Below are 230,686 nucleotides of genomic sequence, written 5' to 3' on the forward strand. Positions count from 1 at the left end.
AACTTCGGACCATTATCAGACAGCTTACCATTAAATGATGGAACAGATACAGATGGAGACGGATTATGTGATGCTGGTGATACAGACGATGATAACGACGGAATCTTAGATGCAACTGACCCAAACCCAACCAACCCAGATATTTGTGGTGACTCAGATGGTGACGGATGTGATGACTGTTCAGTTGGAACAGACAACTTCGGTCCATTATCAGATAGTTTACCATTAAATGATGGAACAGATACAGATGGAGATGGTTTATGTGATGCAGGAGATACAGATGATGATAACGACGGAATCTTAGATGCAACTGACCCAAACCCAACCAACCCAGATATTTGTGGTGACTCAGATGGTGACGGATGTGATGACTGTTCAGTTGGAACAGACAACTTCGGTCCATTATCAGATAGTTTACCATTAAATGATGGAACAGATACAGATGGAGATGGTTTATGTGATGCAGGAGATACAGATGATGATAACGACGGAATCTTAGATGCAACTGACCCAAATCCTACAAACCCAGATATTTGTGGTGACTCAGATGGTGACGGATGTGATGACTGTTCAGTAGGAACGGACAACTTCGGACCATTATCAGACAGCTTACCAGCAAATGACGGAACGGATACAGATGGAGATGGAATATGTGACTTTGGTGATATTGATGATGATAATGATGGTATAACTGATGCTGAAGAACAAAATGGAAATCCGACTTTAGATACTGATTTAGACGGAACCATTGATAGCCTAGATTTAGATGCTGATGGAGATGGCGTAAATGATTTATTTGAAGCAGGTCATGGACAAGCTGATGCAAATAATGACGGTATGGTTGATGGTCCAGTGGGATCCAATGGACTTCCAGATGCAGTTGAAGGTGGAGTAGATGGTGCTGGTCCAGTATATACAATTCAAGATTCTGACGGTGACGGAATTCACGATTTCCAAGACATCGATGACGATAACGATGGTGTAAACACAGTATTTGAAAATCCAAATTCTGACGGAGATGGTAACCCTAACACAGGAACAACTCAAGATACAGACGGAGATGGAATAGATGATTATTTAGATGTCGATGACGATAACGATGGTGTAAACACAGTATTTGAAAATCCAAATTCAGATGGAGATGGTAACCCTAACACAGGAACAACTCAAGATACAGATGGAGATGGAATAGATGATTATATAGATATCGATGACGATAACGATGGTGTAAACACAGTATTTGAAGATCCAAACTCAGACGGAGATGGTAACCCTAACACAGGAACAACTCAAGATACAGACGGAGATGGAATAGATGATTATTTAGATGTCGATGACGATGGAGATTCAATAGATACAGAGTTTGAAAATCCAGATCCAAATGGTGATGGAAATCCAGATGATGCTTTCGATTCAGATGGTGATGGTACACCAGATTATTTAGAGTTCAACACGCATAATGGTTCTGAGGATTTAGAAGTATTCCAAATGGTGACTCCAAATGATGATAATGATAATGATGTGTTCGTAATTAAAAACATCGAGAAATACCCTAACAATACTGTAGAAATCTATAACAGATGGGGTGTATTAGTATACGAAGTTAAAGGGTATAACCCAGCTGAAGGAAAAGCTTTCAAAGGTATTTCTCAAGGTAGAGTTACGATAAACCAAAACTCTGAACTTCCTGTAGGAACGTACTTCTATGTAGTTAGATATACTAACAATACAACTGGAGAAAACAAAGAACAAGCAGGATACTTATACATTAATAGATAAAAACTCTAACGGGGGAGCAATCCCCCATTAGAAATTTAAAATTAGAACAATATGAAAAATCGTTTTTTTATTATACTACTTGGATTATTTGCTATCACAAGTTACGCTCAACAAGATGCGCAGTTTACCCAATATATGTACAATACCATTAATATTAACCCTGCTTATGCTGGTTCTCGTGGTGTATTAAGTGTTTTTGGTTTGCATAGAACGCAATGGGTTGGCTTAGATGGAGCTCCAACAACAAATAGTTTTTCTATTAATACTCCAGTTAATAATTCTAATATAGGATTAGGTTTATCTGTTATTAATGATAGAATTGGTCCTTCAGATGAAAGCTCAATCAGTGCTGATGTTTCGTATTCAATCAAAACATCAGAAACGTTTAAACTATCTTTTGGAGTTAAGGGAACGGCTAACTTATTAAATATCGATTTTACTAAAGTAAGTAAATACAACCCTTATGATAATTTAGCTCAATATAACATTGATAACAAGTTTTCTCCAAACGTCGGTGCCGGTATTTATTTTCATTCTAATAAAACATATGTTGGATTTTCTATACCTAATTTCTTAGAAACAGAACATTATAATAAAAGCTCAACATCACCTTCAAAAACAGTTGCAACAGAAAGAATGCATTACCATTTCATAGCTGGTCATGTTTTCGATTTAAATGAAACTATTAAATTTAAACCAGCAATTCTTACTAAATTAGTTCAAGGTACTCCATTACAAGTGGATGCTTCTGCAAACTTTTTATTCAATGAAAAATTTGTTTTAGGTGCGGCTTATCGCTGGGATGCTGCTGCAAGTTTATTAGCGGGTTTCCAAGTTAATAAATCTTGGTTTATTGGTTATAGTTATGATATGGAAACTTCTAAACTAGCGAATTATAATTCTGGTTCTCATGAGATATTCTTAAGATTTGAATTATTTAATAACATTGAAAACATTGTTTCTCCTAGATTCTTCTAAAAAATAAATTATGAAAAGAATTATATATAGTACGATAATTGCCTTTGTTTCTTTCTCTGCTCTTGCTCAAGAAAAAACTATAAATAAAGGAAATAAAGAATACAATAAATTTGCTTATTTCGAAGCTAAAGATATCTATGAGAAAGTTGCTAATAAAGGTCATAAGTCTGTTGATTTATTCCAAAAATTAGGAGATTCTTATTATTTTAATGCCGATTTAATAACAGCAAATAAATGGTATACTGAGCTTTTCGCAATGAACGAAACAGTAGATGCTGAATATTTATATCGTTATGCTCAAACACTAAAAGCAACCGGTGATATCAGAAAATCTGATGAGTATTTACAAAAATTTGCTACTGCAAAACCTCAAGATACAAGAGCTACGAAATTCATGTCAGCAAAAGATTATATGGATGTGATCAAAGCCAATTCAGGTAGACACAATATTGAAAATGCAGGAATCAACTCTAAAGCGATGGATTTTGGTGCCGCTTTTTATAAAAATGAATTAGTATTTACAAGTGCAAGAGATACTAGCGGAAGTAGAATTCACAACTGGACAAATCAAGGTTTCACAACTCTTTATGCTTCAGAAGTCAAAGAAGATGGAAGTTTAGCTGCTCCTGAAAAATTTTCAAAAGAAATTACAACTAAAGTAAACGAATCTACTCCAGTTTTTACTAGTGATGGAAACACCATGTATTTTACTAGAAATAACTACAACAATGGTAAAAAAGGTAAAGATGAAGCAGGTACAATTCTTTTAAAGATTTATAAAGCAACAAATGAAAATGGAACATGGTCTAACGTTACCGAATTACCATTTAATAGTGATGCATACAGTGTAGCTCATCCAGCATTAAGCTCTGATGAAAAGTTTTTATATTTTTCTTCAAATATGCCTGGAACTAAAGGTGCTTCAGATTTATTTAAAGTGGAGATTAAAGAAGATGGTTCATTTGGAACACCCATTAATTTAGGTGACGACATCAATACAGAAGCTCGTGAAACTTTCCCATATATTGCGAAAGGCGATGTGCTGTATTTTGCTTCAGACGGTCATTTAGGTTTAGGTGGTTTAGATGTTTTTGCATCAAAAATCAATGCTGAAGGGAGTAACGGAAAACCTGTAAATATAGGTTCACCTATTAACAGTAACTCAGACGATTTTGGTTACATTATCGATACACAATCTAAAATTGGTTTCTTTACTTCAAACAGAACAGGTGGGGAAGGCTCAGATGATATCTACAAGTTTAAAGAAATTATTAAACTTCAAATCGAAAACATCGAAGCAGTTGTTGGTGTAATTATGGATGAAGAAACTAACGAAGTTATTCCTAATACAGAAGTTACTATTTTCAACGATAAAATGGAAGAAGTTGCAACTGTAATTACAGATAAAGACGGTAAATATACATTCGATAAATTAGCACCTAATACAACTTATACTCTCAGAGCAAAAGGTTTAGATGGTGAAGTTTCCGAACGCGTTTTCACAACCGGTAATGCTGGTAAACCAGGTGTAGCTAATATTCTTACTAAAACGAAAGTTAAGAAAGTTAAAGTAGGTGATGACTTAGCGAAAACTTTCAAAATTGAAATTATTTATTTCGATTTAGATAAGTCAAACATCAGAAAAGATGCCGCTTTAGATTTAGCTAAAATCGTTGAAGTAATGAAACAAAATCCAACAATGAAGGTTGATGTTAGAAGTCATACAGATAGCCGTCAAACCACACAATATAATGCTAATTTATCTGAAAGAAGAGCACAAGCTACAATCGCTTGGATGGTGAAACAAGGTATCACTAAAGACAGATTAACAGGAAAAGGATACGGAGAAAGCCAATTGAAAAATAAATGTTCAGATGATGTACCTTGTACAGAAGAAGAACACCAAAAAAACAGACGTAGTGAGTTTATTATTTTAGCGTTATAATTAAAATAACAAAAAAACCAGATCGGTAATGTTTCAAATTAAGGTATATTGTAATTTGTAAATATAAATAATTAAAAATCAGCAACTATTTTTTAGTTGCTGATTTTTTTTATGGTATGTAAGTTAAGAGAAAATAAAATAATTTGGTAGTGTTTCAGATTAGGTGTTTTTGCAAAACGCAAATGTAACTAGCTGAAAAACAACAATTATTTGAAATTAAAAAAATAAAATTAGGCTGCCAGTAGGTAGCCTAATCTGTTTTTAAGGCTTTAAAAAAGGTGTAAATGCTTTTGTGTTAACTTAGTGTTTCAAATTAGGTCATGGAAATAAGATGTAATTACTGTAATGAAAAATGTATAAAAAACGGATTTCAATCTAATGGAAATCAACGTTATAAATGTAGCTTTTGTAGAAAAAGACAACAGTCAAACTATACATACAACGCATATAAACATAGCATAAATCAGGAAATCATTCAATTTACTAAAGAAGGTTTAGGTATTAGAAGTACAGCTAGAATATTAAAAATATCAACAACAACTTTATTAAAAAGAATTATAACAATTGCTACAAACATTCATCAGCCCATTATTAGCAAAGGAAAAACCTATGAAGTTGATGAAATGTGCACTTATATTAGACACAAACGAAATTTTATATGGTTGGTTTATGCTCTTGAAAAAGAATCAAAAAATATAGTAAGTTTTAATGTTGGGAAAAGAACTAATAAAACCTTAAGTCGTGTTGTTGATACACTAAAACTTTCAGAAGCAAAAAGAATATTCACAGACAGATTGAAGAATTATAGATATCTAATTGATGAGAAATTGCATTCTGTAAAACGATTTGGTACAAATCATATCGAAAGGAAAAATTTAACATTAAGAACCCATCTTAAAAGATTAAATCGAAGAACTATTTGTTTCAGTAAAAGCATGTCTATTTTAGTTTCAATTTTGAAGATTTATTTTTGGTATTAATTGTAATTTTAAGTTATAAAGTTTAGCTCTTTTTTTTAGTAATTATTTTTAATGAAAGTACTAATAAATATAAATATTTTGTACATTTCTACTGAACAAAAGTGAACAAAGTACTAAATGTTTTGATCTATCATTAACGACTTTTTTTTATTAATTGATATATATCTATTATTCGTTAAAATTTCTCAAACTTTTAGCTTCTGCAAAAGATGTGTGAATAGATATCTTATTAATTAAGTAACATCACGTTCTGCTAATGAATTAACATTGGAATTTGATAATGCTTATAAAATTATCTAAGGAACTTGTATGCAAAATATAATTTTTCGATTAATCAAAAATGTTTGCAAATGCTGAATGGAATTGATGTTTTATTTACAGATATGAATAATATTGTTTAAAATGATTTTAGGAATATTTCTTATTGAATTAAAAAAATGGAACCCTATCAGATAGTTGTCTACACAAATATTTGAATAAATTTTTTAGTAATATCCTTCTTAATAAATGCTGAAATTAAAAAACTAACTTGCTGAATTTAAATCAGTAAATTTTATATGTCATGAATTTAAAATACATTTATCTATGTTTTACTTTTTGTTCTATTTGAATTGTAACTCTAGTTCCAGTTGCATTTTCATTTTGTAAATCTATTTTTTCAATATGAATTTTATTTTGTCGTATTTTATTGTGAAGTTTTATACGTTCATTAATAATATTTGAAGCTATTGATTTGTGATTACTTGTTTTTAATGAATGATTGATACCAATACCATTATCTTCAATAATTATTTTTATATTATTGTTAGAGTCTTTAGTGAAATCAATATTTATTTTTTTAACTCCAACAATTTTTGATAAGCCATGAATGATTGCGTTTTCAATTATAGGTTGTATTATCATAACGGGTATTAATATTTTAGATAATTCAATATCAGGATCAATATTAATACTAGTTTGTAAATTATTATTTTTTGTTTTTTCAAAGTCTAGATATTTCTCAATATATTCAAACTCACTTTTTAAAGAATGCTTGTCATGATGCATAGTTTCTAATGTTTTACGAATTAGTTTTGAAAACTTGTCTAAATAATTATTTGCTTTTATATTTCCTTCTAAAATTAAGATACTTTGAAAATTATTTAATGCATTGAAAATAAAATGGGGGCTCATTTGCGAGCGAAGTGATTTTAATTCTAAAGTGTGTAATATTAATTTTTGTTTAAATTGTCTTTTGGTATACCAACTATAACTATAAAATAAAATGATTAAAAACGCTACAGAAAGTGCTGAAATAATTATCTTAAAAGTTAACGAATCAGTAAATTTTGGTTCAATAGAAAAGGAAACACTCTGAATATCTTTTTTATTGTTAACATAAAAGGAAATTCTATAGTTGCCTGAGGCTAACTCTTTGAAAGATAAGGTTGAGTGTTTAAATTTTTTCGATACATCTTCAGAATTATCTTTTGAAATAGAATAATATTTAGTTTGGTTTTCTTTACTATCAAAAGAGAAAATAGAAGTTATAATGTCTATATTATTTTCGTTACTTTTAAAGTGCAATGGAGTTGAATTGTTAAAATGAATAGTCTTGTCATTACATGTTATTTTTTCAATATCTATTTTTCCTTGCTCTTTTTTTGTTATAAATAGCGGATCATTTATTATTGAAAAACCATTTCTGGTACTAGCATAGAGTTTATTGTTTTCAAAATATAAACCATTAATTTTGCCTCTAATTAATCCGTTTTTATATGTTATTTTGTTATTTAAAACAAAAGTATTGTTTAGTTTTTTATATACTAAAATTCCTTCATCTGTAACGGCAAATACAATTTGTTTTTTCTCATCAACTAAAAGCTTATATATATTCTCTTTATCCAATAATATTTGTTCTATTTGGAGTTGCTTATTAATAATGTATAGCCCTTTTGAATTTGTACCAATTAATATTTTGTTGTCAATTTTGTTGATTACATTAGTTAATTTTATCTTATTATTTATTATCTCTTTGCCATTTTTAAGTAAAATAATTTCCTCTTCATTTCCTGTAACTAAGGTATTGGAATCGAGAGCGATTATCGAATTAAGACGCATCACAGATTGGTACGTATTTATAATTCTATTTTTTTCATCATATATATCATTTAAGAAAATGTAAAATAATTTATCTTTAAAAACAGCGCCATTTTTTTGGAATTTTGTTGGTTTAAAAGAAAGCTCTTTTATGGTTTTATTAGGGAGCAACTCAAAATAATAAAAACCTTCATAACAGAACAAAATTATTTTGTTATTAATAATTTTTATTTGATAGGGATTTTTGTCTTTTATTTTTTTTAAGCAAGTTAATTTTCTACTATTGGTATTAAAACTATATAAATTATTTTCATTTGATAAGATGTACAAATCTTTTCTATGAATTAAAGAGTGTTTTATTTGTATGTTTTTTTTATCAAAAATAGAATCGGTAAAATAACTTTCAATTTGATCAAAGTTATTAGGTAAAAAAAGCAAACGGTTGTTTTTAAGTATAACCCAGAAATTATCTTCGTTATCAATTAATATTGTGTATACACTTTCTAAGTCAACAGGGATTTTTTTTATTTTTTCAGAATTTACTCTATTATAAATATCATTCTTTGTAACAAAAACAGAGTCATTATTATACAAGTATATTCTATTTATATTATCATTTGAACCATTTAACCATTGGATTTTTTTAAAATTGTTAGTATGTTTTGGAATCGTTTTTTGTCTGTCATAAGTAATAATTTTAGTAGAAAAATTCTTATTTACAAGTAGTGGGACGAAGGATTTCAAAATAAAATTGAGTTCGTTTTTTTTTCCAAAGTTTCTATAAAAAATATAGTCATATGGAACTTTAATTTTTTGTTTGGTTAATTTATTAAAGATGAAGTGAATTTTAGTGTTTTTTTCAACTAAAAGCAGGTAATTTTTGTCCTGATTTAATATTTCATATTTCTTTTCAAAATATATTTTTTTTAAAGTATTATACTCAACTACATAGGATTCATATCCATTAAAGGGTTTAAAATATTCTTTTCCATCATATTCAAATGTAAACTCTAAGCAGTTTATGTTTTCTGAGTTTTTAACTTTTTTAACTTTGTCGTTTTCTATATAATAAAGCCCATTATAATATCCTGTTATCCATATTTTGTTTTTTGAATCTACTGCTAAACCAAAAATATCATTTGAGGGTAATCCCTCGCCCAATTGAAATTTTTTAAAAGTAGAGCCATTAAATTTAACAATTCCGTTATCAGTTGCAATCCATATATATCCTTTCTTATCTTGAACAACATTATAAATAATATCAGATGGTAATCCATTTGAAGAATTGTATTCAATTAGTTGATTGTATGTTTGTGAAAAATTAAGATTAACAAAGAAAAAAAAGAATAGGAAATACCTCATGGGGATTATTTGTTTTGGTGTTAGTTCGTTTTATAAAATTAATCATAAATTATTTATTTATGATTTATGAAGTATAAACCACAAAAATTAGTAGTACTCTAAGAACCTTTAAAAATTATTTTCATCTCTCTTTACAAAGTTTCTAACAATATTAATAAATATTTTAATGTAATTTTGGTTTTCATTATCCCAGTTAATACATGATATATACCACTTATTTCATTCTAACCTAATGATTTGATTTTTATGTATTTATTTTAACGATTTATATATAAATATAATTTCTTTGTAATCTAAAAATCATTTTGATTAGCACTATCATAAAATAGTATTAACCATTAATAGTTAAAAAAAAACATGCAACAATATACTTGTGTAATAATTGATGATGAAATTTCGAATCTCAAATTACTTAAACATTTTATCGCTACTTTCTTACCCAATTTAAAAATAATTGGAGAGGCTACTAATGTTGAAGAGGGTATAAATACAATAAATTCTGAAAAGCCAGAAATATTATTTTTAGACATTCAACTTAATGAAAAAAATGCATTTGATATTTTAAATAATTTAGATCTTGGCGAATTTGAAATTATTTTTGTTACAGCTTTTGAAGACTATGCATTAAAGGCTTTTAAGTATAATGCAATTGATTACGTTCTAAAGCCTATCATAATAGACGACTTAATACTAGCTGTAAGGAAATGTATTAGAAGAATCGAAGAAAAAAAATCATTTTTGATTAAAGACCATAGTTTAATAAAGAAAAAAGCTACTTGTAGTTCGAAATTTATTTCTATTGCCTCCATAAATAAAGTTGACGTAATAAAAATGGAAGATATTGTTTTTTGCAAATCAGATGGTCGCTACACCTCGTTTTATCTAATTAATAATGAAGAAATTATTGCTTGTAAAAATTTAGGTCAATTTGAGGAAATTTTGGATGACACGCTATTTTTTAGAATTCATCACTCTTATATCATTAATTTAAATCACCTTATTTTAATTACAAAAAATACAGGTTATTATTGTGAAATGGTAAACGAAATTAATTTACCTATTGCGAAAAGAAGACAAGAAAGTTTGCGCACATTTTTAAAATCAAGAAGAAATATAGAATAGAAAAATTTTATTTCAAAAGTAATTTTTAATCCATTTTATAACTTAAATATTTTTTAGTTGCTACGTTTTATCAATTATTAGTATGGTTAAACTTTTTACTTTAGTAAGGTTTATAGAGTAATTTAGTTTTAGTATTTGATACAAACTTACAGATGTTGGTACTTAAAATAACTAACAATTTAGCATAGATTCTTTAATATGCTTTCTGTTTTTCCACTTATTACTTGATAAATAACAGTTATGTCTTGGTTGTAGCTAATGAAAGTTAATATAAGCATTTTTGTAAACATTTAACCCCTTAAATTGTGTAAAAATGCAAAAGATTAAGTATTTATTATCTCTCGTTTTTACATTATCCATTAGTATGTATGTTAATGGACAATGTACAGATACTTCAATACGACCTGGTGATAGTTTTTCATTTACTGGTCAGACAGCTCCAAGTTGTTTTAATGGAAATAATGGTAGTTTTACTGTCTTTAATATTTCTAGTACTATAGGTTCTGGAAATTTTACTAACCAGCAATACTTGGTTCGTCTTTTATCTGGTCCTCCTGGTCCTTCTTATCCAGTATTATACCCTGTTCCGTTAAACGCGTCTACTCTAAACATCCCAGGATTATCTCCAGGGACTTATACTGTAGATATTATTGACCAATGCGGTGGAAATAGTGCAGACCAAACGGTAACGATTAATAATCAACCTGCAGGAGGATTTAATGATAGCTACTTAAATGTTAGTGATGTTTCTGGATGTGGAGCAACAAGAGTGTATAGTTTTTTACATCAAGTATTAATACCTGGAACCGTCTACGGAAATCATACTTATACTTATACTAATAATATTGGAAATACATTAACTAATAGTGTTAACCTTTCTGGTGGACTTTCAAGTGTATTTTATAATATTCCATTATCTTTTTTTAATGGAGGAAGTATTAATTATACTGTTGTAAATTTTTGCGGACAAACTGACTCTGGGACAATTCCGCTACCAACATTAATAACTCCTGATGTTTTGTTTGGATCTCAAATTGTAAATGTAAAAAGTGGTTGTTTAAGCGGCTATAATATTAGAGTTTTTCGCCAACTTATTTCAAACGATGTTACTGTCTCAGTCGAAGAAACAGCCAACCCTGGATTTACTGCAAATGACTATTTAGGAAATCCAATGAATCCAGTAACATTGAACATCAATCATTTTGTAAATCCACTTGGAACTATCTTACCTTTTGGACTTCAATATGGTGTAGATTACACTTTAAGATTTACAGATGCTTGTGGTCAAATAATAACTAAAACTATTAGAAGAGATATTACCTCATATAATCCTACCATAAATTGTTTATCTGGCGGAATTGGTTCTATTTTTAGAGGAGGAAGAATTAATATTGGTATTTCTGCTTTAGAAGATCCAACAGGGCCAATAAGTGTAACTATACTTTCTGGACCTCCAGTAGCAACTACTCAAAGTGGGGATTTAGGTACAATAACTTCTGCACCTATAGTTTATCCTATTGTTTGTCAGCCTTTGATGTTTGATACTTGGCTAACAGGTAATGGATCCCTAAGAAGTGTAGGTTCTCCAAATTTTCATTTTCCTGAAGGAACTTATAATATTCAAATTGTTGATGCTTGTGGAAAGACCGCTACTAGAAGTTTCACTATTGGGGCTTCTTGTATAAATACTTATAATCCATTGATCACCACAAATCCATGTGGACTTGTTACGCCAGCAGCTGTAAATTTTTCAATATCATCCGTATCTGGTGGTATTTCTGATGGCGGTCTTAAATGGGCAATATATGATAATTCAAATAATATTGTTTTAACAGCCAACACTTTAGGTTCTATTATTAATAACACTTTACCTAATGGTACATATAGATTTAGATATGGAGGTGTTAATAGTGATTGGTCTTTAAATGAATCTACACAATGGGGAGGAATTGGAGGCTTACCTCGATTAACAGGAGGTTTTTTGTATGAAAAAACATTTACGTTACTAGCAATTCCATTATCTTTTACATCAGTAACAAGTTGTGACACCACCATAACAAGTACTGCAACAGGTGGTATTGCTCCTTTGCAATATAGTTTGTTAGATGCAACAGGTACAATAACTATAGTTCCTAATCAGGCAACGGGTAACTTTTCAGGTTTAACTCCTGGTACAACTTATCAATTGAAAGCGACAGATGCTTGTGGTAGAGAACTTTTTCAATTGGTAACTGTTACACCTAGGCCAACAATACCAACAATAAGTGCCATAACACAACCAACATGTACAACAACTACAGGTAGTTTTGCAATTACAAATTACAATAGTGCATTTACATATACTATAGTTCCTGCTGGAGCTACTTTAAACACTACAACTGGAGTAGTAACTGCTCCTCCTGGAACGTATAGTATTACCCCTGCTAATAGTGGATGTCCTTCAAATACACCATTAACTGGTATCATAATTAATCCGCAACCTACAACTTTGCCAGCTCCATTAGTAGGTGCTATTGTACATCCAACATGTGCTTCTGTTACAGGTAGTTTTACTATAACAAACTATGACGCAAGTCATACTTATACTATTACACCTGCAGGTGCAACTTTAAATACCACAACAGGTGTTGTTACAGCGCCAGCTGGTAATTATACGGTTACAGCAACTTTAGATGTTTGTACTTCGCCTATTACAAATACAATTATTAACGCACAGCCACCTATTCCAACAGTACCAGTTGTTGGAATCATAACACAAACAACCTGTATTACAACTACTGGTAGTGTTGTTTTAAGTGGCTTACCATCGGGTTCATGGACGTTAACACAAACAGGAACAGTAAATAACACTATTTCTGGCTCAGGAACATCTACTACGGTATCAGGTTTAATTCCTGGAACATATAGCTTTACAGTAAATAATGGCTTTTGTGACTCTGTAACAGCTACAAGTCCGATTACAATTAATCCACAACCAGCTAACGTTACTCAAGTTGGAGTTACTTCAACAACATGTTCTGGAACTAATTATACAATAACAGTCGAAGTATCAGGAACAGCTCCTTTTACAGCAACAGGAACTGGTGCTCCAGGAACTTGGGTAGGAAATATTTGGACATCAAATAGTATTGCTCAAGGCACTAATTATAGTATAAGTATTCAAGATGCTAATGCATGTAATACTTTAGTAGTTTCTGGAATTTCTCCTGTTTGTTGTATATTCGAAGTAACATGCCCAACATTTCCAATTACAACTGTAGCTTGTTATGCTGCTATTCCGACAACAACGACATTAACTGAAGCACAATTCGAAGCTTTAGGAAATGTAGATGGACTTATCGGAAATAATCCATGTGGTATAATTGAAATTACAGCATCTAATACTGCTGATCCCGGTTGTGAAGGAAATGTAATAAGAACTTATACAGTTACAGAATACGCAGACCCTAATAATAATGATATTAGAGATTTGGGAGAAAATACGGTTTTAAATATACAAAACTGTACCCAGACATTTACCATAGAAAGAGCTGATTTTACAATGCCAGCGAATGCTTCTTCTACAGTAGCTTGTCCAGCGGATGTTGTTGCTCCAACAGTACCAGTAGTTACTGATGCCTGTGGTAATATATTAACACCAAGTGCTCCAGTAGTTTCAACTTCACCAACATGTGAAGGAAACGTAACGTACACTTATACGTTTACAGATTGTGAAGGAAATGCAAACAACTGGGTGTATACTTACACCATCGAAAGAGCAAACTTTATTATGCCAGCCAATGCTTCTTCAACAGTAGCTTGTCCAGCAGATGTTGTCGCTCCAACAGTACCAGTAGTTACTGATGCTTGTGGCAATACTTTAACACCAAGTGCTCCAGTAGTTTCTGCTTCACCAACATGTGAAGGAAACATAACGTACACTTATACGTTTACAGATTGTGAAGGAAATGCAAACAACTGGGTTTATACCTATACCATAGAAAGAGCAAACTTTACCATGCCAGCGAATGCTTCTTCAACAGTAGCATGTCCTGCGGATGTAGTGGCTCCAACAGTACCAGTAGTTACTGATGCTTGTGGCAATACTTTAACACCAAGTGCTCCAGTAGTTTCAACTTCACCAACATGTGAAGGAAACGTAACGTACACTTATACATTTACAGATTGTGAAGGAAATGCAAACAACTGGGTGTACACTTACACTATCGAAAGAGCAAACTTTACCATGCCAGTGAATGCTTCTTCAACAGTAGCATGTCCAGCGGATGTTGTTGCTCCAACAGTTCCAACAGTAACTGATGCGTGTGGTAATACTTTAACACCAAGTGCTCCAATAGTTTCAACCTCGCCAACATGTGAAGGAAACATAACGTACACTTATACGTTTACAGATTGTGAAGGAAATGCAAACAACTGGGTTTATACCTATACCATAGAAAGAAATGATTTTACAATGCCAGTTAACGGTTCGTCTACGGTTGGTTGTATTACTGACGTAGTTGCTCCGATCGTACCAACCGTTACAGATAATTGTGGTAATATATTAACACCAAGTGCACCAGTAGTTTCTGCACCACCAACCTGTAATGGTACTATAGCATATACTTACACATTTACAGATTGTGAAGGAAACACACACGATTGGGTGTATACGTACACTATTGATAGTGCTGATTTTACAATGCCAGCCAATGCTGCTTCAACAGTAGCTTGTCCAGCAGATGTATTGGCTCCAACATTGCCAACAGTAACTGATGCTTGTGGTAATACTTTAACACCAAGTGCTCCAGTAGTTTCTGCTTTACCAACATGTGAAGGAACTGTAACGTACACTTATACTTTTGCAGATTGTGGAGGGAATACGCACGATTGGATTTATACCTATAGCATAGAAAGAGCAAACTTTACCATGCCAGCGAATGCTGCATCAACAGTAGCTTGTCCAGCGGATGTTGTTGCTCCAACAATTCCAACAGTAACTGATGCGTGTGGCAATACCTTAACACCAAGTGCTCCAGTAGTTTCTACTTCACCAACATGTGAAGGAAACGTAACGTATACTTACACGTTTACAGATTGTGAAGGAAATACAAACAACTGGGTGTACACTTACACGATCGAAAGAGCAAACTTTGCTATGCCAGCTAATGCAGCATCAACAGTTGCTTGTCCAGCAGATGTAGTGGCTCCAACAGTGCCAACGGTGACTGATGCCTGTGGTAATATATTAACACCAGGTGCTCCAGTAGTTTCAACTTCACCAACATGTGAAGGAAACGTAACGTACACTTACACGTTTACAGATTGTGAAGGAAATACAAACAACTGGGTGTACACTTACACGATTGAAAGAGCAGATTTTACAATGCCAGCCAATACTGCTTCAACAGTTGCTTGTCCAGCAGATGTAGTGGCTCCAACTGTTCCAACAGTAACTGATGCATGTGGTAATACTTTAACACCAAGCGCTCCAGTAGTTTCTGCTTTACCAACATGTGAAGGAAACGTAACCTATACTTATACATTTACAGATTGTGAAAGCAATACTCAGGATTGGGTGTATACGTATACTATTGAAAGAGCTGATTTTACAATGCCAGCCAATGCTGCTGCAACAGTAGCTTGTCCAGCAGATGTTGTTGCTCCAACAGTACCAATAGTAACAGATGCGTGTGGTAATACTTTAACACCAAGTACACCCGTTGTTTCTGCTTCACCAACATGTGAAGGTGATGTGACGTACACTTATACATTTACAGATTGTGAAGGCAATACTCAGGATTGGGTGTATACGTATACTATTGAAAGAGCTGATTTTGCGATGCCAGCTAATGCTTCTTCAACAGTAGCATGTCCAGCAGATGTTATCGCTCCAACAGTACCAACGGTGACTGATGCATGTGGTAATATTTTAACACCAAGTGTTTCTATAGTTTCTGCAATGCCAACTTGTGAAGGTGATGTGACGTATACTTATACGTTTACAGATTGTGAAGGCAATACACATGATTGGGTGTATACCTATACTATTGACGATACCATTGTACCAACAGGAACTGCACCCGCTAATTTAAATTTGCAATGTATTGCCAATATCCCTGCAGCAGATGTAAATGTGATTGTTGATGAAGCAGATAATTGTGTGGGTACTGTTACAGTAACAGTTGCGGATACTAACAATGGAGGTTCAGGATGTTTAGGCAATCCATATGTTATAACAAGAACTTATACATTAACGGATTGTGCTGGAAATTCTACTGACTTAATTCAGACTATAACAGTTGAAGATGATACCAATCCCACTTTTGTAGAATCATTGCCTTCTAATTTAGTTTTAGAATGTAGTGATACTGTTCCAGCAGCAGTAACATTAACGGCTATCGATAACTGTAGTTCAGCCACTGTAGTTTATAATGAGCAAAGAACAAATGGTTCTTGTGTAAGTGATTATACTTTAACAAGAACATGGATTGCTACAGATGTTTGTGGAAATGAAACTACACATACGCAAACAATCAATGTTCAGGATACCACACCTCCTGTGTTTATTGGTAATTTACCACAAGATACTTTTGTGGACTGTGATAATATTCCTGTTGCTCCAATTCTAACTGCTTCAGATACTTGTGGTAATGCAACTGTTACATTGTCTGAAACAGAAGTTGCTGGTGATTGTACAAGTAGATATCAATTAATTAGAACATGGACAGCAACAGATGATTGTGGAAATATTTCTGTTCATACGCAAACTATAAATTTAGCTTGTCATATAAAAGTATGGAATGCTGTTTCGCCAAATGGAGATACTAAAAATGATGTTTTCTATTTAGAAGGTATTGATTGTTATCCTAATAACTCAGTTGAAGTATACAACCGTTGGGGAGTAAAAGTATATGAAACAAATGGCTATGATAATGTGAATAAAGTTTTTGATGGATATTCTGATGGACGAACAACTATTTCAAGAAGTAAATTATTACCAACAGGTACTTATTACTATATCTTAAAATATGAATATGGTTTTGATGGAATTAATGGTAAACAAAATATTGAAAAAGCAGGATATCTGTACATTCAAAATAATTAATAAATAAATATGAAACAGTTTATTAAAAATAAAAATATATTAACTACCCTGATGTTGCTTTTATTGGCAACATTAGGAAATGTTAACCAGACTTTTGCTCAGCAAGATTCTCAATATACCAATTATATGTACAATACCATTAATGTAAATCCTGCTTATGCAGGGAGTAGAGGTGTGATGAGTATTTTTGGAATGCACAGAACTCAATGGGTTGGTTTAGAGGGTGCACCAGTAACAAACGTAGCTTCATTAAACACGCCTATTGAAAATTCAAATATTGGTTTAGGAGTATCATTTGTTAACGATAGAATAGGACCATCAGATGAAAATACAATTTCGTTAGATGTTTCTTATACCGTTAATACTTCTGACACCTATAAGTTGTCATTTGGAGTAAAAGGTACAGCTAATTTACTAAATGTTGATTATAACAAATTAGATATATACGATCAAACAGATATTCAATTTCAAAATAATATCGACAATAGGTTTTCACCAAATGTGGGCGCGGGTGTTTACTTTCATTCGGATAAACTTTATGCTGGATTATCAGTTCCAAACTTTTTAGATACAGATCATTTTGATGATAATATTGCAGCTACTGCCAAAGAAAGAATGCATTATTATTTTATTGGAGGGTATGTATTTGATTTAAGTTCTTCGGTAAAATTTAAACCTGCATTTTTATCAAAAGTGGTAACTGGTGCTCCATTGCAAATGGATTTGACAGCAAATTTTATGTTTAATGAGAAGTTTGTTTTAGGGACTGCTTATCGATGGGATGCTGCCTTTAGTGGATTAGCGGGATTTCAAATCAATCAAAATTGGATGATAGGTTATGCTTATGATGCGGAGACTACTAAACTGGCTAACTATAATTCGGGTTCACACGAAATTTTCTTACGATATGAATTCAAAGGTAAATCGGAAAGAGTTGCTTCACCAAGATTTTTCTAAAAAACACAACTATGAAAACAAAAAATATAATTATACTAGCATTTTTACTACATGGATTTTTAGTAAATGCTCAAGAAATAAAAATTAAAAAAGCCGACAAAAATTACGAGCAGTTTGCTTATGTAGATGCCATTAAAACCTATGAAAAAGTAGCTGAAAAAGGGTTTAAATCTGTTGAAGTTTTTCAAAAATTAGGGAATGCTTATTATTTTCAATCAAAATTAGCAGAGGCTAATAAATGGTATGGGGAACTTTTCGCTATGAATCAAGAAGTGTTACCTGAATATTATTTTAGATACGCACAAACCTTAAAATCGATGGGTGATTATAAGAAAGCCGATGCTATGATGGAAAAATTCTATGAAAAAAGCGGTACAGATAATCGTGCTAAAATCGGTAAAACTCAAAAAAATTATTTAGATGAGATAAAAAAGAATTCTGGAAGATATAGAATCAAAAATGCAGGAATTAATTCTAAGTTTTCAGATTATGGAACTTCATTTTATAAAAATGAATTGGTTTTTACTTCAGCTAGAGACACTGGAGGAATTGTGAATAAAAAGCACAAATGGACCAATCAATCGTATACTAACTTATATGGTGCTAAAGTTTCTGATAACGGCAACTTTGAAGCACCTGAAAAATTTTCTAGTAGCGTGAGTTCAAAATATCATGAGTCTACTCCTGTGTTTACTCAAGATGGAAATACAATGTATTTTACCAGAAATAATTTCAATAACGGAAAAAAAGGTAGAGATAGTGAACGTACTATTTTATTAAAATTATTCAAAGCTACTAAAGAAGTGGATAGATGGACTAATGTAACAGAATTACCTTTTAATAGTAATGAATACAGTGTAGCACATCCAGCTTTAAGTTTAGATGAAAAAACTTTGTATTTTGCTTCAAACATGCCAGGAACCATTGGAGGTTCTCAATCTGATATTTTCAAAGTGAGTATAAATGCTGATGGTAGTTTTGGAATTCCTCAGAATCTAGGCGATAAAATTAATACAGAAGGAAGAGAAACATTCCCTTTTGTAACAGATAATAATGAACTGTATTTTGCTTCAGATGGGCATCCTGGTTTAGGTGGTTTAGATATTTTTGTTACCGAATTTAAAGAAGACGGATCAGTTGGAAATATTAAGAATGTGGGTGAACCTGTAAATAGTAACATGGATGATTTTGCCTTTTTAATTGACACAAAAAGTAAAAACGGTTTTGTTTCTTCCAATCGAAAAGAGGATAATGTAGGATTTGATGATATTTATAAATTCACAGAGATTTTACCTATTCCAAAGGATTGCGAACAGCTTTTAACAGGTGTTGTGTTAGATTTAGATACTCAAGAACCTATTGCAAATGCAAAAGTTACTTTATATGATGCAGACGAAAAGAAATTGAAGGAATTTACATCTGATAACTCTGGGAAATATGATTTTGGAGTTGTTGAATGTGATACAACACTTAAAATTAGAGCAGAAAAAGAAACTTACAATACTAATGAAATTTCCATTATTATACCATTAGAATCAGGAGTGACGGATACTAAAATCGATTTAGAATTAAGAGAAAAACCTTTAAAACCCGGTGATGATTTAAGAAAAGCATTAGGTATAGATATAATTTATTTTGATTTAGATAAGTCAAATATTCGTCCAGATGCTGCAGTAGAATTGGCAAAAGTGCTGGAAGTAATGAAGCAATATCCTAATATGAAAATTGATGTTCGTGCTCATACAGATTGCCGTCAAACAGCAAAATATAATGAAGTATTATCTGATAAAAGAGCAAAATCTGTTATTGCTTGGTTAGTTAAAAATGGAATAGATACAAATAGATTGTCTGGAAAAGGTTATGGTGAATCACAATTGATTAATGATTGTGGTTGTGAACCTACTAATAAATCTAATTGTTCAGAAGAACAACATCAGAAAAATAGAAGAAGTGAATTCATTATTTTATCAAATTAGTTTTTGATATTAAATGAAGAAAAGGTTTAAAAAATTTATTCTAATGTGACTTTTTTTATCCTAAAAATAAAGCATATTATTTAACCTCAGGTTGTTATTAAATTACAAATTTTTCATATGTAATTAGTTATTGAGGGGCTATTTATAACGCCTGAGGTTAAATAAACTGTTTTTAAGATATTCAAATATATAAACTACTTATAATCTTAAAAATATGAAAGTTAAATCTCAAACTAACACTAAATTAAATTTCAAATATAAAATTTTGAATGCTAATAACGAATTCAAAATGCTTATCTTTTCTGATGAAGAGTTGAAGTTAGAATTTGATAATTCGTTTAATTCTGATATAAAGATATTAAATTTTTCTTCAAATTTAAATAACTCTTTTGAAAGGACAACAACAGGACTTTCTTCAAGGGAGTTAGAATGTACTAAGTTGTTAATGAGAGGAAAGTCAAATGTGGAAATCGCTAAAAAATTATCTTTATCAGCTACTACTGTTAGTACTTATAAAAAAAGAGTATTGCAAAAAACTAAAACTAAAAACATTGTAGAATTAACAAAGCTGTTTAGTAAAGAACCTAATATATTTTTTAAAAAGTAAATTTTAGATTTTGTTTTATGAGTAATATTTATGTATATGATAAGGATAAATATTTTTTTCTCTATTTAAAGAAAAAATTATCTCATAAATATAATTTTATAAGACTTGAGGATGTAAGTTTAATGATTTCTCAAAATTATAAAAAAGACGATATGGGAATTTTTATTGTAAATAATGTTAATGATGTTGTTGCTTTTTTCAGATTTAGAGAATGTTTTAACGAAAGGGTTCTTTTGTGTACTGAAAAACCAATTATTTGTGAGAAATATAAGAAAACTTTTTCCATATCTTTTTTAGATATTTCAAAACCCAAAAAAAAATTTTATCCAAATCTTAATGATAGAATTGAATTTTTTCAAGGTACATTATAAGAAAAAAATAATCTAATAATAACTATTTTTTTTACATTTGCATTAAATAAAAAGTAAACAAAGCGGTAAACGTTTTTTGCTCTCTCATTTTCAAATTGGTTTTTTAATTAGTTGATATATAGGCTTATGTGTTTTTAGAAAGTTAAGTTTTTAAACTCATAACCCGAAGGTCACAGGTTCGATTCCTGTTCCAGCTACTAAGAACTCTTTCAGAAATGAGAGGGCTTTTTATGCAATTTACTTATTATCAATAATTTAACGTTAAATTAATTTATTTTTATGATTTTGAAAATAAAAATCACTACTTTTGCACTTTTATTTTGAAAATCATATGACTACACAGAAAATTATTGGGTACAGAAAGTTACTTAATGTTACCAGAGATGCTACATTAAAAGAATTAAAAACAATATATAGAAATAGTATGAAGGAAGATCATCCTGATACTATCGCAGATCCAGTTGAACGTTTAGCAGCTGAAGAAAGAAGTAAGAATATTATTGAAGCTTACCATTTTTTAGTAAGTATCGCTCCAGAAACTAGAGAAAAAGTGAAAGCAGAATACATGGCTACTACTACAACTTCTCAAATTTCTGATTTTCATATGGATAAAGGAGTTTTGTATATTAGCTTTGCAGACGGAAGTAAATTCGAATATTTTGGTGTACCAAGAAACACATATGTGAAAATGGTAAACGCAGAATCACCAGGTCGTTTTGCTCGTCGTCACATTTATAACGAATTCACATACCGTAGCGCTAGTAAATTAGTAGCTGCAGAATAATTAAAACAGTATTTCGAGTATTTCGAGAAACAGTTTTAATCAGATTATAGCAAAAAGCCATTCTGAAACGAGTGGCTTTTTTTATGTACCTTTGCAAAAAAATAAATATATGTCGCACAAAGCAGGTTTTGTAAATATTATTGGAAATCCAAACGTTGGGAAATCAACCTTAATGAATGCTATGGTAGGCGAGAAGTTGTCTATTATCACCAGTAAGGCACAAACTACACGTCACAGAATTTTCGGAATCGTAAATGACGAAGACTATCAGATTGTGTTTTCAGATACGCCAGGAATTATCAAGCCAGCTTACGATTTGCAAACCAGCATGATGGATTTTGTAAAAAGTGCTTTTTCTGACGCCGATATTTTAATCTATATGGTTGAAATTGGAGAGAAAGAATTAAAAGACGAAGAGTTTTTCAATAAAATTATTCATGCTAAAATTCCAGTTTTACTTTTATTGAATAAAATCGACAAGTCGAATCAGGAAATGTTAGAAGAACAAGTGCAAACTTGGCAAGCTAAAGTGCCTAATGCAGAAATTTTTCCAATCTCCGCATTAGAAAATTTCAACGTGAAAGAAGCGTTGAACAGAATTGTAGAATTGTTGCCAGTTTCGCCGCCTTATTATCCAAAAGATGCTTTGACAGATAAACCAGAGCGTTTTTTCGTAAATGAAACCATTCGTGAGAAGATTTTATTAAATTACGATAAGGAAATTCCATACGCAGTTGAAGTGGAAACTGAAGAGTTTTTTGAAGAAGAAAAAATTATAAGAATCCGTTCTGTTATTATGGTGGAACGCGATACACAGAAAGGAATTATTATCGGACATAAAGGTGCTGCTTTGAAAAAAGTAGGAATGCAAGCCCGTGCCGATTTAGAATTGTTTTTCGACAAACAAATACATATTGAAATTTTCGTAAAAGTGAATAAAGATTGGAGAAGTAACGCTTTCCAATTACGAAGATTCGGATATAATCAAAAATAATGACTAATCAATAGTGATTAGTAAAGAGTAATTAGTAAAGAGTAAATAGAAAAATTGTTTTGAAAAAAGCAGTTCTATTTTAGCCCCGATTGGAAGAAGCTACCGTGTAGCCTGGAAAGCGGGACAGCAAGTGTTTTGAAATTCAAAATGTCTGCTCCTAAAATAAAAAAACGTACTTTTGCACAAAATATAAGAAGAATGAATAATATTGTAGCCATAGTAGGAAGACCAAATGTAGGGAAATCTACACTTTTTAATCGTTTAATCCAACGTAGAGATGCCATTGTAGACTCTGTAAGTGGTGTTACACGTGATAGAAATTATGGAAAAAGTGAGTGGAATGGAAAAGAATTTTCTGTAATTGATACAGGTGGATACATTAAAGGTTCAGACGATATTTTTGAAGGTGAAATTAGAAAACAAGTTGAATTAGCTATTGACGAATGCGACGCTATCATTTTTATGGTAGATGTGGAAGAAGGTATTACGCCAATGGATGATGAAGTGGCGAAATTACTTCGTAAAGTTACTAAGCCAGTTATATTAGCTGTTAACAAAGTAGATAATTCAAAACGTATGACAGATGCGTTAGAGTTTTACAATTTAGGATTGGGCGAATATTTTACTATTGGTGCCATGAATGGAAGTGGAACGGGTGAATTATTAGATAAATTAGTGGAAGTTTTACCAGAATTACCAGAAGCAGTGGAGGATGAAAATCCATTACCGCGTTTTGCAGTTGTGGGTCGTCCTAACGCTGGAAAATCGTCAATTATTAATGCCTTAATTGGTGAAGACAGATTTGTAGTTACAGATATTGCAGGAACAACTCGTGATGCAATTGATACCACATATAACCGTTTTGGTTTCGAATTTAATTTGGTAGATACTGCCGGAATTAGAAGAAAAGCGAAAGTAAAAGAAGATTTAGAATTTTATTCTGTAATGCGTTCGGTTCGTGCGATTGAGCATTCAGATGTTTGTATCTTAGTTATTGATGCCACTCGTGGTTTTGAAGGACAAGATCAAAGTATTTTTTGGTTAGCTGAAAAAAACAGAAAAGGAATTGTGATTTTGGTGAACAAATGGGATTTAGTTGAGAAAGAAACCATGACAGCAAGAGATTACGAACGTAAAATTCGTGAGCAAATCCAACCGTTTACAGATGTGCCAATTTTATTCGTATCAGCAACAGAAAAACAACGTTTATTAAAAGGTTTAGAAACTGCTGTAGAAGTTTTTGAAAATAGAAAACAAAAAATTTCAACATCTAAATTCAACGATTTAATGTTGCCTATTATTGAAAACCAACCGCCACCAGCGTTAAAAGGGAAGTATGTGAAAATTAAATATTGCATGCAATTACCAACTCCGGTGCCACAGTTTGTGTTTTTCGCCAACTTGCCACAATATGTAAAAGATCCGTACAAACGTTTCTTGGAAAACAAATTGCGTGAAAACTATAATTTTAGTGGTGTGCCAATTGATATTTACATCAGAGAGAAATAATAATGAACAAAAAACCCGATAAGTGATTATCGGGTTTTTTTATATTATTTCCATTTTTCAATTAGAGCATTTATTCCGCTTTCGATGCCTTTATAAATTTCTCCATTTTTAAAGTTGGGAATTATGTTTTCTTCTAAAATAGTATTACAAATCTCATCTGTGAGAATTTTCTCCGTTCCTGTTCCGGTACAAATTCGAATTCTTCCTAATTGGTTTGAAATCACAATCACTAAACCATTGTCTTTTCCTATTTTACCAACGGCCCAATTTTGAGCTAAAGCAAGTGCGTAATTATCAAAATCGTTTCCGTTTCCTATTTCACTAATCGTTACAACAACTATTTCATTAGAGGTTTGTTTTTCATAGTTGATTAGTAGTGCTTCTAGTTTTGTAACTTCTTCTAAATGTATTAAGTTTTCAAAATCATTTACAAATCCTATTGGTTTTGGAAAACTAGTTTCCTGTCCAAAAGAAAAACTAAGGAATCCGAATATCAATATTAAAACAAAATGTAACTTACTTCTCATAACTGAATACTAATATTACCAACTTCCGCTAGCGCCACCACCAGAAAATCCGCCGCCGCCAAATCCGCCACCGAAGCCGCCGCCAGATGATGAACCGCCGCCAAAACTTCCGCCGCCGCCACGACCCATGCTACTTAAAATAATGATGTCCATTAAATCTGGTCCACCAAATCCGCCGTTATTTCCGCCGTTGTTTCCTTTGTTTTTAGAAACTAAAATTAGAAATATAATAACAAATCCAATAACTAATAATATTGGTAAAATGCTTCCTTCTTTTTTATCTTGTTTACGTTCCGCTTTATATTTCCCAGTAAGTACTTTGAAAATAGATTCAGCGCCTTTGTTTAAACCATTGTAGTAACTTCCGGCTTTAAATTCTGGCGTGATATCGTTTCTAATAATTTGTCCACAAATACCTGCGACTAATCTGTCTTCCACACCATAACCTGGTCTGATAGAAACTTTTCTATCATTTTTAGAAACTAAAATAATCACACCGTTATCTTCTTTGGCTTGACCAATTCCCCAAGTTTGGGCCCAATTAGTAGCTAAAACACCAACGTCTTCACCTTTTAAATCGTCAATTGTAATGACAACAATTTGTGTAGAAGTAGTATCCGAATATCTAACTAGTTTTTCTTCTAATTGTGTTTTTTCCGAATCAGATAAAAGTTTAGCATAATCATAAACAGAAGTCTGTAAACTTGGTTTTTCAGGGATTTTATATTGACCAAATGTAATATTTGATATAAGGATGAATGAAAATAAAAGTAAAATTTTAAATTCTTCCAGCTTCCAGCTTCTAACTTCTAACTTTCTCATTAACCTCTTGAAATTTCGTTAGACAACTCATTGATATCATCTTCATTATTATAAGGAAAATACTTTTTAAGTTGTTCTCCTGCTTCAATAATTCCGTTTACTAATCCGTCTTTATATTTACCTTCTTTGAATTTTTCAATGACGTGGTCTTTTGTAGAATTCCAAAAATTAGGTTCCACTAAATCATTGATGCCTTTATCTCCAATAACAGCAAAACTTTTGGTTTGCATACAGATATAAAAAAGCACACCGTTTTTCAATTCGGTTTCATCCATTTTAAGGAGATGAAAAACCTCCTGTGCTCTTTCAACAGGAGGTTTAGTATTGCTTTCTTCAATATGCACACGAATTTCCCCCGAAGTGTTTTTTTCGGCAACAACAATAGCGTCAACAATTTCTTGTTCTTCTGCTTTGGTTAAAAATTCTTCGGTTTTTGACATTATTTTGTTTCTTTTTTATCGAAATCAAATTCTACATTTGGTGCTTTTTCTGCTCCAGCATCTGATTTGAAAGGTGCTTTTTCTTTATAATCAGACAAAAACATTTTACGAGGCACTTTTAAAACATAATTGTTGTATTTTTCAATAGATTCGTTAAAACGAGTTCTTGCCGTTAAAATTTGATTTTCTGTACTAGCTAATTCATCTTGTAGTTTTAAGAAATTTTCATTTGCTTTTAAACTTGGATATTGTTCTACAGTTACTAATAAACGAGATAAAGCACTTGTCATTCCACCTTGTGCTTGTTGAAATTGTGCCAATTGTTCTGGTGTAACATTACTTGGGTCAATAGTTACTGAAGTTGCTTTTGCACGTGCTTCAATTACAGCCGTTAAGGTTCCTTTTTCATATTCTGCTGCACCTTGTACTGTTTTTACTAAATTACCTATTAAGTCATTTCTTCTTTGGTAAGAGGTTTCTACATTTCCCCATTCTTTTTTAACAGATTGGTCCACTTCAATAGCTCCATTTTGTATTCCGAAATACCACATTACTCCAATGATAAGTACTCCAATACCAATAATCCAAGGTAAAAATTTTTTAAAATCCATGTTTGTTTAATTTAAAGTTTATATTTATTTAGTTGTTAATTTTTTTTACTGAAAACTGCGACTGCGACTGAAAACTGAACTAAAGCCCTTTTTTCATCTCTAATAATTGATTTTTTATGCCTTCCAATTTACTGATAATTTCAAAATTGTCTAAGGTTTTCTTTTTTCCTTCTTTCAAATGAATTTTTGCACCTTCCAAAGTGAAACCACGTTCTTTTACTAAATGATAAATCATTTGTAACACTTTCACATCATCCGGACGAAACATTCTATCGCCTTTAGCATTTTTTTTCGGATTAATTTCGTCAAATTCTTTATCCCAAAAACGGATTAACGACGCGTTCACATCAAATGCTTTCGCTAATTCGCCAATGCCATAATATCTTTTTTCTGGTAAGTTTACTTGCATTATATTTTTATAATTGACTCATTGATTATTGTCAAATTGACACATTAATCCAGAGATTGATTTTCTTGATTCGCTAATTTACTAATTAAAACATATTCTTTAGCAGAAATACTGCCATAATAAAAATTTAAAGGATTCACCACTTCACCATTTTTATGTACTTCATAATGTAAATGCGGTGCTTCGCTTCGTCCTGTACTTCCTACATAACCAATAATATCACCACGTTTGACTTTTTGCCCAGCTTTCACTTTATATTTACTCAAATGCGCATACAAAGTCAAATAGCCGTAACCATGACTAATTTCTATATGATTTCCGTAACCTGATAAACTTCCATCTGCTTTTCTGACAACTCCATCTCCTGTAGCGTAAATTGGAGTTCCTGTTTTAGCGGAAAAATCCATTCCTTTATGAAACTTTCTAATTTTTGTAAACGGATCACTTCGATATCCAAATCCAGAAGCCATGTGTTTTAATTCTTCATTTTTTACAGGCTGAATCGCTGGAATGGCTTTTAGTAAAACCGCTTTTTGCTTGGCTAATTTCGTAACTTCATCCAAAGAAACGGATTGAATCGCTAACGCTTTCATAATTTCATCCACTTTTTTAGACGAATTAATGATCAAATCGCTATTATTAAAATCTTCTAAATCTTTATATCTATTTACACCACCTAATCCAGCTCTGCGTTCTTCGTTTGAAATGGCTGCACTATTAAAATAAACTCGGTACAAATTATTATCTCGTTCTTCTATAGCCGACAAACTTTCCTCCATTAAAGCTATTTTTCGATTTAATAAATTGTAATTCAACTTCATGGTTTCTAACTCACGTGCTTGTAATTTCGATTTTGGCGTTTCAAAAAAACTAGTATTACTCAAAATGAAAAAACATAAAAAACCAAACAACGCACTTGCTAGTAAAAACAACATCGCATAACCAATTTTGGTACTATTTTTAGTAACAATTTGTTTAAATGCTAATTTCTCTGCGTCGTAATAAAATTTTACTCTCTTCATATTTGAAAAAGTTGCCTTTTAGAAACTTTTTGTTGTTAACGATTTCATTAAAATTTACTATTTTTGTGCTTGTTATCACAAAGTAACACTTATTATACGAAAGAACTTAAAATTTGTTTCACATTTCGAAACATTTTTTTTAAAAATTTCAATGAACTAAATTATTCGATTCAATATCATAAAAATGAAATCACAAGACATAAGAAAAGCGTATTTACAATTTTTTGAAAGCAAAGGACATACAATTGTTCCTTCAGCACCAATTGTTTTAAAAGATGATCCAACCCTGATGTTTAATAACTCGGGAATGGCTCAATTTAAAGAGTTTTTCTTAGGAAATGGCACGCCAAAAAGTCCAAGAATTACAGATACTCAAAAATGTTTACGTGTTTCTGGAAAACATAACGATTTAGAAGATGTAGGTTTCGATACCTATCACCATACCATGTTCGAAATGTTAGGAAACTGGTCGTTTGGTGATTATTTCAAAAAAGAGGCGTTACCTTGGGCTTGGGAATTTCTAACAGATGTTTTAAAATTAGACAAAGACCGTTTATATGTTTCTGTTTTTGAAGGAAGTACAGAAGATAATGTGCCTTTTGATCAAGAAGCTTGGGATATTTGGAAACAATTTGTACCAGAAGACCGAATTATTTTAGGAAACAAAAAAGATAATTTCTGGGAAATGGGCGATCAAGGTCCTTGTGGTCCTTGTTCTGAAATTCATATCGATTTAAGAACTGATGCGGAAAGAGCAGCGGTTTCAGGAAGAAGTTTAGTGAACGCAGATCATCCGCAAGTTGTGGAAATTTGGAATAACGTTTTCATGGAATTCAACCGTAAAGCAGATGGTTCTTTAGAAAAATTACCAGCACAACACGTAGATACCGGAATGGGATTCGAGCGTTTGTGTATGGCAATGCAAAACGTAACTTCTAATTATGATACAGATGTTTTCACCCCGCTTATCGCGAAAGTGGAAGAAATTACTGGATTAAAATATACTTCAAACGAAGTCAAAAACATATCAGAAGAACAAAATAAAACGAATATTGCGATTCGTGTGGTTGTAGATCACGTTCGTGCAGTGGCTTTCGCTATTGCGGACGGACAATTGCCTTCAAATACCGGAGCAGGTTATGTAATTCGTAGAATTTTACGTCGTGCGATTCGTTACGGATTTACGTTTTTAGATACAAAAGAACCTTTTATCAATAAATTAGTAGCGGTTTTAGCGAATCAAATGGGTGAATTTTTCCCAGAAATCAAATCGCAACAACAATTGGTTACGAATGTAATTCGTGAAGAAGAAGCTTCTTTTTTAAGAACTTTGGAACAAGGAATTCAATTGTTAGAAAACGTAATGCAAAATACTTCTGGAAAAGAAGTTTCTGGTGAAAAAGCATTCGAATTATATGATACTTTCGGATTCCCAATCGATTTAACAGCCTTAATTCTTAGAGAAAGAGGCTTTAGTTTAGACGAAGCTGGTTTCGAAACAGAATTACAAAAACAAAAAGCGCGTTCTCGTGCAGCTTCTGAAGTTTCAACGGAAGATTGGTCGGTTTTAATTCCAGGAAATGTAGAAACATTCGTAGGATATGATCAAACGCAAAACGATTCAAAAATTACTCGTATCCGTAAAGTAGATTCTAAAAAAGACGGAATTTTATACCAAATCGTTTTAGATAATACGCCTTTTTATCCAGAAGGTGGTGGACAAGTAGGAGATAAGGGAACGTTAGTTTCAGCAAATGAAACGATTGACATTATCGATACGAAAAAAGAAAACAACTTAATTTTACATTTCGCTAAACAATTGCCAGAAAATGTAAATGCGGTTTTCACAGCAAAAGTCAATACAGATTTAAGAAGTGCATCTTCAAAAAATCACTCGGCTACACATTTAATGCATTTGGCTTTAAGAACAATTTTAGGAACACACGTAGAACAAAAAGGTTCGTTGGTGAATCCAACTTATTTACGTTTTGACTTTTCTCATTTTTCTAAAGTTTCTGAGGAAGAATTACGTCAAGTAGAAGATTTCGTAAATACAAGAATTGCGGCACAATTGCCATTAATAGAAAGAAGAAGTATTCCCATACAACAAGCTTTAGACGAAGGTGCGATGGCTTTATTCGGAGAAAAATACGGAGACAACGTTCGTGCGATTAAGTTTGGGGAAAGTATGGAATTGTGTGGAGGAATTCACGTGAATAATACGGCTGATATTTGGCAATTTAAAATTATTTCAGAAGGTGCTGTTGCCGCAGGAATCAGAAGAATTGAAGCGATTACTGGTGATGCTGTGAAAGATTTCTACACGAATCAAGAAAACACGTTGGCGGAAATTAAAGAAATATTGAAAAATCCACAAGATATTTTAAAATCTGTAGTTGCGCTACAAGATGATAATGCAAAGTTGAAAAAACAGTTAGAGCAATTAGTAAAAGAAAAAATTGATGGTTTATCAGCGAGTTTAGTTTCTGAATTTCAAGACATAAACGGAATCAATTTCTTAGTCAAACAAGTTGATTTATCTATGAGTTCGACAAAAGATTTAACGCAAGCTTTTGGAACTTCAAAACCTAATTCATTTGTAGTTTTAGCTTCAATTGAAGACGGTTTACCAAATATTCACTGTTATATTGCTAAAGAATTGGTTGCGGATAAAGGCTTAAACGCTGGAAACGTAATCCGTGAATTAGGAAAACACATTGATGGAAATGGTGGTGGTCAACCTTTCTTCGCATCAGGAAAAGGAAAAAACGCAAACGGAATTGCTGCTGTTTTAGAGAATGCGGTTAGTTTTGTGAAATAGGTAATGAAGAAATTTATTGTTGTTTTTTTATCGTTTATTTTATTATTGTTATCCTATTTTGGTTATAAATATTTTAGTAGTAGTAATTTAGAGTTTGACAAGGTATATCATTACGTGATTGCAGATGATGATGTTCCAGTTCAAACTTTAACTCATGATATTTCTGGTTTAGAGAATTCAATAATTTACGAGGAATATCCATACGATTTGGATTCTAAATTTCATGAAGAGTTAACTAAAGTTGGTTTCAAAAAAAGAGAAATTGATAAAGAGAAATTTTCTAAATTAAAGGAAATTTTAAAATATGAATTTCATGTTAAGATTGGTGTAAAGAAGTGTGAAACAACATATAGAGATGTTTTAGTCTTTCAAAAAAATAATAAAATTGTAGGTGTTGTTAAAATCTGCTTTGGTTGTGGTCAATATTGTTCAATAGGAGAAAATTTACCAGATTTCAACTTTGAAAAGTATAAAGAACTTGGAAAATTATTAATGAAATAATTGTTTGTTTTCTCACGCAAAGACGCAGAGCCGCAAAGGAAAAGCTAAACTTTGCGACTCTGCGTCTTTACGTGATATAATTATTAAAAAAGAAAAAAAGCATGTCGGAAAACGAAATCTCAAGAATTATAGTTGATGTTGCATATAAAATTCATATAAAACTTGGTCCAGGACTTTTGGAATCTGTTTATGAAGCCATAATGTGTCACGAATTAATAAAAAGAGGTCTTAAAGTTGAAAGACAAAAACCAATTCCAGTAATTTGGGATGAAATATTTTTAGATATTGGTTTTAGAAGTGATTTAATTGTTGAAGACAAAGTCATCGTAGAGTTAAAATCAGTCGAAACCTTATCTAAAGTTCACTCAAAGCAAATTCTAACTTATTTGAAAATCACTAATATGAAATTAGGACTTCTTATAAATTTTAATGAAGCTTTAATAAGAGACGGAATTTATAGAGTAGTAAATGGATTATAATGTTTTTTTTTCTTTGTGTCTTTGCGTCTTTGCGTGAAAATACAACTTATAAACTAAACTGTTTTTTTATCAATCACCGCCGTAGCTTCTATCTCAATTAACCAATTTCTATTTCCTAAAACGGTAACACCAACTAAAGTACTGGCTGGGTAATTTTCAGAGCCTAAAAACGCTTTTCGGACTTTTCTAAAAATCGGTAAATCTACTTCCGGATTAAAATTTACGATATAGGTATTCATTTTTACTACATCTTGAAAACTAGAATTGCTTTCCTTTAAAAGGGTTTCTAAATTTTTAAATGTAGCAATAGTTTGAGATTCTAAATCATTTCCTTCGCCAATTTGTCCAGATATATGTAAGGTTTTAGTTTCTTCGGTTTCTATAAGTACGACTTGCGAAAAACCTTCATTTGGATGTAAATATTCTTTTTTAAACATAAGATAAATTATTTTCTTTCTCCAATTTGTTGGCGCCACATCGCGTAATACAAACCTTTTTCTACTAATAAATCTTCGTGTTTTCCTTGTTCGATAATTTTTCCTTGTTCTAATACAAATATTTTATCCGCGTGCATGATGGTTGATAAACGGTGTGCGATTAGAACTGTAATTCTGTTTTCATCCGAAATGTTTCTAATCGTACTATTAATTTCTTCTTCTGTAATGGAATCTAAAGCTGAAGTAGCTTCGTCAAAAATTAATAAATTCGGATTTCTTAAAATCGCTCTAGCTATTGATAAACGTTGTTTTTCACCTCCAGAAATCTTAATTCCACCTTCACCAATTGTCGAATCTAAACCCTTTTCAGCTCGAGCTAATAAATTATCACAACTTGCTCTATGCAGTGCATTTAAAATTTCTTCGTCTGTTGCTTCTGGTTTTACGAATAATAAATTTTCTCTAATGGTTCCCGAAAACAATTGGGCATCTTGTGTTACGAATCCTAATTGTTGACGCAATTCTAACATATCGATGGCTTTCGAATCAATTCCGTTATACAAAACATTACCAATTGCAGGTTGATATAAGCCGACTAATAATTTTACTAAAGTTGTTTTTCCTGCACCTGATGGTCCAACAAAAGCAACCGTTTCACCTTGTTTGATGTTGAAATTAATGTTTTCTACAGCAGGCTGTTTTGCCGATTTATGCTTAAAACTCACCTCTGAAAATACTAAAGAATTAATTTTCCCGAAATGTTCTGGAGTTTCTGGTCGGTGTTCGGATTTCGCATTTAATAATTGTTCGAAATTTTCCATAGAAACTTTGGTTTCATTTTTCGCAATAATAAAAGCACTTAATTCTTGTAATGGATTAAAAATAAAGAACGTAAAAAACACCATGGTTAATAAATCGCCAACCACAATTTTTTCGCTAAATAAAAAATAATACAAAGCAAAAACCACACAAGTTCGCATAAAATGAACCGTTGTGCCTTGTATGAAACTCAAACTTCTAATAAAACGGATTTTCTGAATTTCTAAATTTAATATTTTGTGGGTATTGGTGTTTAAACGGCCTTCTTCTTGTGCGGTTAAGCCTAAGCTTTTTACCAGTTCAATATTACGCAAACTTTCTGTGGTAGAACCTGCTAACGAATTGGTTTGCATAACAATTTTACGAGAAACAGCTTTAATTTTTTTTCCTAACACAGAACTTATTAACGCAATAATCGGAGCCGTAATTACAAATACAAACGCAATTCTGTAATCTATTCTCGAGATGTAAACAATCACAAAAACAAACCCAATTATGGTTTGAAAAATTAAAGAAATAGAAAGGGTGATCAGTTTTTCCGAATCGGTTCTGGCTTTTTGTAATTTGTTTAAGGTTTGCCCACTGCTTTGGTCTTCAAAATCAACATAAGGTAAGTCTAACGATTTTTTAATTCCATCAGTATACATTTCTGCACCCGTTCTTTGAATGACAATATTGGTAAAATAATCTTGAAAGTTTTTAGTAATTCTAGAAATCATGGCGGCACCAAGCGAAAGTCCTAACCAAAAACCTACCGATTTGATAAAACCGATCTCGTTTCCTTTATATTTGGCAATTCCTACACCGCAATCTTGCATTAGTTTACCCGTGATAATCGAATCGGATAAACTAAAACAAATATTGATAGTTGCCATTAATAAGGCGAAAAATAGGAGTAATTTATGTTTTTTTAGATACGCGTAAAGTAGCTTCATTTGAAAAATTTTATCGTGCAAAAATACGGAATAAAAAGTCTTACTGTAATTTTTCGTAACTATTTAACTTGTTTTTGTACTTTTGGATTAAGATAATAAGAACGATGAACTTTCAAACACAAATACCTCTACAAAAATCTGATTTTCCAATAGATTATACTTCTAAAGTAGTGTCTTTAGGTTCTTGTTTTGCCGAAAATATGGCAGAGAAATTGGAGTATTTTAAATTTGAAAATGTGGTCAATCCGTTTGGGATTATTTTCAATCCCGTTTCTTTAGAAAAATTGATTCTTAGAAGTATTCATAAAAACTATTTCACAGCAAACGATATTTTTTATCATAACGAAGCATGGCATTGTTATGAAGTCCATTCGGAACTTTCGAATCCTGATAAAGAAGAATTTCTTAGTAATTTAAATCAATTAATAGATTCTACGAATTGGCACATTGAAAAATCGACACATTGTCTAATTACCTTAGGAACTTCTTGGGTGTATCGACATACTGAAAGCAATGTAATTGTGGCGAATTGTCATAAAGTACCACAAAAACAATTTGTAAAAGAGTTACTTTCAATCACTCAAATAGAAGCGAGTTTGCAAAAGATAATTTCAGAAATTCAAACTATAAATCCGAAGTGTAACTTTGTCTTTACCGTTTCGCCAGTGCGACATATTAAAGACGGTTTTGTAGAAAACACTTTGAGTAAAGCACATTTGATTTCGGCTTTAAATGCTTCCAACTTCCAACTTCCAACTTCCAGCTATTTTCCAAGCTACGAAATTATGATGGATGAATTGCGCGATTATCGTTTTTATGGGGAAGATATGTTGCATCCGAATCAAACAGCAATTGATTATATTTGGATTAAATTCTTTGAAAATTATGTTGATGAGAAGGAATTCGGTTTGATGAATCAAGTTTGCGAAATTCAACGCGCATTGAAACACCGACCATTTAATCCCAAATCGGAAAGTCATAAAAAGTTTTTAGAGAATTTGAATCAGAAAATAAATAGCTTAGTCAATAAACATCCTAATTTTCAATTTTAATTTATGAGTACATCATTACAAAAACCAAGTTTTTTCGGAATACTAACAGAATTTAGAAAATGGATTATTCTAATTTTAGTAGCATTAGTTTTGTTTTTTGGATATAAGTATTTTTCATCAAAAGGAGATACTTCTGTAGTAGAATATGACACGGCTTTAATTCAACAACAAATTAAAAATGTAGGTAAATTAGTAGTTACTGAAGGGCATTTTGCGGAAGTGATTACCTATAAAGATTCGAAAAAATACATGGGCGATTTGATTTCTTTTGAGAAAAAAGCCATTGTAGTTATTAATGCTGATGTTACCGTAAGTTTCGATTTGAGTAAAATGAAATACGACATTGATTCGATAAATAAAGTCATTACAGTTGTTGAAATTCCGAAAGAAGAAATCAAAATCGCACCAGATTTTAAATATTATAATACAGAATCAAGTACGTTTAATGAATTTACGGGTGAAGATTATAATAAAATCAATAAAATTGCTAGAGCCAATTTAGCTATGAAAATTCAAGCTTCGACTTTAAAAACCAACGCCAAAAACAGATTGTTATCGGAATTAAATAGTTTGTTTATTGTAACTAAAAATTTGGGTTGGACGATGAAATATAAAGATGAAGTGATTACTTCTGATAAAGAAGTGAAACAGAAGTTTTTAAATTAAAAAACCATCTCAATCGAAATTAAGATGGTTTAAATTGCCTCAAGTTGTGTGTTGTTTAAGGTCTTGGTTATTATAACTTATTTTGTAAACTTTGCCAACCGCCACCATTTATAGTTTCAATTCCGTTGCGTTTTAAAATGGAATTCGCTTGAGCGCTTCGCATTCCACTTTTGCAACAAACTATAACTGCTTTGTTTAGCTTTTTAATATCAGTAATCTTTGATTCTATAATTTGTAATGGAATATTTTTTGAATTTTGGATATGTCCACCTGCAAATTCTTCATAACTTCTTACGTCGATAATAACGGCATCTCTTTCAATAAATTCTGAAATTTGGTTGGATTTATCTCCAAAACCAAAAAAATCTAAAATTCCCATATTCGTTTGTTTTGAACAAATATATGGGAATGATAGATTTTTCTATGTAACAAATGTTACTTATTTATATTTATAGCTTTTTTGAAAATTAATTCTAAACCGCCATCAATTAAATGTGCCACCTCTGGTCTATTAATTTTTAGTTTTTCTAAATGATTTAATACTTTGTCGATTAAGTCGGTATTGTTTTCTTTTTTAGCTAATTCAGCTATTTCAACAGAAAGTAACCAGTCGTTTTCGTGATTTGCTGTTACAGCTGCAAAAGCTTCTTTTAAAGTGATTTCAGCAGATTTACCTTCTCTTAGATTTCTTATGTTTTTATATAAGTTTTCTAATTCTTCTCTTTTGGCAGATTTTTTTTGTTTTATGGTGTTACTTGAAGGCACATGGCTAATCATGTCAAAACTATTTACATCAGCTGGTCCTGAAAACGCTGAAGTAATTTTTTTACCAACTGCCATATCATAAATTCCCCATTCAGGAGCAAATAATATGGTTTCACCATGAGTTACTGTACAATTTTTGAATTTAATTAATAAAATTTCACCTTGTAAGTTTCTTGTTCCAGTTACAATTTCACCGGTAACTTTGATGTTTCCTTCAAATTCTAAAGTAATTTGTTCACCTTCGTAAATGTCGTATGCACGTAAATCTCTTGGTCCCATATCTTCAATCGCTAAATTGATTCCTTTTAGCATTCCAAGTGGCGATCCAAAACCTTCTGCGTGCGCATCTGTTCCGTGGCTAACTAATTCTTTTTCTCTATACGATAACGCAGTTTTTCCAGTAGTTTGGATGTAAACTGGTTTTCCTTCGTTTTCAATAACATTGGTAAAAACTCCAGAAATTTGTAAACCCGTACTTAATTCTACAGTTCCTAAATTTTTGGAAGTAATTAATTTTTGAATTCCAGATAATCCGCCAGTTCTAAGAGCCATTTTATTAGCAAATTCTTCTAAAACAGAACTTAATTGTGCGAAATCTTGTGTTACGTAAAGTTGTGGTTGCGGTTTTGTAATATCAAAACTTTGATCTGCGGCTGAAATATCGTAAGGTATTTTCTTTACGTTATCTGTCATGCACCAAGCACTTTCTCCAATTGAAGACAATAAACCAGCTCCGTAAATTTTTGGATTTTCAACTGTTCCAATTAAACCATATTCAACGGTCCACCAATGTAAATTTCTAATTTTAGACATTTCAGACAATTCTCCCATGTTGTTTTGCAAGAAATCAACTTGGTCTTCAGCTGCTTTAATTTCAGCTTCTGGAATTCCTTCTGCTTCTTTTACGATTGACAATAAACGTACTGCTTCATATAATTCGTAATCACGTGCTGAAGAAATGGCTTTGCAACCAATTTCACCAAAACGACGTAAATATTCCGCATATTCTGGATTGGCAATAATTGGAGCATGTCCAGCACCTTCGTGAATAATATCTGGAGCAGGTGTGTATTCAATATGTTCTAACTGACGAATATCGCAAGCAATGACTAAAACATTATACGCTTGAAATTCCATAAACGCACTTGGCGGAATAAATCCGTCCACGGCAACTGCAGCCCAACCAATTTCCTTTAAAATACGGTTCATACCATACATATTCGGGATATTGTCTATCTCTAAACCGGTTTTTTCTAAACCTTCTAAATAAGAATTATGCGCCACTTTTGATAAGTAATCTACGTTTTTACGCATTACATATCTCCAAACGGCTTGGTTTATAGGTGTGTAATCATTATAATCTTGTGGGATTATGAATTGTTTTAAATGTTTAGGTAACCTGTCAATCAATGGGTTACTTTCAAAATTAGCTTCCATAATGGTTTTATGTTGTTTGATGTAAAATTACAATAAATTTTATATCAAATTATGATTTTTATCATGCAAAATAAAAATCCTGACAGGTTTTAATAACTTATCAGGATTAATATGTTTTTTATAAAAGTTTTATTTTACAGCTGGTGGATATTTCTCTAAAATTTTTGCTACAAATTCAGCAATTCTTTCCTCTTTCTTTTCAGAATCAGTTGTTAAATAACCCGTTCCAATACCTTGCCAAACTAATTCTTTAGTTTTTGCATCAACAATGTCAATGTATAAACTTCCTTCTGGTGTTGTAGTTGTTCTGGTGTAACCCATTCCCCAACTTGGTCCCCAGCCGTAGCCAAATCCCCAACCCATATTGTTGTACACATTCACACGTTCTCTTTCTTTAGTGAAAATGCTAATTAAAACATCTGGAGTTTCAGATTTTGAAAAACCTTTTGTTGGCATGGCATCATCAATAGCATATAAGATTCGTTTTTTGTCTAAATCTGAAATTTCAAGTTTATCAATACTTGATTTGCTATAGGCATACGTTTTATACGATGCGAAGTTTGCTTTTTTGTCATAATCAGTATTCACTGATACGGAAGAACATGAGGTTAGGATAAAAAATCCTAAAAGTGATAGTAGTTTTAATGCTTTCATAGCTGTTTATTTAAGTTAATAAATTTTCGTCAACTAAATTTGGAAGGGTTACTTTCAATAAAGGTTGTACTTCCATGGCGCGTTTTATAGCGAAAATGGCTCCTTCATTTCTTGCCCAATTTCTTCTTGAAATTCCGTTATTTACATCCCAGAACAACATCATTTCCAAACGTTTAGATGCTTCTTTAGTTCCATCAAGAAGCATGCCAAAACCTCCGTTTATCACTTCACCCCAGCCAACTCCACCGCCGTTGTGTATAGAAACCCAAGTAGCACCTCTAAAACTGTCGCCAATAACGTTTTGAATGGCCATATCTGCTGTGAAACGAGAACCATCATAAATGTTTGAAGTTTCTCTATAAGGTGAATCGGTTCCTGATACATCATGATGATCACGACCTAAAACTACCATGCCAATTTCTCCACGAGCAATTGCTTGGTTGAACGCTTCAGCAATTTTAATTCGTCCTTCAGCATCAGCATATAAAATTCGAGCTTGAGAACCCACTACTAATTTATTTTCTTGTGCGCCTTTGATCCATTGAATGTTATCTGCCATTTGTTGTTGAATTTCAACTGGCGAATTTTTCATCATTTCCTCTAAAACATCGCAAGCAATTTTATCTGTTTTTTTCAAATCTTCCGGATTTCCAGAAGCACAAACCCAACGGAAAGGTCCAAATCCATAATCGAAACACATCGGTCCCATAATGTCTTGTACATAACTTGGATATTTGAAATCGATATGATTTTCGGCCATAATATCAGCTCCAGCGCGAGAAGCTTCTAATAAAAATGCATTTCCGTAATCAAAGAAATACGTTCCTTTTGCAGTATGTTTGTTTATGGCTGCCGCATGACGACGTAATGTTTTTTGAACTTCTTCTTTAAATTTATCTGGATGGTTTGCCATCATTTCATTTGATTCTTCAAATGAAAATCCAGTAGGGTAGTAGCCACCAGCCCATGGATTGTGAAGAGAAGTTTGGTCTGAACCTAAATCGATATGTAAATTTTCTTGGTCGAAACGTTCCCAAACATCTACAATATTTCCTAAATAAGCGATTGAAACAACTTCTTTGTTTTCTAAAGCTTTTCGAACTCTTGCGACTAAAAGTGTAATGTCTTCTACAATTTCGTTTATCCAACCTTGCTCATGTCTGATTTTTGTAATTTTTGGATTTACTTCAGCACAAACCGTTACACAACCAGCAATGTTTCCAGCTTTTGGTTGTGCGCCAGACATTCCGCCTAATCCAGAAGTTACGAATAAACCTCCAGTTGGTGATTTTTTGATTTTTCTGAAACCATTTAAAACGGTGATAGTAGTTCCGTGTACAATTCCTTGCGGACCAATGTACATGTAACTTCCAGCTGTCATTTGGCCATATTGAGAAACACCTAAAGCATTCATCTTTTCCCAATCATCTGGTTTAGAATAATTAGGGATTGTCATTCCGTTTGTCACAACAACTCTTGGCGCTTCTTTATGAGAAGGGAATAATCCCATTGGATGACCAGAATACATGGATAACGTTTGTTCGTCTGTCATTTCAGATAAATACTTCATCGTTAACAGATATTGCGCCCAGTTTTGAAAAACGGCACCATTTCCACCATAAGTAATTAATTCATGAGGATGTTGCGCTACGGCATAATCTAAATTATTTTGAATCATCAACATGATCGCTTTTGCTTGTTCCGAATTTCCTGGGTAATCAGAAATTGGACGTGCTTTCATTTCGTAATCTGGACGAAAACGGTACATGTAAATTCTTCCGTAAGTTTCTAATTCGGCTTTAAATTCTGGAAGTAATTCCGCATGAAGTTTCGCATCGAAATAACGTAGTGCATTTTTTAATGCTAATTTTTTTTCTTCTGCTGATAATATTTCTTTGCGTTTTGGCGCGTGATTTATGGAAGTCTCGTAAGTTTTTGCTTGTGGTAAAATTGATGGAATACCTTGTTGTATTTGTTCTTTAAAAGTCATTTTTGTTGTTTTTAATTCGTTAGGTTATTATTCTAAATTTCAATTAATTGAAACCTAGGGATAACGAATATCAGACCTATGATAGGATTTGTGAATTTTGATTCGATATTTGAATAATTGAATGTCCATTTTTTATTTTTTGTTGGTGCCGGTTTTTTTATCAAATCCGTATGGGCAATGACGACAACCGCTTTTGCAGCAATAACCACGTTTTAAATGGTATTTTTCAGTAAAACATTTATATCCTTCAGGTGTGTAATAAAAATCTTCACCTTCTTTTAAATTATTTGGATTTATTTCATTGTTCATATTGGCAAATTTAGCAACTTTGCATCAAATGATTGTAATAGTTTTTAAATATTTAACGCCAAAATGGGTGAGAGGAATAACTTTATTTCCTTTTATTGTTTTATCTGAGAAATCAGATAGGAATAATGCTGTTTTATTGAATCATGAGAAAATTCATATCAGACAACAATTAGAAATGTTAGTGTTGCCTTTTTTTGTAATTTATCTTACCGAATTTTTAATTGGTTATGTAAAATATAGAAATTGGCAATTGGCTTATAAAAATATTTCTTTTGAACGTGAAGCTTATGCAAATGAAAAAGACCTTCACTATTTAAAGCAAAGGTCTTTTTGGAGATTCTTAAAATATTATTAGTAAATAACTTTTCTAACTTCTTCTGAATTATCTTCTAAAGTAACTTTTACTATCATTAAACTATTTGTTCTGTTCAAATTAGTTATTTGATAATTTTTATCATTTACATTGTTCTTGTTTAGTAATAATTTTCCTAAAGTGTCAAAAATTACAATGTCTTTTATTTTCAATTTACCTGATTCAACAGTTAATACATTATTGTCATAAACAGTTAACTGGTTTGTAACTTCTTTCACTTTATCTGATTTGGTATATCTTAAAACAAATCGATCTTTAATTGTTCCTTTTTTATCTATAAATGAATACGGAGCATCTTTTAAGTTAAAAATTACATTTAATACTTTATCTTCTAAGTATATATTTTGTTTAGGATTTAAGAATAATCCATCTACTGTACTCAAGGCAATTTTGTATAACCCATCTTGAGGTATTGCAACTCCAATGTTAACTTTGTCATTTACATCAAATGGGAGTTTTCTACCTTGGATCATCATACGTTCATCTTCAATTAATGAGAAAATGTTGAATGAAGGTTTTTCATTAGTGAATGCGTCAAATAATCTGTCGCTTTCATTTGTTGCGCCTTCTACATAACCTAATAATGATCTTACACTTGTTCCGGTTGGAGTTACTAAATCGAACCAAATTCTGTGTTTTTCAATTTCGTCTGAGTTTGTGTTTTTATCTGATGTTTTATAAAACTGAGAGTTACTATATACGTTTCCAGTTGGCACATCTCTTCTTAAAGTATTATTAAATATTAAATTTTCAGTTGTGCCTGCTGTTGAATGAAGCATAGAAATAAGGAATCCTTGACCTCCTCCAATTAAGCCATTAAATCCAACTGGACCACTTGATGCTCCAACAGAATTATAACTAATATAATCAGATGGTGTGTAATTGTATGCGTAGTTGTTATAAAATGGATCTGCTGTTGCAGTTGATGGATTTGTACCATGAGTCCAGATGTTAACAAAACCTGTGATATTGGTGTTTAATGTTAAGAATTTAATCGCATCAATTGAAGATGGATAAGGATTTCCAACTAAATTCCAGTTATCATCATCTTTTGTTCCAGGAGTTGTTGAAACTCCAGTAGAATAAGTTCCAGCTGTGTTGTACGTTCCTCTGCTAATTGGAGTTGTAATATCTCCGTTGTTAGGTACACCAATGAATGTTGCTGTATGATTTGCGGCAACAGTTGTTGAAAAAGCATTAGGTCCTCTGACAATATAGCCCTTACCTGTAATCATTGTTTCGTTTGCTGAAGTCCAATTTCCAAATTGACCTGGGTTTGTACCAATTGTTGGTGTCCATTTGTATTGAAAGCCTAATGGTGTTCCTGGAGAAATAGCACTATTGCTGAATCCTGAAACTGGTGATGACCAATATACATAGTCAAGTCTTTTTATATTAGCAATTCTCTGGTATTGAATGTTTCCAGTATTTGCTATGTTGTTTATTTGAACAATACTTGCGTCATCTTGAACAATAATTGTTCCTGTTGGGTTTACATTAATTACATCAGTTATTTTTAATGCATTTGTTGCTGTAATGTTTAAGATTGCATCTGTATTTACTGCTAAATTTAATCCTAAAGCACTATAATTAGTTCCTCCAATAATTGGGTCGTTTGCTACGTTTGGTATCACAACACAATCTGCTGAAGTTGGAACTCCTGTAGGAGACCAGTTGTTCGCTATATTCCAGTTTGTACTTACAGAACCATTCCAAACTTTTGCACCATTAATAGTTACTGTGGTTTGATCTGATTCTTTAATTGTACTTCCATCACATAGAGTATAAGTAATTTCTGCGGTGTAAGTTGTAGTTGAAGCAGGGCATACGTTAATTGTTGGTGTAGTTCCTACAACAGGTCCTGTAACTCCAGCACCTTCATACCATTTAATTGATGCGATTGAAGTACCATTTGGTACAAAACGCCATGCTTCATTAGTTGCTGTCCAGTTTGGATCAAGACCATTTCTTCCTGGGGGTACAGAAGCTAAAGTACCAGTTGCATTTTGAATACCTACGATTGCATTACCATCATTCCAAGTTCCAGCGCCAGCATTATCAAGCATTTTGTTGTTAATATAAACTTCAATAATATTTGAATTTTCGTATAATACCATCATTCCTGTATATAAAATAGCATTGTCACTAAACATCGGTACATTTGACCAAGAAGCTACTAAAGCTCTACATCCTGTTGGTAAAGTGATTAATTCCCAACCAACTTGTTTTAAAGTTCCTACTCCTGGATTAATATCGTGAAAAACACCAAAAATTGAATTTTCTCTTAATACAGTATTTCCGCTAATTGGAATGTTATTGTTAAAACTATATCCACTTGAAGTTCCAGCTAAAGCAGTATTAAAACTTAATATTCCATTAGAACCAATTACACATTGAGTGTATGTATTTCCATAAAAACAAAAATTAAACGGCAGGTTTACAACTGGAGACCAAACGTCATCCGTATTAACACTCACCGGATTAGCTAATCCTGTAAAACTACGTGGAGGATTATATACTATAGGTTCAACTATATAGTCTGTTGTTTCTCCTAAATCTAAATAAGTAGCTTCTAAATCAACACAAGTAGATGCTGCTGTACAATTAACTGCTGCTGGATCTGCTCCACTTAAACCTAAGCCACCTGAAACTACATTAGGACATCCTGTTACAACTGAACTTACTGTCATTGTTGTAAAAACGCCATTTGAAGAAGTTGTGCTTTGACCACTATTTGTACAAGTAACTACTAAATGCCAATATACAAGTCCACTTGCAGGAGCTATAGCGCTATAATTAGCATATGAACTTGTTGCTGCGCCAGCATTTGTCCATGGTCCACCAGCGTTTGTGCTATATTGCCATTGATAAGTCATGTTTAAAGCTTGAGTATAACCTGTTGCAACAACACTATATGAAGAGCCTGGCCATCCTGTATTAGGATTTGTGGTTACTGTTCCTGCAGTTGGAGCTCCTGCACAAACTGGAAAACAAACTCCGCTATATGATACCGAGATATTAAAACCAGAATATACAGATGAACTATCTGAGTAAAATTGAACTGTTAATGTTTGTCCTGCAGTTCCTGTATAGTTAATTGTTCCTGTTCCTGTATAAGAAGCTAATAAAGTTCCTCCAGTTCCAGTTCCATTATAAATTCTAATGTAGTCAAGACTATTTTCTGTAGTATAGTTTCCTGAAAGTGTAATTGTTGATGAAAGTCCAGCTTCTAAAACTGTATAACCACTTGAGCTATTTGCATAGTCTCCAGCGTTTCCACCATTGTCGTATAAAACGATATTTGTACCACAAGATACTGTGTTGTTTCCAGTTGTTGGAATATTTTGAGTTGATACAGAGTTAAAAGTTCCATTTGTAGAAGTTCCACTTTGGCCACTACTTGTACAAGTAACTATCAAATGCCACAAAACAGTTGTTCCTAATGCAGGAGCTGTTGCTGTAACGTTTGAATAGGTTCCCGACGAAGCACCTTGATTTGTCCATGATCCACCACCGTTTGTACTGAATTGCCATTGAAATGTCAGACCTGTTGCACCAGTAAATCCAGTTGCAGAAACAGTATAACTTGATCCTGGTGCAGCTGATGCTGGTGTTGCTACTGCAGTACCTCCACTTGGAGTTCCTGCACAAACAGGGAAACAAGTTCCGCTATACGTAACCGAAAGAGAAAAACCAGAATAGACAACTGAACCATCTGAAGTAAATTGAACGGTTAATGTTTGTCCAGCTGTACCAGTATAGTTAATAGATCCAGTTCCAGAATAAGTAGCTAATAAAGTACCACCTGTTCCAGTTCCATTATAGATTCTTATGTAATCAACACTTTCAGTAACATAGTTTCCTGAAATATTTATTGTTGCTCCTAATCCAGCTTCTAAAACGGTATACCCATTTGAGCTATTTGCATAATCTCCAGCGTTTCCACCATTATCAAATAAAACTATATTTGTTCCACAAGTAACTGTGTTATTTCCTGTAGTTGGTACGTTTTGTGTTGAAACGGATGTAAATGCAGCTGTAGTTGAATTTGCGCTTTGAGCACTTGCAGTACAAGTAACAACTAAACGCCAATGTGTAGTGATGCCTAAAGCAGGTGCGGTTGCAGTATAATTAGAGTAAGTTCCTGTTGGGCCTCCTTGGTTAGTCCATGGTCCGCCGCTACCAGTTGTACTGTATTGCCATTGAAATGTAAGTCCAGTTGCATTTGTAAATCCAGAAGCTGAAACTGTATAAGATGATCCAGGACTTCCAGTTGCTGGTGAAACTGTTGTAGTTCCTGCAGTTGGAGCTCCTGAACAAGCTGGAGATGCAATAACTCTAACAGTATAATCTTCTGCTTCTCCATAATCAAATGCTCCACATGCGGGAGCAGGGTTGCTTAAATAAGCATTTCTTATACGCATTCTGTAATCTCCTGCAGCTTGACCTAAGGGAATTGTTACCGTTCCTAAACTTGCTGGAGTACTAAGATATCCTGTAGAAAGTACATTTTCACCAGCGTCATTAAAATCTGTGTCATTATTCCAATCTACCCAAACATTATATCCGTAGGTACTTGTTGGATGCGTTGCGCTTAAAGAAAAATTAGCTCCAGGGAATTGACTTACAAATTGTGCAGAAAAATTTGAATATGCTGCAAATGCTGCTGAACTATTATTAAAATTAGCAACACCTCCTGTTGAGGTTACATTTGTTATATAATAGGATGTTGAAGCTGTATTTGTTGCTGCGCAATAACTACCTGGTATTGTGTATGTTATTCTAATTTGACCGGTACCGCCATTTCCACCACCATTATTGTTGTTGTCTTTATGAGCTCCAGCGCCGCCGCCGCCAATATTACTAGCGTTTGTTCCATTTGAATTAGTTCCTCCGCTTCCACCATTTCCACCACCAACACCTGTACCAATACCTCCATTTCTATTTGTTGTATCTCCGCCGTTTCCAAGTGTGCTTGCGCCGCCGCCGCCGCCGCCGCCGCCGAAGCTTGTGCCACTTCCATTTAGTCCATTAGCGCCGTTTCCGCCTCTAAAAGTTCCACCATTTGAAAAAATACCTCCGGTTCCTCCGGTTCCTCCAGCTCCACTTGTATTTGTTGTAACTGAAGCTCCGATATTTCCTCCGTTTGCTGATGTTAATATTGTTCCTCCACAATTTGTAGCTGTTGAAAAACAACTTGATCCTCCGGCAGTTGCTGCAGTACCACCTTGTAAACCTCCTGAACCGCCAGTACCAACTCTGTAATAGTAGGTAGTTCCTGGGACCACAGTTATTGTGTTTGAGTAGGTGTATTCACCACCACCACCACCACCAGCAGCACCACTACTACCTCTTGAATATCCACCTCCAGCACCAGCACCCCAAGCTTCAATTTTTACCGAGGTAACACCAGCGGGACAAACCCATGTTCCAGTTCCAGCTGTAGAGAATGTGTCAACAGTTTGTGCAAACGTTGTAGTTGTGAAAATTAAAAAAAGAAAAAACAGTAATAAAGTAAGTTTATTAGTAATGTGTTTTTTAAAATTGGTTAGTAATTTGTTGGGTGGGTTGTAAGCCTTGTTGTTCATTTTAGAAGAGTTTTGTATTTAGTGTGTTTTTTTTGATTATTATGTAATTATTGCTAGTAAATTGGGTTGTTAATTTTATAATATGAAATTATTATTTAAATTCGTTGAGCAATATATAAATTTTAAACAAAATTCATATAAAATGTTGAAAATATTCGACACAAGACGTTTATTTTCGACAAAACGCACTATTTTGCGCTGAAGTGTATAAAATAATTAATATTTAATTAATAATTATTTAACAACAAAAAAAGCCCGACAGGATTGCTGGGCTTTTTTATGTTAAATTAAATGTATTTATTTTTTATTTATTGTTTTTAATTTTCTCATCTTCAATCGTTACAGGTAAAATTTTTGGAGTAATTACTGCGTTTTTTGGTTTGTTTAATCCTTCTGGGACATCTTCAAAACGTACTTTAGTTCCATCAAAATAAATTGGTGTAGCATTTTGGATTTGGTTTTCAGTGTCAGGAATCATTACACCTTTCATATTTGAATCAAAGTTTTGAGATAAAACTACATCTGAAACTGTTACTCCGTTTTCATAACCTTTTTGAGTACCAATTGCAACCCAATTAAAAGAAACATTGCTTTTACCGTTTTTGTTTTCTTTAATAAAGAATCCATCTTTTGTTATTCTGCTAATATAAAGACCGTTGCTTTCTCCAATTGGCGTTACAGTAATGTTAATGCTTTCTTCAGAATCCATTGATTTGGATAAATCTGAAGTGCTTACTGCGTTTTTAAAGGCCTCATTAAAAGTAATAAAGACTTCTCCGTTATTTAATTTTCCTTTTCCTCTTGTAGTAACATCAACACTTGTTGAAGTAGAAGAATAAGTTGCAATTCTATTGTTGTTTCCTTCAATTAGTTGAATGTATGGTTTGTTTGTAATCGTATTTCCATCTACATACATACCAAAATCTTGACCTTTTGAAACAAGGCCATATTGACTTCCTTGTACATAGCCACCCATAAAACCTCCGTTTATACCCATACCAATATTATTATTTGCAGCTGGGCTTGACATTTTTCCTGCTCCATTACCATTAGTCGCAGTACTTGCATAAAGACCAAACATTGAACCTGCGCCACCTGCACTACTTTTATATGCTAAGGATGCCCACGTTCCAGAATTTTCACCTAAAACTCCACCAGTTCTTTTAGGAATTAAAGCCCCGCCAACACTTGTGTCTACAAGTAATTGCCCAGTTATTCCAAAAAAATATGAATCTGTATTAAGTACTGTTGTTTTTGATGCGAAAGATCCGGCTACACCTGCTAATGAAGAGTTTACTCCTGCAGCAGTTGGTCCGCTATATCCACCAGTTCCTTGTGTTCTGTTACTATGTGTTCCAATTATACCAGCTACGTCTTGATTACCTGCGACAGCCTGGTCTAATGTGCCGTAAACTGCTGCGATTGATGCAGTTGTTGTTAGTGTTCCTCCGGTGGTTTGTCCGTAAATACCTATTCCGTTTCCGAAATTAGCACCACTAACTCCGTTACCTACTTGAGATGATGATTGCCCTTGAACGCCAGATAGGTTGCCAGTTCTTGCAGTTACTGTTGATGAATTTAGTCCTGAAACACCTGATCCTTGAGTTGCGGCTATATTAGTTATAGTCCCTAATACACCATTTCCAGTACCTGAATTTCTTCCAGTTACTCCTGTTCCGGTTAATGTGCTTTGTCCAAAAACTCCGATTCCTGTTCCATTAGCATATCCGCTAATTGCTTCATCACCTGCTGTTGTTGCTAAAACTTCAAAAACATTATCAGCTCCGGTAGTTACATCGTTAGTTGTTGTGTTCATTAATATGTGTCCATTGGAAAGAACTCTCATTCTCTCAATATTATTTGTCCTTGTTGCGAAATCTACAGCATCAGTAGTTCCTATAAAGTCAGTAGCAATATTTGTACTTCCGTTTCCTAATAAAGACCAATCTAAGCCTCCTGGAGAACCTGCAAAGGCCACCCATCTTGTTCCGTTCCAAAAATATAATCCTGGGCCGATTGCATTTGGTGGTGCTGCAACACCTGTATTTGCTGTTGCAGTATTGTATACTACTGTCCCAGTTGGGATTGCTCCAGTTTGCGGGTTTACAACTGGTGCTTGAGCGTTTAGCGCTGTTAAGGCAATTCTTGGTACAACAAAACCGTAGTTATTTGCTATTGTTGGGTTTAAGTCTAATGCGCCTTCTGGTGTGGTAGTGCCAATACCTACTTGGGCATTTAAAGTGCAAATGCTAAATACAATAAAAAGTGCATGCTTTTTCATAACATCAAATTTTGGGGGGTTATTTTAATATTATTATTTTGAGATTTTTTAAATCATAAGCAATTTAACATTTTTTTTAAATATATCATAATTTAATTGTTTTTTTATTTTACTTTTCTAATTTAAATTTGTATTTAGTTTAGTTGTAGGCAAAAAAAAGCCCAACAAATTTGTTGGGCTTTTTTTAGAATTAAATTATCTTTTATTTTTTTTCTTTGTTTGTTTTGCTTTTTCCTTGTTCTAATTTTTTTGGTTTTAAAGGAGCTAATGGTAAACGAACGTCAACATGTTTTGAAATTATGTGACCTTCTTTTGAAATGGTATCTGCGCGATTTGCAATTAATTGCCATGAAAAAGAAACATTAGATTTTCCGTTTTGTAATTCTTTTACTGTAAAACCATTTGCTGACTTATCTGTAACAAATACTCCGTTGCAATCACCTTCTAATTGTATAAAAACTTTCAAGGGGTGTTTTTCGTTAACAAAAATATTTTTTGCTAAAACTTTATCAATATCAATTTTACAAACTCCATTTACTAAAGTACCAATACCAGAATCTGTAAATGTAATTTCTGGTGATTCTGATGCGTAAAGAATTCTTCCTTTGTTGTTTTCGTCTTTTACAATAGTTGAAACTGATCCGCCACCCATAATTTTATAATTTGTTCCTGCGTGTTGAAGACCTACCCATGCATAATCAGTTGTGTTTGCATCTCCATTTATATCACCTCCAGCTCCTGTAATAAATCCGCCAACACCATCTTGACCTCCATCAAAATAGCCTCCATAATACATGCTATTTGTATTGTCGTATCCTGCTAATTGTGCTGTAGCTTGTACGTTGTCTGCGGTATTTGTATTTGAGAAATAACCACCGTATCTTGTTTGGGTATTTGATGTTGGTGTTGTAACTGTTCCTACGACTCCAACATCAACTGCGGTTCCAATAACACCAATGTTAAATCCAGGTAAATTTGTGAAGCCATTACCTGAACCGTCGAAAGCCCCACCGGCATTAGAGTCTGTACCTGTCGCATCAGTTGAATGTCTTCCGTATACTCCAGCGCTGCTTTGGCCTGTTGCATATCCATTAATTGGATAATCTCCAGCTACACCAACTGATGTAAACATATCAATTGTTGGGAAAGGAGAGGAAGCTCTAATGTGAACGTGGTTTGTACTAGCATCTACAAAAAACATTTCTGTTTCTCCAGTTCCTTCTACTCTAAAATCATAGTTTTGAGCGTCTTCGTTAATTACTGTTTCTGCAGTACCCATTCTAATTCTCTCAATACTATTTGCTCTTAAGATTAATGGTACATTATCTGTAGTACCAACATAATTAGTTGCTGGATTAGTACCAGTATTTCCAGATAAAGACCAATCTAATCCTCCAGGTGAACCTGCAAGTGAAATCCATCTAGTTCCTTCCCAATAGTACATTCCTGGAACAACATTATTTGGAATTACACCTGCGGTAGCGGTATTCCATATTAAGGTTCCAACAACTAAAGCTCCACCTGCGGGGTTAACCACTGGCGCAGCAATATTTAACGCTGTAAGTGATACTCTTGGTAGTAATAATCCGTTTGTACTTGAATTGATATCTAATGCCCCTGCTGGGGTAGTAGTTCCAACTCCTACTTGTGCATTTGAAATTAATGTTAAAAATAACATTAAGGGTAGAATTTTTTTCATTTTTTATTAATTAGGGGGTTGTAAATATCTCACAAAATTAAATAAAAAACTTGAAAAACAAACAAAACAATGTTAAAAATCAATATATTACATAAATACACCAGTTGTCGGGCATTTGTTTTATTGAGTAATCCAAGTATTAAAAAATAAAAAGACCTTTACTTTTATAGTAAAGGTCTTTTTGAAAAATGTTAAGGAGTTAAGGTTTTTAGTAAATAACTTTTCTAACCTCTTCGGTATTGTCTTCTAATGTTATTTTAACTATCACTAAACTGTTAGTTCTTGTTAGATTATTTATTTCATATACTGGATTGTTAACATTTGTTTTTTCAAATATCTGTTTTCCTTGGATATCAAAAACTTGAATGTTTTTAATTTTTAATTTTCCAGACTGAACTGTTAGTTTTTCATTATCATAAACTATTAGTTGATTTGTTAGTTCAGTAATAGTTTCGTTTTTATCTTTTGCAAATCTTAAAACAAATCTATCTTTAACATATCCTTTGTTTGCTATAAATGCATATGGTGCCTCTTTTAAATTATATAGCGTGTTTAGTAATTTGTCTTCTAAATAGATGTTTTGATTCTTATCTAAAAATAACCCATCTACTGCACTTAGAGCAATTTTGTATAAACCATCTTGAGGAGTAGAAATTCCAATTCTTACTTTATCATTTGGATCAAATGGAAGTTTTCTACCTTGGATTATCATTAGATCCTCATCAATTAATGAGAAAATATTCAAAGATAATTTTTCATTACAGAATGCATCAAATAATCTGTCTTTACCATTTGTTGCGTTTTCAGCATATCCTAACATTGTTCTAACGTTAGTGCCAGTTGGTGTTACAATATCGAACCAAATGTGGTGTCTTTCTAATTCATTTGAATTTGTTCCTTTATTATCTGAAGTTTTATAAAACACATTATTGTTATAGGTGTTACTTCTTAGAGTGTTATTAAAAGTTAAATTTTCTGTGGTTGCTGCTGTTGTGTGTAACATCGAAACAAAAAATCCTTGTCCAGCATTAATTAGTCCATTAAACACACCCGGCCCACTTGAATTTCCTGTTGAATTATATGAAATATAATCAGAAGGAGTGTAATTGTAAGCGTAATCATTATAAAAAGGATCTGAAATTGCTGTAGACGGTAAAGTACCATGAGTCCATATATTAACAAAACCAGTAATGTTGGTGTTTAATGTTAAGAAATCAATTGCGTTTATAGCTGAAGGATATGGATTTCCAACTAAATTCCAGTTATCGTCATCTTTTGTTCCTGGAGTTGAAGAAACACCAGTAGAGTAGTTTACTCCATCGTAAGTTCCTCTGCTAATTGGAACGGTAATGTTTCCATTATTTGGAACACCAACAAAAGAAGTTGTAAAGTTAGTTAATACAGTTGTTGAAAAAGCACTTGGACCTCTTACAATATATCCTTTTCCGTCAATCATTGTTTCGTTTGCAGCTGTCCAATTACCGAAATTATTTGTTCCTCCAGTTGTAGGTGACCATTTGTATTGAAATCCTAATGGTGTTCCTGGAGAAATTGCGCTGTTACTAAATCCAGAAACAGGAGAAGACCAATAAACATAATCTTGTCTTCTGATATTAGCGGTTCTTCTGTATGTTATATTTCCAATATTTGCTATGTTGTTTGTTTGAAGTAAGCTTGATCCGCTATCAAATGTTGCAACACCACCAGCTTCAACATTTAAGTTATCGGTGATTGTAAGTGTGTTGTTTGTGTTAACTAATAAGTCACCATTTGCTCTGATAATAACATATTTTGCAAAAGCATTATAAAATGCACCAACAATTCTAGAGTCATTAGGACCATCGTAAATAATTACACAAGTATTAGCGTCAGGTACACCAGCTGGTTCCCAGTTGTTTGGTTGATTCCAATCGGTACTAACAGTTCCTTTCCAAAGTTTAGTTTTGTTAGTAATTGTAATTAATTCTGAGATAGGACATCCATTTCCTAAAGTTGCATTTGCAGTAAATGACCATGATGTTGAAGCTAATTGTGCTGGAGTTGGTTTAACATATACAGTTGTAACGTTTTGTGCTGCATAAGGTATAGTACAAGCTGCATCGATATATGCAGCTACAGTTCCGCCTGTCCATGTAAAAGTAGTATTTAAAGGTCTATTGCCATAAACTTTTACATCATCAATTGCCCAACCATTTGCCCAAGCAGAACCTCCAGCTAAGTAAAATCTAAATCTTACCATAAGATTATTCATGCCAGCATAAGCTGATAAATCAATAATTGAGTTTGAGAATTCTCCAGCATAACCTTGGTTTGATGTGTAGGTTTGTAAAGTTGTCCAAGCACCACCACCATTAGTCGAAATGTCAACATATCCAAATTGTACTGGCTCTCCAGGATAATATGAAAAATGATGTCTAAAGTCTAAAGTTAAATCTGAATAAGCAGTAGCGTCTAATACAGCAGTTCTTAATTGTGTATCTTTTGGATTTGGGACAGAAAAATCTGAGTTCGCTAAAACAAAACCATTTCCAATTGCACTTGAAGTAATAGCTGGTTTCCATACTGTTCCTGTAGGTACGTATGGACTTGTTCTTGCTGTCCATTGTGTGTTTGCGTCAGCTGCAACATTGAATAAAGATAACGTTCCTAGGCCACCTTCGAAATTTTCATTTACTAAGTAATCGATGATTTCATCACCACCAGCTGTAATAGTAACAATATTGTTTTCTCCACAAACTTCAGGTACTGATGGTGTTACAGTGATGTTTGTTGTTGGATTGATTGTTGCTATAACTTCTGTTCTGTACCAAGATTCACAAGTTCCGTTCCAAGCAGTAACATAATATTTTGTTGTTGCGCTTAAGAAAGGAGTATTCCAATATGTGATTCCAGGAACAGCAGCTTGAGAGCCAATTAATGTTCCTCCGAAAAGAGAATCGTAAAATCTAAATAGTGTAACTCCAGCAGTTCCTTCTGCTCCTAAAGCAACTATACCGTCGTCACAACGTTCGCCGTCATGAACAAAAGTTGGTTTTGCTGCACAATCGGCAACTACAACTAATCTGTAATCTTCAGTTTCACCTGCTGCATATGCTCCAGCACAAGGTGTAATTGTTCCAGAATTTTCACGAGTTCTCATTCTAATTCTATATGTTCCAGGAGCTGTTGCGCCTGGTACAACAAATCCTCCTGTACCTTCAATGGTTTGAGTTCCTCCAGTATTGTATACTAATTCTGGTGCGGCATCTGTAAATACGCCATCATTATTCCAGTCTACCCACATTTCAACAAATTGTCTAGAAACTCTTAAAAGATATTCAATTGCGACACCTCCGCCTGGAATTTGCGTTACTGGAGTAGAGGCAGTGAAATCTCCATAACCAGAAGCAGATCTTCCAGTTCCCATGTTGTTTAGATTTGTAATATTTCCAACGGTAAATACATTTTCAATATATCTTGTTGTTGTTGCTCCATATGTTGGGAAACAATATGGGTCAGTTGCTAAAGTTGTTGTATTTCCTATTAGAGGTGATACGGTTCTATATAATGGTCCTCCAATACAAAGTCTGTTGAAAGAAAAGATATAAAAATAATAAGTTGTAGATGGTGTTAGCCCAGAAGCAGAAAATGAATTATTAGAATCGTTATCTACAACGGTATATCCAGCTCCAACTGTTCCTCCAATTGCGTAAGTTGTTCCATTAACTGGTGTCGGCGCAGCTGGATTTGTACTAATAACTACTAAATAATTATCAGGTAGAGGAGAAGCATGTGTAAATGATCCTGAAATAACAGTTGCTGATGGTGATAGATTTAATGCTGTTGGTTGTGCAGTTGGTGCCACACAAGGAATATTACAGTTACCAGTATATGTTACATTTAAATCGAATCCAGATCTAACGCCTGTTCCGTCTGAAGTAAATCTTACGGTAATAGTTTGTCCGGGATTTCCAGTATAATTAATTGTTCCTGTACCTGTATATACAGCTAATTGAGTTCCTCCAATTCCTACGCCGTCATATAGCCAAACCGCATCAAATCCATTTTCTGTATCGTAAGTCCCATTGATGTTTACAACTGCTGTAGAAGTTACATTTAAAGCAGACCAGTCGTTTCTTCCACTTGCATAATTGGCTAAATTGGCATGGTCGCGTAGAATTGTATTGTTCCCACACGTAACATTATTTGTTCCCAATCCACTTACTAAAACAATATTATTAACAGTTAAAGTTGCAGTTGTAGAGTAAGCTGAAGTACCACATGCGTTTGTTGCAGAAGCATGATATTGATAATTGTTCATTGCTAAGGTAGCTCCAGTGATATTTAAAGTAGCAGTTGTAGCTGTGCTGTAAACTCCTCCGTTAACAATGGTTGTCCAAGTTCCACCACCATCGGTACTTACTTGCCATGTATAACTTGTTGGAGTGTTGCTTGCGGTTACTGTAAATGAAGCTATACCTCCCGTATTTGTTGAAAAGTTTACAGGGTTTGCAGTTATGCTTGGTGGAACATTAATCGTAACTGCTAAACTTCCTGATCCAGTGCTCCAACATCCTGATGAATCATGTTGAGCACGTAAGTAATAAGTTCCTGATGTGGTAGCAACAAATGTTGCGCCACTATTTGCTGTACTTGTTCCTAAAGCAGTTGTTTGCCAATACCATGTTACACCTGCAGGTGGTGCGCCCGCTCTAGTTAATGTAACTCCCGGAGGATTACATTGTGGTGAATTACTAGTAGGATTTCCTGGGTTAGCTGGAATTACCATTGTGTATGTAACTCTGATTTCTCCTCGAGCTCCATTACCTCCAGTTCGACCTCCACCGCCACTAATTCTTAAAGCGCCGCCACCGCCGCCGCCTGGTATAATTCCTGGATTACCATTGTTTGATGCACCAGTTCTTGCTGCTCCACCATTTCCACCACCACCAGGTGCGTTACCACCTGCGGCTCCAAGTGCAGTTGTGCCTAAGCCACCATCAGCACCTGTTGTGTTTGTTGTGCCTCCTGATGCAGTCCCTCCAGTTCCGATAGCGCCTTGGTTTTGACCGCCTCCAGTCCCTCCATTTGCTAGCATAATGCCAAATGTTGTTGGATTTCCGTTTCCACCACTATTTGTACCTCCGTTTCCGCCTAAGCCAACAGAGTAAGGGATTATATCACCTGGTAATACAGTTAATACTGCTGTAGAATAACCGCCTGACCCTCCGCCTGATCCTCCATTAGGATTATTGTCAGCAGCGCCTCCAGCACCTCCAGCTCCCCAAATAGTTACTGTTAAGGAGGTTACGCCACATGGAACTGTAAAATTGCCAGATCCAGAAATGTAAGTATCTGTAGTAACTTGCCCAAAAGCATCATAAAACCCTAGAAATATAAAAAAAAGCGCGAATAGTAATTTGATTTTGCTTTTTAGAAAAGAAAAGCAACGCACATTAACCGATGAATGTGTAGAAGCACCTGAATTGTAATTTTGTTCCATAAAAAGGGGGGTGTTATAGTATTGTTTTTTGTGATTTTTTTTAATAGTGTTATAACAAAGTTAATAAAAAAAAATGCTATTATATATTAAATGTTTTTTGTATTTGTTAAAAAATCGCAATTTCACGCTAAAAAACACGTAAATACTTATTTTTAATGCAATTGATTCGTATAAAACAAACAAATTTTACTTTTTTTGTGATTTTTTTTTATTTTTTTAAATTTATCAAAACCATTTCTGTTTTTTTTACGTATTTCATTTAAGAGTTTATTGGTTTGTTTAGTTTTATATTTTTGCAATATCTTAATTAATAAAGGGATAAGTATCGATATGATGTTAATAAAAATTCAAAAAACTGTAAAATAATTATCTATTTTAATAAAAAAACATTACATTTGAAGATTGTTTCAAGGTATAAAAATCTAAGTTTATGAGAAAAATATTACTAACTAGTTTGATGTTTGCTTTTACAGGTGTTGTAAATGCTCAGTTATTTGTAAAAGACGGTTCTTACGTTTTCATGACCAATCAGTATATGACGGTTATGCAAGATGTTAATTTGAATAATACAGGAAGTTTTTATTTGAGAAATACTTCTCAATTGTTACAAAAAGGTGGTGCTTCAGTTAATTCTGGGACAGGTAAATTATCTGTTTTTCAAGAAGGGACAGTAAATAATTTTCAATATAATTATTGGTGTTCTCCAGTTGGTAATGGAGCAGCGGGCAACCCTTTTGGAGTTGCTTTGTTAAATAGACCAACAGGATTAATCACTTCTACTGCTGCTGAAATTTTACCAACTAATAATGCTAATGGTACTGCAACTGGTGGTGCTGCTGGAACAATGCAAATTGCTCCTTATTGGATTTGGAGATTTGTATCTCTTTCTCCTATTTATGCTAATTGGCAATATATTGGAAATGCACAAACCATAAATCCAGGTGAAGGTTTCACAATGAAAGGTACTTCTGGAACTGATGGTTTAGTTGCTGATGCAGATTTAGTAACAAACAAAACAGGTTCAGCACAACGTTATGATTTTAGAGGAAGACCAAACGACGGGAATATTTCTGTAACAGTTTCTAGTGGTAATTTAACACTTGTTGGAAATCCTTATTCAAGTGCTATTAATTTAAATATGTATTTAGTAGAACATACTGGTAGGTCTTATGATGCAACTACTGGTGTTATCTCTCCAGGTGGTAATCCAAATATAATTGATGGTTCTGCATATTTTTGGGAACATAGTAAATCAGGTAATTCACATATTTTAAATACTTATATTGGTGGTTACGGTACTTATGTTGCTAATGGTGTAAATATTGCTACTCCTGGTACTTGGACGGCAGCTACTTGGGCTACTTATGACGGAGCTGGAAATCAAGTTTCTCCTGGACTTACTACAGGATCAAACTTTAAAAGACAGTTTTCTCCAATAGGACAAGGTTTTATGGTGAAGGGTGTTGGAGCAGGAGGAGCTTCGACTATGAAAAACAAATACAGAGTTTTTGTTAGAGAAGGAGTGGGTAACGAATCTACTTTTGAAAAAACAGCAAATTCAAATCAAACAGTAAACCAACAAAATTGGGACGAAATTCCAAATGTTGCTGATATTGACTATAAACAATTATCAAAATTACCAGTTCCTCAAATTAAATTGTTAGCAATTTTAAATAATGAGAAATCTACTGAAATTGCGATGGCATTTAATCCAAATACATCTGATAATTATGATTTAGGTTATGATGCAGTTTCTCCTGAAGATAATGCAAATACTCCTAACTTAGTTTATTTCGGACAAGATAATAATGTTAAAAAATGTGTAATTACTACATTGCCATTTGATATCGATAAAAGAATTCCATTAGCTTTTAAATGTGGGGCACAATCTGATTTTAAAGTTAAAGTTTCTGATGTTATCAATTTTACTGGTTCTGATAATGTATACATTCACGATAAAGTAACTGGAATTTATTATGATATCGTAAACAATGAATTTGCAATAAACTTACCAGCTGGTGAAAATACTACTCGTTTTGAAGTTACTTTTAAAAACTTTGATGTGTTGTCTAATGATAATAATAATTTAGCTGCAGATTCATTTGAAGTTTTCCAAAACAATAAAAAATCAATGTTAACTATCGTAAATACTTTAGGTAAAGATGTTGTAAACTGTTCAGTTTATGATGTTACTGGTAAATTAGTGATTACTAAGAAAAACTTAGGTAAAAACAATCTAATTGAATTACCAACAAACGCTTTAAGTGATGGTGTTTATATTGTGAAATTAAATACTGATGATAATGTTTCTGTTGAAAAGAAAGTTATAGTAGGAAATTAATAAAATAAATAATTATATTTAATCCCGAATAGGTAATTCTTATTCGGGATTTTTTATGTCTGATAATCAGCTTATACATACCGTTTTTCCAAACCAAATTTCTATTTATATTAAGAGAGAAGATTTGTTGCATCCTATAATTTCAGGAAATAAATTTAGAAAACTAAAATACAATCTCGAAGAAGCAAAAAATAAAAATCAAAAAGTGTTAGTAACATTTGGCGGTGCCTTTTCCAATCATATTGTTGCTGTTGCAGGAGCAGGAAAAGAATATGGTTTCGATACCATTGGAATTATTAGAGGAGAAGAACTCCAAGATAAAATTGCCGAAAATCCAACTTTACTTCAAGCACAACAATTAGGAATGAAATTCGTTTTTATTTCTAGAGAGGCCTATCGCCAAAAAGAGAATTCGGATTTCATTGAAAATTTGAAAATTAAATTTGGTGATTTTTATTTACTTCCTGAAGGTGGGACCAATGAATTAGCTATAAAAGGTTGTGAAGAAATTTTAACTTCTTCTGATTCCGAGTTTACACATATCTGTTCTTCCGTAGGAACTGGAGGAACAATTTCAGGGATAATTAATAGTTCAGCAAACAATCAAAATATTATTGGATTTTCTTCCTTAAAAGGTGAATTTTTACAAAATGATATTGCTAAATTTGCAAACAAACAAAATTGGTCTATAAATTGTGAGTACCATTTTGGTGGCTATGGAAAAGTAACTGAAGAACTTATTAGTTTTATAAATAATTTCTATTTGGAACATCACATTCATTTAGATCCAATTTACACTGGGAAAATGATGTTCGGAATAATGAATTTAATTGAAAACAATTATTTTCCAACCCATTCAAAAATATTAGCCATTCATACAGGCGGTTTACAAGGTATTGCTGGAATGAATAAAGTATTAGAAAAAAAAGGAAAAACAAAGATAATAATATGACGAAGAAAATTTTAATAGTATTTATTTCTCTGCTTTTTATAAGTTGTGGAAGTTCTAAAATAAGAACAGCTAAAAGAACTACAAGTACCAAAAGTTATCCTGTAACTAAAAGGTATCCTGTAAAAACTGCTCCAACCGTAAAGCCTAATGTTTCCACTATTCCAAAAGAAACCAAACCTTCTTCTGGAAGTGAAATTTTGGTGGCAACTTCAAAAGTAAAAGCTACTACAGAAGATGTGAAAAAATATATTGCCGATTTTAAAGAAACCGCTAAAAGTAACATGAAAATACACGGTGTTCCAGCAAGTATAACTATGGCGCAAGGTATTTTAGAATCTGGTGCAGGTTTTGGACAATTAGCAAAAGAAGCAAACAATCATTTCGGAATTAAATGTCATACGGGTTGGATGGGTGAATCTATAAAATACGATGATGACGCTGCTCAAGAATGTTTTAGAAAATACAAAGATCCAGCAGAATCCTATAAAGATCATTCGGCATTTTTATCTTCAAGAAAACGATATGAAAATCTTTTTAAATTAGATAAAGGTGATTATGAAGCTTGGGCCAAAGGGTTAAAACAAGCCGGTTATGCAACAGATTCTTTATATCCATCAAAATTAATTGGAATCATCGAACGCTATGAATTATATAAAATTGATAATGAAGTTTTAGATAGAAATTTTGTTCCAAAACCAAGAGTAGTTACTCAAATTGCTGGTGAACATATTGTACAACAAGGTGATACCTTATATTCGTTGTCTAAAAAATACAATGTTTCTGTAGATGAGTTAAAAGATTTAAATAATATTTTAGATACAGGAATTTCAATAGGTCAAAAATTAAAAGTAAAAAAATAATGTTATATCAAAGAAGCAGTCAGTTATTTATTGAAGCTAATGAAGTAATTCCTGGTGGAGTAAATTCGCCAGTGCGAGCATTTAAAGGAGTTGGTGGTTTTCCAATTTTTATAAAAGAAGCAAAAGGAGCCTATTTATTTGACGAAGATGGAAATAAATATATTGACTATATCAACTCGTGGGGACCAATGATTTTAGGTCACGCTCATGAACCCGTTGTGAATGCAATTATTGAAAAAGCTAAAAAAGGAACTTCATTTGGAGCACCAACAGAATTGGAAACTAAAATTGCAACATTAGCCGTTTCAATGGTACCAAATATTGATAAAATTCGTTTTGTAAATTCGGGTACAGAAGCTTGTATGAGTGCAATTCGTTTGGCTCGAGGTTATACGAAACGCGATAAAATAATTAAATTTTCAGGTTGTTATCACGGTCATTCTGATTCGTTTTTAATTGCTGCTGGAAGTGGTTTAAGTACTTTTGGTGTACCAAATAGCCCTGGAGTTACAGAAGGAACTGCAAAAGACACGTTATTAGCAAAATATAATGACCTTGAAAATGTGAAAGCACTTTTCGAAGCGAATAAAAATGAAATTGCAGCTATTATTGTTGAGCCTGTTGCAGGAAACATGGGATGTATTCCTCCAAAAAGCGGATTTTTATCAGGTTTAAAGCAGCTTTGTTTAGAAAATGGAGCAATGCTTGTTTTTGATGAAGTTATGACGGGATTTCGCTTGGCAAAAGGTGGTGTTCAAGAATTATTTAATGTAGATGCTGATATTGTTTGTTTCGGTAAAGTAATTGGTGGCGGTTTGCCAGTTGGTGCTTTTGCAGCAAGAAATGAAATTATGAATATGCTGTCACCACTTGGTCCAGTATATCAAGCAGGAACGTTGTCTGGGAATCCATTGGCGATGGCTGCAGGTTATCAAATGTTGTTGGAATTAAATTCTGATGCTGAAATTTTTAATCGTTTAGAAGAAAAAACAGCTTACTTAGAAAAAGGTATCGACAAAGTTTTATCTGAAAATAATATTGAATTTACTATAAATAGAGTAGGGTCAATGATTTCTGTACATTTTGATAAAAACGAAGTGTATGATTTTGATACAGCAAAAAATGGAGATAACGATAGGTTTAAAAAATTCTTTCACGAATTATTGAATCGTGGAATTTATATTGCACCATCCGCTTATGAAACGTGGTTTATTACAGATGCTTTAACTTATGAAGATTTAGATTACACTATAAAATGTGTCAACGAAGTTGCAAAAATATTATAGTTAGTAATAGGCAAAAAAAAAATCCCGTTAAGTTTAATTAACGGGATTTTTTTATTTTTAGTTTGTTAACTTTTTCAACAAACCTGGTTTACTTTCAATGCTTTTCATTTGAGCTTCAGTAAGAGTAGCTCTTAATTTCAACTCAATCATTTTAGCTAATTCAACTTTTCTTTCTTTAGAAAGATTTTCGTTTAAATTTCTGTATTTGTATTCAAATAATCTGAATAAATCTTCGCTTAAAGTGCCTTGAACAGGAACAACTTCAGAAAGAGCAGCTAAATTACTTTTAGCTTCAACTTTTTCGTCTACTTTTTTAAATGTCTCTTGTGCACTTGCGTTTACTGTGAAAGCTAAGAATAAAATAAGAGCCCCTAATAAATTTTTCATTGTAATTTGTTTAATAGTTTTATCAAAAATAAAAAATATTTTCAATATGGAAGCATTTTTTATAAATATTTATCTTTTTTTATGCTTTCTGCCTGCTTTTACTTTGTCTACATTTTCTTTTTGCATTGCCTCCCATTTCTTAAATTGTTCTTCGGTAAGTACTGGTTTTAGTTTTGCTTTCAACTCTTCGTGTTCTTTTTTCATGGTTTCTTTCATTTCAGCACGCGTTTTTTCTCTTTCAGCACGCATTTTTTCTCTTTCAGCTTTCATTTCTTCTCTAGCAACCATGTTTTCCTTTTGTTGAGCAGCTAAAATTTCTTTTACTTTCTTTTTCTGATTTTCGTCTAAATTTAATTTTTCAGAAAGTTTTGCCGTTCTCATTTCCACTCTTTCTTCTGGAGTGGCGTTTTTCATTTTCTCTCTTTTATCTTGAGCCGAAACTCCGAATGAAACTAATAAAGTCATTACGAATACTAATTTCTTTGCCAAATTTTTCATATTATAAAATTTTAAAGTTTAGTATTGGACACTTTAATTCGGAAATGGTTTAATGAAAGTTGAAAAAACATTTCTGAAGTAAAGATATTCCTAAATGTAGTTGTAAGAAATGGAAATGACTATGAAAGAAATGGAAATGACTATGCAAGTTTAGGAAATACCGATGTAAGTTTAGGAAATGCCGATGCAAGTTTAGGAAATGACTATGCAAGTTTAGGAAATACCGATGCAAGTTATGGAAATGACTATGAAAGAAATGGAAATACCGATGCAAGTTATGGAAATGACGATGCAAGTTATGGAAATACCTATGCAAGATATGGAAATATTTATGAAAGAAATGGAAATAACTATGAAAGAAATGGAAATGAATTTGAAAGAAATGGAAATGAAGTTGAAAGAAATGGAAATTATGTTGAAAGAAATGGAAATGAAATTGCAAAAAGTGGGAATGAAATTGCAAAAAGTGGAAATACAGTTGTAATGAGAATAGTGCAACTTGGTAAAGTAGGTGAGATGTGGATTTACTACAGAATTTGTAATCTTGTCAAATGCTTGTTAGCTGATGTTTTTTTCTGCTTCTATAAATGGTTTATACCAATTCCACATTTCTGTATGGTTTTTAAATCTTGGAGGATAATTTTCTTCATACCATTTTGATTCTAAGTAATTTGCAAGAAACACTTCTCCGGTTCGTCTAGGAAATCGAACGATAGAAGATTTGAAGAAATCATTTGTAATTTCGTAATGATGGCTAAAAATGAAATTTTTCCAAGATTTTGTTAGTTTTGACTCGCTTTGAATATCTATTAATTCTAATTGAGTAAATTGTTTGTCTTTTTCTGGATTACCCCAAGCTTCTTTCATAATGGTTATAGCTTCTACATCACTAATTGGTGCAGAATAACCAAAAATAGTTACTCTTGCTGGATTTTTTAGAAAATGAGAAAGAGCACTCCATTGATTTTTTATATAATTATCTGAGTTGTAGTTTTTATTTGCAACGGGATACAAAAGTTTTGTTGGAATAAATGGTTTTCCACTTTTCAGACTTTTATAACCATTAGGTCCAAACGTATTTGAATCTTCACAAATTCCAATTGCAACATTTCCGTGTAGAAAAACTATTTGTGGTAAATTGTCAGTAAGTTTTAAATTTCTTCTATAAGCCTGCCAAAGAAAAGGATCCCAATTAAAAGTCGCGATTAAATCTTTCTTTCTTAATGATAAAATTAGAAAGTCATAAATAGTTGGGTGTGGAGGTAACTCCAAAGACTCAAAAAAAGCATATATTTTTTTTTCAATACTCTGTAGTCTATCTGAATTAGGCTCTAGTTCAAATAAAGTAGAAAAAATTTTTTCAAAATTCTCATTTTTTAAATCAGGAGACAAATCAAGTAATTCTTTATCAAGATTGATGATTTTTGGAAGATCGTTCATCAATGGCAATTGTGTGCCATTTCTTTCCGGATTATCAATGCAAGATGCTTTACTTGCACCTGCTCCTAAAATCACGACATGTCTATATCCTTCGTTTACAGTTTTTATTTGGTCTGAAATTTTAAAGACACTATCATCCATATTCTTAATTTTCTACGTTTTTACTTAAAATATCAGTTAACGTTCCGGCGCTTGGCGAGGTTGCGAACTTCGGAACCGATTATTTTCTATCAAAGATAAAATTTCTTGCGAAACGTAAACGTGAATTTACTACAAAATTCGCAATCTTGCCAAACGCCTGTTAGCAGTAGTGTTTACCATTCGTTTTTAGTATTCCATAATGATTGCTCAAAAAAATTCCACGCTTCTTTTGGTTTTAATAATATTGAATCCTTAACAACTTTACTTTTAGTTTTTTTTTCTGTGAAGATTAAATACCGCTTTTCATTTCCCTTTCCACCACATTCTGAATCAAAATAATTTATAGATTCAAGTAGTTCAATACTGTCTATAGTAGTAATAAATATTGCTTTTTTAGAATTACCACAAGCTGAACTATACCATTTAGTTCTCAATTGTTTTTTCTTATTGTCAATTTCTAAATTTGGTAAATCAAAACATTTTTTATGAACAAAAGTATTTGTTTTTGTATCAAAAATTAGTGCTGTAGTGAAAGAGTTGCCGTGAGCTCCTTCAACTTCACTCAACACAATATCTGTATTTCCATCAAAGTTTAAATCAGATTTTTTTATTTTCCAATTAACACCTTCCAAACTATCTTTTGATGTTTGTTGAAAATACCCTTCCTTTTGATGATATAATTTCAATAAAGAATTTTCAATTACAATACCAACTTTTTGATTGTTGATATTAATCATTTTCACAAATGGTTCACTATAGAAATTGTTTATTTCTATTGAATCAGATTTAGAATACATATCAAAAGTATATTTCCAATCACCAGAAAGTACTTTAAATGTATCCTTTTCAGTAAGCATCAAAATAGTGTCAAATTTTGTTGAATTTGAATTAGTTTTCTCAATTTTTGTTTTGCAAGAAAATAAGAAAAGGATAATTGCAATTGCTGATAATATTTTCATTTAGTATATTTTCTGTCTTTTACGCAAAGTTTTTCACATTACTGCTAACTTGTTTATATACGCCATAAAATAGCGCTTTTCAAATGTATAAATAATTCCTACAAAAAAATCCTCAAATTAAATTAAAATGAGGATTTTCGTATGATTTATAAAATTCAAATTATTTAATAATCTCAATTTTCATCGAATCATCTATATTTTCAGTGTCTAAAAAGCCTTGTTCTTGCATCCATTCATCGCTGTAAATTTTACTCATATAACGTGAACCGTGATCAGGAAAAACGACTACTACATTGCTGTTTTCGTCAAATGCACCTAATGCGGCATATTGTTTTACTGCCTGAAAAGCCGCTCCAGAAGTATAGCCTACGAATAAGCCTTCTGTTCTAGAAATTTCTCTCGCCATTAAAGCACTTTCTTTATCCGTAACTTTTACGTATTGGTCAATAATATCAAAATCGGTTGCGGTTGGAATTAGGTTTTTACCCAAACCTTCAATTTTATACGAATAGATTTCTTTTTCGTCAAATTCTTTGGTTTCGTGGTATTTTTTCAAAACCGAACCATAAGCATCCACAGCTAAAACTTTAATTAGTGGATTTTTCTCTTTTAAATATTTTCCAATTCCAGAAACGGTTCCGCCTGTTCCACTACAAACTACAACGTGCGTTACTAAACCGTCTGTTTGTTCCCAAATTTCTTTTCCTGTACTGCAATAATGGGCATCAATATTTAATTCATTAAAATACTGATTGATGTAAATAGAATTCGGAGTTTCTTCGTGAATTCTTTTTGCCACTTCATAATAACTTCTTGGATCGTCAGCAGCCACACTTGCAGGACAAACATATACTTTTGCACCCATACTTTTTAGCATATCAATCTTATCTGGAGACGATTTATCACTTACTGCCAAAATACATTTATAGCCTTTGATAATACTAATCATAGCCAAACTAAAACCGGTATTTCCAGATGTAGTTTCCACAATGGTTGCACCAGGTTTTAAAATGCCTTTTTCTTCTGCACTGTTGATAATGTGCATGGCAATTCTGTCTTTCGCTGAATGTCCAGGATTGAAAGCTTCTACTTTTGCGTAAAAATTTCCTTTTAAACCTTCTGCAATTTTATTTAGTTTAATAATTGGTGTGTTTCCAACTAATTCTAAAACAGAATTGTATGCTGTTATTTCCTTCTTCATGTTCGCTATCATATCTTTAAATATTGCATCTGTCATTCTGAACTTGTTTCAGAATCTAAAATAATAATCAAGAATCTGAAACAAGTTCAGATTGACAAATCATTCTTTAATTTATTTTTTAATTTTCTCTAAATCGAATAAGAAAGCAAATTCTTTAGCCAATTCTTTCAAAGCTTCAAATCTACCTGATGCACCACCGTGTCCGGCTTCCATATTCGTATCTAAAAACAATTGTTTGTTGTTCGTTTTCATGACTCTTAATTTCGCTACCCATTTTGCTGGTTCGAAATATTGTACTTGACTATCGTGTAATCCTGTTGAAACATACATATTCGGATAATCTTGCGCTTTTACTTGATCGTATGGCGAATAAGATAACATATAATCATAAGATATTTTCTCGTTTGGATTTCCCCATTCGTCATATTCTCCTGTTGTTAACGGAATTGAATCGTCTAACATCGTAGTAATTACATCCACGAAAGGAACTTGCGCAATCACACCATTGTATAATTCTGGATTCATGTTTACAATCGCACCCATTAATAAGCCACCAGCAGAACCGCCTTCAGCGTATAAATGCTCAGGAGAAGTATATTTTTCAGCAATTAAGTATTTACTACAATCGATAAAATCGGTAAATGTATTTTTCTTTTTTAATAGTTTTCCGTTTTCGTACCATTCTCTACCTAAGTCTTCACCACCACGAATGTGAGCGATAACATAGATAAATCCTCTGTCCATTAAACTCAAACGAGTGCTTGAAAAATAAGGATCCATTGATGCACCATAAGAACCATACGCATATTGTAATAATGGATTTTTACCATCTTTTTTGATGCCTTTTTTGTATGCAATACTCATTGGAATTTTTGTTCCGTCAGCTGCAGTTGCCCAAATTCTTTCTTCTGTGTAATTATTTTTGTCGAATTTTCCACCTAAAACTTCTTGTTCTTTTAAGACCGTTTTTTCTTTGGTTTTCATGTTGAAATCAATCACAGAAGACGGAGTTGCCATAGATTGGTAGCCGTAACGTAAAATATCTGTATTGAAATCTACGTTTGAAGTAGTATAACAAGTGTATGTTTCACTGTTGAAAGGCAAGTAATAATCTCCCGAACCATCCCAAGGTTTAATTTGAATTTTGTTTAATCCGTTTGAACGTTCTTCAACCACTAAATAGTTTTTGAAGATTTCGATGCCTTCTAATAAAACGTCTTTTCTGTGTGGGATTAAATCCGTCCAATTTTCTTTTGATGTAGCATTTTCAGCTGTTGTCATTAATTTGAAATTGGTTGCTTTGTCGGCATTTGTTAAGATGTAAAATTTATCTTTATAGAAAGAAATAGAATATTCTAAACCACGTGTTCTTGGTTGAAAGATTCTGAAAGTTCCATCAGGATTGTCTGCTTCTAAAATTTGGTATTCTGTTGTAAGTGTACTTCCAGAACCGATGATCATGTATTTTTTCGATTTTTCTTTGTATACAAACGTGTTGTACGTATCGTCTTTTTCATGGAAAACTAAAACATCTTCAGCAGCATTTGTGCCTAATTTATGTTTGAAAACTTTATCAGATCGTAAGGTTTGTGCATCTTTTCCAGTGTAAAAAAGCGTTTTATTATCTGTAGACCAGCTTGAACCACCAGTAGTATTTTCAATTTTGTCAGAAAGGATTTCTCCTGTTTCTAAATTTTTAATTTGAATTGTGTATTGTCTTCTAGAAACTAAATCCAATCCAAAAGCCACTAGTTTATTGTCGCCGCTAACGCTCATTCCGCTCAAATTGAAATAAGATTGTCCTTTTGCCATTTCATTACAATCGAATAAAATTTCTTCTTTGGCGTCTAAACTTCCTTTTTTTCTGGCGTAAATTGGATAATCTTTACCAGTTTCAAAACGCGTGATGTACCAATATTCGTTATAAAAATAAGGAACAGAACTGTCGTCTTCCTTAATTCTAGCTTTCATTTCTAGAAATAAATCGTCTTGAAATTGTTTCGTATGTGCTGTAGATTGTTGGTAATATTCGTTTTCTTTATTCAAATAATCAATCACTTCTGGGTTTTCTCTTTCATTTAACCAATAGTAATTATCGGTTCTAACATCTCCGTGTTTTTCTAATTTTTTAGGGATTATTTTCGCTACAGGCGGTTGAATAATATTCATTTTCTTCTTTTTGTTTTGTGAATGTATGTGTAGGCTAAACATCAGAAATACTGATGCAATTATAATTTTTTTCATAAAAGTAGTTTTGGTTGCTTTTAGTTTTGGGAAAATTATTTCAATTTAATTTCAAACATTTTATCCCAATCTTTTCCAGTAATAAATACGGTTTTTGTAGCAGGATTATAAGCAATTCCGTTTAAAACATCTTTATTTTTATTTTCAATTTTAGCATCTAACTCACTAAAGTTAATTACAGCTTCAACTGCACCATTTTCTGGATTGATAATAACAACTGCGTTTTTTTGATAAATATTGGCCCAAATTTTTCCGTCAATCCATTCTAATTCGTTTAATTCTGGAATGGCATTGGTGTCAGAATACACATTTATGGAACGAACTAATTTTTGAGTTTCAGGATCTAGAAAGTGAATTTTATTTGTTCCATCACTCATTATCAAATGTTTGTCATTGTGAGTTAATCCCCAACCTTCAATATCCGCGAAATAATTAAACGTCTTTTCTTGTACTAAAGTTTCTGCATTATAAATAAATCCGATTTTGTTTTTCCAAGTCAGTTGGTATATTTTTCCATTAAAAACTGTAATTCCTTCTCCAAAATAATCTGGAGATAACGGTACTGATTTTGAAATAGTTCCTGTTTTATAATCTGTTTTTCTTAGTGTTGATTCGCCATTTTGACCAGTTCCTTCTAATAAAGTTCCTTTGTAAAATTCTAATCCTTGAGTATAAGCGTCGGAATCGTGTTTGTATGTGTTTAAAATCGTATAATCTTTAGTTTCATATAATTTTGGTGTAATGCTAGAAACCAATTCAAAAGAAGTTACGCATTCTGCTTTTTCACCTTCATAAAATACAACTGCTTTTATATCTTGAAGCCCAAATTGTAATTTTTCTAATTTGAAATTTAAGACTTTATTATTTGCAGATGTTCCTAATTTAACATCATTTGAATAATAAACTACCGAATCAATTGTAGCATTTTCTGCGTTTTCAACACTTAAATTGACACTTTCATTTGGTTTGTAGACTTGTTTTAAGTCTTTTGAAGCGATAGAAAACAAATCTTTTGTATCACCACAATTATATAAAAAAACGCTTAATGATGTGATTATAAGTAAGTTAATTTTTTTCATTTCCTTAATAATTTATATTACAATATTACAATTTATTTTAAACTAAATTTTGATTTGCAAAAATAATAAAAGATTGTATATTTGCACCGGCAAGTCCTACACGACCAGCTCCCTCAAAATCCTCCAGGGTGGGAACGCAGCAAAGGTATGTGGTTGTAGCGGTGCGATGTAGGTCGCTTGCCATTTTTTATTTCTTCCCTTTATAAAATTCTTATAAAATTTATTGGTATAAAACTTTTTTAGTTAGATTTGTATTGTCTTAAACAAATACAGATGAAAAAGTTATTATTACTACTTACAGCAACAGTATTTTTGCTAAGTTGTTCTCCAAAAAAAGCAGTTGTTAGTCAAAAAAAGAATGTTGATGTTGCAAAATACATGAACACTATCAATGAAGCTAATTTATCTAAAAATCTTCATGTTGTTGCTTCAGATGAAATGCAAGGTAGAAATACAGGTGAAGAAGGTCAGAGAAAAGCAGGTTTGTACATTATTGAACAATATAAAGCTTTAGGAATTAAAAATCCACCAGGATCAACGGATTACTATCAAAAAGTACCTTCAGAATTTATGAAAAAAGGATTTTCTCCAAGATTAGGAGATTCTGAAAATATTTGGGCTTTTATTCCAGGTGCTGAAAAACCAGAAGAAGTTGTAATTATTTCTGCTCACTATGATCATATCGGTATGAAAAATGGTGAAGTATTTAATGGAGCTGACGATGATGGTTCAGGAACTGTTTCTTTAATTGAAATTGCAAAAGCTTTTGCAGAAGCAAAAAAAGAAGGTCATGCACCAAAACGTTCGATTTTATTTTTACATGTTACAGGTGAAGAACATGGTTTACACGGTTCGAGATATTACTCAGAAAATCCATTATTTCCAATTAAAAATACAGTTGCCGATATTAATATTGACATGGTAGGTCGTAGAGATACACTTTCAAATCATAAAGAAAACGGAAAATATGTATATGTAATTGGTTCTGACAGATTAAGCTCAGAATTACATTCGATAAATGAAGAAATGAATACCAAATATGTTGGATTAAATTTAGATTATACTTTTAATGCTAGAAATGATCCAAATCAATTTTATTTCCGTTCTGACCATTACAACTTCGCTAAAAAAGGAATTCCTTCAATTTTCTTTTTCAATGGTGTGCATGAAGATTACCATGGGCCAAACGATACTGCTGATAAAATTGAATATGATTTGTTAACTATGCGTGCAAAATTAGCCTTCACTTTGGCTTGGGAATTAGCAAACAGAGATAATAAAATTGTAGTTGACAAAGACGGGAAATAATGCAAATATTAATTCTGAATGGGCCTAATTTAAATCTATTAGGACAAAGAGAAACATCAATATATGGAAATCAAGATTTCAATTCATTTTTTAGTGAATTGAAATCTCAATTTCCAGAAATACAACTAGATTATTTTCAATCCAATGTGGAAGGTGAAATTATAAATAAATTGCAAGAAGTTGGCTTTTCTTATGATGGAATTATCCTGAATGCAGGCGCTTATACCCATACTTCTGTGGCTATTGCCGATTGCATAAAAGCAATAACTTCTCCAGTAATTGAAGTACATATTTCCAATACTTTTTCAAGAGAAACGTTTCGTCATCAATCTTATATTTCACCCAATGCAAAAGGGGTAATTATAGGTTTTGGTTTGAAAAGTTATACGTTAGCCTTGCAAAGTTTTTTATAACTGATACAACTATTTTGATTATAAAATCGTCTATAAAATTACACTCTAAAAACTATAAAAAAATGAAAAAAAATTTCGTATTTATTATTGCTTTTTTTGCAATGATTAGCACTTCTTTTGCACAAATTAAAGAAACCAGAGTGGTTGAGAATTTTACTGCAATTAAGGTTTCAACCAGTGTGAATGTGGTTTATACACAAGGAGCAGCGCAAAGTGTTGTGGTGAGTTGGGAAAAAGATTTAATGAAATATTTAAAAGTCGAAGCAAAGAATAATGTTTTAAGAATTTATATTGATAACGACAAATATTTTAAAAATTTAGATACGAGTAAGCTACTTGTATCTGTTACAAATAAAGGTATTGGAAGTGTTACAGTAAGTTCATCGGCAACTTTTTCAATTAAAAATAATTTGAACGTAAGTTTGTTAAAAATTAATACGTCATCAAGTGCTGATTTTTCAGGAACGGTGACTTGTAATTCAATTTTTATTGATGCTTCATCAAGTTCAAATGTGGCCTTAAATATGTCTACTCAAGATGTTGCGGTGAATTTAAGTAGCAGTTCAACTGTTGATTTAAAAGGAAAAACAAATAATTTAGCTATTGATGCGTCAAGTTCATCAGATTGTGATGCGAAAGAGTTAGTGTCGAATGTTGCTCAAGTTTCGGCAAGTACGTCTTCTGAAGTAAATTTTGTAGCTTTAAAAAGCCTAGATGCTACAGCTTCAACAAGTGCATCAGTAAAATATTTTGGAAAAACTGAAAAGGTAAAATTCACCGAAAGTACTTCAGGTTCTGTGGAACAAGTTAAATAAAAATAAAAATATAAAATTATTAAGAAATTTCTGTAACAAAAAGAACTATTTGTAAACTAATAGCATGTATAAACAAAAAACAATAAAAGCCAAATATGAAATCTAAATTACTATTCGCCTTTGTTGTGCTATTCTCAAGTTTTTCAATTGCTCAAATTAGAGGAAAAGTCACAGATTCAAAAGGAAATACCTTGCCTTATGCAAGTGTTACAATTGAAAAAACTTATAATGGAACTTCTTCAAATGAAAATGGAGAATATGAGTTAAACGTAAAAAAAACGGGTAATTATACTTTGGTTTTCAAAATTTTAGGATATAAAACCAAAACGATTACTCAAGAAATTAATTCTTTTCCTGCAGTTATAAATGCTACTTTATCCGATGAAGAATATTCTATTGAAGAAGTAGTAGTGAAAAGTGGCGAGAATCCAGCTAATGGAATTATCAGAAACGCTATTGCCAATCGTAAAAAAAACACAGACAAAACAGATAAATTTGAAGCCGATTTTTATTCTAGAGGAATTTTTAGAGTAAAAGATATTCCTAAGAAATTTATGGGTGTTGAAATTGGTGATATGGAAGGAAACCTTGATTCTACAGGTTCTGGAATCATTTATCAATCGGAAACGGTTTCTAAAATTAAGTTCGAAAAACCAAACAATTTAAAAGAAGAAATTATCGCAAGTAAAATTGCTGGTAATGATAACGGATTCAGTTTTAATACAGCAGTAAATACTAATTACGATTTTTATCAGAATACAATTGATTTTAATATTCCGATGATTTCCCCAATTGCTTCTAACGCTTTTACGTATTACAAATACAAAATAGAAGACACATTTACAGATAGTTATAATAATTATATTTATAAGATTAAAGTCACGCCAAAACGAGATAAAGAGCCTGTTTTTGAAGGTTATATTTACATTGTTGATGAAACCTATGCAATTTATGCAGTGGATTTGGATATTCAGGGATATAGAGCACAACAGGAGTTTTTAGAATCGTTAAAATTGGTTCAAAATTTCAACTATAATCCCGACAATTCAATGTGGGTAAAAAGTTTACAATCGTTCGATTTTAAGGCGGGAATTTTTATGATGAAATTCAACGGAAAATATACGCACGTTTTTAGTAATTATAACTTTGTGGATAGTTTTGAGAAAAAAACGTTTGGAAGCGAAGTCGTTACTTTTGCAGAAAAATCGAATAAAAAAGAAGATTCTTATTGGTTAGAAAATCGTCCGGTGCCTTTAACAGAAGAAGAAACTACCAATTATGTAAAAAAAGATAGCGTGTATAAAACCCGAAATTCTCAAGTGTATTTGGATTCTGTTGATGCCGTTTCAAATAAGTTTAAATTAGGTAAAATTATTACAGGTTATACTTTTAAAAACAGTTTTAAGAACACGAGATTCAATTATCAAGGCTTGTTTAATTTTTCTTCTTTCAATTTCAATACGGTTCAAGGATATCATATTGGTTCCGGATTTTCATATTCTAAATATAATGAAGAAAAACAAAAATACACAACAATTACATCTGATTTTCAATATGGATTTTCAGATAAAAGACTAAGACCAACTGCTGGTTTTTATCATAAATTCAACAACACAAATGATGCTTTTATTCTTCTTTCTGGTGGTAATAAGGTCAATCAATTTAACAGTTCAGAACCTATTTCTGGAATAGTGAATTCGATTAGCTCGTTAGTTTTTAAAAATAATTTCATGAAATTATATGAAAAAGAATTTATTGAAATTGCAACGGGAAGAGAAGTGTTAAACGGATTGTTTTTAAACGCCAATTTAGCATACGAAAACAGAAAACCATTATTTAATACTACGAATCAATCTTGGGTAAAAACAGATGATATTTATAGTTCAAATAATCCGTTAGATCCAAGTTCTGAAGCTTTTGCAGCAATTGAAGAACATCATTTAACAAAGTTTAGTTTAAGTTCACGAATTGTTTTCGGTCAAAAATATATTACTAGACCAGACGGAAAAATGAATATGAACGAAGGGAAATATCCAACTCTTGGTTTTACCTATTCAAAAGCGTTTTTAGCGTCGGCTAAAGGTTACGAATATGACTTTTTAGAAGCTAGGTTGAATTATAGCAAAACATTGGCTAATAAAGGTGATTTAGACATAAATATGAAAGTAGGTAAATTCTTTAATGCTGATAATATTTCATTTGCAGATTACAAACATTTTAATGGAAATCAAACCCATGTTCGAATTGATGGTCAGTACAATACAAGTTTTAATTTACTGCCATATTACACGCAATCGACCAATAATCAGTATTTTGAAACACACGTAAATTATAATGATAATGGTTATTTTATGAATAAAATTCCATTGTTAAATAAATTAGGTTGGAATTTAGTTGGAGGATTTCATCAATTAGCTACTTCAGATAATAAGCCATACCAAGAAGTTACAGTTGGTTTGGACCGAATTGGATTCGGAAAGCTTAAGATTTTCCGTGTAGATTATATTCGTTCTTACCAAGGCGGTTTTGTTGGCGATGGCGTAATGTTTGGTTTTAAATTTTAAGAAATTAAACAGAGCATTAAAGAAATAAAAAAACCTCGAAACTTGATTGCTTCGAGGTTTTTTAATTGTGAAAATTGAGGTTAATTTAAAACCACTAATTTAGTATCGCCATCAACCACAACACTTGTTAAGCCGTGTTTTGCTAATCCTTTCATGGAAGCATCCCATTTTTTTCCGCTTAACGCTGACTTTTCTTTCAATACGCCAATTGGTTGATTGTTTTCTTTTTCTAATAAAGAAACTATGAATTTCTCATCTTCTGTTAATTCATAAATCACTTTTTTCTCCGGACGCATTTGTGGGAAGAATAAAACTTCCTGAATTGACGCGTTATTTGTTAAAAACATAATTAATCTATCCATTCCAATTCCTAAACCAGAAGTTGGAGGCATTCCGTATTCTAATGCACGTAAGAAGTCTTCGTCAATAATTCCGTTCGCTTCGTCATCACCTTTTTCGGCTAAAGCCATCTGAGCTTCAAAACGCTCACGTTGGTCAATTGGGTCATTTAATTCAGAATACGCGTTGGCAATTTCTTTTCCACAAACCATTAATTCAAAACGTTCCGTTAAATCTGGATTGTCACGGTGTTGTTTACATAACGGACTCATTTCTTTCGGATAATCGGTGATGAATGTTGGTTGGATATAATTTCCTTCACATTTAGCTCCGAAAATTTCATCAATCAGTTTTCCTTTACCCATCGTTTCATCCACGTCAATTCCCATTCCTTTCGCAGCTTCAAATAATTCAGCTTCCGTTTTTCCAGAAATATCAAAACCAGTGAAATCAATAATTGATTGCGTCATAGTTACTCTTGCATATGGCGCTTTGAAACTAATTTTGTGTTCGCCAAAAGTAGCATCTGTTGTATCGTTTACTTTTGTAGCACAATATTCCAAAAGGTTTTCGGTAAATTCCATCATCCAATTGTAATCTTTGTAGGCTACATATATTTCCATTGCAGTAAATTCTGGATTGTGCGTTCTGTCCATTCCTTCGTTACGGAAGTTTTTAGAAAATTCGTATACCCCATCAAAACCACCAACAATTAATCTTTTTAAGTATAATTCGTTTGCAATTCTCATGTATAATGGAATGTCCAAACTATTATGGTGTGTCATAAACGGACGAGCCGCAGCTCCACCAGGAATAGATTGTAAAATTGGTGTTTCCACTTCCATATAACCACTTTCGTTAAAGAAAGATCTCATGGCTGAGAATAATTTTGTTCTTTTTACGAAAACTTCTTTCACTTGCGGATTTACAACTAAATCTACATAACGCATACGGTAACGTAATTCGGCATCGTTAAATTCATCGTACACTTTTCCAGATTCATCTGTTTTTGGAAAAGGTAATGGGCGTAACGTTTTACTTAAAAAAGTAAAGTTTGAAACACGAATACATTTCGCACCAACTTGTGTGGTAAATAATTCTCCTTCAACTCCAATAAAGTCACCTAAATCGGTTAATTTTTTGAAAACTTGGTTATATAAAGTTTTGTCTTCACCTTCGCAAATTACATCTCTGTTGAAATAAGCTTGAATACGACCTTCGCTATCTTGAATTTCTGCAAAACACGCTTTTCCTTGATCACGATTACTCATTAATCTTCCAGCAATTACAACCTTCTTTCCTTCTTCAAAATTCTCCTTTATAGTTTTTGAAGTGTCTTTTACAGGATATAAATCTGCAGGATAAGGATTTATGCCTAAATTTCTTAAGGCTTGTAATTTCTCTCTTCTAATGATTTCTTGTTCGGAAAGTTGCATAATTTTTTTATATTTTTAAGACGGCAAAGATAGGTAATAGAAATGTAGTTTCAAAGTACGAATTTTTTAGCAGAATTAATTCAAAATTGTATCTTTGGGAAAAATAAAAAAAAATAATGAAGAACATAAAATTAGTAGTTGTATTTTTAGTTGCAACTTTATTGGTGAGTTGTAATATTACTGAAAAAGTAATCATTAATTCTGATGGTACTGGAAAAGTTTCTTATAATTTTAATATGTCAAAATTTGTTGAAACCATTTCAAAAATGGGAGACAAACAAAAAGAATCTGCAAAAGCACTTTTTTCTGAATCGGATAAAGATATAGACAGTACTTTTCATTTTAAAGATTTTAAAGCAATGGCGACTAAAAAAGGAGATACTTTGACTCCAGAGCAAATTGCTGTATTTGAAAAATTAGAAAAATTTTCTATTCACAGTGTTATGAATAAAAAGAAAGGTCAAGCTTATTTTGAACTTTATGGAACATTCAAGAATATTGATGAACTAAATAATATGGAAGCTCCAACTTCAACTTTGCAAAAAGCTTCAGGTAAAAATGCAGATGCGATGTCTGGAATGGGTGGTTTATTCAATGATACAAAAACAACAATGACTTTTAAAGGGAATTTATTTTCAAGAAGTGTTGTGAAAAAGGAAATAGTTATTGATACTTCTGCTTATGATAGTGAAGACATGTATGAAGATTCAGACACGACAGCTTATGTTGAGGATTCGACTTATGTTTATGAGGATTATGCAGATTCAACTTCAGTTGATGTTGTAGATGATGAAGAATATGTGGAAGAAGTAGAAGAAGAGAAAGAAATGAGTAAAGCTGATTTGAAGAAAATGAATAAAGAGTTCAAACAAATTGGTAAACTAACAGGAAAAGCTCTTAAAGATTCTAAATATGTACTGGAATACACTTTTCCAAGAAAAATTAAAACAGTATCAGTTAAAAATTATAAATTGAGTAAAGATAAAAAGACAATTTTTATTTCTTTTTCTATTGAAGATTATATAAAAGCACCGGAGCGACTTAGTTTTACAATTGAACTCGAAAATCTATAAATTAAGAAAAATACCTAGCCGCTTTGTGATAAAAAGAGCATCCTTCTAATTATGAATAAAAAAATTCAACTTCTAGATTTAGGGAATAAAGATTATAAAGACACTTGGGATTATCAAGAAGAATTATTTAAAGGAATTGTCGATTTAAAAATTCAACAAAGAAATACTCCAGAGATTATTACGCCTAATTATTTTTTATATGTGGAACATCCTCATGTTTATACTTTAGGTAAAAGTGGTGATTTTTCCAATTTATTACTTTCCGAAAAGCAATTGACAGAAAAAGGTGCGACTTTTTATAAAATAAATAGAGGAGGAGATATTACCTATCATGGTCCTGGGCAAATAGTTGGGTATCCTATTTTAGATTTGGAAAATTTTTTCACAGATATTCATAAATACCTTCGCTTTTTAGAAGAAGCTATAATTTTAACTTTAGCCGAATACGGATTGAAAACAGAACGCAGTCCTGGTGAAACAGGTGTGTGGTTTGATGTAGGTACGCCATTTGCTCGAAAAATTTGTGCTTTAGGTGTTCGAGCTTCTCGTTGGGTAACCATGCATGGATTTGCTTTAAACGTAAATGCAGATTTAGGGTATTTTGATAATATTATTCCTTGTGGTATTCGTGGTAAAGCAGTAACGTCAATGCATGTTGAATTAGGTAAACCAGTTGATGAGCAAGAAGTGAAAGAAAAAATTCTAAAACATTTTTCTGTACTATTTGAAAATACATTTGTTTAAATTTTTATATATCCAAACGCAACTGCTCAGGCAATAATCGAAAAGTTTTTCTGTGGTATTTTGTGATACCGTATTCTCTAATAGCATCTCTGTGTTCTTTCGTAGGGTAACCTTTGTTTTTCTTCCAATTGTACATAGGGAATTCTTCATGAATTTTATCCATAAAATCATCTCTATATGTTTTGGCTAAAATTGAAGCAGCGGCTATGCTCAAAAATTTAGCATCACCTTTTATAATAGAAGTATTTGGAATTGATTTTAGGATTTCAATCTCTTCTAATGAAAAAATCTTCCCATTAGTTTGTTTCATGCCTAATTTACCATTTAAAGGTCGGTTTCCATCTACAATTATATATTCAGGTCGAGTTTTTAGGTTCAAAACACTTTCTTGCATAGCTTTCATCGAGGCGTTTAGTATGTTTATTTCATCAATTTCATCATTTTGAATGTGAGTAAACGCAAAATCAAATAAATCTTCTATGACTGGTCTTAACTCAAAACGCTTTTTTTCTGAAAGTTGTTTGGAGTCGTTGATGGATTTATAGACTAATTTTTCTAATTTTTTTTTCTCCTTTGTTAAGGTAAAGTTAGGAGACTGTAAAATAATTGCAGCAGCGGTTACAGGCCCAGCTAAACAGCCTCTGCCTGCTTCGTCAGTGCCACATTCAATTAAAATTTCGTTATAACATTTCTTTAACATAATTTATTTTTTGCAAAAATAAATTATTTTCACGCAACCTTTAACACTTTTTTGCATCTATTGTATAGTTGTTTCGGCAATCTATTTTTTTTAGCTAAAAAAATTTAACACAAATAAATTGATAATATTCCGAAGTATTATTTGTTTATTTAAGAAATTATTAAGAAGTTTGCGGAATAACTAACTCAAATAAAATTAATATGAGATCGAAGTTCAAATGGATTTTTACGCTTTTAGTAGCGTTTACAATGCAGTTTTCTTTCGCACAACAGAAAACTGTTACAGGTACAGTAACAAGTGATGGCGCAAAATTGCCTGGTGCTACTGTAAGTATTGCGGGTACACAACAAGGTACTCAAACAGATGAGAATGGTAAATTCTCAATTAAAGCTAGTGAAGGTGAAGTTTTAGAGTTTTCTTTCTTAGGAAAAGATACTAAAACTGTTACTGTTGGTGCTGGTAATGTTGTTAATGTTGTATTAGCAACTAGTTCTAATAATATTGAAGTAGTTCAGGTTGTTGGAGCTTTAGGTATTAAAAGAAAGAAAGATGCGGTAACGTCTTCTTATCAAACAGTTGGTGGTAAAGAGTTAACAGCTGCTTCTAACCCAGACGCAGTTCGTGCTTTAGTTGGTAAGGTGTCAGGGGTTACAATTAATGCAACAACTAATGGAGTAGCAGGTGATAATTCAATCCGTGTTAGATCTATGGTTTCTATTGCTGGTAATACACAAGCTTTAGTAGTTATTGATGATGTAATTTCTACTGCTAACGTATTATCTTCATTAGCACCAGATGTTATTCAAAACATTACAGTGCTTAAAGGCGCACAAGGTGCTGCACTTTACGGTTCTCAAGGTAAGAATGGTGTTGTTGTTGTTGTAACTAAAAAAGGTGGTACAGGTAATAAAATGGATGTAAGATTAACATCTTCTGTTGATTTTGAAACTATTAATTTTGTTCCTTTAAGACAAACTACTTACGGACAAGGTTGGTTTGGAATAAGATATTCTGATGAAAACGGAGGTTGGGGACCAAAATTTGATGGTGCGCCTCATCAGGTAGGCTTTCCTGATCAAGATGGCTCTACTATCGTAGTTCCATATTCTTCTTTAGGTGATGATGGGATAAAAGATTTTTATTCAACAGGTACTACTTATCAGAACAATTTAAATGTTGGTGTGTCAGGTAAAGATTCTTACATAAATCTTAATTTAGGAAACTATAGAAGAGATTTTATCTTAGAGGGTGATACTTTTAACAGAAATAATGTGTTATTATCTGTAGGTAAAACTTTTGATAAATTTTCTATAGATGCTGTTGTAAATTATACGAACAGCAGAACTAAACAAGCTAACGTTAATGCTACAACTGCTTCTGGTAGAAATGATTATACTTTGTTAACAAACTTGTTGAATACAGCTACAAACATTCCTGTTGGTGAGTTTAGAAATAGAGGTTTATATGGTTGGAATTCATATTATCAAAATCCATTTTGGGCTAAAGATAACAACAGATTGGTTGAAGATAGAAACTTTTTTAGTTTTAATTTGAAACCTAAATATGAAATTAATAAAAATATTAATGTTGTATTAAATAACTCAGTTCAGTATAATACTATAAACCAAATTTCTTATGCGAATGCTGGTAGATTAATTCCTGGTGTTGCTTTAGGTTTAACAGATGGGCACTTTGAATCTGATTCTAGTTTTTATCAATCAAATTTTGATAGATTAACTTACTATGGTGATTTTATGTTGAATTTTGATTATGAATTAACTGATGCTATTGGCTTTAAAGCAAATTTAGGGCAAAATTTACAGACAATTCGTACAAACAGAATTTCTCAAGGAGGTATTAATTTAGATATATTAGGATGGTATAACATTCAAAATGTTTTAAAACTAGATAATATTACTGCACTTTCTAACAGAAGAACAGTACAGAACATAACGGCAACTTTTGCTAATGTTGATTTAGATTATAAAGATTATTTATTTTTAAACTTGACTTCTCGTCTTGAAGGAAACTCAGTAGGTGTTAAAGGAAATAAAACTTTCTTTTACCCATCAGCAGGTATTAGTTTTATCCCTTCAGTAGCAATAGGAGCTTTAAAGGATAAATCAACTTTTTCAAGTTCAAAATTATATGCTAATTACACAAAAATTGGTTCTCTAGATGCTCTTAATGCTTATGATGTAATCCCGGTAGGTATTTTATCTACTGGTTTTCCTTACCCTAATGGTACTGTAGGAACTCAGTTTAACGATCAAAATAATTTTGCTTCTCCTGATTTAAAACCAGAGATGTATACTACATTTGAAGTTGGTGGATCTTTCGGATTCTTGAAAGACAGAATTATGATTGAAGCTGCATATTTTAATACAGAAACTAAAGATTTAATTAATAGATCTTCTGTGTCTAGTACTTCAGGTTTAGCAACAAAATTAGCAAATGCTGGAAGTTTAACTGCTAATGGTTTTGAGATAGATTTATCTTTCCAACCAATTAAAACAGAAAACTTCTCATGGACTGGTAGAGCTTCTTACTCTACAAACAAAACTTATGTAAATGATGCTGGTGAAACAGGTGAAATTATTTTATATGCAGGTAACAATGATATTGATTTTAATATTTCTGCACAAGAAGGAGATCAATTTCCTTTGATTAAAGGTACAGATTGGTTAAGAGATGCAAATGGTAATATTATTGTTAATGCTACTACTGGTGCTCCTACTGCTTCTCCAGCACTTAAAGTTTTAGGTAAAGCTACTCCAGATTATATTTTAGGATTTACAAATACATTTGTTTATAAAGGTATTGGTTTATCATTCACTGCTGATTATAGAACTGGTCATAGTTTTATTTCACAAACTAAACGTAATTTAACTTGGAATGGTCATTTATATGAATCAGGACAGCCTGAGTTTAGTAGAGAAGATGGTTGGTTAATTGAAAATTCAGTTTATGACAATCCTGCAACTCCTGCTGTTGGTGATTACATTGCTAATACTTCTGTGTTAACTGGTGGTGCATATGATGGTCAAACTATTGCTACTAACCGTACACAAGCTTATTGGGGTACTTATGCAAATTTAGGTTCTTCAAATTTAGTTGACGCTACTTCATTAAGAATTAGAGAAATTGCTTTATCTTATGAATTGCCTAAAAAGGTTATCAAAAGAGCAGGTTTAACTTCTTTTAAATTTTCTCTTAATGCAAGAAATCCTTTTGTTTTCTTAGCAGATGGTGGTTTTCTTAAAGCTAAAAATGGTTTAGAAAATAGAGGTTATGCAGATCCTGAAGCAAATTCAACTTATAACCAATCTACTTCTACTGCAGCACGTAATCCTGCTGGTACAATGAATAATACAAACGGTAATAGTATTGGTTTTATTGGTGATGGTCAATATCCTTCTACTAAAACATTTGGTTTTACAATTAACGCTTCGTTTTAATAAATTAAATTAATTTAATTTTAAATTATATGAAAAAAATAATTTTATCTTTTGCATCTATTTTATTTTTGTTTTCTTGTGAAAGCTATTTAGATGTAAATGAAGATCAGACTAATAATGCTGATGCTTCGAATCTTACTCCTAATAAAATGTTAGGGGGTGCTATTAATAATTATGTCACACATCAACAAATTACCATGAATAGTTTTGGTAATGAGATGTCATATGTTTGGGCTTTAAATACTGGATATACATCTTCTTCTACAAGATTGTCATTTGATTTTACAAGTGCTGATGAAGTTGGTTTATTTGAAAATGCTTATATTTTTGCTGATAATTTTCAAGATATTATTGATAAAAAAGATGTAGACCCAAGATATTCATACCATTTTGCTATTGCAAAATTGTTTAAGGTTATTACTATGGATAATGTAGTTGCTTTGTATGGTGATGTGCCTTATTCTCAGGCTTTTAAAACAGATATCCCTCAGCCTAAATATGATGATGATGTTACAATTTATCCTAAATTTTTTGCTGAATTAGACGAAGCAAGAGATTTAATCAATAATCCAAATGCAGATGTTGTAGCTTTAGGTGCTGAAGATATCGTTTTTCAAGGAAATACTGCTAAATGGTTAGAGTATATCAATACTATTGAGTTAAGAATTTTAATGCGTTTGTCTAAAACTACTAATGCTAGTTTAATTACATTGCGTAATAATAGATTTGCTATTTTAAATCCTGTGTTTATTTCTGCTAATGTTACTTCTAACCCAGGTTATGGCGACGCTACAATTGGACAAAGAAATCCTATCGCTCGTGTTTATGGTATTAATGCTGCTGGTGATGCCTTTTTAGGAGGTTATCAACAAAATGCAGCTGCTTCTTTTGCTTCTAAAATGTTGCTAGGACAAATTAATACTGCTGATATTTCTAATGGTGTTGTAGATCCTAGAAGACCAAGACACTTTACTGCAGTTACTAATACAGATCAAGGTGTTTCTCCTGCTACTGCTGTTGCAAGAATGGCAGGTTTCTATACTGGTAGAACTGGTTCAGCAGGTGGTCCAGCTACTAGCGCTGCTGCTAGAAGAAATGCATATTTAATGCAACTTGCAGAATCTTATTTTTTACAAGCTGAAGCTGTACAAAGAGGATATATGGCAGGAAGTGCTCAAGCTTTGTTTGATCAAGGTATTCAAGCTTCATTTGCTTTTTACAATGATTATTCTTTCACAGATTTGCCAAACGGAACTTTAAATCCTGCAACTTATATGACAGCGATTTCAACTAAAAATGGTTTAGGATGGGCTGCTTCTGCTAATAAAATCAACTGTATCATTAATCAAAAGTATTTAGCTTTAATGCAATGGAATGGTATGGAATTATATTTAGATCATAAAAGAACTGGTTTCCCTGATTTACCATTACCTTCCGGTAATACTAAATCTTCAAGACCTAATAGATTAATTTATCCATCTTCGGAATATTCTACAAATTCTAGTAATGTTCCAAGTATATCAGTTGCAGATTTATTTGTTATAAATTCAAAAACTCCAGCTTTTTTACAATAAGCTATAGTTTTAAATATTTTTTAAAAACCCCGATTTTATCGGGGTTTTTTTATTTCCACAAATTCTCATTACATTTGCCTTTTAAATTGTAAAAATGAGATACCTTATAGTGTTGCTTTCCTTTTTGTCATTTTCTTTAAATGCTCAAGAATTAGATTCAACAAAAGTTGAAGACGTAAAAGCCGATATTAAATTATATAAAACTTTCAATGCTGAGAAAGACACTGTTTATATTGATACTTCATTAACTATTCAAGATGAATATAAATACAATTATTTGAAAAAAGATAATTTTGGATTATTTGCATTTTCAAATGAAGGTTATCTTTACAATCAGCTAGATTTTTCAAAAAAAAGAAATAATACTTTACCACAATTTGGTTTTAATGCCAAGCATTGTGCGTATTTAAATAATAGCGATATTTATTATTATTCTGTTCCAACACCTTTAACCGATTTATATTTTAAAACAGTTATGCGTCAAGGACAAAGTTTAGATGCACTAATTTCTGTCAATACTAAACCTAATTTAAATTTTACAGTTGCTTATAAATCGATTCGTTCTATTGGTGATTATTTTAATAATTTAACTAGTTCTGGACATTTTAGATTCATAACGAACTACAACTCTATCAATAAAAAATACTTTCTAAAAATTAATTTCGTTGGACAAGATATCTATAACCAAGAAAATGGTGGTATAAAATTTATTGAGCAATTAGACGGAACTAATCCTTCTTTCAGACAACGTGAAAGAGTTGATGTGTATTTTAACGACGCTTCCTCCAAATTAAAAGGACATCGTTATTTTCTAGATCATTCTTACCAATTTTCTACTGGTAATTCTTTGGTGTTAAAACATCAGTCATATTATGAAAATATATTTTACGAATATATTCAAGCAACTACAAGCGCTAGACTAGGAAATTCTTCATACGCATCTATAAATAATAAAACTCGATTTGATGTATTCTATAATAAAGTTGGACTAAGTTTTAAAACTAAAAATTTAGGAGAAATAAATTTCTTCATCGATAATTATTCGTATAATCAGTTTTATAATATTCCTGAAGATGCCACTTTTGACCCGAGTGTTAAATATAGTTTGCACAATAGAGTCAATAACATTGGCGGGCAATACGAATTCTATAAAAACAAATGGAATTTTAATATTTTGTTGCAAAATGCCATTTCCAATCAGCCTTCTTCCAATTATGAAGCTTTTGCAAAATATAAATTTTCTGAAGACAATTTCGTGAAAATTTCAGCGCAACAAATCAGCAAACTACCAGATAATGTTTTTCTTTTTAACATAAGTGATTACGAAAATTATAATTGGAATACGTCTTTTAAAAACGAAAAAATAAGCATATTTAAAGCGGAAACAAAAAATAAATGGTTTGAAGCTTCTGTACAATTAACAAATTTAAACAATCATTTATACTTCTTTAATACGGAAGAAAGAATTGATAGTTTAGTGGTTAAGCCATTTCAATACAATAAATCTATTCAATATGTAAGTGCTGAAATTGCTAAAGAAATTAAATATAAAAATTGGGCTTTAGATAATAGAATCAAATTTCAAGAAGTACAACAAGACGAGAAAATTTTAAACTTGCCATATCTTGTTCTTAGAAATACCTTATATTATACCAAACCCGTTTTCAAAAAAGCGATGTTGTTGCAAACCGGAATTACTATAAATTATTTCAGTAATTATTATGCGGATGATTATGTTGGGGTTTTAGGGGAATTTTTTGTGCAAGATCAAACTAAAGTTGGAGGCTTCCCAGTCTTAGATTTCTTTGTAAATGCTCGCGTACAACAATGTAGAATTTACCTAAAAGCAGAACACATAAACGCTTTGTTTACCAATAAAGTGGATTACTATAATGCACCAAATTCACCATTCCGCGACTTTCATGTTCGTTTTGGTCTAGAATGGAATTTCTTTAAATAGAATTTGGGCGTGCCCTTACAGGTCGTGCTGTCCGCTATATTCCCGAAGAAAAATCGGGAGATGCCGCTACCATCACTCACGCATCCGTTTTCATAAGAATATTTTCGTTTATATCAGAAATTAATTAACTTTTTACATCGAAAGTTTAAACCTGAAACAAAAAAAACTAACTTTGCAATCAATAATAGATTATAAGAAATGAACTACGCAAAAGACATATTAGGAACTATTGGTAATACACCATTAGTTCGATTAAATAAAATTACAGCAGAAATTCCTTGTTTGGTTTTAGGAAAACTAGAAACGTTTAATCCTGGAAATTCTGTAAAAGACCGTATGGCAGTAAAAATGATCGAAGATGCAGAAGCAGACGGACGTTTAAAACCAGGCGGAACAATTATTGAAGGAACTTCTGGAAATACTGGAATGGGATTAGCTTTAGCGGCTATTGTTAAAGGTTACAAATGTATTTTTGTTATTTCTGACAAACAATCTAAAGAAAAATCAGATATTCTTCGTGCTGTTGGAGCAAAAGTTATCGTTTGTCCAACTGATGTAGAACCAACAGATCCTCGTTCATATTATTCGGTTTCTAAAAGATTAGGAGAAGAAATTCCAAATTCTTGGTACGTAAATCAATATGATAATCCAAGTAATGCAACAGCTCATTACGAGCAAACTGGTCCTGAAATTTGGGAACAAACAGAAGGAAAAATTACGCATTTCGTAGTTGGAGTAGGAACTGGTGGAACTATTTCTGGTGTCGCTAAATATTTAAAAGAAAAAAAACCAAATGTAAAAATTTGGGGAATTGATACATACGGTTCAGTATTTAAAAAATATCACGAAACGGGTATTTTTGACGAAAACGAAATCTATTCGTACATCACAGAAGGAATTGGAGAAGATATTTTACCTTTAAACGTTGATTTTTCTCTAATTGATGGTTTCACAAAAGTAACGGATAAAGATGCTGCGGTTTACACTCGTAAATTAGCATTGGAAGAAGGAATTTTCTGTGGAAATTCTGCTGGTGCAGCGGTTAAAGGATTATTGCAATTAAAAGAACATTTCAAACCAGAAGATGTTGTAGTGGTTTTATTCCACGATTCAGGAAGTAGATATGTAGGTAAAATGTACAACGACGAATGGATGCGCGAACGTGGTTTCCTAGACGAAGATATTACAAAAGCAGAAGATTTAATCAAAGATCATAAAGACAAGCCATTAGTAATTGTTCGTACAGAAGAATTGGTTTCTCATGCGATTGAAAGATTGAAAAAATATAAAATTTCTCAAATTCCTGTAATCGATACAACTGGATTTGTTGGAAGTGTAGACGAATCAGATTTGTTCAGAAGTTATTTCGAAAACAAAGATATCGCCGATTTACCAATTAAAGATGTAATGGGGAAACCATTTCCAATTGTTTCGGCAGCAGCTTCTATTGATGAAGTTTCTAAGCTAATCAGTAAAGATAATCAAGCTGTTTTAGTAGATTTAGGAAATGGAAGACATCATATCATTACAAAACACGATATTATTAGTTCTATTAAATAATTGACCACGTCAGTTCGAGTGTTCCGATGAAGCATGTATCGGAATGTATCGAGAACTTTTTATAAAATTTTCAAAAACGGATAGCAAAATGTTATCCGTTTTTTTTATATTTGTTTTTATAAACGCCGAATTAAATTTTACACGCCATGCAAGAAGAATTTCTCCATTATTTATGGGTAAATAAGAAACTGCCATTTACCCAACTCAAAACACATCTCAACGAGAGTTTAGAAATCAATCATTTCGGACAGTATTTACAAAATGCTGGACCAGACATTTTCAATGCTCAAATTTCTATTAACCAGCAAAAATGGGCTGGAAATGTTGAAATTCATATTAAATCATCCGATTGGTATGTGCACAATCACGAAAAAGATGCCAATTATGACAACGTTATTCTACACGTAGTTTGGGAAAATGACTCACCAATTTTTAGGAAAGACAATTCAGAAATCCCAACTTTGGAATTAAAAAAGTATGTTTCACTTTCTGAAATCAATAAATATAAATCGCTAATTACATCTAAATCTTGGATCAATTGTGAAAATCAAATTACTGAAATTGATGATTTTATTTGGAATAATTGGCTAGAAAGTCTGTTTTTAAATCGATTAGAAAGAAAATCAGAAGTCATCGATAAAAGACTGCAAGAAACCAATCATAATTGGGAAGCTGTATTTTTTGAAATGCTCGCCAAAAACTTCGGACTCAATACCAACGGTGATTGTTTTTTGCATTTGGCACAATCCATTCCATATTCGATAATTAGAAAAGAAAGTTTCGATGTGGAAAATTTGGAAGCCTTGTTTTTTGGAAAACTAAATTTACTAGAAGAAAATCTTGAAGATGAATACTATTCTATATTAAAAAGCAATTGGAAGTATCTCAAACTAAAATACAATTTGCAAGAAGAATTTGGGTTGCAACCACAATTTTTCAAACTCCGTCCCGATAATTTTCCTACGATTCGGTTATCACAATTAATTCACTTGATTACAAACAAGCAAAATTTGTTCTCGCAATTACTTCTAGCTAATTCCTATTCGGATATTAAAAAATTATTGCAAAGTGAAACTTCAGAATATTGGAAAAGTCATTATAATTTTTCAAAAGCCAGCAAAACAAAAAGCAAAACTTTAACCACTCAATTTATTGATTTACTAATTATTAATACAGTTATTCCAATTAAATTCAGTTATGAAAAAAATCTCGGAAAATTTAATTTTGAAGAATTGGCAATGCTTTTAGAAGCCATTTCTTCGGAGAAAAATTCCATTATTGAAAAATTTACAGAGTTTAAAGTAAAATCTGTAAATGCTTTTCAATCGCAGTCACTATTGGAACTCAAAAACGAGTATTGCAATAAAAATAAGTGTCTTAATTGCGCCGTGGGTTTGCAGTTATTAAAAAACTAAGTATCTTTATCCCATTATAAATCAGAAATGTACAATTTACTTCATTTTTTCGAAAAAAACGGATTTTATGTCGCTTCACGTCTGGCGGACAGACTGGGAATGCGTGCCACTCAAGTGCGTTTGTTTTTCGTGTACATTTCTTTTATTACAGTGGGTTTAGGTTTCGGTTTTTATTTAACATTGGCTTTTTTGTTAAAACTGAAAGATATGGTGTATACCAAACGCAGTTCTGTATTTGATTTATAAAAAATAATTCATGATAAAATTTTCTAAAGGGCATTATTTCGGTATTGCCATTTTGCTAATCCTAATCGGGATGATGCAATTATATTACTATTGGTCTAATAATCAATCGACTTCTAATGATGTTGATTTGTCTAAAGAGGATAAAAAATGGCTATTACAACAAAATGGCATTGATAGTTTAAAAGAAGTTACTCAAGAAAATGCCGCTAAAATTTATCCATTCAATCCGAATTTTATTTCAGATTATAAAGGTTATAAGCTAGGAATGACCGTTGAGCAAATTGATAAATTACACAATTTAAGAAAGCAAAATAAATACGTGAATTCCAAATACGAGTTTCAAAAATTAACCGGTGTTTCAAACGATTGGATGAAAAAATACGCGATTTATTTTAAGTTTCCAGAGTGGGTTACGAATAAATCTGCTAATAAATTTCAATCGAATTTCGAAAACAAATTTCAAAAATATGAAAAGAAAGAAACTAAAATAGTAGTTCAAGATATCAATACGGCTAATCAAGTAGAACTGGAAAAAGTATATATGATTGGCGAAAAATTAGCACTTAAAATAATTGCAGAAAGAGAAAAATTTGGTGGTTTTGCCGATATGGAACAAATTAGTTTTATTTGGGGAATTTCGTTAGAAGCTATTGCAGATTTAAATAAAAGATTCCAAATTAAATCTACAGGAAATTTAAAGAAAATTAAAATTAATGAGTTGCCAATTAAAGAGTTACAACAATTTCCTTACTTTAATTATTACATTGCTAAAAACATTGTTACCTATAGAAGTATGAATGGAGAAATTAAGAATATTGAAGATTTAACAAATGTTAAGCAATTTCCTGTTGAAAAATTAAAAATAATCGCCGTATATTTGGAATTCTAAAATAAATCAATAAAAATCAACAAATACACAGCATAGTTTTATGAATTCATTATATTTTACAGAAGAACACGAATTATTCAGAGAAAGTTTAAGAAGTTTTTTACACAAAGAAGTAGTGCCACACATTGAAAAATGGGAAAAAACAGGTACAATTGAACGCTTTATTTGGGAAAAATTCGGAGAAATGGGCTTTTTTGGATTAAAATATCCGGAAGCTTATGGTGGATTAGGTTTAGATTTATTCTATACGGTTGTTTTTTTAGAAGAACTTCAGAAAATTAAATCTTCTGGTTTTGCTGCAGCAATGTGGGCTCATGCTTATTTAGCTATGACGCATTTAAATGCAGAAGGTGATGAAAGAATCAAACAAGAGTATTTAGCACCAAGTATTTTAGGTAAAAAAATTGGAGCTTTATGTGTTACAGAACCTTTTGGTGGAAGTGATGTAGCTGGAATGAGAACTACAGCGGTAAGACAAGGTGATAAATTTATTATCAACGGTTCTAAAACATTTATAACAAACGGTGTTTATGCTGATTATTACGTAGTAGCTGCAAAAACAAGTCTGGAACTTGGAAACAAAGGTATCAGTATGTTTTTGATGGATTCAAATCTAAAAGGAATATCTGCTACAAAATTAGATAAATTAGGTTGGAGAGCTTCAGATACTGCTGAAATTGCATTTGACAATGTAGAAATTCCAGTAGAAAATTTAATGGGTGAAGAAGGAAAAGGATTTCCTTACATCATGCAACATTTTGCTTTCGAAAGATTAATTATGGCAATCAATGCACATGCAAGAGCAGAATATGCAATTGATTATACCATTGAATATATGTCGCAACGTGAAGCTTTCGGGACTACAATTAATAAATTTCAAGCGTTAAGACATACAATGGTAGAACACGCTACAGAAGTGGAACATTGTAAACTATTCAATTACGCGGCAACTGCTAGATTAGACAAAGGCGAATATGTAGTGAAAGAAGCTACAATGGCGAAATTAAAATCTACAAAAGTAGCTGATTTAGCCATTTACGATTGTTTGCAAATGCTTGGTGGTTATGGTTATATGGAAGAATATCCATTAGCTCGTTTGTTAAGAGATAGTCGTTTAGGACCAATTGGTGGTGGAACGTCAGAAATCTTAAAAGAGATTTTATCGAAAATGATTATCGACAAACAAAATTACCAACCAGCTGTAAAAGAATAGATTAAAACCATATAGGTGATAAAATATAGAAACCAAGTAATGAGAAATTGTTACTTGGTTTTTTGTTTTGTAAAATAATTCACAATTTATAATTGTCAATTCAAAATAATAATATACTTTTGCACACTTAACGAGAGGAGGTGTCAATATTATGTTAATTATACCAATTAAAGACGGAGAAAATATCGATAGAGCATTAAAGCGCTATAAAAGAAAATTTGATAAAACAGGAACTGTTCGTCAGTTACGTGCACGTCAAGCTTTCATTAAGCCTTCTGTTACAAACAGAATTAAAATTCAAAAAGCGGCTTACATCCAAAACATGAGAGACAACTTAGAAAGTTAATCGATCATTTTTTGATTAAATACTATAACCGTTAGATTATAAATTATAAATTTGTATCTAACGGTTTTTTTATGCGCAATAATTTACAGTCACATACAGAATATCTCGAAAAAGAGAAAAAATATTCACCACTTACCGTAAAAGCGTATTATAATGATATTGTGTCGTTTCAACTCTTTTTAAATGAAAGCCACGATGCTTGTAAATTAGAAGAAGTAAATTATCCGTTAATTAGAAGTTGGATTGTGCACTTGTCAGATTCTGAAATCGCACCTTCTTCCATTAATCGAAAAATGGCGTCCTTAAAATCGTTTTACAAATTTCTTTTGAAAACCAAACAAATAGAAATTAATCCTTTCGTAAAACACAAATCGTTAAAAACACCAAAGCAAGTTCAAATTCCTTTTTCGGAAAAAGAAATCAATCTATTATTTGAAACGCAATTTTTGGAAACAGATTTTGATAGTATTCGAAATAGGTTGGTGGTGGAATTGTTATATTCAACTGGAATGCGTCGCGCAGAATTAATAAACTTAGAATTAAACGCTGTTGATTTTTACGGAAAAACAATTAAGGTTTTAGGAAAAAGAAATAAAGAAAGGATTCTTCCATTGTTACCATTAACTTTAGAAATTGTTACCTTATATTTAATGAAAAGAAAAGAACTTCGAATAATTGTTAATAATGAAAAGTTAATATTGTCTAAAAAAGGAAATAAAATAAGTGAAACGTTTGTGTATCGATTAATAAATGATTACTTTAGTACTGTATCCGAAAAGGTAAAAAAAAGTCCCCACGTTCTTAGGCATTCGTTTGCAACACATTTGTTGAATAACGGTGCAGATTTAAATTCAGTTAAAGAGTTGCTTGGTCATGCGAGTTTGTCATCCACTCAGATTTATACACATAGTAGTTTGTCAGAGTTAAAGAAAGTGTACAACAATGCGCATCCGAGGAACAAATAAGTAATGTTTAATTTAATACCAATTATTATTATGAAAGTTAATGTTCACGCGGTTAATTTTAATATCGACAAAAAATTAGTTGATTTTATAGATGAGAGAATGACTAAATTAGAAAAATATTACGATAAAGTAGTTTCTTCTGATGCTTTTTTAAAGGTTGAGAATATTAGTGAAAAAGAAAATAAAATTGTCGAATTAAAAGTATTAGTTCCAGGCGATGATTTTATTGTAAAAAAGCAAAGTAAAACTTTTGAAGAAGCGGCGGATTTGGCTGTGGAATCCTTAGAACGTTTGTTGGTAAAAAGAAAAGAAAAGCTAAGAGCACATAGTTAATTGAAAAAAAAGATTTAAAAAAGTTTTGATTAATAAATAAATTACATACATTTGCAGTCCGTTAGAAATAGCGGACTTTTTCTATGTATAGAAATGCCGGTGTAGCTCAGCTGGCTAGAGCAGCTGATTTGTAATCAGCAGGTCGTGGGTTCGAGTCCCTCCACTGGCTCTTTGAAATTTTTGGAATACTATTTATGCAATAAAATGTTTAAATAGAAAGGGGAGATACTCAAGCGGCCAACGAGGGCAGACTGTAAATCTGCTGTGAGAACTTCGCAGGTTCGAATCCTGCTCTCCCCACATTTTTTTTTAATGATTTATTTGAAAATGAATTTCAGGTAAATGGTTTGAAAAATAGGTTAAAAGAGAATTGAAAACAAGTTTAGGTTTGTTTTTGACTTCTGAACTCACAACAGCCGGTGTAGCTCAGGGGTAGAGTGCTTCCTTGGTAAGGAAGAGGTCTCGGGTTCAATTCCCGACATTGGCTCAAAGTAGAATTAATTTTTGAACACTAATAATAATAACTAAGATTAAATTTTAAAATCATGGCAAAGGAAACATTCGACCGTTCGAAGCCCCATTTAAATATTGGTACTATCGGTCACGTAGATCACGGTAAAACTACATTAACTGCAGCAATTACAAAAGTATTGTCAGATGCTGGTTTATGTGAAGGTAAGTCATTTGATCAAATTGATAATGCACCGGAAGAAAAAGAAAGAGGTATTACAATTAATACGTCGCACGTTGAGTATGCAACTGCTAATCGTCATTACGCTCACGTTGACTGTCCAGGTCACGCGGATTACGTAAAGAACATGGTTACTGGTGCTGCGCAAATGGATGGTGCTATCTTAGTAGTTGCTGCTACAGATGGTCCAATGCCACAAACTCGTGAGCATATCCTTTTAGGTCGTCAAGTTGGTGTGCCTAGAATGGTTGTATTCATGAACAAAGTGGATATGGTTGATGATGCTGAATTGTTAGAATTAGTTGAAATGGAAATCAGAGATTTATTATCTTTCTATCAATATGATGGTGATAATGGTCCAGTTATCCAAGGTTCTGCATTAGGAGGATTAAACGGTGATCCAAAATGGGTTGCTACTATTATGGAATTAATGGATGCGGTTGACTCTTGGATTGAATTACCAGTTCGTGATGTTGAAAAACCATTCTTAATGCCAGTTGAGGATTCATTTACAATTACTGGTCGTGGAACTGTTGCTACAGGTCGTATCGAAACAGGTATTGCAAACACTGGAGATCCAGTTGAAATCATCGGTATGGGAGCTGAAAAATTAACTTCTACTATTACTGGAGTTGAGATGTTCCGTAAAATCTTAGATAGAGGTGAAGCTGGAGATAACGTAGGTTTATTGTTAAGAGGTATTGATAAAGCTGATATCAAAAGAGGTATGGTTATTATTAAGCCAGGTTCAGTAAAACCACACGCTAAATTCAAAGCAGAGGTTTATATCTTGAAAAAAGAAGAAGGTGGACGTCATACTCCATTCCATAATAACTACCGTCCTCAGTTTTATGTACGTACAACTGACGTAACAGGTACTATTATGTTACCAGAAGGAAGAGAGATGGTAATGCCAGGTGATAACTTAACTATTGATGTTGAATTATTATCTCCAATTGCATTATCTATCGGTTTACGTTTCGCTATCCGTGAAGGTGGTAGAACTGTAGGTGCTGGACAGGTAACTGAAATTTTAGACTAATTATAAGTCAATAATAAATTAAAATCAGTACTGAGAAATCAGTACTGGTTTTTAACAAACGGGCGTAGTACAAGGGCTAGTATAGTGGTCTCCAAAACCATTGATGGGGGTTCGAATCCCTCCGCCCGTGCAAAATAAAGTAAATATCATGTTAAAATATTTCTCTGAAGCATTCGAAGAATTAAAATCAAACGTAACTTGGCCTGCTTGGGCTGAAGTTCAAAAATATACTATTATTGTTGCTTTGTTTTCAGTAATATTTGCTTTAGCAACTTGGGGTGTTGATTTAACTTTCACTAAAGTGTTAAACGGATTCTTTAATTTGTTAAAAGGTTAATACAAAATGGCTGATAATAACGTAAAGAAGTGGTATGTCGTAAGAGCAGTAAGTGGACAGGAAAACAAGATTAAAGCTTATATTGAGCAAGAAGTTAATCGTGTTGGAATGGGTGATTACATTTCTCAAGTACTTGTGCCTACAGAAAAAGTTGTTTCAATTAAAGACGGTAAAAAAATATCTAAAGATAAAGTATATTTTCCTGGCTATGTAATGGTTGAAGCAAACTTAACAGGTGAAATACCTCACATTATTAAATCGATTACAGGTGTAATTGGCTTTTTAGGTGAAACTAAAGGTGGTGAACCAGTTCCATTAAGAATGGCAGAAGTGAATAGAATGTTAGGAAGAGTTGATGAGTTATCTGTAACAACAGAAAATGTTAACATTCCTTATTCAATTGACGAAACAGTTAAAGTTATTGATGGTCCTTTCAATGGTTTCAATGGAACTATTGAGAAAATAAATGAAGAAAAGCGTAAACTTGAAGTAATGGTTAAAATTTTCGGAAGAAAAACACCATTAGAATTAAGTTTTACGCAAGTTGAAAAAGTATAATTTTTGTTACATATATATAAACCCGCATTAATCGCTTCCAATGATTAATGTAAAATTTTAAAAAATGGCTAAAGAAGTTAGTAAAGTAGTTAAACTACAAGTTAAGGGAGGTGCTGCGAACCCGTCGCCACCGGTTGGACCTGCTTTGGGAGCTGCTGGGGTTAACATCATGGAGTTCTGTAAGCAATTTAATGCTAGAACACAAGATAAACCTGGCAAAATATGTCCAGTACAAATTACTGTATATAAAGACAAGTCTTTTGACTTCGTTGTAAAAACTCCACCTGCTGCAGTTCAATTAATGGATGCTGCAAAATTAAAGTCTGGTTCAGGAGAACCTAATCGTAAAAAAGTAGCAAACGTTACTTGGGATCAGATTAAGGTAATCGCTGAAGATAAAATGGCAGATTTAAATGCATTCACAATGGAAGCTGCAATGAGTATGATTGCTGGAACAGCTAGATCTATGGGTATAACTGTAACTGGAGATTCTCCTCTAAAATAAGAGATATGGCAAAATTGACAAAAAAGCAAAAAGAAGCTGCTGCAAAAATTGAAAAGAATAAATTATATTCTTTAAAAGATGCATCAGTATTAATCAAACAAATTGCTTCTGCAAAGTTTGATGAATCAGTTGATATCTCTGTTAGACTTGGAGTAGATCCAAGAAAAGCAAATCAAATGGTAAGAGGTGTGGTTGCATTACCACATGGTACAGGTAAAGATGTAAGAGTTTTAGCTCTTGTTACTCCAGATAAAGAAGCGGAAGCTAAAGCAGCAGGTGCAGACCACGTTGGTTTAGATGACTATCTTCAAAAAATCAAAGATGGTTGGACTGATATTGATGTAATTATCACTATGCCAGCTGTTATGGGTAAATTAGGTCCATTAGGACGTGTTTTAGGACCAAGAGGTTTAATGCCAAACCCTAAAACAGGTACTGTAACTATGGATGTTGCTAAAGCAATTCAAGAAGTTAAAGCTGGTAAAATTGACTTTAAAGTTGATAAAACTGGTATCGTTCATGCAGGAATAGGAAGAGTGTCTTTTGATGCTGATAAAATCTATGAAAATGCACACGAAATTGTTCAAACATTAATCAAATTAAAACCAACTGCGGCGAAAGGTACTTACATTAAGTCTATTCACTTAACAAGTACTATGAGTCCTGCTATCGCTTTAGATCCTAAAGCAGTATAATTGGTAGTTAAATATATTTAGTATGACTAGAGAAGAAAAATCAATTGCTATTGAAAATTTAACTGCACAGTTAGCAGATGTGAATGTTGTATATTTAGCAGACGTATCTGGACTTGATGCAGGGACTACTTCAGACTTAAGAAGAGCTTGTTTTAAAGCGGGAATCAAATTAGAGGTTGTAAAAAATACTTTGTTAGCAAAAGCTATGGAAGTATCTGCAAACGACTACGGAGATTTACCAACAACTTTAAAAGGAAATACTTCTATAATGATCGCAGATACAGCTAATGGACCTGCAAAAATTATTAAAGAATTCCGTAAAAAAGGTAAAAAACCTCTTTTAAAAGGAGCATATATTAATCAAGAAGTTTACATTGGTGACGAACTTTTAGATAGCTTAGTAGCTATTAAATCTAGAGAAGAAGTTATCGGTGAAATCATCGGATTATTACAATCTCCAGCTAAACGTATACTTTCAGCTTTATTAAACAATGCTGAAACTAAAGGTGAAGCTGCAGAATAACAAAACAAAACGCACTTAATAAATTACATATTTTAAACACATTAAAGATAGAAAAAATGGCAGATTTAAAAAATTTCGCAGAACAATTAGTTAACTTAACAGTAAAAGAAGTTAATGAATTAGCAACTATATTAAAAGACGAGTACGGTATCGAACCAGCAGCTGCAGCAGTAGTTATGCAAGCAGGTGGTGGAGATGCAGGTGCTGCAGCTGAACAAACTGAATTTACAGTTGTATTAAAAGAAGCTGGTGCTTCTAAATTAGGAGTTGTAAAAGCGGTTAAAGAATTAACTGGTTTAGGTCTTAAAGAAGCAAAAGATTTAGTAGATTCTGCTCCAACAAATGTTAAAGAAGGAGTTTCTAAAGATGAGGCTGAAGGTCTTAAGAAAGCTTTAGAAGAAGCTGGAGCTGTTGTTGAGTTAAAATAATCTCACCCAGTTTATAATACAGGTTTAGGTCTTGGAAGTCATTTCCACGACCTAAACCATTTTTCGTATAATAAAATTTTATATTTTATTTCGAAAAATGTTTTTTTAAATCAATACGAAGAAAAAAATTAATTGTATAATTATTTTAAAGATGTATTGGTTGTAAAAAGAAAGTATAAATTATTTTAAATGTTGTGTTAAACACAAAAATTACTTTTTTTTAATCAAAATATTGTCCATTGATGATTGCTAATCAAACAGAAAGAATCAATTTTGCCTCGACAAAAAACATACCGAATTATCCAGATTTTCTAGATATTCAGGTAAAGTCTTTTCAAGATTTTTTTCAATTAGAAACTAAATCAGACGAAAGAGGTAACGAAGGTCTTTATAATACCTTCATGGAAAATTTTCCAATAACTGATACTAGAAATCAATTCGTTCTTGAATTCCTAGATTATTTTATTGACCCACCAAGATATACTATCGAAGAATGTATTGACAGAGGTTTAACATACAGTGTTCCTCTTAAAGCACGTTTAAAGTTATATTGTACAGATCCTGAGCACGAGGATTTTGAAACTATCGTGCAAGATGTATATTTAGGAACAATTCCATACATGGCACCAAGCGGAACTTTCGTTATCAATGGAGCTGAACGTGTTGTTGTTTCGCAATTACATAGATCACCAGGGGTTTTCTTTGGTCAATCTTTCCACGCAAATGGAACTAAATTATATTCTGCCAGAGTAATTCCTTTCAAAGGTTCTTGGATAGAATTTGCAACTGATATCAATAATGTAATGTATGCATACATTGATAGAAAGAAAAAATTACCAGTTACTACTCTTTTCCGTGCGATTGGTTTCGAAAGAGACAAGGATATCCTTGAGATTTTCGACCTTGCTGAAGAAATTAAAGTTTCTAAAACTGGAATCAAAAAATACATCGGTAGAAGACTTGCCGCTCGTGTACTTAACACGTGGCATGAAGATTTCGTAGATGAAGATACTGGCGAAGTTGTTTCTATCGAACGTAATGAAATTATTTTAGATCGTGATACTATCTTAGATAAAGATAATGTTGAGGAAATCATTGATGCGGATGTAAAAGTAATTTTATTACACAAAGAGGATGCTAATCAAGCAGATTTTGCTATCATCCACAACACATTGCAGAAAGACCCTACTAACTCTGAAAAAGAAGCAGTAGAACATATATATAGACAATTACGTAATGCCGAACCGCCTGATGAAGAAACGGCTCGTGGTATTATCGACAAATTATTCTTCTCTGATCAACGTTACAACTTAGGTGATGTAGGTCGTTACAGAATGAATAAAAAGTTATGCTTAGATATTCCAATGGATAAACAAGTTTTAACTAAAGAAGATATCATTACAATTGTAAAATACTTAATTGAATTAATTAATTCAAAAGCAGAGATTGATGATATTGACCACTTATCTAACCGTCGTGTTAGAACTGTAGGGGAACAATTATCAGCTCAGTTTGGTGTTGGTTTAGCTCGTATGGCTCGTACTATTCGTGAAAGAATGAATGTACGTGATAACGAAGTCTTTACTCCAATCGATTTGATTAACGCGAAAACGTTATCATCTGTAATTAATTCGTTCTTTGGTACAAACCAGTTATCTCAGTTCATGGATCAAACGAATCCATTAGCAGAGATTACTCACAAACGTCGTTTATCAGCACTTGGACCTGGAGGTTTATCTAGAGAAAGAGCAGGATTCGAGGTTCGTGACGTTCACTATACGCACTACGGACGTTTATGTCCTATTGAAACTCCTGAGGGTCCAAACATTGGTTTGATTTCGTCACTTGGAGTATATGCTAAAGTAAACGGAATGGGATTCATCGAAACACCTTACCGTAAGGTAACTGATGGTGTAGTTGATTTAGTTTCAACTCCAGTTTATTTAAGCGCTGAAGAAGAAGAAGGAAAAATGATTGCGCAAGCAAACATTGAAATGGATGAAAACGGTAAAATTCTTGCTGATAATGTAATTGCTCGTGAAGAGGGAGATTTCCCAGTTGTTTCACCATCTGTAGTTCATTACACAGACGTTGCGCCAAATCAAATTGCTTCTATTTCAGCTTCATTAATTCCTTTCTTAGAGCATGATGATGCGAATAGAGCCTTGATGGGTTCTAACATGATGCGTCAGGCTGTACCTTTATTAAGACCAGAAGCGCCAATTGTTGGTACTGGTTTAGAAAGACAAGTTGCGTCTGATTCTCGTGTCCTTATTAATGCAGAAGGTTCTGGAGTGGTAACTTATGTTGATGCTGATAAAGTAACAATTAAGTACGATAGAACAGAAGAACAAAGAATGGTAAGTTTTGAAGAAGATGAAAAAACTTATAATTTAATTAAATTCAGAAAAACGAATCAAAGTACAACTATCAACTTAAAACCTATCGTAAGAAAAGGAACTAGAGTGGAAAAAGGTCAAGTACTTTGTGAAGGATATGCAACGCAAAACGGAGAGTTAGCTTTAGGTAGAAACCTACAAGTTGCCTTCATGCCTTGGAAAGGGTATAACTTCGAGGATGCAATTGTAATTTCTGAAAAAGTTGTTAGAGACGATATTTTCACATCTATCCACGTTGATGATTATTCATTAGAAGTTAGAGATACGAAATTAGGTAACGAAGAGTTAACTAACGATATTCCTAACGTTTCTGAAGAAGCAACGAAAGATTTAGATGAAAATGGAATGATAAGAATTGGAGCTGAAGTTAAACCTGGTGATATCCTTATTGGAAAAATCACACCAAAAGGGGAATCAGATCCAACTCCAGAAGAAAAATTATTACGTGCTATCTTTGGTGATAAAGCAGGTGATGTAAAAGACGCTTCATTAAAAGCTTCTCCATCATTACACGGTGTAGTTTTAGACAAAAAATTATTTGCTAAAGCCGTTAAAGATAAACGTAAACGTTCTAAAGATAAAGAAGATTTAGACAAACTTGAAATGGAATTCGAAGTAAGATTCGTTGAACTTAAAGACAAGTTAATCGATAAATTATTCTTAATCGTAGACGGAAAAACATCTCAAGGTGTAATCAATGATTTAGGTGAAGAAGTATTACCAAAAGGTAAAAAATTCACTAAAAAAATGTTACAATCAGTTGACGATTTTGCTCACTTAACAAAAGGACAATGGACAACAGACGAACATACAAATTCATTAATTAACGATTTAGTACACAACTATAAAATCAAATTAAACGATTTACAAGGTGTATTAAGAAGAGAGAAATTTACAATTTCTGTAGGTGATGAATTACCTGCTGGAATTTTAAAATTAGCTAAAGTTTATATCGCTAAGAAACGTAAGTTGAAAGTAGGGGATAAAATGGCAGGACGTCACGGTAACAAAGGTATTGTTGCTAAAATCGTTCGTCAAGAAGATATGCCTTTCTTAGAAGACGGAACGCCAGTAGATATCGTATTAAATCCATTAGGAGTACCTTCTCGTATGAACATTGGACAGATTTATGAAACCGTATTAGGTTGGGCAGGTTTAAAAACTGGTAAAAAGTTTGCAACTCCTATCTTTGATGGTGCTTCATTAGATCAAATTAACGGGTATACTGACGAAGCTGGAATTCCAAGATTCGGTCATACTTACTTATACGACGGTGGAACAGGTGAACGTTTCCATCAACCAGCAACTGTAGGTGTAATTTACATGCTTAAGTTAGGACATATGGTTGATGATAAAATGCACGCTCGTTCAATCGGACCATACTCATTAATTACGCAACAACCTTTAGGAGGTAAAGCGCAATTTGGAGGTCAACGTTTTGGAGAGATGGAGGTTTGGGCACTTGAAGCATACGGTGCATCAAGTACTTTAAGAGAAATCTTGACAGTTAAATCAGATGACGTAAACGGTAGAGCGAAAACTTACGAAGCAATCGTAAAAGGTGAAACTATGCCAGAACCAGGATTACCTGAATCATTCAATGTATTAATGCATGAATTAAAAGGTCTTGGTTTAGATATCAGATTAGAAGAATAAATAAATAGAATTTATCAATGTAGAGACGTTTTTTAACGTTCTCTACTTTGGTATTTTAAAGAGTTTTTAGGATTTAGCCCCGTAATCCGTTCCGATTTTTTATAGAAATCTAATTTCTATAATTAGCACTTCAATATCGAGATTGAAGTTTAGAGAAGTAATCCGAGGGTCGTAGTTTTATAATAAGTATAAAACTAAAATCAATTTTAAATTGCACATAAATCAATAGTAAAAACTATGATGAATAATAGAAATAATAAAGACAAAAGTACTGGAGTTAAAAGATTTAACAGAATAACAATTGGTTTGGCTTCGCCAGAATCAATGTTAGGTGAATCTAGAGGTGAGGTTTTAAAACCAGAAACAATCAACTACCGTACACACAAACCAGAAAGAGATGGTCTTTTCTGTGAACGAATTTTCGGACCAGTTAAAGATTTCGAATGTGCTTGTGGAAAATATAAAAGAATTCGCTACAAAGGAATCGTATGTGACCGATGTGGAGTTGAAGTTACGGAGAAAAAAGTACGTAGAGATAGAGTTGGACACATCAACCTTGTTGTGCCAATTGCTCATATCTGGTATTTCCGTTCTCTTCCAAACAAAATTGGTTACGTTTTAGGATTACCTTCTAAGAAATTAGATATGATTATCTACTACGAAAGATATGTAGTTATTCAAGCAGGTATTGCTAAAGGTCCAGAAGGTGAAAGTTTAAGTAGACTAGACTTCTTAACAGAAGAAGAATACTTAAATATTGTGGATACCTTACCTATGGAAAACCAATATTTAGATGATACCGATCCAAATAAATTTATCGCCAAAATGGGTGCTGAATGTATTATGGATTTATTAGCTCGTACAGATTTAGACGCTTTGTCTTATGATTTACGTCATAAAGCTAATAATGAAACGTCTAAACAAAGAAAAACAGAAGCATTAAAAAGATTAAACGTTGTTGAATCTTTCCGTGAATCTAACAAAAACAGAGAAAACCGTCCAGAATGGATGATTTTAAAAGTAATCCCGGTTATTCCACCAGAATTACGTCCTCTTGTACCTTTAGATGGTGGTCGTTTCGCAACTTCAGATTTAAATGATTTATACAGAAGAGTAATCATCCGTAACAATCGTTTAAAAAGATTAGTGGAAATTAAAGCGCCGGAAGTAATCTTACGTAATGAAAAACGTATGTTACAAGAAGCGGTTGATTCACTTTTTGATAATACAAGAAAAGCTTCTGCTGTTAAAACAGAATCAAACAGACCATTAAAATCTTTATCAGATTCATTAAAAGGTAAACAAGGTCGTTTCCGTCAAAACTTATTAGGTAAACGTGTGGATTATTCTGCTCGTTCTGTAATTGTTGTTGGACCAGAAATGAAATTGTTCGAATGTGGTCTTCCAAAAGATATGGCTGCTGAATTGTACAAACCATTCGTTATTCGTAAATTAATCGAAAGAGGAATTGTTAAAACAGTTAAGTCGGCTAAGAAAATTATCGATAAAAAAGAACCAGTAGTATGGGATATCTTAGAAAATGTTATCAAAGGACATCCAGTATTACTTAACCGTGCTCCTACACTTCACCGTTTAGGTATCCAAGCTTTCCAACCAAAGTTAATTGAAGGAAAAGCAATCCAGTTACATCCATTAGTATGTACGGCTTTCAACGCCGATTTCGATGGTGACCAGATGGCAGTTCACTTACCTTTAGGTCCTGAAGCAATTTTGGAAGCACAATTATTAATGTTAGCGTCTCACAATATCTTGAATCCTGCGAATGGTGCACCAATTACGGTACCTTCTCAAGACATGGTATTAGGTCTTTACTATATGACCAAAGAACGTTTAACAACTCCAGAAATGGAAATTATTGGAGAAGGTTTAACTTTCTATTCTGCTGAAGAGTGTAATATCGCTTTAAACGAAGGAAGAGTTGAATTAAATGCTCGTGTTAAAATTAGAGCAAAAGACTTTAATGAAAACGGAGAATTAGTATACCAAATTATCCAAACTACAGCAGGTAGAGTATTATTTAATGAAGTAGTACCTGAAGCTGCAGGATATATAAATGAAGTTTTAACTAAGAAAAATCTTCGTGATATTATTGGTAAAATTTTAGCTGTAACTAGCGTGCCTGTAACTGCTGCTTTCTTAGATGATATGAAAGATATGGGTTACAAATTCGCTTTCAAAGGTGGATTGTCATTCAGTTTAGGTGATATTAGAATTCCAGAACAAAAAACGCAATTAATTGCTGATGCTCGTGTGCAAGTAGAAGGTATTTCTGCTAACTACAACATGGGACTTATCACAAATAACGAGCGTTACAATCAGGTAATTGATATTTGGACTTCTGCCAATGCACAATTAACAGAATTAGCAATGAAAAATATCCGTGAAGACCAACAAGGTTTCAACTCGGTATATATGATGCTTGACTCTGGTGCAAGGGGTTCTAAAGAACAAATTCGTCAGTTAACTGGTATGCGTGGATTAATGGCTAAGCCGAAAAAATCAACTGCAGGTGGTGGTGAAATTATTGAAAACCCGATTCTTTCTAACTTTAAGGAAGGTTTATCGATTTTAGAATACTTCATTTCTACTCACGGTGCGCGTAAAGGATTAGCGGATACGGCTCTTAAAACTGCCGATGCAGGATATTTAACAAGAAGGTTACATGATGTATCTCAAGATGTTATTATTAATTCTGTAGACTGTGGAACATTAAGAGGTGTAGAAGTTTCTGCATTAAAGAAAAACGAAGAAATTGTTGAAACATTAGGAGAAAGAATTTTAGGACGTGTAGCATTACAAGATGTTGTAAATCCATTCAACTCTGAAGTTTTAGTTCACGCTGGAGAACATATTACAGAAGCAATTGTTAAAGCTATTGACGCTTCACCAATTGAAAAAGTAGAAGTTCGTTCACCATTAACTTGTGAAGCTAAAAAAGGAATCTGTACGAAATGTTACGGAAGAAACTTAGCAACAGGTAAAATGGCTCAAAGAGGTGAAGCTGTCGGTGTAATTGCTGCACAGTCAATTGGAGAACCAGGAACACAGTTAACACTTCGTACTTTCCACGTTGGAGGGGTTGCCGGAGGTATTTCTGAAGAAGCTGGTATTTCTGCACGTTTTGCTGGAAAATTAGAAATCGAAGATTTAAAAACAGTTAAAGGAGAAGATGGTGAAGGTAATACTGCTGATATCGTAATTTCTCGTTCTACTGAATTAAAATTAGTTGATGTTAATACAGGTATTTTATTAAGTACACATAATATTCCTTACGGTTCTACAATTTCTGTAAAAGATGGAGATGTAGTTGAAAAAGGAGCAACAATCTGTAAGTGGGATCCTTATAATGGTGTAATTGTATCTGAATTTACAGGTAAAATTGCTTATGAAGATTTAGAGCAAGGTCAATCATACATGGTTGAAATTGATGAGCAAACAGGTTTCCAAGAGAAAGTAATTTCTGAAGGACGTAACAAAAAATTAATTCCAACTTTACATATTTATGGTAAAGATGGTGAGTTAATTAGATCATACAATTTACCAGTAGGTGCTCACCTTATGGTAGATGATGGTGAGAAAATTAAAGCAGGAAAAATTCTTGTGAAAATTCCTCGTCGTTCATCTAAAGCAAGTGATATTACCGGAGGTTTACCAAGAATTACGGAGTTGTTAGAAGCTCGTAATCCTTCAAACCCTGCAGTAGTTACTGAAATTGATGGTGTTGTTACTTTCGGAAAAGTGAAAAGAGGTAACCGTGAGTTATCAATTGAATCTAAATTCGGAGATGTTAAGAAATATTTAGTGAAGTTATCGGCTCAAATCTTAGTTCAAGAAAATGACTTCGTAAGAGCTGGAACGCCATTATCAGACGGAGCAATTACTCCAGAAGATATCTTAAGAATTCAAGGACCATCTGCTGTTCAACAATACTTAGTAAACGAAATTCAAGAAGTTTACCGTTTACAAGGGGTAAAAATCAATGACAAACACTTCGAAGTTGTGATTCGTCAAATGATGAGAAAAGTAAGAATCCAAGATCCAGGAGATACATTATTCTTAGAAGATCAATTAGCACATACTTCAGACTTTATTCTAGAAAACGATAAGTTATACGGAATGAAGGTTGTAGAAGAAGCTGGTGATTCTACGAACTTAAAACCAGGACAAATTATTTCTCCAAGAGACTTAAGAGATGAAAATTCATTGTTAAAACGTGAAGATAAAAACTTAGTTTCTGCAAGAGATGTAATTACTGCGACTGCAACACCTGTATTACAAGGTATTACAAGAGCATCGTTACAAACGAAATCATTCATTTCTGCGGCATCGTTCCAGGAAACTACTAAAGTATTAAACGAAGCAGCTGTTGCTGGTAAAATCGATACATTAGAAGGATTGAAAGAAAATGTAATTGTAGGTCACAGAATTCCTGCTGGAACAGGTATGAGAGATTATGATAATATTCTTGTAGGTTCTAAAGAAGAATACAGTGAATTAATGGCTGGAAAAGAAGAATTCAGCTACTAATATTCAAATCACATAATAAGTATAAAAGCCTAACAGATATTTTCTGTTAGGCTTTTTTTTAATCAAAATTATACTTAATCTTGTAGTCAACTTAAATGAACTTAATAAACATATAAGTAGCATAATTTTTTTTGAAAAACTTACATGACTTATATGTTTAAAAATTAAAATAAAAATGGAAAACAACAACCAAGAAGGACAAATCAATATCGAATTAGACGAAAAAATAGCAGAAGGAACGTATTCCAATTTAGCGATTATTAATCATTCTAATACAGAATTTGTAGTAGATTTTATTTCGTTAATGCCTGGTGTACCAAAAGCTAAAGTGAAATCAAGAATTATTTTAACACCACAACACGCGAAAAGATTATTAAAAGCTTTAAGTGAAAATATCCACCGTTTTGAAAGCGCTCACGGACAAATTAAAGAAGAAGAACATCCGCCAATGCCCTTAAATTTCGGTCCAACGGGACAAGCGTAATTTTTGTGAAATGTTTTTTAAATTTCAAAAAAAGTATTTTATCTTATTTATATGCGTTTAATTGGATTAATTGTTTCGTGCAAGGAAAAAACTGTATATTTACGATGAAATATTTTATATAATATAGCCCCCTACACATGAAAAATAAATACCTTTTTATTGTTTTTGTTTTGTTATTTGTTACCAACTTACAAGCTCAAATTGGAGTTACAGTTGCAAATAACACTAATGCAACACCAAATTTGGCAGTAAGTTATACCACTTTATCTGCAGCTTTAACTAGCTTAAATGCTGTCACGGCAATGTCTGGTCCAATTACATTAACCCTTGCAGCTGGCTCAGAAACTGCTCCAGCAACAGGTTTAATATTGGGAAGTCCATCGTTATCTCCTGTTTTAAGTGCTACAAACACAATTACTATTATTGGTACTGGTGCTACAACTATTTTAAATGCTGGAGTTGGTACTGCTACACCAGCAAGTGCGGTTCCAGACGGAATTTTAAAACTAAATGGTGCAGATTATGTTACAATAAACGGTTTAACTTTTACTGATGGTAATACAACTAATCCTGCTTCAATGGAGTTTGGGATTGGATTGTTTAAATTATCTGCAACAAATGGTTGTAATAATAATACAATTCAAAATTGCCGTTTTAACATGCAACGTGTAAATAATGTATCTGGTACCACTCTAATGGTTGATGGTTCTGTTGCAATAGCTTTGATGAATTCAACTATTGCAGCTTCTGCAACTCCACTAACAATAACTTCTGTTAATGGAGCAAGCTCTAATAACAAATTTTATGCAAATACTATAAACGGGGGTAATTATGGAATAGTATTACAAGGCTTTGCTGCCAATTCTCCTTTTACTTTAGCTGATACGAACAACGATATTGGAGGTTTGTCTGGCGCTACTGGTAATACTATTTTAAATTATGGTGGCGCTACCGGAGCAACAAATCCTGCTGCTGGAATAAGAATTTCAGACCAATGGGGTTTTAATGCTTCGTACAATACAATAAACAATAATAACGGAACAGGTGTTAATCATGTTTCTTTTATTAGTGGTATTATTACTTCTGGTAGTACAAGTGCTTCAGGTAATATTAATTACAATAATGTTACCGTTGCCAGTGGAGGCACAACTTCTGCTTTAGTAGGTATTTCAAATACTGCCGGAGGGACACCTGCAGGTAACACCATTAACATGAACAATAATACAGTTGTTATCAATTATCCAACCGCTACAACTGCAGCGATTACAGGTATAGTAAATAATGCTGCTGGTAATGCTACAATTATTAATATAAATAATAATAACGTTTCAGCAGGAAGTATTATTTCTGGTACTGGAATACATATATTAATATCAGGCGTTACATCAAATACTTTAAATATTAATAACAATACTATTGGTAACTGGTCTAGAAGTTCAGCAGGTTCAGGAGCATTAAGAGGTATTGCGATAAATTCACCTGCCACAACTGTTATTGACAACAATATAGTAAGTAATTTGTCATATACAAATGCTGCTTCAGCAGGTGTTTTAGAAGGGATTTTTAGTACTTCAAATACAGTAGATGTAACTATTTCTAATAATCAAATATTTAATTTAAGTTCTGCTGGAGGTTTCATTCGCGGTATTAACGAGCTAGGTATTGCTGGTAATAAAAATGTTTTTAATAACACGATACATAGTTTTACAAATACTGCTGGATATACAGGTACCGGTGTGTTATATGTTGGTATTATATTGAATAATGGAGTTAAAAATATTTATAAAAATAAAATTTATAACATTACGAGCTCTGGTACTACTGGTGCATTTGCTGTTGGAATTTCTGTTACTGGGGGTACATCTAATACAATTAGTAACAACATTATAGGGCAATTATTCACGCCAACTTCAACAGGATTAAATTCTGTAAAAGGTATTGATATTTCAGGTGGTTCAGTGCGTGTAGATGTGTACCATAATACAGTTCGTTTAAACGCTACAAGTACTTCTACAACTACTTTCGGATCTTCTTGTTTATTTTTTAACACTACTCCACCAATTGTTGATGTTAGAAATAATATTTTTATAAATACATCTACGCCTGCACAAAACGCCGCAAATAACTTTGCAAATGGAGTTAGCGCAGGTATTAGAAGAAGTACAGGTACAGCAGGTACAGTTCCTACAAATTATGCAACAACATCTAATAACAATTTAATTTATGTAGATGCTGCTTCAGGTACAAATAATCACTTAACTTATTGTGAATCACAAACAGCTATAATAAATGCTCAAAACACTTTAGCTAACTTTAAAGCTTTTTTCGTTAATAGAGATCAGTTATCTGTTGTTGAAAACCCAACATTTGTTTCAACAACTGGTTCTGATGCTACATATTTACATGTAAACACAGCAATTCCTACTTTAGCTGAAAGTAGAGCAGGTATAATTAGTACAATTACAAATGATTTTGATGGAAACACTCGTCAAGGATCTGTTGGATATGTAGGAACTGGTTCAGCGCCAGATATTGGAGCCGATGAATTTGAAGGTATTTCAATATGTTCTGGGGCACCAGCTGCAAGTAATGCTCTTTCATCAAATAATAATTTTTGTGTAGGTAATTCAACAAATTTATCGTTAAGTATTTCTTTTGCTACATTAAACGTTGATTATCAATGGGAATCTTCTTCTAATAATGTTTCTTATTTACCTATAAGTGGCGCTAATTCAAGTAGTTATTCGGTTTCTCCTATTGCATCAACTTGGTACAGATGCGTGGTTAGGTGTACCGCTTCTTCAACAGCTACAACATCATTGCCAGTTCAAGTGATTATAAATTTAGCAACCTATGCAACAATTCCTTTAACTGAAAGTTTTGAGTCAACTTGGCTAACAACTTGTGTTACAGCTCCACTTGGTCAAGATGCTCCAAATAATTCGTGGAGAATGCTTAGTGGTTCTGTTGCAGATGCTTCATGGAGAGCTGATAATACAACGACAGTTTTAAGTGGTTGGTCATCAATAGATGGAGCTTATTCACCAATTGCTCAAGATGGTGCAAGATCGGCTCGTTTTCATTCGTACAATGTTTTACCTGCTGGAATCCAAGGTTCTTTAGATTTGTATGTTAATTTATCTTCTCCTGGCGCAAAACAATTATCTTTTTGGTATATTGCACCTAGTACAGGAATTGATCAATTAGAAATATTACTTTCAGAAGATGGAGGTTTAACTTTTAATCCATTATCAACAACTCCTGCTTTTGCACCCGCAACTACAGCAGTTACAGTATGGACCAACATTACAGCAGCTTTTTCTTCTGTATCTCCTACCGCAATAATTAGATTTAGAGGAACTGGAGATAATGGTGGTTTTGATATTGGTTTAGATAATATATCTATTAGAATGCAGTGTTCTGGTACGCCAACTGCGGGTACAATAAGTGTGCCTGCCTCTCCATGTTCTGGTGCACCATTTAATTTAACTTTAGTGGGTAGTTCTTCAAATGCTGGTATCACTTACCAATGGCAATCTTCACCTGATGGAATTGCACCTTATACAAATATATCAGGACAAACCAATATTACAGCTAATGTTACTCAAACAAATTCAACGTTTTACCGATGTGTTGTAATATGTTCAAATGGTGGTGCTTCAGCTACAACAGCTCCTGTTCAAGTAAATATGGGTCCATTTTATAATTGTTTTTTTTGTGCTGCATCAACAACAAGTACTGCAGATACAGAAATTGGAAACGTTACATTCGGAGCTCTTAATAATGGAGTAGCGACTCCTGTTTTAAACAATCCAACTGCTGTAAATTCTTATACTAACTTTACAAGTTTAACTCCTGTTAATATAGAAAAAGGTATTCCGGCTAGTTTCTCTGTTTCTCAAATTACATCAGGACCAACTTTTTATCCTGCTTATTTAACTGTATTTATTGATATAAATCAAAATGGAGTTTTCGATTTACCGTCTGAAAGATTTTTATCTGCTGGTCCAACTGTAGAAACTCCTTTAAATAATGTTTTAACTGGAACCATTACTTTACCGTTATCTGCATTAAACGGTTTAACATTAATGCGTGTTGTGTTATTAGAAGACTTGTCAAACGCAATGCCTCCTGCTTGTAATCCATTAAGTAGTTCACCAAATAGTTACGGAGAAGTAGAAGATTATGTAATTAATATTATTTCTCCTGCGCCTTGTACAGCTACTACTATATATAACGGAACTACTTGGTCTATCGGTACTCCTATTGCAGGTGTAATTGCGCAATTTAATTCTGATTATTATGGTTCAGCAATTACTGCTTGTAAGTTAGTTGTTAGTTCCCCTGCAAATGTTGTATTTAATAGTGGTATAGCCACTATTGAAAATGATATATCTGTTGCAACAGGTGGTTCGTTAACTTTTAATAACAATGTATATTTAGTTCAAACAACTAATGCAGCAAATACTGGAAATGTTACTATTGTTAGAAATAGTTCTTTAGTTACTCGTCTTGATTATATTTCATGGGCTTCTCCAGTTTTAAATCAAAATTTATTAAATTTTTCAAATCAAACCTTAACAAACAGATTTTACACCTATAATCCTGCCGGAACAAATACTGCTACAGCTTGGGTTTCAGTAAATCCTACATTAACTAATTTTACTGCTGGAAGCGGTTATTTAATAAGAACACCAAATACTTTAACTCCTTTTTCTTATTCATTATATTCAGGTCGATTTACAGGTGTTGCAAATAATGGTAATTACTCTACAGCTGTTACAACAGGGTTTAATATGATAGGTAATCCATATCCATCACCAATTACTGCAACTACTTTCTTAACAGATAATGCTGCAATTGGTGCAACTACTTTATATTTCTGGACGCATATTGTACCGTCAAGTGCAGGTGTTTATCCGAGTAATAACTATGCAAGTTATACAACTGCTGGAGGAGTTGCTGCCGCTGCAGGTGGTGCGCAACCTACTGGAGTAATTAATGTTGGTCAAGGTTTTTTTACTAATGTAACAACTGCTGGTTCGGCTGTGTTTAATAATTTACAACGCCAAGCAACAGGTAGTGGGCAATTTTTCAGAAATTCTAATACGATTGAAAAGCACAGAATATGGTTCGATTTAACATCGACGAACAAAATTCATAATCAAGTATTGGTTTCATACATGACTGATGGAACTAATGAAATTGATAATGCTGATGGTAAATTATTTGGTAATGAAAACAGTGTACTATATAATGTGGTAAACAATGATAAATATGTAATACAGTCAAAAGCATTACCATTTGTAAATTCAGATACAGTTTCTTTAGGATTAATTGCTACTGAAATGGGTTCTTATACAATTACTTTAAGTCAGTTAGATGGGTTGTTTTTAGCAAATCAAAATATTTATCTAAAAGATAATTTACTAAATATTACTCATGATATTAAATCATCACCTTATATTTTTAATAGTGAAGCTGGTGAATTTAATTCTCGTTTTGAAATTGTATATACAAATTCTGTATTAAGTAATGCAACAGCTGAGTTTAATGAAAATTCAGTATTGGTTTATAAACAAAATAATAATATTGAGGTTAATGCCGGAAACGCAACTTTAAGTGAAGTAACAGTTTTTGATATTAGAGGTAGAAAAATTATTACTAAAAACAATATTAACAACAATAAAGTAACTTTTAATAATTTAAATATTCAAAAAGAAGTATTAATTATTACTATTACAGATGTGAACGGTAATAAATTTTCTAAGAAAATTATTTTTTAAATTATGATACATTTAGAAAAAATTACTAAAAACCAATTGTCAATCATCAAAGATTTGGCGTATACAATTTGGCCATTTACTTATGGTGAAATCTTATCGACAGAACAATTAAACTATATGTTAGATAACTTTTATTCTATTGAGAATTTAAGTAATCAAATGGATGCTGGTCAGATTTTTGAATTATTATTTGAAGGAAAAAAGGTTGTTGGGTTTGTTGCCTATGAATTTAATTGTAAAGAATCGGATTTGCTAAAAATTCATAAAATTTATCTTTTGCCAGAAACGCAATGTAAAGGTTTTGGGAAATTTATGATTGACGAAGTAATTAAAATCGCCAAAAGCAATAATCAAAAAGTGGTGTTTTTAAATGTAAACAAATACAATAAAGCGCAATTTTTCTATCAAAAATTAGGTTTTACTATCACAAAAGAAGAAGTGATTGATATCGGAAATAATTACATTATGGACGATTATGTAATGGAATTAACGTTTTAATTTCTTAAATGTATTTGTTAATTATAGTTTGTAATTCTAACAATTTATAAGGTTTAGAAATATAATCATCCATTCCAGCATCAAGACATTTTTGTTTTTCACTTTCCATAATACCAGCAGTTAATGCTATTATGGGGATGTTTTTGGTTTTTTCATTTAGCCTAATTTCAAAAGCAGTTTCATATCCATTTTTAATTGGCATTTGAATGTCTAATAAAACAATGTCAACTTTATTTTTATCTAAAATTTCTAAGGCGATTTCTCCATTTTCAGCTTTTAATATTTCACTGTTTGGATAAATTTTATTTAATATTTTATTAGCTAAAAGAATGTTTATAGGATTGTCTTCTACTATTAAAATACTTAATTTTTTTGATTCTTGTTTGATGTTTGAACTTTCTCCTTTTTCTTTTTTATTTGTTTTTAAAACAGTATTGTCAGGTATTTTAAAATTAATTGTAAAGTTAAAATTACTTCCTTCGCCATAAGCACTTTTTACATTGACTTTGCTTTTACAATACGATAGTAATTTATTTACAATGGCTAACCCTAGTCCAGTTCCTCCATATCTTTTTGTGGTTGACGCATCTTCTTGAACAAATGAATTAAATATTTTTTCTAAGTTTTCTTTTTTAATTCCTTTTCCTGAATCAACAACAGAAAATTTTATTGTTGCAAATTTGCTCTTTTTTAATTGGATTAATTCTACTTGTAAAACTACTTCGCCAAAACTAGTAAACTTAATGGCATTACTTAATAAATTTACTAATATTTGCTTTAATCGTAAGGCATCTGCCTCAATTGTGTTTGGAATATTTGAATCATAATCTAGTTTTAAATGTATGTTTTTTGCTGAAGCTTGTACAGTAAATAAATTGATAATTTGGTTTGTTAATTCATACAGCGAAATAGGTTCATACGATAATTCTAACTTACCTGATTCTACTTTTGAAAATTCTAATATGTCATTTATAATTTCTAATAATAAGTTTGCAGATTGATTTATGTTTTGCATGTAAACTTGCTGACTTTTATTCAGTTTTGTTTCAATTAATAAATCTGTAAATCCTATTATTCCATTTAAAGGAGTTCTAATTTCATGACTCATATTAGCTAAGAAATCTGTTTTTGCTTTGCTTGTTGCTTCGGCATATTCTTTAGCTTTTAAAGTGTTTTCAAATTCTTTTTGTGTAGAAATGTCTTTTGCAATTCCTCTAATTTTAATTACTTCATTATTTTTGTTTACAATTGGTTCGCCATATCCGAGAATCCATTTTTTTGAGCCATCATCTAAGACAATAGTATGTTCTATTTCATAAGTTTTTTTTTCAATAATTGCTTCTTGTAGTTTAATGTTTAATAAGGCCATATATTCAGCAGGAATTCTATTTACGTATAGCTGATATAAGTTCTCTTTTTCTTTAGGGTCTATCTCAAAAATATTAAATAATTCTTCTGACCAAACAAGCTCATTAGTTTGAAGATTGAATTCAAAACTTCCAATCTTTGCCATTTTTTGAGATTCATTTAATAACCGCTGATTTGATATTAGTTTTTCTTTAGTCTGTTCTACATCAGTTACATCCCTGGCTATTGCAAAAATTGTTTTAGTTTCTTCATTTGATATCGCGTGCCAATTTAAGTTTATATAACCTCCGTCTTTTTTTTTGTATTTATTACTGAAATTAATTGTGTTTTGCCCTTTGTTTAAATTTTCAATTTCTTTAAGAGTTTTGTCTAAATCTTCTGGATGTATAAAATTTATAAATTGTTTTGAAAAAAGTTCTTCTTCTGAATAACCTAAAGCTATAGAGAAGGCCTCATTAATTTTTGTAAAATAGCCGTCTAAACTTGCAATACAAATTAAATCTTTGGTTTTGTTAAAATATTGAGTAAAGTGGTCGAAAAGTGTTAAGTCTTTTTTTTGATTGACTAACTCTTTTTCTAGTAGGGAAATTTTTTGTAATAATTTAGAGTTAGATTGAGGCATAACAAATAAAATTAATCTAAAGTTACTAAAATAAAATACATGTATGTGTTTTATTATTAAGGAATTAGAGATTTAATTTTATTTTTCTGATATTTTTATTTGATAATGGATGTTAATTTTCTTTCAACTTTATTGGGAAAATTGAAATTATAAAATCAGATGCTTTTGTAATAATTTTTAACTGAAATTAATACCAGTATTGAAAAGAATATAACGAATAGTGTGCTAAATATATTTGTAAATGAATTAAATAAATCCATAATTCTAAAAAATATAGAACATAAAATAGCAAAACCAGTAATTAAAATGGAGAATTTATTTCCTTTGTAATAAAAATAAGCAATTGGAAAGGAAAGAATAAATCCTATGATTGAAAGGATACTGTAATCGTTTTCTTCTGAAGAAATTCCAATGGTCAATAAATAAAATGAGGCTATTAAAATAAATATAAATCCTGGGACAAACATATATGTCATAGTGTTGTTTTGATCTACTATGTTTAAATTATGTATGTGTTCGTTAATTTCGATTTCAGAAAAACCATCTCTTCTTAAAAGTTCAATAGCTGTGTTTTTAGGATAATTTCCTTTAACATAATTATCAATTTCTTTTTTAATGTCTTTTCCTCTGTTCATTTATCTATTTCTTTTATCGTAGTTTCTACTTCCGTAATTGGTTTTCTTGTCGCGTAAAATACTGGCGTCTTCTGTTTTACTTGAAGGTTCAATTAATGTATTTAATTCAATGATTTCTTTTTCTGTTAACGGACGATATTTTCCAACAGGAACATCTAAAGTAATATTGATAATTCGGATTCTTTTTAGCGAAGTCACTTCGTAATCTAAATATTCACACATACGACGAATTTGTCGGTTCAAACCTTGTGTTAAAACAATTTTAAACACAAACTGACTCATTTTTTCTACCGTACATTTTTTTGTAATCGTGTCTAAAATTGGTAAACCATTACTCATTTGCTTAATGAAAACATCTGTAATTGGTTTGTCAACCGTAACAATATATTCTTTTTCGTGATTGTTTCTGGCACGTAAAATTTTGTTTACGATATCACCATCATTGGTCATGAAAATCAATCCTTCACTGGCTTTATCTAATCTTCCGATTGGGAAAACACGCTCTGGATAATTGATATAATCAACAATATTATCTGGAATACTTAAATTAGTCGTACACTCAATTCCAGCAGGTTTGTGGAACGATAAATAAATTGGTTTTTTGTTTGCATTGGTCACTAATTCGCCATTTACGCGAACTTCATCACCTGGTGCGACTTTCGTACCCAATTCCGGAGATTGTCCGTTAATCGTAATTCTTCCTTCTTCTAATAATCGGTCAGCTTCTCTACGAGAACAAAATCCTGATTCTGATAAATATTTATTAATGCGTACTAATTGTTCTTCCATTTGGCAAAGGTAGTATTTTTTAGTGTAAAAGTTTAGTAGTTTAAAAGTTTAAAAGGTTTTGTGTTTGGAAGATATAAATCAAAAAAAAATCCCGATTTTCATCGGGATTTTTGATATTACATTTTGGCGAATATTTTCTCCATTTTTTCTCTTTCTTCGTCAGCTAAAACACTGTCAACTAAAATACGTCCACTGTGCTCATCTGTTAAGATTTTCTTTCTACCAGCAATTTCCATTTGAGTTTGTGGTGGAATAGTAAAGAATGAACCAGCTGAAGCGCCACGCTCAATTGAAACTACTGCTAAACCATTGATAACACTGTTTCTAATTCTGTCGTATGCTGCTAATAAACGCTCTTCAATTTTACCTCTGAATTCGTTAGATTTTTCAATTAAGAAATTCTCGTCTTTTTCAGTTTCAGCCATAATATCACTTAATTCCGCTTTTTTGTGCTTCAAGTGATTTTGCTTACCTTCTAATTTTTCTTTAGTTTGACCAACAATTTCTTTTTTGTTCTCTAAAGTAACTTTCATTTCTTTAATGTGCTTTTCAGCCAATTGAATTTCTAATTCTTGAAACTCAATTTCTTTAGATAAAGAATTAAATTCTCTATTGTTACGCACATTTTTTTGTTGCTCAGTATATTTTTTTATTGACGCTTTGTAATCATCAATATTGTTCTTTTTTTCTTTTGCTTGATGATCAATAGCACTTAGATCTTCGTTTAATTTTTCTAAACGCTTAGATAATCCTGCCACTTCATCTTCTAAATCTTCCACTTCTAAAGGTAATTCACCTCTTACGTTTCTGATTTCGTCAATTTTAGAATCAATTAATTGTAAAGCATAAATTGCTCTTAACTTTTCTTCTACGCTTAGTTCTTTTGTATTTGCCATATTGTTAAAAATATTTAACGGGATTTGTATTTAATTCTGATAAAATGATTGCAAAATTAGTGATTTTTTCTTTAAGAAAGTCAACAATATAGTTTTTTGTATACCTTTCACTTTCAAAATGTCCAATATCAGCCAAAAGTAGCTTGTTTTCGGCTTCATAAAATTGGTGATATTTTAAATCCGCTGTTAAAAAAGCATCAGCACCAGCAGAAATGGCATTTTTTATTGCGAAACTTCCACTTCCACCTAAAACCGCAACTTTCTTAATTTCAGTAGGTAAAAATTGACTGTGTCTGATTCCACCGCATTCCATTTTATCTTTTACAAATTGTAAAAAATGGGAAGGTTTCATTGGGTTTTCTAATTCTCCAATCATTCCTAAACCAATATTTTGATGTTCGTTTTCGGTTTGGTAAATTTCGTAAGCTACTTCTTCATATACATGATTTGAAAAAAGAGCTTTTAAAATGTTTTTTTGCAGATGTTTTTCGAAAGTTACTTCAATTTTAATCTCTTTAGATTCTACAAATTCAAATCGATCACCATATTCTGGATTGCTGTTTTCATTTCCCATGTAAGTTCCAATGCCTTGACTATTGAAACTGCAATTTTCATAATTACCTATGTTTCCAGCGCCAGCATCAAATAAAGCGTTTCTTAATTTTTCAGCATTATCAAGTTGTGTATAAGTGACTAATTTCTGAATGAAATGTTGTTTCGGAATTAAAACTTTAGTATTCGTTAAACCTAAAGCGTCACAGAAAATTTTATTCACACCATTTTGATGATTGTCTAAAGCTGTATGAACGGAGTAAATCGCAATATCATTTTTAATCGCTTTGATTACTGCTCTTTCTACATAATTTTTTCCTGTAATTTTTTTCAATCCAGAAAACAAAATAGGATGGAAGCAAACCACTAAATTACATTTCTTCGCAATTGCTTCATCTATCACTTCTTCTAACGCATCATGACAAACTAAAATTCCTGTAATGTCGTTGGTGTGACTTGTTAAAAGTCCAACATTATCAAAGTCTTCCGCGTAGGCTAATGGCGCTAATTGCTCCAAATATTTCGTTATTTCAGATAATTGCATGAGTTTAGTTTAGTGATTTTGTAATTTTCAAAGATAAAAAACGAAATCGTTTAAAAACTAATTTCTAAAATTAAATTAGCACGATTTTTGTATATTTGTATATCTAAATTCATTTCATTATGACAACTATAACCATAAAAATTAACGAACGCACAAAAGCAGGTAAAGCTTTCATGGCCATGTCTGAGTCTTTTTTTAAAGGTGTAGATGGAATTGAAATTATTGAATTAGAGACTACGAAATCAACTAAAAAAGAAGAAAAATATAATCCTGAGTTTGTTGCTAAAGTTAAAAAAGCCGAAGCAGAAATTAAAAAAGGAAATACTTCAAGATTAAATCCAAATGATATATGGGGAAGTATTTTGTAGAATTTGATTTAGTTGCAAAAAAAGAACTTCAAGCTCATTTTAAATCAGGTAACAAATCAACGATTAAAAAAATAGAAAAAATACTTTTAGAACTTACAGAACATCCTTTTTTTGGCGAAGGTCAACCTGAAGAATTGAAGTACGATTTAAAAGGGTATTGGTCGAGAAGAATAAATAAAAAAGACAGAATGGTTTATAGAGTGGAAGAAGAAATTGTAACCGTTTATGTAGTTTCTGCTATGGGACATTATTCCGATAAATAACTATGAATTTTCTTCGTAAAATCCTTTTTCCTATTGCAATTATATATTGGTTAGTCACTTTTGTTAGAAATTGGCTGTACGATGTGGGTTTCTTTAAAAGTAAAAGTTATGATTTACCCATAATTGCAATTGGGAATTTAAGCGCTGGCGGAACAGGAAAAACGCCACATACCGAATATTTAATCCGATTATTAAAAGATAAGTATAAAGTCGCGGTTTTAAGTCGTGGTTACAAAAGAAGTACGAAAGGTTTTGTTCTAGCTAATGAAACGATTTCTGCTCATGAATTAGGTGATGAATCGTATCAAATTCAAGCCAAATTCCCTGAAGTTTCTGTAGCGGTTTGTGAAGACAGACAAACAGGAATTGAAAATTTAATTGCGTCGATAAAGCCAGATGTGATTTTACTAGACGACGCTTTTCAACACAGAAAAGTTACTGCTCAATATTATATTTTATTAACGGCTTACGATGATTTGTTTTCGGACGATTATATTTTGCCTTTCGGAAATTTACGAGAATCGGCAATCGGAAAAAAGAGAGCGAATTTGGTAATCGTAACGAAATGTCCTGCAACTCTTTCTGAACAAGAACAAGAAAAAGTCAAAAAGAAATTGGATGTAAATGTTCCGGTTTTCTTTACTGCAATTGACTATGATACAGAAGTTTTTGCTGCTGAAAAAGCCATGAACGTTTCGGAAGTAATTGCTAATGAAAAAGTCATTGTTGCCGGAATTGCAAAACCTAAATATTTTATAGATTATTTGAATTCTGGTAATGATAAGGTTATGATTTATCCAGATCATCATCATTTTTCGGAACAAGAAATATCAGAATTAAATGCTTTAGCTCAAGATAATATCTTAGTTACAACTGAAAAAGATTATGTGCGTTTAAACGGGAAAATTAAGTCTGATAAGTTGTTTTATTTGCCAATAAAAGTGAAGTTTTTAAATTCGGAATCAGAGTTTAAAACAATTATTTCTAAAACAATTAAGCCTTAAAATAAGAACTAATTACATTGTAAAAATGTTCTGGTGCAAAAGGTTTTGTTACCACATCATTCATGCCGTAAGAAAGTAGCATTTCTCTGTTTTCGTTTAATGAAATAGCAGTTAAAGCAATAATTGGTGTAATGGTGTCAAATTTTCTGATTTCAGCCGTAGCTTCCGTTCCATTGATTCCAGGTAAATGAACATCCATTAAAACCATATCGAATTTGTTGTTTTCCATCGCAACAATTGAATCTTCACCATTGTCAATAATTGTACAAATCATACCTTTGTTTTCTACCATTTTTTTGGTAATCATTTGGTTGATTTTATTGTCTTCTACTAATAAAACTCTTTTACCTTTTAAGTTTTCGTGAGAAATAATTTGATTTGTTTCAATGCTAGAAATGGTTTTCAAGTCCGACTTGTCAAAATCTAAATTAAAATAGAATTTAGTTCCTTTGTTGACTTTACTTTCTAAATGAATTTCACTATCTAATATTTCAATAATTTTTTTAACAATGGAAAGTCCTAAGCCAGTTCCACCATATGTTCGGTTAATTTCTACAGAACCTTGAGAAAAACTGTCAAAAATATTTGCAATTTTATCTTCTGGAATACCAATTCCATTATCTTGAACAACAAATTTTAAAGTGATCTTATTGTCTTTTTCTTTAACGGTATTAATTTTTAATATGACTTCTCCGTTTTTAGTGAATTTTATAGAATTGTTAATTAAATTTATTAAAATTTGAGACAGTTTAGTAGGGTCACCAATTAGGTTTTCATTGCCATCTATGTCTAAATCTAATTTAAAATTGATGTTGTTTTTACTGATAAATCCACTGAAAGATTGATTAATATTATTTACTAATTCAACCAAATTAAATTTGATTTTTTCAACATGAACGTTATTTGATTCTAATCTGTTAATTTCCAAAATGTCATTGATGAAACTCAAAAGGTAATTCCCTGAAAATTCTAATGATTTCAAATAGTTTAACTGACTGGTTTTTGGTTTTTCTTGCAGCAATAAATACGTAATTCCGTTTATCGCATTCAATGGTGTTCTTAACTCGTGACTCACCGTAGATAAGAACTCTGATCTGGCTTTAGATGCGAATTCTGCCTTCTCTTTTTGTTCCGTTAATTCTTTGTTTTTGGCTTGTAAAAGTTTGTAGGTAAACGTTCTAATTTTATTATTTTTGTATAATGAAAAACTCAATAAAGATAAAATTGCAATTAAAACAATACTCATAATACTAATCAATCTTGAAAATCGTATCGATTTCATTTGATCACTTTTTTCTTTTTCTAGCTTTTCAACAATTTCTAATTGATTGTCGTGCTCCTTTTTATTAATAAGTAATTCAGTATTCTCTTGACCAGAATTATTTTTAATTTCATTTAACGTTAAAAATTCTTTTAAATAAAAATTAGATAATTTGTAGTCTTCTAATTTTTCACTAATCAAAATAAGGTTGTTTAGGATTTTCTTTTTTGAAATTCCAACAGAATTATTTTCTACTAATTCCAATGCTTTTTTAGAATATTCTAAGGCTTTTTGATAGTCTTCTTGAAGATAATAAATTTTGCTTAGCTGATAAATAGCTTCCACTTTACTTGATTCAACATCTCTATTAGTATTGGCTATTTTCTTGAAAATTATTGCCGCTTCATCTAATTTATTACTGGCTTTTAAGGTTAATCCTTTTTGAAGTTCTAATAATGGAAATGCTTCGTTAGAATTTATTTCGCTATAAATTAAATACGCTTTGTCAAAGTACATTTTGGCAATCGTAAAGTTTCTTTTTTCTAAGTATAAAGTCCCTAATGCATAGTTTATTTTAGCAACTTTTGAAGAAGATATTTTGTTTATTTCGTAGTAATTAGAACATTTAATGAAGTTAATTATGGCGTCATTATAATTGTTGTTTTCCAAATGTAAACTTCCTAAAAAATAATAGCAATCGTATAGTTTTTCGTTGTTTTTGGTAGCTTTTGAATAGTTAATAGCTTTTTGAACATATTTAATAGCGTCTTTGGAATTGTATTTTTCCTCGAAAGAATAATTGGCTAATTCTAAAAAATAATTAATGCTATCAGTTTTGTTTTTCTTACTTTGAGAAAAGGAGAATATAGTGAAAAAGGTAAGTAAGAATAGGAGGTTTTTCATTATTTGAATTCAAAACTTGAAATTATAAAGGCTAAAAATACTAATTTTTTTTTGATAAAAAAAGTATTAAGTCCACAAGACGAGACGAATATCCGATTTCATTATCATACCAGCCTACGATTTTTACCATTTTATCTATCACCGAAGTTAGTTGCGAATCGAAAACACAAGAGTTTGGATTGCCAATAATATCAACAGAAACAATTGGGTCTTCCGTGTAAGCTAAAATGTTTTTCAGTTCCCCTTCCGAAGCTTTTTTGAAAGCTAAATTGATTTCTTCAATAGAAATTTTTCGGTTCACATTAAACGTAATGTCAGTTAATGAACCATCTGGAACCGGAACACGAATGCCGCAACCGCCAATTTTACCTTCTAATTCAGGAAAAATTTTAGTAATTGCTTTTGCCGCTCCAGTTGTTGTTGGGATTATAGATTGGGAAGCACCACGAGCGCGTCTTAAATCTTTATGAGGTTGATCGTGTAAACTTTGATCGGTAGTGTAGGAGTGAACTGTTGTAATATACGCTTGCTCAATACCACATAATTCTTGAATTATTTTCAGCATTGGTGCGGCATTGTTAGTCGTACAACTTGCGTTGGAAATAATAGTTTCCGAACCATCTAAAATATGTTCGTTGACACCTAAAACGACAGTTTTTATTTTGTCATCTTCTGGTGGCGCTGATAAAATTACTTTTTTGGCTCCAGCCGAAAGATGTAATTGTGCCGTTTCAGTAGTTTTGAATTTTCCTGTAGCTTCAATTACAAAATCGATATTTAAAGCAGTCCAAGGTAATTTTGAAATATCACTTTCGTGGAAAAATTGAAATCTTAAATCGTCAATAACTAACTTTTCATTTTCAGTAGAAATTGAACGTTGTAAAACACCGTGAATGCTGTCGTATTTTACTAAATGACTCATGGTTTTAATATCCGCAATATCATTTATAGCAACAACTTCTATGTTGGGATGATTCAGTAATAATCGGAACAAATTTCTTCCAATTCTTCCAAAACCATTAATAGCGACACGTATTTTCAAATTTTTATTTTAGTGTTTTATGATAAATTTAATTTTGCCTTATGCCTTATGCCTTATGCCTTATGTCTTATGCCTAAAATTAATGAATATGTTTTTCAGCATGATACGAAGAACGTACTAAAGGACCACTTTCCACGTGAATGAAACCTAATTCTTTACCAATTTTTTCGTATTTTTCAAATTGTTCAGGTGTGATGAATTCTTTAACAGGTAAATGTTTTTTACTTGGTTGTAAATATTGACCAATCGTAACTACATCTACTTTCGCATCTCTTAAATCATGTAACGTCTGAATTACTTCTTCTTCCGTTTCTCCTAAACCTAACATGATTCCCGATTTTGTTCGGTTCAATCCTTGTTCTTTTAAGTATTTTAAAACAGCTAAACTTTTATCGTATTTTGCTTGAATTCTAACTTCACGAGTTAGTCTTCGTACCGTTTCAATGTTATGAGAAACAACTTCTGGAGCCACTTCAATAATTTTATCTAAATGTTTTTCGCTTCCTTGAAAATCTGGAATTAACGTTTCTAAAGTAGTTTTTGGATTCATTCTTCGGATAGCTTTTACAGTTTCTGCCCAAATAATAGTTCCCATATCTTTTAAATCATCTCTGTCCACACTTGTAATTACAGCATGTTTGATGTTCATGATTTTGATTGAACGTGCTACTTTTTCTGGTTCTTCCCAATCTACATTTTCAGGACGACCTGTTTTTACACCACAAAATCCACAAGATCGTGTGCAAATATTTCCTAAAATCATAAACGTTGCGGTTCCTTCTCCCCAACATTCTCCCATATTCGGGCAACTACCAGAAGCACAAATGGTATTTAATTTGTATTTATCTACCAAACCTCTAAGTTCAGTATATTTTTGTCCAACGGGTAATTTTACACGCAACCATTTCGGTTTTGGAGTAGGTGGAAATACGCTTTCTGTAGCCATAATTTTAATCTAAAATCTGATTGCAAATATACGAAACGTAATAAAACAAATCATATGTTTCGATTATATTTATCTATGATAACATTACAATCACTTTTCCTTATTTGTTTATGCTGACGCAATATTTGTTTAGTGTGATTTCATAAAAAAAACCACAAAATAAAATGTATTTTGTGGTTTTAAAATTAAGATGCAGTTGTACTATTAATCTTCTAAATCTACAAGGCTAATTTGTATTGGAAGTCTTTTTTCACTTCGTACAATTTCACCGTTTACTTTTCCTGGTGTCCATTTTTTATTCATGGCTTTTAAAACTCTAATCGCTTCTTTTTCTAAAGCTTTGTCGCCTTTTCCAATCATTCTAATGTCAGTCATAGAACCGTCTTTTTCGATAATAAAAACCAATTCTATAGATAAAACATCTTTGTTAAAAGTGCTTGGGATTTTATAGTTTTCTGCAATAAAAGTTCTGAACTTGTTAATTCCTCCAGGGAAACTTGCTTCAACACCTAAAACACCTTTATATGGACTGTTATCTGGTTTTATTGTTCCAGTTCCAGTTGGATTTGCTGGTAATGGAGTTTCAATTCCTGCTGGATCACCAACTGGTCCAGGATTTCCATTTTCTGTTCCGTTTGGATTATACGGAGTTGAAGTGTCTGGTTTTTCTGGTTCTACAATTGGTTCAACTTCTGTTCTATCAACTACAACTGGAGGAACTTCATCAGGAGTTAAATTTAACTTTGGATCAGTAGTGCCTTTTTTAATAATTGGTTTTGATTCAGGAGTAATTGGAGTCAGTTCTATAATTCTAACTACGGGTGGTAATTCGAATGGTTTTGGTGTAATACTTGGTTTTAGTTCTGGACTTGTAAATGAAAACAATCCAATTCCAAAAGCAAGTGCTCCGAAAGTTATAAGCATTGCTTTTATGGTAGTAGCATCACTTTCTTTTCTTAATTGGTAAGCACCGTAAGCTTTGTTTCGGTCTTCGAAGGCAATTTCTAGCCATTTGTCGTTTTGTACATTGAAATTTGACATAATATATAGTTTTTAAGGTTGATACTTGCGTATAATTTAAACCTTATGAAATAATCATGCCAAAAATTCAATAAAAGAATAAATTTATTGAATTATTCTGTGTAATTCATGTCGATATCATGTGTTTCTGCAATGGTTAAAGTGGCGTAAATGGCTAAAATAAATACAAGTATTCCAACAATAATGGCGCTATTAATTACACCAGAATTTATTTTAAAAAAATCAAAACCGATTAACATTACGGGTAATAAACCTCTAACCATATTCGGAATTGTAGTTGCGGCTGTGCTTCTGATATTTGTTCCGAATTGTTCTGCGCCAACGGTAACAAACATTGCCCAATATCCAGTTCCTAGTCCAAACCAAGCACAGAAAAAGTAATACGAGTTTTCTGTTTTAGCAAAACCTGAAAGTAATAATGCTACTCCAACTATGGTGAAAAGTAACATATATAAAATGGCTTTTTTTCTTGATTTTAAATAATGTGAAATAATTCCACTAGCAAAATCACCAGCTGAAATTCCGATATAAGCCCACATAATTGCTTTTCCAGGAACTAGGTTTTCAATTCCCATTGCTGTAGCAAACTGATTCGCCATTAAAGCTAAAATTCCAATGCAATACCAAGTGGGTAACCCAATTAAAATGCATTTTAAATATTTTGTAAAACGTTCCTTAGAATTAAAAAGCATGAAGAAGTTTCCTTTTTTTACCGATGCATCGTGTTCAATATCTTTATAAATTCCAGATTCGGAAACGCTAATTCTTAAGAAAAGTAACGCTAAACCTAAAGCGCCACCAATAAAATAAGAAGTCGTCCATTCCGATGTCATTTGAACGGTTAATTGTGCGACAACAGCCCCTAACAAACCAAAACCAGCTACAATTGAAGTTCCAATAGCGCGTAAACTTTTTGGTAAAGATTCGGAAACTAAAGTGATTCCTGCTCCTAATTCGCCAGCTAAACCAACTCCTGCTATAAAACGTAAAGCTGCATAAATGGTTACGATGTTTTCTTGGGGAAATTGTGGTAAAAATCCGCAAGCAATATTCGCTAAAGAATACACTAAAATTGAACCAAATAATACGGAAAGTCGCCCTTTTTTATCGCCTAAAATTCCCCAAAGAATTCCGCCAATCAATAAACCCGACATTTGCCAGTTTATTATCGTTGTACCAACTTCATCTGCATTTAATCCTAAAGAATTTAAACTCGGTACGCGAACAATTCCGAAAAGTGGTAAATCGTAAATATCTACAAAATACCCTAAAGCAGCAATAATTACAGGGATTGAAAAAAGGTGTTTTAGTTTTTCAGAAAAAGTAAAGTTTTCCATTTGGTTTTTAAGTTTTGCCAAACCTAATGAAAATTAATTTAAATTAAAAGATATTTGAACTGCAGTTTTTTTACTTATCTTCTAAAAAGTCAATTGAAATTTGACTTATGATTTCATACTTGTCTCTAAAAACTTCATGTGAACAATTTGGAATGACACAAAGTTGGCTGTTTTTAATAGCGTTATGGATTTCTATACCATGTTCTAAAGTGTACATGTCGTTGTCGCCATAAACAATTAACGTTTGAGTTTTGATAGCTTCAAGGTCAGATTTTGGGAAATATTCCTTTTGAAACCACATTTCTTTTGCTTCATTGATATATCTTTTCCAATCTTTTGTCGGTGAAAGTTTTTGATAATATTTTATCCAATTTGGCCAATTTTGCTCAACCCAGTTGATATTAGTCCAGTTTTTAACTTCTTCAATGTTTTTAAAACCTTCGATTTTATAATTTACTCCTGAAACAATTAGTTTTTTAATTTTATCGGGTCTGTTTTTGGCTAAAATTAATCCAGTAATTCCACCGTCGCTCCAGCCAATTACATTAAGACTATCTAGTTTTAATTTATCTATGATTTCAGAATTGTATTCTGCTAATAAATTATAGCTTAATTTGCTTTTTGAGTATTCTGAACGACCAAGTCCAGGTGCGTCCGCGATTATTACTCTATGTTTTTTTGCAAGAATAGGAATTATTTTTTCGAAATCTGAAATACTTCCGAAACCACCGTGAATCAAAAGAAGTGGCGTGCCTTTTCCATATTCTTCGTAATATATTTTGGTGTCTTTAATGGTTAAGTATTTTCCATTATTAGAACCATATTCTATTTGAGCATTTCCAAGTATAGTGAAAAATAATGTTGTTAGTAAAAGTATAGTTTTAGATTTCATTATTTTAAAAAAAATATTGGTAATTGTGTGAAAATCTATTTCTCACTAATAATTTCAGCTAATAATTTTTTAGCGCGAAGAAGTTTGATTTTGATATTATTTAGCGGTTCATTCAATTGTTCTGCCATGTCTTGATAAGTCATTTCTTGGAAATAACGCAGTTGAATAACTTCTTGATAAGCAGGTTTTAACTGTTTGATTTGCTGTAATAATTGCGATAAATTTTGTTCTGTAATTAATTTATCTTCTATGGTTGGTGTGTCGTCTAAAACTTGATTGGCTAAACTATCTTCTTCATCAGTAATTTCTAAAAATAAAGTCGATTTTTTCTTGCGAAGCATATCAATATGTACATTTTTTGCAATCGTAATTAACCAAGTGTTGAAACCAAATTCTGGATTATACATGCTAATTTTGTCAAAAGCTTTCGCGAAAGTTTCAATTACAATATCGTCTGTGTCGGTTTCATTTTCCGTACGTTTTAGCATATAGCCGTACACTTCATTCCAATAAAAATCGAGAAGAAAAGTAAAAGCAACTTGATCTCCCAATTTTGCTTTTTGTATGTTTTTAAGTATTTTTTCTTGTTTTATTTCCAATGTACAGGTTTGAAAATCAGATTGGTAAACGCCACTCTGATTTGTGTAATTATTAAAATAAGTTCAAAAATTGGATACCAAGCAATCACGTCTTTTTCGTTTAATTTCGCAGCTCCATAACCGAAAACAATCCAGTTAAATATATATCGGAAACCTAAAACGCTTGTCACAATAATCCAATTGTATTGGAAAGATAGCAAAATTATTGCCAAAGTAATACAAAGCACCTGCGAAATAAAATATAATGCTAATTGAAATTTATCAAAACCTTTGTATAATTTCGCTGTAGAAACGTGTCTTCTTTTTTGATTAAACCATTCTTTATATGTGGTTTTTGGTTTAGAATACGTGAAACCTTCAGGATTATAACAAATTGTTGTATTAGCAGCGTTTGCGGCTTCGTTGATAAATAAATCATCATCACCAGAACGCACTCGAATATGATTAATGAATCCGTTTACATTGAAAAACTCTGATTTTTTATACGCTAAATTTCGACCAACGCCCATATAAGGCTTTCCGATTTTTGCCCAAGAAAAATATTGAATTGCGGTAATAACTGTTTCGTAGCGAATGATTTTATTTAAGAAAGAACCTTTAATTTTATCGTAAGCGCCATAACCTAAAACAATGGTTTTTTTGAATGAAAAATGCGAAGTCATTTCTGAAATCCAGTTTTCAGAAGTTGGACAACAATCCGCATCTGTGAATAATAGATATTCGTTTTTTGCGGCTTTAATTCCTAAGGTTAAGGCGAATTTTTTGTTTCCCCAAAACGCTTCATTGTTTTTGACTTTGACTAATTTAATAAACGAATATTGTTTTTCATATTCTTCTAATAATTCTAAAGTTTCATCGCTAGAGGCATCGTCAATTAAGACCAATTCGTAGTTGGGATAGTTTTGAGAGACTAAAATAGGAAGATGTTTTTGTAAATTTTCAAATTCATTTTTAGCACAAACAATTACCGAAACCGGAATGCTTTTTGGTGTGTCTTTCTTTGGTTGTACAAACGAAAAACGACTAAAAACAAACGCTTGGTACACGAATTGAATGGCGAAAAAAACTAAAAATGTAATAAAAAGTATAAGTAAAATTGTTTCCATGTTCCTTTTAAAAGTTGGGCAAATTTACTTTAATTTGTTCACAATTTCAAGTTTAATTTTTTTGGTTTAAAAGGTCACGTGTTTATGGGTTTAATAGGAATTATGTCTATTAAAAAACTATAGTAATTCTTTTAAATAACTTAAACTAACAGAAATAATTATACCAATTATATTTATTAGCATAATCTCTTTTCCATACATTCTGTCTTTTGAAGAGTACTCAAATACTTGTTTCCCATTTGGTAAAGTAGTTTTACTAGTTCCTAAGTGCAATCCAACAAAAAAGCCTAAAAATCCAATATAAAATCCAGAATATCCAATATAAAAATTAATAAAAATGGCTAAGATCGAAAATATAAAAATTGCTGTAATATATGCTATATGAGCTTTTTTAGGTTCAGCTAATTCAGTAATTCTTTCTTGTTTGATTTTGTTATCTAGTTCTTGAGAAAATGCTACATCTTTAGATTGTAATATTTTTTTAGTCAACAAAACATCAAACTGATTCCACTCATCTCGTTTTCGTATTAAATCAAATAATTCTTCGTTGGAAAATTGAAATAAATAATAATCGTCAGTTACATTGTCAATTTCCTCTTTCATAGATTCTAAAAGTAATGTATCCACTTTTTCAAAATCTGAGGGATTAATTTTTACAATATAATCTTTGTTTGAATTGTTTGTAAATGCAGAATCAAAAGTGGCGTTAAATACCTCTGTTTTAAATACAATATTGTTTTCAGATAATAAATTTGTCAATTCAATAGCTAATTCTTTTGAACTGAATGTTTGGTAAACGATAGGGTTTTTAGTCATGTTCTATTTGCTTATTTCATTATATAATTCCATATCAAAAATATAAACTTTATATAAATTAAATTTGTCAAATATTAAAGTTACTTTGTTAGCTAATTTAATTTCATAATCATTTTTAAATTCATTAATTGTATATTGAAATTCTAGTTTATTTTCCTCGAAATATTTCAAACATTCTCTTATACTTGTTTTAAAACCTATATTAAAATGATTTGAGTTGATTTTTATTTGATGTTTTTTTTCTGTATCGTATTTAAAATCAAATGAAATTCCTAAAATAATTCCTTTGTAAGTAGTAATTTCAAAAAGATCGGTTTTGTATTCTAAATTGTAAATACTAGGAATATCTCCGCTTCCTTCTAAAATAACATCAAGATTTAATTCTGAATCAGAAACTTTTGAGCCAATTTTTAAATCTTCAACTTCGCTATTTAATATAAAATTTGATAATTGCATTTTAAATTTATTTGTGTTTCGTACTTCTAACTCTAAATCAAATTTACTTATGCTTTAATGTAAATTTCGCATTTCTCTAATATAGTTTTTAATCAATCACTACATGTTTTTCATTTCCTTAGCAATACTTTTCGAACCTTCATCTCCTAATTTTTCTAAATGTGAAATGATACTTTTTTTATTGTTCTCACTTTTATTTTGAGACAATTTTTTCACTGCATCTATGTTTGACACAATGATATTAAAGGCCAAAATTCCGTTGGCTTGAAGCATTGTTTTTTCGGAAAGTGTTTTCGTAGAAATTGGGTTCTCACTGTTTTTTTCGTATTTATTCACCAAATTTTCTAAATGTATAAGCTTTTGTTCTTCATTTAGTATTTCAATTTTTCCTTCCACATGAACGGCTAGGTAATTCCATGTTGGGACTTCTTCATAATCATACCAAGAAGAAGAAATATATGAATGTGCCCCAGAAAAAATAGCTAAAACAGTTCCGTTTTCTGCAAAATTTTCACTTTGTGGATTTAATTTTGAAATATGTCCAGATAAAATAAGTTGATTATCATTGCTTTTTTCAATAAACAAAGGAATATTTGTCGCGTTTATTTTGCTATTGGATTGGTTAACAAGAATAGCAAAACTGTTTTCTTCAATAAAACGTAAAATTTCACTTCGATTTTCGTTCACATAAATATCTGGTATGTACATTTTATTTCTGTTTTAAGTTTATTTCGTAAATCGTAAATCGTAAATCCCAAATCGTAAATTAAATCACATTCACTTCCGCTTCAATACTAATTCCGTATTTCTCCAAAATAGTTTTCTGAATGTTTTGTGCTACGGCCCAAATTTCGTTTCCTGTCGCGTTACCGTAATTCACTATAACTAACGCTTGTTTGGTGTGAATTCCAGCATCGCCGAAACGTTTGCCTTTAAATCCGGCTTGCTCAATTAACCAACCTGCAGGTACTTTTACATGTGTTTCTGAAACAGGATAATGTGGTATTTCAGGAAAATTTGCTTTGGCTTTTTCGTAAATTTCTATTGGAACAATTGGGTTTTTAAAGAAACTTCCGCTATTTCCTAATTCTTTTGGATTGGGTAATTTGCTTTCACGAATGGCAATAACCGCTTTACTCACCTCTTGAATCGTTGGGTTTTTGATTCCCATATTTTCTAATTCGGTATCAATCGCACCGTAAGAAGTATTTAGTTTATGATTACTTTTTGTTAGTTTGAAAACAACAGATAAAATCACATATTGGTTTTTTAATTCCGCTTTAAAAACACTTTCTCTATAGCCAAATTTACAAGCGGTTTTATCGAAAGTCGTAATTTCTTGTGTGTCAATTTTCATCGCCTCACATGAAACAAAAGTGTCTTTTATTTCCACACCATATGCACCAATATTCTGAATTGGAGTGGCGCCAACATTACCAGGAATTAAAGATAAGTTTTCAATTCCACCATAATTATTTTTGATACAAAACAGAACAAATTCGTGCCAAACTTCACCAGCATTACCTTTTACCCAAACGAAATCGTCGTTTTCTTCAATTACTTCAATGCCTTTGTTATTAATATGTAGCACTAACGCGTCGATGTTTTGAGTCAAAAGCATATTGCTTCCACCGCCTAAAATAAAGAGTTTTTTCTGTTGGTTTTCTTGTAAAACTTCGGCTAAATCAGGAATCGAATTGACTTCGCAAAATTCAGTTGCAAAAGCTTCAATGCCAAAGGTATTGTATTTTTTTAACGCTTGTTGTTGGGTGATATTCATGTGTTTATTTTTTTGATGCTTTCTGAAAAACTGATAACTGCGACTGCGACTGCGACTTATAACTGCGACTGCGAACTTGTCTACAATGCTTTTCTTAAATCTTCTTCGCTAACGAATTCGTTTTTAAAGAACGTTTGTTTTCCGTTTTTTACTACAATTACAACTGGTAAACCTTGGTAACCTAAGGCGTTAAATAACGATTTGTTTTTATCAGCATCAATTCTGTGAATGATTACTTTATCTGCCATTTCTTTGCTCATTTTGTCTAAATAAGGCGCCATTTTTTTACATGGTCCGCACCATTCTGCATAAAAATCAATTACGACTGTTTTGTCTGAAACCATTAGTTTGTTGTAGTCTTCTTGAGTCATACCAGACCAAACTGCATTAGTTTTTGGATTCGCTTTTTCCCAAGCCATATAACCACCATCTAATTCTATGATATTTTTAAAGCCTAATTCTGCTAAGTGATTGGCTGCTTTTTTACTTCTTCCGCCACTTAAACAATAGACAAAAACAGGTTGAGATTTGTCTAAATTTGCGACTTGAGTATCAAAAGAATTCCCGTTCCAATCCACGTTTTTAGCATCAGCGATTTTTCCGTTAGCATATTCACCTGGAGTTCTTACATCTAAAATTTGAGCATCGTCAGTTTTTGTTATAGTTGCTTTAAATTCTGTAGCATCTACACTTTTAAAATTTTGACTATTCGTGCAACTAATTGATAACGTAATAATAGCTGTTGCGATAATGGTTTTTAAGTTTTTCATTTTTCTAAATATTAAATATCTTATAACTTTTATGTGTTTGTTTGATAATGTTTTCTGTTCGTTCTGGATGTGTGTCGGAAATGAAAATTTGTCCAAATATATCATCATTTACCATATTGACAATTTGTTGTACTCTAAAAGCGTCTAATTTATCAAAAATATCATCAAAAAGCAAAATCGGTAAGGTTTTCGTGTGTTTTTTAATGAAATCGAATTGCGCTAATTTCAAAGCTATTAAAAACGATTTTTGTTGGCCTTGCGAGCCAAATTTCTTCACAGGAAAATCAGAAATATTAAACAAAATATCATCTTTATGAATGCCGACAGTCGTATATTGAGTAATTCTGTCTTTCTGAAGATTCTGATGTAATAAATTATCTAAAGAATCATGATGTAGTTGACTTTCGTAGGCTATAGAAACTTTCTCTGCATTTTCTGAAATTACTTCATACAAATCTTGAAAAACGGGAACGAATTTCTCCAAAAAGTCTTTTCTTTTTTTGAAAATAATTTGTCCGAATTCTGATAATTGTTCGTTGTAAATACTTAAATTATCCGCATCAAAAACCTGGTTTAAAGCAAAATATTTCAATAAAGCATTTCGTTGCTGTAACGTTTTCTGATAATTGATTAACGTATTTAAATACGTAACATCAAAAGTTGAAATTACGTTGTCAATAAATTTTCGTCTGGTTTCGCTACCTTCGATAATTAAATCGGAATCACTTGGCGAAATAATCACAATTGGAATCAAGCCAATATGTTCTGAAAATTTCTCGTAAATTTTACCGTTTCGTTTTAAAACTTTTTTTTGCGCTTTTTTATAACTGCAAATAATTTGTTCCGTGCGGTTTTCTTTTTCGAAAACACCATCAATAACAAAAAATTCTTCACCATGTTTAATGTTTTGTGTAGAAAGCGGATTGAAATAACTTTTCCCAACTGCTAAATGATAAATCGCATCTAAAATGGTTGTTTTTCCAATGCCGTTTTTTCCCACAATAGCATTAATCTTACTTTCAAACTCAAAAGAATTCTCAGCAATATTTTTATAATTGAGTAAAGATAGTTTTTTTAAAATCACGTTTTTTTAGTAAAAAGTGGTAAAAATTCCACTTGCGAGTACAAATGTAAGCTCAAATTTTAAAAATATAAATAAAAGAACTTTTAAATTTAAATAAAAAGTATATTTTTGCACCTCTAATAAAATTTTAGTTAAATGGCAACATATAATAAAAGAGGTTATAAATCACCAAAACCTGAAGTAGAAAAAGATCCTGCATTTGATACAACTGTAGAAGAAGTTAATGTAAATGAAAGTGAAAGCACAACTGCTGGCGTTTTTAATACATTAGATGAAACGGCTAACAGAACAGAAGAATGGGTAATTAGAAACCAAAAAGCAATTTTAGGTGTAATTGCAGCTGTTGCAATTGGTACTTTAGGATATATTTTATTTGATAAATTTGTTTCTACACCAAAACAAGAAGAAGCATTTAGAGATATGAATCAAGCACAAATGTATTTTCAACAAGCTGTTGATGCTACAGAAAAACAAGATTCATTATTTAAATTATCTTTAAAAGGTGGTGAAGGTAAATTAGGTTTCGAAGGAATCATTTCTGAGTATTCAGGAACTAAAGCCGCTAACTTAGCAGAATATTATGCTGGTATGGCTTATTTAAATACAAAACAATTTGATAAATCAATTGAGCATTTAGATAATTTTTCTACTAGTGATAAAGTTTTATCAGCTTTAGCAATTGGAGCAAAAGGTGATGCAAATGCAGAATTAAACAAAAACGAAGAAGCTTTAATGTTATATGTTGAAGCAGCTAATGTGGATGATAACGATTTTGTTACACCAAGATTTTTATTAAAAGCAGCTAACATGGCTATTGTTTTAAAGAAAAATGACGAAGCTTTAGGTTACTTAAAAACAATCAAAGAAAAATACGAAACTTCTCAAGAAGGAAGTACAGTTGATATTTTAATTGCTTCATTGGAAAAATAATGGCAACCGAAAATAAAAATTTATCACAATACGATAAAAACACAATCCCAAACGCGAAAGATTTTCGGTTTGGGATTGTTGTTTCAGAATGGAACGAGAATGTTACGGAAGGTTTGTATAATGGTGTGTTTTCAGCCTTGACTGATTGTGGTGCTTTGCCAGAAAATATTGATCGTTGGAATGTACCAGGAAGTTTTGAATTAATTTTTGGTGCTCGTCAAATGCACGAAAAATTTGAATTAGACGCTGTAATTGTTATTGGTTGTGTGATTAAAGGTGAAACCATGCATTTTGAGTTTGTTTGCGAAGGCGTAACTCAAGGTATGAAAGATTTGAATTTATTGTACGATATTCCAACTATCTTTTGTGTGTTAACGGATAATACGATGCAACAATCCATCGATAGAAGCGGAGGAAAGCACGGAAATAAAGGAATTGAAGCCGCAATTGCCGCTATAAAAATGATAGAATTAAATAAGAGGTTCTAAATAACTTTCTTAATAAAAATATAAAACTCTTCATCACTGGAGAGTTTTTTTTTATATTTGAAGAAAAGCGATTTTATGAATAATTCCATTTGGTTTTTCGATAATATTGATGTTTTTCAAATTCTGTGTCCGCACAAGTATAAGAAATATGCAAAAGAACATAATTTTAGTTTCCTAAAAAAAAGCGATTATATATATTTCGAGGAAGATGCCGCTAACAAAGTTTTTATGATTAATCATGGAAAAGTAAAAGTGGGGTATACTACAGAAGATGGCGAAGAAATTATAACTGCGATTTTAGTAAAAGGACAAATTTTTGGAGAAAAAGCCATTTTAGGAGAAGAAAAACGTAATGAATTCGCACAAGCCCTTGAAAATGATACTTCAATTTGTATTATCAAGTTAGATGTGATGTATGAAATGTTGCGTAACAACAATGAATTCAGCTTGAAAATTTATAAATTTATAGGTTACCGATTTAGAAAACTAGAACGTCGTTTACAAATTATGCTGTTTAAAGATGCGAAAACGAGATTGCTAGAATTCATAAAAGAACTAGGAGAAGATTATGGTTTTGTAAATGCGATTACTGGCGATAAAGTCATAAGACATCCTTATACACAAAAAGATATTGCGGCATTAATTGGTTTATCTCGACCAACATTAAACGTTCTCATCAACGAATTACAAAACGAAAATGTGCTCACTTTTGAAAGAAAAGAAATTGTATTGAGAAAGTAATTTTGTTACTAACTTTTCCGGATTTCTAATTTTCGTACCACAAAAACCAGATTTAAATTTCTTAAATTTGTGGCATAGCCAAAATAAAAACAAAACAGATTAATCTCTGGAATTAGAAACAATATATGATATTCTAAATTCCATAATAAATTCAATTATACTCTTAATAAATTTACTGCCATGAAAAAAATAATTTCACTTTTACTTTTAAGTATTACTAATTTTATATTTGCTCAAAAAGAAATCAACGATTTTATTTTTGAAAATGCAAATATCATTACTTTAGAGAATGAAGTGGTTTTAAGAAATCAGTCTATCATAATTACAGACGGAAAAATTGTAGCTATACAAAACACAAAAAAATGTAAACATAAAGCTAAAGAAATTATTGATTTAAAAGGGAAATATATTATGCCATCTTTAGCAGATGCTCATGTGCATTTACCAGAAAATGAGGAAGAACTGCAACGGTTTTTAGAATTAAATTTGATAAATGGTGTTACCAAACTACGTTCTATGCGTGGCGACTGGAAACACAAAGAATGGAAGGAAAAATACAATACAGAAAACGTGTACTATCCAAAATTTTATTTGTCGGCCCCTGCAATTAGTAGAAATATGGAAGCTCCTGTTGATAAGTTAGATGAGTTTGTGAAAGCTACAAAAGACAATGGCTTTAATTTTGTGAAAATATTGAGCATCAAAAGTCAAGATATGTTTGTGAAAATTGATAGTCTTTGTAAAAAGCATAATGTTGCATTGGGTGGTCATTTCCCAAAGTTGGCATCGGGAATAAACATAAACGAGGATGTTTTTTTTAATTCTAATTATAAGTCAATTGAGCATTTAGGCGGTTTAGTAGGCGAGCCTAACTTGTTTGAATCAAGAATACAAGCCATTAAAAACAACAATATTTATATTTGTCCTACTCTTTTATGGTATAGTATTGGTTCTGGGCAAAATACCTATCAGGAATTGCAAAATTTACCGGGAATGGAATATGTTTCTAAAAGCACATTTCAAGAATGGATTGAAAAAACTAAAGTGTATCGAGATAAAATAGGTGAACAAGCTTACAAAGATGAAGTAGCCAAAGAATTAAAAGATTTACAAGAAAAATACCAAGTAATTGCACGCTTACAAAAAGAGGGAATAAAAATGCTTTTAAGCCCAGATGCTTCATCAAAATATATGATGACTGGTTGCAATATGGTTTCTGAAATGGAATTATTGAAAAAAGCCAACCTTACTAATTTTGAAATATTGCAAATGGCAACAATAAATTTTTCTGATTTTTTTAAAGAAAATTATGGCGTTTTAAAAACAGGAAAAGATGCCGATTTTATTATTTTAGATGAAAATCCGCTAGAGAATTTACAAACATTAAAACAAGTTAAAGGATTGTATTATAATCAATTTTTTATTTCAGAAACAGAACTTACTTCTTTAAAAAATAAATTACTGGAAACAACTGTATCAAAAATATAAGTTATGTTTAATTTAAAATAAACAAAATTTTTGAGAAGGGATTTGCGTTAGTGGTTGTAGCGGCATCCTTTTTGTGTTTTGTTGTTTGAGGTACTCGAAAACAACAAAACACAAAAAGATATAGCGGAAGACACGACCCAAAGGGGAACGCCCAATTTAAGTAAATTTAAAGTTTCAAACACAATATAAATTTCTTAAATTTGTAATATTACCAAAATAAAAACTAAACAGATTAATGTCTGGAATTATTCAATTATTACCTGATCACGTAGCCAATCAAATTGCGGCGGGGGAAGTCGTACAACGACCAGCTTCTGTAGTAAAAGAATTGGTTGAAAACGCCGTAGATGCCAAAGCCACCGAAATAAAATTAATCGTAAAAGACGCTGGAAAAACATTGATTCAAGTCATTGATAATGGCTTAGGAATGAATGTTACCGATGCGCGTTTGTGTTTTGAACGTCATGCTACTTCCAAAATTCGTCATGCAGAAGATTTATTTGCCTTGCATACAAAAGGGTTTCGTGGGGAAGCGTTAGCGTCAATTGCTGCGGTTGCTCATGTAGAATTGAAAACTAAACAAGATCAAGAAGAATTAGGGATTCATATTATCATTGAAGGCAGTAAATTGGTGACTCAAGAAGTGGCGGTTTTACCTAAAGGCACTTCGTTTTTGGTTAAAAATTTATTCTTCAATATTCCCGCAAGACGCAATTTTTTAAAATCAGATAATGTCGAATTAAAACACATTATTGATGAGTTTGAACGTGTCGCTTTAGCGCATCCAGCTATTAGTTTTACGATGATTAGTAATGGGAGCGAAGTGTTTAACTTACCAAGTTCTAATTACCGCCAACGAATTGTAAATATTTTTGGTGGAAAAACGAATGAAAAATTAGTTCCCGTTGCAGAAGAAACCGAAATTTTAAAAATTAGTGGATTTGTAGGTAAACCTGAATTCGCTAAGAAAAACAGATCGGAACAATTCTTTTTGGTGAATAACCGATTTATAAGAAGTCCGTTTTTGCATCATGCTATTATGAATGCTTACGATGGTTTGCTAAGAGACAACAATCAACCTAGTTATTTTTTATATTTAGAAGTACCACCTCATACAATTGATATTAACATTCATCCAACCAAAACAGAAGTTAAGTTTGATGATGAACAAGCGTTGTATGCGATTTTACGATCGACTGTGAAACATAGTTTAGGAATGTTCAATGTAGCACCAGTTTTAGATTTTGAACGCGATGCGACTTTAGATGTACCTTACGATTATAAAAATAAAACATCGTCAACACCACTTATTCAGGTTGATAGTACGTTTAATCCATTTGCAACGGAAACCGAAACTAAGAGATATTCTGGTTCATCTGCATCATATGCGAAAAGCACGCCATCGCAACCACATTGGGAAAGTTTATATACCGATTTAAAACAAGATACTTTTGAAGTTTCAACAACCAGTTTCGAAAATGAAGTAGTTGCAAGTAAACTTTTTGATGAGACACAAGTAGAAAGTCAGACTTTAATGTACCAATTTAATAGAAAGTATATTATTAAAAGTATGAAATCTGGATTATTGGTCATACATCAAAACAGAGCGCATCAACGTATTTTGTACGAACAATTCCTAACAAATATTACGGTGCACCAAGCGTCGAGTCAGCAATTGTTATTTCCGTTAGAAATTCAATTTTCTAGAGAGGAGATGATGTATTTGAAAGAAATTCAACCTAATTTAGAAGGAATTGGTTTTGCTTTTGAAAAAATGGGATTTGATGAGGTTGTGATTTCAGGTTTGCCAGCGCAAATTTTAGATACGGAAGTCAACGCAATTTTACACGATTTGATTTATAATTTACAAGAAAATTTACCAGAAGATAGCTTCTCATTAAGTGATAGTATTTCTAAATTTATGGCGAAAAGTGTCGCTGTAAAATCGGGTAAATATTTAAATACCATAGAATTAGAAAATTTAGTGAATGGCTTATTTGCGTGTAAAGACCCAAATGTTTCGCCATTTAACAAACCAATTTTTATTACATTAACCACAGAAGATTTAGATAAAAGATTTTAAGTATGTTCAACAATATGACACCGGTTGTAAAGCAACTATTAATAATAAATGTACTTGTTTTTGTATTGAGTCAGGTAATGCCTCAAAATTATGATATGTTATCCTTGTACTATTTCGAAAGTGAAAAATTTAGATTTTGGCAGCCTTTTACACATATGTTTATGCACGCTAAAATGCCAAATTTGATGCATATTTTATTCAATATGTTTGCGTTGGTTTCTTTTGGATCGGCTTTAGAGCATTATTGGGGCGGAAAAAAGTTTTTGTTTTTTTACGTGGCTTGTGGTTTAGGAGCGGCGATGTTGCATATGGGAATGACCTATTACGAAATTCATCATGGAATTGACACATTATCAAATGGAGTTCTTTCAAGTGCCGATATTTCGCAATTATTGAAAACGGATATTATTGATGGAGATAAAATTTATTTAAAACCTATGGTTGATGCCAATCCAGAAATATTTAATAAAATTCAAGATCCAAATTTTGATGGGCAAGCATTTTTAAACACAGTGTCAAAAGCTTATATTCCAGCAGTTGGTGCTTCAGGTGCGATTTATGGTTTGTTAGTAGCATTCGCAGTTATGTTCCCAATGGCAGAATTAATGATGATGTTTATTCCTGTACCTATTAAAGCGAAGTTTTTTGTTCCAATTATCGTTGGTTTAGATTTGTTTTCTGGAGTAACTGGATTCTCTATTTTTTCTGGTGGAGGAGGAATTGCCCATTTCGCTCACGTTGGTGGAGCATTAACAGGTTTTATTTTAATGATGCTTTGGCGAAAAAATAAGTTTACACATACTAGGTGGAATTAAGTTTTGAAGAGCCAAGTAAAAAGTAAAAAGAGCCAAGTAAAAAGAGCCAAGTAAAAAGTAAAAAGAGCCAAGTAAAAAGTAAAAAGAGCCAAGTAAAAAGTAATAAGAATCAAGTAAAAATAAACATGAATATTATAAACGAAATAAGACAACAATACAAACTTGGAGATGTGCCTCAGAAATTAATTTTTATTAATATTCTAGTATTTCTTTTAAGTATTGTTTTCTTTTTTAAGTTTCGATTTGGGATTTTTGATTATCCAACTTGGTTGGCCTTGTCATCGGATTATAAGGAAGCTATTTGGTTTCCGTGGACTTTATTAACGTATAGTTTTTTACATTCAAGTCCGTTTCACTTACTTTTTAACTTGATTTTTTTATATTTTATAAGTTCGTTGTTTTACACTTATTTTAATACTAGACAATTCTTAACGGTTTACTTTTTTGGTAGTGTTTTTGCAGGTTTTGTCTACTTATTATATGGTTATTTATTTAATCATGTTAGTTTAATTGTTGGTGCAAGTGGTTCTGTAATGGCGATTTTTATTGCGGTTGCAGCTTATGCTCCAAATATGACTATAAAACTTCCATTTATTGGTTTTGTAAAAATTTGGCACATTGCAGTTTTTTACATTTTTGTAGATTTATTGTATTTGTTATCCGATAATACTGGAGGTCATGTAGCTCATTTATCGGGTAGTTTAGTTGGTTTTGCTTTTGCGATGCTGATGAAAAGAGGAATTGACATAAGTGCGATTTTTATTTTTAAGAAGAAAAAAAACACTACATTTAAAAAAGTTTATAAAAATAAACCAGAAAAAAAATACCAATCCGTTCGTGTGGCGGATGTGAATTTCACACAAAGACAAATTGACGAAATACTAGAAAAAATCAGTAAATCTGGTTATGATAGTTTAACAAAAGAGGAAAAAGAATTTCTTTTTAAAGAAAATAAATAAGCGTGTTTAAAGGATTATCTTTCATTTCTAAAACGATGTTGTTTTTCAATGTAGTTCTTGTAATTACTACATTGTTGGCTTATTTGTTGCCGTTTTTAGCACCGAAATGGTTTCCTTTTTTAAGTGTTTTGACACTGTTTTTACCTTTCTTTTTAGTCTTAAACTTGTTGTTTTTTGTCTATTGGTTAATTCAACTTAAGAAATACATTTTTGTTTCGGGTTTGGTATTGTTATTAGGAATTACATTTATCAATAAATTTTATAATTTAAAACAAACTGAATTGCCAAAATCAGATAAAGATTTTACCATTATGAGTTATAATGTGCGTTTGTTTAATAAATTCAAATGGTATCAAAAAGCCAATATTCCCGCTCAAATTTCGCAATTTGTGGATGATAAAAATCCAGATATTTTGTGTGTTCAAGAATATTCCGATTTAGAAAAAACAAAATTTTCTAATTATAAATACCAACAAATTTTCAAAGAAGGTAAAAATATTATTGTGGGAAATGCGATTTTTTCCAAATATAAAATCATAGATAAAGGTGTGATTAATTTTCCAAATTCTACTAATAATGCGGTTTATGCTGATATCATAAAAGATAAAGATACACTTCGAATTTATAGTATGCACTTGCAGTCGATAAAAATTAGTACCGATATTGAAGATGAGGAAATTCAGAAAATGAATGAATCGAAAACCAAATATATTTTCAGAAAAATTAGCGAAGCGTTTACCAAACAACAAGAACAGGCTTTGCTGTTAAAGGCTCATTACAGTGAATGTAAGTACAAAAAAATTATTTGTGGCGATATGAATAATAGCGCATTTTCTTTTGTGTACAGAACCATAAAAGGATCGATGCAAGACACTTTTGAAACTAGCGGTTCTGGATTTGGGAAAACGTATAATTTTAAATATTATCCAGCGCGAATTGATTATATTTTTGCAGATAAAACCATTCAAGTTAAAAGCTTTGAAACCTTAAATGATTTTTATAATAGTGATCATTTTCCTTTAATTTCTAGGTTAGAAATTAAATAGTTTTTTTACCACATAGTTTAAGATTTAAATCTATGTAGTTAAATTTTTTTAAATAATATCCAAATCATATTTATTTAAAAGTCCGCTTAAGTTATCATTCGAAAACTTCGTTTTAACTAATTTGTTGTTTTCTGGATGGATAGAAAAATGAATAGCAGTCGTAAAATCAGTTTTTTCTAAGTTAGTGTTTTCGAAAATAGATTTCGATAAATCACAAGAATCAAATTTTACGGAAGTTAAGTTGCAACTTGAAAAATCAACATCTATAATTTTTGAATTACTGAATTTCGAATTTTTTAAATTCATTTTGAAAAACGAGCAGACTTGTAATACACATGATTCAAAAGAAACTTCAAACAAAAAATCATTACAATATTCAAATTGCATTCCTAATAATGTGCATTCTTGAAAGAAAACTTCTTTAAATGAAGTGTTGCTAATCATAGGCGATTCAAAGTTGCAATTGATGAATTCGCAATTTATAAATGCACTTTTAGAAAGTGTAGTTCTACTAAAATTAGAAGAATTAAAAATACAAGTATCATATTCACCCGTTTCAAATGGTTCGTTTGAATAATTAACTTTGTCGAAAGTGGAATCTATTATTAGTTTCATACAAAAAAAAATCAGTAAAGAGATACAAAACTTGTCAATCTGAACTTGTTTCAGATTCTAAAGAATTTGAATAGAATCTGAAACAAGTTCAGATTGACAAAAACTTCATATTATTTTTCTTCAGTTGATTTTCGTTCTTTAATCCATTCGTTCAAACGTTTACCGTATTTAGATTTGGCAACTTTTGGATCTAATGTTTTACTAATCGTATCTAATAATTTTAAATTCGCATCTGGAATTTCAGTTAAAGTGATATAAGGTGAAACTTCATACTTCGGATTTACTAATGCAAAATTAGCTGTGTATAAATATTTTCTAACCGTTAATTTATCACGTTTGTTGTTGATTTCTTCTGTAATTGCAGCGTTTTTTATAACGTTATTTTTGATTTCTTTCGCTAATAAAACTAAATTTTCATCATTTAAATTCGTTTTAATTTTTAAGTATTTTTCATATACTTTTTGATTTTCAGAACCAGAAATTTTGGCATTAGCATAAAATCCTTGTAAAGTAGTTTCAATTTTCATTTTACCAGGTTCAGCAAAAAAGTGAATGCTATTATCAATAGATTCAGTTGTTCCACGATCTAAAGATAAAAATAACATTTGAGGTTCTTCAATTTGAAATTTGGTTTCGAAATTAGATTCACCAGAAATTATAATACTATCAATGATAACTAAATTGGTGTCTTTAAGTTGTTGAATGTATAATTTCCCTTGTTTTAAACCTTCCACGTTTCCTGTTAATTCCACGTTTCCTGTTTTATTGTCCGATTTGCTACAAGCAACTAATAATGTTATAATTACTATTGTAAATATTTTTTTCATCTAAATGTATTTCGTTTTTAAGAACTGCAAAGAAAATAAAAAAATCCTCAAATTAATAGTAATTTGAGGATTTTATATTTTTAAATAATTGAATTTTGATTAGCCTTTTAACCAAGCATTTTTAACAGCTTCTTTTGTTTTATCAGTAGCCATAAATCCAGCTTTTATTTCTTTAGGTAAAACAATTTTTCCAGTTAGAGTTAGGTCTTTACCATCTCTTTTTACTTTTACTGTAATGTTATCACCTTCTTTCCAAGATTCACTTGACATAATCAAATCGTAAATATTGTCTAAGTTATATTCTGTATTGTTAAAAGCTAACAAAGCATCGTTACCTTTAATTCCTAAGCTTGTCATAAAAACGTTATTACTAACATCTTCTAAAGCTTTAATTTGTTTCGTACTTTGATCAACAGTAATTAAAGGAATTCTTCCGTCTTTTAAGAAAGGATTTCCAGAAACTGAAGTTTTTGCTTTTATAACTCCCATTTTTGCGAAATACTCATCATAAGGAATTGGTGTTTCACCAGCCACATATTTAGTTAAGAATTCACCAATTTGAGGATAGGTAATTCTTGTGATAGTTGCGAATAAATCTTCATCATTAAACGGTTTGTTACTTCCGAATTCGTTAGATAAATCTTGCATTAAACTTAGAATTCCTCTTTGCCCGTTACTTAATTCTCTCATTTGAATGTCAATACACATCGCAATTAAAGCACCTTTTTGATATACGTTTAAGTATTGGTCTTTGTAAGGTTGTTGTAAAACGTTTTTACTCATTTTTGTAAAACTCATTTTATCGTTCATGGCATTTGCTTCATCAATTTTTCCAGCCATTCTTTTGTAGAAATCTTCTTCAGAAATTAAGCCCTGATTCACTTGGAAAAGGTTTGCGAAATATTCTGTAATTCCTTCATACATCCATAAATGTTCAGACATTTGAGGTTTGTTGAAATCGAAATAATGAATTTCTCTTGAATGTACACTTAAAGGTGTTACAATATGGAAAAATTCGTGAGAAATAACATCTTTTAATTGTTCTTTTAATGCTTCTAAAGGCATCATTTCTGGCATAACCATAGTGGTAGAAGTCATGTGTTCTAATGCGCCAAAACCTTTTGCGTCTTTAGTTTTCATGTCAGATAAATACAATAAAACAGTATATTTTTTGTTAGCATTAAATTTTCCTAGGAATTTTTTTTGCGCACGCATAAATTTTTCTGTTTCCTCAGTTAAATCAGCTGCTTTAAATTTTCCAGTTGGCGAATAAACACTAATTACAATATCCATCCCTTCCACATTAAACTGCGTATAATCTGGTTTAGAATACATCATTGGATGATCCACCAATTCTGCATATCTTGTAGCATTGTAAACGTCAATTTCATTACTTGGGTTCGTATCAATTAAAGATGTTGCTCCCCATAATGTTGCCGGATGCTTTACTTCAACAGTATAAGGAATTTCAGATTTTCCTTCAAAATAACCTATGAAACCATGTGTGTTTAACATGAAATTTTCTCCTGCTTTGATATTTGTTCCTGCTGGTGAGAAAATATCTTCGCTTTCGCCAAATCCTGCTCCGCCTTCTGTGTCGTAGGTGTCATTTACATTATACGTTACTTTGGCTAATTTTGTAGCATTGTAAATAGTATAAGAGTTTTCATCCATTTTTGCAATTTTCAATGGATTTCCTTTAGCATCAAAAGCTTTTACATTTTCTACAAATCTTCCATAATTATCTTCTGAATACGTTCCTGGAACAATTTTAGGGATGTTGAAAGTGGTAGTTTCTGTAGTTATTGTTGGATTTGTAATTGTAACTTTTACTTTATCGTCGATTACATTTACCAAATCGATACTTACGGCAACATTGTTTTTTGTTGTATTTGTTGCAGAAGTAACGTTTGAAGTTTTACAACTCATTAAGAAAATTGCGCAACTTAGTGTGATTAATACTTTTTTCATTTTGACTATTATTTTTTCAATTGATTAGTGTAAGGTTATTTAAAATTGTTACAAAAAAAATCCCGAATTTATTTTCGGGATTCATTTTTAATCTAATTTATTTTTAAAATAGTATTTACTATCTAAGTCGTCATCTTCAATATCATTTTGTTTCATCACTTTGGGTTTGGGTTTTCCAGCCGCAACTTTCTTTTTCCAAAGTTCAAAATTGTCTTTGGAAAGTTTTTTGCGCATAATTTCGGTAACTTCACTTTCCGTTAGGCCAAATTCTTCTTTAATTACTTCAAAAGGTTTTTTTTCCTCCTGAGCCATGCTGATTACGCGTTCTGTTTCTTCGTAACTTAGTTCAATCTTTTTACTTTTTCTCATTAGTGAAAAGCATAATTTATGGGTTATAATTTTTTGTTATCAAATGATGGACCAATATTAATAAAAAAAAATATTTTGTAGCCAAAAAATGTGTGTTTTTTTAAATAATTTTTCGAAAAGTCAGATTTATCCTCTGATTTTTAGGTTTTGATGCTTTCGGAATCTGATGTTTATAGTGAATTTGAGCTCCTTTTTTCATAACTAATAAACTTCCATGTTGTAAAGTTATAGATTGTTTGGCCTCTTTATTTGTGTTATGTTTGATTTGAAAGATACGTTCTTCACCCAAACTTAAAGAAGCAATAATAGGATCACGACCTAATTCCTTTTCATTGTCAGCATGCCAACCATTACTATCTTTTTCGTTTCGATATAAATTAAGTAACACAGTTGTGAAATTTTCATTTATAGTGTTTTCGATTTCCTCTTTAATGAAGGTCAAAGTACTGTTAAAATGATGTGGATGCATCACAATGTTAGAATAACCATAGGATTTTCCCTCGTTTCCGTATAAAGAAGTTAGTCTAGGTTGCAAAATTTTCTTACCGAAAATGGTAATTTCATCATGTTGCCAAGGTGTTTCATTTAGTAAAATTTCGAAAAATAAATCGGCTTTTTCCTTCGAGAAAAAATTCGGATAATAAATAAACTCGGCATCGGGTAAATTTAAAAGTATGGGTTCTTCGGGAAATAAATTAAACATAAAAAAAGCGATGAAAGTTTCACCGCTAATTTATTTATTATTTGTTAGATTATGATTTATCTTGAAGTAAATTTTTATAAATAAAACCAGCAACAATCGCTCCTAAAATAGGTGCTGCCCAAAATAACCAAACTTGTGAAAGTGGTTCTCCACCAGCAAACACTGCTTGAGATAAAGAACGTGCTGGGTTTACAGAAGTATTAGTAATCGGAATGCTAATTAAATGAATTAAGGTTAAGCCTAATCCAATGGCAACTCCAGCGAATTTTCCATTTGCTAATTTGTCTGTCGCGCCTAAAATGATCAATAAGAAAAATAGAGTTAGTACAAATTCTGCTGTAAAAGCAGCCGTCATGGAATAACCTTGAGGTGAAAAAGCATCAAAACCATTCGAAGCAAACGCACCAGCCTTAGTGTTATCAATTGCAAAGCCATCTTTTCCAGATAAAATAAAGAATAAAGTCCCTGCAGCAGCAATAGCACCTACACATTGTGAAAGGATATATGGTAAAATGTCTTTGGCTTCAAATCTTCCGCCAGCCCATAAACCTAAAGTTACAGCTGGATTAAAATGGCCACCAGAAATATGTCCAACTGCATAAGCCATGGTTAAAACCGTTAATCCAAATGCCAATGAAACACCTGCGAAACCAATGCCTAAATCGGGAATTCCGGCTGCAAATAAGGCGCTACCACAACCTCCAAAAACAAGCCAATACGTTCCGAAAAATTCTGCTAATAATTTTCTCATAGTAAATAGTTTAATTTTACAAAAATGTAAAATGGTTAGTAGTACTAAAATACTTAAAAAAATAACCAGAATTAATTCTTTGAAAATAAACTTATTAACAAGAAAAATTAGATTTTCTTTTTAGAAAAGTTAATGTTCATAATTACAATGGCCAATATAATTAACAAAATACCAAACCATTGCCAGATTACAACTTCTTCTTTTAAAATTAAATAAGCCATCATTACTGAAACAGGTAATTCTAATGAAGCTACAATACTTCCTAATCCTAATCCTGTTTTTGGGAAACCAGCGTTTAGTAACATTGGTGGAATTATAGTCCCGAAAAGTGCTAAAAATAAGCCATAATTTTTGAAAATATCAAGGTTTAAAGCTCCAACTTGTGTAAAAGCTGAGAAAGCAAATACAATTACTGCACCACCCAAAAGCATGTATAGACTTCTTTGTGCAGAAGAAATACCTAATGCGACTTTGTTAGCAGTAAACATAGTTGTAGTGAAAGAAGCAGCGGCTAAAATTCCCCAGAAAATGCCTCTCCAATCTAATTTGATGTTGAATTCATATAATTTAGTGGCTAAGAAAGTTCCAAAAAGCACAATAAGTACAGAAACTATTTTTTGTGTAGAAGGTAATTTTTTATCTAAAAACCATTCTAATAAAACGCCCATCCAAACGGTTTGCATTAATAAAACAATTGCAATTGAAACATCAATATATCGTACACATAAATAGTAAAATACACTTGTCATTCCTAATGAAGTACCAGCAATCATTAATTGAGTGATGTTTTTCGTACTGGCTTGAACTGCTTTTTCTTTGTTATTGAATTTTTGGAATAAATTAATGATTAACACACCAATTATTCCATATATAAACTGTGATGAAGTTACTTCAGCTGTTGTAAACCCATCTTTATAAGCCAATTTCACAAAAGTAGCTAACATTCCGTAGCTCGTTGCACCTAAGGCAACTAAAAAAACTCCTTTTAATATATCATTTCTCATCTTTCTCATTTTATAAAAAGCCGACAAAGATATGATATTAAATGTTTTTACATACTCAATATGTTTATAATAAAATAAATTAGTTATTTTTGTTTGTTCCTAAATACTCATTTGATATCATGTCAAAATCTAAAATTGAATCTAAAATAAATGAATTGTTAGCTTTAGCTCATGAAGTTAGAATTAATGATTTATCTAAAAGTATTGAACTTGGAGAAGAAGCCTTACAAATAAGTAGACAAGAAAACCTAATACCTTTAGTAGCTAAATGTTTAAGCCAGCTTTCTTTATACTGTATGATAACTGGTAAAATTGAAAAATCTACATCTTATTCAAATGAAGCATTAATTTACTACGAATCTTTAGGTGATGAAATGGGTGTAGCTAATGTAAAATATACCATAGCAGGAGTATATTACAAAACGAATAACTATCATCTGGGATTAATTTACTTTGTTGACGCTCTGAAAATTTTTAAAAAATATGATGATTATTTTAATCAATCAAGAGCAGAAAAATCTATTGGAACCATCTATGAGTACATTGGTGATGAAGTGAATGCCTATAGCTTTTATAAAAGAGCCGTCAGAAATGCAAAATTAATAAATGATAAAAATTTAGAATCCAATGTTTATAATAACCTCTCAGGTTTATTGTTAAAAGCAAAAAGATATAAATTTGCTATGGATTTAATTGAAAGATCTATCGCTTTTAAAATTGAATCAAATGATGTAAGAGGTTCTGCTTTTGCCTATTATGGAAAGGGCAAAGTATATCTAAAGTTAAATGATTTTGAAAATGCCTTTTATTATTTAAACCTTGCTTTGGAAATCCATGAAAAAATGGGTGATGTTATGGGTGTTTCAATGGTTTGTAATAAAATGGGACAACTTTATTATGATAATGATGATTATGATAATGCGCTTTTTTATGCAAATAAAGGATTGAAAATTGCAAAGTTTCAGAATATAACAATGATAAATATTAAGTTGTATAAATTGTTTTATCTGATTAATAAAAAATTGAATAATTCCGCTTTAGCTTTAGAATATTTAGAACTTTTCGATGAAGAAAAAGCAGGCGTGCTAAATTCTCAAACTATAAATGTTATTGAAAATTATGACTTGCTTTTAAAAATGAAAAAATTAGAGCAAGATGCCCAGTTGGAGAAAGAACGTCAAGAAATTTTAAATAAAAAAAATGAAGATGAATTAAATGCCATGCGTTCTCGACAGGATTTTTTGTCGGTTATGAGTCACGAAATTCGTACACCATTAAATGCCATAACCACTATTATCCCTTTACTAAACGAACAAGTTTCCGAAGAAGGCCAATCCTTAATTGAAAATTTAAAATTTGCTTCAAACAATTTAATTAATATAGTTAATGATGTTTTAAATTTTTCAAAATTAGATTCTGATAAAGAAAAATTATTATTTACACCTGTTTCTATTCCAAAAACAACTGCCAGTATTGTAAATATTTATAATAAAGTTGCTGTTGATAAAGGAATCTCCTTGTTACTGAATATTGATGTTGAGCTTAAAACTAATTATCTTTTAGACGAAACAAAATATACACAAGTGCTGAATAATTTAATTAGTAATGCTATTAAATTCACAGATAGAGGTAGTGTGAAATTAAATATTTCGAAAATTAAATCAGATGAAAAATTTGATTACCTTTTATTTGAAATTATTGATACAGGAGAAGGTATTAAACGTGAAAATTTAAAAGAAATTTTTGTTAGTTTTTCACAAATTAAACCAGTTTTAACTAGAAAGCAAGGTGGTACTGGATTAGGTTTAGCTATTGTAAAAAAAATATTGGAATTATTAAATAGTGAAATTAAAGTGAAGAGTCAAATTGGGATTGGATCAACTTTTTTCTTTAAATTAAAACTAGAAAGAACGGATTTAATACTACCAAGCTCAGAGCAAGATTTTACCAAACTAATTAACAAAGTGGTGTTGTTAGTTGAAGACACAGCTATAAATGCCATGTTAATGAAAAAATTATTGCAAAAATGGGGTGTTTTAGTGGATCATGTAGAAAATGGAAAACTAGCAGTTGACGCCGTTAAATTGAAAAAATATGATATTATTTTAATGGACATCCATATGCCCGAAATGAACGGATATGAAGCAACTAAAATAATAAAAACAACTGAAAACACGAATTCTAAAACACCAATATTAGCCTTAACTGCAGATACTTTAACGAAAGCAGAACAAGATAATGTTACCTATTTTAATGGGGTTCTTTGGAAACCTTTTGAAATTGATAAGCTTTATAATGCCTTAAATAGAGAATTAATTTAGATTAAAATAATCCTTCTAAATTTTTGTTTGAAATGCCGATTTGTGTTGGATTAAAATTAAGTTTAGATGCTAAAATTGAGGCATAAACACTTCTGAAATCAATTTCATGTTTTAAATCGCCATTATCTAAATCTGATAAATTTGGATTTTTACCTAAAACCTGACCTTTATTGTTTCCACCAATTATAAACATAGGCGCTGCTGTTCCATGATCTGTTCCGTTTCCGTTATCTTTTACGCGTCTACCAAATTCTGAAAATACAACTATTGTTACATTTTGTAACACGTTGACTTGTTTCAAATCAGAATAAAAACTAAAAACAGCATCGTTTAATTCCGTTAATTTATTTTTATGAATCGCTAATTGATTGTCATGTGTGTCAAATCCGTTCAAAGAAGTATAATATACTTTTGAGTTTAAATTCCCTTTTACTAATCGGGCAATCCATTCTAAATTTTTTCCTAAACCTGATTTTGGATAGGAGATTTCTGATTTAGAATTTACCAAAGCTTTTTGAATTTCTGTCGCACCTTCAGAAACAGAATTGGCAATTTTTCGCACAAAATCTAATTGCGGATTATTGGAAAGTTTTACCGTTTCTGTTTCCGCATTTGATTTGAATTTATTCGGATCTTTTACGGTAATGAAGTTAGGTTCAATGCCTTTTAACGCCAAATTGTCAATGCTGTCTAAATTAATTCCTGCAATTGGATTGTGTTCTTTGCATTGTAAATCTAAATATCTTCCCAGCCAACCTTCATTCATATATTTATTGGAATCTGAAGCCGTTTGCCAAATTTCCTGACTTCTAAAATGCGAACGATTCGGTTCCGGATAACCTACATTTTGAAGTACAGCTAAATGTCCGTTTTGTTGTATATTGGCAAAGTCTTTTAGGGCCGGATGAAAGGCCATTCCTTTGTATTTTCCAACAACTTCATTTTTAGATAACGCTATTTTTGGTCGTAATGCATAATACAAATCATTATCAAATGGGATGAACGTATTTAAACCATCATTTCCACCATTTAATTGAATAAAAACCACACATTGCTCGCCAGTAATTATTGAATTACTAGTTCCATACGCGTGTAAAAACTCAGGTAACACCAACAAACCGCCAGTGAAAGTTCCTGTTAACGATAAAAAATTTCTTCTGTTCATAGTCGTTAAATTAGTTGGTATTCTGGAGTTTTTGTAATGTAATTGAACAAACGTAAAACAGCTTTTTCCGCATTTTCATTCGACGCATCAAAATCGTATTTTAAAACTTGTTCCATATCTTTTTGTAGTTCTTCATTATTTTGAAATACCAATCGTTCTGTTAATTCGGAAATAATTTGTTTGTTGCTTCCTTTTTTAAAATCGATTCCCACTTTTATAGTTTTAATCATTTCTGAAGTTGCCATATCATTTCCTTTAAGCACTTTTCGGTTTAACATTCTTCCGTTACATAAAAAATCGGAGGCATTATGTCGTTGCAAAAATAATTGTGAAGTTAACCAGTTATTGCCACCATCCCAACCTTTTACATTGGGTTGATTGAATAAATCCATGCCTTGTTGCGTCAAAAATAAAGCTAAAACTTCTGTATTGATTTCAGTTATTTTCAATTCATTGGTCAATTGTAAAATATACACTAATGGATCTTTGATTTTACTTCCAGCAGTTTCTTTTGGATATTCTTCTGTGAAAATTTTCAGTAATAAAGGTTCTATTTCAAAATTTACTTTTCGAAAATAATCGCCATAATAAGTTACTAATTCTTCTTTCGGATTGTCGTAAATGAACCATTTTAGTATTTTTTTGGTAATTAAATACGGAATGGCTTTTTGTTCGAAAATAATATCTACTAAATCGTCCACTTTAAATTTACCAGTTTTCCCTAAATAAGTAATCGTATCGTTGTCTTCAAAAAAACTTCGGTATTGCCCTTCAGTTTCTCCTAATCCTAAACCTGCTAAAGCTTTGGCACCATTTTTAATATCGTTTTCTGTGTAATTGCCAATTCCTAAAGTGAAAAGTTCCAATAATTCCCGACTTAAATTTTCATTGATTTTGTCTTTACGATTATCAACATTATCTAAATACCGAACCATGGCATTGGTTTTCAGAATTTTCTTGGTTAATTCTTTGTAATTTCCGAAAGCATTTTCTCTTAAGATTTGATTGTGTTGATATATCCAATAATTTACTTTTACTTTCTGAACGGTAGAAACAAAATGATTGTGCCAAAAACAAGTCATTTTTTCTCTTAAAGGAAATTCGGAAACGATCATTTTATCTAACCACCAAGCTTTCATTTCTAAACTAGAAAGAAATTGTTTCTTTACAAGTTGTTTTTGTTCTTCAGAAGTGGCTCCTTTTATTTGTTGTCTAATTTCTTTTAATTCGGCTAATGATTTTGGATCATCTTTCAAAAAGGAAGGCATATTTTTTTCAAAAGAAGCTTTGATAGAATTTTTTATAAATACTTCAATTCCGCTTTTTTCTATTTGAAGCGCTTCTTTTCCAGAAAAGCCTAATCGTAACGACCAAAGATTTGAATTTCGCATAAGTTTCTGAATTTATATAAATTAGACACGAAAAACAGGTGAAGGTTTAATCAAGATTCAATTTTCTTCCATTAAGTCTTTTAAATGAACGCGTAAAGCATTTACTGAAATGCTAATTTCCCAGAATGAAATACCTAATGAAATAAGTAACGATAATAAACTCACTCCAAAAATATAAATCCCAAACGTTTCATAGTTTAAGAACAGTAAAAACATGGCAAAAACAGAAAGGAATAAACACATTACGCCGAAAAGTTGCATTAAACGTATCAGTGTAATTCGTTGGTTTAAGTTTTTTATTTCTATTAAGATGGATTTGTTTTGTTCTTGATCGTAATTCTTTTTTAAACTTCTCACAATTTGTGCAATGGTTAAAAAACGATTGGTGTAGGCTAATAAAATTAACGAAGTAGCAGAGAATAAGAGGGCAGGAGTTTCAATGGATAGATTCATTTTGTTTGAATTTAGTGGTGCAGAATTATAATGTTTAAAGATAATTGTTTTTAACGGAACTTTATTGTAACTTTTTTAAGAAATTTTGTACTAACAGAGTAATTCAATTTTAGGTTTTTATTTAATATTTATGAAAAAATTAGTTCAAGTTTTCTTATTCTCCTTGTGTTTGGCCTCTTTTGTACAAGCGCAAGATTCCACAAAAGTTAAAAATGAAAAAGCGCAAGCAGAAATTCAAAAAGATAATCAGATTGAAGAAGTCAAAATTGTCAAGCAAAATAAGGCAATCGAACACAAACCTGACCGAACTATTTTTAATATTTCAAATCAGTCACACCTAAATTCTGGAACTTTGATGGAAACCATCAAACAATTGCCAGGATTAATTGCCTCTGATGTTGCCGGAATGATGTATCAAGGTAAGCAGTTAGAAGTGTTTTTAGATGGTCGTCCCTTAAATATTTCAAGTAACGAATTGAATTCTTTTTTAGAAGGAATGCCTGCCAATTCTGTCGAAAGAATTGAAGTAATCACGCAGCCGGGAGCCGAATTTCCAGCGACTTCTGGTGGTGCGATTCTGAATATAATCACCAATAAAAACGCAAAAAAATATTTAAGTGCCACTTATACCAGCAGTTCTGCTTTTAATACATTTGATAAAACAAGATATAGAACTTACAACAGTGTGTTGTTAAATGCGAAAAACAAATACTTTGGTTGGCAATTAAATTTCGGACAAAATTATAGAGAAAATGCGCTTTGGACAGCGTTTTTAAACACCAATAATAAGGATATTTTATCAAAAACGGAAAGTGATAGAATTAATAGAAGTCAGTATTTAAAATCAGGTTTAACTTTTGATATTAATAAAAAAGACAGATTATTATTAAATTACGATGTCAATTATGCAAATAACAATAGTGAAACAGAAAGTTCCGGAGTAGGATTTACCACATTTGATAAAGGAAAATCGCATAATACAAGACAAGATGCCACAATAACATATCAGAAAAGATTTGATAATAAAAGTCAGAAACTAGATTTTGTTTTCAATTACAACAACAATAAAAACGATTTTAATTTGTCCTCGAATGTTTTAGGAAATACTGTTTTAGATAACTATTCGGATCAAAATTATTATAACGGAAAGTTCGATTATTCCCAAGGATTAAAAATCTTAGATGAAGGAAAAGTGAGTTTTGGTGCTTTGTACGAGAAATTACTTTTTGAAGCTAGGAACTTTAATACTACAAATTTAGAATACGAAAGAGTAACTGCTGCCACTTATTTAGAATTGCAAGCTAAGTACAATAAGTTCGATTTTATTTTAGGTTCACGAGCGGAAAATTATGAAATTGGAGGTAAAACACCAACTGCAGATTTAATACCATTCGAACAATTTAGATGGTTTCCGAACGCAACAGTTCAGTATAATATAACGCCACAGATTTTCTTTAATATGAATTATAATAAGAAAATTACCTTGCCGTCAACTTCGGCTTTAAATCCAAACAATACCACATATCAAAATCAAAATATCAGCACGGTTGGTAATCCAAATTTACAACCAACCATATTTAATAATTTTGAAGTCAAACTAAGCGCCTTTGATTACGCATATCTTGGTTATAGTTTAAGTAGCTCAAAAAATCAAGTTGTTCAGCAAGTGAGTTTGAATGGCAACTTGGTAGAAAACAGTAGTTTTAATGTTTCGGAAGTTAAAATTCATAATTTTACTTTTGCTTTTCCATTACCATATATGCTTTTTTCAAAGGGATTGAAAGAAACTATGAAATTTGATGTGAATCCAGATACACTTAATTTTATCTATTTTTATACCGGTTATCAATTGCATCAAATTCCGAATTTAGATACGAAAGGTTTTTGGAATTTCAACTTAATGTCGCAAATTTTATTGCCTAAAAAGATAAAGTTTGTAACGGAGTTTGGACTGATTACTTCAGGTGGAAATTATTTTTATTTTGTGGCAGATAAGCCTTTTAATAACTTTGTAGATGTGACTTTTAGCAAGAAATTCTTAAAAGATCAATTGACAGTTTCCATTTTTGGAGATGATATTTTTAATATGAACAGAAGTTATTTCCGACCAATTAATGAACCTTTATTGTCTTACAGTAAAAATGACACACGTAGATTTGGATTCACCATTAACTACAAATTGCCAACAAAAAACAAAGCAGCAAAAGTAGATCAAAACATGCTAAAAGATGAGAAAAAAGAAGAAGGCGGAACTGTTATAGGGAATTAAAAAAAAAAGCCATTTGTTGTAATAACAAATGGCTTTTTTAAATATACACAACTAATGAACTTTTATAAATTCACATTATAAGTTTGTCCGTTAGGATTATGATAATAAGTTGCTAAATTATCACAGTTATTGTTTCCGTAATCTAAAACACCGTCTAAAACAGTTCCTTGTAAATTCAATTTACCTTGAGAAATGTAATTACAAGCATATTTTTTGATTAAAGGTTCCACAATTGTAGATGTTAAAGTAGAACCGTTTGGTCTGTTTACAGTATGTGTACCTGAAATGACTTCGTAAATATTGTCACCTAATAATAGAGTAGAAACACCAGCAGTTTGTTTGACTGTTCTTGTACCAGAATGTGTAAATACGGCTCCGTTTGGTAAAGTAATTTTTCCATTCGTCAAGGTTCTTGTCCATTGAGGAATAGCAACATTTGTAGTTTCATTCGTATAAACAACTGTTCCTTCAATTTTTCTTAAATTCACATAATAATTACTTCTTTCAATGGTCATTGTTGAACCATTAGTCATCACATAACCAGAAAGTGTAATGGTTAATATCCCTGAACGAGTAATACCATTTTGAGTACAACCAGTTCCGAAATCTACCGTAAAAATTTTAGGAAAAACACCAGGTGTTGTATTGTTTACGGTTACTGTGGCACAAGCTGGAACAACGCTAGCTTCATTTGTAGTCTTGCTAGAATAACTAGAATTGTTACTTGCGATATCAATTCCTGAGTTAAAATCTAATTCACTTGTGAAATCTGCTGTCATATTTGCGCCAACCATTTCACTGTCAACATTTTCTGTAGATTTGTCATCTTCTTTCGTACATGAAATAAAAGAGACAAGAACTAATGCGAAAAAATACATTTTTAAGTTTTTCATAGTATTGGTTTTAAAGGGTTTAATAATAAGACAAGTAAAATCAGAAAAGGTTTAATCAATTTATTACATTATTTAAAAATAAAGATAATTTTTGTGCGCCAATTTCATTTAAATGATCAGCATCATGAAAATCTTCATCAGTAAATTTGTTAGAATTTAATAAATTTATGTACTTGCAATTTGAATTATCTTTCACTATTTCTGAAATGGTTTTAGTCGTTTTTTCTAACTGAATTTTATTTAAGTTTTGGTAATATGACTTATGAGTTGGTGTTGTTATGAAAACAATATTAATGTTGTTTTTTTTGCATAATGTGATAATTTCACGCAACGATTTCAAATTTTCATCATATAAATCAAAGTTTTTTGCCGTATGTTTTTTCGCAGTGAGTAATCCTTTAAAAGTTTTTCTGTCTTCTGAGTTGAAATTTGTTCCCCAACCTAAATCGGATGAGGTGATGAAAGATTTATTTAAAGCATAATGTTTAACCACTTTTTTTACATTCAATTTAATGTCGTTACTCAAAGATTCAAAATTATCAGTGAAGTGGTATTTGTTTTCGAAACCATAATATAAGATGTAATTTTTAATTCGCCATTTTTCTACATCAGTTTCTAGAGTTTCAAACATACTAAAATAGGAAATTGGAAGAATTACGGTTTTTAGATTTTTAAGTCTGGATTGGTAAGAATTTAAAAAATCATTATCTAAATCTAAAGTTTGTGAAACATAAGCGGCATTAAAGGTTTTTTTAGAAAAATATGCTGGATTGACGCCATAAAAAGTATGTGAACTTCCTAAAATTAAGGTATTGATTTCAGAGGCATTTTGGTCTAAATATTCTTTTTTTAATTGATAATCGTTAGGGATTTTACGAAGAGCAATTTCTAAAACCAAAAAGAAAAAGAGAATTGGAAAAATAATTTTTGATAAATGAAATAGGAATTTTTTCATTTTTTATTTCCAATTTTCTTTAGTTAGAGTATATGTTATGTGTGTTCTACCATTTTCTTCAACTAAGAAAGTTTCAGTATGTAAGGCGCCTAATTTCTCAACTGCTTTTTGCGAACGAAAATTCGTATCTCCAACATGGAAAATAATTTTCTCAACAAATTGAAAAGCATAATTAATCATCAAATTTTTTAAAGCACGATTATAAGGTGTTGCCCAATATTTTCTGGAGATAAAAGTATAGCCAATTGCGACTGATTTTTCAGCTTCATTAAGATCGTAAAAACGAGTAGAACCAATTGCTTTTTCCGTTTTTACATCAATAATTTTGAAAGCACTTTTTGATTCTATTGCGTTTTTGAAGAAATCTTGAAAAACCTCTTTTTTATAACGGTCTTTTTCAGGATGTTGTTCCCAAAGTAATTCGTCAGAAGCTATGGCGAATAATTCTCCAAAATCAGCTTCTATTAACGGTATAATTTGTAGCAATTCGTTTGCTATTGTAGGTTGAAGATTCATTATAGTTTTATATTTAATTTGTAAATTCTACTTAAACCATTTTCATATTTATTGATTTCTTTTTCTAATTCTTCCATAGTTTTGAAACCCAAATTTGAAACCGAATTTCGTTTACTTGTAAAGTATAAAGTTTCGGTTTTCGCATCATAAAACGGGCAATAATCCATTAATGTAGAATTTATTTCTGCGCCCATATTTTTTGCTTTTTCCCATTCGTTGTTTTTGTTTTTGTAGCTAATGTATAAATCGCCACTTCCTAAACCTTCCGTTCTGTTATAGCCTGTGAAAATTAAGAATTTTTCATCTGTAGATACGAAAGCATTAAATTCATAACCTGCAGAATTAATATTTAATCCTAAAGTTGTTGGTTCAGAATAGGTGTTGTTTTCCCATTTACTGAAAAAAATATCATCTTTTCCTAATGATTTCGTGCCATCTGAAGTGTAATAAATATTTCCAGATTTCGTTAACGATGGATAAAATTCATTATTTGTAGTATTCACTGGCGCACCTAAATTTTTCGGAGTTGACCAATCGCTTTTTAAATTTTGTCTTTCCACATACCAAATATCATAATCTTTTGGTTTAGTAATAGAATCGTGCAGTGGTCGGTTCGAAGAAAAATAAAGTTTCAATCCGTCCGAAGACAAAAAAGGTTCAATATCTCTAAACTTTCCAGTGAAATTAGTCAATTTTGGTTCGATCCATTTTTTATTTTCTTTTTTAGAAAACGCAATAACAGAAACTTCTTCATTGGTATTTTGAACCGTAAAATACACTTCATCTTGAGTTGAAGAAAGTGCTAAATCTCTAGTATTGATATACTTTTTCAAGAAATCGAAAGCAGGATAGGGTTTGGTTTGTGTTTGCGAAAATCCAATTACTGAAATAAATAATAAGATTAGATAGGAGTTCTTTTTCAACATTTTATCTCGATTTGATGTTTTTCTCGCAAAGCGAAATGATTTCAGTAATTCTATTTTGTCTGGTTTCAGTTCTTTTGGCTTGATTTAACCAATATAAATAGCTTTTTTTATAACTTTTACTGAAATTAGTATAGTTTTCCATTGCGACTGTATTCTTGTCAAATTCAGTTTGTAAATCTTCAGGAATTTCTAAATTTTCAACGGCGTCTAAACTTTCCCAAGAACCATTTTGCTTCGCAGTTTCAATTTTTTTTAAGCCAGTTTCGTGCATCAAATTATTAGCAATTAAGTCTTCAATATATTTTTTGTTGACCTTGCTCCACACGCTTTTGTCTTTTCTTGGTGTAAAGGTTTGTTTTCTGCGTTCTTCGTCTAATTTTCTAACTGTAGAATCAATCCAGCCATAGCAAATAGCCACTTTTACAGCTTCTTCCCAACGCATACTTTCAAATTCACTATCCACTCTATAGAAAATTAATTCCACAACAGTGTGATTATCATGATTTTCATGTAACCAATTACGCCATTCGTTATGGTTTTTAAAGTAGAGTAGTGGTTTGTTTGACATTTAAATATTTTTCTCAAATATAAAAAAAATCCTGTCAGAATGGAACAGGATTACTTTTTATAAAATCTAATTTGGACAACCCGTCAAAGAATTTATCCATTGACCAATTAAAGCGACGCCTTCATCATGAACAATTGTTCTTCCTAAAAAAGGCATTCTGTAATTTTGGTCATTCGTGGTCATTCTGTAATATAACAAGGATTGTGCTAAATTTCCTGGTCTTACAATTCTTCCTTCTATACCTGGAATGGTATGGTTTGGATTTACACAAACTCCCATATTTGTTTGGTTTGTAGTTTCTTTAAATTCTAATTTCAAATCAAAAAAATCAGCATAACCTCCAGGTTGATGACAATGTGCACAATTCGCATCAAAATAAGAGCGAACTCTAGTTTCTAAAGGTTTTGACGTGTCTTTGTAATTTACGACCGAATTGATATTATTTGGCGTATTGCTTTCTAAAATCCCTAAACTTTTCCATTTTGAAAGTTGATTATAGGTTCCATCTGCATAGTTATAATTCCCATTTAAGTTTTGAGGTTTAATTCCGATTGGTCTCTTAATGTTAGAAATAGTATGACATCCAGCACATTTTACTTCATTTGGAATGTCATAATTGATGGTTCTAGAAACGGAATTATTGTCAATCCATGTAATTTGTTTCGTGCTTCCATTTAAATCTAAGAAAGCTTCAGTTTGTTCGTCATTCCAAACATAATTGGCATAAATCCAACCGCTTGCTTTTCGAATCATAATTCGAGTTTCAATTATTTTTGTAGTGTTAGATGGCTGCACATTATTGTAATAAAAATTCTTTATTAAAGCGCCACCTACTGGTAACTCTAAAACGGAATAATCATTTACATATGTTGCTTTTAATCCAGTTGGAATCCAAACAAATCTTTTCTTTTCTGCATAATCTGTAAATAATTCGCTTTCTGGTTTGAAAGGAATCACGCCATAAACAGGTTTCTGATTTTTGATTTCACCTTCAAAAAAATTATAATCTGAAAGTTTTGGATAGGGAACTTGTGTTAAATCCATTATCACTGGAGATACTGGAATCGTTGCATATTCTTCACTTACGTCTTCTTTATTACAAGAAATTAAAGTTACTAAGGTTAATAAAATAGTTAATTTAAATAGTAGTTTCATTCGGTAAAATATTGATTTGCAATATAGTAAAAAAATCCTGATAGAATATAAAAATCTATCAGGATTAATTTGGTTTTAAATTATCTAATTATTGCAGAACAAGCCATTCTTCCACCTGCATTTCCAGTAGGTTGTGTTACGAAATCATCTGCATTTTGATGTACAATTAAACCTTTTCCTAATATGTCTTTGGTTTGATCTCCACAGCCAATACACCATTCATCTGTTTCTAAAGTAATTGTACCAAAACCATTTTTATCTGCTTCAAAATTTCCAATATCTCCTTTATGGCATTCGCCTGAACCCCATTTTCCATGATTTTTAAATGTTGGATTCCAATGTCCGCCTGCTGAAGCTGCATCTACGCTAGAGCAATCCGCTTTTTCATGAATGTGAATGGCGTGTGTTCCAGGAGTTAATCCAGAAATGTGGGCTTCAAATGTTACTTTGCCATTCTTTTCTTTAAAAGTCGCATAGCCAGAAACTTTACTTTTACTTTTTGGTTCTAAAATGAGTTTTAATTCGTTCCCAATTGTTTTTGTTGAGGGTTTACAACTATTCACGGCAACAAATAATGCTCCTAAATATATTAATACACTTTTCATAATATATCAATTAAAATTGAAGTTAAAGGTAATAAAAATTCCTGCAAGAGTTTTAAAATTCTTACAGGATTATTTGTGTTATTCTGAACTTGATTAACTTCGTTGAATCTTCAATTTCTGTATCTAGTTATTTTAGTGTTTCAAAACTTCTTTTTACAAAAGCGGTTAATTCTTCACCTTTTAATAAGCCTTGAGATAATTTTGCTAAGTCTAAAGCGTTTTTTACTAATTCTTTTTGTGCGTCATCTTTAGCTTGTAAAATGGAAGTTGCTAATTCTGAATTGGCATTTACCACTAAATTGTACATTTCTGGCATATTTCCCATTCCGAACATTCCACCGCCACCACTTTGACTCATTTCTTTCATACGACGCATAAATTCTGGTTGCGTAATAATAAATGGAGTCGCCTCGCTATCTAAAGATTCTAATTGTACTGAATATGCTTTAGGAATTACTGCTTCTAAAGATGTTTTTAAACTTTCTTTTTCGCTATCCGATAATTTAGAAATTTGAGTTTCTTCTTTATTGATTAATTTATCGATATGATCCGCATCAACACGAGCAAAAGTTAGGTTTTCATTATCTGCTTCTAATTTCTGAATTAAGTGAGAAACGATTGGCGAATCTAACAATAAAACTTCGTAACCTTTTTCTTTAGCAATGTCAATATAACTGTGTTGTGCCTCTTTATTAGACGCGTATAAAACAACAAGTTTTCCGTCTTTGTCTGTTTGTGAATCTTTTAAGTTTTCTTTTAATTCAGCTAACGTATAATGTTTGTTTTCAGTTGTTGGATACAAAACGAAATCACCAGCTTTTTCATAGAATTTTGGTTCAGAAAGCATTCCGTATTCTAAAACTATTTTAATATCGTTCCATTTTGCTTCGAAATCTTCACGGTTTTCATTGAATAATGCTTTCAATTTGTCAGCCACTTTTCGAGTAATGTAATTTGAAATTTTCTTCACATTACTATCAGCCTGTAAACCTGAACGAGAAACGTTTAAAGGAATATCTGGAGAATCCACCACACCTTTTAACATTAATAAAAATTCAGGAACAATTCCTTCTACATTATCCGTTACGAAAACCTGATTTTGGTACAATTGAATTTTGTCTTTCTGAATTTGTAAATCCGATCCTAATTTCGGGAAATATAAAATTCCTGTTAAGTTGAATGGATAATCAACATTTAAATGAATATTGAATAATGGCTCTTCAAATTGAGAAGGGTATAATTCGTGGTAAAATGATTTATAATCTTCCTCTTTTAATTCCGTTGGTTGTTTCATCCATGCTGGATTCGGATTATTGATGAAATTATCAACTTCAAGATATTCTGGTTTGTAATCGTCACCGGCATCTTCAGGTTTTGGTAAAGCTTCTTTTTTCGTTCCGAATTTAATCGGAATAGGCATGAATTTGTTGTATTTCGTAAGTAATTCACGAATTTTAAATTCTTCTAAAAATTCTAAGGAATCTTCTGCAATATGTAAAACAATTTCAGTTCCTCTGTCAGTTTTCGAATGAGGTTCTAAAGTAAATTCCGGACTTCCATCACAGGTCCAATGTGCTGCTGGTTCCTCTTTGAAAGATTTAGTGAAAATTTCCACTTTGGAAGCCACCATAAAAGCAGAGTAAAATCCTAAACCAAAATGACCAATAATTCCAGAATCTTTAGCTGATTCTTCGTATTTGTTTAGAAATTCTTCTGCTCCAGAAAAGGCTAATTGATTAATGTATTTTTCCACTTCGTCAGAAGTCATACCAATTCCTTGGTCGATAATGTGAAGTTTTTTTCCTTCTTTATCAATCTTAATTTCAATGATAGGATTGCCATATTCTGTTTTAGCTTCGCCAATGCTTGTAAGATGTTTTAACTTTAAAGTGGCATCGGTTCCGTTAGAAATTAATTCTCTCAAGAAAATTTCGTGATCACTATATAGAAATTTCTTGATTAAGGGAAATATGTTTTCAACCGAAACATTAATTTTTCCTGATGTCATAGTATTTGAGTTTTAAAATTATAGTTTGAAGTAGTCAAATTCAGTACCAAAAAAATAAATCTGACAAAATGACGTAGTACTAATTCTATAAATCTTATCGTTAATTCTATAAATGTATATTTTAAAATTATCAGTATATTTGTGTTATTATTAATGTAAAATTTAAAATTATTATGAAAAAACAGTTATTACTATTTGTATTTGCGATTTTTTTTGTTGCCTGTAAGCCTAAACAAACAGTAACGAACACTAAGCTAGACAACAAATCAGAAAGATTAATTAAGGGAGATTGGCAAGTTTCATCTGTAAGTTACGTAGGTTCAGATGTTTTTAAAGTTACTTCTTTTAATATTGCAGATGCAAAATGTTTTGAAGGAAGTCAATGGAATTTCGTTTCAAACAACAACACAGGAGAAATGGTGTTAAACAAAGCGAATTGTGTTACTTATGGTAGTCGTATTACTTGGTTTATAAACAAAGACGGAAATTTTGTTATGAAGTTTTTAACTGAAGGAGTAAAAGCTAAGCATACTGCTGGCGGTTATGTGTTAAGAATTGCTAATCAAACTGAAACTTCTTTTCAATTAATAGATAGAGCATCAGTTGGGAGTAATAGTGCAGAAATTGTATATCAATTTGATAAAATAAATAAATAATTTACATATGAAAAAGAAAATTGCAATCGGACTAAGTATATTAATATTAAGTTCTTCTGCACTTACAAGTTGTAAGGCAGTTCAAAATTCAAATAAAACTCAACGTGGTGCTGTAATTGGTGCTGCAGGTGGAGCTGTTTTAGGAGCTGTACTTGGAAATAACTTAGGTAAAGGTGGTAATGGTGCTTTAGGTGCTGTTATTGGTGGAGTTGTTGGTGGAGTTGCAGGAGGATTAATTGGAAGAAAAATGGATAAACAAGCTCGTGAAATCCAAGAGCAATTACCAGGTGCACAAGTAGAAAGAGTAGGAGAAGGAATTCGTTTAGTTTTAGGTGAAAATTCAGTGAGATTTGACTTTAATAAAGCGACATTAACATCAACTGCAAAAGCGAATTTAGATAAATTAGTTCCAGTTTTTAAAAATTATCCAGATACAGATATCAAAATTTACGGATATACTGATAGTAAAGGTGCAGATGAATATAATTTAAATTTATCTGAACAACGTGCAAATGCTGTGAAAAGTTATTTAGCGGGAAAAGGTTTGTCTAATTCTCGTTTCTCAATACTAGGAATGGGAGAAGCTGATCCAATTGACAATAATGAAACTGAAGCTGGAAGAGCTGGCAATAGAAGAGTTGAGTTTGCGATTTTAGCAAATGACAAAATGATTGAAGATGCTAAAAACGAATCTGGAAATTAAAAGTTAAAATTTCAAGCATAAAAAAAGAGGAACATTTGTTCCTCTTTTTTTATTTGTATAATCGTTAAATTTTTTATTTTCCAAATTTATAAGCGATACCAATAGTAGCATTATACATTAAACCAGTAAATGAATTGGCAGCATCACCATATGATAATTCACCATTAAAGAAATAGTGTTGTGATACATTTGCGATTGCAGAAAAATCTGCAGTTAAATAAAAATTTTCACCTATTTCGTATCTTGGAGTAATACCAACAACTATGTTTAATAAATGGTCTGTATTTTTATATTCATCAATATCTGAGTTTAATATAGATAAACCAGCACCACCGTGTGCTAAAATGTTAAACTTGTTATAGAAAGCACGTGAATTTGCTAAGTTACTAAGATTAACAACTCCTTGAGCTGTTACTCTTAAATTTGAAACTCCTGTTTTCTTTCCTCTTAAATCATTTTGAATAGAAAATTCATCCATTCCAAAATCAATTTTTGCTCCAATTGTTTCGTCAAAGTCATAACTTACACCTCCGCCAAAGTGAGTAAAGCCATTATAGCTAGGGTCGTATGAGCCGTTCATACCGTAATTCGCTTCAATTCCAAATTGTGCACTAGCAACAAAAGAACTAGATACTAATAGTAGGGTAAATATTTTTTTCATCATTTTAAGTAAATTTTTAATAATTTTGGGTGCTGCAAGATAAAAAAAATATATATATAAATAATGCTAAAAATAAACTTAAATAAATTTTCTTATTTAAATGAATCAATCCTTGAAAATATTGACTTTGAAGTAGAAAAAGGCGCACAATTATCACTAATTGGTGAAAGCGGTTGTGGAAAAAGTTCATTATTAAAAATTATTTACGGCCTTTTAGATTGCGATAACGGAACGTTCTTTTGGAATGATGTTCAGATTTTAGGTCCGAAATTTCATTTAGTTCCAGGAATGTCTTTCATGAAATATTTGGCGCAAGATTTCGATTTGATGCCTTTTATAACTGTTGGAGAAAATGTGGGTAAATTTTTATCGAATTTTTATCCGAAAAAAAAACAAGATCGTATTGATGAATTATTAGATTTGGTTGAAATGTCTGAATTTAAACATGTTAAAGCGAAATTTTTGAGTGGTGGACAAATGCAACGCGTAGCATTGGCAAGAGTTTTAGCTCAAGAACCCGAAGTGTTACTTTTAGATGAACCTTTTTCACACATTGATAATTTTAGAAAGAACGATTTAAGACGTAAAATATTTACTTATTTAAAAGAAAAACAGATTACTACAATAGTTGCCAGTCATGATATTAATGATGTTTTGTCTTTTTCAGATGAAGTTCTCGTTTTAAAAAACAAAACAATTTTAGAAAAAGCTACGCCGAAAGAATTATATTTTCATCCAAAACATAAATATACAGCAGCTTTGTTTGGCGAGGTAAATGAAATTGAAATAGATGGAAAAGTTCAGTTAGTTTATCCAAATCAATTTCATGTTGTAGAAAAGTCAAATTTTAAAGTTGAGGTGTTAACTTCTTATTTTAAAGGAAAATGTTTTTTAATTGAAGCTAAATTGGAAAATCAAATTCTCTTTTTTGAAAATGAAAAAGAAATTCCAAAAGCAACACTAGTTTACTTAAAAAAAATAGACTTGTAAATTTTTACAAGTCTATTTTCTATTTCTATTTTAGTTTTTCAAATACTTTTCTAAGAACTGATCTTGTTCCCATAATAAGTGTAAAATATTATCTTTAGCTGCATAACCATGACTTTCTTTCGGAAGTAAAACCAATCTCACTGGCGCGCCTAAGCCTTTTAAAGCTTGGAAATAACGCTCAGATTGTAAAGTAAAAGTTCCAGGATTATTATCAGCATCACCGTGAACTAATAATAAAGGCGTTTTCATTTTGTCAGCTGTGTTAAAAGGCGACATACCTGCATAAATTTCCGGAACATCCCAAAAATTACGTTGCTCACTTTGGAATCCAAATGGTGTTAATGTTCTGTTGTAAGCGCCACTTCTAGCAATTCCACACGCAAATAAATTAGAATGAGTTAATAAATTGGCTGTCATAAAAGCTCCATAACTGTGTCCGCCAACGGCTACTTTTTTTCTATTGATAAAACCTAATTTGTCCACCGCATCAATTGCTGCTTCAGCATTAGAAACCAATTGTGGGATAAATGTATCGTTAGGTTCCGTTTTGTCTTCACCAATAATTGGGAAAGAAGCGTCGTCTAAAACCGCATACCCTTTTGTTACCCAATATACAAATGAACCATAGTTTGGAAAGGTAAATTCATTTGGATTTTTATCATTTTGTCCTGCCGAGTTTTTATCTTTAAATTCTGCTGGATATGCCCAAATTAATAAAGGTAATTTTTCTTTTTTCGCAGCTCTGTCATAATTCGCAGGTAAATATAAAGTTCCAGAAAGTTCTACACCATCTTTTCTTTTGTACTTAATTACTTCTTTATAAACATTTTTAATACTTGTGAACGGATTCGCGAAAGCCGTAATTTGTGTTAAACTATTTTTCGATTTGATGTTTCTCATGAAATAGTTTGGATACTCATTTTTCGATTGAATCATCACTAAAACTTCACCTTTCTTGAAATCTTCGACAGACAATAAATCTTCTTTTTTATCAGTATATGTAGAAGTGTAAAGACGTTTAGTTTTTTGTGTTTTTAAATTGAATTCATCAATAAATGGGAATTGTCCGTTTTTAGTGAAACCATTTCCAATTAAGTAGACATTGTCATTTTCAATAGCTAAAACATATTTGTTGAATTCATTTCTTTTCGTTTCAAAATCTCCTGGATCTGAATAAATATCTTGTGAATTTCTATCTGAAATAATTTTTGCTTCTGCAGAAACATTAGATGGATTTACTAAATACGTTTTTGCATTTCTAGTGTCGTACCAACTGTCGTAAACAATAGCGTAATTGTCATTTCCCCACATAATTCCACCAAATCGTTGCTTTGTTTTGAAGAAAGAAGTGGCTGTGTTTGTAAAAGGAGCTTCCCAAACAAAAATTTCATCTCTATAAGGCACTTCTTTAGCTTGATCACCTTCGTCTAATGCTTCTACATAAAATAAAGACGCAGGTTTGTCTGAACGCCAACTCATACTTCTTTTTCCTTTTCTTACCGAAGAAAAACCTTTTGGCATAATTTCATTCAACGCCACTTCGTTTACGATTTTAATTTCTTTTCCAAAAGCATCATAAACAATGGATTTTTGAGGAAATCTACTTAATGGAACAATGTATGAAAAGGGTTTTTGAATAGTAGTTAACATTAAATATTTTCCATCAGGAGAAAAACTTTCGCCAGCATAAATATCAGCAGCTTTAAATAATTCCGTTTTTCCAGAGATTGAAATTTTATATAATTCTGAAGTCACTAACGATTCGAAATTTGCTTCATCTGTTTTGTTTTTTAATAAATCTTGAAATGTTCTGTTTTGTGATTTTGAACCATCAGCAGTAGAAACAGTTGGTCCTTTTGGTAAATTTTTTTTCTCGTCAATTAATGGTTTTTTATTTTTTGGTAACACTTTCACCAATAACGTTTCGTTGTCAATCATCCAATTGAACGGACTTCCTAAATTCGCATTCAAATTATCAGAAGTAATTTTGGTTGCTGTTGCCGAAACCACATCAATAATCCATAATTCCACTCCAGAATTTGTAGTATTTGTAAACGCAATTTTCTTTTCGTTTGGCGACCAACTTACATTAGTAATTCTAACATTTTCAGGTAAACCTTTAACTTGAATTTCGTTTTTGTCTTTTACTTTTCTTAATTTCAAATTATTAATATAAGTAACTGTGCTCGAGATGTTTGTAGTAGGATTTATTCGTAAACCACCTAAACGCATTTCTTCTTGGTTTAAATCGTCAAGTGTTTTATAGGTGTTTCTGTAACTCAACAACATGTATTCTTTTTTCGAATCCATATTTACAGAAGGCGCTCTTTGGTAATCGGCAAGTTCTAAAATTTCTTTAGAAGGCTTTTGATATGTGACGTTTTCTTGAGCTGTAGCGGCCGAAAAACCCATACCTAAAAACAAGAATGTAAACAGTTTTTTCATTATAATTTGAAGTTAGTATTTGAGCCACTAAATTAAGGTTAAATGTAAAGAAGCCAAATTTTTTTACTATATTTTAACATATTTGTAATTATCATGTGCTTAAATATGATTTAATTATAAAATTCTTAAATTTGCACTTTAAACTATAATTATGTGTCATTCAAAAATATCAGGCTTAGGTTATTATGTGCCAGAAAATGTTGTTACCAACGATGATTTATCAAAAATAATGGATACCAATGACGAATGGATTCAGGAAAGAACCGGAATTAAAGAACGTCGTCATGTAATTAGAGGAGAAGATACCACAACTTCAATGGGTGTAAAAGCCGCGGAAATTGCTATTCAACGTGCCAATGTGGCTAAAGAAGATATTGATTTTGTGATTTTTGCTACACTTTCACCAGATTATTATTTCCCAGGTCCAGGCGTTTTAGTACAACGCGATTTAGGTTTAAGAACAGTTGGTGCATTAGATGTAAGAAATCAATGTTCCGGATTTGTATATGCCATTTCAATAGCGGATCAATACATAAAAACTGGGATGTATAAAAATATTTTAGTGATTGGTTCCGAAGTGCATTCTACAGGTTTAGATATGACAGATAGAGGTCGTGGTGTATCTGTAATTTTTGGAGATGGAGCAGGAGCAGCAGTTTTGTCAAGAGAAGAAGATGTAACCAAAGGAATTTTATCTACACATTTACATTCAGAAGGACAACACGCAGAAGAATTAGCATTAGTTGCACCAGGAATGGGGAAAAGATGGGTGACAGATATTATTGCAGATAACGATCCAAATGACGAAAGTTATTATCCTTATATGAATGGACAATTTGTATTTAAAAATGCAGTCGTTCGTTTTAGCGAAGTGATTAATGAAGGTTTACAAGCAAATAATTTAGAAGTTTCAGATATCAACATGTTAGTGCCGCATCAGGCGAATTTAAGAATTTCTCAATTCATACAACAGAAATTTAAATTGTCAGATGATCAAGTGTACAATAATATTATGAATTACGGAAATACAACCGCAGCTTCAATTCCAATTGCTTTAACAGAAGCTTGGGAAAAAGGTAAAATTAAGAGTGGCGATTTAGTAGTTTTAGCTGCTTTCGGTTCTGGTTTTACTTGGGGAAGCGTGATTATTAGATGGTAATTTCATTATTGATTATAAAAAAAGCGTTCAGGATACTTGAACGCTTTTTTACTTCAAACTTCAAGCTTCATGCTTCTTTAAAACATTCCGCCACCACCTTGAGTTTCTTGTTTGTCTCTTTGTTTTCTTTGTAATTCTCTGTTTTTTCCACCACCAAAATTGTAGTTTAATCCTAAGTAGAATGTTCTACTTTCCCAGTGGAATTCACCAACGCTTTTGTATGGAATACTACCTTCAAATCCAAAATGCATCGTATTGAAAACGTCATTTAAACGAGCAGAAAGTGTACCTTTTCCTTTTAAGATAGAGTAATTCGCACCTAAATCCATTTTATACATCGCTTTTCTTTCAAATTGAAGTCCTAAATCTCTTCCTCTATACATTCCAAATAAATTGAACTTTAAGTTTTTTGTAGCAGTAAAAGTGTTGTTCATTCTTGCGTTAAAAGTAGCCACGTCAACTTCTCCGTTTTCCATAGCTCCATTGTCTAGGTTCTCAACTGTTCCTCTAACTGTTTTAAAATACACATCAGCACTAGCGTTTGTAGACCACCATTTAGTTAATTTCAAATTCGCATTAACTTCTAAACCTAATTGGTTGTTGTCCTTAAAATTGTCAAAAGACATAATATTAAAGTTCGTATCGTTTGGATCTGTGTAAATAACTCTCGTAATTTCTGCATTAATTAATCTGTAAAATACAGCAGAAGTTATAGAACCAATTTTCATGTTTCTTGTGTAATTTAATTCAAATGAGTTAGTAAACTGTGGTTCTAAAGCTGGATTTCCTCTTGATTCCATATTTACAGTTCTCCATTCTCTAATTGGATTAATTTGTCCGTTACTTGGTCGGTCAACACGTCTTGTGTAATTAACATTAAACGTATTTTTATCGTCCATTTTGTATGACAAATAAGTAGAAGGATAAACAGTGAAAATTTCATCGGTAATCACAATATTTGAATTTTCAGCAGGATCAGTTGAATTTTTAACAGGATGAGCATATAAATTATATAATTCAGCTCTAGCTCCAACTTGTGCACTAAATTTTCCGAAAGTCTTACTGTAATTAGTGTAAAAAGCGTGAATATTTCTATTGTAATCAAACTGGTTTAATGTAGTTTCAGTTGGTTGTAAATCATTAAATGTATTTTCTCCAGCTTGTAATCTGCTTTCGTAACCTAATTCTAATTTTGCTTTTTCTGAAAGTGGATTAACATAATCAATATTAAATTGTGAATAAGTTGATTTTCCATTAATGTCATTCAAACTGTAATCTCCATTTTTTACGAAATGAGATAAATCTTCATTGTTAGTTATAGAATGATTTACTTGAAAATCTATAGTTTCACCTTTTTTCTTAAAATTATGTTTGAAAGCTAAATCATAAGTTTGTGTCGTGTTTCCGTTATTATTCCAATTGTCTTGAGTTTCATCTGGTCGACTTAAATAATCGGAAAAAGTTTTCGATTGTCCTTTTCCATCAAAGAAATTTAAATTAGTAAAAAAAGATAAAGTATTGTTGTCGTTAATATAGTAATCGGCACCAAGTTTTACTAAATGTGAAGTGTTAACATTTGAAAATTTAAAATCTTGATAGTTTTCGTAAGTAAGTCTTTCACTATCTACAAAACCAAAATTTCTATTTTTTCCATGATTAAAACCATAATTTGTATAGAAATTTACTTTTCCAACTTTATAATTCAAGTTTACAGATTGATTCGTCTTTGGAGTCACACCAACTGTTAACCCAGATGTAATGCTTCCATTAAAACCCTTTTGACTGTTTTTATTCAAAATAATATTGATAATTCCACTATTTCCTTCTGGATTGTACTTTGCAGATGGATTAGTAATTAATTCAACTTGCTTAATTGAAGCAGACGGAATTTGTTGTAACAATTGTCCAGCATCAATATTGGTTGGTTTTCCGTCAATTAAAACTCTAACATTGCTGTTTCCACGTAAGCTTAATTCTTTAGTTTGCGGATCAATACTAACTGTTGGAATATTATTGAAAATTTCAGAAGCCGTAGTTCCCGAAGCAATTAAATCTTTTCCAATGGTAACTACTTTTCTATCTGCTTTTTGTTCAATTGTTGAGCGTTCTTTAACAATAGAAACTGTTTCTATCGTATTAGATTCTACTTCTAAAGTAATATTTCCAAAATTAATTTCTTTGCTTTCTTCAGATAAATTGATTGCTCTTGATGCATCTTTATATCCAATGAAATTTACCTTTAAGGTTAAGTTTTTTAATTCTAAGTTTTTGATTTCAAAACTTCCGTCTTCTTTAGTTGAAACTCCAGCTACTGGTTTCGTTCCATCCAAAACACTAACCGTTGAAAAGCCAACTGGCTCATTTGTTGTTTTGTCAATGATTTTTCCAGAAACAACACCTAGTTTGGTTTCTTGTGCCATCAAATTTGTGGCGACAAATAGCAATACAATGCTAAAAATTTTAATTAATTTCATTAGATTTTTTTTGATTATTAAAGTTGATTGATGATTTTTAAAAACGGTGCAAAACTATTTAACTATTGTTTATTCTTTGTTAATTGTTTACTAATAATTTTCGCGATTTTACTGTTAGACAAAATTTGTACATTTTTGTTACAAATCGACTTTTCAATTCGTTAAAAATTCTATCTTTGCACGCTATTAAAAAAACGATTATGTCTTTACAAGAACTACTTTCCGCACCCATTCAAAATGCCGTTGAACAACTGTTTCAAATTTCTATGGAACGCGTTGAATTTCAATCGACTAAAAAAGATTTTGAAGGTGATATCACTATGGTGGTTTTTCCATTGGTAAAACAGATTAAAGGAAATCCTGTAGAGATTGGAACAAAAATTGGTGAGTATTTAGTTGAAAATGTTGCTGAGGTAGCTAAATTCAACGTGGTTGCTGGGTTTTTAAATCTTGTAATTTCAGATAAATATTACCTAGAATATTTCAATAGTATAAAAAATACTGAAAAATTCGGATTCGTAACTCCTAAAGAAGGCGAAAAAGCGATTATGGTGGAATATTCTTCACCTAACACAAATAAACCTTTGCATTTAGGACACGTAAGAAATAATTTATTAGGTTATTCAGTTGCAGAAATCATCAAAGCTTCTGGAAAAAAAGTCTATAAAACACAAATTATCAACGACAGAGGAATTCATATTTGTAAATCTATGTTGGCTTGGCAGAAATTCGGAAACGGACAAACTCCAGAATCTACAGGTTTAAAAGGTGATAAATTGGTTGGGAATTTTTATGTGGAATTTGATAAAGCCTACAAAGTTGAAATTGCTGCTTTAATGGCAGAAGGGAAAACTGAAGAAGAAGCCAAAAAACAAGCACCACTTATTTTAGAAGCACAACAAATGCTTTTAGATTGGGAAAACGGAAAACCAGAAGTAATCGAGCTTTGGAAAACCATGAACCAATGGGTGTATGATGGTTTTGCTGTGACTTATAATAATTTAGGCGTAGATTTCGATAGTTATTATTATGAAAGTAATACGTATTTATTAGGAAAAGATGTAGTAGAAGAAGGTTTAAATAGTGGTGTTTTCTTTAGAAAAGAAGATGGTTCGGTTTGGATTGATTTAACGGCTGATGGTTTAGATGAAAAAATTGTATTGCGTTCAGATGGAACTTCTGTGTACATGACGCAAGATATCGGAACCGCTATCCAACGTGTTAGAGATTTTTCTGATATTGGTGGAATGGTATACACGGTTGGAAATGAGCAAGATTACCATTTTAAAGTATTGTTCTTAATTCTGAAAAAATTAGGTTACGATTGGTCACAACATTTATTCCATTTATCTTACGGAATGGTGGAATTACCAACTGGAAAAATGAAATCTCGTGAAGGAACAGTTGTAGATGCAGATGATTTAATGGAAGAAATGACGGCAACTGCGCAACAAATTTCTGAAGATTTAGGAAAATTAGAAGGGTATTCTGAAGAAGAAAAAGCAAGTTTATACAACACTATCGGTTTAGGCGCGTTGAAATATTACATGTTAAAAGTGGATCCGAAAAAACAAATGATGTTCAATCCTGAAGAATCAGTTGATTTTAATGGGAATACAGGACCATTTATTCAATATACTTACGCTCGTATTCAATCTATTTTAAGAAAAGCGACTTTCGATTATAGTAACGAAGTAACACTTGCTGATTTACACGAAAAAGAAAAAGAATTAATCAAACAAGTACAATTATTCCCTGAAGTAATTCAAAGTGCGGCAGAAAATCATAGTCCAGCTTTAGTTGCGAATTACACCTACGATTTAGTAAAAGAATTCAATTCCTTCTATCAAAATGTTTCGATTTTAGGAGAAGACAATTTAGATAAAAAAGTATTCAGAGTGCAATTATCAAATTCAGTAAGCAACGTAATCAAAAACGCTTTTGGATTATTAGGAATTAGTGTTCCTGAACGTATGTAACTTCGAGAACCTCAGTTACCGTGGCTTCAGATGTTGAGTGGGCTTAGTTCTCGAAGCCAAAATAAAAGGAATTTCATAAAAAAATAAACCCTTGCGAACTTTGCGAAATCCTTGCGAACTTTGCGGTTAAGAACAAATAAAAGTGAACCAAAACAAATCATATTTCTTTCAATCGTGGCTAATTGTAGTAATTGCAATTGCATCTTTTATTGGATTTAAGTCGTTTTTACCTAAAAAACTTTTTCCAGATTCTACTGCCAATAGTAAAAATGTTGTGGTGGATAGTTTGATGTTAGAAGCGGTTGCAGAAAGCGGAAATCTTTCTGAAGAAGATACTTTGACAAACAAAACCATATCATTTGTTTCGAATCCACTTGGAATTAAATTTTCTAGTGAAAAATTCGAACAATATAAAGGGTATCAGTATTTGATTCCGTTTTTCGAAAAATTATACCAATTAGAAGTCAACAAAAAAGGAAAAGCGCGTATTGCATACTTCGGAGATTCTATGACCGATGGTGATATGATTGTGCAAGATGTTCGTACACAATTTCAAAGTATTTTTGGTGGAGAAGGTGTAGGTTTTGTAAATATTACATCAGAATCTGCAGGTTCAAGAGGTTCAATTATTCACGAATTTTCTCCAAACTGGAAAGCACAATCGTACTTAAAAACTAAAAGTCCTTTACGTTCATTTGGTGTAAATGGTTCGGTGTTTTTTGCAAAAGATACTGCTAATCCTACTTGGGTAAAATATAAAGCAGGAAGAAATCGTTTTTCAACATCCTTAAATACGCCAACTTTATTTTACGGAAGTTCAAAAAATAAAAAAGGAAGTTTACGTCAAATTTTCGGAAAAGATACGGTTTACAAAAAGTTGAATACCAATTCAATGTTGAATACAACTCAAGTTGCTGGTGATGTTAAAAATGTAAAAGTAAATTTCATAAATGCCGATTCGATTCCGTTTTATGGGTTTAATTTCGATAATGGAAAAGGAATTCATGTCGATAATTTTTCATCTCGTGGAAATTCTGGCTTACCATTAGGTTCGTTGAATGTTGATTTGATGAACGCCTTTCAACAAAAATTAGGCTACGATTTAATCATTCTACAATTTGGAACCAACGTATTGAATTATGGTTCGTTAAATTATTCTTGGTACGAAAGAAAAATGACTTCAGTTGTCAATCACGTAAAAGAATGTTTTCCAGGTGCAGCCATTTTAATCATCACAACAGCAGATAAAGCTACTAAATACGACATGCAAATGAAATCTGATTCGGCTGTTTCGCCTTTAGTGATGGCGCAAAAACGTTATGCAGTAAAATCAGAAGCTGGTTTAGTCAATTTATATACGTTAATGGGTGGCGATGGTTCGATGGTAAAATGGGTAGAAAATGTTCCAGCTAAAGCGAATAAAGATTACACGCATTTTAATCATAGAGGTGCGAAAGAAATTGCACAACTGATTTATAAACAAATAGATACAGGTTATCAAGAATATAAAAAATTACGAGCTTTGGCTAAGAAAAAAGCAAAACCAAAAGCGGTTGTAAGTGATACTGTTCCTGTAATTAACGATACTTTAAATGAATAAGTTTTTATATATATTACTTTTTGCAACCCTTGGTTTCTCGCAAACCGATTCGTTAAAAGTAGAAACAGATAGTATAACTGTTGCGATTGATACAGCAAATTTTGAAGCTTTTGGAAATGTAATTTTAAACGAAAAAGCCTTAGCTAATGTTTTTGAAAAGCTATATTTATTAGAAGAAAATCAAGATAGAAAAGTACGAATTGTTCATGTTGGCGATTCGCACATTCAAGCTGATTTGTTTACAGCTAAAATTCGTAGAAGAATGCAACAAGTTTTTGGAAATGCAGGTTTCGGATTCACTTTTCCATACAGTTTAGCAGGTACAAATAATAGTTCACCTATTCGTTTTACAGGTTCTGGCGGATTTTCAGCTGCAAGAAATTTATATGCAGATGCTTCCAAACCCGTTGGTGTAAGTGGAATTTCTTTCGAACCTAAACAAAAAAGTTTTCATATTGATATGTTAGTGAAAGATGCACAATTCGATTTTACAAAATTGAAAGTCATTTCTCCAAAAAACGAAAACATGTTTAATGTCGCTTTTGCTAAAAAAAGTTATACGACTCAGGAAAAAGTCGCGGTTAAAACTCCAGCAACCAGTTCTCACAAAATAAAACCAGGTGAAGTTTTAGGTGGAATTGCTGATAAATATAACATTTCGTTAAAACAATTAAAAGCAGCTAACGGATTGACATCGGACAATATTCGTGATGGAAAAGTTTTAAAAATTCCTGGTGGAAAATCGGTTACCACTTACAAAACGGTTTCTACGGTAAAATATGTTTACGAACCAATTGCTTTAGAAAATACACCAAATTCTAATAATTATACTTCAGTAAATCCAATCGATAAAATTACAATTATTGGAAATGAAAATGCGTCTGATTTTGCTTTAAACGGTTTAGTTTTAGAAAATGAAAAGCCTGGCGTGACTTATAGTGCAATCGGTGTTAATGGTGCGAAAAGTAACGATTATAATAAATTCCCATTATTTTTCGAACAATTACCTGCTTTAGAAGCCGATTTATATGTCATTTCTTTAGGAACAAATGAAAGTTTTGATAAGCAAGACATTGCTACTTATTTCGGAAATTTAAAAACGATGATTGACGGAATTAAACAAAAATGTCCAGAAGCCTCTATTTTAGTAACGACTTCACCACCATCAGTTTTACATAGAAAACATAAAAATATTTACATAGAAAAATATGCTGAAAAAATCATAGAAATGGCACCAACTGAAAAGTATGCCGTTTGGAATTTATTAGATGTTTTTGGTGGAAATAAAAATATAAATATCAATTCGAGAATGGGTTTGATGGCTCGAGATAAAGTTCATTATTCCAATGCAGGTTATGAAAAACAAGGAGAATTGTTTTTTGACGCCTTCATACAATCTTACGAATTATTTAAATCAGAAAAATAAAGAAGCGTGTTACAAGAATGGTTTTATAAAAATATAGGCAAAATTACTCCAGAAGTAGTTGAAAAATGGTTCGTTTATAACGAAAAAGAACCGTTGCTTTTTAATACGGGCTTATTTTTAGGTTTGTTTTTAGTCTTTTATTTTTGGTATATTTTACTAAGAAAAGCAGATACAATGCGAATGGTTTACGTAATTTTGTTTTCGCTGTTTTTCTATTATAAATCGAGTGGAATTTACTTTTTATTGCTTCTAGGTTCGGCGGTTGTCGATTATAATTTAGGTAATTTAGTTCATCGAACTACGAGTATTATCAATAAAAAATTATGCCTGACTTTTAGTATTATTCTAAACTTAGGATTTTTAGGCTATTTCAAATACAGTAATTTCTTAGTTGATATTACAAATAATTTAACGGGTGGAAAATTAGCCTTTTTTGATGTGATTTTGCCAGTTGGAATTTCGTTTTATACCTTTCAATCTATAAGTTATATTATTGAAGTCTACCGCAAAGAAATCGAACCGACAAAACGCTTTGTAGATTATTTGTTTTTCGTATCGTTTTTCCCGCAATTAGTCGCCGGACCAATCGTTAGAGCGAAAGATTTCTTACCGCAAATTTATCAGAAATTAAACGTTACTCAAGAAGATATTAACCGCGCGTTTCTTTTAATTATTGGTGGATTAATTAAGAAAACAGTCATTTCAGATTATATTTCTTTAAACTTTGTAGATCGTGTTTTCGATTTGCCAAATAGTTACACGCCTTTCGAAAATTTAATGGCTTCTTACGGATATACGATTCAAATTTATTGTGATTTTTCAGGATATTCTGACATGGCAATCGGTGTGGCCTTATTGTTAGGTTTCAAATTACCAACCAACTTCCGTTCACCATATAAATCAACTTCTATCACTGATTTCTGGCGTCGTTGGCACATTTCATTATCCACTTGGTTAAAGGATTTTTTATATATTTCAGTAGGAGGAAACCGTTACGGAACTTTTGCAGGATTTTTATTTCCAGGTTTGTTTTTCTTCGGATTAATCCTTTGGGGAATTTCGTATTCTCAAACTAGTACTATTCCTTTAATCATAGCTATTGCTTCAACTGTAATATTCATTTTCACTTTCTTGTTTTCAAAAGAAAAGGAAAAAACAATGTACACTAATGTCAACTTAATGACTACAATGTTATTAGGCGGATTATGGCACGGAGCAAGTTTACGTTTCATAATTTGGGGTGCTTTACACGGAATGGCTTTGGCTGTTCATAAAATATTTTTAGAATATTACCCGCCAACAAAACGTAAAATATTCTTTTTAACTCCGTTTTTAAAGTTTTTTGCAATCGTTGTTACGTTTCATTTTGTGGCTTTTTGTTGGATTTTCTTCCGCGCAAAAGATTTCACAACCGCCTTACAAATCATTCAAAATATTGGAAAAGTAACTTTTGATTTCAATCAGTGGTTAACCATTATTCAAGGGTATCAAAACGTATTTATCTTAATGTTCTTAGGTTATTTTTGGCATTATATTCCTGAAAAAGTTACTGTTGCAATTCAAAATGTATTCAAGGCGATGCCTCTTATTACAAGAGCCATTGTTTTAGGATTAGTTTTTTGGTTGGTTTTTGCGACTGCAGCTGCCGGACCACAACCTTTTATTTATTTCCAATTTTAGACTGTAATCTTTGTTACAAAGAGTTGTTTATAGTTGTTATATCTTTACAGAAATATTTAAAACTATGAAAAAAATATTGTTTTCTAATTGGCATTTTATGCGTTTTTTCAGAATTGCAATTGCCTTATTTTGCGCTTATACAGCATATGTGCAAAATCAATGGATTTTTATTGCTTTTGGGTTTTTCTTTTTATTTCAAGCGATTTTTAATTTAGGATGTGGAGCAAACGGTTGTAATATACCAACTAAAAAAAATAACGATGAGTAAGTTTCAAGAATTAATTAACGGAAATAAACCTGTTTTAATTGACTTTTTTGCTACTTGGTGCGGACCTTGTCAAGCTTTAGCTCCAATTTTAGTGGATACGAAAGAAGATTTAGGAGATACAGTTAGTATCATTAAAATTGATGTGGATAAAAACCAAGAAATCGCAGCTCAATTTCAAGTAAAAGGTGTGCCAACTATGATGTTGTTTCAAAACGGAAAAATGTTATGGAGACAATCAGGTGTGGTTTCTAAAAATGAAATTGTTAGCATCGTGAAACAAAAAACCAATGTTTAAAAAGTATCAACTTACTATTTTAGGAATTTTACTTGGTGCAATTTTCGGCTATTTGTATTATTACTATGTTGGTTGCGCTACAGGAACTTGCAATATTACTTCAAAACCTTTGAATAGTACTTTATATGGTGCTATGATGGGCGGATTATTGTTTAATATTTTCGAAAAGAAACCTAAAAAGAATATCGAATAAATGCATTTAATCTTTTATTCTCTAATTTATGAATTAATTGATTCAGTGACAAATAATTGAATCATACTAATTATGGTATTTTTTCGTTATCTTTATAGTGTTTTTAAAATCTAATAATTATGAAAAAAATCAAATTAATTTCAGCTATCATATTTTTATTTATAGTTACTATTTTTTCGTCATGTAGTGATGAAGATGATGTAGCTGTAAACAATAGTGTAGATCCAACTCCAGTTATTAATACGGTTAATACAGGTACATGGAGAATTACATTTTATCAAGACTCTGGTGTTGATGAAACTTCAGATTTCTCAGGATATAACTTTTCTTTTGGCGCAGGGAATATTCTTTCAGCAACCAATGGAACTAATACTTATACAGGAACTTGGTCGGTAACTTCAGATAATAGTAATGACGATAGTCCAAGTAATGATTTAGATTTCAATATTGCCTTTTCTGCACCTGCAAATTTTACTGAATTAACAGAAGATTGGAATGTTATTTCCTATACTGCAACCAGAATTCAGTTAATTCACGTGAGTGGTGGAGGTGGTGGAACTGATTATATTACCTTTGAAAAAAATTAAGAAAATTTTATCATTTTGATATATAAAATTTTATATATTTGAATTTCAATATAAATAATAAAGATTAATTTAAAAATAAATAACATGAAAAAAGTATTATCAATCGTTGCTTTAATGGCATTTATGGTTTCTTCAGCAACAGTAGTTGACTTCAAAGAAAAAGAAAAAGAAAAGAAAAAAACAGCTAAAACTGAAAAAGCTTGTACTGATAAAAAAGATGCAAAATCTTGTTCAACTTCAGCTAAAAAATCTTGTTGTTCAAAAAAATAATAAGTTTTTATTAAAAAAATTAACCGTTTATGAAAATAAGCGGTTTTTTTTATTTCAATAATTTGATATCTTAAAAATCAAATTGCTAAATTTGCATTTCATTAAAAAGCTCAATTATTATGTTTGATAATCTTACCGATAAGTTAGATAAAGCATTCCATATACTAAAAGGTCACGGAAAAATTACCGATGTAAATGTTGCCGATACTTTAAAAGAAGTGCGTCGTGCGTTGTTAGATGCCGATGTTAACTTTAAAATTGCTAAAGATTTTACCACTCGTGTAAAGGATAAAGCTATTGGAGAAAACGTATTAACGACATTACAACCAGGTCAATTATTGGTGAAATTAGTTAAGGATGAATTGACAGAATTAATGGGTGGCGATGTTGCCGGTGTTAATTTATCAGGAAATCCTACAGTAATTTTAATGTCGGGTTTACAAGGATCTGGTAAAACTACTTTTTCTGGTAAGTTAGCCAACTTCTTAAAAACAAAGAAAAACAAAAAACCTTTATTGGTTGCTTGTGATATTTATCGTCCTGCAGCAATTAACCAATTGCACGTTGTTGGAGATCAAATTGGTGTGGAAGTTTATTCTGAACCAGAAAATAAAAATGCAGTTTCTATTGCTGAAAATGCAATCAAACACGCGAAAGCAAACGGTTTCAATGTTGTTATTATTGATACGGCGGGTCGTTTAGCTGTTGATGAAGAAATGATGAACGAAATCGCAAACGTTCACAAAGCCATTCAACCTCACGAAACATTGTTCGTTGTTGATGCTATGACTGGTCAAGATGCTGTAAATACAGCAAAAGCCTTCAATGATAGATTAAACTTTGACGGTGTTATCTTAACTAAATTAGATGGAGATACTCGTGGTGGAGCTGCAATTTCTATTAAATCTGTTGTAAATAAACCTATAAAATTCATTGGTACTGGAGAAAAAATGGACGCCATTGACGTGTTCTATCCTTCTCGTATGGCGGAAAGAATTTTAGGAATGGGTGATGTGGTGTCTTTAGTAGAAAGAGCACAAGAACAATATGATGAAGAAGAAGCAAGAAAAATTCAGAAAAAAATCGCAAAAAACGAATTTGGTTTCGATGATTTCTTAGCGCAAATTCAGCAAATTAAAAAAATGGGAAGCATGAAAGACCTTGTTGGAATGATTCCTGGTGCTGGAAAAGCTTTAAAAGATGTTGAAATTGAAGATGATGCTTTCAAACATGTTGAAGCAATTATACAATCGATGACACCAAAAGAAAGAAGTAAACCTGCTATTATAGATGTAAAAAGAAAAACGCGTATTGCAAAAGGTGCTGGTAGAAAAATTGAAGAAGTAAATCAATTGATGAAACAGTTTGACCAAATGAGCAAAATGATGAAGATGATGCAAGGCGGTGGCGGAAAAAAATTAATGCAAATGATGGGCGGTAAAGGAATGCCATCTATGCCCGGAATGAAATAAAATTTGAAAGACGCGACTATTTGCGTCTTTTTTTATACGATTACAACAACTCACAATACAAATAAAATGCAACTACTAGACGGAAAAAAAGTATCAGAAGAAATTAAAAATGAAATTGCTGCGGAAGTAGCAAAAATGAAAGCTAACGGTGAAAAAGTACCGCATTTAGCTGCAATTATTGTAGGTAATGATGGGGCGAGTTTAACGTATGTTGGTAGTAAAGTAAAGGCTTGTGAAAGAGTAGGTTTTGAATCGACTTTAATTAAAATGCCAAGTACAACTTCTGAAACCGAATTACTTAAAAAAATTAAGGAATTAAACGAAGATGACAATATTGATGGGTTTATAGTGCAATTACCTTTGCCACCACAAATTGATACACAAGAAGTTATTATGGCCATTCGTCCTTCAAAAGATGTGGATGGATTTCATCCTGAAAACTTCGGAAAAATGGCGTTGGATATGAGTACATTTATACCAGCAACACCTTTCGGGATTTTAGAATTGTTAGAAAGATACAATGTTCAAACTCAAGGAAAACATACAGTTGTGATTGGTAGAAGTCATATTGTAGGTCGTCCAATGAGTATTTTGATGGGAAGAAAAGGTTTTCCAGGTAATTCAACTGTAACGGTTACACATACACATACTAAAAACATAACTCAAATTACGTCACAAGCAGATATCATTATTTCAGCTCTTGGGGTTCCAAATTATCTAAAAGCAGAAATGATTAAAGATGATGCGGTAATTATTGATGTGGGTATTACTCGTGTTGCTGATGAAACTTCAGAAAAAGGATATAAAATTGTGGGTGATGTAGATTTCGAAAATGTTTCTAAAAAAGCATCTTATATTACACCAGTTCCTGGTGGGGTTGGACCAATGACAATTGCTATGTTGTTAAAAAATACTTTAATAGCTAGAGCAAATAAAAAGTAAAATAGAATTATAATAAAAAAAGTCCTAATTTTAATTAATTGGGACTTTTTTTACGCTTTTTAGTATTTTTTTGACAACTGTTTATGTAGAAATATTAAGCTTTTCTTGTTCTTTTAATATCATGAATTTGTAAAACGTAAAGTGTGATAAGCCATAAAAAAAGATAACCATTTGGTAAATAGATTCGCTTTTAATATAGAATTTGTTGATGAAAAATGCGCCAATTTGAATGATAAAAAGTATGGAACTTATTAGTAGCCAGTAGCCTTTTAAATCAAAATTATTGTTAAAATGTATAATGGCAATACCTCCAATGATTGACGTGATTAGTGCATTTAAAATCCAAATATAAAACGAGTCTCCTAACGAGTGTAAAACCAATTCAATTATATAAAGAAATAAAACAAAAAAAGGTAAACAGGCTAAACTTATGGCTAAACGATTTTCTTTTGTGATTAAAGGTACTAAGATTATTAATAAAAGAAGTTTATAACCTAGTGAAGAAATACTGCCATACATAAATAAGTCTGGATTTCCACTCGCAAATAAGTATGAAGCTAATTGATAGAGTAATAAGGAAGTTATATAAATGAAGTTGTTCTTACCTGTAAATAAGTATAATATTAGAAGTATTGGAATTCTCGAAAACCAAAAAATAGTTTCTGCGGATGTGAATTTTAAAAAAGAACAAATACTATAAAGTACTAAGTTTAAGAAATAAACTAGTATTAGAATATTAATAGTGTTTTTGTTATTCTGAAAAATTTTAATCATTTAGATATCAAAGTTGTTTTGTAAAACTTGCTAATTCAAATGTGTTGTTAGTTTTATAAAGATAGTTTATTTTTCATAATTTATAAAATCTGTAAATTGAATTTGAGATTTTATGAAATAACAATACCTCTAAATAGCTAGGGTTGCTATTTAGAGGTATTGTTATTTCATTTAATTTGACTTCTTATTTTGTAAAAGAAACTTTCTTTTTGTTTAAAATATAGAATGCAAAAACGATTCCTACAACCGCTAACCAAATAATTTGACCATTAATTGGAGCTGGAAGTGGGTCTGGATCTGCTGGTGGATCAACTGGTTGAGCCGTTGCTAAGAAACTTATGAAAGTTGTGAAAACTGTCAAGTATACTTTAAGTAGGTTATTTTTCATTTTATGTTTAGGTTATGGGCGTTCTTTATTGAATTAACAAAAATAGGAAAAAAAACTAAAAATGAAAGTTTTATTTAAAAAACTAAATAAAAAAGTGTTTTTATTCGAAATATAGGCATTCTATTTCTAAAATTTTAGTTAATATATCTTCAATTAGTTGTTTAATTGTAATCATTTCATATTTTTGCTTGTTGCAAACAAAACCTGATGAAAACAATGTAATCGCTCATAAAAATGAGTTTGCTTTTGCAGACTCAAAATAAGAACAAGCGATACCATAATGACCAAAAAAAAGAAATAAATAGTAACATATGAAATTACAAAACATTTTTTTAGCATTATTTTTAGCCTTTAGCTTTAATTCATTTGCTCAGAATTCTAAAGATGTACTTTTTACAATTGATAATAATTCTTATAAAATAGATGAATTTAAACGAATTTATCTTAAGAATTTAGATTTAGTTAAGGATGATTCTCAAAAAGATCTAAATCAATATTTAGATTTATTTATTGGTTACAAATTAAAAGTAAGCAAAGCTTATAAATTAGGATTGCAAAATAATTCTAAATATCAAAATGAGTTGAGTTCGTATAGAAATCAACTTTCAAAAACATATTTAAATGATTCTAAAGTTACGAATCAATTAATTGAAGAAGCTTACAATAGAAGCTTGAAAGAAGTAAAAGCGTCACATATTTTAATTTCATTTGACGAAAATATTAAAGGTGCGGATACATTAGCATTTTATAATAAGGCTTTAGATTTAAAGAAAAGAATCGAAAAAGGTGAAAATTTTGAAACGGTTGCAATTGCAAATTCTCAAGATCCATCAGTTGCTGATAATAAAGGTAATTTAGGTTATTTTTCAGCTTTCAGAATGGTTTATCCGTTTGAATGTGCAGCATATAAAACAAAAATTGGTCAAATTTCAAATCCTGTTAGAACCCGTTTTGGTTACCATATTATTAAAGTAACTGATGTTAGAGATAATAAAGGTGAAGTTACAGTTGCGCATATAATGATTTTAAATCCAACAGATGCAACGGCAGAAACAACTGCAAAAGCAAAACAAACAATTGATGATATTTATAAAAAAATTCAGCAAGGTGAAAGTTTTGAAGCATTAGCAACACAGTTCTCTGAAGATAAGTCGAGTGCTGCAAAAGGGGGAGTTTTACAACGTTTTGGAACAGGACAATTAAGTTCTGAAGCTTTTGAAAACACAGCCTTTTCATTAGTAAACAAAGGTAATATTTCTCAACCATTTGAATCTGGTTTTGGTTGGCATATCGTGAAATTAATTGAAAAACATCCTGTAAAAACATTTGACGAATCTAAAGTAGAGTTAGAGTCTAAAATTAAAAGAGATGAGCGCTCTATAATTATTACAAATACTTTAGCAAACAAGTTGAAATCTAAATACGCAGTTGAAACAAATAAAATTCAATATCAAAATGTTGAAAAAATTGTGAACGACGCTGTTTATAGTCAAACTTGGGAAATTCCTAAAGAAAGTAATACAATTAAAGGTGATGTTTTAGTGATTGATAAAAATAAAAAAGTGGAAACAAATTCTTTTGTAAACTTTATTCATTCACAACAAAAAAATAAATTAACAACTAAGCCAGTTAAAAAACTAGTTGCAGAATTATATGAATCTTGGAAAGGAGAACAATTAATTGCTTATTATAATGATAATTTAGAAAATGAATTTTCTGAATTTAAAAATGTAATGGACGAATACAGAGATGGATTGTTGTTGTTCGATTTAATGGAAAAAGAAATTTGGGCAAAATCTAAATCAGACACCATTGGTTTACAAAAATATTACGAAACTAATAAGTCTAAATACAATTGGAAAGAAAGATATGATGTAGATGTTTTATCTTCTACGGATGCGAAAGTTATGGAAGCTGCTCAAAAAATGCTTCAAAAAGGAAAATCGATTGAAGATATTAAAGCTAAATATAATAAAGATAATAAAGTTGCCATTATGGTAAAATCGGGCTTATTTGAAAAAAACTATGATATTTTAGATAAAATTCCAACAATCACAAAAGGAGCAAATAATACATATAAAGATGCAAATTATAGTTTTGTAGTGAATGTTAAAAATATGAAAGCTGCGGAAACTAAATCTTTTGAGGATTGTAAGAGCAGAGTAATTAACGATTATCAACAATATTTAGAATCAACTTGGGTAGACGAATTGAAAAAAGAATTTTCAGTGAAAGTTAATCAAGACGTTTTTGAAATAGCAAAACAACAATTAAAATAGAATTTGAATGAAAATATTCGGATGTGTATGCAGTTTGCTTTTATTGTTTTCTTGCAATAAAGAAAGTAATAAGGATAAAGCAGATGCCATAGCCCGAGTAAATAATGAATATTTGTATCCTTCGGATTTAGAAAATTTAGTTCCGGCTGGTACACCAAAAAAAGATAGCATTGCAATTGTAAAGGATTTTATTAACAGATGGGCAACTCAACAATTGCTCATGAATAATGCTAATAAAAACATCAACAAAAACAAGCAAAATGAGCTTGACGGATTAATAGATCAATATAAAATGGATTTATATTCTAAAGCTTATTTGGAACAATTGGTAATTACAAAAATAGACACCGTAATCACCAATGAAGAAATTGAAAAATATTACAACACTAACAAAAACAATTTTAAAGCAAATAGTCCGTTAGTGAAGTTGAGATACATCAGCTTGGTAAAAGGAAATAATAAATTAAAAAGCATAAGTGCTAAGTTTTCAAGTTTTAAATCGAAAGATAAAAATGACTTAAAAAAATTAGCCATTCAGTTTAAAGATTACGCATTTAATGATAGTATTTGGGTTGATATTGATCAAGTGTACGAAAGATTGCCTTTTGTAAATCAAGACAATATGGCAAAATTTATTGATGTAGGAATATCCTATCAATATGCCGATTCAACATCAATTTGGTTAGTAAAAGTGAGAGATATGGTACAAAAAAACAGTATTGTCCCTTTGTCTTATATTTCGCCAACTATCAAACAAATTATTTTAAATAAAAGAAAAACAGATTTAATAAATAAAATTCAAACAGAAATAACAAATGACGCCATTAAAGACAATGATTTCGAAATTTTCAAATAAAAAAAGCATTTTAGCATTCGCATTCTTACTATTTTCAGTAGTAACTTTTGCGCAAAAGAAACAAAAAGTAGATGGTGTTGCAGCTGTTGTTGGTAATTATATCGTATTAGATTCTGATATTGATTTAATGTATTTAGAATTAAAATCTCAAGGCATTGATACTGAGAAAATTACTCGTTGCGAATTATTAGGAAAGCAATTAGAAGATAAATTATATGCGCACCAAGCCATTCAAGATAGTATAGTGGTAACAGATGAAGAAGTAAATTCTTTTATGGACAACCAAATGAATACAATGGTTGAGCAAATTGGTTCTAAAGAAAAATTGTTCGAATACTACAAGAAAAAAGACGAACAAGATTTTAGAAGTTATTTTTTCGAAATCATCAAAATGAACAAATTAACCAATCAAATGCAACGTAAAATTGTTGATGATGTTACGGTTACTCCTGATGAAGTAAAGCAATTTTTTAATAAAATTCCTGCAGATCAAGTTCCTACAATTAGTGCAGAAATAGAATTGTCACAAATTGTTGTAAAGCCAGTTGTAACAAAAGAGGACAAGCAAAAAGTTATTGATAAATTGAATGAAATAAGAAACGATGTTATCAATAATGGCGGAAGTTTTTATAGTAAAGCTGTAATTTATTCTGAAGATCCAGGTTCAAGTTCAAACGGTGGGTATTATAAAATTAATAAGAAAACACAGTTTGTAAAAGAGTTTAAAGATGTAGCTTTCCGTTTAAATGAAGGTGAAATTTCTGAACCTTTTGAAACTGATTTTGGATACCATATCATTCTTGTAGAAAAAATTATCGGTCAAGATATCGAATTACGTCATATTATTATTAGTCCAAAAGTGACTTCAAAAGCAACTAGCGATGCGTTAGAAAAAATGGAAAGTATTAAATCTAAAATTGAAAAAGGAGAAATTACTTTTGAAGCAGCAGCAAAAGCATCTTCAGACGATAAAGAAACAAGAACAAATGGTGGGCTTTTATTAAATCCTCGTACTTCTGAACCTCGTTTCGAAATTTCAAAATTAGATCCAGCTTTATATAATCAAATTAACGATTTGAAACAAGGAGAAGTTTCAAAAGTATTTTTAGATCAAGAAAGACAAGGTGGTAAATTCTTTAAAATTCTTAAAGTAAATAAAAAAACAGAAGAGCATAAAGCGGATTTTGGTACAGATTATATGAAAATTAAAGAATTAGCGCTTTCAGACAAACAATTCAATGAAATTGAAAACTGGAGAAAAGAAAATATCGAAAAAAACTATATTAAAGTAAGTGGCGATTATAAAGATTGTGCTTTCAGTAATAATTGGTTAAAAAAATAATTACTTTTATCTTTTTACTTTTACCTTTTATCTTAAAAAAAACATGTCAGACGTAGCAGCAATTGAAAAATTAGTCCAAAAACAAAAGCAGTTGAAACAAGAAATTGCTAAAGTTATTGTAGGTCAAGATGAAGTAGTCAATCAAATTGTGTTGAGTATTTTTTCTGGCGGACATGCACTTTTAGTTGGTGTGCCAGGATTAGCAAAAACCTTAATGGTAAACACAATTTCTGAAGCATTAGGATTAAATTTTAAACGTATTCAATTTACGCCAGATTTAATGCCTTCAGATATTTTAGGAAGTGAGATTTTAGATGAAACGCGTAATTTTAAATTTATAAAAGGACCAATTTTCTCTAATATTATTTTAGCAGATGAGATCAACAGAACACCACCAAAAACGCAAGCCGCTTTATTAGAAGCGATGCAAGAAAAATCGGTTACAGTTGCCGGACAAAGTTTTAAATTAGATTTGCCTTTTTTCGTATTAGCAACACAAAATCCAATTGAACAAGAAGGAACATATCCGTTGCCAGAAGCGCAATTAGACCGTTTTATGTTCGCCATAAATTTAGATTATCCAACATTTGAAGAAGAAGTTCAAGTTGTAAAAGCTACAACTTCTGATATTAAAGTGACTGTTAATCCATTATTTTCTGCTGAAGAAATTATAGAATATCAAAACTTAATTAGAAAAATTCCTGTTACAGATAATGTTATTGAATATGCTGTAACTTTAGTTTCTAAAACACGTCCAAATAATCCGTTAGCTACAGATTTTGTTAAAAATTATTTAGATTGGGGTGCTGGTCCACGTGCTTCACAAAGTTTAATTCTAGCTGCAAAAACAAATGCAGCTATTAACGGAAAATTTTCTCCAGATATTGAAGATGTTCAAGCCGTTGCTTTCGGAATTTTACGTCACAGAATCGTAAAAAACTACAAAGCAGACGCTGAAGGAATTTCTGAAGAAGATATTATTAGAAAATTATTTTAAAGATTTAATCTTTTATACTTTTTTTGAGTTTTTTTATTTCTTAAAATAAATTTTAGTATGTTTTTTAAATTAAAAATTTGTAAATTCAATTCTAAACATACTTTTGTTTATTTTATATTTTTCTTTTTATTGAATTTTTCTTTTGGATTTTCTCAATATCAATTTTTATTGACTGAAAAAAATATAGTTAATAAGATTAAATTTGAAGCTTTAATAAAAAAGCTTAACACTTCTAAAGATAAATCTTTATTTAAAAATGAATGTTATAAAATCAAAAAATTTGCCATAAATAAAAATGTAAAAGAATTAGAGTTAGAAATTGATTTTGAATTACTAAAAAATAAGATGTTAATCGAAATCAAGAACAACAAAAATAACTATAAGAAAAATACCCCACCAATTATTAAGCAATTAGATTTGCTTATAAAAAAAGCTAATGATTATAATTTATTTGACCTAAAAGCAAGAGTAATATTAATTAAATCAAAAATTTATTGGTTAATCTTGAAAAATTATGAATTAGCCTTTGAAACTTATTTTGATTTAGAAAAAGAACTATCAAGTTCTAATTTAATTGATTGTAATAATAAGGCAGTATGTTATCAAGCTATCGCTTCAGCTCATTTCTTTTTTAAGGATTATAAAAAAGCCATACATTATTATAAAAAAGCTATTCCAAATTCCAGAAAAAATATAAAAAAAAGTATCGTTAATAAGATTATTATCAATCTTAGTTATAGTTATTGTGATATAAGAAAAATAGACTCTGCTACATATTATTTAGAAAAAATTTTAAATGAAGATAATGGAGATGAGTGGAATGGTATTGCAAATGGAAATTTAGGTTATGTTTATTATTTGAAGAAAGATTACAATAGTGCCCATAAATTAATTTCTGAGTCTATTGAAATGTCATTAAAATATAAAGATAATATTGGAGCATCTTCTTCTTTAGTCGATTTATCAAATGTTTTAATTGAGCAAGGTGATGTTTTAAATGCGAAAAAAAAATTACAAGAGGCTGAAAGAATTTTAAAAACAGTTGAAGACGATACTGGTATGAAAGAAGTTTTGATGAAAGATTTATATTTTTCGTATAGTAACTGTTATAGAAGACTTAAAAATAATAATTTAGCCTTAATTTATTTAGATTCAAATTTGATTGCAAGGGATAAACTAAATATTCAATATAATAATTTAATATTAACAAGATCTGAGCAAAAGAACAGTTTACATAAAAACAGAATAAAAGAGCAAGTTTTAAAACAACAGCACCTTGAACAAAATTTCAAGTTATATTTTATATTAATTTGTTTAATTTTTATTTCTATAATTCTTATTAGTTCTTATTTTTATCAAAGAAGAAATTATAAAAAAGAAAAACATATACATGAATTGAAATTAGATTTTTTAAGTAAAGAAAAAGAAATAGCATTAAAAAATTTAAATAACTTTACCGAAAAATTAATTGAGCAAAATAAAATTATTGAATTATTAGAAAATCAATCTTCTGAAAAAAATACTATTGTAAATGAAATTAAGAAAAAAGCAATATTAACACTTGAAGATTGGGAAGAATTTCAAATTAAATTTGAAAAAGTACATTCAAGTTTTTTATCATCATTAAAAAATAGTTATATCGATTTAACACCTTCTGAGATTAGGTATTTAGCTTTGATGAAATTAGGATTAACAACTAAGCAAATGTCTACAATTTTAGGTATTTCTGAAAGTAGTGTTAGAGTTACTTTGCATAGAGTTTGTAAAAAAACACAAGTATTTAATAAAAAAGATTTAGAAAAATTAGTAAAAGATTTTAATTAGATTTTATTAAACTCTTTATTTAGTTTAAAACATTTTATAATTAATAAGTTGTGTTTCAAAACTAAATAAGTTTCGTGTACATCAATTTTTATATATTTATAGAAACTATAGACCTAGATGTTTCTATTGTTGTTATTTTTTCTTAAGAAAAACTTCTACTTTCTTTTTTAAATAATCAAGTTTATTTATGAGTTTGGAAATATCAGTTTAATTATTTGATAAAATCTAAAGAATTTCATTTAACTACTTTGGAATAATGAATAATTAACAGAACAAATTGAGATGATATCTGTTAATTATGATGTGAATTTAAATGAAACGTTTTTGTAACATTAAATTTTCCTTTTTTTTTAAATATATAAATATTTTTGAATTGATAATTATTTATATAAAACATATATTCATTATAGTATTATAATGTAATTTAAAAAAATAGAAAATCCCAAATCAACCCTAAGTTTATTTAATTTTTAATTTTGAAGCGAAATGAGTTTGGTTATTTACCGAGCTCATTTTTTTGTATATAATAATGTTTTAGAAAAAATAAAATTAACCCGTTCGGTGTAAGTATTAAAAACGTCAGTTCGAGTGTTTTTTGTGTAATGAAAAGAAACAAAAAATGTATTGAGAACAAGTTTTTAATGAAACTTTTTTTATTCTCGATACAATTTTCTAACGAAAATTACTCGAATTGACGAAAAATTATCATCATAAACTAATTACACCCAACGGGTTAAAATTAATATAAAAAATAAATGTTTTACGGTTTCGAATATAATTTTATCAATTTAGAAATATTTGTAATTGCTTGTAAATAAGGAGAATTAAATATGTAACATTTTTGAAACGGAACAAAATGAAGTAATTTATTTGTTTTTTTAATATTTGCAAAATAACAAAAAATAATTTTTAACAATTTAATTAAATTTTTATGAAAACAAAACTAACTTTTGCGAAAATGTTATTTCTATTATTAATTACAAATTATTCAGGTTTTTCAAGTACCATAATTTTAAATATTAATAATGGTATGGCAAACGGTGATTTATTTCAATTGAATAGAAATGTTGCTGTAGGTGATGTAATTAGATTCACCAATAATTTGCCTTTTACAATTACAAATGTTTCTGGTATGCAAGGTATGATGACTTCAATATCTAATGATGTAGATTTTAATCAAGATGTAACTATACCTGCGAATGGTTTTTTTGATGTAGTGTTGCAAAATTCTAATGTAGCGAATTATACTTTTGTTCATTTTAATATGGGACAAGGCTTTGCGTATAATGCTCGGATAAATTTAGTTTTTGCATTGTACAATGAAAGTTTTTTTGATAAAAATGAATATAGTTTTTCAAACTCAAATCCTTCAAGTGATTTTGTTGAATGTAATTTTAAAAACTTACAATCTCAAGTGAATTTGTCTATTTATAATATACTTGGTAAAGAAATTGCATTTAATAATTATGAAAATACTAATACAATAAAAGTTGATGTTACTAATTTTAAATCAGGATTGTATTTTTTTACATACTATTCGGATAATAAAAAAATAATGTATAAAGTTTTAGTTAATTAATTTTTTAGCCGTATCTTAGTAGTAATAATGGTACGGCTTTTATCAAAATAATAATTATTATAATTTCTTTAGAGTGTATTTTTTTACATAAAAAAATAAAATATGAAAAATAACTACCTACTAGTATTGTTACTTGCCGTTGTATTCTCCAATGCCCAAGTACAAAAGAAAGTCTTATTTGTTGGAAATAGCATGACTTATTTTAACGATATGCCCATATTATTTGAATCCATTGCCAACGAAAAAGGTAAAAACGTAGATGTCGAATTTTACGCACCTGGTGGAACCGGTTTCGTCAATCATCATGTAGATAATAATGTTTACAATCTTTTCAAAAATAATGTTTGGGATATTGTGGTTTTACAACCTGGAACATCTGAATCTGGTGGAGTTTCTTGGCCAGTAAATACAACTGCTGCCAGAGGAAATAAACTGCAAGACTCTATTAAAAAATATAGTCCTTGTTCGAAAATTTTTTTATACGAAATCTCAAATGGTATCGCTTCGGAAACAACCTATAACAACTATTTTACAACCCAAACTAGAATTAAAGATTCTATAACGAAATTGGCAGATGGTATGCAAATTCCTCTAGTGGCAGCTGGAGAATGTGCAAGAAACCACTATACAGCTCAACAAGATTTATTGCTTCATAATTCCTATGGTGATGTGCATCCTAATTTAAATGGTTCTTATCTAGTGGCTTGTGCCATGTTTTGTACCATTTTTCAAGAACCTGTTTCTGGAGTAGCATTTAATGGTGGAGTTTCTGTGTCCAATGCAACTTATTTCCAAGGAATAGCTGACAATGTTGTCTTGAATAACAAAGTTTTATGGCGAATTAATACTTTTGATCTCCATGCCGAGTTCAGTGCTGCACAAACGGATAATATCGTCAATTTTACCAATTTATCCACAAATTTCACTTCATTACTCTGGGATTTTGGAGATGGAGCAACTTCATCCGATGTTAATCCACAACATTTTTATACAGAATTAGGTCCAAAAACGGTAACCTTAACAGTGACTAGAAATGGTTGTTCTGAAGTTTTCACGAAAAATTTTGTAGTAAATGTGTTAAATTCGGATACATTTATTCCTAAAGATGTGACTCTGTTTCCTACCATAACAGATTCTATGTTTTATATTAAGAGTGAACTTTCATTTAATGGAGTAGTGTATAATTCTGTTGGTCAGCAAATTGCAAAATTTGTAAAAACTGAAAATGATTTAGCTATTGATTTAAGCGGTTATGCTGCAGGTGTTTATATTGTTAAAATTAATAATGACAGTTACAAAGTGATTAAAAAATAAATTACTTTTTTAACTTTGTAAAATCACCTTAGCAACATTTCTGTTGTTAAAAATTTACCATAAATGAAAAGATTAAGCGCACTGTTTATACTGTTTTTATTCGCCTTCCAGCAACCAGAAGAAAAGTTACATACTATAATTGGGAAAACAACGTACCCGTTTTGGTTGCAAATTCCAAAATCAGACACTAAAGAAGAAAACCCACCAGTTTTAATTTTTTTACACGGAAAAAGTCTTTCTGGTACTGATTTAACCAGAGTGAAACGCTATGGTGTATTAAGAGCGATGGATAAAGGAAGAAAAATAAATGCGATTGTTATTGCGCCCCAAATTGCTTCAGGAAACTGGAATCCAGATATAGTTTTAGAAATTCTTACGTATGTTCAAAATACCTATCAAACGGATTTAAAACGCGTTTATGTTTGTGGAATGAGTTTAGGTGGTTATGGAACGATGCATTTTGTTGGTAAATATCCAGATAGAGTCACAGCAGCAGTTGCTATTTGCGGTGGTGGAAATGTTTCTGATGGTTGTAATCTAGCTAAAGTTCCTATGTGGATTCAGCATGGCGATAAAGATTATATCGTAAAAATGTCCGAATCGAAAAAAGTATATGACGCCATTAAAAAATGCAATCCAAATGCTGATGCGACTTTAACCATCATAAAAGGAGGAAATCACGGTAATGTTGAAAATTTATTCCATCAAAATGCCATGTACGATTGGATGTTTAAATACAAAAAGACTAATTAATTTTTTCGTCCAATTCTTTATCGTAGAAAAATAAAAACATACTTCCCATCATATCTTGCTCTTCATTAGAAGTATTATGGCAAGTTATAACCATTTCATAATTATGGTTTGGATATAACCAGATCCCAGATTCAGAACTAAAAACAGAAATTTTATCTAAACCAATGGTTTTTTTATGATTTTTGATCGGACAATTAAATAACATTTTTCCAGTAGTTTTATCAAAAATACCAATCGATGTTGCAAAAGGATGAACATGTGGAGCAGCAAAATGCAAACGCATAGGTTGGTCTAAGGCCAAATGCGCATCAATGGAACTTCTATATGAAATTTCTCCTAAAGGTATTTTCCAATGCCCAGATAATTTTTCACCACTAGCATTTGTATACGTGTGATTTTTCGTTTCAACAGGAATACATTGATTGCTTCCAGGATCTAAAGGTTGTTTGTAAGGATTAAATGCATTGAAAGGCAATTGAATATATGCAGTTTTACTCAATAAAGGTTTTAATTTTTCCGAATCCTCTTCGTAAGCAATAGCTACTTCGTGTTTTATTTTTTTATTAATTACTGGGATATTATGATTTAAGGTTTGAGTGGTGACATACAAAAAATCATTACCATGCACCGGTACAGCAAATCCTTTTGGAAAATCAAATTTTTCTAAACCGTGAGATAACGAAGTTAATCTTGGATACTGTTTTCCGATTCTGTTTTTCAAACCAAAATTTTCATAATAAATCATATCGTTGAGATCCACATTCATATGACAAATAAAATCATTTGATACTTCTTTATTCGTATCTGCATCGAAAGCTTTTATTTCAAAACCGGTTATCCAAAGTACTTCTTTTTTCTGATTTAGTTGTACGTATCTAGATGCTTTCGGACCTTCCATAGATTTGTAAATGCCATCAATTAAAAAGGTTGGCGATTCCATTTGATATAAACCAGCATGGTTGTAAACCAACCAATCTCCATTTAATAAGCCTGTTATATGGAAAAATTGTGTTTTGATAATGGCCTTATGTCTATTCGATAATTGCGAATAAATGACTGTTCCAAAAAGTGTGGAAAGCAGTAAGCTAAAGCCTATATATTTGTATATCTTTGATTTTTGGAACATCTATTCGAATTAAAACACAAAAATAGCAGAAATGAATAAAGAAATACAAAATAAGGAAAGAATCTTTGGTTTAGATGCTGTTCGTGCAATTGCTATTAGCATGATTGTGTTTTCCTATGCGTATTTTTTAATTGACAATTCAAATCCATTCCTTGCTTCATTAACTGGATTATTAGGTTTTGCTGGAATAGAATTGTTTTTTGTGTTGAGCGGATTTCTAATCGGTACAATTATTCTTAAAATGTATCTCACGAATTCTTTAAATTATATTTCGATTGTAGCTTTTTTGAAAAGAAGATGGCTAAGAACATTGCCCAATTATTATGTGGTTTTAATTCTCAATGTTATTTTGGGAATTAGTTTTGGTTATATACTAAAAGATGCTTGGCAGTATTTCTTTTTTTTACAAAATCTTACAGATTATCAAATTTCTTTTTTTCCAGAATCTTGGAGTTTGAGTATTTTACAATGGACCTATTTAATTATACCTTTTGTTTTTTGGTTCACCTACAAAATAAGCAAGGATAAGAAATTAGGCTTTTTATGGACAAGTGTTGGGCTAATTTTCTTTTTTCATTTGATGCGATTTTGGTTTTATAAAAATCACTTTATTTCGGATATGAATATGTGGAATGAGCAAGTGAAATCTATTGTATTATATAGAATAGATAGTATTTTGATTGGTTTTGTAGTGGCTTGGATTCATTATTTTTATATGGATAAGTTGAAAAATATAAAAGTGTATTTGTTCATCTTAGCGCTTCATTTGTTTTTCTTACAATTTGTAGCATTGAACGTTTTGAGTATTGATATTATTTCAAATCCAAAGTATTTTTTAGTGTTTTATTTTACTTTTTCATCCATAACTTTTGCATTAGCTTTACCTGTTTTTATCCATTGGGAATATTGTAATAATTGGATGGCTAAACTTATAAATTGGATAAGTAAGTTGTCTTATGGGATGTTTTTAGTGCATTTCAGTTTAATTACGGTTTTGTTTAAATTATTAAAAGAAAATTTTCTACAAGGAATTTCTTCTTTGTTATTACTTCTAATTTATTTGTTTTTAGTAACTTTTTTTTCTTATTTACTGTACCGTTTTGTAGAAAAACCGATTATGAACAGAAGGTAGTTTTAATAAAAAAAATCCAAACGTGTCTAATTACCGTAAATGAATTTAGAAAAGCATCTCAAAGAAGCTTTATTTGAATTATAATCTTATGGAAATTATACTAGCAACTACTTTAATCGCAATTTCAACTTATTTTTATTTTAAAAATTGGTATTTGGATAAACAAATTAAGAACTTGGCAAAGTCTGAAATTTGCTAATATGATAAAATACCCTATTGTTTTTTTCGAAATTCGTAGTATAAATTATCAAAATTAAGAATTCTTAAAGAAACACTATTTAATACGTCTATTTTTGAATTAAATTCAGTAAAATAGAATAATTACAAATAATAATTTTATTAATATCGTTTTTTGTTATAAATTTTTTAATCCAAAAAGAATTATTTAAATTTGTACCACTTTAGAAAAAAGTACAAACAAATTAACAAATTTATAATATAGAATTCGATATGGAAATGCATCTTTATAAAGAATATATTAAGGAAATTGAAGAGCGTAAAGGTCAAGGTCTTCACCCAAAACCAATTGATAGCGCTGAATTATTAAGCGAAATTATAACTCAAATTAAAGAGGTAAATAACGAAAACAGAGAAGATTCTCTTCAATTTTTTATCTACAATACGTTGCCAGGTACAACAAGTGCCGCTACTGAGAAAGCAAATTTTTTAAAAGAGATTATTCTTGGTGAAGAAGTGGTAAATGAAATTACTCCTGAATTCGCTTTCGAATTATTATCACATATGAAAGGTGGTCCTTCAATTGGAGTATTACTAGATTTAGCTTTAGGAAATGATAGCGCTATTGCTACGGCTGCTGCTAAAGTTCTTAAAACTCAAGTGTATCTATACGATGCCGATATGGATCGTTTGAAAGCTGCATTTGAAAGTAATAATGAAGTAGCTAGAGATATTTTAGAAAGCTATGCTAAAGCAGAATTTTTTACAAAACTTCCAGAAGTAGCAGAAGAAATTAAAGTCGTTACTTTTATCGCTGGTGAAGGAGATATTTCTACAGATTTACTTTCTCCAGGTAACCAAGCTCACTCACGTTCAGATCGTGAATTGCACGGTAAATGTATGATTACACCTCAAGCTCAAGACGAAATCAAAGCTTTACAAGCACAACATCCAGACAAATCTGTAATGTTAATTGCAGAAAGAGGTACAATGGGAGTTGGTTCATCTCGTATGTCAGGTGTAAATAACGTAGCACTTTGGACAGGTAAACAAGCAAGTCCATATGTGCCATTTGTAAACTTTATGCCAATCGTTGCAGGAACAAACGGAATTTCTCCAATTTTCCTAACAACTGTTGATGTTACTGGTGGAATTGGTTTAGACTTGAAAAACTGGGTAAAAAAGACAGACGCTAACGGAGAAGTTGTTCGTAACGAAAGTGGTGATCCAGTTTTAGAAGAAACGTATTCTGTAGCAACAGGAACGGTTCTTACGATTAATACAAAATCAAAAAAATTATATAACGGAGACCAAGAATTAATTGACATTTCTAAAGCTTTCACGCCTCAGAAAATGGAATTCATCAAAGCTGGTGGTTCTTATGCGATTGTTTTCGGTAAAAAAATTCAAACTTTTGCGGCTAAGACTTTAGGAATTGAAGCACCTCTAGTTTACGCACCTTCAAAAGAAGTTTCAATTGAAGGACAAGGTCTTACTGCTGTGGAGAAAATCTTCAACAGAAATTCGGTAGGAACAATCTCTAAAAAAGCATTACACGCTGGTTCTGATGTTCGTGTAGAAGTTAATATCGTTGGCTCTCAAGATACAACAGGATTAATGACTGCTCAAGAATTAGAATCTATGGCAGCTACAGTTATTTCACCAATCGTTGACGGTGCATACCAATCTGGTTGTCATACGGCTTCTGTTTGGGATAAAAAAGCGCAAGCCAACATTCCAAAATTGATGAAATTCATGAATGATTTCGGTTTAATTACTGCTCGTGATCCAAAAGGGCAATATCACGCCATGACCGACGTAATTCATAAAGTACTTAACGATATTGTAATTGACGAATGGGCTATCATTATTGGTGGTGACTCACATACAAGAATGTCGAAAGGTGTTGCATTCGGTGCTGACTCTGGAACAGTTGCTTTAGCTCTTGCAACCGGAGAAGCTTCAATGCCAATTCCTGAATCTGTAAAAGTAACTTTCAAAGGACAAATGGCAAGTTATATGGATTTCCGTGATGTGGTTCACGCAACTCAAGCCCAAATGTTACATAAATTTGGTGGAGAAAATGTTTTCCAAGGAAGAATTATTGAAGTGCATTTAGGAACACTTACTGCGGATCAAGCCTTTACATTTACAGATTGGACAGCGGAAATGAAAGCCAAAGCTTCAATTTGTATTTCTGAAGATGATACTTTAGTGGAATCTTTAGAAATTGCGAAAGGAAGAATCCAAATCATGATTGATAAAGGAATGGACAACAAAACACAAGTTCTTCAAGGATTAATCAATAAAGCAAATAAAAGAATCGCTGAAATTAAATCAGGTGAAAAACCAGCTTTAACTCCAGATGCCAATGCCAAATATTATGCTGAGGTTGAAATTGATTTAGATGTGATTAACGAACCTATGATTGCTGATCCAGATGTAAATAACAAAGACGTTTCTAAAAGATACACACACGACACAATAAGACCTTTATCTTTCTACGGAGGTGATAAAAAAGTAGATTTAGGATTTATCGGTTCTTGTATGGTGCATAAAGGTGATATGAAAATCTTAGCGCAAATGCTTAAAAATGTGGAAGCGCAAAACGGAGAAGTTAAATTTAATGCACCGTTAGTTGTCGCACCACCAACATACAATATCGTAGACGAATTAAAAGCAGAAGGTGATTGGGAAGTTTTACAAAGATATTCTGGTTTCGAATTTGACGATAACGCTCCAAAAGGTGCCGCTCGTACAGAATACGAAAACATGTTATATTTAGAACGTCCAGGTTGTAACCTTTGTATGGGTAACCAAGAAAAAGCTTCTAAAGGAGATACGGTTATGGCAACATCAACACGTTTGTTCCAAGGAAGAGTGGTGGAAGATACAGCTGAGAAAAAAGGAGAATCATTACTTTCTTCTACGCCAGTTGTAGTGTTGTCAACCATCTTAGGTAGAACACCAACTATTGAAGAATATAAAAAAGCGGTTGAAGGTATTAATTTAACTAAATTTGCGCCTTCTCATAAACTATTGGTTAACTAATCAAATAGTTAGCCAATCATATTTTGAAAAACCCGAGTCATAAACTCGGGCTTTTTCTTTTATAGCTTCTTTATTTTTTGTAAATTGTGATGATTAAATTCAAACAAACAACATAAAATAAATACTATGGCATTCGATATAAAAATGATTGAAAAAGTTTATGCAACTATTGTAGAGCGAGTAGATAAAGCTCGCGAATTAGTTGGCAGACCACTTACCTTAACGGAGAAAATTTTATATTCTCATCTTTGGGAAAAAACACCAACAACCACTTTCACAAGAGGTGTAGATTATGTGGATTTTGCTCCGGATAGAGTGGCGTGCCAAGATGCAACCGCTCAAATGGCCTTATTGCAATTTATGCATGCTGGTAAAAAAACAGTTGCCGTTCCTACAACAGTACATTGTGATCACTTAATTCAAGCCAAATCTGGTGCTGTGGAAGATTTAGCTTTCGCGAATAAACAATCTAAAGAAGTTTTCGATTTTCTTTCGTCAGTTTCCAATAAATACGGAATTGGGTTCTGGAAACCAGGTTCTGGAATTATTCACCAAATCGTTTTAGAAAATTATGCTTTTCCTGGCGGAATGATGATTGGTACCGATTCTCACACTGTAAATGCAGGTGGTTTAGGAATGCTAGCCATCGGTGTTGGTGGTGCAGATGCCGTTGATGTCATGTCTGGAATGTCTTGGGAATTGAAGTTTCCGAAATTAATCGGTGTAAAATTAACAGGGAAATTAAACGGTTGGACGTCTCCGAAAGACGTTATCCTAAAAGTTGCAGATATCTTAACTGTAAAAGGTGGAACTGGAGCTGTTGTAGAATATTTTGGTGAAGGTGCTATTTCTATGTCTTGCACAGGAAAAGGTACGATTTGTAATATGGGTGCAGAAATTGGAGCCACAACTTCTACTTTTGGTTACGATGATTCGATGAGAAGATATTTAGCAGCAACTGGTCGTCAAGATGTGGTAAATGCAGCAGATAAAGTTGCTGATTATTTAACAGGTGATGCAGATGTATATGCCAATCCAGAAAACTATTTCGATCAACTAATTGAAATTAACTTATCAGAATTAGAACCACATATTAACGGACCATTTACGCCAGATAAAGGAACGCCAGTTTCTAAAATGAAAGAGGAAGCCGCTCAAAACGGATGGCCAATAAAAGTAGAATGGGGATTAATTGGTTCTTGTACGAATTCTTCTTATGAAGATATGAGTCGAGCAGCATCAATTGTGGAACAAGCCGTTGCGCACGGAATTACACCAAAAGCGGAATTCGGAATCAATCCAGGTTCAGAACAAATTAGATATACAATCGAAAGAGACGGAATTATCGCCACTTTCGAAAAAATGGGAACGAAAGTCTTTACTAATGCATGCGGACCATGTATCGGACAATGGGACAGAGCAGGAGCTGACAAACAAGAGAAAAACACCATCATTCACTCGTTTAACCGTAATTTTTCTAAAAGAGCTGATGGAAACCCAAATACACACGCGTTTGTAACTTCTCCAGAAATGGTAGCAGCAATTGCAATTTCTGGTCGTTTAGATTTCAATCCATTGACAGATACTTTATTGAGTGATAGTGGCGAAGAAGTAAAATTAAACCCACCAAAAGGAGATGAATTGCCCACTAAAGGTTTCGATGTGAAAGATGCAGGTTTCCAAGCGCCAGCTGAAGATGGTTCTACAGTTGAGGTTGTAGTTTCTCCAACTTCAGACAGATTACAATTGTTAGCGCCATTTGCACCTTGGGATGGAAAAAATATCGAAGGTGCGAAATTGTTGATTAAAGCCTTCGGAAAATGTACAACCGATCATATTTCTATGGCAGGACCATGGTTACGTTTCCGTGGACATTTAGATAATATTTCTAACAATATGTTAATTGGTGCAGAAAATGCTTTTAACGGAAAAACCAATTCGGTTAAAAACCAATTGACGGGTGAATATAGTGAAGTTCCTAATGTGGCAAGAGTCTATAAAGCAGCTGGAATTCCTTCTGTAGTTGTGGGTGATCACAATTATGGGGAAGGTTCTTCACGTGAGCATGCAGCAATGGAGCCACGTTTCTTAGGTGTAGTTGCGGTTTTGGTAAAATCATTTGCACGTATTCACGAAACCAACTTGAAAAAACAAGGCATGTTAGGCTTAACCTTTGCCAACGAAGCAGATTACAATAAAATACAAGAAGACGATATCATCAATTTCTTAGATTTAACAGAATTTGCACCAGGAAAACCTTTAACACTAGAGTTTGTCCATGCAGATGGTACAAAAGATATCATTTTAGCAAATCATACCTACAACGAAAGCCAAATTGGTTGGTTTGTTGCTGGTTCGGCTTTAAATTTAATTGCTGCTGGAAAAGTTTAATGTCACACTGAGCTTGTCGAATTGTCAATAGCAATAATAAACTCCAAGTGTGAAGCTTGGAGTTTTTTTGTGAATATTATAAGATGAAATTATAAAAGAGAATTAAAAAGTTAAATAAAAATTAAGATTTACCTTACTTTATTTGTTTTTTCTACATTTGTGTGAGAAGAAAAAAATCACTTTTTATAGAATTAGAAAGCTGTTTTCAAACAAGTAAAGTTAATAAAGATGAATAAATTAAAGGTTTTAGTAATTGTATTATTTCTTTCAAACGTAAGTTTTGGACAAGAAATGTTTGATCACGAAAAGAAAATTCAAAATATTGAAAATTATAATAGTATTGATTTAGAATTTACTAACTCAAAAGACAAAATTAAGCTTTATGGAACCTTAGTTGAACCTAAAAGCCAATATGATAAAATTTTAATTATTGTTCCAGGCGCAGGAATGGATACTAGGAATAGTCATTATTTGCTAACTGAAAGTCTTTTAGAAAAAAACATTGCTGTATTTCGTTATGATGAAAGAGGTGTTGGAAAATCTGAAGGGGATTTTAATTTTGCCAATTATACTATTACAGATATGGCTAACGACTTAACAGTTATATTTGATAGTATTAAGAATAATTCGAGTTTTTCAACCAAGAAAATTGGGTTGTTGGGACATAGTTTGGGCGGTTTGGTTACCATGTCGTTGGTTGAGAAAGGATTTAAACCTGATTTTTTAATTCAATGGGCAACGCCAGTGCAAAAACACGCCGAGTTTTTAAAATACCAATTAGAAACGGGTATGAATAAATTTGAAAATGAATTGATTTTGGATTCTCTAGAAAAAAAGATAGAAGTGATGACTATCTTTCAAAATTCTTTTGGTGGAACTTCAATAGAAAATACTTGGAAAGAAGATTTGATAATTTCTAAAGAAGCACTTAAAAAAGCGAAAGAAATTGGATACACGAGTAAAAATTATAAGCGTTTTTATTATTGTAACTTCGCTTCGGTTAGACATCTTTTGAAAAAAGATTTTGAAATCATCTATGCAAAAAGCGAAATTCCAATACTTTATATTATTGGGACTAATGATATATTTATTGATTCAACTGCAGAAGTTAATAAACTAAAATCCTTTCAGAATAGTAAAGTTAAAATCGTGGTTCTTGATGGTTTTAATCATTACTTAACTAAAGAGAAACAATTAAAAGGTCCAACCTATGAAATTGATAATTTAGCTAAAGACGAAATTATTAATTGGGTTGTAAATCAATAAGTTGGATTAGCTTTAATCGGTATAAGTTTGGAGTTTTTGTTTTCTTAAATTTTAATTTTAAATAACTTTTAATTACCAAAATTTGGTAACTTTACAAAAAATAAAGAAGTCATGGGAAGAAATACGTCAATATCTTTGGGTAATCATTTCGAGAGTTTTATAGAATTTACTGTTTCAAATGGTCGTTTTAGTAATGCAAGTGAAGTGGTACGTGCTGGGCTTCGTCTTTTAGAAGAGGAAGAAACTAGATTAATTAGGTTACGAAATGCTATTCGTGAAGGAATAGAAAGCGGTCGTGCGACTGACTTTGATCCTTCAAAACATTTAGAAACACTAAAGTCTAGAAAAAAATAATGGCTAAGTTTTATTTAAGCAATAAAGCTGTTGAAGATTTAAATGAGATTTGGGAATACACCTTAAAAACTTGGCCTGAAAAGCAAGCTGAAATGTATTATTTGTTACTCATGGATTCTTGTCAGGAGTTGTCAAATAACCCTAATCAAGGCAAGTCTTATGAAGAAGTAGAAAAAAACCTAATAGGGTTAAAATCAGGCGAACATGTTATTTTTTACCAAATAGTTGCATTAAATGAAATTGAAGTGGTTAGAATTTTACATGGTATGATGGATTTGAAAAACCATATATAAAAGTTAGATTAGAATATATCGAGAATAAGAAACAAAAAACTCCAAGTGTGAAACTTGGAGTTTTTTGTTTAAATATTACTTCTCAAATAATTCATTAATTTTCTGATGGAATTTTTTATCCGCAACAATATAAACTTCTTCTAAGAAATCAGTAGAAATAGGTTTTGGATTCGGATATTTATGTTTGGTTAAAAAGTTGCGTAATGCCATATTGACTTGATTTTCTCCAATCAATTCAGATAATTTATACATAGCAACAGCTCCTTTAGAATAAGAAATATGCGTTTTTTCACCAGTAACTTTTATTAACTGACAATCGCCAGAAAATCCTTTCTCACTTTCAAAAATATCTTGATGCATTGTAACAAATTCTTTAGCTTTTTTATTGCCATACATTTTTTTGAGTAGCATTAATTCTGTATACATTGCTAAGGTTTCTGTAAGCATAACATCGCCTTCTCGTTCATCTGGATCAATTTGTGAATTTCCCCACCACAAATGCGCCAATTCATGACCCGCTAATTCATTAATTACATCTTGTTGCTTGTCTGCTTTAATATTACAATGAAACGCCATATTTTCAGTCATGTAAATCGTGGCTGGGTAAGCAGTTGCATTGAATCCTTTTGTGAAACTAGAAATTTCTGCAAAACGAATGGTTTTAAATGGATACTTTCCAAAATTTACTTCACAATAGTCCATCGTAATTTTTGCGTTTTCAATTAGGTGTGCCACATTTTCAGCATGCGTTGGATGATAATAGACTTCAAAACTTTTTCCTTTATATATTTCCTTTTTCACGACATAATTTGCTGAAGAAATAGCAAAACGAAACGGAATGGCATTAATTTTAAACTGAAATACATTTCTATTCTTCTCTTTCCATTCTTTGGTTAATTCTCCAACTCCAATTACTTTTTGATTGGCTTCCGTTGAAACGGTCATATTTAAAGAAATGAAATCATTATTCACAACTTTTGGAGCTTCTAAAGATTTAATCGGAGTGCGTTTTCCCAATTGAAATTGCTTTCTAATTGCTTCGTCTTCAATTTCATTAGATGAATTATAACCAATTTGCGGATAGAATCTACTAATTCGCATAAAACTACCATTTTCCACAATAGCATTAAAGGATTGATGGCCATTTACGGGTTTCCAATGGTACTGTAATTCAAAATCAAAACTAATTTTTTGATTCGGATTTAAACCTTTTTTTAATCGTACTATTTGGTATTGATTGGTAACTAAAATAGATTCATTTCCTGTATGTAATATGCTTTTTTTAATTTCAAAATCATCTGAAAAATTAAACAGAATTTCACTGATAGGTTGTTGTGTTTTATTTTCTAAAATATAATTTCCTTTAATAGAATAGGTATTTTTTGAAGGAAATAAATCAACTCTAGTGGTTACTTTAGTGATTGTTGGTTGAGGTTTGTTTTGAAAAATTCGAAATTGTTTTTCATAATTTGCTTGTTGTATTTCAATACTATTTTTGACTTTTGGAACATAGTCTGAAATAAGATGAATTCCAACAAATGAAATCAAACCAATTTTACAAAATGTTATAAGCCAAAATATGATTTTCTTAATCGAGTTTTTGTTTTGATGAATAACATAAAATAAAAATAGTACAATTAAAAACCCGAAAAATAGCCTTTGACTAAACGCTTTTTCATAGCTTCCGAAACCATTCATATCGCTATAATCAAAACTGATGGAGTTTAAAAATTTAAGCAATGGATATTTTACAATTGACTTTCCTAATGAAGTTGTCATCAATAAAATAAAAAGCCCTGAAACAGCTAATGATAAATATTTGTTTTGGATTAATTTCTGAATAATTAACGTAAATCCACCAACTAAGATTAAAGGAAAAGTAGTAAATAAAAAGGTCGAAGCATATACATCCCATTCAATAATTGGATAATTGTAAAGAATTTGAAAAACAATTCCTTCCAATATTAAAATGACGGTAAAAACTACAGCTAAAGTAATTAAAGTGAACCAAATCGACCAAAACTTAAGTTTGTAATTTGTTGTACTTTCTTCGATAAAATGGAAATTAGAATTTTTACTTCTCCAAAATAATTCATTACCATAAAAAACCAAAACTAGAGCTCCTAAAACATGAAAATTTTGAATAATTGTTGAAACCATCAATCCAGAAGTAGCATATTTTTGGGGTATTCGAATGCCTTTTTCAATTTCAGCATACATTTCCATTCCAACAACAAACAATAAGCTCAAAATTATCAAAACAAAAGGAATACTTTTAACAACATAAATCGAATTCATCTTCATAAAAGATAATAACGATTGAAATTTGATTCTTGCTGATTTTTCTGTTGAAACAAATTCAAATGATAATGAATTAGCAACTTTATTTGCGTCATGAGTTGCTTTTGATGATTTTATTTTTTTAGAAATAGAAAATTTTTTGGTTACTAAAATCAAAAGTGAAATCGAAATTAAAAACATGACGATTCTATTTCCAAGTAAAATGCCATTTAGTGATAATAATTCGGTATTACGTTGATCAATTGGTAAATGTGACGTTTGATAAAAGTAAGCTGATAATCCAAACGGATCAAAAATGGCTGAAATCAATTGCGCTTGTTTGGATTGCGGTAATTGATTGGCCATAAAAGGCGAACTTGAAAAAAGCAGCGTTACCATATAGAAAACATAAAGTAACAATCCGCTTACATACACAAATAGTTTACTTTTTGTAAACCATGCCACAGCAGTTGTGATGGAAAGTATGAAAAAAGTATTGATTAATGTGAAAAACAATATTGGTAAAATATAAAAAAAGATATCGAAATCAATTGCTGTCATTCCGTTTGCAATAGTTTCTCGACCAATAAAAAAGCTAATGGTTAATAGCAATTTAAATCCAAAACTCAATGTAAATATAGATGTGAATCGACTCCAAAGAAATTGTTTCTTGGAAATCGGTAACGAGAAATAAATTAAATTAAGATTGAAATCAATTTCTTTTAAAGCCAATTGTGCTGTAAATAATGTAGAAAAAAACAGACTTGTTAAACTCAAAAAAGCTGTAATAAAAGCTATTTGATAAGGTGAATTGTATGCTAAATTATCGCTTAATGTAAAACGAGCATTGCTTCCTCCTAAAATCCCAAAAGTGATTAGAGTTACAACTAAAAGTAGAAACCTCCAGTTTTTACTGTATGATTTCAAATCAAATAAAATTATCGATTTCATAATGCAACTCGGTTTAAAGTTTTGAAATATACTTCTTCTAAGGAAGGATTTACTTCTTCAAAATCAGGTAAAAATTCATTTGAAATCACTTGAATATTTAAATTTCCAGCTATGTAATGCGAAGCAATTATGTTGTAATTCGTTTTGTAGTGTTCCAATTGTTCTTTCTGAATTTCTTTTCGCCAAATTTTGCCTTTTAATTCTGCAACAAAATCATTTGGTTTTCCTTGTGCTAAAACTTTTCCGTTTTGCATGATTGCTATTTGTGAACAAAGATTTCTCACGTCTTCTACTAAATGTGTAGAAAGAATTACAATTCGCTCGGAACCAATTTCTGAAAGTAATCCATTAAAACGATTTCTTTCTTCCGGATCTAAACCAGCCGTTGGCTCATCTACAATAATAATTTTAGGATTACCAAGTAATGCTTGAGCTACACCAAATCGTTGACGCATTCCGCCAGAAAAAGTGTGGACTTCTTTGTTTCTTTGAGCGCTTAGGTTTACTTTTTCTAATAATGATTCAATTTGTACTTTGCGTTCTTTTTTGTTAGAAACACCTTTTAGAATGGCAATGTGATTTAATAAATCATAAGCAGAAATTTTGGGGTACACTCCAAAATCTTGAGGAAGAAAACCTAATTGCTCCTTAATAAACATAGGGTTTTTTAAAACATCAATTCCGTTTAGTTGAATTTCTCCTGAATCTGCTGTTTGTAAACCTACAATTGTTCTCATTAATGAAGATTTTCCAGCACCATTTGGACCTAATAAACCAAACATTCCGTTTTCTATTTCTAACGAAATGTTACTCAACGCTTGTACGCCATTTGCATACGTTTTTGTGAGATTTTTGATTGTTAAACTGTTCATTTTTTGATTTTTTTGATGATTTTTGATGATAAAATTTTGGCAAAAGAATGCCTGTCAATTACAATTAAGTAGTTGATATTGTTGAATTTATGTAATTTAATTTACTCTTTTACGTATTCGATAATGTCGCCAGGCTGGCAATCTAACGCATTACATATGGCTTCTAGAGTATCAAACCGAATACCTTTCGCTTTACCTGTTTTTAGAATAGACAAATTTGCTGGAGTGATGTCCAAAATTTCTGCCAATTCTTTGCTTTGCATCTTACGTTTGGCGAGCATCACGTCTATGTTTACTATTATTGGCATATCAAATAAATAAGTCTTGTTCGTTTTGAAGTTGTAATCCTTGCTTGAAAATTGCTGCTAAAAAATAAGCAAATACACCAAGGAAAAAGTGTATTATCGCCACCCATTCTAATCCTTCTTCTATTTCACCAGCAAATATGGAGGCTAATAAAATGGTTAGAGATGGCATAAAAATGTTTCCCAAATAAAACCACTTTAATTGGGTTACGCCGTATTGTGTGAATAATTTTGGTTGTTTAAAAACATTAAAAATGTTACTTAACAGCAAAAAGAAAATACCATAAAATCCAATTGGAATTAAGAAATTAAAAATTTTATACGCCCAATTGTTTTCACCAGTTAAAAAATGGGTTTCTGTAAAAGGAAAACAAATGGTAAAATTACCTTTTTCAGTTACAATTAAACTCCATTCGGTAAGTAAAGAAACCAATGAATAGAATGTTGTTGCTAAATATAATATTGCCGCAAAACGGGTAATATAGAATAATACAGTTGATATGATTTTTACATTTTTCATCTTGAAACAGAAATTTATTGCTGCAAATATATAATTAATTATCGTAAAACAATAATTTTATAAAATATTTTTTTGATGATGATAAAAATATAACGAGAATAAGAAATAAAAAACTCCAAGTGAAAGCTAGGAGTTTTTTTGTGGATTTTATAAGTTAATAAATTAGTTTTGTTTACCAATTATTCCATTTTTTTGTTTGAAGATATTTTAAAATATTCTGTTGTATAGCTTCTGTTTTTATAAATATAATTTATTAAATCTTTTGAATTTATTGATTCCCAATTAGAACTCCAACCATGATTTCCTAATTGATAAATGAAATTATTGTTTTGTTTTTGAACAAAAACGTAAGCACCAGGATCACTAATTTGAGGATGAAAGTTATCGAAAAAATTTAGCTGAAATTTTTCTGGAAAACTATTAATAAATTTAGTGATTTCTTCAATATTTGATTCATTACTAATTTTTATTTCTACGTAGTATTCGTCGTAATTTAAGACTTTTAAGCCTTTTAAATTCCTTAACTTAAAACGATTAATAATATTTTGCAACATATTGATAATTTTAAGTTTCTATTTTTTCTTCACCTTCATCACAATCTTAATCAACCAAAACAAATGCAACGAAACAATTGGTAATATAATTAGTAATTGCACTTTACTAACAATATATGCCAAGTAAATAAGCGTACAAGCGATACAAATTTGTCCAAATAAAATAATTTTTGACGTGTTGTTTTTCCAATAATAAAAAGCGAAAACCAATAATAATGGGTTAAATAATAAGATGTTGTAATTCCATAAAATCTCTTCGTGTAAGGAATATAATCCGACCAAACTGAAGAATAAACCTAACAATCCTGCGAAAATAAAATAGGCAATCTGTATGCCTTTTTTGTTTAATAAAATCAAGATTACAATCGCTGCTAATAAAGAATAGGTAGAGTTTATGTAAGAAAACGGAACGTTGTCAGTACCTTGGTTTAAAATTTTCGTTGGTTGTGCAATTTTTTGTCCATTTTGTGTGGCAGTTTCTAAAACTTTTTCGAATTCTAAAGGTAAAAATAAGCGAGTTGCAGGTTGGTCGACTTTCGTACCAAAAATAATTTGAATCCCCAATTTCATATAAAAATCCGACATATACGGATATAAAATATCTCTATAACTTTGTTCAGATTTCGGTTGCTTCAAGACTTCAGAACCTAAGATTTTATTGATTTTATCCACAACCATAGTCGTACAATTTTTATCAATAAATTTATAAGTGTAAAAACGTTCATCGGAAGTCAGGCTGTTGCTGAGTTCGTTTAAAAGTTGTTGTTTTTGTAGAGGTGTTAAATTCAATTCTTGTTCAACAATACTTCTACCATCTTGTTTGTAATTGAATTCAAAATCGTAGTAATTTTCATTTGTCACAAAATATTGCAAATCGCCTTTTACGAATTTCATCATAAAATTTGGTGTCGTAAAATCGAACGCACCATAATTGTAGACTACGTCAATTTGGTTAACAAAATCGGTAATTCGAATTCCAGTATGACCATACATTGCGTAAGAAACTGGCGCCGTTCCGCAAGTTAAAATACTCACTTTAGCATTGTCAGATAAAGTAACGTTTTGAGAAAAACTAAGAATTGGGAATAATAAGAAAAGTAATTTTTTTAGCATATTGGTACGCAGATTTTGCGGATTTAACTGGTTTATACTGATTTTATTTTACTGAACACTCAAAACTGAACACTGAATACTCTAGAATTATCTTCTAAAAATACCTAAATCCACTTTTACAGAAAATACATTCGAATATAAAGCAGCACTTTGGTTACCTAAATCAGTTAAAGCATAATCGACTTGAATGCCTTTGTATTTGAAACCTAAACCAATATTTGGTTGGAAACTAACTTTACTTGTATTGTCAATTTGTGTAATCTGTTGAAAATTTCCAACTCCAGCACGTAAGAAAGCCAAATCGATATAGCCGAATTCAAAACCAACTGCCGGATTAATACTGGCTACACTAGTTGAAATAATATCATTGGTTTCAGCAAATTCTATGTTTAAATTCGCTGCAGTTGTTAAGGTATAGTCGTAATGAAACTCGAATTTTTTTGACAGTCCAAATTGTGCTTTTGGTAAGGTAATTTCGCTCGTTTCAGGTAATTCCTGATTTTCACCTGGAACGGCATTTTTAATTTTTTCGTATTCTTCTTCGTTAATGCTCCAAGTGTTGTAAGTCGTAGTAATATCTCGTAACATTAATCCGAATTTCCAATCGTTTTTGTTTTGAAATTGCAAACCTAAATCGAATCCAAATCCCCAAGAAGAAGCAAAATCTCCAATAATTCTTCGGATTACTTTCGCATTTACACCATAATTGAAGCCTTCTAAAGGTAATTTTCTAGCGTAAGAAAAAGTAACACCATAATCAGCAGTAGAAAAAAGAGAGATTCTGTTGTAATCTATGTTTCCTTCGCTGTCAATTAATTCTGTAGTATTCAAAATGTCATCCACTCCAAAACGGATTAGGGAAAGTCCCCAAGCACTTCTGTCGTCAATAGGCATCGCAAAAGCGGCGTAATCATATTGCGCAATATTGGCAAAATAATTCGCGTGCATTAAAGCAATTTGTTTGTCCTCTAATTGCAAAATTCCTGCTGGATTCCAATATCCAGAATTTACATCGGCAGTTTGTGCGGTTACGGCATTACTCATTCCTAACGCAGCAGCATCAACTCCAATGTTTAAAAATTCGTTGGAATATTTACGAACAGTTTGTGCCGAAATTGACGTAGTAGCCAATATGACAAATAAAAATAGTATCTTCTTCAAAGCAAATTTAATTCTCACAACAAATATCATAATTTCTTACTTAATAAACTCAAATTCTTTCATTTTATTGTTTACATTTGCTTTGAAATTTATTAAATCTAAGAGTTTTATATAATGAATATTAAAAAACACATACCTAACGTAATTACTTTGTTGAATTTGTTTGCTGGTTTATGCGCTTTAATTCATGCATTTAATGGAAATTACAGAGAAGCTTTTTCTTTGGTTTGTTTAGGGATTTTCTTCGATTTTTGGGATGGTTTTTTTGCCAGAATTTGGAAAGTTCAAAGTCCTATTGGCTTACAATTAGATTCTTTAGCAGATATGGTTACCAGTGGTGTTGTACCAGGTTTGGTGATGTATAAAATGTTAGGTGATATTCAGGAAAATCAATCACAATATAATTTAACGGAAGACACATATTATATGGGTGTGGTGCCGTATTTAGGTTTCCTAATTACATTAGCTTCTTGCTATAGATTGGCGAAATTTAATGTAGATACACGTCAAACCGATTCGTTTATTGGTTTGCCAACTCCAGCGAATGCCTTATTAATCATGAGTATTCCTATGATTCAGTTTCAATATACTGATGTAGATTTTGTGATTGATACTTTAAGTAATCCATATGTTTTAGTTGGGATTACGGTTTTAAGTTCTTATTTATTGAATGCAGAAATTCCTTTATTCTCTTTAAAAGTGAAGAGTTTTAGTTGGGAAAAATATAAAATGCAAGTGGTGTTTTTAATTCTTTCTGTAGTTTTAATCGCCTTATTTGAATTCATTGCGATTCCAATTATCATTCTATTATACGTGCTTTTATCGGTTGTAAATAATACGTTTCTTAAGAAAGTTTAATGGCAGCAACCAGAAGAAAATATCCTTCTAAAAGTAAAAAACAAACCTTAATTAGTCCGAAATCCGTAAAATGGATTATTGGACTTTTTTTGTTATTGTGTACGATTATTTTTGTGTATCAGAAAAAAGATGCGGTTTTATATTATTTAGGATTTAAAATCAAAAATACGGAACTAACTGCGAATCAAAGAAAATTAGAAGATAAGCGTATTAACGACATTGTTGGTAATCACAAAGGTAAAATTTTTGGAATTGATGTTTCTCAATATCAAGGCACCATTGATTGGGATAATGTAGAAGCCATTGAAGAACAATTTGAATTGAAATTTGTAATTGTTCGTGCTACAGCTGGAAGCAATAAAATCGATTTGAAATTCAAGAAAAACTGGCGAAATTTAACGGAATCTATGTACATTCAAGGTGCGTATCATTATTACCGTCCGGATGAAAATTCTACAGATCAAGCCAATAATTTTATTTCAACTGTAAAATTGCGAAAAGGACATTTACCGCCGATTTTAGATATCGAAAAAATGCCAAAAGGACAATCAATGGACAAACTGAAAGAAGGTTTGCAAAATTGGCTTACCATCGTAGAAAAACATTACGGAGTGAAACCGATAATATACACTGGTGAAAAATATTATGAAGATTTTTTACAAGAAGATTTTCCAGGTTATCAATTTTGGATAGCCAATTATAATCCGTGGAAAGAAAAAATTAAAGCCGATTATTTAATGTGGCAATTCACAGAAAAAGCTAAACTTCACGGTATTGATGAATTGGTTGATGTAAATGTTTTCAACGGAAACGTAGATGATTTAAAAAAAGTGTGTATAAAATAGGTACGCGGATGACGCGGATTTGAATCGATTTACACAGGTTTTTAATCTTTACTTTTGCTTAAATTTGTATAAAGAAAAGATTCTTTCTACTTCTTAATGAGGAACTAAACACAATCTTGTCTCCCGAAACTTCGGGACTCAAACAAACAACTTCTTCAATTTTGATACTATAACTCAGCAAAAATCTATTTAAATTTATTTTAGTTAAGATTCAATCTTCTCAAAATAAGCACAAATACTATGTGTCTATGTGTTTTAAAAATATTAAAATATCTGTTTTCTATAAACAAAAACTAAAATCATAGCAAAACTCACAAAAAATGCACCAATAGATTTTGGATTCGCGAAATTTATTGTCCAACCCATCCAGGCTACTCTTTTTGGTGGAAATAATCTTTCGTCTTCTTTGTTGTAATAAAATATTCCGCCACATTTCCAGTTGTTCGGATCTTTATGCCAAGCTTCTAATTGTTCTTTTGATGGGTTTTTCATATTCGGTTTGCGAAGTTAAACACATAGTCACATAGATTTTTAAAGTTATTTTATTTAAAATAGAAAACATAGTTATGTGAACTAATTTAAGCGAAGCGTCTGCAATCTATGATGCAAAATTCTATGTGTCTATGTGTTTTAAAATTTATATATCTAACTCAATTTCTTTTGGAGCATTGAAATCGATTTTTGTTTTTCTTAATTCGAAATTCTGACCTAAATATACTCTTCTAACCATTTCGTCTTCAACTAATTCTTCTGGTTTTCCAGCTTTTAGAATTCCACCTTCAAACATTAAGTAAGTTTTGTCGGTAATTGCTAAAGTTTCTTGTACGTTATGGTCGGTAATTAAAATTCCGATGTTTTTGTTTTTCAATTGTGCTACAATTCTTTGAATGTCTTCAACCGCAACTGGGTCAACTCCGGCAAAAGGTTCGTCTAATAAAATGAATTTCGGATCGGTAGCCAAACAACGCGCAATTTCAGTTCTTCTTCGTTCACCACCCGATAATAAATCACCACGATTAGTACGAATATGACCTAAAGAAAACTCTTCAATTAAGCTTTCCATTTTAGCTTCTTGCTCAGCTTTTGTAAGATTTGTTAATTGTAAAACCGACAAAATATTGTCTTCGATACTCAATTTTCTAAAAACTGAAGCTTCTTGCGCCAAATATCCAATTCCGTTTTGTGCACGTTTGTACATCGGAAAATCGGTAATATTCATATCGTCTAAATAAATATTTCCAGAATTTGGTTTAACCAAACCTACAATCATGTAAAAAGAAGTTGTTTTTCCAGCTCCATTCGGACCTAATAAACCAACAATTTCTCCTTGATTTACTTCTACTGAAATTCCTTTTACAACACTTCTTTTCTTGTATGTTTTGACTAAATTTTCGGCTCTTAATTTCATGTTTTTTAATATGTCAATTGGTCAATTCGGCAATGTGCCAATGTTTCAATATTTTGTAAAAATATTAAATTTATTTGAAGTTGAAATTTTATTATTATTAGTTTAACTTTTCGAATAATTGGCACATTGGCTAATTATTTAATTGGCTCATTCTCTAAAGCTTCCCAAAATTCGTAAGCTCTACGTAAATGTGGAATCACAATCGTACCACCAACTAAAGTCGCAATACTCATCGCTTCCATCATTTCGGTTCTGTTTACTCCGTTTTTGTAAGCTGTTTCTAAATGGTATTTGATACAATCATCGCAACGTAAAACAGCTGAAGCTACTAAGCCCAATAATTCTTTTGTTTTCACATCTAGCGCACCTTCCATGTAGGTGTTGGTGTCTAAATTGAAGATTCTTTTGATTACTTTATTGTCATCGGCTAATAATTTTTCGTTCATTTTAGCACGATAGTCGTTGAATTCTTTAATTAAATCGCTCATTACGTAGTGGTTATTTTTTTGTTGTTTTTGTTATTTATGAAAGCACTAATAAAAATACTAATTTCAAATAATATCACTAGTGGAATAGTTACTATAACTTGACTAATTACATCAGGCGGTGTTACAATCGCTGCAATAATTAGGATAATTACATAGGCCCATTTTCTATATTCTCTTAAAAATGCGGGTGTGACTAATCCTAAAGAAGATAAGAAATAGATGATAATTGGTAATTCGAAAACCAAACCAGTCGCTAATGTTGTGGTTTTTACAGTTCCTATGTACGAATTCACATTAATGTCATTTTTAATCACATCGGAAACAGAGAATGTAGATAAAAAGTTTAACGATAAAGGTGTTAAAACAAAATACCCAAAACCGACTCCTAAAAAGAATAAAAACGATGAAATTACGATAAATTTCACGGCATTTCTTTTTTCTTTTTTATATAAAGCTGGACTAATAAAATTCCAAAATTGTAATAAAATATATGGGAAACTAATGATAAATCCTGCCGTAACACACGTCCAAACTAACAAGGAAATTTGACCTTCAATTTCTGTATTTTGGATACTGAAATTTAAAGTAGCATCACAAAAACTTTTATCTAAATCGTATTTGGTTGCTAAATCACAGAAAAATTGATAGGTAATAAAATCACCTTTCATTGGTCCGAAAATAATCGTTTTAAAAATGAAATCACTAAAGTACCAAGCAACTGTTGCGCTGATTAATATAGCTGCCGAACTTCTTACTAATAACCATCTCAATTCTTCAAGATGATCTAAAAAAGTCATTTCGTTAATGTTCTTTTTATTCTTTTTTGCCATTATACAATTCCTTCTTTTAAAATATCGTGTAAATGCAACACGCCTTTGTATGTTCCATTATCAATCACCATCAATTGTGTAATTTTATAATCTTCCAAAACGTCTAAAGCTTCTGAAACTAATACCGTAGAAGCAATTGATTTTGGATTTTTTGTCATAATATCTTTCGCAGTTAAATCAGAAAAAGTTTCTCTATCCGTCAACATTCTTCTAATATCTCCATCGGTAATAATTCCAATTACCACATCGTTTTCAATAACAGCTGTAACTCCTAAACGTTTTTCTGAAATTTCCATAATCACTTTTTTGATAGAAGCGTCTGGAGCAACTTGAGGTGCGTGCGTATTGTCTAACATGTCTTTCACGCGCAACAATAATTTTTTACCTAAAGCACCACCTGGATGGTATTTGGCAAAATCTTCCGCTTGAAAATTTCTCAATTTCATCAAACAAACGGCAATCGCATCGCCTAAAACTAATTGTGCGGTCGTGCTGTTTGTTGGAGCTAAACCAAGTGGACAACTTTCTTCATCAATATGAGCATGCAAAACTAAATCAGAAGAAGTGGCTAAAAATGAGGTTGGATTAGCAGTCATTCCAATTAATGTCGTGCCGAAATTTTTAATAATCGGGGCTAAAACTTTAATTTCAGGACTGTTACCGCTTTTAGAAATACAAAGTACTAAATCGCCACTTTGAATCATACCTAAATCGCCGTGAATCGCTTCTGCGGCGTGTAAAAATATCGATGGAGTTCCAGTTGAATTTAATGTTGCAACAATTTTTTGTGCGATTATGGCGCTTTTTCCAATTCCTGTAACTACTAATCTTCCTTTCGATTCGAAAATAAGTTGTACGGTTTTAGCAAAATCATCGGTAAGATAATTTGTGAGTTTTTGAATACTTTCGCTTTGTGAAAGTATGGATTGCTTTGCGTTTTCTAGGATAGTTTGTGTTGTATTCAAAATTAAATGAATTATATTTTTGTTTTTAAAGAATAGTTGTATCTTTATAATTGCAAATTTAGACAAAATTCAAATAATAATTGTCTAAAATTATTTGTTTTAAGTTCAACCCATTTTTTATGACGGAACAAAATATAGATTTATACAAAGAATTAAAAAAATACTTTGGATTTTCTCAATTTAAAGGATTACAAGAAAAAGTAGTTACGAGTATTATATCTGGTAATAACACATTTGTTATTATGCCAACTGGTGGTGGTAAATCTTTATGTTACCAATTGCCTGCTTTGGTATTGGAAGGAACTGCAATTGTTGTTTCTCCACTTATTGCGTTAATGAAAAATCAGGTTGATGCGATTAGAAGTATGGGTTCAGACGTTGGTGTGGCTCATGTTCTAAACTCGTCATTAAATAAAACAGAAGTCAATCAGGTAAAAGCAGATATTTTATCTGGGAAAACCAAAATGCTTTATGTTGCTCCAGAATCTTTAACTAAAGAAGATTATATTCAGTTTTTAAAATCGGTCAAAATTTCTTTTGTGGCGATTGACGAAGCGCATTGTATTTCAGAATGGGGTCACGATTTCCGACCAGAATACAGAAACTTAAGAAGCATTATCAAACAATTAGGTGATGTTCCAATTATTGGATTGACAGCAACAGCAACTCCAAAAGTGCAAGAAGATATCTTGAAAAACTTGGATATGCCAAATGCGAATACATTCAAAGCATCGTTTAATAGACCTAATTTATATTACGAAATACGCCCAAAAACGAAAAATGTTCAAGGCGATTTAATACGATTTATTAAGCAACACAAAGGAAAATCTGGAGTGATTTATTGCTTAAGTCGAAAAAAAGTAGAAGAAATTGCACAGGTTTTACAAGTAAACGGAATTTCTGCCGTTCCTTATCATGCGGGTTTAGATGCGAAAACACGAGCGAAACATCAAGATATGTTTTTGATGGAAGATGTAGATGTGGTGGTAGCAACTATTGCTTTCGGAATGGGAATTGACAAACCAGATGTTCGTTTTGTAATTCATCACGATATTCCAAAATCTTTAGAAAGTTATTACCAAGAAACAGGAAGAGCCGGTAGAGATGATGGGGAAGGAATCTGTTTGGCTTACTATTCATACAAAGACATTGAAAAGTTAGAAAAATTCATGTCTGGTAAACCAATTGCTGAGCAAGAAATAGGCTATGCTTTACTACAAGAAGTGGTGGCTTACGCCGAAACATCAATGTCGAGAAGAAAATATTTATTGCATTATTTCGGAGAAGAATTCGATGAGGTAAACGGCGATGGTGCGGATATGGATGATAATGTTAGAAATCCGAAAAAGAAAACAGAAGCACAAGATCAAATTGTTACATTGTTAGAAGTTATTAACGATACCAAACAATTATTTAAACCTAAAGAAGTTATTTTGGCTTTAGTTGGTAAAATTAACGCTATAATTAAAGCTCAAAAAATAGATACGCTTAAAACTTTCGGAAGTGGAAAAGACCACGATGAAAAATATTGGATGGCTTTAGTTCGTCAGATTTTAGTGGCGGGATTGATCTCAAAAGATATTGAAAGTTACGGTGTGTTAAAAGTTACCAAAGCTGGAAATGATTTTATCAAAAAGCCCTATTCATTTATGGTGGCGGAAGACCATGAGTTTAGTGAAGAAGAAGATGAAAATATTGTAGCTGCCGCAAAAGCAACAGGAACTGCAGACGAAGCTTTAATGGCAATGTTGAAAGATTTACGTAAAAAAGAAGCGAAGAAACATAATGTGCCTCCATTTGTAGTTTTCCAAGATCCATCTTTGGAAGATATGGCACTGAAATATCCAATTTCAATTGATGAATTAAGTAATGTTCATGGTGTTGGAGAAGGAAAAGCGAAGAAATTCGGTAAACCATTTATCGAATTAATTTCAAGATATGTAGAAGATAACGATATCATTCGACCAGATGATTTAGTGGTGAAATCGACTGGTGCGAATTCAGCCAATAAATTATATATCATTCAAAATATTGATAGAAAATTAGCTTTAGACGATATAGCTTCCGCAAAAGGATTAAAGTTCGACGACTTATTAAAAGAAATGGAACAAATCGTGTTTTCTGGAACGAAATTGAACATAAAATATTGGATTGACGATATCTTAGACGAAGACCAACAAGAAGAAATTCACGAATATTTCATGGAATCGGAATCAGATAGTATCGAAAAAGCCTTAAAAGAATTTGACGGCGATTACGATACAGAAGAACTTCGATTGATGCGAATTAAGTTTATCAGTGAAGTAGCTAATTAGTAGTCTCAGTCACAGTATTCACTATTCAGTTCTGTAAATTGTAACTGAATACTGGTTTTGTTATAATAATTGGTGCTTCAGTTTTATGAGAACTTCTTTTTTACATGAAACTGAAACTGAAATTTTCATCTTATCTATTAGTGTTATAGAATCACTGTTGAAGTTGTCAATTTTTGAACTGTTTATGATAAAACTTTTATGTGTTTGTATGAAATTTTCCGGTAATTTGAATATAAAATCTTTTATAGTGGATCTGAATCGATATTCTTGTTCGGTAGTTTTTAAAATTAGATAGTTTTTTTCGCTTTTAATAGAAAGAATTGTATCGAACATGATTTTTTGATATGCATCTCTAAGTTTAATAAATACAAAATCTTTTTCAGCTGGATGATTTTGTTCATTGAAATTTGGAGTATCCGTTTCATTGGAAGAGAATTTGTTTATTTCTTTAGATTTCTTTGCCCAATCCTCTGATACATTTGTTATATGCTTAGAAGTTTCATGAATACCGGAATAAGGACCTGAACTAGATCTGATTTTGGTATTTCTAGCGTGGTTTAATTCTGTTTCAATCATTAAATCAATAGTTATTCTTTTATTATTTTGTTTAGTTTTTTTGCCTTTTAGGTTTATGTTTTTTTAATAATTCGATTTTCTTTTTTATGAATTTGTTTAAAAAAGGGTGCTTTTTGACAAGACAACCCTCTTTGTCAAACAAATTAAATTTTTACGGTTCAGAATAGTTTTAAATGCCTTTAGGTTTAACTTACGTGGCCTATTAAGAGTCATTGGTTTTTATTATGTAATTAAAACAGGAGAAGTTTCCACTAGATGTAATTCTTCTGTCGGTGCCGTTGTACCTTATCCCTAAAAGACCCGTGGCCCCACACGAATTCTTTCTATGTTGTTTGTCGCGATGTTCATGTCGTTTGCATCGATAGTTTCTATAAAATTTGCTCCCGCTGTTGTTTCAGCTTCCCGTTTAAACTCCATCCTGAGCCTCCTCCAATTGACTTCTGGACCCCCACCCAGTTGTAAAATCCGGCGGTTGCATCAGTTTGGTAAACTAGTAAGCTGTTCGCGGGAGCAATAATAGTCACTCGTTGTGCTTTTTATGTTGTTATTTGGTTTTAAGTGTGACGAAAATTAAGAGCTGTTATTCTTTTTTTTTTGTAAAATTAAGTTTATGAAATTTCAAACACCAAATAACCACTACTACATAACTACTGCATAACTACTTCAATATGTTTATTTTTTTAAGTAATTTTTTTATTTTTTCGTTTCTGATCTCTAATTCTTTGATTTTAGCTTCTTGTTCTTGTATCGCTTTGATAGCAACAGGAATAATTTTAGAGTAATTTACTGATAATCGTTCTCCTGCTTCTTTAACTAAAATACCTAGGGTTTCTTCTCGTTCCTTCCATTGGAAAGTTTCTACCACTTTTGGTATAACGTCTACCACTTCTTGTGCTGAAAAACCAATTTTAATGAATGGGATACATTTAAATTAAAACGATAAACAATATTTTAGGATTTAAAAACTATAATAATTGATGCTGCAATTTTATGAGAACATCTTTTTTACAGGAAATTGAAATTGAAATTTTCATATTATCAATTAGTGTTATTGTATCACTGTTGAAATTTTCAATTTTTGAACTGTTTATGATAAAACTTTTATGTGTCTGTATAAAATTCTCTGGTAATTTGAAGATGAAATCCTTAATAGTAGATCTGAATCGATATTCTTTTTCAGTGGTCTTTATGTTTAAATAGTTTTTTTCGCTTTTAATGAAAAGAATTGTGTTGAGCATTATTTTTTGATATTTACTCCTCAGTTTTATAAAAACAAAATCTCTTTCAACAGGATGATGTTGTTCAATTAAATTTGGAGTATCTGTTTCATAAGAAGAGAATTCATTTGTTTCTTGAAAAAACTTAGTCATTTCATTGGATACTTTTGTTATATGCTTTGTATCTTCATGACTATTGCAATATGAGCATGTATTAGACCTGATTTTGTTATTACCTGTTTGGTTTAGTTCTGTCTCAATAATTAAATCAGTAATCATTCTCTCTATTATTTTGTTTTGTTTTCTTTTAGATTTATGTTTTTTTAATAATTCGATTTTTTTTTTATGAATTTGTTTAAAAAAGGGGGCTTTTTGACAAGACACCCCTTTTTTCCCAAACAAATTATTTTTTTAATGGACAAATAAATTATCTTTTGTATAAACCGGAACTTTAATGTTTAATCCTTATGATTTTGCATTAATAAAATTATATGGAGATAATCTTTCAAAACAATAGACAGAACCAGTCTTTTTATGGGGATTTAGATCACTTAATTTGTTGGTTTTTAATGAAATATATCTTTGTGATGCGTTGAGTTAATCTTTAATAAAAACTTGCACAGACATTGTTGCTCTACCCCAATTGTAATTTGTACCAGTACTCCACATATTATACCTAATAGTTGGTATTATTGTCGTATAGGTGCTATACATTTCCATATAGCCGTTTAATGCATATGTAATGACAGTTGGTGATGCATTTGGTGCAAAAGTTTCTGTATAAGTTGTTGTAACCGCAAACATTTGAAAAATTTCTGCTGGTGATCCAAGTTGTTTGTCAATTGTAAATTTTCTGGAACCTTCTTCAGCTTCAACAGTATTTTTTAAAAAGCGAATTCCTAAATAACCACTAAAATCATCTTCCGTTGCAAGCCCCATTGGAACAGAATAATGGACCACAACTTTTGCGTTTTTGTTTGCAGGAATGGTTACTGTTTGTGATATTCCTAAATTTATATCGTTTTTAGTAAGTGTTGCTGTACTTGGGGGTGTATAATCTACTGCGGCGGTCGCATCCACAGAAACCAAATCATATAATACATAATTATTACTTACACCTACATTACCAGAAGCATCAACAGTTAATGATGTTGAAGCGTTTGTAACGGGTAAAGTCCTAATTCTCACTTCCCCATTTACATCTAATGTTTTTGTTGGAGCAGTTGTATTTATTCCTACTTGAGAACTCATTTTATTAGTAGACATAACTACAAATAAAATTAAAAAATTTACTTTCATTTTGTTTTTTTGATATTTTCAGATGCAAATGTATTTACAAATATAAAACCAAAGCATTATTGCATCTCACTAATATCTCACTAGAATATATTTTTATCTCAATAAAATATAATGTTTTCTTGTTTTTTTTTTACTTTGTTTAAGCAATTCTAGTTTACGCGCTTTATAATAGATGTGTACTAAATGAATTTTAATATTTTGTAATCAATTGTTTTAATTTTTCATTTGTGATCTCTAATTCTTTGATCTTAGCTTCTTGTTCTTGAATAGCCTTAACTATAACTGGAATGATTTCCGAATAGTTTACCGCCAATCGCTCTCCTACTTCTTTAACTAAAATACCTGGGTTTTCTTCTCGTTCTTTCCATTGATAGGTTTCTACTACTTCTGGTAAAACCAGTAATAATTCTTGTGCTGAAAAACCAATTTTCGGACTCTTTTCTTCTTCTGGGATAATAAAATCATCTAATCTTTCTTTTTTCCATTTATATGTTATTGGATTCAATTTCATAATTTGATCTATTCCATAAGGGAGAGGTTGTATTTCGGTCATTTTGGTAACATCAGCAAGTCTGGAAACTAAGCTCGTCCAAACAGTTACCCATCTATTAGTTGGTGAACCTAAATTTTGCACTCCTGTTGTAAGTGGAACCAATGGATAACCAAAACCCCAATCTGCCACCCCGTCTCTAATGTATTCAACCGAACCGAGACTAAGAACAGTACCTGAGGTAGCGCCGTTATAAACATGTAAATTATGAGTAGATGCAGTTGGTGTACCTACTTTTACGTAACCTTGGTGATAAATAGGGTCAGAATTAGTAATACCACTGGTAAATGCCCAGTCATCATCTGAACCTCCCACACCTGCTGGTTTCCATGTAGCAACTCCATTTGTATCTGATGTTAGCGCATAGCCATTAGCTTGTGTTCCATCATTTATTCGAAATAAGGTTGGAGGAGAGGTAACAACTACATTATCCAATGAAGCTCCCATATCATCTGTTGCTATATATGTGAAACGCAATGAATAACTATTGCCTACTGTGTATCCAGTAACGGATTGAGAAAAATTAACTTCACCTGAATCACTAGTCAGTGGTCCTAAGAGAGTAGATGCTACACTTGATGTTGTTTCATTATATAGATCTACTTGAAAGCTTTCGCCTCCATCATACCAATTATAATTGTAATCAAAAGAAACGTTCATACTTGCTACATTAATGACACCAATTTTTAGAACTAAAGTAGCATTCTGATTAGCACATTCGCTGGAACCATAATCTATTGTAGCCCTTCTATTTGTACATTTAGTTGCACATGTTGCGTTTGCGTTATCCGTATTTTGGATTTTCCACTTATTAACACAGACAATATTCTCCTTAGAATAAGGATTGTTAGTTGTAACCAGTGATACATTTCCAAGTGGAACTGATTCAAAATCTTGACTGAATAATGTTCCCCCTGAACCGGTAAGGTCTTTTAAATGAAATAACGTTGATGGTGTGATAGTCCCAATACCTATATTTCCACCAGCAGTAATGCGCATTGCTTCTGTGTTGTTTGTTTTTATTACAAAATCTTGCCCGTCTGTAGTTCCTAATTTATTAGCAGCCGGTGTTGTTGAAGCATTACCTGTTAAGCCCCAGCTAGAACCACTACCAAAGGTTGCCCATGCCGTACCATTGTAATAATAAAATCCTGGACTGGCATCTGTTTGATAAATTAATAAGCCGTTTTGTGTTGCACCAACAGGTATTGAGCCACGCTGCGCTAGTGTCATACGAGGTATTAACACCCCTTTTGTCGAGCTTACTATATCAAGAGCAGCACTCGTATTAGGTGATGTGGTTCCTATGCCAACCTGTGCAAATAGAGGTAGGTTTACTAGCAATATAACTAATAGTTGTAAATATTTTTTCATTTCAGAATTGATTTAATTAAGTGCAGACAATTAATAGGATTAAATATATTATTTAAGCTTTTTAATTAATTCTTCAATTTTTTGTGTTTGTTTTTCTATTTGTTCAATACTATATTGATGTTCCTGAGTTGCTTTTACAATAACAGGAAGAATATCATCATAGGTTACTAATAAGTTTGGTGTATTTTCTTTTACATAAACTAAATTGTTTTTCTTATCTCTTTTTGCAACCCAATTGGTACTAATAACAACTTCGGGAATTTGTTTCTGTAATTCCTGAGCAATAAAACCTATCTCCATTTTTTTTAACGGGCTTTCATATTTTTCCGGGCTTTCATACTTTTTTTTCCAATTGTAACTTACAGGTCGCAATTTTAGTAATGTATTCAAACCATAACTTAATGGTTTTATCTGTGTCTTTTCTCTTAAATCTGAAGTAGAATTAATTCCATTTACTGTTTGAGTCTCATCCCATCGATTAGCAGAAGTTCCAAGACTTATGGAATTATTGACAATAGGAACCAAATTGTGACTAAACCCTGTTAAGTTGTCGTAATCGTGAATGTATTCATTAGAACCAACCCCTATTTGAGTTCCATTTCCAGTTCCATTATCTATATCCATTAAACAACTAGTTAGTGAAGGGTTATAATCGGTAGCTGCAGCTACACCAATAGTTGTTTGACCACTGCGTTTTATAACGTCTGCGTTTGTGGTTCCACTTACAAAATCCCAATCGAAGTCTGCGAATCCTAATATGCCAGGATTTGTCCAAGTTGCATTACCACTTGCATCAGAAAACATTAGATAACCATTAGTCTGATTGCCATCTTGAATTCTTAGAACGGGACCTGTACCATTACCTAAATGTAGTTTATTCTGGGGATTTGTGTTTGCAATACCTATCTTACCGTTAGAGGTAAAACGCATAGCTTCATTACCATTTGTTTTTACAACAAAGTCTTTCACATCTGTAGTACCTATATAATTTGTTGCCGAACTTGTCCCTGAATTTCCAGTAATACTCCACCCAGATCCACCGCCAAAACTGACCCATGCTGTTCCATTATAATAATAAAAACCTGGAGTAGCATCTGTTTGATAAATTAACAAACCGTTTTGTGTTGCACCTACTGTTATTAAATTGCGCTGTGCTTGAGTCATTCTCGGGATTAAAATCCCGCCAGTTGAGCTAAGTATTTCTAAATTAGCACTTGTATTTGGGTTGGTTGTGCCAATTCCAACTTGTGCATAAATAGCAGTACTTGTGCATAAGATAATTATTAATTGAATTATTTTTCTCATCTTTTTATTTTTGTTTTGCATTAAGCTCTTCTACTTTTTTAAGTAAAGCGTTATTTTCATTTTGTAATTTTATAATTCTTTGGTGTTGCTCTTGTTTTGCTTTAACTATAAGAGGTAATAATGCTTCGTAGTTCATTGATAAAAGATCATTTTTTGTGTATTCAAATTTATCTGTTTCACTTTCACCATTTTTTTTCAATGAATGTGAAATAACGGTTTCGGGAATTATTTTCTCAACTTCTTGAGCTATAAAACCTAATTTTAGTTCCCTTTCTTCAAGCGGAAGATTCACACTTCCAATGGTAACCTCGTTCCATTTGTATGAAATGGGGTTTAGTTGCATTAATTCCTCTAAACCATAATTTAGATCGTGAATATCTTTTTTGAACTTTTTGTCAGAAGGTGTGTTTGCGTTGTTTATCGTATAAATGGTGTTCCATTCAAGAGTTGGCCCTATATTTCCTAAAGTAGAATATGCCGCACCAGGTGCTTTTACTAGACTATGACTCACTCTAATTTCATTATTCCCTTCTTGAAAATATTCAACGTCTCCTATGCCGAGGGTAGTAGTACCAATTCCATTGTCAACATCTAAAGTATGTGTTGAAGTTCCTATTCTGCCTATAACTACATTGCCTCCAGTATGATAAGCAGGATCTGCAAAACCACTACCACTCAAAAAGCGCCAGTCATCATCAGCGCCAGTTGCTGCTGTGGTATTGGCCCAATAGGCATTACCATTTGCATCAGACTTTAATATTTTATTGACTCCTTCGTTTCCGTCTTGAAACCTAAAAACTGGAGAAGTACCCACTAAGTGTAATTCTTCTGTTGGTGACGTTGTACCTATACCTATTAAACCCGTTGCATTCACGCGAATTCTTTCTGTGTTATTTGTAGAGATATTCAATCCGTTTGCATCGGTAGTTCCAATGAAATTGGTTCCAGCAGTTGTACCAGAGTCACCAGTAAGTGCCCATCCGGAGCCACCTCCAAATGTTTTCCAAACGGTACCATCCCAATAATAAAACCCAGCGGTTAAATTGTTTTGATAAACCAGTAAACCGTTAGCGGGAGTACCAATAGCCAATCTTTGTACTTGTGTCATTCTAGGGATTAGCATACCTCCCGTTGTGGAGGTAATATCCAGAGCTGAACTTGCGTTTGGGGTTGTTGTTCCAATACCTACCTGAGAAAATGAACACAGATGGGAAGTGAGTAGAACAAATAAAATTAAAATTTTTTTAAAGTGCTTCATTTTAAATTAGTTTTGGTTGTGATTTTTATGGTTGTATTTGGTTTTATTTCTTGCGAAAATTCGTTGCTTTTATTTTTTTTAAACAATTCAATCTTTCTCAGGATTTTATTGTTGATTGGGAATGTATATTGAAAGTAAAAATGCTTTTTTGTAATAATTTACCAATTAGGCATGAATTTCGTTTTTCAAATACCCAATTGTTATTTATACAAATCTATCTACAAGTCAGTGTTTTAGGATTTTTTTTATCTCCATATTTTCTCATCATATTGGGTTTTGTTCTCAATTTTATCTAACATTGCATTCAAATCTACATCAAATGAAAATTGCTTATTTATTCTTCCTTTATTTTAGTTTTTCTTTTTTTGTCTTTTCTCAAGGGTCGACTATTGAGATTGACAAAATGCAAGATCAGGCCGAAAATGTGCTGAAATCTAATATTGGTGGTGCCTTGGTTATCTTGAATTCATCATTGAATAAAGCTTCGTTGGTGAAGTATGATAAAGGAGAAGCAAGGGCTTATTGGTTAATCGGATTAACGTACTATTATAAAAGTGATTTTCAAAAATCAACACAGTTTCTAAAAGAAGCTTTACTGAAATTAAGAACAATAAATGGGGCTTTTGAGTATCAAGCCAATTGTTATAGAGTTTTAGGGAAGATTGCGCTTCATAAGGGAAACTTTTCAGAAGCCTATGAAAATTTATTAAAAGCCAAAGACTATTATGGAAAAACTGTACATTTAATAGATAAGGACAGTAAGGATTTAATTAATAATGATATCGCCTATTATTATATTCAATTGAATAATTATGATAAAGCGCTATTAATTTTAAATGATAATCTAAAGAATATAAATATTTCAAAAAACACCTTAGCGGATACTTTTCTGCTTTTTTCAATAATTTCCAATTCTCAGTTGGATTTTATAGAATCAATTGAATATTACAATAAAGCGCTTAAGATATATCAATCGTTGAATGATAAAGTAGGGGTGATAAGTTGTGAAACTAATATTGCAATTGCATATTATGATTTAAAAAAATATAAGAAAGCTATTGTTCTTTTCGAGGAAATACTAGATGAGTCGAAATCTGCCGGTTTCGCAGTCGGTGAAATGAAATCTAATTTGTATTTGGCAAATTGTTTTATTGCTCTTAATGAATTAAAAACTGCCGATCATTATATTGAAATAGTTGAAAAATTAATAAAAAAAATTAGTGGTTTTGAAGACGATTTGATAGTTTTGAAATCCAAACGATTTATTGCAACAAATGAAATATCTAAATCCGAGGATTTAATTGAAAAGCACATAGCAT

Annotated in this window: 188 protein-coding genes, 4 tRNA genes and 1 other RNA gene (1 of these 193 cut by a window edge); 104 read left to right on the forward strand and 89 right to left on the reverse strand. The window is 31.5% G+C overall.

Annotated features, from left to right (window positions below; translation table 11 throughout):
• The 4 genes from G6N05_RS08585 to G6N05_RS08600 all read left to right on the forward strand — a co-directional run.
• The coding region (locus G6N05_RS08585) for a gliding motility-associated C-terminal domain-containing protein (RefSeq protein WP_166126876.1) at positions 1 to 1,779 on the forward strand (1,779 nt) is incomplete at its 5' end.
• A gap of 51 nt (positions 1,780 to 1,830) precedes the next feature.
• Positions 1,831 to 2,757 carry a PorP/SprF family type IX secretion system membrane protein gene (locus G6N05_RS08590; RefSeq protein ID WP_166126879.1) on the forward strand — a complete coding sequence of 309 codons (927 nt, stop codon included), beginning with the start codon at positions 1,831 to 1,833 and terminating at the stop codon, positions 2,755 to 2,757.
• Positions 2,758 to 2,767: 10 nt separating this feature from the next.
• On the forward strand, positions 2,768 to 4,702 hold the full coding sequence (locus tag G6N05_RS08595) for an OmpA family protein (protein WP_166126882.1): 1,935 nt from the start codon (positions 2,768 to 2,770) through the stop codon (positions 4,700 to 4,702).
• 320 nt (positions 4,703 to 5,022) lie between these two features.
• Entirely contained in the window at positions 5,023 to 5,682 is a 660-nt protein-coding gene (locus tag G6N05_RS08600) for an IS1 family transposase (protein ID WP_166126885.1), read from the forward strand.
• A 579-nt stretch (positions 5,683 to 6,261) separates the two neighbouring features.
• Here G6N05_RS08600 and G6N05_RS08605 read toward each other — a convergent pair.
• The gene (locus tag G6N05_RS08605) at positions 6,262 to 9,123 is read right to left on the reverse strand and encodes a sensor histidine kinase (protein ID WP_166126889.1); all 2,862 of its coding nucleotides are present in this window, start codon (positions 9,121 to 9,123) and stop codon (positions 6,262 to 6,264) included.
• 357 nt (positions 9,124 to 9,480) lie between these two features.
• On the opposite strand from G6N05_RS08605, the gene G6N05_RS08610 reads away from it, so the two are divergent.
• The 9 genes from G6N05_RS08610 to der all read left to right on the forward strand — a co-directional run bounded on the left by G6N05_RS08610 (position 9,481) and on the right by der (position 24,530).
• A complete protein-coding gene (locus G6N05_RS08610) occupies positions 9,481 to 10,245 on the forward strand; it encodes a LytR/AlgR family response regulator transcription factor (protein ID WP_166126894.1) in 765 nt (254 codons plus the stop codon).
• Positions 10,246 to 10,558: 313 nt separating this feature from the next.
• Positions 10,559 to 17,332, forward strand: a complete 6,774-nt coding sequence (locus tag G6N05_RS08615; protein ID WP_166126899.1) for a gliding motility-associated C-terminal domain-containing protein — start codon at positions 10,559 to 10,561, stop codon at positions 17,330 to 17,332.
• Between the two features lie 51 nt (positions 17,333 to 17,383).
• A complete protein-coding gene (locus G6N05_RS08620; protein WP_166127978.1) occupies positions 17,384 to 18,289 on the forward strand; it encodes a PorP/SprF family type IX secretion system membrane protein in 906 nt (301 codons plus the stop codon).
• An 11-nt stretch (positions 18,290 to 18,300) separates the two neighbouring features.
• The gene (locus G6N05_RS08625) at positions 18,301 to 20,265 is read left to right on the forward strand and encodes an OmpA family protein (RefSeq protein ID WP_166126903.1); all 1,965 of its coding nucleotides are present in this window, start codon (positions 18,301 to 18,303) and stop codon (positions 20,263 to 20,265) included.
• 214 nt (positions 20,266 to 20,479) lie between these two features.
• Positions 20,480 to 20,872, forward strand: coding sequence for a response regulator transcription factor (locus G6N05_RS08630; protein WP_166126906.1), 393 nt, complete (start codon positions 20,480 to 20,482; stop codon positions 20,870 to 20,872).
• Positions 20,873 to 20,889: 17 nt separating this feature from the next.
• Positions 20,890 to 21,243, forward strand: a complete 354-nt coding sequence (locus G6N05_RS08635; RefSeq protein WP_166126911.1) for a hypothetical protein — start codon at positions 20,890 to 20,892, stop codon at positions 21,241 to 21,243.
• Between the two features lie 331 nt (positions 21,244 to 21,574).
• Positions 21,575 to 22,027, forward strand: a complete 453-nt coding sequence (locus tag G6N05_RS08640; protein WP_166126915.1) for a KTSC domain-containing protein — start codon at positions 21,575 to 21,577, stop codon at positions 22,025 to 22,027.
• A gap of 109 nt (positions 22,028 to 22,136) precedes the next feature.
• Positions 22,137 to 23,021, forward strand: coding sequence for a GTPase Era (gene era, locus G6N05_RS08645; protein WP_166126918.1), 885 nt, complete (start codon positions 22,137 to 22,139; stop codon positions 23,019 to 23,021).
• Positions 23,022 to 23,219: 198 nt separating this feature from the next.
• Positions 23,220 to 24,530, forward strand: a complete 1,311-nt coding sequence (der, locus tag G6N05_RS08650) for a ribosome biogenesis GTPase Der (RefSeq protein WP_166126922.1) — start codon at positions 23,220 to 23,222, stop codon at positions 24,528 to 24,530.
• 44 nt (positions 24,531 to 24,574) lie between these two features.
• Here der and G6N05_RS08655 read toward each other — a convergent pair whose 3' ends face one another.
• The 6 genes from G6N05_RS08655 to G6N05_RS08680 form a co-directional block, all read right to left on the reverse strand.
• Positions 24,575 to 25,057 carry a TPM domain-containing protein gene (locus tag G6N05_RS08655; RefSeq protein WP_166126925.1) on the reverse strand — a complete coding sequence of 161 codons (483 nt, stop codon included), beginning with the start codon at positions 25,055 to 25,057 and terminating at the stop codon, positions 24,575 to 24,577.
• Positions 25,058 to 25,072: 15 nt separating this feature from the next.
• A complete protein-coding gene (locus G6N05_RS08660) occupies positions 25,073 to 25,879 on the reverse strand; it encodes a TPM domain-containing protein (RefSeq protein ID WP_166126928.1) in 807 nt (268 codons plus the stop codon).
• A complete protein-coding gene (locus G6N05_RS08665) occupies positions 25,879 to 26,319 on the reverse strand; it encodes a TPM domain-containing protein (protein ID WP_166126931.1) in 441 nt (146 codons plus the stop codon). Before G6N05_RS08665 ends, G6N05_RS08660 begins: the two co-directional genes overlap by 1 nt.
• Positions 26,319 to 26,930, reverse strand: coding sequence for a LemA family protein (locus tag G6N05_RS08670; protein WP_166126934.1), 612 nt, complete (start codon positions 26,928 to 26,930; stop codon positions 26,319 to 26,321). The genes G6N05_RS08665 and G6N05_RS08670 overlap by 1 nt, the downstream gene beginning before the upstream one ends.
• Positions 26,931 to 27,009: 79 nt before the next feature.
• A complete protein-coding gene (locus G6N05_RS08675) occupies positions 27,010 to 27,339 on the reverse strand; it encodes a MerR family transcriptional regulator (protein WP_166126937.1) in 330 nt (109 codons plus the stop codon).
• 44 nt (positions 27,340 to 27,383) lie between these two features.
• Entirely contained in the window at positions 27,384 to 28,361 is a 978-nt protein-coding gene (locus G6N05_RS08680) for a M23 family metallopeptidase (protein ID WP_166126940.1), read from the reverse strand.
• A 184-nt stretch (positions 28,362 to 28,545) separates the two neighbouring features.
• Here G6N05_RS08680 and alaS point away from each other — a divergent pair, with 184 nt between their 5' ends.
• From alaS to G6N05_RS08695, 3 genes are all read left to right on the forward strand, one after another.
• Complete coding sequence (gene alaS, locus G6N05_RS08685; protein ID WP_166126944.1) at positions 28,546 to 31,182, forward strand: alanine--tRNA ligase; 2,637 nt, start codon at positions 28,546 to 28,548, stop codon at positions 31,180 to 31,182.
• A gap of 3 nt (positions 31,183 to 31,185) precedes the next feature.
• Entirely contained in the window at positions 31,186 to 31,683 is a 498-nt protein-coding gene (locus G6N05_RS08690; RefSeq protein WP_166126948.1) for a hypothetical protein, read from the forward strand.
• 101 nt (positions 31,684 to 31,784) lie between these two features.
• Positions 31,785 to 32,162 (forward strand): GxxExxY protein, encoded by a 378-nt coding sequence (locus tag G6N05_RS08695; protein ID WP_166126952.1) that lies wholly within the window; start codon positions 31,785 to 31,787, stop codon positions 32,160 to 32,162.
• A 53-nt stretch (positions 32,163 to 32,215) separates the two neighbouring features.
• Here G6N05_RS08695 and G6N05_RS08700 read toward each other — a convergent pair whose 3' ends face one another.
• Together G6N05_RS08700 and G6N05_RS08705 are read right to left on the reverse strand one after the other, a co-directional pair.
• The gene (locus tag G6N05_RS08700; protein WP_166126957.1) at positions 32,216 to 32,599 is read right to left on the reverse strand and encodes a RidA family protein; all 384 of its coding nucleotides are present in this window, start codon (positions 32,597 to 32,599) and stop codon (positions 32,216 to 32,218) included.
• Between the two features lie 8 nt (positions 32,600 to 32,607).
• The gene (locus tag G6N05_RS08705; RefSeq protein WP_166126961.1) at positions 32,608 to 34,353 is read right to left on the reverse strand and encodes an ABC transporter ATP-binding protein; all 1,746 of its coding nucleotides are present in this window, start codon (positions 34,351 to 34,353) and stop codon (positions 32,608 to 32,610) included.
• A 104-nt stretch (positions 34,354 to 34,457) separates the two neighbouring features.
• On the opposite strand from G6N05_RS08705, the gene G6N05_RS08710 reads away from it, so the two are divergent.
• Both G6N05_RS08710 and G6N05_RS08715 read left to right on the forward strand, forming a co-directional pair.
• Complete coding sequence (locus G6N05_RS08710) at positions 34,458 to 35,405, forward strand: GSCFA domain-containing protein (protein WP_166126964.1); 948 nt, start codon at positions 34,458 to 34,460, stop codon at positions 35,403 to 35,405.
• Positions 35,406 to 35,408: 3 nt separating this feature from the next.
• The gene (locus tag G6N05_RS08715; RefSeq protein WP_166126968.1) at positions 35,409 to 36,071 is read left to right on the forward strand and encodes a DUF4230 domain-containing protein; all 663 of its coding nucleotides are present in this window, start codon (positions 35,409 to 35,411) and stop codon (positions 36,069 to 36,071) included.
• 70 nt (positions 36,072 to 36,141) lie between these two features.
• On the opposite strand, the gene G6N05_RS08720 is transcribed toward G6N05_RS08715, so the two are convergent.
• From G6N05_RS08720 to G6N05_RS08740, 5 genes are all read right to left on the reverse strand, one after another.
• Positions 36,142 to 36,450, reverse strand: a complete 309-nt coding sequence (locus G6N05_RS08720; protein ID WP_166126972.1) for a rhodanese-like domain-containing protein — start codon at positions 36,448 to 36,450, stop codon at positions 36,142 to 36,144.
• Positions 36,451 to 36,506: 56 nt separating this feature from the next.
• Positions 36,507 to 38,273 carry an aromatic amino acid hydroxylase gene (locus tag G6N05_RS08725; RefSeq protein WP_166126976.1) on the reverse strand — a complete coding sequence of 589 codons (1,767 nt, stop codon included), beginning with the start codon at positions 38,271 to 38,273 and terminating at the stop codon, positions 36,507 to 36,509.
• Positions 38,274 to 38,402: 129 nt separating this feature from the next.
• Positions 38,403 to 38,927: a DUF4136 domain-containing protein gene (locus G6N05_RS08730; protein ID WP_166126979.1), complete on the reverse strand. Its 525-nt coding sequence runs from the start codon at positions 38,925 to 38,927 to the stop codon at positions 38,403 to 38,405.
• Positions 38,928 to 38,937: 10 nt separating this feature from the next.
• Positions 38,938 to 40,917 (reverse strand): urocanate hydratase, encoded by a 1,980-nt coding sequence (locus G6N05_RS08735; RefSeq protein WP_166126984.1) that lies wholly within the window; start codon positions 40,915 to 40,917, stop codon positions 38,938 to 38,940.
• A gap of 132 nt (positions 40,918 to 41,049) precedes the next feature.
• Positions 41,050 to 41,226 carry a DUF5522 domain-containing protein gene (locus G6N05_RS08740; RefSeq protein WP_166075870.1) on the reverse strand — a complete coding sequence of 59 codons (177 nt, stop codon included), beginning with the start codon at positions 41,224 to 41,226 and terminating at the stop codon, positions 41,050 to 41,052.
• A gap of 28 nt (positions 41,227 to 41,254) precedes the next feature.
• Here G6N05_RS08740 and G6N05_RS08745 point away from each other — a divergent pair, with 28 nt between their 5' ends.
• Entirely contained in the window at positions 41,255 to 41,581 is a 327-nt protein-coding gene (locus G6N05_RS08745) for a hypothetical protein (RefSeq protein WP_166126987.1), read from the forward strand.
• Here the strand turns inward: G6N05_RS08745 and G6N05_RS15720 are convergent.
• From G6N05_RS15720 to G6N05_RS15725, 4 genes are all read right to left on the reverse strand, one after another.
• Positions 41,578 to 47,187, reverse strand: a complete 5,610-nt coding sequence (locus tag G6N05_RS15720; RefSeq protein ID WP_166126989.1) for a GEVED domain-containing protein — start codon at positions 47,185 to 47,187, stop codon at positions 41,578 to 41,580. The two genes, G6N05_RS08745 and G6N05_RS15720, sit on opposite strands and share 4 nt — an antisense overlap.
• A gap of 304 nt (positions 47,188 to 47,491) precedes the next feature.
• Positions 47,492 to 49,468, reverse strand: coding sequence for a hypothetical protein (locus tag G6N05_RS08755; RefSeq protein ID WP_166126993.1), 1,977 nt, complete (start codon positions 49,466 to 49,468; stop codon positions 47,492 to 47,494).
• A gap of 202 nt (positions 49,469 to 49,670) precedes the next feature.
• On the reverse strand, positions 49,671 to 51,167 hold the full coding sequence (locus G6N05_RS08760; RefSeq protein WP_166127034.1) for a hypothetical protein: 1,497 nt from the start codon (positions 51,165 to 51,167) through the stop codon (positions 49,671 to 49,673).
• Between the two features lie 208 nt (positions 51,168 to 51,375).
• A complete protein-coding gene (locus tag G6N05_RS15725) occupies positions 51,376 to 56,649 on the reverse strand; it encodes a GEVED domain-containing protein (RefSeq protein WP_166127038.1) in 5,274 nt (1,757 codons plus the stop codon).
• A 430-nt stretch (positions 56,650 to 57,079) separates the two neighbouring features.
• Between G6N05_RS15725 and G6N05_RS08770 the strand changes: the two genes are divergently transcribed.
• The 4 genes from G6N05_RS08770 to hemL are packed head-to-tail and all read left to right on the forward strand — an operon-like array spanning position 57,080 to position 62,088.
• Positions 57,080 to 58,990: a T9SS sorting signal type C domain-containing protein gene (locus G6N05_RS08770; RefSeq protein ID WP_166127041.1), complete on the forward strand. Its 1,911-nt coding sequence runs from the start codon at positions 57,080 to 57,082 to the stop codon at positions 58,988 to 58,990.
• 55 nt (positions 58,991 to 59,045) lie between these two features.
• Entirely contained in the window at positions 59,046 to 59,942 is an 897-nt protein-coding gene (locus tag G6N05_RS08775) for a 1-aminocyclopropane-1-carboxylate deaminase/D-cysteine desulfhydrase (protein WP_166127045.1), read from the forward strand.
• On the forward strand, positions 59,939 to 60,802 hold the full coding sequence (locus tag G6N05_RS08780) for a glucosaminidase domain-containing protein (protein WP_166127048.1): 864 nt from the start codon (positions 59,939 to 59,941) through the stop codon (positions 60,800 to 60,802). The genes G6N05_RS08775 and G6N05_RS08780 overlap by 4 nt, the downstream gene beginning before the upstream one ends.
• Positions 60,802 to 62,088 carry a glutamate-1-semialdehyde 2,1-aminomutase gene (hemL, locus tag G6N05_RS08785; RefSeq protein WP_166127051.1) on the forward strand — a complete coding sequence of 429 codons (1,287 nt, stop codon included), beginning with the start codon at positions 60,802 to 60,804 and terminating at the stop codon, positions 62,086 to 62,088. Before G6N05_RS08780 ends, hemL begins: the two co-directional genes overlap by 1 nt.
• A gap of 57 nt (positions 62,089 to 62,145) precedes the next feature.
• Here the strand turns inward: hemL and G6N05_RS08790 are convergent, their stop codons facing one another.
• Positions 62,146 to 62,475 (reverse strand): hypothetical protein, encoded by a 330-nt coding sequence (locus tag G6N05_RS08790; protein ID WP_166127055.1) that lies wholly within the window; start codon positions 62,473 to 62,475, stop codon positions 62,146 to 62,148.
• A 69-nt stretch (positions 62,476 to 62,544) separates the two neighbouring features.
• Complete coding sequence (locus G6N05_RS08795) at positions 62,545 to 62,973, reverse strand: DUF4890 domain-containing protein (RefSeq protein ID WP_166127058.1); 429 nt, start codon at positions 62,971 to 62,973, stop codon at positions 62,545 to 62,547.
• Positions 62,974 to 63,199: 226 nt separating this feature from the next.
• Here G6N05_RS08795 and G6N05_RS08800 point away from each other — a divergent pair, with 226 nt between their 5' ends.
• On the forward strand, positions 63,200 to 63,457 hold the full coding sequence (locus tag G6N05_RS08800; protein WP_205729751.1) for a hypothetical protein: 258 nt from the start codon (positions 63,200 to 63,202) through the stop codon (positions 63,455 to 63,457).
• A 74-nt stretch (positions 63,458 to 63,531) separates the two neighbouring features.
• Here the strand turns inward: G6N05_RS08800 and G6N05_RS08805 are convergent, their stop codons facing one another.
• The 5 genes from G6N05_RS08805 to G6N05_RS08825 form a co-directional block, all read right to left on the reverse strand.
• The gene (locus G6N05_RS08805; protein WP_166127066.1) at positions 63,532 to 64,554 is read right to left on the reverse strand and encodes a hypothetical protein; all 1,023 of its coding nucleotides are present in this window, start codon (positions 64,552 to 64,554) and stop codon (positions 63,532 to 63,534) included.
• Between the two features lie 173 nt (positions 64,555 to 64,727).
• Positions 64,728 to 65,513, reverse strand: coding sequence for an XAC2610-related protein (locus G6N05_RS08810; RefSeq protein ID WP_166127071.1), 786 nt, complete (start codon positions 65,511 to 65,513; stop codon positions 64,728 to 64,730).
• Between the two features lie 160 nt (positions 65,514 to 65,673).
• Positions 65,674 to 66,714 carry a PLP-dependent cysteine synthase family protein gene (locus tag G6N05_RS08815; protein ID WP_166127981.1) on the reverse strand — a complete coding sequence of 347 codons (1,041 nt, stop codon included), beginning with the start codon at positions 66,712 to 66,714 and terminating at the stop codon, positions 65,674 to 65,676.
• A 111-nt stretch (positions 66,715 to 66,825) separates the two neighbouring features.
• Complete coding sequence (locus G6N05_RS08820; protein WP_394351468.1) at positions 66,826 to 68,925, reverse strand: S9 family peptidase; 2,100 nt, start codon at positions 68,923 to 68,925, stop codon at positions 66,826 to 66,828.
• 68 nt (positions 68,926 to 68,993) lie between these two features.
• Complete coding sequence (locus tag G6N05_RS08825; protein WP_166127079.1) at positions 68,994 to 70,037, reverse strand: glutaminyl-peptide cyclotransferase; 1,044 nt, start codon at positions 70,035 to 70,037, stop codon at positions 68,994 to 68,996.
• An 87-nt stretch (positions 70,038 to 70,124) separates the two neighbouring features.
• On the opposite strand from G6N05_RS08825, the gene ffs reads away from it, so the two are divergent.
• From ffs to G6N05_RS08850, 5 genes are all read left to right on the forward strand, one after another.
• Positions 70,125 to 70,222: signal recognition particle sRNA small type (gene ffs, locus G6N05_RS08830), an RNA gene on the forward strand.
• 88 nt (positions 70,223 to 70,310) lie between these two features.
• The gene (locus G6N05_RS08835; RefSeq protein WP_166127083.1) at positions 70,311 to 71,345 is read left to right on the forward strand and encodes a M28 family metallopeptidase; all 1,035 of its coding nucleotides are present in this window, start codon (positions 70,311 to 70,313) and stop codon (positions 71,343 to 71,345) included.
• Positions 71,345 to 71,758, forward strand: a complete 414-nt coding sequence (gene aroQ, locus G6N05_RS08840) for a type II 3-dehydroquinate dehydratase (RefSeq protein WP_166127088.1) — start codon at positions 71,345 to 71,347, stop codon at positions 71,756 to 71,758. The genes G6N05_RS08835 and aroQ overlap by 1 nt, the downstream gene beginning before the upstream one ends.
• A gap of 62 nt (positions 71,759 to 71,820) precedes the next feature.
• Positions 71,821 to 72,573: a head GIN domain-containing protein gene (locus G6N05_RS08845; RefSeq protein WP_166127092.1), complete on the forward strand. Its 753-nt coding sequence runs from the start codon at positions 71,821 to 71,823 to the stop codon at positions 72,571 to 72,573.
• A 95-nt stretch (positions 72,574 to 72,668) separates the two neighbouring features.
• Positions 72,669 to 75,137 carry a DUF5686 and carboxypeptidase regulatory-like domain-containing protein gene (locus G6N05_RS08850; protein WP_166127096.1) on the forward strand — a complete coding sequence of 823 codons (2,469 nt, stop codon included), beginning with the start codon at positions 72,669 to 72,671 and terminating at the stop codon, positions 75,135 to 75,137.
• Between the two features lie 80 nt (positions 75,138 to 75,217).
• Here G6N05_RS08850 and lysS read toward each other — a convergent pair whose 3' ends face one another.
• Positions 75,218 to 76,912, reverse strand: coding sequence for a lysine--tRNA ligase (gene lysS / locus G6N05_RS08855; RefSeq protein WP_166127100.1), 1,695 nt, complete (start codon positions 76,910 to 76,912; stop codon positions 75,218 to 75,220).
• A gap of 116 nt (positions 76,913 to 77,028) precedes the next feature.
• Here lysS and G6N05_RS08860 point away from each other — a divergent pair, with 116 nt between their 5' ends.
• Together G6N05_RS08860 and lipB are read left to right on the forward strand one after the other, a co-directional pair.
• Complete coding sequence (locus G6N05_RS08860; protein WP_166127104.1) at positions 77,029 to 77,985, forward strand: hypothetical protein; 957 nt, start codon at positions 77,029 to 77,031, stop codon at positions 77,983 to 77,985.
• A 51-nt stretch (positions 77,986 to 78,036) separates the two neighbouring features.
• Positions 78,037 to 78,729, forward strand: a complete 693-nt coding sequence (lipB, locus tag G6N05_RS08865) for a lipoyl(octanoyl) transferase LipB (RefSeq protein ID WP_166127107.1) — start codon at positions 78,037 to 78,039, stop codon at positions 78,727 to 78,729.
• 4 nt (positions 78,730 to 78,733) lie between these two features.
• Here the strand turns inward: lipB and G6N05_RS08870 are convergent, their stop codons facing one another.
• Positions 78,734 to 79,429: a ribonuclease HII gene (locus G6N05_RS08870; RefSeq protein ID WP_166127110.1), complete on the reverse strand. Its 696-nt coding sequence runs from the start codon at positions 79,427 to 79,429 to the stop codon at positions 78,734 to 78,736.
• A 200-nt stretch (positions 79,430 to 79,629) separates the two neighbouring features.
• Here G6N05_RS08870 and G6N05_RS08875 point away from each other — a divergent pair, with 200 nt between their 5' ends.
• The 27 genes from G6N05_RS08875 (at position 79,630) to G6N05_RS09005 (ending at position 113,538) form a co-directional block, all read left to right on the forward strand.
• A complete protein-coding gene (locus G6N05_RS08875) occupies positions 79,630 to 82,887 on the forward strand; it encodes a SusC/RagA family TonB-linked outer membrane protein (protein WP_166127114.1) in 3,258 nt (1,085 codons plus the stop codon).
• A gap of 29 nt (positions 82,888 to 82,916) precedes the next feature.
• A complete protein-coding gene (locus tag G6N05_RS08880) occupies positions 82,917 to 84,461 on the forward strand; it encodes a SusD/RagB family nutrient-binding outer membrane lipoprotein (protein WP_166127118.1) in 1,545 nt (514 codons plus the stop codon).
• Between the two features lie 94 nt (positions 84,462 to 84,555).
• The gene (locus G6N05_RS08885; RefSeq protein WP_166127121.1) at positions 84,556 to 86,421 is read left to right on the forward strand and encodes a putative porin; all 1,866 of its coding nucleotides are present in this window, start codon (positions 84,556 to 84,558) and stop codon (positions 86,419 to 86,421) included.
• A 198-nt stretch (positions 86,422 to 86,619) separates the two neighbouring features.
• Positions 86,620 to 87,981, forward strand: coding sequence for a pyridoxal-phosphate dependent enzyme (locus G6N05_RS08890; protein WP_166127124.1), 1,362 nt, complete (start codon positions 86,620 to 86,622; stop codon positions 87,979 to 87,981).
• A gap of 146 nt (positions 87,982 to 88,127) precedes the next feature.
• Positions 88,128 to 89,396: a DUF2851 family protein gene (locus G6N05_RS08895; protein ID WP_166127128.1), complete on the forward strand. Its 1,269-nt coding sequence runs from the start codon at positions 88,128 to 88,130 to the stop codon at positions 89,394 to 89,396.
• 27 nt (positions 89,397 to 89,423) lie between these two features.
• A complete protein-coding gene (locus tag G6N05_RS08900) occupies positions 89,424 to 89,642 on the forward strand; it encodes a PspC domain-containing protein (protein ID WP_166127131.1) in 219 nt (72 codons plus the stop codon).
• A gap of 10 nt (positions 89,643 to 89,652) precedes the next feature.
• Positions 89,653 to 90,531 (forward strand): ComEA family DNA-binding protein, encoded by an 879-nt coding sequence (locus G6N05_RS08905; protein ID WP_166127134.1) that lies wholly within the window; start codon positions 89,653 to 89,655, stop codon positions 90,529 to 90,531.
• Positions 90,532 to 90,571: 40 nt separating this feature from the next.
• The gene (locus G6N05_RS08910; protein ID WP_166127137.1) at positions 90,572 to 91,744 is read left to right on the forward strand and encodes an acyl-CoA dehydrogenase family protein; all 1,173 of its coding nucleotides are present in this window, start codon (positions 90,572 to 90,574) and stop codon (positions 91,742 to 91,744) included.
• Positions 91,745 to 91,895: 151 nt separating this feature from the next.
• On the forward strand, positions 91,896 to 92,090 hold the full coding sequence (gene rpsU / locus G6N05_RS08915; RefSeq protein WP_166127146.1) for a 30S ribosomal protein S21: 195 nt from the start codon (positions 91,896 to 91,898) through the stop codon (positions 92,088 to 92,090).
• A gap of 71 nt (positions 92,091 to 92,161) precedes the next feature.
• Positions 92,162 to 93,055 (forward strand): tyrosine-type recombinase/integrase, encoded by an 894-nt coding sequence (locus tag G6N05_RS08920; RefSeq protein WP_166127169.1) that lies wholly within the window; start codon positions 92,162 to 92,164, stop codon positions 93,053 to 93,055.
• A gap of 30 nt (positions 93,056 to 93,085) precedes the next feature.
• Positions 93,086 to 93,388, forward strand: a complete 303-nt coding sequence (hpf, locus tag G6N05_RS08925) for a ribosome hibernation-promoting factor, HPF/YfiA family (protein WP_091309383.1) — start codon at positions 93,086 to 93,088, stop codon at positions 93,386 to 93,388.
• 95 nt (positions 93,389 to 93,483) lie between these two features.
• Positions 93,484 to 93,557, forward strand: a tRNA-Thr gene (locus tag G6N05_RS08930).
• A 50-nt stretch (positions 93,558 to 93,607) separates the two neighbouring features.
• Positions 93,608 to 93,688 (forward strand) — tRNA-Tyr (locus G6N05_RS08935).
• 115 nt (positions 93,689 to 93,803) lie between these two features.
• Positions 93,804 to 93,875: transfer RNA gene (locus G6N05_RS08940), tRNA-Thr, on the forward strand.
• Positions 93,876 to 93,933: 58 nt separating this feature from the next.
• Positions 93,934 to 95,121: an elongation factor Tu gene (gene tuf / locus G6N05_RS08945; protein WP_166127174.1), complete on the forward strand. Its 1,188-nt coding sequence runs from the start codon at positions 93,934 to 93,936 to the stop codon at positions 95,119 to 95,121.
• A 58-nt stretch (positions 95,122 to 95,179) separates the two neighbouring features.
• Positions 95,180 to 95,251, forward strand: a tRNA-Trp gene (locus G6N05_RS08950).
• A gap of 18 nt (positions 95,252 to 95,269) precedes the next feature.
• The gene (gene secE, locus G6N05_RS08955; RefSeq protein ID WP_225875147.1) at positions 95,270 to 95,458 is read left to right on the forward strand and encodes a preprotein translocase subunit SecE; all 189 of its coding nucleotides are present in this window, start codon (positions 95,270 to 95,272) and stop codon (positions 95,456 to 95,458) included.
• A gap of 6 nt (positions 95,459 to 95,464) precedes the next feature.
• A complete protein-coding gene (nusG, locus tag G6N05_RS08960; protein ID WP_166127202.1) occupies positions 95,465 to 96,016 on the forward strand; it encodes a transcription termination/antitermination protein NusG in 552 nt (183 codons plus the stop codon).
• A 64-nt stretch (positions 96,017 to 96,080) separates the two neighbouring features.
• On the forward strand, positions 96,081 to 96,521 hold the full coding sequence (rplK, locus tag G6N05_RS08965; protein WP_166127205.1) for a 50S ribosomal protein L11: 441 nt from the start codon (positions 96,081 to 96,083) through the stop codon (positions 96,519 to 96,521).
• 5 nt (positions 96,522 to 96,526) lie between these two features.
• Positions 96,527 to 97,216, forward strand: a complete 690-nt coding sequence (rplA, locus tag G6N05_RS08970) for a 50S ribosomal protein L1 (protein WP_166127209.1) — start codon at positions 96,527 to 96,529, stop codon at positions 97,214 to 97,216.
• A 22-nt stretch (positions 97,217 to 97,238) separates the two neighbouring features.
• Positions 97,239 to 97,739 (forward strand): 50S ribosomal protein L10, encoded by a 501-nt coding sequence (rplJ, locus tag G6N05_RS08975; protein ID WP_166127212.1) that lies wholly within the window; start codon positions 97,239 to 97,241, stop codon positions 97,737 to 97,739.
• Between the two features lie 56 nt (positions 97,740 to 97,795).
• The gene (gene rplL, locus G6N05_RS08980; protein ID WP_166127216.1) at positions 97,796 to 98,167 is read left to right on the forward strand and encodes a 50S ribosomal protein L7/L12; all 372 of its coding nucleotides are present in this window, start codon (positions 97,796 to 97,798) and stop codon (positions 98,165 to 98,167) included.
• Positions 98,168 to 98,409: 242 nt separating this feature from the next.
• A complete protein-coding gene (gene rpoB / locus G6N05_RS08985; RefSeq protein ID WP_166127221.1) occupies positions 98,410 to 102,222 on the forward strand; it encodes a DNA-directed RNA polymerase subunit beta in 3,813 nt (1,270 codons plus the stop codon).
• Positions 102,223 to 102,459: 237 nt separating this feature from the next.
• A complete protein-coding gene (rpoC, locus tag G6N05_RS08990; RefSeq protein WP_166127226.1) occupies positions 102,460 to 106,770 on the forward strand; it encodes a DNA-directed RNA polymerase subunit beta' in 4,311 nt (1,436 codons plus the stop codon).
• A gap of 175 nt (positions 106,771 to 106,945) precedes the next feature.
• Positions 106,946 to 107,254: a DUF3467 domain-containing protein gene (locus G6N05_RS08995; protein ID WP_166127230.1), complete on the forward strand. Its 309-nt coding sequence runs from the start codon at positions 106,946 to 106,948 to the stop codon at positions 107,252 to 107,254.
• Between the two features lie 137 nt (positions 107,255 to 107,391).
• Positions 107,392 to 113,040, forward strand: coding sequence for a GEVED domain-containing protein (locus G6N05_RS09000; RefSeq protein WP_166127233.1), 5,649 nt, complete (start codon positions 107,392 to 107,394; stop codon positions 113,038 to 113,040).
• A 3-nt stretch (positions 113,041 to 113,043) separates the two neighbouring features.
• Positions 113,044 to 113,538, forward strand: a complete 495-nt coding sequence (locus tag G6N05_RS09005; protein ID WP_166127236.1) for a GNAT family N-acetyltransferase — start codon at positions 113,044 to 113,046, stop codon at positions 113,536 to 113,538.
• Positions 113,539 to 113,542: 4 nt separating this feature from the next.
• On the opposite strand, the gene G6N05_RS09010 is transcribed toward G6N05_RS09005, so the two are convergent.
• From G6N05_RS09010 to G6N05_RS09030, 5 genes are all read right to left on the reverse strand, one after another.
• Positions 113,543 to 115,528, reverse strand: a complete 1,986-nt coding sequence (locus G6N05_RS09010; protein ID WP_166127241.1) for a PAS domain-containing sensor histidine kinase — start codon at positions 115,526 to 115,528, stop codon at positions 113,543 to 113,545.
• Positions 115,529 to 115,683: 155 nt separating this feature from the next.
• Entirely contained in the window at positions 115,684 to 116,163 is a 480-nt protein-coding gene (locus G6N05_RS09015; RefSeq protein ID WP_166127245.1) for a hypothetical protein, read from the reverse strand.
• Entirely contained in the window at positions 116,164 to 116,952 is a 789-nt protein-coding gene (gene rluF, locus G6N05_RS09020) for a 23S rRNA pseudouridine(2604) synthase RluF (protein WP_166127248.1), read from the reverse strand.
• Positions 116,953 to 117,068: 116 nt separating this feature from the next.
• The gene (locus G6N05_RS09025; RefSeq protein ID WP_166127252.1) at positions 117,069 to 117,848 is read right to left on the reverse strand and encodes a zinc ribbon domain-containing protein; all 780 of its coding nucleotides are present in this window, start codon (positions 117,846 to 117,848) and stop codon (positions 117,069 to 117,071) included.
• Positions 117,849 to 117,852: 4 nt separating this feature from the next.
• The gene (locus G6N05_RS09030; RefSeq protein ID WP_166127273.1) at positions 117,853 to 118,944 is read right to left on the reverse strand and encodes a Nif3-like dinuclear metal center hexameric protein; all 1,092 of its coding nucleotides are present in this window, start codon (positions 118,942 to 118,944) and stop codon (positions 117,853 to 117,855) included.
• 119 nt (positions 118,945 to 119,063) lie between these two features.
• Here G6N05_RS09030 and G6N05_RS09035 point away from each other — a divergent pair, with 119 nt between their 5' ends.
• The 3 genes from G6N05_RS09035 to lpxK are packed head-to-tail and all read left to right on the forward strand — an operon-like array spanning position 119,064 to position 120,579.
• On the forward strand, positions 119,064 to 119,312 hold the full coding sequence (locus tag G6N05_RS09035; RefSeq protein WP_166127282.1) for a DUF2683 family protein: 249 nt from the start codon (positions 119,064 to 119,066) through the stop codon (positions 119,310 to 119,312).
• A complete protein-coding gene (locus tag G6N05_RS09040) occupies positions 119,294 to 119,575 on the forward strand; it encodes a Txe/YoeB family addiction module toxin (RefSeq protein ID WP_166127291.1) in 282 nt (93 codons plus the stop codon). The genes G6N05_RS09035 and G6N05_RS09040 overlap by 19 nt, the downstream gene beginning before the upstream one ends.
• A 2-nt stretch (positions 119,576 to 119,577) precedes the next feature.
• Entirely contained in the window at positions 119,578 to 120,579 is a 1,002-nt protein-coding gene (gene lpxK / locus G6N05_RS09045) for a tetraacyldisaccharide 4'-kinase (RefSeq protein ID WP_166127294.1), read from the forward strand.
• Here the strand turns inward: lpxK and G6N05_RS09050 are convergent.
• The 14 genes from G6N05_RS09050 to recF all read right to left on the reverse strand — a co-directional run bounded on the left by G6N05_RS09050 (position 120,569) and on the right by recF (position 134,612).
• Positions 120,569 to 122,743, reverse strand: coding sequence for a tetratricopeptide repeat-containing hybrid sensor histidine kinase/response regulator (locus tag G6N05_RS09050; protein ID WP_166127297.1), 2,175 nt, complete (start codon positions 122,741 to 122,743; stop codon positions 120,569 to 120,571). The genes lpxK and G6N05_RS09050 overlap by 11 nt on opposite strands.
• Before the next feature lie 40 nt (positions 122,744 to 122,783).
• A complete protein-coding gene (gene gap / locus G6N05_RS09055; protein ID WP_166127301.1) occupies positions 122,784 to 123,785 on the reverse strand; it encodes a type I glyceraldehyde-3-phosphate dehydrogenase in 1,002 nt (333 codons plus the stop codon).
• Positions 123,786 to 123,864: 79 nt separating this feature from the next.
• Positions 123,865 to 124,731: a lipoyl synthase gene (gene lipA / locus G6N05_RS09060; protein WP_166127306.1), complete on the reverse strand. Its 867-nt coding sequence runs from the start codon at positions 124,729 to 124,731 to the stop codon at positions 123,865 to 123,867.
• Between the two features lie 204 nt (positions 124,732 to 124,935).
• Positions 124,936 to 125,772, reverse strand: a complete 837-nt coding sequence (locus G6N05_RS09065; protein WP_166127311.1) for an energy transducer TonB — start codon at positions 125,770 to 125,772, stop codon at positions 124,936 to 124,938.
• Positions 125,773 to 125,864: 92 nt separating this feature from the next.
• The gene (locus G6N05_RS09070) at positions 125,865 to 127,109 is read right to left on the reverse strand and encodes an MFS transporter (RefSeq protein ID WP_166127314.1); all 1,245 of its coding nucleotides are present in this window, start codon (positions 127,107 to 127,109) and stop codon (positions 125,865 to 125,867) included.
• A gap of 70 nt (positions 127,110 to 127,179) precedes the next feature.
• A complete protein-coding gene (locus G6N05_RS09075) occupies positions 127,180 to 128,001 on the reverse strand; it encodes an alpha/beta fold hydrolase (protein ID WP_166127318.1) in 822 nt (273 codons plus the stop codon).
• Between the two features lie 35 nt (positions 128,002 to 128,036).
• Positions 128,037 to 128,600: an RNA polymerase sigma factor gene (locus tag G6N05_RS09080; RefSeq protein WP_166127322.1), complete on the reverse strand. Its 564-nt coding sequence runs from the start codon at positions 128,598 to 128,600 to the stop codon at positions 128,037 to 128,039.
• Positions 128,591 to 129,697 carry a glycosyltransferase gene (locus G6N05_RS09085; protein ID WP_394351469.1) on the reverse strand — a complete coding sequence of 369 codons (1,107 nt, stop codon included), beginning with the start codon at positions 129,695 to 129,697 and terminating at the stop codon, positions 128,591 to 128,593. The genes G6N05_RS09080 and G6N05_RS09085 overlap by 10 nt, the downstream gene beginning before the upstream one ends.
• A gap of 126 nt (positions 129,698 to 129,823) precedes the next feature.
• The gene (locus G6N05_RS09090; RefSeq protein ID WP_166127329.1) at positions 129,824 to 130,522 is read right to left on the reverse strand and encodes a hypothetical protein; all 699 of its coding nucleotides are present in this window, start codon (positions 130,520 to 130,522) and stop codon (positions 129,824 to 129,826) included.
• 3 nt (positions 130,523 to 130,525) lie between these two features.
• Positions 130,526 to 130,978: a hypothetical protein gene (locus G6N05_RS09095; RefSeq protein ID WP_166127333.1), complete on the reverse strand. Its 453-nt coding sequence runs from the start codon at positions 130,976 to 130,978 to the stop codon at positions 130,526 to 130,528.
• Between the two features lie 99 nt (positions 130,979 to 131,077).
• Positions 131,078 to 131,686 carry an FMN-binding negative transcriptional regulator gene (locus tag G6N05_RS09100; protein ID WP_166127337.1) on the reverse strand — a complete coding sequence of 203 codons (609 nt, stop codon included), beginning with the start codon at positions 131,684 to 131,686 and terminating at the stop codon, positions 131,078 to 131,080.
• Positions 131,687 to 131,744: 58 nt separating this feature from the next.
• On the reverse strand, positions 131,745 to 132,818 hold the full coding sequence (gene murB / locus G6N05_RS09105; protein ID WP_317167481.1) for a UDP-N-acetylmuramate dehydrogenase: 1,074 nt from the start codon (positions 132,816 to 132,818) through the stop codon (positions 131,745 to 131,747).
• A gap of 20 nt (positions 132,819 to 132,838) precedes the next feature.
• Positions 132,839 to 133,528, reverse strand: a complete 690-nt coding sequence (locus tag G6N05_RS09110; protein WP_166127345.1) for a thioredoxin domain-containing protein — start codon at positions 133,526 to 133,528, stop codon at positions 132,839 to 132,841.
• Positions 133,529 to 133,532: 4 nt separating this feature from the next.
• Complete coding sequence (gene recF, locus G6N05_RS09115) at positions 133,533 to 134,612, reverse strand: DNA replication/repair protein RecF (RefSeq protein ID WP_166127349.1); 1,080 nt, start codon at positions 134,610 to 134,612, stop codon at positions 133,533 to 133,535.
• A gap of 135 nt (positions 134,613 to 134,747) precedes the next feature.
• On the opposite strand from recF, the gene G6N05_RS09120 reads away from it, so the two are divergent.
• The 8 genes from G6N05_RS09120 (at position 134,748) to G6N05_RS09155 (ending at position 143,162) form a co-directional block, all read left to right on the forward strand.
• Positions 134,748 to 135,542: a tetratricopeptide repeat protein gene (locus G6N05_RS09120; protein ID WP_166127353.1), complete on the forward strand. Its 795-nt coding sequence runs from the start codon at positions 134,748 to 134,750 to the stop codon at positions 135,540 to 135,542.
• On the forward strand, positions 135,542 to 136,030 hold the full coding sequence (gene ribH / locus G6N05_RS09125) for a 6,7-dimethyl-8-ribityllumazine synthase (protein WP_166127356.1): 489 nt from the start codon (positions 135,542 to 135,544) through the stop codon (positions 136,028 to 136,030). The genes G6N05_RS09120 and ribH overlap by 1 nt, the downstream gene beginning before the upstream one ends.
• Positions 136,031 to 136,105: 75 nt before the next feature.
• Entirely contained in the window at positions 136,106 to 136,771 is a 666-nt protein-coding gene (locus G6N05_RS09130) for a Crp/Fnr family transcriptional regulator (protein WP_166127358.1), read from the forward strand.
• A gap of 180 nt (positions 136,772 to 136,951) precedes the next feature.
• On the forward strand, positions 136,952 to 138,259 hold the full coding sequence (locus tag G6N05_RS09135; RefSeq protein WP_166127360.1) for an amidohydrolase family protein: 1,308 nt from the start codon (positions 136,952 to 136,954) through the stop codon (positions 138,257 to 138,259).
• Between the two features lie 235 nt (positions 138,260 to 138,494).
• Positions 138,495 to 140,342 (forward strand): DNA mismatch repair endonuclease MutL, encoded by a 1,848-nt coding sequence (mutL, locus tag G6N05_RS09140; RefSeq protein ID WP_166127363.1) that lies wholly within the window; start codon positions 138,495 to 138,497, stop codon positions 140,340 to 140,342.
• Positions 140,343 to 140,344: 2 nt separating this feature from the next.
• Positions 140,345 to 141,157, forward strand: a complete 813-nt coding sequence (locus tag G6N05_RS09145; protein ID WP_166127366.1) for a rhomboid family intramembrane serine protease — start codon at positions 140,345 to 140,347, stop codon at positions 141,155 to 141,157.
• Positions 141,158 to 141,282: 125 nt separating this feature from the next.
• A complete protein-coding gene (locus tag G6N05_RS09150) occupies positions 141,283 to 142,116 on the forward strand; it encodes a rhomboid family intramembrane serine protease (protein WP_166127368.1) in 834 nt (277 codons plus the stop codon).
• A 35-nt stretch (positions 142,117 to 142,151) separates the two neighbouring features.
• Positions 142,152 to 143,162, forward strand: a complete 1,011-nt coding sequence (locus G6N05_RS09155; RefSeq protein ID WP_166127985.1) for an endonuclease/exonuclease/phosphatase family protein — start codon at positions 142,152 to 142,154, stop codon at positions 143,160 to 143,162.
• Between the two features lie 48 nt (positions 143,163 to 143,210).
• On the opposite strand, the gene G6N05_RS09160 is transcribed toward G6N05_RS09155, so the two are convergent.
• The 7 genes from G6N05_RS09160 to G6N05_RS09190 all read right to left on the reverse strand — a co-directional run bounded on the left by G6N05_RS09160 (position 143,211) and on the right by G6N05_RS09190 (position 149,402).
• A complete protein-coding gene (locus G6N05_RS09160; RefSeq protein WP_166127371.1) occupies positions 143,211 to 143,777 on the reverse strand; it encodes a pentapeptide repeat-containing protein in 567 nt (188 codons plus the stop codon).
• Positions 143,778 to 143,887: 110 nt separating this feature from the next.
• Positions 143,888 to 144,604 carry a DUF4369 domain-containing protein gene (locus tag G6N05_RS09165; RefSeq protein WP_166127374.1) on the reverse strand — a complete coding sequence of 239 codons (717 nt, stop codon included), beginning with the start codon at positions 144,602 to 144,604 and terminating at the stop codon, positions 143,888 to 143,890.
• 99 nt (positions 144,605 to 144,703) lie between these two features.
• The gene (locus tag G6N05_RS09170) at positions 144,704 to 146,575 is read right to left on the reverse strand and encodes a M61 family metallopeptidase (RefSeq protein WP_166127376.1); all 1,872 of its coding nucleotides are present in this window, start codon (positions 146,573 to 146,575) and stop codon (positions 144,704 to 144,706) included.
• An 87-nt stretch (positions 146,576 to 146,662) separates the two neighbouring features.
• Positions 146,663 to 146,944, reverse strand: coding sequence for a TIGR03643 family protein (locus G6N05_RS09175; RefSeq protein ID WP_166127378.1), 282 nt, complete (start codon positions 146,942 to 146,944; stop codon positions 146,663 to 146,665).
• Between the two features lie 100 nt (positions 146,945 to 147,044).
• Positions 147,045 to 147,647, reverse strand: coding sequence for an alpha-ketoglutarate-dependent dioxygenase AlkB family protein (locus tag G6N05_RS09180; protein WP_166127380.1), 603 nt, complete (start codon positions 147,645 to 147,647; stop codon positions 147,045 to 147,047).
• 49 nt (positions 147,648 to 147,696) lie between these two features.
• Entirely contained in the window at positions 147,697 to 148,398 is a 702-nt protein-coding gene (gene aqpZ, locus G6N05_RS09185) for an aquaporin Z (protein ID WP_166127384.1), read from the reverse strand.
• 107 nt (positions 148,399 to 148,505) lie between these two features.
• Complete coding sequence (locus G6N05_RS09190; RefSeq protein WP_166127388.1) at positions 148,506 to 149,402, reverse strand: EamA family transporter; 897 nt, start codon at positions 149,400 to 149,402, stop codon at positions 148,506 to 148,508.
• Positions 149,403 to 149,521: 119 nt separating this feature from the next.
• Here G6N05_RS09190 and G6N05_RS09195 point away from each other — a divergent pair, with 119 nt between their 5' ends.
• Positions 149,522 to 151,723 carry a tetratricopeptide repeat-containing hybrid sensor histidine kinase/response regulator gene (locus G6N05_RS09195; protein ID WP_166127391.1) on the forward strand — a complete coding sequence of 734 codons (2,202 nt, stop codon included), beginning with the start codon at positions 149,522 to 149,524 and terminating at the stop codon, positions 151,721 to 151,723.
• Between the two features lies 1 nt (position 151,724).
• On the opposite strand, the gene G6N05_RS09200 is transcribed toward G6N05_RS09195, so the two are convergent.
• Genes G6N05_RS09200 through G6N05_RS09210 form a run of 3 tightly spaced genes read right to left on the reverse strand, consistent with a single transcriptional unit; the run spans position 151,725 to position 154,732 of the window.
• Entirely contained in the window at positions 151,725 to 152,888 is a 1,164-nt protein-coding gene (locus G6N05_RS09200; protein WP_166127395.1) for a DUF1501 domain-containing protein, read from the reverse strand.
• A 5-nt stretch (positions 152,889 to 152,893) separates the two neighbouring features.
• Complete coding sequence (locus tag G6N05_RS09205; RefSeq protein ID WP_166127399.1) at positions 152,894 to 154,279, reverse strand: DUF1800 domain-containing protein; 1,386 nt, start codon at positions 154,277 to 154,279, stop codon at positions 152,894 to 152,896.
• A gap of 57 nt (positions 154,280 to 154,336) precedes the next feature.
• Complete coding sequence (locus G6N05_RS09210) at positions 154,337 to 154,732, reverse strand: DUF2721 domain-containing protein (protein ID WP_166127403.1); 396 nt, start codon at positions 154,730 to 154,732, stop codon at positions 154,337 to 154,339.
• A 130-nt stretch (positions 154,733 to 154,862) separates the two neighbouring features.
• Here G6N05_RS09210 and G6N05_RS09215 point away from each other — a divergent pair, with 130 nt between their 5' ends.
• Positions 154,863 to 157,001 (forward strand): TonB-dependent receptor domain-containing protein, encoded by a 2,139-nt coding sequence (locus G6N05_RS09215; RefSeq protein ID WP_166127408.1) that lies wholly within the window; start codon positions 154,863 to 154,865, stop codon positions 156,999 to 157,001.
• Positions 157,002 to 157,063: 62 nt separating this feature from the next.
• Here G6N05_RS09215 and G6N05_RS09220 read toward each other — a convergent pair whose 3' ends face one another.
• From G6N05_RS09220 to htpG, 8 genes are all read right to left on the reverse strand, one after another.
• Entirely contained in the window at positions 157,064 to 157,894 is an 831-nt protein-coding gene (locus tag G6N05_RS09220) for a hypothetical protein (RefSeq protein ID WP_166127412.1), read from the reverse strand.
• Positions 157,895 to 157,949: 55 nt separating this feature from the next.
• The gene (locus G6N05_RS09225) at positions 157,950 to 158,849 is read right to left on the reverse strand and encodes a hypothetical protein (RefSeq protein WP_166127415.1); all 900 of its coding nucleotides are present in this window, start codon (positions 158,847 to 158,849) and stop codon (positions 157,950 to 157,952) included.
• Positions 158,850 to 158,852: 3 nt separating this feature from the next.
• Positions 158,853 to 159,365 (reverse strand): GNAT family N-acetyltransferase, encoded by a 513-nt coding sequence (locus tag G6N05_RS09230; protein ID WP_166127418.1) that lies wholly within the window; start codon positions 159,363 to 159,365, stop codon positions 158,853 to 158,855.
• The gene (locus G6N05_RS09235; protein ID WP_166127425.1) at positions 159,365 to 160,291 is read right to left on the reverse strand and encodes a TolB-like translocation protein; all 927 of its coding nucleotides are present in this window, start codon (positions 160,289 to 160,291) and stop codon (positions 159,365 to 159,367) included. Before G6N05_RS09235 ends, G6N05_RS09230 begins: the two co-directional genes overlap by 1 nt.
• Position 160,292: 1 nt before the next feature.
• Positions 160,293 to 160,859 (reverse strand): YdeI/OmpD-associated family protein, encoded by a 567-nt coding sequence (locus tag G6N05_RS09240; RefSeq protein ID WP_166127437.1) that lies wholly within the window; start codon positions 160,857 to 160,859, stop codon positions 160,293 to 160,295.
• 66 nt (positions 160,860 to 160,925) lie between these two features.
• Entirely contained in the window at positions 160,926 to 162,014 is a 1,089-nt protein-coding gene (locus G6N05_RS09245) for an SO2930 family diheme c-type cytochrome (RefSeq protein WP_166127439.1), read from the reverse strand.
• An 80-nt stretch (positions 162,015 to 162,094) separates the two neighbouring features.
• Positions 162,095 to 162,619, reverse strand: coding sequence for a superoxide dismutase family protein (locus tag G6N05_RS09250; protein ID WP_166127441.1), 525 nt, complete (start codon positions 162,617 to 162,619; stop codon positions 162,095 to 162,097).
• A 127-nt stretch (positions 162,620 to 162,746) separates the two neighbouring features.
• On the reverse strand, positions 162,747 to 164,627 hold the full coding sequence (gene htpG / locus G6N05_RS09255; protein WP_166127444.1) for a molecular chaperone HtpG: 1,881 nt from the start codon (positions 164,625 to 164,627) through the stop codon (positions 162,747 to 162,749).
• 173 nt (positions 164,628 to 164,800) lie between these two features.
• On the opposite strand from htpG, the gene G6N05_RS09260 reads away from it, so the two are divergent.
• Together G6N05_RS09260 and G6N05_RS09265 are read left to right on the forward strand one after the other, a co-directional pair.
• Positions 164,801 to 165,283, forward strand: coding sequence for a lipocalin family protein (locus tag G6N05_RS09260; protein ID WP_166127446.1), 483 nt, complete (start codon positions 164,801 to 164,803; stop codon positions 165,281 to 165,283).
• A 7-nt stretch (positions 165,284 to 165,290) separates the two neighbouring features.
• Positions 165,291 to 165,986 carry an OmpA family protein gene (locus G6N05_RS09265; protein WP_166127449.1) on the forward strand — a complete coding sequence of 232 codons (696 nt, stop codon included), beginning with the start codon at positions 165,291 to 165,293 and terminating at the stop codon, positions 165,984 to 165,986.
• Positions 165,987 to 166,059: 73 nt separating this feature from the next.
• Here the strand turns inward: G6N05_RS09265 and G6N05_RS09270 are convergent, their stop codons facing one another.
• A complete protein-coding gene (locus tag G6N05_RS09270; protein ID WP_166127452.1) occupies positions 166,060 to 166,650 on the reverse strand; it encodes a hypothetical protein in 591 nt (196 codons plus the stop codon).
• 60 nt (positions 166,651 to 166,710) lie between these two features.
• On the opposite strand from G6N05_RS09270, the gene G6N05_RS09275 reads away from it, so the two are divergent.
• Entirely contained in the window at positions 166,711 to 167,637 is a 927-nt protein-coding gene (locus G6N05_RS09275) for an ABC transporter ATP-binding protein (RefSeq protein ID WP_166127456.1), read from the forward strand.
• A gap of 30 nt (positions 167,638 to 167,667) precedes the next feature.
• Here G6N05_RS09275 and G6N05_RS09280 read toward each other — a convergent pair whose 3' ends face one another.
• The gene (locus tag G6N05_RS09280) at positions 167,668 to 170,082 is read right to left on the reverse strand and encodes a S9 family peptidase (RefSeq protein WP_166127460.1); all 2,415 of its coding nucleotides are present in this window, start codon (positions 170,080 to 170,082) and stop codon (positions 167,668 to 167,670) included.
• A 151-nt stretch (positions 170,083 to 170,233) separates the two neighbouring features.
• Between G6N05_RS09280 and G6N05_RS09285 the strand changes: the two genes are divergently transcribed.
• Complete coding sequence (locus G6N05_RS09285; protein ID WP_166127464.1) at positions 170,234 to 171,241, forward strand: 3-oxoacyl-ACP synthase III family protein; 1,008 nt, start codon at positions 170,234 to 170,236, stop codon at positions 171,239 to 171,241.
• A gap of 77 nt (positions 171,242 to 171,318) precedes the next feature.
• Here the strand turns inward: G6N05_RS09285 and G6N05_RS09290 are convergent, their stop codons facing one another.
• Complete coding sequence (locus tag G6N05_RS09290) at positions 171,319 to 173,715, reverse strand: outer membrane beta-barrel family protein (protein WP_166127469.1); 2,397 nt, start codon at positions 173,713 to 173,715, stop codon at positions 171,319 to 171,321.
• 200 nt (positions 173,716 to 173,915) lie between these two features.
• On the opposite strand from G6N05_RS09290, the gene argS reads away from it, so the two are divergent.
• The 11 genes from argS to G6N05_RS09345 all read left to right on the forward strand — a co-directional run bounded on the left by argS (position 173,916) and on the right by G6N05_RS09345 (position 184,427).
• Positions 173,916 to 175,694, forward strand: coding sequence for an arginine--tRNA ligase (gene argS, locus G6N05_RS09295; RefSeq protein ID WP_166127472.1), 1,779 nt, complete (start codon positions 173,916 to 173,918; stop codon positions 175,692 to 175,694).
• Between the two features lie 142 nt (positions 175,695 to 175,836).
• Positions 175,837 to 177,294 carry an SGNH/GDSL hydrolase family protein gene (locus G6N05_RS09300; RefSeq protein ID WP_166127477.1) on the forward strand — a complete coding sequence of 486 codons (1,458 nt, stop codon included), beginning with the start codon at positions 175,837 to 175,839 and terminating at the stop codon, positions 177,292 to 177,294.
• Positions 177,287 to 178,720 carry a GDSL-type esterase/lipase family protein gene (locus G6N05_RS09305; protein WP_166127481.1) on the forward strand — a complete coding sequence of 478 codons (1,434 nt, stop codon included), beginning with the start codon at positions 177,287 to 177,289 and terminating at the stop codon, positions 178,718 to 178,720. The genes G6N05_RS09300 and G6N05_RS09305 overlap by 8 nt, the downstream gene beginning before the upstream one ends.
• Before the next feature lie 6 nt (positions 178,721 to 178,726).
• Positions 178,727 to 180,400, forward strand: coding sequence for an MBOAT family O-acyltransferase (locus G6N05_RS09310; RefSeq protein WP_166127485.1), 1,674 nt, complete (start codon positions 178,727 to 178,729; stop codon positions 180,398 to 180,400).
• A gap of 64 nt (positions 180,401 to 180,464) precedes the next feature.
• A complete protein-coding gene (locus G6N05_RS09315; RefSeq protein ID WP_166127489.1) occupies positions 180,465 to 180,668 on the forward strand; it encodes a hypothetical protein in 204 nt (67 codons plus the stop codon).
• Positions 180,661 to 180,963, forward strand: a complete 303-nt coding sequence (gene trxA / locus G6N05_RS09320; protein WP_166127493.1) for a thioredoxin — start codon at positions 180,661 to 180,663, stop codon at positions 180,961 to 180,963. The genes G6N05_RS09315 and trxA overlap by 8 nt, the downstream gene beginning before the upstream one ends.
• Positions 180,956 to 181,156 carry a DUF6132 family protein gene (locus tag G6N05_RS09325; protein WP_166127497.1) on the forward strand — a complete coding sequence of 67 codons (201 nt, stop codon included), beginning with the start codon at positions 180,956 to 180,958 and terminating at the stop codon, positions 181,154 to 181,156. The genes trxA and G6N05_RS09325 overlap by 8 nt, the downstream gene beginning before the upstream one ends.
• Before the next feature lie 119 nt (positions 181,157 to 181,275).
• Positions 181,276 to 181,743: a hypothetical protein gene (locus G6N05_RS09330; RefSeq protein ID WP_166127501.1), complete on the forward strand. Its 468-nt coding sequence runs from the start codon at positions 181,276 to 181,278 to the stop codon at positions 181,741 to 181,743.
• A gap of 84 nt (positions 181,744 to 181,827) precedes the next feature.
• Complete coding sequence (locus tag G6N05_RS09335; RefSeq protein ID WP_166127505.1) at positions 181,828 to 182,013, forward strand: hypothetical protein; 186 nt, start codon at positions 181,828 to 181,830, stop codon at positions 182,011 to 182,013.
• A 119-nt stretch (positions 182,014 to 182,132) separates the two neighbouring features.
• Entirely contained in the window at positions 182,133 to 183,485 is a 1,353-nt protein-coding gene (ffh, locus tag G6N05_RS09340; RefSeq protein WP_166127508.1) for a signal recognition particle protein, read from the forward strand.
• 66 nt (positions 183,486 to 183,551) lie between these two features.
• Positions 183,552 to 184,427 carry a bifunctional 5,10-methylenetetrahydrofolate dehydrogenase/5,10-methenyltetrahydrofolate cyclohydrolase gene (locus G6N05_RS09345; RefSeq protein ID WP_166127511.1) on the forward strand — a complete coding sequence of 292 codons (876 nt, stop codon included), beginning with the start codon at positions 183,552 to 183,554 and terminating at the stop codon, positions 184,425 to 184,427.
• A gap of 81 nt (positions 184,428 to 184,508) precedes the next feature.
• Here G6N05_RS09345 and G6N05_RS09350 read toward each other — a convergent pair whose 3' ends face one another.
• Together G6N05_RS09350 and G6N05_RS09355 are read right to left on the reverse strand one after the other, a co-directional pair.
• A complete protein-coding gene (locus G6N05_RS09350) occupies positions 184,509 to 185,201 on the reverse strand; it encodes a hypothetical protein (protein WP_166127515.1) in 693 nt (230 codons plus the stop codon).
• A 184-nt stretch (positions 185,202 to 185,385) separates the two neighbouring features.
• A complete protein-coding gene (locus tag G6N05_RS09355; protein ID WP_166127518.1) occupies positions 185,386 to 185,589 on the reverse strand; it encodes a hypothetical protein in 204 nt (67 codons plus the stop codon).
• A 311-nt stretch (positions 185,590 to 185,900) separates the two neighbouring features.
• On the opposite strand from G6N05_RS09355, the gene G6N05_RS09360 reads away from it, so the two are divergent.
• The 8 genes from G6N05_RS09360 to G6N05_RS09395 all read left to right on the forward strand — a co-directional run bounded on the left by G6N05_RS09360 (position 185,901) and on the right by G6N05_RS09395 (position 196,533).
• On the forward strand, positions 185,901 to 187,868 hold the full coding sequence (locus G6N05_RS09360) for a peptidylprolyl isomerase (RefSeq protein ID WP_166127532.1): 1,968 nt from the start codon (positions 185,901 to 185,903) through the stop codon (positions 187,866 to 187,868).
• A gap of 7 nt (positions 187,869 to 187,875) precedes the next feature.
• Positions 187,876 to 188,724: a peptidylprolyl isomerase gene (locus G6N05_RS09365; RefSeq protein ID WP_166127536.1), complete on the forward strand. Its 849-nt coding sequence runs from the start codon at positions 187,876 to 187,878 to the stop codon at positions 188,722 to 188,724.
• Positions 188,684 to 190,066 carry a peptidylprolyl isomerase gene (locus G6N05_RS09370; protein ID WP_225875148.1) on the forward strand — a complete coding sequence of 461 codons (1,383 nt, stop codon included), beginning with the start codon at positions 188,684 to 188,686 and terminating at the stop codon, positions 190,064 to 190,066. The genes G6N05_RS09365 and G6N05_RS09370 overlap by 41 nt, the downstream gene beginning before the upstream one ends.
• Positions 190,067 to 190,109: 43 nt before the next feature.
• Entirely contained in the window at positions 190,110 to 191,063 is a 954-nt protein-coding gene (locus G6N05_RS09375) for an AAA family ATPase (protein ID WP_166127540.1), read from the forward strand.
• 57 nt (positions 191,064 to 191,120) lie between these two features.
• Complete coding sequence (locus G6N05_RS09380) at positions 191,121 to 192,887, forward strand: tetratricopeptide repeat protein (RefSeq protein ID WP_166127544.1); 1,767 nt, start codon at positions 191,121 to 191,123, stop codon at positions 192,885 to 192,887.
• Between the two features lie 931 nt (positions 192,888 to 193,818).
• On the forward strand, positions 193,819 to 194,466 hold the full coding sequence (locus G6N05_RS09385; RefSeq protein WP_166127547.1) for a T9SS type A sorting domain-containing protein: 648 nt from the start codon (positions 193,819 to 193,821) through the stop codon (positions 194,464 to 194,466).
• A 102-nt stretch (positions 194,467 to 194,568) separates the two neighbouring features.
• Complete coding sequence (locus G6N05_RS09390) at positions 194,569 to 195,780, forward strand: PKD domain-containing protein (RefSeq protein WP_166127550.1); 1,212 nt, start codon at positions 194,569 to 194,571, stop codon at positions 195,778 to 195,780.
• 63 nt (positions 195,781 to 195,843) lie between these two features.
• Positions 195,844 to 196,533 carry a carboxylesterase family protein gene (locus tag G6N05_RS09395; protein WP_166127554.1) on the forward strand — a complete coding sequence of 230 codons (690 nt, stop codon included), beginning with the start codon at positions 195,844 to 195,846 and terminating at the stop codon, positions 196,531 to 196,533.
• Here G6N05_RS09395 and G6N05_RS09400 read toward each other — a convergent pair.
• A complete protein-coding gene (locus G6N05_RS09400) occupies positions 196,526 to 197,659 on the reverse strand; it encodes a hypothetical protein (RefSeq protein ID WP_166127558.1) in 1,134 nt (377 codons plus the stop codon). The two genes, G6N05_RS09395 and G6N05_RS09400, sit on opposite strands and share 8 nt — an antisense overlap.
• Before the next feature lie 31 nt (positions 197,660 to 197,690).
• Here G6N05_RS09400 and G6N05_RS09405 point away from each other — a divergent pair, with 31 nt between their 5' ends.
• The 6 genes from G6N05_RS09405 (at position 197,691) to G6N05_RS09430 (ending at position 206,323) form a co-directional block, all read left to right on the forward strand.
• Positions 197,691 to 198,791 (forward strand): acyltransferase family protein, encoded by a 1,101-nt coding sequence (locus tag G6N05_RS09405; RefSeq protein ID WP_166127562.1) that lies wholly within the window; start codon positions 197,691 to 197,693, stop codon positions 198,789 to 198,791.
• 456 nt (positions 198,792 to 199,247) lie between these two features.
• Entirely contained in the window at positions 199,248 to 202,019 is a 2,772-nt protein-coding gene (locus tag G6N05_RS09410) for a bifunctional aconitate hydratase 2/2-methylisocitrate dehydratase (RefSeq protein ID WP_166127993.1), read from the forward strand.
• Between the two features lie 126 nt (positions 202,020 to 202,145).
• Complete coding sequence (locus G6N05_RS09415) at positions 202,146 to 204,410, forward strand: aconitate hydratase (RefSeq protein WP_166127567.1); 2,265 nt, start codon at positions 202,146 to 202,148, stop codon at positions 204,408 to 204,410.
• A gap of 228 nt (positions 204,411 to 204,638) precedes the next feature.
• Positions 204,639 to 205,676: an alpha/beta fold hydrolase gene (locus G6N05_RS09420; protein ID WP_166127571.1), complete on the forward strand. Its 1,038-nt coding sequence runs from the start codon at positions 204,639 to 204,641 to the stop codon at positions 205,674 to 205,676.
• 111 nt (positions 205,677 to 205,787) lie between these two features.
• Positions 205,788 to 206,030, forward strand: coding sequence for a type II toxin-antitoxin system ParD family antitoxin (locus tag G6N05_RS09425; RefSeq protein ID WP_166127575.1), 243 nt, complete (start codon positions 205,788 to 205,790; stop codon positions 206,028 to 206,030).
• Entirely contained in the window at positions 206,030 to 206,323 is a 294-nt protein-coding gene (locus tag G6N05_RS09430; RefSeq protein WP_166127581.1) for a type II toxin-antitoxin system RelE/ParE family toxin, read from the forward strand. Before G6N05_RS09425 ends, G6N05_RS09430 begins: the two co-directional genes overlap by 1 nt.
• 75 nt (positions 206,324 to 206,398) lie before the next feature.
• Here the strand turns inward: G6N05_RS09430 and G6N05_RS09435 are convergent, their stop codons facing one another.
• The 7 genes from G6N05_RS09435 to G6N05_RS09465 all read right to left on the reverse strand — a co-directional run bounded on the left by G6N05_RS09435 (position 206,399) and on the right by G6N05_RS09465 (position 214,079).
• On the reverse strand, positions 206,399 to 209,554 hold the full coding sequence (locus G6N05_RS09435; protein ID WP_166127591.1) for an ABC transporter permease/M1 family aminopeptidase: 3,156 nt from the start codon (positions 209,552 to 209,554) through the stop codon (positions 206,399 to 206,401).
• The gene (locus tag G6N05_RS09440) at positions 209,551 to 210,426 is read right to left on the reverse strand and encodes an ABC transporter ATP-binding protein (RefSeq protein ID WP_166127595.1); all 876 of its coding nucleotides are present in this window, start codon (positions 210,424 to 210,426) and stop codon (positions 209,551 to 209,553) included. Before G6N05_RS09440 ends, G6N05_RS09435 begins: the two co-directional genes overlap by 4 nt.
• Positions 210,427 to 210,527: 101 nt before the next feature.
• Positions 210,528 to 210,734, reverse strand: coding sequence for a helix-turn-helix domain-containing protein (locus G6N05_RS09445; RefSeq protein WP_166127598.1), 207 nt, complete (start codon positions 210,732 to 210,734; stop codon positions 210,528 to 210,530).
• A gap of 1 nt (position 210,735) precedes the next feature.
• A complete protein-coding gene (locus G6N05_RS09450; protein ID WP_166127602.1) occupies positions 210,736 to 211,251 on the reverse strand; it encodes a DUF2975 domain-containing protein in 516 nt (171 codons plus the stop codon).
• Positions 211,252 to 211,430: 179 nt separating this feature from the next.
• A complete protein-coding gene (locus tag G6N05_RS09455; protein WP_166127607.1) occupies positions 211,431 to 211,805 on the reverse strand; it encodes a hypothetical protein in 375 nt (124 codons plus the stop codon).
• A gap of 18 nt (positions 211,806 to 211,823) precedes the next feature.
• Positions 211,824 to 212,918: a lipoprotein N-acyltransferase Lnb domain-containing protein gene (locus G6N05_RS09460; RefSeq protein WP_166127610.1), complete on the reverse strand. Its 1,095-nt coding sequence runs from the start codon at positions 212,916 to 212,918 to the stop codon at positions 211,824 to 211,826.
• An 87-nt stretch (positions 212,919 to 213,005) separates the two neighbouring features.
• Positions 213,006 to 214,079 (reverse strand): putative type IX sorting system protein PorV2, encoded by a 1,074-nt coding sequence (locus G6N05_RS09465; protein WP_225875149.1) that lies wholly within the window; start codon positions 214,077 to 214,079, stop codon positions 213,006 to 213,008.
• Between the two features lie 114 nt (positions 214,080 to 214,193).
• Here G6N05_RS09465 and G6N05_RS09470 point away from each other — a divergent pair, with 114 nt between their 5' ends.
• Positions 214,194 to 214,937: a CDP-alcohol phosphatidyltransferase family protein gene (locus tag G6N05_RS09470; protein WP_205729752.1), complete on the forward strand. Its 744-nt coding sequence runs from the start codon at positions 214,194 to 214,196 to the stop codon at positions 214,935 to 214,937.
• Positions 214,937 to 215,782 carry a GH25 family lysozyme gene (locus G6N05_RS09475; protein ID WP_166127618.1) on the forward strand — a complete coding sequence of 282 codons (846 nt, stop codon included), beginning with the start codon at positions 214,937 to 214,939 and terminating at the stop codon, positions 215,780 to 215,782. The genes G6N05_RS09470 and G6N05_RS09475 overlap by 1 nt, the downstream gene beginning before the upstream one ends.
• A gap of 264 nt (positions 215,783 to 216,046) precedes the next feature.
• On the opposite strand, the gene G6N05_RS09480 is transcribed toward G6N05_RS09475, so the two are convergent.
• The 5 genes from G6N05_RS09480 to G6N05_RS09500 form a co-directional block, all read right to left on the reverse strand.
• Positions 216,047 to 216,274 (reverse strand): DUF5808 domain-containing protein, encoded by a 228-nt coding sequence (locus G6N05_RS09480; protein ID WP_166127621.1) that lies wholly within the window; start codon positions 216,272 to 216,274, stop codon positions 216,047 to 216,049.
• 145 nt (positions 216,275 to 216,419) lie between these two features.
• On the reverse strand, positions 216,420 to 217,190 hold the full coding sequence (gene lptB / locus G6N05_RS09485) for an LPS export ABC transporter ATP-binding protein (RefSeq protein WP_166127624.1): 771 nt from the start codon (positions 217,188 to 217,190) through the stop codon (positions 216,420 to 216,422).
• A 134-nt stretch (positions 217,191 to 217,324) separates the two neighbouring features.
• Positions 217,325 to 217,678 (reverse strand): carboxymuconolactone decarboxylase family protein, encoded by a 354-nt coding sequence (locus G6N05_RS09490; RefSeq protein WP_166127628.1) that lies wholly within the window; start codon positions 217,676 to 217,678, stop codon positions 217,325 to 217,327.
• Positions 217,678 to 218,508: a twin-arginine translocase subunit TatC gene (tatC, locus tag G6N05_RS09495; RefSeq protein ID WP_225875150.1), complete on the reverse strand. Its 831-nt coding sequence runs from the start codon at positions 218,506 to 218,508 to the stop codon at positions 217,678 to 217,680. Before tatC ends, G6N05_RS09490 begins: the two co-directional genes overlap by 1 nt.
• The gene (locus G6N05_RS09500; protein ID WP_166127632.1) at positions 218,508 to 219,473 is read right to left on the reverse strand and encodes a KpsF/GutQ family sugar-phosphate isomerase; all 966 of its coding nucleotides are present in this window, start codon (positions 219,471 to 219,473) and stop codon (positions 218,508 to 218,510) included. The genes tatC and G6N05_RS09500 overlap by 1 nt, the downstream gene beginning before the upstream one ends.
• Positions 219,474 to 219,592: 119 nt before the next feature.
• Between G6N05_RS09500 and recQ the strand changes: the two genes are divergently transcribed.
• Entirely contained in the window at positions 219,593 to 221,788 is a 2,196-nt protein-coding gene (recQ, locus tag G6N05_RS09505; protein WP_166127635.1) for a DNA helicase RecQ, read from the forward strand.
• A gap of 60 nt (positions 221,789 to 221,848) precedes the next feature.
• Here recQ and G6N05_RS09510 read toward each other — a convergent pair whose 3' ends face one another.
• The 7 genes from G6N05_RS09510 to G6N05_RS09540 form a co-directional block, all read right to left on the reverse strand.
• Positions 221,849 to 222,364: a LytR/AlgR family response regulator transcription factor gene (locus tag G6N05_RS09510; protein ID WP_166127639.1), complete on the reverse strand. Its 516-nt coding sequence runs from the start codon at positions 222,362 to 222,364 to the stop codon at positions 221,849 to 221,851.
• Between the two features lie 658 nt (positions 222,365 to 223,022).
• On the reverse strand, positions 223,023 to 223,250 hold the full coding sequence (locus G6N05_RS09515) for a hypothetical protein (RefSeq protein WP_166127644.1): 228 nt from the start codon (positions 223,248 to 223,250) through the stop codon (positions 223,023 to 223,025).
• 79 nt (positions 223,251 to 223,329) lie between these two features.
• On the reverse strand, positions 223,330 to 223,983 hold the full coding sequence (locus tag G6N05_RS09520; RefSeq protein ID WP_166127647.1) for a LytR/AlgR family response regulator transcription factor: 654 nt from the start codon (positions 223,981 to 223,983) through the stop codon (positions 223,330 to 223,332).
• A gap of 195 nt (positions 223,984 to 224,178) precedes the next feature.
• A complete protein-coding gene (locus G6N05_RS09525) occupies positions 224,179 to 224,880 on the reverse strand; it encodes a hypothetical protein (protein WP_166127650.1) in 702 nt (233 codons plus the stop codon).
• Between the two features lie 190 nt (positions 224,881 to 225,070).
• A complete protein-coding gene (locus tag G6N05_RS09530; RefSeq protein WP_166127654.1) occupies positions 225,071 to 226,804 on the reverse strand; it encodes a tail fiber domain-containing protein in 1,734 nt (577 codons plus the stop codon).
• Positions 226,805 to 226,852: 48 nt separating this feature from the next.
• Positions 226,853 to 228,109 carry a tail fiber domain-containing protein gene (locus G6N05_RS09535; RefSeq protein WP_166127658.1) on the reverse strand — a complete coding sequence of 419 codons (1,257 nt, stop codon included), beginning with the start codon at positions 228,107 to 228,109 and terminating at the stop codon, positions 226,853 to 226,855.
• Positions 228,110 to 228,113: 4 nt separating this feature from the next.
• Entirely contained in the window at positions 228,114 to 229,367 is a 1,254-nt protein-coding gene (locus tag G6N05_RS09540; protein ID WP_166127661.1) for a tail fiber domain-containing protein, read from the reverse strand.
• 319 nt (positions 229,368 to 229,686) lie between these two features.
• On the opposite strand from G6N05_RS09540, the gene G6N05_RS09545 reads away from it, so the two are divergent.
• Positions 229,687 to 230,686 carry the 5' portion of a tetratricopeptide repeat protein gene (locus G6N05_RS09545; protein WP_166127664.1) on the forward strand. It continues 848 nt past the right edge of the window, so the window shows 1,000 of its 1,848 coding nt (coding positions 1–1,000); the start codon lies at positions 229,687 to 229,689; its stop codon lies beyond the right edge, outside the window.

This window comes from Flavobacterium bernardetii (genome assembly GCF_011305415.1).
Taxonomy (GTDB): Bacteria; Bacteroidota; Bacteroidia; order Flavobacteriales; family Flavobacteriaceae; genus Flavobacterium; species Flavobacterium bernardetii.

Excerpts from the sequence above, each read along its gene's own strand:
- G6N05_RS09360 (WP_166127532.1), top strand. The coding sequence starts at position 185,901 with ATGAAATTACAAAACATTTTTTTAGCATTATTTTTAGCCTTTAGCTTT.
- G6N05_RS09455 (WP_166127607.1), bottom strand. The coding sequence starts at position 211,805 with ATGTTGCAAAATATTATTAATCGTTTTAAGTTAAGGAATTTAAAAGGC.
- G6N05_RS09040 (WP_166127291.1), top strand. The coding sequence starts at position 119,294 with ATGGGGAAGTATTTTGTAGAATTTGATTTAGTTGCAAAAAAAGAACTT.
- G6N05_RS15725 (WP_166127038.1), bottom strand. The coding sequence starts at position 56,649 with ATGGAACAAAATTACAATTCAGGTGCTTCTACACATTCATCGGTTAAT.
- G6N05_RS08905 (WP_166127134.1), top strand. The coding sequence starts at position 89,653 with ATGATAAAATTTTCTAAAGGGCATTATTTCGGTATTGCCATTTTGCTA.
- G6N05_RS15720 (WP_166126989.1), bottom strand. The coding sequence starts at position 47,187 with ATGAACAACAAGGCTTACAACCCACCCAACAAATTACTAACCAATTTT.
- G6N05_RS08820 (WP_394351468.1), bottom strand. The coding sequence starts at position 68,925 with ATGTTTAGCCTACACATACATTCACAAAACAAAAAGAAGAAAATGAAT.
- G6N05_RS09330 (WP_166127501.1), top strand. The coding sequence starts at position 181,276 with ATGAAAAAAATCAAATTAATTTCAGCTATCATATTTTTATTTATAGTT.
- G6N05_RS08860 (WP_166127104.1), top strand. The coding sequence starts at position 77,029 with ATGAAGAACATAAAATTAGTAGTTGTATTTTTAGTTGCAACTTTATTG.
- G6N05_RS09150 (WP_166127368.1), top strand. The coding sequence starts at position 141,283 with ATGAATATTATAAACGAAATAAGACAACAATACAAACTTGGAGATGTG.
- G6N05_RS08675 (WP_166126937.1), bottom strand. The coding sequence starts at position 27,339 with ATGCAAGTAAACTTACCAGAAAAAAGATATTATGGCATTGGCGAATTA.
- G6N05_RS09075 (WP_166127318.1), bottom strand. The coding sequence starts at position 128,001 with ATGAAATCTAAAACTATACTTTTACTAACAACATTATTTTTCACTATA.
- G6N05_RS09430 (WP_166127581.1), top strand. The coding sequence starts at position 206,030 with ATGGCTAAGTTTTATTTAAGCAATAAAGCTGTTGAAGATTTAAATGAG.
- htpG (WP_166127444.1), bottom strand. The coding sequence starts at position 164,627 with ATGACATCAGGAAAAATTAATGTTTCGGTTGAAAACATATTTCCCTTA.
- G6N05_RS09025 (WP_166127252.1), bottom strand. The coding sequence starts at position 117,848 with ATGGCAAATACAAAAGAACTAAGCGTAGAAGAAAAGTTAAGAGCAATT.
- rluF (WP_166127248.1), bottom strand. The coding sequence starts at position 116,952 with ATGGAAGAACAATTAGTACGCATTAATAAATATTTATCAGAATCAGGA.
- G6N05_RS09120 (WP_166127353.1), top strand. The coding sequence starts at position 134,748 with ATGGCAACATATAATAAAAGAGGTTATAAATCACCAAAACCTGAAGTA.
- G6N05_RS08635 (WP_166126911.1), top strand. The coding sequence starts at position 20,890 with ATGAGTAATATTTATGTATATGATAAGGATAAATATTTTTTTCTCTAT.
- G6N05_RS09135 (WP_166127360.1), top strand. The coding sequence starts at position 136,952 with ATGAAAAAAATAATTTCACTTTTACTTTTAAGTATTACTAATTTTATA.
- lpxK (WP_166127294.1), top strand. The coding sequence starts at position 119,578 with ATGAATTTTCTTCGTAAAATCCTTTTTCCTATTGCAATTATATATTGG.
- lipA (WP_166127306.1), bottom strand. The coding sequence starts at position 124,731 with ATGGCTACAGAAAGCGTATTTCCACCTACTCCAAAACCGAAATGGTTG.
- G6N05_RS09100 (WP_166127337.1), bottom strand. The coding sequence starts at position 131,686 with ATGTACATACCAGATATTTATGTGAACGAAAATCGAAGTGAAATTTTA.
- G6N05_RS08600 (WP_166126885.1), top strand. The coding sequence starts at position 5,023 with ATGGAAATAAGATGTAATTACTGTAATGAAAAATGTATAAAAAACGGA.
- G6N05_RS09070 (WP_166127314.1), bottom strand. The coding sequence starts at position 127,109 with ATGGAAAACTTTACTTTTTCTGAAAAACTAAAACACCTTTTTTCAATC.
- G6N05_RS08875 (WP_166127114.1), top strand. The coding sequence starts at position 79,630 with ATGAGATCGAAGTTCAAATGGATTTTTACGCTTTTAGTAGCGTTTACA.
- ribH (WP_166127356.1), top strand. The coding sequence starts at position 135,542 with ATGGCAACCGAAAATAAAAATTTATCACAATACGATAAAAACACAATC.
- secE (WP_225875147.1), top strand. The coding sequence starts at position 95,270 with ATGTTAAAATATTTCTCTGAAGCATTCGAAGAATTAAAATCAAACGTA.
- G6N05_RS09365 (WP_166127536.1), top strand. The coding sequence starts at position 187,876 with ATGAAAATATTCGGATGTGTATGCAGTTTGCTTTTATTGTTTTCTTGC.
- G6N05_RS08775 (WP_166127045.1), top strand. The coding sequence starts at position 59,046 with ATGTCTGATAATCAGCTTATACATACCGTTTTTCCAAACCAAATTTCT.
- tatC (WP_225875150.1), bottom strand. The coding sequence starts at position 218,508 with ATGGCAAAAAAGAATAAAAAGAACATTAACGAAATGACTTTTTTAGAT.
- G6N05_RS08870 (WP_166127110.1), bottom strand. The coding sequence starts at position 79,429 with ATGTTAAAGAAATGTTATAACGAAATTTTAATTGAATGTGGCACTGAC.
- G6N05_RS09380 (WP_166127544.1), top strand. The coding sequence starts at position 191,121 with ATGTTTTTTAAATTAAAAATTTGTAAATTCAATTCTAAACATACTTTT.
- G6N05_RS09225 (WP_166127415.1), bottom strand. The coding sequence starts at position 158,849 with ATGAAAAAATTCCTATTTCATTTATCAAAAATTATTTTTCCAATTCTC.
- G6N05_RS09015 (WP_166127245.1), bottom strand. The coding sequence starts at position 116,163 with ATGAACAGAGGAAAAGACATTAAAAAAGAAATTGATAATTATGTTAAA.
- G6N05_RS08690 (WP_166126948.1), top strand. The coding sequence starts at position 31,186 with ATGAAGAAATTTATTGTTGTTTTTTTATCGTTTATTTTATTATTGTTA.
- G6N05_RS08710 (WP_166126964.1), top strand. The coding sequence starts at position 34,458 with ATGAACTTTCAAACACAAATACCTCTACAAAAATCTGATTTTCCAATA.
- G6N05_RS09450 (WP_166127602.1), bottom strand. The coding sequence starts at position 211,251 with ATGAAAAATGTAAAAATCATATCAACTGTATTATTCTATATTACCCGT.
- G6N05_RS09280 (WP_166127460.1), bottom strand. The coding sequence starts at position 170,082 with ATGAAAAAACTGTTTACATTCTTGTTTTTAGGTATGGGTTTTTCGGCC.
- G6N05_RS08715 (WP_166126968.1), top strand. The coding sequence starts at position 35,409 with ATGAGTACATCATTACAAAAACCAAGTTTTTTCGGAATACTAACAGAA.
- G6N05_RS09400 (WP_166127558.1), bottom strand. The coding sequence starts at position 197,659 with ATGTTCCAAAAATCAAAGATATACAAATATATAGGCTTTAGCTTACTG.
- G6N05_RS08705 (WP_166126961.1), bottom strand. The coding sequence starts at position 34,353 with ATGAAGCTACTTTACGCGTATCTAAAAAAACATAAATTACTCCTATTT.
- G6N05_RS08900 (WP_166127131.1), top strand. The coding sequence starts at position 89,424 with ATGTACAATTTACTTCATTTTTTCGAAAAAAACGGATTTTATGTCGCT.
- G6N05_RS08890 (WP_166127124.1), top strand. The coding sequence starts at position 86,620 with ATGAACTACGCAAAAGACATATTAGGAACTATTGGTAATACACCATTA.
- G6N05_RS09535 (WP_166127658.1), bottom strand. The coding sequence starts at position 228,109 with ATGAGAAAAATAATTCAATTAATAATTATCTTATGCACAAGTACTGCT.
- G6N05_RS08720 (WP_166126972.1), bottom strand. The coding sequence starts at position 36,450 with ATGGGAATTTTAGATTTTTTTGGTTTTGGAGATAAATCCAACCAAATT.
- G6N05_RS08805 (WP_166127066.1), bottom strand. The coding sequence starts at position 64,554 with ATGGATGATAGTGTCTTTAAAATTTCAGACCAAATAAAAACTGTAAAC.
- G6N05_RS09350 (WP_166127515.1), bottom strand. The coding sequence starts at position 185,201 with ATGATTAAAATTTTTCAGAATAACAAAAACACTATTAATATTCTAATA.
- G6N05_RS09540 (WP_166127661.1), bottom strand. The coding sequence starts at position 229,367 with ATGAAGCACTTTAAAAAAATTTTAATTTTATTTGTTCTACTCACTTCC.
- era (WP_166126918.1), top strand. The coding sequence starts at position 22,137 with ATGTCGCACAAAGCAGGTTTTGTAAATATTATTGGAAATCCAAACGTT.
- G6N05_RS09460 (WP_166127610.1), bottom strand. The coding sequence starts at position 212,918 with ATGCTAAAAAAATTACTTTTCTTATTATTCCCAATTCTTAGTTTTTCT.
- G6N05_RS09190 (WP_166127388.1), bottom strand. The coding sequence starts at position 149,402 with ATGAGAAATGATATATTAAAAGGAGTTTTTTTAGTTGCCTTAGGTGCA.
- G6N05_RS08795 (WP_166127058.1), bottom strand. The coding sequence starts at position 62,973 with ATGAAAAATTTGGCAAAGAAATTAGTATTCGTAATGACTTTATTAGTT.
- G6N05_RS08740 (WP_166075870.1), bottom strand. The coding sequence starts at position 41,226 with ATGAACAATGAAATAAATCCAAATAATTTAAAAGAAGGTGAAGATTTT.
- G6N05_RS08845 (WP_166127092.1), top strand. The coding sequence starts at position 71,821 with ATGAAAAAAAATTTCGTATTTATTATTGCTTTTTTTGCAATGATTAGC.
- G6N05_RS09200 (WP_166127395.1), bottom strand. The coding sequence starts at position 152,888 with ATGAACAGAAGAAATTTTTTATCGTTAACAGGAACTTTCACTGGCGGT.
- lipB (WP_166127107.1), top strand. The coding sequence starts at position 78,037 with ATGAATAAAAAAATTCAACTTCTAGATTTAGGGAATAAAGATTATAAA.
- mutL (WP_166127363.1), top strand. The coding sequence starts at position 138,495 with ATGTCTGGAATTATTCAATTATTACCTGATCACGTAGCCAATCAAATT.
- G6N05_RS08610 (WP_166126894.1), top strand. The coding sequence starts at position 9,481 with ATGCAACAATATACTTGTGTAATAATTGATGATGAAATTTCGAATCTC.
- G6N05_RS09235 (WP_166127425.1), bottom strand. The coding sequence starts at position 160,291 with ATGTTGAAAAAGAACTCCTATCTAATCTTATTATTTATTTCAGTAATT.
- recQ (WP_166127635.1), top strand. The coding sequence starts at position 219,593 with ATGACGGAACAAAATATAGATTTATACAAAGAATTAAAAAAATACTTT.
- G6N05_RS08760 (WP_166127034.1), bottom strand. The coding sequence starts at position 51,167 with ATGAAAAAAATTCTACCCTTAATGTTATTTTTAACATTAATTTCAAAT.
- G6N05_RS09425 (WP_166127575.1), top strand. The coding sequence starts at position 205,788 with ATGGGAAGAAATACGTCAATATCTTTGGGTAATCATTTCGAGAGTTTT.
- G6N05_RS09370 (WP_225875148.1), top strand. The coding sequence starts at position 188,684 with ATGACGCCATTAAAGACAATGATTTCGAAATTTTCAAATAAAAAAAGC.
- G6N05_RS09415 (WP_166127567.1), top strand. The coding sequence starts at position 202,146 with ATGGCATTCGATATAAAAATGATTGAAAAAGTTTATGCAACTATTGTA.
- G6N05_RS09385 (WP_166127547.1), top strand. The coding sequence starts at position 193,819 with ATGAAAACAAAACTAACTTTTGCGAAAATGTTATTTCTATTATTAATT.
- G6N05_RS09005 (WP_166127236.1), top strand. The coding sequence starts at position 113,044 with ATGATACATTTAGAAAAAATTACTAAAAACCAATTGTCAATCATCAAA.
- G6N05_RS09470 (WP_205729752.1), top strand. The coding sequence starts at position 214,194 with ATGAATATTAAAAAACACATACCTAACGTAATTACTTTGTTGAATTTG.
- G6N05_RS08630 (WP_166126906.1), top strand. The coding sequence starts at position 20,480 with ATGAAAGTTAAATCTCAAACTAACACTAAATTAAATTTCAAATATAAA.
- G6N05_RS09435 (WP_166127591.1), bottom strand. The coding sequence starts at position 209,554 with ATGAAATCGATAATTTTATTTGATTTGAAATCATACAGTAAAAACTGG.
- G6N05_RS08835 (WP_166127083.1), top strand. The coding sequence starts at position 70,311 with ATGAAAAAGTTATTATTACTACTTACAGCAACAGTATTTTTGCTAAGT.
- G6N05_RS09480 (WP_166127621.1), bottom strand. The coding sequence starts at position 216,274 with ATGAAAAACCCATCAAAAGAACAATTAGAAGCTTGGCATAAAGATCCG.
- G6N05_RS09325 (WP_166127497.1), top strand. The coding sequence starts at position 180,956 with ATGTTTAAAAAGTATCAACTTACTATTTTAGGAATTTTACTTGGTGCA.
- rpoB (WP_166127221.1), top strand. The coding sequence starts at position 98,410 with ATGATTGCTAATCAAACAGAAAGAATCAATTTTGCCTCGACAAAAAAC.
- G6N05_RS08665 (WP_166126931.1), bottom strand. The coding sequence starts at position 26,319 with ATGTCAAAAACCGAAGAATTTTTAACCAAAGCAGAAGAACAAGAAATT.
- G6N05_RS09030 (WP_166127273.1), bottom strand. The coding sequence starts at position 118,944 with ATGCAATTATCTGAAATAACGAAATATTTGGAGCAATTAGCGCCATTA.
- alaS (WP_166126944.1), top strand. The coding sequence starts at position 28,546 with ATGAAATCACAAGACATAAGAAAAGCGTATTTACAATTTTTTGAAAGC.
- G6N05_RS09265 (WP_166127449.1), top strand. The coding sequence starts at position 165,291 with ATGAAAAAGAAAATTGCAATCGGACTAAGTATATTAATATTAAGTTCT.
- G6N05_RS09010 (WP_166127241.1), bottom strand. The coding sequence starts at position 115,528 with ATGCCTCAATCTAACTCTAAATTATTACAAAAAATTTCCCTACTAGAA.
- G6N05_RS08800 (WP_205729751.1), top strand. The coding sequence starts at position 63,200 with ATGCAAGTTATGGAAATGACTATGAAAGAAATGGAAATACCGATGCAA.
- G6N05_RS09345 (WP_166127511.1), top strand. The coding sequence starts at position 183,552 with ATGCAACTACTAGACGGAAAAAAAGTATCAGAAGAAATTAAAAATGAA.
- G6N05_RS08590 (WP_166126879.1), top strand. The coding sequence starts at position 1,831 with ATGAAAAATCGTTTTTTTATTATACTACTTGGATTATTTGCTATCACA.
- rplA (WP_166127209.1), top strand. The coding sequence starts at position 96,527 with ATGGCAAAATTGACAAAAAAGCAAAAAGAAGCTGCTGCAAAAATTGAA.
- G6N05_RS08895 (WP_166127128.1), top strand. The coding sequence starts at position 88,128 with ATGCAAGAAGAATTTCTCCATTATTTATGGGTAAATAAGAAACTGCCA.
- G6N05_RS09410 (WP_166127993.1), top strand. The coding sequence starts at position 199,248 with ATGCATCTTTATAAAGAATATATTAAGGAAATTGAAGAGCGTAAAGGT.
- G6N05_RS08730 (WP_166126979.1), bottom strand. The coding sequence starts at position 38,927 with ATGAAAGCATTAAAACTACTATCACTTTTAGGATTTTTTATCCTAACC.
- G6N05_RS09440 (WP_166127595.1), bottom strand. The coding sequence starts at position 210,426 with ATGAACAGTTTAACAATCAAAAATCTCACAAAAACGTATGCAAATGGC.
- G6N05_RS09240 (WP_166127437.1), bottom strand. The coding sequence starts at position 160,859 with ATGTCAAACAAACCACTACTCTACTTTAAAAACCATAACGAATGGCGT.
- G6N05_RS09405 (WP_166127562.1), top strand. The coding sequence starts at position 197,691 with ATGAATAAAGAAATACAAAATAAGGAAAGAATCTTTGGTTTAGATGCT.
- G6N05_RS09130 (WP_166127358.1), top strand. The coding sequence starts at position 136,106 with ATGAATAATTCCATTTGGTTTTTCGATAATATTGATGTTTTTCAAATT.
- G6N05_RS09205 (WP_166127399.1), bottom strand. The coding sequence starts at position 154,279 with ATGCGAAATTCAAATCTTTGGTCGTTACGATTAGGCTTTTCTGGAAAA.
- G6N05_RS09065 (WP_166127311.1), bottom strand. The coding sequence starts at position 125,772 with ATGTCAAATTTCAATGTACAAAACGACAAATGGCTAGAAATTGCCTTC.
- G6N05_RS09210 (WP_166127403.1), bottom strand. The coding sequence starts at position 154,732 with ATGAATCTATCCATTGAAACTCCTGCCCTCTTATTCTCTGCTACTTCG.
- G6N05_RS08780 (WP_166127048.1), top strand. The coding sequence starts at position 59,939 with ATGACGAAGAAAATTTTAATAGTATTTATTTCTCTGCTTTTTATAAGT.
- G6N05_RS09390 (WP_166127550.1), top strand. The coding sequence starts at position 194,569 with ATGAAAAATAACTACCTACTAGTATTGTTACTTGCCGTTGTATTCTCC.
- G6N05_RS09315 (WP_166127489.1), top strand. The coding sequence starts at position 180,465 with ATGAAAAAAATATTGTTTTCTAATTGGCATTTTATGCGTTTTTTCAGA.
- ffh (WP_166127508.1), top strand. The coding sequence starts at position 182,133 with ATGTTTGATAATCTTACCGATAAGTTAGATAAAGCATTCCATATACTA.
- G6N05_RS08625 (WP_166126903.1), top strand. The coding sequence starts at position 18,301 with ATGAAAACAAAAAATATAATTATACTAGCATTTTTACTACATGGATTT.
- G6N05_RS08620 (WP_166127978.1), top strand. The coding sequence starts at position 17,384 with ATGTTGCTTTTATTGGCAACATTAGGAAATGTTAACCAGACTTTTGCT.
- lysS (WP_166127100.1), bottom strand. The coding sequence starts at position 76,912 with ATGCAACTTTCCGAACAAGAAATCATTAGAAGAGAGAAATTACAAGCC.
- G6N05_RS09335 (WP_166127505.1), top strand. The coding sequence starts at position 181,828 with ATGAAAAAAGTATTATCAATCGTTGCTTTAATGGCATTTATGGTTTCT.
- G6N05_RS08680 (WP_166126940.1), bottom strand. The coding sequence starts at position 28,361 with ATGAAGAGAGTAAAATTTTATTACGACGCAGAGAAATTAGCATTTAAA.
- G6N05_RS09445 (WP_166127598.1), bottom strand. The coding sequence starts at position 210,734 with ATGCCAATAATAGTAAACATAGACGTGATGCTCGCCAAACGTAAGATG.
- G6N05_RS09285 (WP_166127464.1), top strand. The coding sequence starts at position 170,234 with ATGTGTCATTCAAAAATATCAGGCTTAGGTTATTATGTGCCAGAAAAT.
- aqpZ (WP_166127384.1), bottom strand. The coding sequence starts at position 148,398 with ATGAGAAAATTATTAGCAGAATTTTTCGGAACGTATTGGCTTGTTTTT.
- G6N05_RS08735 (WP_166126984.1), bottom strand. The coding sequence starts at position 40,917 with ATGACTTTTAAAGAACAAATACAACAAGGTATTCCATCAATTTTACCA.
- G6N05_RS08670 (WP_166126934.1), bottom strand. The coding sequence starts at position 26,930 with ATGGATTTTAAAAAATTTTTACCTTGGATTATTGGTATTGGAGTACTT.
- G6N05_RS08695 (WP_166126952.1), top strand. The coding sequence starts at position 31,785 with ATGTCGGAAAACGAAATCTCAAGAATTATAGTTGATGTTGCATATAAA.
- der (WP_166126922.1), top strand. The coding sequence starts at position 23,220 with ATGAATAATATTGTAGCCATAGTAGGAAGACCAAATGTAGGGAAATCT.
- G6N05_RS08615 (WP_166126899.1), top strand. The coding sequence starts at position 10,559 with ATGCAAAAGATTAAGTATTTATTATCTCTCGTTTTTACATTATCCATT.
- G6N05_RS08655 (WP_166126925.1), bottom strand. The coding sequence starts at position 25,057 with ATGAGAAGTAAGTTACATTTTGTTTTAATATTGATATTCGGATTCCTT.
- G6N05_RS08995 (WP_166127230.1), top strand. The coding sequence starts at position 106,946 with ATGGAAAACAACAACCAAGAAGGACAAATCAATATCGAATTAGACGAA.
- G6N05_RS08850 (WP_166127096.1), top strand. The coding sequence starts at position 72,669 with ATGAAATCTAAATTACTATTCGCCTTTGTTGTGCTATTCTCAAGTTTT.
- hemL (WP_166127051.1), top strand. The coding sequence starts at position 60,802 with ATGTTATATCAAAGAAGCAGTCAGTTATTTATTGAAGCTAATGAAGTA.
- G6N05_RS09245 (WP_166127439.1), bottom strand. The coding sequence starts at position 162,014 with ATGAAACTACTATTTAAATTAACTATTTTATTAACCTTAGTAACTTTA.
- G6N05_RS08810 (WP_166127071.1), bottom strand. The coding sequence starts at position 65,513 with ATGAAAATATTATCAGCAATTGCAATTATCCTTTTCTTATTTTCTTGC.
- rplK (WP_166127205.1), top strand. The coding sequence starts at position 96,081 with ATGGCTAAAGAAGTTAGTAAAGTAGTTAAACTACAAGTTAAGGGAGGT.
- G6N05_RS09420 (WP_166127571.1), top strand. The coding sequence starts at position 204,639 with ATGAATAAATTAAAGGTTTTAGTAATTGTATTATTTCTTTCAAACGTA.
- G6N05_RS08815 (WP_166127981.1), bottom strand. The coding sequence starts at position 66,714 with ATGAAGAAGGAAATAACAGCATACAATTCTGTTTTAGAATTAGTTGGA.
- G6N05_RS08640 (WP_166126915.1), top strand. The coding sequence starts at position 21,575 with ATGACTACACAGAAAATTATTGGGTACAGAAAGTTACTTAATGTTACC.
- G6N05_RS09305 (WP_166127481.1), top strand. The coding sequence starts at position 177,287 with ATGAATAAGTTTTTATATATATTACTTTTTGCAACCCTTGGTTTCTCG.
- G6N05_RS09270 (WP_166127452.1), bottom strand. The coding sequence starts at position 166,650 with ATGATGAAAAAAATATTTACCCTACTATTAGTATCTAGTTCTTTTGTT.
- G6N05_RS09250 (WP_166127441.1), bottom strand. The coding sequence starts at position 162,619 with ATGAAAAGTGTATTAATATATTTAGGAGCATTATTTGTTGCCGTGAAT.
- G6N05_RS08700 (WP_166126957.1), bottom strand. The coding sequence starts at position 32,599 with ATGTTTAAAAAAGAATATTTACATCCAAATGAAGGTTTTTCGCAAGTC.
- G6N05_RS08825 (WP_166127079.1), bottom strand. The coding sequence starts at position 70,037 with ATGAAAAAAATTAACTTACTTATAATCACATCATTAAGCGTTTTTTTA.
- trxA (WP_166127493.1), top strand. The coding sequence starts at position 180,661 with ATGAGTAAGTTTCAAGAATTAATTAACGGAAATAAACCTGTTTTAATT.
- G6N05_RS09180 (WP_166127380.1), bottom strand. The coding sequence starts at position 147,647 with ATGTTTAATTTATTTCCCGAAGAACCCATACTTTTAAATTTACCCGAT.
- lptB (WP_166127624.1), bottom strand. The coding sequence starts at position 217,190 with ATGAAATTAAGAGCCGAAAATTTAGTCAAAACATACAAGAAAAGAAGT.
- G6N05_RS09530 (WP_166127654.1), bottom strand. The coding sequence starts at position 226,804 with ATGAAAAAATATTTACAACTATTAGTTATATTGCTAGTAAACCTACCT.
- G6N05_RS09095 (WP_166127333.1), bottom strand. The coding sequence starts at position 130,978 with ATGCAATTATCAAATTTTATATTAAATAGCGAAGTTGAAGATTTAAAA.
- G6N05_RS09475 (WP_166127618.1), top strand. The coding sequence starts at position 214,937 with ATGGCAGCAACCAGAAGAAAATATCCTTCTAAAAGTAAAAAACAAACC.
- tuf (WP_166127174.1), top strand. The coding sequence starts at position 93,934 with ATGGCAAAGGAAACATTCGACCGTTCGAAGCCCCATTTAAATATTGGT.
- G6N05_RS09165 (WP_166127374.1), bottom strand. The coding sequence starts at position 144,604 with ATGAAAAAAATATTTACAATAGTAATTATAACATTATTAGTTGCTTGT.
- rpoC (WP_166127226.1), top strand. The coding sequence starts at position 102,460 with ATGATGAATAATAGAAATAATAAAGACAAAAGTACTGGAGTTAAAAGA.
- G6N05_RS09170 (WP_166127376.1), bottom strand. The coding sequence starts at position 146,575 with ATGAAAAAAGTATTAATCACACTAAGTTGCGCAATTTTCTTAATGAGT.
- G6N05_RS09355 (WP_166127518.1), bottom strand. The coding sequence starts at position 185,589 with ATGAAAAATAACCTACTTAAAGTATACTTGACAGTTTTCACAACTTTC.
- rpsU (WP_166127146.1), top strand. The coding sequence starts at position 91,896 with ATGTTAATTATACCAATTAAAGACGGAGAAAATATCGATAGAGCATTA.
- G6N05_RS08660 (WP_166126928.1), bottom strand. The coding sequence starts at position 25,879 with ATGAGAAAGTTAGAAGTTAGAAGCTGGAAGCTGGAAGAATTTAAAATT.
- rplL (WP_166127216.1), top strand. The coding sequence starts at position 97,796 with ATGGCAGATTTAAAAAATTTCGCAGAACAATTAGTTAACTTAACAGTA.
- G6N05_RS09490 (WP_166127628.1), bottom strand. The coding sequence starts at position 217,678 with ATGAGCGATTTAATTAAAGAATTCAACGACTATCGTGCTAAAATGAAC.
- G6N05_RS08745 (WP_166126987.1), top strand. The coding sequence starts at position 41,255 with ATGATTGTAATAGTTTTTAAATATTTAACGCCAAAATGGGTGAGAGGA.
- G6N05_RS08790 (WP_166127055.1), bottom strand. The coding sequence starts at position 62,475 with ATGAAAAATTTATTAGGGGCTCTTATTTTATTCTTAGCTTTCACAGTA.
- G6N05_RS08595 (WP_166126882.1), top strand. The coding sequence starts at position 2,768 with ATGAAAAGAATTATATATAGTACGATAATTGCCTTTGTTTCTTTCTCT.
- G6N05_RS09230 (WP_166127418.1), bottom strand. The coding sequence starts at position 159,365 with ATGAATCTTCAACCTACAATAGCAAACGAATTGCTACAAATTATACCG.
- hpf (WP_091309383.1), top strand. The coding sequence starts at position 93,086 with ATGAAAGTTAATGTTCACGCGGTTAATTTTAATATCGACAAAAAATTA.
- G6N05_RS09275 (WP_166127456.1), top strand. The coding sequence starts at position 166,711 with ATGCTAAAAATAAACTTAAATAAATTTTCTTATTTAAATGAATCAATC.
- G6N05_RS08920 (WP_166127169.1), top strand. The coding sequence starts at position 92,162 with ATGCGCAATAATTTACAGTCACATACAGAATATCTCGAAAAAGAGAAA.
- G6N05_RS08770 (WP_166127041.1), top strand. The coding sequence starts at position 57,080 with ATGAGAAAAATATTACTAACTAGTTTGATGTTTGCTTTTACAGGTGTT.
- argS (WP_166127472.1), top strand. The coding sequence starts at position 173,916 with ATGTCTTTACAAGAACTACTTTCCGCACCCATTCAAAATGCCGTTGAA.
- G6N05_RS09195 (WP_166127391.1), top strand. The coding sequence starts at position 149,522 with ATGTCAAAATCTAAAATTGAATCTAAAATAAATGAATTGTTAGCTTTA.
- G6N05_RS09160 (WP_166127371.1), bottom strand. The coding sequence starts at position 143,777 with ATGAAACTAATAATAGATTCCACTTTCGACAAAGTTAATTATTCAAAC.
- G6N05_RS09110 (WP_166127345.1), bottom strand. The coding sequence starts at position 133,528 with ATGAAAAACTTAAAAACCATTATCGCAACAGCTATTATTACGTTATCA.
- G6N05_RS08910 (WP_166127137.1), top strand. The coding sequence starts at position 90,572 with ATGAATTCATTATATTTTACAGAAGAACACGAATTATTCAGAGAAAGT.
- nusG (WP_166127202.1), top strand. The coding sequence starts at position 95,465 with ATGGCTGATAATAACGTAAAGAAGTGGTATGTCGTAAGAGCAGTAAGT.
- G6N05_RS08885 (WP_166127121.1), top strand. The coding sequence starts at position 84,556 with ATGAGATACCTTATAGTGTTGCTTTCCTTTTTGTCATTTTCTTTAAAT.
- G6N05_RS09090 (WP_166127329.1), bottom strand. The coding sequence starts at position 130,522 with ATGACTAAAAACCCTATCGTTTACCAAACATTCAGTTCAAAAGAATTA.
- G6N05_RS09525 (WP_166127650.1), bottom strand. The coding sequence starts at position 224,880 with ATGAAAGTAAATTTTTTAATTTTATTTGTAGTTATGTCTACTAATAAA.
- G6N05_RS09175 (WP_166127378.1), bottom strand. The coding sequence starts at position 146,944 with ATGAGAAAAAGTAAAAAGATTGAACTAAGTTACGAAGAAACAGAACGC.
- G6N05_RS08725 (WP_166126976.1), bottom strand. The coding sequence starts at position 38,273 with ATGGAAGCTAATTTTGAAAGTAACCCATTGATTGACAGGTTACCTAAA.
- aroQ (WP_166127088.1), top strand. The coding sequence starts at position 71,345 with ATGCAAATATTAATTCTGAATGGGCCTAATTTAAATCTATTAGGACAA.
- G6N05_RS09220 (WP_166127412.1), bottom strand. The coding sequence starts at position 157,894 with ATGAAAAACTTAAAAATGTATTTTTTCGCATTAGTTCTTGTCTCTTTT.
- G6N05_RS09290 (WP_166127469.1), bottom strand. The coding sequence starts at position 173,715 with ATGAAATTAATTAAAATTTTTAGCATTGTATTGCTATTTGTCGCCACA.
- G6N05_RS08605 (WP_166126889.1), bottom strand. The coding sequence starts at position 9,123 with ATGAGGTATTTCCTATTCTTTTTTTTCTTTGTTAATCTTAATTTTTCA.
- rplJ (WP_166127212.1), top strand. The coding sequence starts at position 97,239 with ATGACTAGAGAAGAAAAATCAATTGCTATTGAAAATTTAACTGCACAG.
- G6N05_RS09215 (WP_166127408.1), top strand. The coding sequence starts at position 154,863 with ATGAAAAAATTAGTTCAAGTTTTCTTATTCTCCTTGTGTTTGGCCTCT.
- G6N05_RS08755 (WP_166126993.1), bottom strand. The coding sequence starts at position 49,468 with ATGAAAAAGCATGCACTTTTTATTGTATTTAGCATTTGCACTTTAAAT.
- G6N05_RS09375 (WP_166127540.1), top strand. The coding sequence starts at position 190,110 with ATGTCAGACGTAGCAGCAATTGAAAAATTAGTCCAAAAACAAAAGCAG.
- G6N05_RS09155 (WP_166127985.1), top strand. The coding sequence starts at position 142,152 with ATGTTGTTTTTCAATGTAGTTCTTGTAATTACTACATTGTTGGCTTAT.
- G6N05_RS09035 (WP_166127282.1), top strand. The coding sequence starts at position 119,064 with ATGACAACTATAACCATAAAAATTAACGAACGCACAAAAGCAGGTAAA.
- G6N05_RS09260 (WP_166127446.1), top strand. The coding sequence starts at position 164,801 with ATGAAAAAACAGTTATTACTATTTGTATTTGCGATTTTTTTTGTTGCC.
- G6N05_RS09395 (WP_166127554.1), top strand. The coding sequence starts at position 195,844 with ATGAAAAGATTAAGCGCACTGTTTATACTGTTTTTATTCGCCTTCCAG.
- G6N05_RS09510 (WP_166127639.1), bottom strand. The coding sequence starts at position 222,364 with ATGATTGAAACAGAATTAAACCACGCTAGAAATACCAAAATCAGATCT.
- G6N05_RS09050 (WP_166127297.1), bottom strand. The coding sequence starts at position 122,743 with ATGAAAAACCTCCTATTCTTACTTACCTTTTTCACTATATTCTCCTTT.
- G6N05_RS08880 (WP_166127118.1), top strand. The coding sequence starts at position 82,917 with ATGAAAAAAATAATTTTATCTTTTGCATCTATTTTATTTTTGTTTTCT.
- G6N05_RS09000 (WP_166127233.1), top strand. The coding sequence starts at position 107,392 with ATGAAAAATAAATACCTTTTTATTGTTTTTGTTTTGTTATTTGTTACC.
- G6N05_RS09145 (WP_166127366.1), top strand. The coding sequence starts at position 140,345 with ATGTTCAACAATATGACACCGGTTGTAAAGCAACTATTAATAATAAAT.